Here is a 230,686-nt window from a genome sequence, read left to right on the forward strand (position 1 = left end):
ATTTAGTGTATCTGAGGTGAGTTAAAGTGTCCAATTGGATTAGGGGGCTTTAAAGCTGTGATCGTTAGAGTTAGGAAGCAGTATGAGGGAGGGAGAGACAGACAGAGACAGACAAGACAGACAAGACAGACAAGATAGAGGGACACAGTACATGGCGATGATTCAGACGTAAATGTTGTGTTTTTTTATCAAAAATATATATAAAAAAAGGGCTGTACGTGATTTCACGTTCAGCCCTCGGAATCTACCCCTTCATGTTCCGGCCCTTCGAGATCCAGCTTTTATTATCCAGTATAGAAAAGGGAAGCATGAGATGACTCACAGCTTGTTGTTAGTTAAGTGCACAGCAAGATTAATAGAAGACACCAGAATAGCCTTATGACCTAGATTAAGCTTTCGCTGGCTGCTTCGCCTCAAGCTGCAACAATGAGAAGCCATATGGTGCGAGATCCAGAGTTAACTTGTTCTGTCTTGCTTCAACCGGGGCAGAGGTGAACAAGTCACGCCAGACGTTATGATCTCCCCACCCAAGTTCCAGTTTTCGAGGCTCGTCACTGGCATTGAGCACCAGCAGCACACGTTCTCCACTCCCCGAATCCACACGTTCCATCGCAAGGCACGAGTCGCCTGCTGTGGCATAAACAATCTTTAACCCCGCACTGCGCATAGCTGGATGTTTCTTGCGTAACTCAATCGTTCGAGTGAAAAACTCAAGCAGCTCGCGGTTTTGCTTCTTCACATCCCATTCCATACATTTACGGCAACCCGGATCATATCCACCGTCCAACCCAACCTCATCCCCATAATAGATGCAAGGTGCACCCGGATAAGAGAAAAGCAACGTTACGGCCAATTTCATTTTACGTATATCTCCATCACATAACGTCAGTAACCGCGGCGTATCATGGCTACCGAGCAGGTTAAATGCTGCTTCAGTAACCGGTTGTGAGTACGATGCAAGCAATTTGCCAATCTCGTTGGCAAATCCGAGTCCATCCAGCTTGCCATGCACGGTGTAATCGAGTACGGAGTTGGTAAAAGGGTAATTCATGACGGCATCGAACTGGTCTCCTTGCAGCCACATCAATGAATCATGCCAGATCTCACCGAGCAGATAAGCATCGGGTTTGATCGCTTTGACCGTCTGCCTGAACTCACGCCAGAATTGGTGATCCACCTCATTGGCCACATCCAGCCGCCAGCCGTCAATATCCATCTCCTCGATCCAGTAGCGTGCAGCTTCCAGGAGATAGGTTTTGACGTCCGGGTGTTCCGTATTCAGCTTGGGCATGAGTGGCTCAAAGGCAAAGGTTTCGTAGGTCGGAATGCCATCCTCTACACGCGGTGGCCAATCCTTGATGTAGAACCAGTCTGCATAAGGGGAAGCCGCACCATGTTTCATCACATCGACAAAAGGAGGAAACTCTCTTCCCGAATGATTGAACACGGCATCTAGGACGACTCGTATACCACGAGCATGACACGCATCCACAAGCGTTCTTAATTGTTCATTTGTACCAAACTGAGGATCAACCCTCAAGTAATCGGCGGTATTGTATTTATGGTTGGTTGTGGCTTCAAAGAGTGGACAGAAATAGATCGCTGTAATTCCGAGTTCACTAAGATGATCCAGATGATCCATCACGCCTTGCAGGTCTCCGCCAAAGAAGTTGGTCGGTGTAGGCGTGCCACCCCAAGGTTCAGCATTGGCTGGCGTCAGAGAAGGGTCACCATTCGCAAAACGTTCGGGAAAAATCTGATAAAAAACAGCATCCTTAACCCATGCAGGCGGTTCAAAAATATCGACCGGATTCATGAATGGAAAATCAAACATTTCCAGCGGATGCTCCGGCAGTGTCTGTTCAAATCCTCGCTCTGTCATCCACACAGAATCTTCCCCCTGGATAAGCTGGAAGGCATAACGTAGTCTGCGGAAGGGCGGAGATGTCTCGGCCTCCCAGTAGTCAAACATGTCATCCCGGGCGAAAATACGCATCGGAATATGCGTGATCGTCCGATCCCAAGCATATTTATCTCCTGTAATAGCAATGACGGCATCCAAATCCCCACGTTTGGATCGCAGACGGAGATGCATGGTTGTGCGATTATACGCATAAGACCAGTTCAGTTTGGGACGATGATAAATCGCTTCTAAAATCATGAAAATCACTCCTTGGCACATAAATAAATGCAAGATAAGGCCAGAGAAATGCCGTAAAAAAACGCAAAAAAAGGTACAACCTCCCAAGTTCACGAGGTTGTACCTTTCGGCAGCATAGCCTTTTGATTATACGGCTATTATACGAATTATTTTTACAAAAGAAAACACTTTTTTTCCTTAATTATCAATTTATGATGAGGCTGAGCACACTACATCTGGAATCCCAGTTGTTCACCGTATGTTTTGGCTTCTTTGATGTACTGCTCGATGCTCTTTTTACCCACAGCAATCTTGTCATTACCCTGCTTGAGAAACGTGCGGTTTATTGTTGTTTTGGACACAGCCTTTTTGAACAATTGATAACCTTCCAGCTGTGCGTAGCTACCTTTAATCAATTTGTTATGGACTTTTTTCAACTCCGTATTCTCCGGTTTGATCTGCTTCAGCATGGAAACATATTTCGTGTAATTTGGAATAGCTGTGTTGTTTAACGTCAGAAAGAAAGATTTACGATTGGAGGAGGTGATGTATGTGTTTCCGCCTATGGCGTCCATTGCTTTCTTTTCATAAACCCCCGCTGCTTCCAAGGCATCCAAATAATCCAGAAAATCTTGGTCATCTGCCGTAAGCTCCTGTTCCTCCTGGTTGATTGTCTCTTCCGTGTTTGCCTCATCCGAGATCACAGTGGAATTATCCGCTGCTGCAGTATAATGCCCTGTTGGAAGAACTACGCCGCCGATTAACACCATACTCATCAGGATCGAAAGAATCCAATGTTTTTTCATAATACCCGTCCCCTGTCTTTATATATGTGATTTTATCCAAGGGATAATCTAACATAAGAAGAGTTCCAATTACAGGAATAATTTAGAAATAAAATTAGGGTTAAATGGGCCGACTCTAAGTTCAAAAAGGACAGAGTATGGTCGAGTTATTCATAGATATAAGTTTGAACGAATAAATATTAATACGCTTGCATGCTATCACATGATGAAATAGAAGGAGGGATAAAGTAATATTTTTCCAATAAGGAGTAGGGGACAATTGACATTAATGGTTACACAACATTTAATAATATCGATTCATATTATATGTATTCACCTGAAAATTGCTTTACAGCGGCCTTTTTAAGAAGAATGAAGATGAATTACGACGTGAAAATCTTTTCCAAATAAATGCTTGTCTAAATTACCCAACTCCATTACAATACAATTGATAATGAGATTCAATATCATTTAGGGAGAAAAGGGGAGAAAGTTCCATGTTTGGATTTAACAAAAAGTTAACTATTTATGCAGCGCTCATTCTTATGATTTCGTTGCTGGCTGGATGTGCTTCAGGGGGAAGTGCAGATACGACAAATACAGCAAGCTCAGCAACAAGCGGCAAGAGTACTGAAGGCAGCACGGAGGGGGACACTACTGCCAAAGCAGCAGACGAGACTCGGGTGATCAAACATGCCATGGGAGAAACAAAAATCACGGGAACTCCGCAACGAATCGTGACACTGTTCCAAGGTGCGAATGATGTTGTGGTAGCACTTGGCGTGAAACCGGCGGGTGTCGTTGAATCATGGGTTCAGCAGCCCGTTTATGAATATCTGCGTAAAGACTTGGACGGTGTACCACAAGTGGGTCAAGAACCGCAGCCCAATCTGGAAGAGATCAACAAGCTGAAGCCTGACCTCATTATTGCAACCAAAATCAGACACGAAGAAATCTATGAGCAGTTGTCCCAGATCGCACCAACGGTCGTGACCGAAACGTTGTTCGATTGGAAAGAAACGTTGAAGCTTGCAGGGGAAGCCATGAACAAAACAGAGGAAGCGAGTAAACTGCTTGCTGATTGGGAGACTCGCGTGGCGGATTTCAAAGAGAAGATGGGTAACCGTCTGCCGATTGAAGCAACCATCACGAACTTTAGAGCGGATCAGGTTCGTATTTTCTACATGGGATATGCAGGTAAAATTCTGAAGGAACTTGGTTTTACAAGACCTGCAGGACATGATGCAGATAAATGGGGTGTTGAACTGACATCCAAAGAGGCGATTCCGGATATGAATGCAGACATGATCTTTAACTTTAATTCAGGCACGGATACAGCTGCAATTGAGAAAAACTACAAAGATTGGACAAGCAGTCCACTCTGGAATAACCTTGACGCTGTGAAAAACAACCAGTTGGTTCAGGTGGATGAAGTGGCCTGGAACATGGCAGGCGGATACACATCGGCCAACATGATGCTGGATGATCTATACAAGCAGTTCAACCTGACTAAATAATAGGAGCAGGATCTGCCATGCACCAGAACTTTCGTGAGCGAAGTGTATGGGCAGGCAGGTCCTGTTTCAATTTACAGATTACAGATGAAAGAGTGAGCGTATGTTTCCCCTTTTTACCAAGGCAAGTGCGAAAATATCCGGGTTGGTTGGCTTATTCATTCTTATGCTTCTCTCAGCAACCGCCAGCATGATTCTGGGACGCACACCGATTACGTTCCATATGTTGTGGGATGCGTACCATTCCTATGATGAAACGTCGGTAGGACATGTGGTGTTACTGACGGAACGATTGCCACGCACGGTTATTGCGGCTGTTGTAGGTGCAAGCTTGGCTGTTGCAGGTGGACTGATGCAGGCACTGACACGTAATCCGCTGGCATCCCCAAGTGTGTTCGGGATTAATGCGGGGGCGATTTTCTTTATTGTTATTGCTGTTGTTGTACTATCCGTATCTTCCTTGACTACGATGATGTGGTTTGGATTTGCGGGAGCGGCGATATCGGCAGCGATTGTATATGGTTTGGGTTCACTTGGACGTGATGGTCTGACCCCAATCAAAATTGTACTAGCAGGCACTGCTATTTCGGCTTTGTTTGCCTCCTTTACTCAAGCGATTCTTGTCCTGGATGGAACAGGGCTGCAGGATGTATTGTTCTGGCTTGCCGGTTCGGTAAGTGGACGAACGCTGGAGATGTTGTATCCGGTTCTACCTTATATGGCAGCTGCTGCACTGGTATCGCTATTCATGGGTAGAGCCATCAACCTGTTATTAACAGGGGATGACATTGCCAAAGGTATGGGACAGAACGTGCTTCTGGTCAAAGGAATGATGGGAATCGTTACGGTGTTACTGGCAGGGGGCTCCGTCGCGGTCGCTGGTTCTATCGGTTTGGTCGGACTCGTTGTACCGCATATCATGCGTGCTTTTGTAGGCAATGACTATCGCTGGCTTATCCCTTATTGCTTCGTGGGTGGGGCGATTCTGTTGATGTCGGCCGATGTCGTAGCAAGGCTGGTGATTATGCCGGAGGAGCTTCCGCTCGGTGTCATGACGGCCCTGATCGGCGGTCCATTCTTCATCTATATCGCCCGCAAGGGGGTGACGAAGATATGAAGAAGATGCTGACCTACCGCAATAAAAAGGACACCGTCTCCATGCAAGTCGAGCGCAAGTCCATGATGGTTATCGCCGTATGCCTATTCCTGTTCTTGGCGGCAGGAGTGGTTGGAACAAGTATGGGCAGTGACTTTATTTCTCCACTGGATGTTATTCGCACCATCTTCGGACTGAACGCAGGAGAGCATGATTTCGTCGTGCTGACACTTAGGCTTCCACGTGTATTGTTATCTCTGCTTGTTGGGGCAGCACTTGGGATGTCGGGTGCACTGTTACAGGGCATTATTCGTAATCCACTTGCTTCACCCGACGTCATCGGCATAACGGGGGGTGCAGCGGTAGCTGCCGTAGGATTTGTGACGTTGTTGGGCGGAACGGTTAGTATCAAACTGCTGCCGCTTTTCGCTGTTATCGGTGCGATGGTAACGGCACTCATCATTTATATCCTTGCTTGGAAAAAAGGAGTCAGTCCAATCCGGCTTGTGCTGATTGGAATCGGCGTATCGGCTATAACGGGGGCAGGCACAACCTTTATGTTGATTCTAAGCCCGTTCTATACGGCGAGTCAGGCCTATATCTGGCTAACAGGCAGCATCTATGGGGCAACATGGACGGATATCCGAACCATACTCCCCGTCATTTTGATTGTTGTGCCTCTCGCCATGTGGTTTGCCCGCAGTCTAAATGCGCAGGAGTTCGGAGACGACCTTGCTACAGGGCTGGGCGTTACGGTGCAGTGGCATCGATCTATCCTGCTATTGTGCAGTGTGCTTCTCGCCGGAATCGCTGTTTCAGTCGCTGGCACGATTGGCTTTGTCGGTCTGATTGCTCCGCATATCGCGCGAAAGCTGGTAGGTCGGATGTTCGGCAGTATGCTACTGGTATCCGGATTCATTGGTGCGTTACTGGTCTGTGTAGCTGATCTCATTGCCCGAACGGCGTTCCTGCCGCTGGATGTGCCAGCCGGTGTATTCACCGCAGGTATCGGTGCACCGTTTTTCCTGTATCTATTATTTAAGAATCGAAACCACTATTGAGGAGGAGAGTGCTGTGAGTATTCTGGAAGCCAAGGAGCTTACCATCTCCTATGGAGCAGATCCGATTATAGAAAATCTGAATCTGACGATCCCCAAGGGAGAGATTACAGTTCTGATCGGTAGTAATGGCTGCGGCAAATCAACGCTGCTTCGTACGATGGCAAGACTGCTGAAGTCCAGTTCGGGCACCGTATTACTGGATGGTGAAGAGATTGCGAAGCTACCCACTAAAGAAATTTCAAGACGTATGTCCATTTTGCCCCAAGGCCCAACGGCACCGGAAGGTTTGACCGTAAATCAGCTGGTTCGCCAAGGGCGTTATCCTCACCAGACATGGCTTAAACAGTGGTCACGTGAGGATGAGCGCATGGTCGAGTTTGCTCTTGCATCCACACATCTGACGGCACTGGCGGATCGGCCTGTTGATGCACTATCTGGTGGTCAGCGTCAGCGCGCATGGATCGCCATGACCTTGGCACAAGGCACGGAAACATTAATATTGGACGAGCCTACGACGTATCTGGATATGACACATCAGATCGATATTCTGGATCTGCTGTTTGAATTAAATGAACGGGAAGGGCGCACAATCGTGATGGTGCTTCACGACCTGAATCTGGCGTGTCGTTATGCACATCATATTGTGGCGGTACACAACAAGTCGATCTATGCAGAGGGGAAACCGGAGGATATTATCACTCGTGACCTCGTGCGTTGCGTTTTTCAGATGGAGTGTGAGATTGCAGTAGATCCGTTATTCGGCACGCCGACCTGTATTCCGCACGGAAGAGGCAGGAAGTTGAACGGAGAACAGCAACGTTATACACAACTGGCTTAATGAATGCTTGATGAAAGGCCGTTTCATAGTCATCCATCCCCCGAAATCACCCCTTAGTTACATCTTTCTATCTTTATGGGATAACGAATCAGGCAAGCAGAGGATTTGTAATTCTTCGCTTGCCGGGTTTGTTATGCCTTCTAACGACCTTGATGTACGGTTCAAGAGCACCTCTCCACAGAAATTCAAACTATTTTTCCCTTAAAAGTTTTATATTGACAACCTATCAGCAATTACCATAAAATAGATTTTGTGTGATACTGATAATCATTATCAATAAAATCAACCGATAGGAAGGTCGGATATGAATTTGCTCCGTTCCAGAAGTTCCATATTTCCAAAAGGTTTTGATAATTTACAGAACCGTTTGATTCTGAACAAAGCTAACAAGATGGGCATCCATTGCGAGTTGCTGGTGGAGAGCTGTGAGGATTTTCTTAGATTGTCCCTTGAGCACAAGCAGATCATCATTAACAAGACAAGAACCCACCGCTTACCGCTGATCGCCGGACTGCTTGCCAAAAATAAACAGGCATGTAATCTGATCCTGCAAGAGCAGGGGATGCCAGTCCCTTCGCATATTGTCGTGGCTGCTATGGGAGAAGAGGCAGAGCATTTTCTCAATCAGCACCATTCCATCGTAGTCAAACCATTGGATGCGAGCAGCAGCCAGGGAGTTACGCTAGATGTACGTACCTGTGCTGAACTGGAAACGGCGATAGACCTCGCAGCCCAATATGGAAGTAACATACTACTGCAGCAATATGTCATTGGAACCGACTACCGGGTGCTGATTATCAACGATCAGGTAGCGGCAATTAACCAATACCGACCTGTTTATGTGACTGGCGATGGTAATTCGTCTGTACGCGAACTCATTGAAATCCTGAACGAAAGCCGAATGGAAGACACAGAGATCGGTATGTACGAAGCTTTTCCTGCAATTGATCTCGAATCTGTTGAAAACACACGTTTGCTGGATACGTTGCGTAAGCAAGGTGTTGGTTGGAATGACATACCTCCCGTAGGTCAAGAAATTGAACTGTATGACCTCCGTAATTCGGCAGCCGGGAAGATTAGTGAATTCTACCGGGATTGTACGGATGACATTCACCCTGACAATGTCCGCATGATGATACAGGCAGCCCAAGCGCTTCAGATTGACGTTGCAGGAATAGATGTTCGTTGTAAGGATATTCGAGTGCCTATTACGGCTGCACAGGGAGGCATTCTGGAAGTTAACGCGTTGCCGGATCTGACACACCACGTGTATCCGTATGGCGGAACGAGCAGGGATGTTGTGCGTCAATATCTGGAATATCTATTTCAGAGCTAGTGACTGGCGCGTAATAGGCACTTGTTTCGATACGGAATGGAGTTAATAACGAATATACAGGCATTTTATGGCCTGAATCGATAATAAGGGGCGTTAGAGAGTTATGTCAGTAGAGGTACAGACGGAATACCTGAAGCTGCAAAACGAAAAGGAGTCCAATGCACGAGCGTATCCCCGGCATTTCCCGCTTGTCATCAGCAAAGCTCAAGGCATCAAGATTACGGATACGGAAGGCCGTGAATATTACGATTGTCTCGCGGGTGCGGGAACATTGGCACTTGGGCATAACCATGAGACGGTCGTTAGCGCCATTCGCGACGTGCTGGATCAGCAGATCCCTTTACATACACTGGATTTGGCTACACCGCTGAAACTTTCGTTTATGCAGGAGCTGTTCTCTTTATTGCCCGAAGAGATGCGGGATACATCCAAAATTCAGTTCTGTGGCCCAACCGGAGCCGATGCGGTCGAAGCAGCGGTCAAGCTGGTAAAACATGCAACAGGCGGCAAATCCATTTTGGCTTTCCAAGGTGGGTACCACGGTTCAACCCAAGCAACGATGTCCATGAGCGGAAATCTGAGTAAAAAGGAACAGTTGCAAAGCTTGCTACCGGATGTACATTTCCTGCCTTTTCCGTACGAATACCGCTGTCCATTTGGAGTTGGTGAAGGCATGACCGCCCGCTTAAGTGCACAGTACATTGAAAACTTGCTGGATGATTGCGAGAGCGGAATAGCAGCGCCATGCGGTGTGATCGTGGAAACGGTACAGGGCGAGGGTGGTGCGATTCCAGCGGATATTGAGTGGTTGAAGGAGTTGCGCCGAATCACGGCAGAACGTAACATTCCTCTGATTATTGATGAAGTGCAGACGGGAATTGGTCGGACGGGGTGTATGTTTTCGTTTGAACACGCGGGTATCGTGCCCGATGTCATCATTTGCTCCAAAGCCGTAGGCGGCAGCCTTCCCATGTCTGTTGTGATCTATAAGGAAGAGCTGGATCAGTGGAATCCGGGTGCGCATACAGGCACATTTCGTGGCAATCAGCTAGCCATGGCCGCAGGTCTCGCCACGTTACGTTATATCAAGGAGCATCATGTGATGCAGAATGTGCATCAGCGCGGTGAGCAATTCATGGCACGGCTCCATGCAATGAAAGGTCGTTTTGCCGAAATCGGTGACGTTCGCGGACGTGGGCTGATGATCGGTGTTGAAGTGGTCAATCCGCAAGGCGGCAAAGATCGTATGGGACATTATCTGCAGCATGGTGAACTGGCTTCCGTCATTCAGCAGCAATGTTTCCGCAACGGACTCATTGTAGAAGTTGGCGGACGTCATTCTGCGGTTGTGCGTTTCCTGCCGCCGCTGAATATTACGGAGAAGCAAGCGGGCGAGGTACTGGCGATCTTTGAACGGTCGGTATCGGAAGCTATTGCATTAATGGAAGCGGTATGATGAATGTATCGCTGCTTCGGCGGCATGCGGTTTTACTGTCCATTCTACTAGGGGCTTTCACGCTTGTGCTTACCAACAGTGCGTTTAACCTGCTGCTTCCATATTTCATCGAATATTATGACATATCCACTACAGCGGGCGGCTGGATCATTGCCCTGTATATGCTCGCCATGACATTAACGATGCCGCTGGCTTCCCTGATCGTAGATCGGCTGGGACGCAAGCGAACGTACATGCTGGGCATTTGCATCTACGGGGTATTTTCTGTGCTCGGGGCTTTGCTCCATTCTTTCATTGAAGTGCTGCTGCTTGTAAGGTTCATGCATGGTGTCGCAGCCGGTTTGATGATTCCTTTATCCCTTGTGTTGCTGTTTGATGTTTACGGCCCGGAGGTTCGTGGGCGCATTACAGGTGCGTGGGGGCTGCTGCTGATGCTTGCTCCTGCGGCTGGGCCAACCCTTGGTGGGTTTATCATTCAGTATGGACGGCTGGAGATGCTGTTCTGGCTGAACGTGCCGTTGGCACTTTTTTCGCTAATGGGTTGTGGACGCGTGATTCAAGCTTATATTCCGGCTCGCAGGAAAACGTGGCATCCATCCAGTGTTATACGGCTTGTTGGTGCAGTTGGTGCACTGAGTCTGGGCGTACAGTTGTATGCCAGTCCCGCAGTAGATTCATGGATACCCTGGACACTGATTGCCATTGGCGTGGTGTTGCTTGTTCGTTTTATCCAGGTTGAAAATTCACGTGATGAGCCGCTCATCCGTTACTCATTGCTGCGAAGAAAAGGTGTTTTTTCCCTTACCGTTCTGATCTCCACGATTCAGGATTGTGTGATGTTTGGCGTGATTTTTACGTTGCCACTGCTGTTTCAGGAAGTCTTTCAATTATCTCCGGCGCTTTCCGGTGCCTTGTTCATTCCGCTTTCGATCTCCACCAGTCTGTTCATGTGGATTGGAGGCAACCTGTTAGACCGGGGGCGCTCCCTTCAGTATATCGCTTGGGGCACGTTGCTGGTGTCCGTATCCATTCTGTCCTTTGCATTTTTGCCTATGGGGGCGTCTATATGGATCATCGGGGTGCTGATGGCGTGCCGGGGAGTTGGTGTGGGGCTTTCTGGTATGAGCATTTCTGCTATAGGTCTGCAGGCGTTACCTGATGAAGACTTGCATGAAGGATCGGTGCTGTCCACAACAATTGAACGACTGGCTTCATCGTTTGCGGTGATGGGCATGACGCTGTATTACGATATGCGCTGGCAATGGCTGGCCGGGCATGGCAGTGCGGTTGAACTGGCAAAATGGGGAGCCATTAAAGAAATCTGCGTAGGTCTTGGCTGCGCTATTCTACTGACGTTACCTCTGGTCTTACTTATAACTCGAAAGAAGGTTGGCTTCATTGTTCAAAATGGAAAACAAACTCCGGTCCAAGGCGGAGCAACAGGCCGATGAACATTCCTGCAAGCTGCTGCTGAACTGTTATATCCGTGAGCTTGGGCCGGAAAGAGCAGAACAGATTCAGCTTAACCCGGATACGCTGACGTATACGATCACTTTTCCAACCAGCGGTGTATGTGTGATGGGGTTACTTTCTTATTACTCCGCTATGGGCGAGCATGAATATCTCAGTATGAACCGTAACGGGCAAACCGTGTATAGCCGGGATTTGGTGCGATGGATTTCATCTGAAATTGGCGGAGATCCAGATCGGGGAACCGAACGCGTTCGTGATTTTATTCAAAAAGTGGAGAACAGCGTCGCTAACCTCACATTGTACCTGGAGCAGGCGTCTGGTCTCGGGATATATGACTATATTACCTCTGAACAATCCCTGTTGTACGGTCATCCATTTCATCCTTTTCCAAAAAACTCCAGAGGTTTTACTGCCTCGGATGTGCAGCGATACAGTCCAGAACTTCGAACCTCTTTTCAGCTCTGTTACATCGCCGTAAGGCAGGATGTGTATGCAGAGGAATGGGTGCCGCATTCACATCAAATCAATCTGCACGAACTTTTGGCAAGCCAGGACTGGCCTGTGTCCAAAGATAAGCTGGGCATGTATGGACTGTTGCCTGTCCATCCATGGCAATATGCATACATCTCACGTCTGGACGAGGTACAGTCCTATATCCGTGAAGAGAAGTTACTGTTACTAGGCAGCGCAGGGCCGCTCGCCTACCCGACCTCTTCGGTACGCACGGTGTATGTACCGACCTGGAACTGCAATATCAAGTTGTCGCTGAATATGCAGATTACCAACATGATTCGCACCAACAGCGCCGAGCAGATGAGGCGGACAATGGATGCATCCACATATGTGTGGCAGCAAGGATGTTTTGATGCGGAGCCAAAGACCCACATTGCGTATGAGACAGGTGTAGCGACATGTAGGTTCGAGAATGATGAAGATCTGACAAGTCTGTTCACGATCGCCTATCGTCCAATCGAGTTCGACCCTGCGAGTACCTATGTATTGTCCAGTCTGGTCGAGTCGCCATGGCCTGGGGCACCATCCCGCTTAGTGACTATGCTGTGTGGTAGACAGGATGATGCCGATGTCGTTGATCGTGACAAGGTCGAGCAATGGCTGTCACGCTATCTAACCTGCTCGTTGTTGCCGCTTGTAAGAGCGGCTGGAGAGAAAGGCATTCATTTTGAAGCCCATTTGCAAAACACATTGGTGACCCTGGAGCAGGGCATGCCGGTTGCTTTTATCGTGCGTGATCTGGAAGGAGTTAGTGTAGACGAGCAAATGGTTGGTGGGCCGCCCGGGGAACAGAAGACGGATCAGCGTTTACAGCCAGAACAGAGGCATGAGCCGATAGAAACTTCGGAAGTGTCCGAGTTGTTATTTTATCCGCGTGAGAAGGCGTGGGCGCGAACCTCGTATTATTTTATCGTGAATCATCTGGGCTCGTTAATTCATGTGCTGGCCCGGGATGTGAGCGTGCCGGAGGAGTACTTCTGGGCGCAGGTGCGAGAGGTACTCGAAGAAGAATGGACACGAACAGGTAACGCATATGTGGAGCATTTGCTGACCGCAGACGCTTTTCTAGCCAAACAAAATCTGGTGAGTTGTCTCACGGGCATTAGTCAGACCCCGGCTTATGTGCCGGTAGGTAACGTCATGAAACGTTTAGGGAGTGAAGCACGTGAGATTCGAAGAAATCGCAACTGAGGCAGACGAGAAGAAGGTAAACAAAGTCTCTAATGACGGCGGAGTCCCCGTATACGTGGAAGTTCAAGAGCGAATCATACGGCAGGTACTGGAAGCGATGTGGTTTGAGGGCATTCTGGATCGTGAGGAAAACGGTAGTAAGTGGTCTACCAGCGGCATTACTGCGTCAGGGGAATCGGTGGTGTATACGTGTGAAGCAGTGCGTAAGTTTTCATTTGGCCGCGTGAAGGTGAAGATCGGGTCGATTAAGCGTGAAGGCAGTGCCTGCACGGATCTGGATCTCTTTCTGGAGGAAATGGTGTTGAACCGCTTGAAGGGTGCGAAACTGACGGCGTTTGTTCAGGAGCTGCAAGAAACGATGGCCAAAGACAGTCAGTGCCGGGCAAGGTTACCTCTCCACATTCCTGTACAAGATCGGCACTATGATGCGCTTGAAAGTCACATGACGGACGGCCATTTATACCATCCGAGTTACAAGTCCAGACTGGGGTTTTCGCTGCAAGACAATCTCGCTTATGGCCCCGAGTTCAATGCAGACGTTCTGCTTATCTGGGTTGCGGCGCGAAAAGAAATGGTTCAAACGGCCGTATCCGGCGGTTATGACTCGGCAGCACTGCTGGAACAGCATCTGACGGAGGAAGATTTGCAGCATTTCCACCAGATTATTTCGGACAAAACAGACGCAATGCATATCGATTCCTACATATTCATCCCGATTCATCCATGGCAGTGGGAGCACGCAGTGGAGTCCATATATGCGAAGCAGATCATGGATGGAGACATCATTTATCTTGGTTCTTCGGCTTCCTCTTATCGTGCGCAGCAGTCCATTCGTTCCCTCTCGAATCGAAATAACCCAGTGGCACCATACATCAAGCTGGCTCTGAGCATAACGAACACCTCAAGCACACGTATTCTTGCCCAGCATACAACGCAAAATGCACCTCTGATCAGTGACTGGCTGGATCAACTGGTGAGAGAGGATGAGCTGTTGCAGCAGGAGCAGTTTGCCATTTTAAAAGAAATCATGGGTCTCTCGTTCCGTTACGAAACGTTACCTGTCACTCAGTACGGCCGCGCTTACGGCACCCTGGGTGCAATCTGGCGGGAAAATGTATCCGTACACCTGAAGAAAGGTGAGACGGCATGGCCGCTGAATGCACTTATGCTGGTGCAGCGGAACGGAGTTCCTTTTATACAAGATGCCATTGAGCGTCATGGTGTTCAGCTATGGGGAGAGGCGCTGGTGCGTACACTCACGTTGCCAATGATTCATCTCTTGTATGCGCACGGGATTGCACTTGAATCGCATGCCCAGAATATCATTTTGGTGCTGGAAAATGATCTGCCCAAACGGTTCATCATCAAAGATTTGCATGATGGCGTCCGTTACGTGCCGGATCAGTTGCTGCACCCGGAACGGGCGCCGAAGCTGCATCCTGAACCGGAAACCCACCGCAAATTCAATCGGTATTCGTTCATCTATGCCAGCGACGTGTCGGAGGTACGCGACTATACGTACGATGCGTTCTTTTTTATCTGCATGACCGATGTTGCCTTGTCACTGGAGCGGTTTGGCCTGTCCGAAGAGACTTTCTGGCAGCTGTGCGCTGGTGTAATTCTGGATTATCAGCGGCAACACCCCGAGTATGCGAAGCGGTTTGACATGTTTGACCTGCTGGCAGAGGATGCCTTGATCGAAGAGATGACGAAGCGGCGGCTATATGGGGATGGGGAATTGTATTTCCGCAAGGCAAGTAATCCGCTCAAACTGGCAAAGGACGCGCTTGAACAGAAGGGTGAACACGAGCAGAGGGAAGAACTTGAACAGAAGGCTGCAAACCGATGAAGATGAACTCGCTCAAAGAGAAAATTGCTCGCAAACAGCAGGTATTTGGCCTATTTGTTTCCATTCCGCATCCGATCATCATCGAGATGATTGGTCATGCAGACTATGACTTTGTCATCATTGATCTGGAGCATACAGCAACATCCATGGAGTCCGTAGAAGAGTTGATACGAGCAGCCGAAGGGGTTGGCCTCACACCACTCGTACGGATATCAAAGATCGAACGGACCGAGATTCTGAAGGTGCTGGACTGCGGAGCGCAGGGGATCGTCATTCCCCATGTGGAGACGTTGGCGCAAGTGAAGGAAGCTGTGCATCATGCCTATTATCATCCGCTCGGCATGCGTAGTCTGAACAGTGGACGACCCGGTGTATTCGGTAAATTCCCGCTGACTGAATACATTGCAGAGGCCAATGCGCAGGTGATGATCGTGCCAATGATCGAAAGCATGAAGGGTGTAAGGCAAAGCCCGGAGATTTTATCTCATCCACAGGTGAGCTTTGTGCTTGAAGGTGCTGCGGACTTATCGCAATCGCTGGGTGTGCCATGGCAGACGGATCACCCGGATGTGAGGGAGGCGTTAAACGTATTGCATGAGACTGCGCAGCGGTCTGGCATACCTTATGCGACGGTCACCAGAGGAATGGAAGACATGGCCGTCTGGCGTGAACGTAATGTACACATCTATGTGCTTGGAGATGACCGCAATACGGCCTTTCGAGCCTACGCCCAAAAGCGGAATGACTACAGAAATGCAGGTGAACAGACATGAAAGCGAGTGTTCAACAAGTGCTGGACGGGATTCAACGTGACACACATGAGCCGATATGTGCATACATCTACGATCTGGCAGGGATTCAGGAGCAAGTGCGCGCAATGCTGCAAACGATGCCAGCACATACGCAGTTGTTCTATGCAATTAAAGCCAACCCCGATCCGCACATTATTGAAGCGCTGCTTCCTTTGGTAAAAGGCTTTGAGGTGGCGTCCATTGGCGAGCTGATGAAGGTTCGGGCGGTGAGCCGTGAAGTTCCTATCCTGTTTGGTGGCCCGGGCAAGAAGGAAAGCGAGCTGAAGCTGGCAATAGAGCATCACGTGAGTTATATCCATGTGGAGAGTCTGCTGGAATTGCGCCGTATCATTGCGATTGTCAAAGCGCGAGAACAAGGAATAGAGGATGGAAGAGAACATAGGCAAGGGCAAGGTGGGGAGGGAGAGGAACAGGGGCAAGCAGAAGCGAAATCGCAAGTGGAGCAAGGGCAAGGGCAGTTGAGAGGGAAACAGGAGCCCGAAGTTCGTGTGCTGTTTCGCATCAACTTGAGAAGTAACACATTGCCACGAACTAAAATTGTAATGGGAGGCGGGCCGAGTCCCTTTGGAATCGATGAGGAGGCGGTTGAGGAAGCAATTGAGCTGATTCGTGTGGAAGGTAAGGGGGCGGTTCGGTTATGCGGATTCCATTTCCATTCCCTGTCCAACAATATGGATGCCAGACTGCATGCCGAGATGATCGAGCTGTATTTGCAAAAGGTAGAGCACTGGCAACAGCAATATAACTTGCAGGTAGAAGTGGTGAATGCAGGCGGTGGGTTTGGTGTGACGTATGACGGTAGTCCCGGCTTCGACTGGCCTTTGTTCACTTCGCTTTTGCAGCAAAGTGAAGCCGGAAAGCGTTTTGCTTCGCGCGGTGCAGAGTTGTTTTTTGAATCAGGCCGCTTGTTGGTAGCAGATCACGGTTATTACGTAACCGAGGTGACGGATATCAAACGTTCGCACGGACAGATGTTTGCCATTTTGCGGGGAGGCACACATCATCATCGGTTACCTGCATCCTGGGGGCATAATCATCCTTTTCAGATTGTATATACAGATCGTTGGACGCATGGATTTGCAAGACCAGAGGTTCGAGAAGAACGAGTTCATATCGTAGGTGAACTATGTACGCCGAAGGATCGCATGCATTCCGATGCAGAGATTGAGCGGTTAAGTGTGGGCGATGTGATTGTGTTTGAAAAATCAGGTGCGTACGCCTGGACGATCTCGCATCATGATTTCCTGGGGCATCCGCACCCGGCATTCCACTATTTGACGGAGGGCGATGAACATGTCAACGCTAATGCAACGTTCCAGTCGGCAAACCGCTGAACAAAAGATATTATCTGATCTGATGAATAGCCTGCTGGCAGAGCAGCTGCTTCCGCTGCAAGGTCATTCGTTTGTTGATTTTGCTACTGCACCTGCGCAGCTTCGACAGTTATATCAAGGGTATGAGGCCGGGTGGGACAAGGGTAGCGCAAAGAAATATATACACGGTCACATTGTCGATGAGCAGAACAAGAGTGAGTACTACTCCAATGAGCGTAACTCTACGCAGGATAATTTCAGTGAGAGTAACCCTACGGAGAAGAACTCTAGTGGAAATAACCTCAGTGATTATAACTTCAATAAGGTTAACTCTTCTGGAGAAACGCCGACTGCTACGTTGGCTTTCCGTTTGGGGTTGCATGCGGAAGGTGTACTTTGTCTGGTTGAAAACGGGGTAAGGCAGGGTATCCAGTGGGTTCAAGGGTCACCCATCTATCAACAGAATTCGGATGGGAGCTGCACACTGCTGGATACTCCGGCGTCCGTTGGGCGTGCGGTGTTGCAGCGGGCATTGTCGGAGGATGCCTATGCGCAGCCTGGTGTGGCAGATTTTCTGGCAAGCTTAGATGTGGCTGTGGAGCAATATGAACTTGGATGGAATCAGGTTCAGCCGTTGTCTGCTTATGAGCCGAAGTCTGCGTATGAATGGTTTGTGAAAAGCGAGCGTATTGCTGCACTCCGGGATCGCCCGTTCCATCCTTCTTCCAAAGCAAAGATTGGATTCAGTGCTGAAGATGTCACGGAATATGCAGCCGAGTTCGGGAAGACGATCCGGCTGCGCTGGGTGGCGATCAGACGGAATGCTGTGCAGCAGGGATGTGAGGACGGCTTGTCTATTCTAAATATGTTATATGATGCGCAGCGTGAGGAAGTTCAGGCCGAGTTCCAACGCAGAGGCTTGTCGATGGATGAGTACTTACCTATGCCGGTGCATCCGTGGCAGCTGGAACATGTTATTTTGCCACGGTTCACGAAAGAAATCGTAGAGGGTAGCATTGTGGTGCTGGATGTACAGATTGGCGACGTATTCGCCACATCTTCCTTGCGGTCGATGTCTCAAACCGCCGAGTCTGCGCTTATGCTAAAGCTGCCTGTAAGTGTGCTTTCACTTGGCGCCGCGCGTTATCTTCCGGTGGTTAAGCTGCTCAATGGACTTGTGGGAGAGAAGATGTTGAGGCAGGCAGTGTCTTGTGACGAGACGTTGAAAGACAAGGTGTACATGTGTGAGGAGCAAAATTGGTGGGGCTTTATGCCGGAGTCGATGGGACTGTTCGATGATCACCCCCGGCATCTGGCGGCGCAGATCCGTGTCTATCCTGCCGAGCTGCTGGATGATGTCTACAAGATTGTTCCCATGGCTGCACTTGGCGTCAATCTGGACGGGCATCATTTGCTGACCGAGATCTCGGACAAGGATTTGAGTGCAGAAGATGTTCTGGCGTTCTATGGGGATATCGCCGCTACATTCTATGATGTGGTCATGCGTCTGTTCAAGATCGGGGTTGTGCCCGAGATTCATGGCCAGAACTGCTGTCTGGTGTTGGAGCATAATCAGGTGAAGGGACTATTATTCCGGGATCATGACTCTGTGCGTTTGCATCAGCCGTATCTGGACAAGCACGGAATTGCTGATCCGGGATATCATATTCGTCCGGGGTATTCGAACAGTCTCTATAATGAGACGATCCAGAAGCTGATTTTTTATGTGCAGTCCCTTGGGACGCAGGTGAATCTGGCTGCGATCATGGAGGCGATGAGCGAAGTGTACAACATCCCGGAAACGAAGTTCTGGGAGATCACGGAGCAGGCCTGGCGGGAGGCGTTGCACCAGGTGCAGCTTCCCGAGACGGATCGGGCCACGCTGGAGCACGTGATCTTCGAGAGCGAGGCGTGGCCTGTGAAGTTAGTTGTCCGTCCGCTGCTTGAGGCGGACGGGGTGCCAGGCGCGATGCCATCGGGCAAAGGCCAAGGGTGGAACCCTTTTTATAAGGGATAGGTATGTGGGGTACATTTAGATTTGTAGGTTAAGTTTGTAGTTTAGATTCGAAGGCTAGGTTTGAAGTTTTGGCTTAGGAGTTAAGGTTGATGGGCGGGCTTAAGTGTCCAGGTTCAAGGATGAGGTTGAGTGTTTAGGTTCATATTTGGATTGAGGGTGTAGGTGTAAGGTTTTCCTTATAAAGTTTTGGTCAAAAAGTGGGGCGTAAAGTGTTCCTCCGATACCAGAAAAATTCTAACGATCTCAGATGAGCTTATTTGAGCGAAATGGGGTTCTCTGGAATTCTAACGATCACCAGGAAGCTTATATCGCCAAAAACACATGATTAACACCTATTTTCGCATCGTTTACTCAAAATAGGGTTTCCTGAGATCGTTAGAACATAAAACGGTGTGTTTTTGCCCAAATAGCGTCTCTGGTGATCGTTAGAAAAGTGTGCAGGTAGAATAGGGGAAGCTTAATAGTTAGGGTGATCTGAAGAGAACAGTCCTTCTGGTATTATACGAGTATTCGTAAGTGGTGACCCGATTGTCGGGTCGCCTTTTTTGATGTTGGCTTCGTTGTGGAGGGTGACATTAGGTTGATGTCGAAAGTGACCTTAGGTTAATGTGGAAAGTAATTAATACGTTGTATGAAAACGTTCACTTCAATATCTGGTTAATTACATAAATGTAAGTTTGGTGTATAGAGTAAATTAGCATAAACAGTGCATTATTTCTATTATGTGATATACTTTCTACATCATAACGAAAAGGTTTTCGTAAAATGAATGAAATCGACTGAAACGTAGTAACTAATCAACCAGAAGAGAGTGAGATATGGTATGAATGAGAAGAGACTTTTTAATGATGGATGGCAATTTGCAAAAAGTGATCTAAGCGTTTCCATGTTGACTGATCGTACGGATCGTACTCATACGGATTGTACTGATTTTAGTGATACTCCTAATCTTCCTAACTCTACGGATACTCCTCATCCTCCTGATTCTGCGAATCTTACTGGCCATACGGATACTGCTGATCTTCCTGGCACTTCTAATCTTGCTAGTACTTCTAATCTTGCTAGTACTGTTAATTTTACTCGTACTACTAATCTTATGAATGCTAATGGCCTGACCGATCTTACTAAGCTTTCTTTTGAGGCGGTTGAGCTTCCCCACGACTGGCTGATCTACGATACATTGGATTTATATGAGAATAGTATTGGATGGTATCGCAAAACGTTTGAATATACGAAGGATGAGCAACAGGTGCTTTTGTGTTTTGACGGGGTGTATATGGATTCGACCGTGTACGTGAATGGACAGCTCGTTGGGGAGTGGAAATATGGATACTCTGCGTTTGAGCATGAAATTACGGATGCTTTGGTTGATGGCGATAATGAAATTCTGGTTAAAGTTGTGCATCAGAGTCCGAATAGCAGATGGTATTCCGGGGCGGGTATCTATCGGAATGTATGGCTGAGAACAAGGAGCCGTAATCATATTATGACCGATGGAATCTATGTCTCGATGCAGCAGCAGCCGGATGGATGGCAGGTCGAAGTAGATACGGAGTTGTCTCTGGAGCAAAATAAACGTGCGCGGTTGGTTCACACGCTTTGGTACAATGGCGAGGTTATCGCATCTTCTCAAGCGGAGATTCTGGCAAAGGTAGATGCAGATGAACGCGATGAGTTAACAACACATACAAATGCAGAGGTACATGAGAATAGATACTTGAATAGCCAGCAGCTTAGGGTGCTCAATCCCAACCTATGGAGCCCGGATGTTCCCCACTTATATGATCTCGTAACAGAACTACGTCTGATCTCGGGAGAGCAACATGAGGAGCTTATCGAGTCTGTTCCACAGCGAATCGGGTTCAAACAGGTCAGACTGGATGCCAGCGAAGGCTTCTATCTCAACGGTGTCAAAATGAAATTGAATGGTGTCTGCGAACACCATGATCTCGGCGCATTAGGGTCTGCGTTTAATGTGGCAGCGCTGAGAAGAAGGTTTGTTTTGCTGAAAAAGATGGGAGTCAACGCGATTCGAACCGCGCATAACATGCCGGCGAAAGAGTTCATGGAACTGGCCGATGAGATGGGCATGCTGGTGGTGTCCGAAGCATTTGATATGTGGGAACGGGCGAAGACGCCGTATGACTATGCCAGATTTTTCACCGAGTGGGCACATGCCGACGTAAGAAGTTGGGTGAGACGTGATCGGAATCACGTCAGTCTGATCATGTGGAGTATCGGGAACGAAATCTATGATACCCATGCGGATGAGCGTGGGCAGGAAGTGACGCGCATGCTGATGGAGTATGTGCAGGAATTTGATCCGAAAGGAAACGCACGGGTGACGATTGGTTCGAACTACATGCCTTGGGAAAATGCTCAGAAATGTGCGGATATCGTGAAGCTGGCTGGCTACAACTATGCGGAAAAATATTATGACCAGCATCATGCCGAGCATCCGGACTGGATTATCTATGGTAGTGAGACCTCTTCAGTTGTGCAAAGCCGTGGTATTTATCACTTCCCTTATGAACAACCCGTTCTGGATGATGATGACGAGCAGTGCTCGGCACTCGGAAACAGTACGACCAGTTGGGGAGCGAAATCGCCGGAGTATTGCATTATAGCTGAGCGCGATCATCCGTTTTCCTTGGGGCAATTCCTTTGGACAGGGTTTGACTATATTGGCGAACCGACGCCGTATCATACGAAAAATTCGTATTTTGGACAGCTGGACACAGCCACGTTCCCGAAAGACTCTTATTACATCTATCAAGCTGCCTGGACGGATTATAAAAAAAATCCAATGGTGCATCTATTCCCGTACTGGGATTTTAGCCCTGGTCAGATCATTGATGTACGTGTGTGCAGTAACGCGCCCAAAATTGAATTGCAGCTCAATGGTGAAACCATCGGCACGTATGATATCGACCATGCTCATGGAACCCAGTTGTCCGGCTGGTGGAAAATACCTTTTGAAGAAGGTGAGCTGAAGGCCATTGCTTACGATGAGCATGGTACGGTGATTGCCACCGATGTACAGCGTTCTTTTACCGATGCGAAGAAAGTGTGCCTGTCGACAGATCGTCAGGAGTTGCAGGCTAACGGAAAAGACCTCGTTTATGTAGAGATTACAGTGGAAGACGAAGCAGGCCATCCGGTACACAATGCCAATAATCGTGTGCAGGTGACGGTGTCTGGTGCGGGACGTTTGCTCGGTCTGGATAACGGGGATAGCACGGACTATGACCCGTATAAAGGGCTTAGCAGAAGATTGTTCAGCGGTAAGCTGATGGCGATTATTGGATCGACGAATGAGGCAGGAACAATCCAGGTCGAAGTGTCTTCGGAAGGGTTAGAAGGAGCAACAGCTACATTCGAATCTAAGGTAGCGGATGAGGGGCGCGAATCCATAACAGTGGATGCAAAACCTGTCTTCATGAAAAATGAAAAGCGTCCGGTACTGACGGGTCACGCTCAGGAAACCCCTCTGCGGAAAATTGAAATCATCAGTGAATCGGGACAGATCCTTGATGCCTCTAACCCGGAAGTGATGGTTACAGCCAAACTGTACCCGGAAAATACCACTTATCGGGATGTGCAATGGTCTGTTGTAAATGATGCTGGTATCGTGTCCAATATTGCCAAGGTGGAAGTGATCACTTCTGGAACGGGCGACGAGCCAGGTTCACAGAGTATAGACTTGGACGAGAAAAGGCATGTGGTCAGAGTATCAGCTATGGGCGACGGGGCGTTCCGCCTGCGTGCAACCAGCAACAACGGTACAGACAAACCCAAACTCATCTCCCAACTGGAGTTCAAGGCAGAAGGTTTGGGTACAGCCTACAAAGATCCATATGGATTTATCTCAGGTGGTCTGTACGACTATACCAAAGGTGATGTGGGCAACGGTAATGAACGTGGCGTAGCTACCAGCAGGGACAGCGAAACTCATGTGGGCTTCCGCAATATCGACTTCGGCCCATACGGCTCGGATACGATCACGATTCCCATTTTTGCGCTGTCGAGTGAAACATATTTCATTCAAATCTGGGAAGGCATGCCGGGTGAAGAGGGCAGTGTGATGATTGCCGATGTCGTGTACGACAAGGAATCGATATGGAATGTATACCAGGAGGAGACGTATCGTCTGTCCAAACGACTCAGCGGCATTACGTCGATCTGCTTTGTGCTGAAACAGAAGATTCATATTAAGGGCTTTTCATTTGAACCGCAAAGCAGAGCCTTTGAAACCAATACAGCTGCGTCTTGCGATCATCTATATGGAGATACATTTACGATTGAAAATAGCCGTGTGGAAGGCATCGGGAACAACGTATCACTGGAGTTTGAGCAGATGGATTTCACGAGTGTAGGAGCATCCAAACTAGTGATCTATGGCGCTTCAGCGATAGATAAAAACACGATTCATATCCGCTTCTCGGGTGCGGACGGGCAGAGCAACCAACTGGTGGAGTTTACTCAATCCGTATGGTACGAGGAACGGACATTTGAATTAGAACCGGTATACGGGGAGCAAAAGGTAACTTTTATTTTTCTGCCAGGTAGTCAGTTTGACTTTGGCTGGTTCCGGTTTGAGAAGTAAATAAGGAAGAGCACATACACCTAAGTACCATGCACAAGGAAACGTACGAAAAATACAAGTTTATATCAGAAACCGCCTCTTGCATAAATAGATACAAAAATCCTCCTCAAATCTCAGATGCTGCTTCTTAACAGCTACTGATTTCGGGAGGATTTTTTCAGTTCGTGTGTATGCTTAGCTGTCTAAGCTTGCTACAAGTGTTAATTAATTTGTCTATGTGAGGGTATTATCTTCCGTCATTTCACTTCATCAATCGTTACTTTGGCGGTGTTACTATCCCAGGTTACGTCCAGCCCAAGCCCCCGCAACATGTCATAAGGTGCTGTGGTAGCCCCCGAATAGATGCTGGTGGGCTCGCTCATTGTTCCAACCTGCTCTTCTTGCGAATGAAGCTTATTCAAGGTGGATACCGTGTATTGCAGTTCATTCGGCTTGATCGCAATGATCCGATCATTATATTTTAATGTATAGTGACTTATGAATCCCTCCGCTGAATGCACCTGGAATTCGGCTCCAAGTGCTAACGCAATCGTTTTGATCGGAAGTTGGAGCGTTCCGCTCGTTTCTACTGCAGGATATACGGATTGTAGTAACTTGCCATTCACATAGATATCTGTACCTAGCTTAGCTTGAACAGGGATGTACACCATGCCTCCCGAAGATGTAGCCGGCGCACCTGCCTCCTGATATTTGTCACCACCCCATCCCCAGACGTTTGCATCGGAGGAAAGTGCAAGACTATGGTAGTACCCGGCAGACACATCTTTGATATCCGATAACTGCTTTATTTTCCCTTGTTTGCCTGTTACGGTGTTCCCGAAGCTGTATACCTCGCCTTTTGTAGTCACCAGAAGTACATAATTCGTGTTAGCATCCAACGTCTTCACTTGGAGTTCATGATGATATGGAATCCATTTTGCTTTTCCTTGTAAACTCAGTCGCCAGACTCTACTTTCCGAATCGAGGGCGAGCAGATCCCCGCCATTACTCGTGATGAACGTAATTTTGCTTAGACCTTTAATCAGCTTTGCTTTGGAAGGCTTACGGTCAGATCCATCCGCTTCTTTCCATGTCCAGACGGAGCCGTCTTTCTTGAGTGCATATCCATCGTTACCGGAGAGCGTGGTTTGCACTACGTCTTTTAATCCATGAATCGGGTACAGGATAGGCTTCCGTGTGGCATCCTCGTTTGAGGTGCCTGGGAGTTTCGGAGATGGTTTCTGCCAGGATTGAACGGTCCCATTCCGAAGAAGGGCTACGCTTGTGAAGGGTCCTGCGGTCACACGTGTAGCATTAGTGATTCCAGGAACTTGGCTGGGCGTTCTGCCAGCTCCCCACTGCCAGACGGTTCCATCTGCTTGAACGGCTACACTGTACCCTTCACCGGAAGTAGAGAGGGCTGTGACAGCGGATAAGTGCGGAATACGGACAGGACTGAATGTATGGCGATACCTTACCGTGTCGCTGATCCCAAGCTCTCCTAACAGATTTCGGCCCCATGCCCAGACAGAACCGTCACTTCTTAACGCCACCGTGTAATAGTAACCACCTGCTACTTCTGTGTAGTGGAGTTTCTGAGTTGTATTCGAAGTCACAGAGGGTTTGGAAGGAGAGGCGAGAGAGAGTACCGACACTGTACGATCCGGAACGCTTCCTGTGGAAGTTTGCTTGTCATTGGATGCATATGTAGTGGACACCGAAGGGAGCGAACCCAAGATCAGACTAGAGACAACTCCAGCTGAAATCATGACTTTACCGACGCGGCGGAACGATTGGCTTTGTGGAACTGGCTTTACTCGCGATGAAGAGGATCCTGCTTGTTCTGTTGTTACATGATTGATCTGACTATCTAAATTCATGAGATCGCCTCTTTTTTGAAAGGTATGGTAAAAATGGATGTGATATTAAATAAACGTATGAACAAGGATGAAAGTTACGCCAAATGGAGAGAGTTCTCATGAAAAATCTCAGGGAATGTGGGTCACTCCGTATACTCTCTTTCAAAAAATGTAACTTATCCAGTCCAGGTCACGTTGTACATATGAGGTGATTGCAATGGGAAAATATTTAATTATGTTATGTTTAGCAACTGTACTTGTAACAGGGTGTAGTTCGAATGATCCGCAGCAGACTGTCGATCCGGTAGAGAAGAAAAATCCTTTTCCTGCTATAGTTGAGCCGCATAAGGCGGAGCAAGCAGAAGAAAGTGGAGATGTTGTCTTCCTGCACGGAGAGATGCGAAACCGAGATAAGTGGGAGTCTTTTATGCAAAATGTGAAACAGAATCAACCGGATCATGTCCGGGTCACCATGTATACGATTGAAGGCGATCCCATCATCCATGAGCTAATCTATGACGGTACGCTGTTTCAATCCACCTATGATGCCACAAGAGATAAGTATGGCTCCAGAGAAGAGATCATGACGAATACTTGCAAGGGAGTGGAACTGACCAAAATGGAGCGAGGAGAATCAGTGTACGTTTTAACCGGTTGTGAGAAGCAAAATAGTTTCTACTTTCCAAAGATGTAGAAGGAAGATAAGAGTTACGAATGATGAATTATGAAACATGAATGATGAATGTTTAAGAATGAACACTGAAAGGCGCAGCGATAAAAAAGGGTGCTCTGGTGGGATTCTTTTGGGATATGAACAGGTTTATATAGAGTAGGGTAGATTGCCGAAGTTTTATTTTTTCCTATGAAAGGGGTCATCACATGAGAGATGTACTAACAGATTGGCAAGCTTCATCTCAGTTCTATCATTCGGTTCTTGTCCAGAGACAGCTGGCCCCGATCTTGCAGGAGGCATGGTTGAAACAGTTTATGGAAGGGATCATGTGGGTGCTTCTGGGTATCATTGTTGTTCAATTACTGCTGTGGGTGAGGGCTCGCTTGAGCAAGGGACCTTTCACAGACGAAGAAGTGGAGCAAGCAGACCCACTGTTTCTCGCCTATTTGCGGAGCAAGGGCAGGCTGAAGTTGAAGGACACGCAGGCGACCATGTTCCAGTTAATTCGTAAAGGCATATTGTCGATGCGAGTTGTGAAAACCAAAGGACGATATCGGAATGATCCAGGGGAAAGCAATCCTCAACTTAGACCCAAAACAACATTGGAGTACAGTGTGGAATCCTCGGTTGCTAACAGTTCGCCGGATGAACAGGGTCTGCTACAATGGCTATTCTCTACCTATGGTTTCGGTAAACAACGGCTGAGACTCGATGCTTTGGCCGGACCAAGCGAAGGGGAAAGCAAGCGGAGAGAAGCCATGAAGTACTACCGGCTTAAAGAAAAGGCGCTGAGCGAAGGCGTTCAGTCGTGGAAGGAACAAGTCGTGGAGACGAGAGACTGGGGACAGTTGATTCGAACGCCGTTGCTTTTGCGATTGCTTGTCTATGTCATGTTTCCTATTCTGATGCTCCTTACAGGTATCGTGTGTTTTGTAGATCGTGTGTCTGTGCCGGGCGTGATAGGTCTGGTAGTTACGGTAGTAATCTGGTCTTTGGTTATTCGGAAAATTCATGTGCATTTGCTCTATCAAGCGGCTTGTGTAGGATTAATGATCAGCCTCACCGTGGCGATCAACGGCAATTCAGCGTTTACTTCATCGCTATACAGTATTATATTTCTGTCTATTTTTGTTCGTCTGTTCTTGCCTGCTAGAGAAGTGGCTCCATCTGAGAGGGATTGGGAGGCCTCTATGCGTCACTGGCGTAAACGATACAGAAAGGGCATTCCAGTCGAGCGCCTGAGTGAGTCGCCAGAAGTGTTGGAACAGATCATTCAGACCGCTCTGGTGCTGGGCATTGGATCACGATGCGTACGCAAAACAGATTGGTCTGTGTTACAGCAACACCATGATCCAGAGCTCAGACGCCTTGCGGATCGTGAACCTGCATCAGATAACAGTGTACCTGGATCAACAACAGTAAAACATACACCTCTATTGGTGCTAGCTTTGCATCTGCGAGGCATATTCAGGCCGATGTTTGCGGCAGAGTTTCCGTTTGATCGCACCAATTATGTCTTTGCCACGATATTCCCTGATTCGGGTGGAAGCAGCGGTCACACTTCGGTCAATACGGATAGCTACAGCGGGGACGGTCATCATCACGGATCAGACAGCCGGGATTCCGGCGGAGGCGGGGACTCGGGCGGTGGTGGAGATTAATTATCATGGATTGAAATGATGCCTCCGCTGAACGCCTGTTCTTCATATGGGAGCCTAATAATACATCAAATTAGATAGGGTATGCGTACATGTGCAAGCTTGGCTGACTAGAGTAGTTACCTAATTACTGAATCTTTGAGGGAGAAAATGATCCTTCTGTTCAATTCCAAAGATAAATTCCATTTGTTAAAATTTAGGTATAACGACTATGAACAGGTTTGGTGGTGAAAACGGCATGTTGCGGATTCAGGTACACCCCGATGAATTGGATGCCAAGGCACGTTATGTTCAGCAATGTAAATTGGATTTGGACCGAATGGTTCGTGAACTGGATAAATCTCTTAATATGCTACAATCCGAATGGTCGGGGGTTACGCAAGAAAAGTTCTTCTGGGATTTCATGGAGGTCAAGCATGTTTTCCCGTCAACACTCGGCATGCTGGATAATATTCAGAAGGAGTTTACCTTCATTGCAAATAATTTCAGGACGACAGACAGCACAGGTGAGGTGGCTCTGTACATCCCCAATGAGTTGAAACCAAGTTTTTTCACTGGAGCAGTGGACAAAGCCATTGGTGACACAGTTACAGGTATGGGCGAGACAGCCGAAGCACTCATCTATAATCCGTTAAGCACACTAGGCAGTTTGGCTTATGCAATGACTATAGGTAAGGCAGTCGATGTTGGACGTGGACTTGCATTTGCTTGGGATGCGGCTTGGGGCACAGGAACGGCAAGATCTGACATCGAGCAGTTTGTGGATGAGAAGAAGAAGCAACTCGATGAGGACGAGTCAGGTTATGTTAAAGGTGCGATGGTCGGCCAAGCCCTCTCTTATTTTATCTTCGGCAGAGCCTTACACCCAAAGGAACGTCATGAATCGGGTGGAGGTGGGGGAGGTAAGAAGGAGACGGAAAAAGGTAGCGTAGGTCATGGAGATCTGACAGAGCCTTCACTACCAAAAGGAAGTAAGCCAACGGGGAATTACGGTGTAGGTGATTCCCACGGGATAAAAAAACAAAATGAAACAGCTAACTTCTTAGCTGATAAAGGTTATGAAATAAAAATGTTAGACGAAATAGATGGTGGGAATGGATATGGAGTTAAAGCAAACTCCAATCCTGACTTTTTAATACAAGGGAAGGTTTTTGACTGTTATTCTCCTATGAACGATGCAAATGTAGATAATATTCTTCGAAACATAGCAAAGAAAACTAAAACTCAAGCTGAAAGAATTGTTGTTAATCTGGATGAATTTCCAACTGAACTAGTTAGTGAAATTACTCAAGGCATTATTAGAAAAGCTAATCCAAATGGGGATCTGAAAAATTTAAAAGAAGTTTTATTTGTTAAAGACGGTAATATAACTAGGGTATTTGGGGAGGATTAATGGATGGATTACGAGTTATTTTTACAAACTAAGCTTGACCGTAAATCATTAGGTGAATTGATTAATCAATATGTTACTGAAACGGTTAAGGAGAACAGTTCACTCCAAATTAACGAAGATGAAATCGTAGTTGGCTGTAGATTTTTCACATTTTTCATTGAGATTGAGGATATTTCTGATATCACGTTTGTTCAAAAACATTATAATCTGGTTTTGAATGTATGCATTAGAATTCAATTGTTTGGTCGTACTTTTAATGATGGTATCGGCCATTTGTTCAAAGTGATTAGTAAACTTATGAAGGATACGGAAGGGAACCTATTATTATTAGAAGATGGTTCCACTCAGTTACTTAGAATGGAAAATGGTTCTTTAACGGTCAATAATCGGTTAGATAAGTATCAAACTAAATATTTTACTCCAAGCCTGCTGAGTATCCTTAATTATCCTTATATTGAAAAAGAGCTCTCAAGCTAGAAATGTAACGGAATCCTCATTTTTGACTGTCAAAAATAAGATTAATAATCCACAGTGTAACCTTTTTATTGAAGGTGACAAAGAAAGCTTGTCTATCTTTGTTAGAGGTAAATATATTGTTTTATACGCGGTCAAGGAATAGATGCAGCCTAGACAAGGGGATATCAGCTAGCGGTGCTAAGTCTTCTAATGGAAGGCACACTATCCGAAGTAGACGAGGAGACTCTGTTGAGTTCCGAAGATGAAGATACAATTAGGTACTTTACGTTTAACGCAAACAAGGTTGTTGAAAGTTCATATGATAGTTTCACGTGGCTCACTCAATCAACGGATTATTTTTGGGCATTGGATATTGTGAATATCAATCATGAGTATGAATTCATTCACAAGTTTGTAGTAGAGTACTTTAAAGATAATCCAGAAGATTACTTGTGGTTTGATGATGCCGAGTGGCACTACACGGCTGATGATATCTTAAGACTACGTCAAAGACCTTATAATCCTAAGTGGTGTAGTGAAAAAGTGATTTGAGTTAAGAGGATGGAGAATGTATGAGTATTTCATCTTTTATCGTATTTAAATGTAAAAAAAGCACTCCGGCATATAATCTATTGAATAGAATTAAAACCTTTTGTACAGAAGAAGCTTTGTTTTTCGACAGTGACGACGAAAAATATGACATTGAAGGAGTATTAAAATATACTCGAATATACATCAGTGACAAGCCATTTAAGGAACATTACTCAAGAACGATCAGTTTTAGTTTATATGACGAACCATATGATTTTCAGTTCGTGACTTTTGACTGGGACAATATGCAAAATGAGTATTTTAAAGCAATAGTTTCTGATGATTTCGATGATAATGAAGATTTATTGTTTCAAGTCTTACTTGCCTTTCTAAGTGAGTTTCCTGATTCGAAGGTATGGATTGAGGAAGAGTGGTTCTACACTTTGCCTGATCTTAAAAGGATAAAAAAATCATACAATAACAGTTGGTGTTACATGGGCCCGAGAATGATTTAGATGAAATCTTACAACTAAAACTATGAAAGACTTAAGGCACTTCTACCCCATAAACGTAGAGGTGCTTCTTACTATAAAATCGAAGGAGAATATCTCGCCATGATCTTTAGAAAACTAATTTTCAAGATCGGCTGTTGCCTTGCGTTTGTGATCTTGCTTGTTATAACCTACAGTTTCTACAAAGAAAAAAGAATGTATGAACAGTACCTAACCTCGAATATCCGTCAAGATATGGTTGATATGAACAGTGCGATCATCACTAATGATCGTATTTTTAACCTCATACTGGAGGATGGCAAAATCATAAACGAGATGGTTGAGGACGGAGAGCAGGCACGTCAGCTTCATTATAATCTCAGAGCTATGTCACAGATTATTGATAAGTATAACTTGATGAATCTCAGTTTTGGTCAGGAAAGCAGTTGGCTTGTAAAACCCGCACCACTATTCATAAACGATTTGGGAGTAGAGGACATATGGCCACGTACACTTCATCAAATGCATATGACGTTCGATCCGTTGGATCAAACCAATCGTACGGTATCTCCAAAACTTAAGACCAGAATACAGGACTACCAGGAGTTAAATCAGCGGTGGTTGAATATCGTCGGAGATTTTGAAACGACAGTGATCGAAGAGAAGGACTGGCCTCGGATACTATATGATCTGGAGCAAGAGACACGATCTTATTTTAAGGAGAAAAATGTTGATTTCGTGGAAGATGACGTTTGGAGAGATGCGTTGAATCCCAGATACAATTAAAGAAAATAAGGGTATGGATGTGAAATGGAGGACTATAGCAGAAGCTTGTAGTTCTTTTTTATTGGGCTGTGGTCATAGTTATTCGCACACTCTCCGCATGTGCTGAAGACATAGTATAGGGCATATATACTGTGTTTACCGGCCTAAGGAGTGTGGCGACTTTGAAGCATACGAACAAGGTGAAAACGACTCTTCACTCAGTAAGAAAGAGACACTCTTCAACGAAACGCTGTAACAATATTCCGAGAAAACGTAAGAAACGATATGCCATACGTAAAGCTTTGGGAAGAAAAAGATGTGCTTACAAGCAGCGCATGAGACAAAAGAAAGTATCCCGCAGACACAGAAATATTGCTTTCCCTGAAAGAAGCGATGTTAATTCCGCCTGTTCTAAGCTCATTATTGATTTGGACCCAGCTAAAATGGAGGAAACCAAAACAGTCAGTCTGCCTACAGCGCAGGGACTGATCTCACAACAAGGTTCCCAAGGCTTGGCAGGCCCTCGGGGTGAGCAGGGTGAAGCAGGCAGTTCAGGAGCACAAGGTGTCGCTGGTCCTCGCGGCGAACGCGGTGAACTAGGAAGTTCGGGAGCCCATGGCCTGATTGGCCCTCAAGGTGTCGCAGGTGAGCAAGGCCCCTCTGGAGTGCAGGGACCTGCTGGTCCTCGTGGTGAACAAGGCGAACCGGGAAGCACGGGAGTTCAAGGTCCGGTCGGCCCTCAAGGTGTCGCAGGTGAGCAGGGCCCCCCTGGAGTGCAGGGACTTGCTGGCCCACGTGGCGAACAGGGCGAACCGGGAAGTCCGGGAGTTCAAGGTCCGGTTGGTCCTCAGGGTGTGGCTGGTGAGCAGGGGCCTCCCGGAGTGCAGGGACCAACAGGGCCTCAGGGTGAGCAAGGCCCACCGGGCAGTGTCCCCGGAATTCAGATCATTCCTACATCCGACCGCTACTTTTATTTCCCTGACACGGATTTGGATTTGTCGAACTCGGTTACAGTTGCTGCTGGTGAATTTGTTAATGATGAGGGAGGAAGTATATCTCAATTTGCAGGAATCGGCATGACGAGTTACTACAATCTTTATATTAATGGAATCGTACAACCTGGCAATTCGTATGTGTTAACTGCAGATGATTTATTTATTCCGTCTCAAAGCGGTGTCCTGTTTGCTGAAACACCAGTTATCATTGAGATCGTTCAATTAACAGCGGTAATCCTAAATAATTGAAAATGGTTATATCATCTCATCTCTCTGCCTTCACTACTCTCAAATCTACTACATATACTATGTCAGGTAGGAGGTGAGAAACATGCCACTTGTTACACCATTTCAGAACAGTTTAAGATTCGCTGCGACTATAGGGGATGGAACAGGAACCGGAGCAACATTTGCAATTGCTGCGACTGCTTTTACGGACGATGCAGGTACAGCCGCAACAGCTTTTCCAGGCACGTTCAATTACTACAATCTCTACGTTAATGGCCTTATGCAAACAGCTGACACATCCTCAGTTACCACCACTACACTTACAATCCCCGGTGGAGATGCATTAAATGATGGTACTCCAATTGTCGTACAATTTGTAGTGTCATAAGGATTGCTTGAAGTGATTTTTGAAAACTAATGTGTGGCTTCTATCTTTGATAGGAGTCATTTTTTTGCTCAATACGAATTCAGCTTGCGATTGTGCATACTTCATTGCATGACAAGGTCCACAAATCCAACAAATTTGGATTAGCCTTCAGGAACAGACTGATACATTGTATATCCGCTTTCTTCACTGGAATATACATACTCAGGATGTTCTATTGAACGATACAATTTTGTGCCTGGAGGCAACACAGAAGCCATACCGGATTGAAACTTTTTATTTTTTTTATAGTTCATAGATATTTGACCATATGGAGTAGTGTTTACAGATTTAAATTCTGTTTCGTTAACGGTTTTGACCTTTTTATAGAGAATCGACTCGATTAAAAATAGATCACTATTTTTGTCCTCTTTCATTAAAGTTTGAGCCATTTCTTGAGTTGCGCTAGTTTCTATTGTACAGCCAACTATGCTAAACAATATGACAGTAGATAACAGAAATAAATAAATAACTTTGGTTACCATTTTAATCCTCCTTGTATCGTTTTTCCGTGATACTTGGTTTAACTTCTAACCTTCGAATAAATAGTAATATAGTATGTTACCATACCACAAGTAGAGGTGCATTTTGCTATTCCATCCAAACAACTAATGAAAATTCTCACGTGCTGGACGATAATAGAGTAGAGACCATATTTACCAATACCAAGAAATATCATGGATCACAACTACATATCCACAACCATCCTAACCTGCGCGAGGTACATTCATGAAACAAGGTATATATGAACAGCTTATCAACACCATCACCAGACAAGAGATTTCGGCGCTCGACCCCGATGTGTATCACATTGGGACTGAGAAGCTGGATGCGGAGGAAGCGCGTAAACTACTATCTACGTATTTGGCAGCGGTGACACGGCGAGCGCTCGAGATTGTACGGGAACAGACGGAAGATAAAATGGCTGTATTAGAGCAGATACGAACCTGCAATGAGATTATTGCAACCCTGAAAGGCACGTTGGGGGAAGAGGAGTATAACGACTTGCAACTGGATGAGCAGGGGGAGGTGCTGACTCATGTGTATTCCAAGCTGAACAGCATTCGTGCCATTCGGGATACCAAAATCATTCGTCCGGATACGCCAATTGCCCAAAGCTCGTTATTCACAGGTGCCAAGTCTGAACCAAGTATGCTTCTGGAATTGCAAAAAGAGATCGTGACCGCCGACCGGATCGATTGGCTGGTGTCTTTTATCAAATTCAGCGGGCTTCGCCTGCTGCTGGAGCAACTTCAGCAATTCACATCAGGTGGGGGCAAACTACGGATCATCACGACCACCTATATGGAAGCTACCGACCTCAAGGCGATTACCGAACTTAGCAAATTACCGAACATCGAAATCCAGATTTCGTACGATACCAAAGTTACGCGACTGCATGCCAAAACGTATATTTTCCACCGCGATACGGGATTCACCACCGCTTATGTCGGCTCTTCGAACCTGTCCAACCCGGCTCTGACCAGTGGCATGGAGTGGAATCTCAAGGTGACCGAGAAGGATTCCCTGGATGTGCTGCGCAAGATCGAAGCGACCTTCGAGAGTTACTGGAATGACCGCGAATTTACGAGGTATATCCCTGAGGATCAGGAGCATGAGGCACAGCTGAGAGCAGCCCTGAACCGCAAAAAAGACCCATCCGGACAGTTCCACCTCGACATCCAGCCCTACGATTATCAAAAGGAAGTACTGGAACAGCTTGACGCCGAGCGCACGCTGTATGGACGAAACCGTAACCTGATCGTCGCCGCCACAGGCGTTGGCAAAACGGTCATCTCTGCCTTTGATTACAAGCGATTCCGCGCAAGCCGCGCGGGAGCCAAGCTTCTTTTTGTCGCCCATCGGGAGGAGATTTTGAAGCAAAGCCGCGACACGTTCCGGTATATCTTGAAGGACATGAACTTTGGCGAGTTACACGTCGGGAGTCACCGCGCAGAGGCGCTGGAGCATCTGTTTGTCAGCATACAGAGTCTGAACTCCATGAAGTTAACGGACATAACCAGCCCAGACTATTACGACTATATCATTGTGGATGAATTCCACCACGCTGCTGCACCTTCCTACCAGAAACTGTTGTCTCACTACGAGCCACAAATTCTGCTTGGACTTACAGCAACGCCTGAACGTATGGATGGCAAAGATATTACAGCCTACTTCGATCATACGATTGCCGCCGAGATCCGTCTGACGGATGCCATCGACCGCAAGCTGCTTAGCCCGTTTCAATATTTCGGTGTCACGGATACCGTTGATCTGTCTCAGGTGAAATGGTCACGTAAAGGCTACGATCTGAACGAACTGGAGAAGCTCTACACCCATAACAAAATCCGTGCCAATCAGATCATGCAAAGTCTGAACCGATACGTCACCGACCTGGATGATGTTAAAGGATTAGGATTTTGTGTAGGGGTGGATCATGCGCTGTATATGGCTAAAGTTTTCAACGAAGCTGGTATTCCATCTATAGCTTTGCATGGCGGTTCAAGTGAACAGGAGCGTCATTCTGCAAAAGGAAAACTGGTGAACGGAGAACTGCGCCTGATTTTTGTTGTCGATCTGTACAATGAGGGTGTGGATATCCCTGAGGTGAATACGATTTTGTTCCTGCGTCCGACCGAAAGTTTAACCGTATTCCTGCAACAACTCGGTCGTGGACTACGGATGGCAGAAGGCAAAGAGTGCCTGACCGTGCTCGACTTCATCGGGCAAGCGCATCAGGAGTACAGATACCAGGATAAATTCCGCGCCCTGATCGGCGCGACCAAACATTCCATCTCGTATTACGTCGAGAACGGCTTTTCGAATCTGCCTCGTGGCACGTTTATTCAGTTGGAAAAACAGGCCAAGGATTACGTTATGCGTAATCTGAAACAGATGAGCCGTAATCGCAGAGCACTGATCCAGAAACTGCAAACGTTCCAGCAGGACACTGGACTGCCGCTGACGCTCGCTCATTTTGTAGAGCATCACGGGATGACACTAGTTGAACTATATGGTGGTCGTTCGGGCAAAAGGTATTTCCGCGGGCTGTTGGCCGAAGCGGGGCTAACCGAGCCAGTAGAGGATGAGCAAGAGGAATATATCCGCAGATTGCCATCTGTGCTGACGATTAATTCCCGAAGCTGGTTGAATTTCCTGATCGACTATATTGAAAAAGGCAAAGAGCCCACAAACGCTGATGAACAGCGCATGTTGATCATGTTCTATTACACCTTCCACCGGGCTGCACCGGAGAAGCTGGGGCTAAGCAGCATTCAAGAAGGGGTTACACGCGTCCTGTCTTGCGCAGCATTCCGGGCCGAACTTGTGGATATTTTCAAATATAACTTGGCTCACCTGCGATTTGTGGATAAAAGCCATGCGTTCCCGTACACTTGTCCACTGGATATCCACTGTATGTACTCCATCGACCAAGTGCTCGCCGCCTTCGGCTACTGGAATGTCGAGCAATCGCCAACCTTCCGCGAAGGCGTCAAATATTTTGCCGATGAACAGACCGATATTTTCTTCATTACACTGAACAAATCGGACAAAGACTTTTCTCCTTCCACGCTGTATGAGGATTATGCGATCAACGAGCGCTTGTTCCACTGGCAGACTCAGAGCAGGGTGTCGGAGCATACGGCTACGGCGCAGCGTTATATTCATCACCGGGAGACGGGGAATCGTATCGCACTGTTCGTGCGGGAGTACAAGGAGGAGAATGGTTATACGTCTCCATTTGTCTTCCTGGGTGAAGCGGATTACGTGAGTCATGAAGGGAACAAACCCATGAGCTTTGTATGGCGACTGCGGGAAGAGATGCCAGCGAAGATGGTGGCGGTGGCGAATAAGTGTATTGTTTGAGGATCAGTACTGTCGTAAAACCACTATGTTACACTGATCTTAATGTTCTAATCATACTTGAAGCAATATAGGCCTCTTGGAAATAATACCTATAAATCTTAATTTCATACCTTAAGAACCATAAGTGTGGTATATTTATCCTATTAAAAGTCGTTTATTGTTGATTTATGATTTCGCAAAATGGCACTGAGCCGTAATTCTTTTTCAACTTCATGTATGCGGGACCAAAGCATGGTCTATTACACAGCAAACAGCGTATGGTGACAGACATGGTTCCTATTGGGGAACTATGTCTTTTTTTGTTGATTTTAATAAGTGTTTTGGAGGATGGGGCATGTCTACGAATATTCATTTCATTGATGTTCTGAAGCGCTGTAAACAGTCTTCGAAGGAGGCTGTAGAAAATCTTGAAGGATTCAGTGAATTTAAAAGATATATGCACGTTCAAAGGCCAGTAGAAAAGGAACTTGAAAACTTTATTATTAATGCCAATCAAACTAATGAACCACAGTTAATATTGGTGTGTGGTGGAGTGGGTGATGGGAAATCACATATCTTATCGTACTTAAAAGATAAATATGATTTTTTAGCGGACCCAGCAAAGTTTTATTTACATAATGATGCAACAGAGAGTTTTTCTCCTCGGAAAACTTCAATTGAAACGTTGGCTGAGATATTAAAGCCATTTTCAGATCATGAAATTGGAAAGGGTTCAAATATAACCATTGTCTTAGCCATCAATCTAGGTGCTCTTAATAACTTTATTGATGCAGAGGAAGGGCGGGAGTTCACTCGGCTCAGAGAATTTGTACATGCAAAGAGAATTATGGAGTCTGTGATTACAGAGGAAGTGTCTCAGGATGATCACATTTTCAAATATGTGAATTTCAGTGATTATCACATGTATGAGCTAACAGAACATGGTCCTCGCTCTAGTTACATTAAGGGGATTCTACAAAGAATTACTCAAAATACAGAACAAAACCCTTTCTACAAGGCTTATCTCAGAGAAAAAGATAATTATCCCGAAATAGCTTTGAAAAATCCAATTCTTCAAAATTATGAGTTGTTACAATATGATGATATCCAGGACAAAATCATTGATTTATTGATTCGAGCGATGGTAAAAGAAAAACTAATTATTTCTACTCGGGCACTGCTTGATTTTATATACAATATTATAGTTCCTTCTTCAATGGATAACATAGAGCATGAGAAATTGATGGAATTAATCATAAATCAAGATTTTCAATCTTACACGTCATGTTTGTTGCCTTTCCAACTATTTGATCGTGAGGATGCATCTGCTATACATCAAGCTATAAATCATATTAATCCTACGCAATATCGCACAGAGTTGCTTGACCAGCACCTAATTGATTTTAAGTCTAGAAAGGACGGGGCATATTTATTTAGTCAATATATTGATGTAAATAGAGCACCATATTTTGCTAAATCTCTTGTTCCACATTCTCCATGGAAAGATGAGGACAAAAAGAGCGTTTCTTTCAGAAATGAGTTAATTAAGTTATTTGTATATTTATACTATTTGGTTCCCAGGGAACAACACGATTCGTTTAAAGATCAGGACTATGATCAATATATGAATTACTTGTTTCATTGGAATAGAAGATCATGGAGTATGTTATCCAAGCTTTACAGAGAGGACGTTCGTGATGCGATCTATAAATGGAATGGTGAAGGCTATGGCGGACTTATTTATGTTCAGATTGGACAACCGCAGACGCACTATTATGCTTTACAAAAACTTGAGATTGAACCTGCGCTTGAACGAGTAGAGGCTAGAGCAGAAGATGTCTTAATGAAGTTTTTGCCGATGTTAACGATTGCCTTCAGACCTAAGGGTGGAGCACCCGTTGAAATAGACATCGATTTCTCATTATATTCTTTGTTGATTCGAATCAAAAACGGTTATCGCCCGAATAAAAAGGACAAATTCCAATATATCAAGTTTGTTGAATTCATAGATCAGTTGAGTAGTATAGGGAACGACAAAAATGAGCTTATTTTTGAAAGCAAGAAGTTCGGTAAGTCTCAGCGTTATCGACTGACTTACGATGATTTATTCGACCAATATTCATATACGGAGATGTGAAAATATGGAGTTTAAGTTGGATTTAGAAACCATTATAGACAAGTTCAAATTTGATTCTTCCATCAGGCATAATCCTAAAATTCCTGTTGAACTCTTACCTTACAATACAAAATTTAAAGATATGCAATTTAACCTTAAGGAAGTTGTAGGCGAGTTTTTGCGTCTGGTGGGGCAAAAAAAAATGTCCTCAGAAGCGAATCCCGAACAACTAGTTGAAGCCGTATTAAAATCTATTGATTTCAAAGATATAAATCAAAAAAACGAATTCAAGCAAATGATTAGAACTTTATTCATTGACGAAAACAACCAACTATTCTTATTCCATCCTCAGACGCTTTATTACATCAATACGGTTGAGAACGAGAACAGAAAGTTGGCTGAGTTTCTCTTTGCGGTTTTATGGAATGGAAACGCTGCATGGGAAATTAGTAATGAAGAACATCAGACGGATGATTTGATGAGTTCGTTAATATTCAAAGCTCTACCAGTGTTGAAGAGTGAGGAGTTACAATCCCCTAAGTATGCGGTGTTATTACCAGAAATATCGGAATTATTTGCTGTTGATTTTGAATGGCTTTCTACGAAACAGGATTTGTTTACTCAACAATTTGAGAAACTTCTATCTTACTATTATTTTTTCTATATTACTCAAATGTTACGTAGAAATGAAGCTTTGTTTGCCAAATACGAGAAGAGTATAGTGCCTATTTATTTTACATTTGAAGAAGAAGAAAGATTATCGAAAACCAGAGTTAGTTACGAATACGGATGGAAAAACATTGAAAGATCGATTAATCGAATGTTTACACATGTAAATTTTCATAAAATGCTTAATATTTCAGTGGAGGGAGTAGAGGAGGTACTTTCTTATCAAGAAATTGCTGAAGTACTTCGCACAGGAACAAATGAAGAAATTCTTGCAATCGAAGAAGCTGTAGACAAGGTGATAGAGCAATATCGTGAGGGGCTATCCGATGTGAAGTGGAGTCAAATGAGCTTAAATCTCGAAACATATGACCTACCTGTGTTAAATAAATTATCTATATTATTTCAAATGATTGAATACCAGTTCAATAATTCATTTCGATCCAAACCGTATAACGAATATAAGATGTGGTTTACACATTTTTGTCAGAGAACATTCCTCAAATCTAGGGGGAGATCTGGAAAAATGTTAATTCTGGATACAGATTATTTATTATTCCTGACTAAAATCATCATTAAAGATGAGCATAAAATCAGATTGAAGAAGCTATTTGAACAATTCGAAGTAAGAGGAATTATCTATGATAGGGATACTCAGGTTTCAATCATTGAGTATTTCGAGAAGTTGAATTTGCTAGAGAAAAAAAGTGATAGTGGGGATGCTATTTATGTCAAAGCATTTTTATAGTTATCTTGCTCAACTCGTGGAACGTTTTTTAAGTGACGTTAATATTCAGGCAGGAGAAAAATATCATATTCAATTTGAACGTGAAGAACAAGTAGTAAATCTAGTAAATCAAATTAAGGGTATGAATCGAGTTAGTCCGTTCTCAATGCCAACGGAGGATGGATTTTATCAATCTCAAACTTTAGATTATGATCAAACCAAGGTATTAATCGCATCAAATATTGAGGAGACCACTCCAGACTTTCTTACAACATTAAGGAATAAAGTTGGCATACATGAAGAACATTTTGAAGATCTGGCTATGCTTTTAATCCACAATTCAAACTTAGATAGTTTGGTTCAAGGAATGACTTCATTTGCAAAAGAAGGTATGCCTTTTCATATTGATTCAATTGAAAAAGATTTGCAAGAAATGATGAAGCAAACGAATCTATCCTCAGAAGAGAAACAAGTTCTTAACTTCTCCATTGAGTCAATGAAAGCCCAACAAGGACTTCATGAGAGAGTGAACTTATTTGACTACGAAAATATACTTACTGTGCTGAACAATGAGAAATTAGAAAAGCATGAATATAAAAACTTTGGACTTTTTTATGATGCCGAACTTTTTAATACCCCTAGAACTCCTAAGGAAATTAAAGAAAGACTAAAGGAAAATCATTCTCTTTATAGTGACGTTGAAATTGCCCATCAATATGGTTCTGCTGAGGTCAGTCTAGAGCGGTACTTTGATGATCAAGGGGTTAAGATTTTATCGGAGTCAGAGACATGGCAGGATGTTGATTTTGGTTCAGTACGAAGATCGAATCAAAAAAAATTAGAAGGAAAAGGTCTAGAGTATGTAGAGGCTGGTAAGAAATTGACTTTGGAAGGATTAGAGTATTGGGAGAGGGCCGATGGCGAAACCAAGAGTAAGCAACGTAAACGAAACATTATCGTGTTCAATCCTGATCAAGAAGAAGATATCACGTTAGAATTTACATTTAATGATTTTATCAAAAATCAGTATATCAATGAAACTAAAATTAAACATTCAATACTGGCGGAACAAGCAGGTAAAAAGATTCGCGTACGCTTAAAGCATGAAGTTGGACAAACTACATTTTACGGTGTGAAATACAAAACAGAGGTATCTCCAGCTTATGAATTTAGAATTACAGTGGTTGAGACTCAGCCCAAGTTTCTTCAGTCGATACAAACGGCTTATGCCATTACGTTATCAAAATCCAAAAGTTCGTATCTTTTAATTAATTCAGATGCGGAACGTTGGTTTTTCAATAAAGATGCATCAGAAATCACCAAAGTTAATTTAACAGAATCTCATAGCACATTTGACATTTCTGAGGACCAGGAATTAGAAGTATCTCGTAATGATGAAAATAATAGTGATGAAGAAATGATTTATTTTAATATTAAACTTCCTCACACAGGCATTCCATTTGCTGTGCAGGATTTAGTTGAACGTCCTGTTCCGATTGGTGGTTTTAGTGTGTGGAAGCTAAAGCGTGAAAAGCAAGAACACTTCATCTATCGCATAGAGAATGAGAAGATGAAGATTGTACAAGGAACGAGAGAGACTTATGCTCAAGGAGAATTCAAGCGTAATTTAGAGAGGGAACGAAAACTTTTAGAAACCAATCATTTGTTTTTTCTAGAAGATAGCTTAGGAGAGATTGTTCCTCAATCGATCTCAGTTTCTGAACCGTTAAAAGAGGCATACTGCGATTTATTGCGATACTTCAGGTCTAACGGTTTACTCCCGAGTTTAGCTTATTTTGATGCAGATTATACTGCACTAGCCCGTAACTATATAGATGTGTATTTACAGGAGCTTGAACAATTACAAAACGGTCAGTCATTAAACCAGATCCAAAGAGACCTTGTTTTAATTGGAACTATTCAGAAAAGTCATATAAATCCAGAGTGGCTACTTACACCATTACATCCTCTTCATTTGGCGTACCAATTACAATTAAATGAAGTGGTGGGTGATGAGTTAATAAATGATGAATTGCTGCATTCCATGAGACCAACGAATTTATTGCCTTATGTTAATTTCAATTCCAAACTATACAAGGCAATTGAAATGATGGATTCATATGAGTGGGCTTCTTACTTGGATCAAAGTTTACCAAGATTCGAGTCATCCAAAACATTTGTAAGTAAATTGGTTCAAGAAAAAATCGAAGAGTTTACTGGCCATTTCGGATATCTTTTTGAATTAGATCGTCGTGCTCCCCTCAAAATTAATACTATTAATATGGGGGACTGTCAGGAAATTCTTCAAGGTCTTTTTGAATACTACAAGAAGCAACTTAAAGATAATTTGGAAAAAGGGAATCTTCTACCTATTGAAATTCACATCTATGCTGAAAAAGGTATCAACAATGTATTTGAGGAGATGTCACAATATACAGATGCAGAAGAGATTGCCAAACAGTTCAATCTTCGATTGGAATTGGATGGATATCATGCTGAAGAATTATTGAATGTTTTCCGAGATAAAGTGAAGTTTTATTCTAAAAGTTCGGATACTAATCATTACGAGTACAGTCACGTTACTTTCTATCAGATGAATAAAATTGAACAGATCGCTACTAGCAATGCTGCGGAAATTATTACTGGAGTTTCATTATTCGGTCTTGTTTCAGGTGTTCCTTCTGTATTCATCAACGAAGATTATAAAACGGGATTCGGAACGAGATATTATCCAATACAAGAAGCTCCGCTATTGAAAATGGTACCGAAGTTGAATTCATTACTGAGGGTTGCCCGAACTCTTGATAATTATCAAGAGGATATAAATATTGTTACTGCAATCTCTGCTGATCATAAACAGCAATTAGATCAAGTCTACGATTCCGCCCATTGGGTTACTTTTATTGAGCCTAAAGTAGATCTGAGTTTCTTCAAGAACAGTGATGCTCAAAAAGAGCTGCTTGTTATTCATTACAGTGATCAATATACATCCTCGAGTGGGTTTGATGCGATCACGGTGACCAGACGATCAAAACAATATCAACGCTTAATTAAAGAATTCCTTGGTCATCAGAGGTTGTATGTAGACGATCATGTGTTACCTCCAATCATTAATTTTTTCAATGCTATTAATGGGAATTGGTTGCTTCGATTGTTGGCTCAGAAGAACTATTTTCCAAAGGAAAAGATTAGTATTCTTTCAGCAGTAAAACTATCCCTTGCTGCTTATGCACACAGCAATATTATATGGATTCCTATCTCAATGGAAGAAATTCTTAGAATCTCAGGTGGGACTGGATTAAGACAATCTGAAGGTTTATTTTCTGCTAAAAAACTAGGGAAATTTGGTTCATACAGTGATGACCTGTTATTAATTGGGATTGAACCTTCTGATCAGGAGATGTTTGTTCACTTTTACCCTATTGAGGTTAAGATAGGACATAACGGTGCTAACGTGCAAGAGAAAGCGGTAAAACAAGTAAAAGAAACTAAGCAGTTATTAATGGAGTTTTTAACTGGTGATGAAAAGAGTTTCCAAGCCGTATTATATCGTAATTTCTTTATGCAATTAGCAATTGCAAGTGCAGAGAAAATGAAGCTTTATTCGGTGTGGTCTGAACAATCATGGAGTAAAATTACGGAAAGTGATGTTCGTGAGTATCTTCTTAATGATAAATACAGGATTGTAAATACATTGGATCAGTATATTGGCCAAGGTGCTGTAATTTCATTTAAAAAGGATGTCGTGTTTACGGATATTAAAATGAACGACGATGTTATGGTCTATGACTACCCCGAACAAAGTGGATATGAATTCATACTCAAAAGTGTTGAAGAGATGAAGGAATATATACAGAGCGATCAAGGGGATTTGTCTCCTGAGCAATTACTGAGTAATTTATATGATCCTTCCAAACGTTTTGAAATAGCACAAGATATTGAGGAATCGACACTACTTGTTGCTGAGAATAGCGGACATTATGAAGTGGGAATGTATGAAGTAGCAGCGACTATGCTTAGATCTGATGAGAATTCAATAGATGAAATAAATGATAAGTCTCAGAGAACTGTAGATTTACAGGCCCCGGCAAAACCACTAGAAGTCTTGTTTGGACATAATGCAACTTCTAAAGAAGAAGTGAAATGGTTCCCTACTTCAACGGATAAAATTATGCACACGAACACAGGAATTATTGGAACGATGGGAACAGGCAAAACTCAATTCACGAAATCATTGATTACGCAGTTAAGTCGTAATAGCTGTGACAACGTGAATCAAACTCCTATTGGTATTTTGATTTTTGACTATAAAGGTGATTATATAAAGCCTGATTTTACTGAAAAGACAAATGCGAAGGTATATAATCTATTTCATTTACCGTTTAATCCCTTGTCTTTATACATGGCAGAGCCTATTAAACCGTTGCTGCCTCTTCATACAAGTAACTCTCTAACAGACACAATTGTAAGGTCTTTCAATCTTGGACAAGTTCAAGCAATAACATTGAAGGATTTAATGATGGAAGCATACGCTAATAAAGGCATTATTAAAGGGGATTCTACGACTTGGGATTTACCAGCTCCAACGATGAGTGATATATACGAACTTTATGCTAGTAAAGAAAACTCTAAAATTGATTCTCTGTATGCGGCACTGAAAGAGCTATATGAAACCGAAGTGTTTGAAACAGATTCCTCCAAAACCGTCTCATTGTTCGACATGATTGATGGGATCACGGTAATTAATCTGTCTGGATACAGTGAGAGTATTCAAAACCTCGTAGTATCCATTACACTCGATGTCTTCTACAACCAAATGCAAATGTTTGGACACAGTGCAATTGATGGAGCTTATCGTGAAATTACGCGAATGATCTTGGTTGATGAGGCGGATAATTTCCTCAGTAAAGACTTCACTTCGATTAAAAAGATTCTGAAGGAGGGGAGAGAGTATGGTGTTGGCACAATCCTATCTACGCAATTCTTAAGCCATTTCTCAACTTCTGATAATGACTATGCGAATTACATTTTGACCTGGATTGTGCATAATGTGTCTGAATTGTCTGCGAAGGAGATTAGAATGGTTTTCAGCACGCAGAGTAAATCAGAAGAAGATAATATCATGAGTAGGATTAAATCGTTGCAGAAGCATTATAGTATCGTAAAGGCTGGTTCAGGACAGCCGATTTCGATGCGGGATAAGGCGTTCTGGGAGTTGAATCTTTAGTTTTTCTGTATATTCGAAATCAGAAATGAAAGCTATAGCAAAAAAATAGGCTCCACCTTATAATTAGTGGTTGATAGTATTAGGATGAAAAATGTGCAAGAGCTCACTTGGGCAATATGTATATTAACAATTATAGATAGATTTTTCTTAAAACTAATGAGTCAACCGCTAATTTTGGTCTTCGAGTCACAAAGTGAAGGAGTTTTTTTATGATTGAACCTAGAGATTTTTTTGGAGCAGAAGAACATAATATAAGAAGTCTTTTTTCTCAAAATATTACATTTATTGTACCGGATTATCAGCGTAATTTTGCCTGGACTCACAACGAGCTTCAACATCTTTGGGAAGACTTTCAGAAAGTAGTGAAAGATTCATTTGATGACAATCATCTAATTAAACCAGATCATAAACCGCATTTCTTTGGAACTATATTAGTAACTGAAAGTCCTAATGGTAGCAGATATGAAATCACAGATGGTCAACAAAGATTAACAACAGTCAGTATTCTGTTGAAATGTCTCCTAGAAGAAGCAAGTCGAATTGGAGATATGCATGCTCAGGCTGGGATTAGAGCTATTCTAACTCCACTGGTACAGAGAAGCCAATATGGAGAACCCTTTGTCCAAAAGTTTGAATTAGACTCTACTATTAATGATTTTTATCGAGATTATATACTTCTTAAAAATTCTGAAGCAGAAAGAGACCAATATATTCAATTACATCCTATAGGAAGTAATAATACAGCAATATACAGATTAAAGATGGCTCATAGTTATTTCGTGAAGAAAATACGTGAAGAGTTACCAGAAACTCTAGATCAACAAGAACTCCATAATAAACTGCTTTGTTTTGTACTGACTATAACTAGATTATTTTTGATTTTACAAATTGTTGTTAAAGAGAGTGAGACAGCATATACAATTTTTGGAACACTTAATAATAGAGGAAAAGATCTAACGGATTCAGATATCATAAAAAATGAACTTTTTAAAAGAGTTCCAATGTTACAAAGAAGTATTATTAAAGAGAAGTGGGATTCAATAATTGAATGTATAGAAAACGAAGACCTTACTGAGTATATTAGATTTCATTACGCGTCTAAAATTGGGCCTGTGAAAAAGGTAGAGCTATTTGGTGCAGTTACGGAGTATTTAAACAATAATGATGCAGCAGAATATTTAGATTCATTGTTTTCAGAAGCAGATTGGTATGCGAGAGTCAACTTGATTGGTGCGACTTATTGGAATGATGCTATTACCCATAAATTAGATGGTTTTAAGCATCTTGATATTTCTCATAGTATACCTTTGTTATTAACTGGTGCAGTGAAGTATAATCATAACTCCATAGATTTCGAAAGAATAGTTAATGCAACTCTTGTTTTTTGTTTCAGATATTTCACAATTGCTAAAAATTCTGTTGCTGACTTAGAACGTGAAGTTGGTTTAATGTCTAGAGCTTTAAGGAATCCGTTAGATCTGAGTAAGTTATCACAAGCAGAGTTACAAAGTATACCGGAACATAAAAAAATTGTGGATATTGATTCATTATGTACCTATATGCTGCTGTTAACAAGTAATGCGAATTTTGTAAGACATTTTAGAGATTTCTCAACAAAAACAAATTCGCTTGCTTTTTATGTGCTAAATGAACTTGAGAAAAAAAGGATGACAGGAGTTATACCCTTACCTCATGGACCCGCCCAACACATAGAGCATATTATGCCTAAGAAACCATCTAAAAGAACAAGCAGACTTCATGAATGGGGGCATGTCAGAAACAATCCAGAATATAGCGACTTTGTTTATCGCATAGGTAATATGGTTATACTCGAAAGTGATATTAATCAACAAGTGAGCAATAAAGATTTTTCAGTAAAACTTACACTTTACAATGCTTCAGGACTTTCTTATCCTCGAGATATTTCAGCTGCTCAAACTCATTGGGACTTTGCTTCTATAAATAATAGACAAACATTAATGGCGCAAGAGGCACTTAATATATGGAGATATTATTAAAGTAATGATTCTATTTTTATACTGTTCACTTCCAAAATTAAATGAATAAACATAAATCGCTGTCCAGCAAATGGACAGCGATTTATGTTTATTCATTAGACGATTTTTGTTGTTTAGGTAAAACTTTAAAAGATGGAACTACCTTAGCAGAATTGTTAAGATGTGTTTCTTGATCATCAAAGAAAATATGGGCTCCAAATGCTTTCAAGACACTTCCTTTTGAAATGCCACCTAGGAAAAAAGCCTCATCTATTCTGACTCCCCAAGCTCTAAGAGTGAGAATTACACGTTCATGAGCTGGAGAATTTCTTGCAGTGACTAGAGCAGTTCTAATTGGATTTGATTCTGCAGGGAATTGTTTCTGTATAAAAGATAAGTGTTTTAACATTTTTGCAAATGGTCCTTCAGGTAAAGGGATATCAACATTTAGTTTTTCGTGTTCAATAAAAGCATCAAGACCTTTAGATTGATATATTTTTTCGGATTCATCTGAAAATAGAACAGCATCTCCATCAAAAGCTATTTTTATTGTATCTGTTTTGTCTTCATCGTAGGAGCTTTCAGATTCAAAAACGAGTCCCGCAGCCACCCCGGCATTTACAGCATCTTGCACGTCTATTTCATCCGCCGATAGAAACAAGTCGACTTTAAAGGCTTCAAGATATGTGGCTAAGGGCCTACCACTAGTTAATGCTGCACGAGTAATATCAAGCTCATAGTTTTGAATAGAATTGAAAATTCTAAGTGAGGTATCAGCATTGTTTCTAGACATAACAACTACCTCTATTAATCTTTTGCTCTCAGAGTGCTTGTTAAGATGTAGGAGTGCTTTTACTAGACTGAATGCAATACCAGGTTTTAAGGTTTTACTCTCATGCTCCAACTGATGGCTAGAGTATTTTTCTAAGCCTTCTAACTGAAAGATTCTATTCTCTTCTGTTAGATCAAAAAGTGCTCTAGAGGAAACAGCCACTACAAAAATATCTTCTAAACTATATGCCATCTAGTCGTATCCCCCACTTGTCTCTTATTTTATCTCCCTAAACAGATCTAATTCTTTTTCATGTATCTCAGCGCTTAACGTGATCCTAATAGTTTGTCTTATCTCTTCTAACGATTTTCCAGCAGTGCTCAGTACGTGACTCGGTTTACTCGAACTGCAAGCTGAACCAGAAGAAAGTGCGATGAAGCTAGACAGTTTCTTTAGCAACAACTCATTGTTTACACCGATAAATTGAAGGCTAATTAATCCTGGGATTTTATCGTGAACGTCACTGTTAAAACTAATCTTGTCTCCTAGATTAGTTCTTAGAATATCAACTAGATAAGTTTCCAATTGATTTAGACGCTTTGAGTTTTTCTCTAAATGCTGAGAAGCTAGCTCAGCAGCTTTGCCTAGTCCAACAATGTTGTGAACAGCAAGAGTTCCACTTCGATAGTTATTCTCCTGTCCTCCTCCATGTAGAAGAGGGGTAAGACGAGTGAAAATCTCTTTCGACTGTTTCCGTATGATGGCGGCTCCTATTCCTTTGGGGCCGCCTATTTTATGTGCTGACATAGAAAGGAAACGAATCCCACTATGCTTCCGCAAATTAACAGGTACTTTACCTATGACCTGAGTTGCATCAGTATGGAAGAAAAAATTATTAGATTCAAAAAATTCGGAAAGTTCGTTAATTGGATTTAACGAACCAATCTCATTATTTCCCCACATAAATGAAGTAAGCAGAGGCTTGATCTTAGTAACTGTTTCAGTAACATTCTGAACATTAACTCTTGCAAAACTATCCACTTCAAGGAATTTCGTTTTGTACCCACGTTCACCGAGAAACTCTATTGTTTCGAGTACAGAAGGATGCTCAGCAGCAGAAGTTAACAAATATTTAGAAGAATTGTTTTTATGACTATAATAATCAGCTACGCCCTTAATAATCATATTGTTACTTTCAGTAGCCCCACTTGTGAATACAACCTCGTCCGGATCACACCCTAAAAGTTGAGCAACTTGTTCTCTTGCAGTAGCCACCGCTTTTTTAGCATTCTCCGCCAAGGAGTAAAACTTGCTGGAGGGATTACCAAACTCCTCTTGGAGATAAGGGAGCATTGCTTCCAAAACCTCAGGATGGATCTTTGTTGTAGCGCTATTGTCGAGATATAGCATTAGGATCACTACTTTCGTTAGGATAACAAATTACGAATAAATTTTTCATAATTTCCTGCTGTTTTATACTCTGAAGCCAACATGCGTATACCACGTTCTAAATGAGCATTAAAATAAGGAGGGAAAAACTCCTCATCTGTCAATTCGAAGCCAGCAGCCTGAGTGATCATCGCACGGAAGGCATAGTCAAATTCACCAGTAACGGTACTTCTATTCAACACTAAACCGTCTGTAAAGTCCTTTGTAATAGGCACAATCTCAGTAGTGTTTCTTAGGGATAAAGCAACAGCATACCGGATTAAGATATTAGGTGTGATTCCAGTAGAAGCATGAAGCTGCGTAAGAATTTCTTTAGCGTATTTTGATGTTTTTAAAGTAAAATTCATAATTATTGTACCGCCTCTCTAATAATATCAAAGTAGCGGTCTTTCATGATAACTGCACTTTCCTTAGAGGCATCATATTCTAAGGTGTAACAACGTGCCGTAATTTCTTCAATCACAGGAAACTGTTCTGACGTTATTTCAGAGTCCGTTGTAAACATAAGGACTTGTTCTCCACAACGAGGAATAAAATGTTGAATAAGTGACTTTTTGTGGTCTTGATCCAATCTCCCCATGAGTGTATCGAACACAAAAGGCAGCTTCCAGCCGGATACCCTGAACATTGCTAGTATTACAGTAAGCATGAGCATTTCTTTTTCACCAGCAGATAACCGCTCTTTTGAGATTTCCTGATTCTTTAAGTTATACAGCTTTAATTCGAAAGAAGTGTGATCAATATGAATTCGTTTGATAAGACCTTTCTTTCGGAACAGTACGTCAATCATACGTACTGTTTCATTAGCTACATCATCAAGTTTTTTACGCCATTGCCGTTCTCTGAAACGTTGACTAACTGTCAATAATTTCTCGGTCATTTCATATGACTTTTCTGATTTATGATATTCTCTAATCTTTTCTTCTACTTTATCTTTTTGAGACAGCTTAGTGTGCAAGGTTTCTGTGAGATTATGAATTTCCGATCCAAGCTGTTCAACTAATATCTTGTGTTGTTCAGATAATTTTGTTTTTTTCTCAATACGTTCAAGAAGTTGTTTAAATTCGCTGGCCTGATCATTGGTTTCCAATTTAGTCCTTAGTTCTTGAAACTCTTTTAACAGCAGGGCGTTTTCATCAAAACGGTTAACATAATCGGTGATATTAAGAGCTTCAAGTTGTTTATTCAAATTATGAATCTCGCTACGTTGCTCAAAAGATGCACGATGTATTAATTCCGTTTGAATCGGTTTGATTAAATCCAGGATACCTTCAAAAATGGACTTCATTTCGGAACTTTCAATTTCTTTAGTTTGTCCAAGAGTACTAGTCAGAAGTGAAGTTAGTTTGTCTTGTTTAAGCGTCTTCGCAGCATACTCATATGACTCATATTGTTTTTCTGCATTTAACTGATGATCCACTTGTTGGAGCTGTTTTCTTGCTATAAAAAAGGGAAGAAAGGAAGAAACAAAATGGCGAACATGTTCTGAATTTGCTTTGCGTTTGTTTTCAATCACATTGATCCGTGAAACGATTTCTTGTCTTTTTTCTTGTAATAAGCCCCCGTGAGTCTCAAAATCTTTTTTATCTTGTTTAATTACATGATTCAGATTGTTGATCTCTTCTTCATATGAAATTGAAAGTAGCTGCTTTTCTTCAATGGTCTCTTGGAGCTGCCTAATTTCATTCTCAAGTCTTTCATACTGAGCAACTTCTTCCGCTGCACTAGCATTTTGCTGAGCATATTGCATTCGATATGTGTTCAGATCTTTTTCAAGATTCACAAAGAGATCAAGATTAAAGAGGATTTTACCTGACTCTTTCAAGTATTCTGGAATTTTTTCTTCTGAAACGATCCGTGATATATCTTCACCATCAAAAAGACAAAGTTCGAACAATTTTGGAGGCATTTCTTCCCTTAAACGACTCTGAAAATCAGAAGTCTGTTGTGCTGTTAAAAATTGATTGTCTCTTTTTACTGAAAAACTCTCACGAATACGATCATTCTTTATTCGCCAGCTTCTTACTAATGAATATTCATGCAATTCGAAATCCTCAGTAGAACTGTAATCGAGAGTAATTTGAAATTCATCATTTACATTTTCATTAATTGCTTTACGATTGAGCAATGTTCTAATTTTACGATAGTAGGGTTCATTTTCTGTAACAAAACCATATGCCATTGAACCAAACAAAACGATTCTTAAAGATTCTAATATTGTTGTTTTACCAGCGCCATTTTTACCGCCAAGTAGAATTACATTACGGTTAGTTGTTGTACGAAAATCAAATTTATTAAGCTCTCCATGGTAAGCTCCTATATTTCGAAGAGCCAGTTTTTGAATGTGCATTGATTTTTAATCCACCTTTATAAATGTAAGAAATCTTGTCTGAGTGTTTTATCAAATGCCTGGAATAAACCTCTTCTAACCTTCACACCTGAATATTCTTTTTCAACAGATATTAACTCTTTAAGCAAATTAAGATTGACCCCTTCTTCTTGACAGAGAGATTCAAGATCAGTAACCTGATCTTCTTTGAAAACAGGACGATCATTTTGATGCCAGTCGTAGGAAATGCCTGTTTCTTCTTCAACAATTAGTGGAAGTCGATCTTCCCACTGTAAGTCATCATGCCAGTATTTACGAATCGCCTTAAGTTCTTCAAATGTAATCAGTTCGACATTAGGATCATGCAAGCGGCGTATTTCTTCCTGAGTTTGCAATAGCTTTCTTAGGATTTCTTCACGTGCTTTCATTGTAAAAGGACCAACACCAAAGCGTTTTGGAGGAGCATCTGGATTTGAATCATCAAAAATTAAAACATCCAATTCTTCAACTGAGGCAAGATCGATTTTGTTTTCTTCAATGAAATGTTTGATTTCAGATTTGTAGATTCTTGGATTACTCAGATCTTCAGGATCTATACCGCCTAAATTGTTCGTTAAATAGACTTCGCCATTCATACGATGTTTTTGTCTTTTGGTACGATCCTCTCTGATTTGAACTAGGAAGTTTCTGAAATCATATAAAGGTCGTAACCAGTCCACGCCATTGTTAATAAACCCACTTAAAGCCTTATCCTCACTAACAACTGTACAAGTCCAGCAACCAAAACGGCTATTGCCGCAAGATCCTGCACTTTCTTTAACCTCTTTATCTACGATGAGGGGGCATTCACTACTTGAATCTTGATAGAGTTGAAGTAACTCATTATTGTCATCGCCCCAAGGTGACTCATGCTGCAATAAAAATTCCCATACATCATCTAGATTGTAGGAGCGGATCGGTGCAAAAACAAATGCATTACGAAGAGTAGAATGACGCATTAAATTTGAACCTTCTATAGTATGAGATTGCATTACTCCTGCTCTTGTAGAACTTTCTGAATCGCGTACTCCTAGTAGCATAACGACTTCACCAAACTGATCTACCTTATCCAAAATAAAACGGTTTGCAGGTTCGATTTTCAAGCGATCTGTGCACCATCTGAATTTTTGACGAGGAGTAGGATACCCTTTTCCGATAATAGAGGCCCAAAACGTTTGTTCAACTTTTGGACGTACTTTGTGAGTTTCGATAGGCAAACCTATTGCAAGTGCTTTGTTTTGTATGCGTCCAAGAGTTCTAGTGATTTTGTCAATAATTAGAGGTGTTTCTACTTGCGTATCGGATGAAATAACGTATACCTTTTTCTTCAGAAGAGAAGGTTCCAATTCGGTCAAGGCTTGGAAAACCAGCTGTACAACCGCTGTTGAATCTTTTCCTCCACTGAATCCGACGACCCACGGCCGTTCATCAGATAAATAGACTTCTTTAACAAGTTCTTTGGCTTCTATAAACTTTGTTCCTGTATCAAATATATTAAACATCAGCAGATATACCTTCTTTTATTTTATTTTCAATTTTCTGCTCGGCTTCTGTGAGGGGGAGACCAAGTTTGATTTTTATAAGATTAGCAGTCAATTGAATGGTCTCATTAGTCTTATTGATACGTCCAGTTTGTCCGTAAGCTCGCCCTAGCCAATCCACTTTATTATCTCGACTCCAGTCAATTTTTGAGAACTTTTTAACATATGAATCCCATTCACCTGCATGATAACGATAAAGATAGTGACCGACTATACCAACAGCTTCTAGAAATACACCATGGGCGACAACGGAGCCAACACGAAGATCTCTTGGAGAGGTTCGCTTATTAAATACATCTTGCCATTCATTAATAGAAACACAAAGAAGAGCCCAAAAATCGGATACGAATTTCTTCTCCGGTTCCGAAATCAACTCACCTTTACGTTTTCCTAAAAGCCTACATATTGTATTAAATATGTGATTCAGTGCAAATAATTTTGGAGAATTTTTAGACAAAGAAACTTTTTCACGATCTGTATAACGTTCTAACAAAGGGATTTCATTAATTAGACTTTTGGTAATCAAGGATAGTTGATCTCGATGATCATATAAAATTCCGATCGAAGACGTAGTGTTTACCGCATGACGGTTCAGATCCGAAAACATTTGCTGGGAGCGTACCAGTCCAAGATCGTGAAAGAAAACTACAGAAATTGTCTCATCACCAAGTTCAGGTGAGATTTTGAGAGCTTCTTCAATAGCTGCTCGTCTATGTTGACCGTCATTAATGAGAAATTGAGCATCTAAAGAAATATTTAAATAACCAAGATCCTTAAACTCTTCCGATTGTGACTGGAAAATTAGCTCGCCGTTTACTGATGCAGTTAACGAAGAGAAAATATAATCTTTAGGATTCTCAAGAATATAGTTTGTAATATCCGGAATTCTTGATTTATTCATTAAGCGTTGTGCACGGTGATCGGCCGGAATTTCCTCTTCATCAAAAAGGAATATCCTGGGTATTAATTTCAATGGACACATTACTGTATAAAAATCTCTTCCAGCTTGAATCCCGCGAATTGCTGGAAAACTATAACTAAAATTCATAGGCATCCTCCTGTTTTACGTACGTAATAACGTAGAATGTATATTGATTTTATCGTAATACGAACGAATGTTCAATGTCTAAATTACATAATAAAGTAAATATAGTACGTAATTACGTGAATAAAAGATGAAGACATAATGAAATAACGAGGTACATTCGATCTTCTTGGATCGATGTACCTCGTTATGTTAGTTTTTATCGTAAGTATCGAAGATTTCCGTAATGACATTAAGCACCATCAGAGTGTGCTTAGGTTCGTGGGTTCTTAGAAGAGAAATAATCTTAACAATATTTTCATCATAATGTGAAAGCTCTTCACGCTCTTTAACATATGTAAACAGTTCGTATACGCCGACATCTAGGGCAGCAGCAATCTTCTCTAGATTTTTCAATGATATGTTTCGTTCTGCTCTTTCGATAAAACCAATGTAACTCGGATTAAATCCCGCACTTTCAGCTAATACCTCTTGAGAAAGTCCTTTAGACTTTCTTAGATCTCTGATCCTCGCGCCCACCAGTTCCAAAAGTTCAGACATATGAACACCTCTCTTTAATTAGAAGTGTAGAGAAAGAACCATGGTTATTTAATCAATAGAAAATAAGTTATTTGTAATAAAAACTACTATGTAGTAATATTTCAGTTATATCTTGTCCAAAATAACAAAAAATCATAACAGGGTGTTCAATGTATTGTGATTTCTAAACTAATATATTGAGGAGTTGATCGATATGAGTTACGTTTACTCCTACACGAATCGGCAGAATGAAGAATTTGCTATTGGCCTGAATGATAGTTCATCTCGCTTAAAGACTGAGGCAATTGAATATCAGAAACTTTCTAATCATCACATCAAACTTGCTAACATTATGCATAGTCACAATCAATTCCAAGCTTGTCTCATCCTCTGCGATTGGGCGCTAGCTTCCATGGTCAAGGGATTATATATCCAAAAGCATCATGTAGTACATCCACCGAAGGAGCTTACTATGAATGAGATTTTGCATATAGTGCATACGGATACTGAGCCTGGACTGGATATTGCTTTGTTCATCGGTACGATTCAACATATGTCTTCCATAGAAGAGTTTGACCAGGATCGGACGCTAAAACCAAACAACATCGAGAAGCTGCTTCAACGAACAGAAGAAATACTAGAGGAGTTAGAGAATCGACTTAAGAATGATATAGAATTGAAATAAACTATTGATTAAATGTGTTATGTAAAGTGGTCAGATTTTTTGAAAATAGGACTCAAAGAGTACAGATACTTAAAGGAAACTTTTTATAATAAGGGAAAATCAGGATATTGGACGGATGTATGTATCTTGTACTTCTGCTAACATAGTTAAATCTTATTTTTTCGGAGAGAACCCTATGAGTACAATTAAAGTAACACCAGAGCAACTACTTCATGTATCTAAACAGATTGAGCAGGGAAGACAACAGCTGGAGTCCATACGAAGTGACCTGACCGCACGGATCGGTTTCATCGAGTCTCAGTGGGCTGGAGCAACGCAAGAACGGTTTTTCTATGATTTTCAGCAATCTCGTCCTGTACTGGATCGTACATTGGAAAGTATGGTGAATTCCTCTCAAGATCTCAAGGCAATTGCTGAGAGGTTTCAACAAGCAGATCAGGAACAGGTGGGTACGGGAACAGTTGCAGGGCAGATTGCTGTCGGCATTATGAACAATCGTGATACTGGTGATCTCGAAAAGGAACCGAGAATGGTATATAATCCATTGTTTGGTGTTTACATGCCTGCCAGTGAAGCTGAAGATGGAATGCCAGGGCAAAAAGAGTTTGTTAAGTATTGGGAAAATGGTGGCACTTATGAAGAAATGAGAGCTGGACCTAAGCAACCGGAGTCAAGTGACGGAGATATATATGATGAACAAATTAAGGCTTTTGAAGAAGGCCGTCATCCTATTACTGGAGCATCTATACCCCCGTGGCAAGCAGGAGTTTCTATCGCAAGTTTACAAATCGGTAAGATCGCGATGGCTTTTATGGGGATGTATAATAGGGGCTATAAAGTTCCGAAAGAGGGACTTGCCTTCACAAAGTCTAAGTTAAATAGTATGAGTGATAGATCCTCTTCTATTCGGAGATCCGCGTCTGAACATGGGACAAAATTATCTCAAGATTCGATTACCGGAATTGGTAATTCAGCAGTTCTGAATACAATACAATCGAGGTCAAAATTTTATAAAAAAGAGCTGGCCTACGATTGTTCAGAGATTGCAGACGATTTAGCTCAAGCAGCAGGTGGAAAAGGTGAGATATTCACAATTAAATCTAGGACAGAATTGAAGGATATCCAAGTAAAAGAATATGGAGAAATGAAATCATATGTTTACCATACCGTTTATTCTGATGGTAAGTATATTTATGATCCTCGTCTAACTAATGATCCTGTGCCTATAAAGGAATATATGGACTCAGTTAGCAGACATAACACTGGTGATATTGTAGTAAGTAAACGTACTCTTAAGTGAGGTGAATATTATGTCAAAGAGTATTTATCTAAAGGAAAAAGAAGAGTTATTACCAGAGGAACTCATGGCTTATACATTGGCCAAATTGGGATCTTACGAATGGAATAGGACAGAGATGTACAATTCAAATCGGATCTATGAGCAACCTGCGGGTTTTTATTTTAGATTCCACAATGCCGATCAGGTTTATGAACAGTTAAAGCCGTGTATTGAGCAGTTTAAAGGTAGCCTGAAATGGATAATCCATGAAAGTCCTGTATCTAAAAACAAAAATTATATTATTGAGCCCGCCGATGTATATTATGCAAAACAAACGGAGGCATATCAGGCGAATTTGGAACTCGAAGAAGTGCTTCAAGCATCGTATAAGGAAATCTGTGAGCTGGCGATTCAAGATATTCCTCTATTATGCAACCATATTGAGCAATGGTTCGAGCTGGAGCATAAACAACTCTATCCACCTACCATACCAAATTAGTGAGTAGGGGAAATTCTTTTGGCACAAAGTGCAATTCGTTATGCTCAGCGTACACGTTATATACAAGATGCTCAATTGGGTGCAGTACTTCAGTGCATTTTTAAAGTTATGGGATCAGAATTCAACTAAACTGTATACCGAAAATGAGTGGTTACTGCTTGCAGTAGAGGAATGGTGGAGCGATTTTGAAGAGTTGCCACCAGGATTGAAGGATATTGAAATAGATAAGTGGTTGACAACTTTAAGTCGTAAAGAAGTCTTTGAAGACTTGTTAGAAGAGGCTCTTAAACAATGTGATGAACCGTTAAAAGTTGAAATGTTTAAATGGATAGAGATATTGAGAGATTGAGCTGACTACACGAAATTTCACTTCAATCTCCGCAAACTTAACCTGAGTGGTTTGGACGAGTGATCTTTACTGCCCAAAGGAGTTTGGACATGGGGAAGTATGTATCTGTTAGAGGTTGGCTGGAGTGTGATGAGCATACAGTTAACGAAGTGAAAAAGATAAGGGATGACTTCACAGCGAGTTCTAATGAAGGTTTACTAGATGAAGATAAATTGGCACTTTACCAGTTGGGCTGGACATTCCCGGAGAAGCAAATTAACTGGACAGCTTATGTATTTTATGGGGCAGATTTCAGAGAGTATCATCTTGATTTTATGAAAAAGCAGCTTTCTGAGATGGCTAACATTCAAGATGTAACAGGATATTTTTTGATCGATGATCATGATGGAGATTATCATTGGTGCTGGCAGATATATGAGAATAAAGTTTTTGAAAGTGAACAGGGGAATATCGTGTTTAACAAATAAATAATAATTATAAGAAGCCCATTTCACTTTTAATAGAGGAGTAATGGGCTGTTTTGTTTGGAGGTACTGAAATAATGGCATCGGCTTTTGTATTGGTAGAAGAGAACAGCAATATACCCATAGATTGTTTGGTGGAAGATATACGACAAGTCTGTCTGGAATCAAACCTGCACTTCATTGATGGAATTCAAGATGTAGATTCAGAACAGAACATGAAACATTCTGTCTTAGGGATTTCACTTTCAAACCAAGAAGAGTCAGGCCTTGGCAAGGTAAATAATACGATCAGAGTCGACGTGTACGATGAACCTGCTCTACATCAATACAGAGAGCTGAAATGGAGAGAGGATGGGCAGGTATACTTTAACACGCTTATTATTGATGAGGTTTATCAAAATGAAGAGGTCACGCTGACCTTTCTGTATCATTTTCTTACGAGATACACACAGATGATAGTTTGGATAGAGGAAGATTGGGTGTATACATTGTCTGATCTCGATAAAGCTTTGAAAACTTCTAATCTGTCTGATTGGTGTTATGAGAACCCGAACTTCTTATAGGTAACAGAATTTGGAGGTTCTTATTCTAAGCTTTTAAATATCCTACGACTATACTTCTGGCATAATGATAATTTTCCGGATTATGATATAACATTATTTTGTAGTGGGAGGATTTTTATGAGAAGGACTTTTGTATTCATTCTGACTTCCATGTTGTTACTTGTGGCATGCTCAAACTCAGGGCATAATGAACTTCAAAGTTGGGCATTTGATGTCGTAACTTGGGAAAAGGGAGTTTACAAGGTGACAACTGACACTGTTCCTACAACCGATGTGGAAATCGAAATTGGAACAATTAAAAAACACTCTACAAATGAGAGTGATAAATTACCCAATCTGTTCTCCAACAAATATAAAAAAGGGACGAAATTATTTAAAGTAAAAAATGTAGAGACAAATGATTATATTGCAGTGGAAGATAATGAGATTTACTATAGAGCAGTAAAGATGGATGGAATGAATACAGCGGCCAATCTCCAGCATAGTAAGAAGCATAAGCAGTTCCAAGCCACTGACAAGCTTGTGAATTTTTTTATACGTACCTGACGGCAAAGGAGATTAAGAAGCTAATCATTGACATGCCCATGTCTAAGTGGAGCGGGGCAAAGGGAAGTATGACGTGGTTCGAAGATGGCGTATTCTCGTTGAATATAGAGATGCATAACTCAGAGGAAAGAGCAGTGTTATATCGCTGGACACGGGAAATATGTCTGTATCGGTTGCATGCGTATTTTGAGCGGGGATAGTTTCTCTTCACTTCGAAATCATAGTATGGCTTTATCTTCAGATGGGATTAGAATCACCAATAGAAACTACAATAGACCATTTAAATAAAAACCAGACCACACACCGTTTAGTGTATGTAGTCTGGTTTCTATTTTTCATATCTTGTTTTCCATAACCGATAAATATAAAGGGCGACGAGTATGAAGACAGGTACAATTATAGGTTGGATTAAATTACCAATAGGCATAGAGCTCATAAGTGAAATGACATAACTAACGACTGCAATTCCAACAAACAGTGCTGCATTCCCAATGAAAAATTGGTTTGTGGGCTTCTTTTGATAGCGAAGCATGACAACAATCATTGCGATCACAAATATTACGAGGAACATCGATTCTGAGAGCGTTGTCCATCTTCCATTCTGGCTAATGGAGTCAACACCGTTTTGTGTAATGTTCGTCTCAGAAAGCCACTGTTGAGCATGGCTTAACCGTGTATTCTCCCAAATAACATACATGCTGTAACTGATAAGTAATAGAACCATGTATATAAGTAAAAAGAGTGAGGGGAGCCTTTCATTTTTGGTTTGCATGTAGTGTCACCTCTTTTTTTCATAGTGCTTCTATCTGTCTAAGGCTGTGATCTGATGGATGGATTGGTAAACCTTAACATAAATATAGTTATTAAGAAACCTAATATGCGATTATGAGATACATTACTACAAAAGATTCAGGAAAAAAGAATGAATTTAATCTGTACCTTTGCACAACTGCGAATTTTAAATGTGGAAAATTGTGGTGGACTAGTGGATAATGAAATTATAGCAAGTTTAGATCATTAGAATTAGGAGCGATTGGCATGGCGAATACAGTACCAGAAGTAATTCCGAAGAAGGCGACAGCAGGAGAACGACTATTATTTGAGACGTTAAAGAAACATCTGCCTGAAGAATATATCATTTATTATGAACCTGAAATTCGCGGGAGAAGACCGGATTTTGTCATTATCGGACCTGATTTAGGATTGCTGGTACTGGAAGTGAAGGATTATACCAAAGGCACGTTGCATCAAGTGAATCGGGATGAATGGACGCTTCGTAATACAGCAGGTGAGTTGGTCACTGCCCGAAGCCCTTTGAAGCAAGCGAGGGATTATGCTTTTTTGATTACAGACCAGTTGAAGAAGGATAAGAATCTGATCAAAGAGGGAACACCAGGATATTTAAAATTCAATTACGGCTACGGTGTGGTATTCAGTCGTTTGAAGCAGCAAGATTTTCTACACATGGACCTATACAGTGTAATCGATCCCTTGTTTGTACTGACTAGAGAAGAAATGGACCCAGATGATGAAGATTTCTCGGCAGAGATATTGATTGAGAAATTACTACATATGTTCACGGTTCCTACTCGGAATCGTTATAGCTTGACACATGAAGATATACAGGCGATCCGCTACCATCTGTTTCCTGAAGTGCGAATCAGTGCGGAGCGCAAAGAAGTTGTGCCTCATCAGGATCAGCTCCTGTTATCCTTGCATAATATTAAGACGATGGACCTACATCAGGAGAAGATGTCGAAGCAGGTTGGGGATAAGCATCGTTTGATTCGCGGTGTTGCCGGTAGTGGTAAAACGCTCGTTCTTGTCAGTCGTGCAAGCATGCTCGCTAAGGAGCATCCAGACTGGAATATCCTTGTACTTTGCTATGGTTCAACCTTGTCACAGTATCTAAAACAGGCCATTGTACAGAAGTTGGCGGAGCCTGAGGATTTATTTGATTTTGCAGCACAGACTACGTCTTCCGAGCTCCAATCTAATATTCAGGTGAAAACGTTCCACTCGTGGCTTGGACAGCAGTTTCGAATCATAGACAGGAAACTGCCCGATTTGCTGGAAAAGGTGGAACAGGGGCAACAAGAATTACCGAAGTATGATGCCATTCTGATTGATGAGGGACAGGACTTTGATGCAGATTGGCTGAGGCTGGTGAGCTTATGCCTTAATGATGAGACGCAGTCGTTGTTACTCGTAGAGGACCGGGCACAAACCATCTTCAAACGTAAAAATAGCCTGGCGCAGGATACAGGATTAGACTTCCGTGGCCGTTCCAAGATTTTAACGATTAATTACCGGAATACGGCACAGATTGTGCAGTTTGCCTGGGATTTCTATAAAGATCAGTCCAAGTTACAGCAGAAAGTTATTCATACCGGTGCTGATGCGATTGAGATTATTCCTCCTCAGTTCACGAAACGCAGAGGTCCTGAACCTCTGATCTATCGAAGTAAGAGTACAAAACTTGAAATGGAGTTTGTTTCTAAATCCATAGACTATTTACGTCGTGAAAAATCATTTGCTCTGAAGGATATTGCCATTTTGTACAGGGTACAGGAATCCAATCAAGTAAATATTATTGAAGAATTGGGAAAAACTCTGGACGATAACAGTCTGACGTATAATTGGGTAACGCGGGATGATCAGTCCAAGAAGAATTTTAATCGCGAAGAGGACAGTATCAAAGTATTAACGATTGACAGTGCAAAGGGACTGGATTTCAGAGCCGTGTTTATCATCTCGATTGAGACAATGCCTCGCAAAGCGGGGAAAGAAGATGAAGTCGATGAACGTGAAGTGTCTCGTTTCTATATCGGAATGACACGAGCGTTGGAATGGTTATTTCTAAGCTACTCTGGAGAATCCCGATTCACCCAATATCTTGATGAGGTTAAACGGCAGAAAGCGAATAATCCTACATCTGGTTCTGCATCCCTTGTGAAATAGGTGGTAAAGCTAAAATAAACAAAGAAAAGCTTATCATTACTTCATCTTATTGAAGCGGATAAGCTTTTCTTGCGATATGGATCTTGAATCTGATGAGTAGTCCAGTATCCTGGCTGTTCTGGATCATTAGATATTTTTCTATGAAACTAAACCTGTTTTGATCACGTTTACCACGATAGACAGGTTATCAATTGAAACAGAAGGGATGAGATTGCTATGAAAAAATGGATACTGTTTGCTACCGCACTATGCGTTGTCACCGTAGCCGGTGCGCTATATGCTTCAGCTACCAAAGTCAGTGCAGCTGCGTCCACACCAGAATACACCTTAACCGTGAACGGCAAAGAGATACAGACCAGTAAGCCCGAACTGATGCCTTTCGAGCAAAAGGGGACGGTTTTGGTGCCTTTGCGCGCTACGGCAGAGTCTTTGGGATACAAGGTTAGCTGGATCGCAGCGGATAAAGCGACTCGTGTAGAAGACAGCATTCAATCCGTTATCGTGAAGGAAGGTAACACGCTAGCTAAGTTTACGGGTAAACTGAAAGTCATCAATCTGACTCAGGATGTAGAATTGCCTGTGCCCGTTCAATCCAGAAAAGGCATAACCTATGTGCCTGCTTCATTCTTTGAACCTTTTTTCAACGAGGTTATTGTAAAAGAGGGGAACGTGTCCATCTCAGCGCAAATGTCGAGCATCCAATAGCTTCATGTCCACAACGATGTTTGCAGACTGTTCATGGAAGGAAGTCCGACCCATCCGAACCTTACCTTTGAAGACATGCTCCCACAACGGAGCATAAGTCTTAAAGGTTTTTTCTTTTTTCAGGCGGGCAAAAAAATCAACAAAACAAAACAAAATAAGATCAGAACAGACCAGATATGCAACCCAAAAGACTAAAGCACATCAGTATGTATATTACTCAAATAAATTCCTGTAATCAGTACGTATATTACCACTCCTTTTCAACGAAAATATGGAAGAAAATACACCATCAAGATTCATATTCCATAATCTCGTTCAAGTTAGGGATAACGCATTTTCCCAAATGGACACATGTTTCAAAAAACGCTTCCAAAATTTCAATTCTGCCCTACCTTTTCGGCTCAGAAGCTGAGATAATGGGGATGGCTAATCCGATGAAGGATTTTAGACGACATAAGGGATAGCGGTTACATGCCGCTTGCATATGAAATGGGAGGAATAGAGATGACCACACAGGTAACAGAACTCATTCAATCAGCACAGGGACAGGCTTTGCTTGCGCAAATGTACGGACCACAGCATGTAGAGGAGCAGGGTGCCCGTTACGAGAAGCTGGATGCTTCGTTTCGCGAGCATTTCGGTGAGCAGGAGCATATGCATCTATTCAGTTCCCCGGGCCGCAGTGAGATCGGCGGTAATCATACGGATCATAACCATGGTAAAGTGCTCGCGGGAAGCATTACGCTGGACACGATTGCCGTGGCTGTACCGACAGGGGACAACGTAATTACGTTCTACTCCGAGGGATACGACAAAAAGTATGTCATCAACCTTGCGGACTTGAAACCTAACGCAGAAGATGATGGTACTACCGGATTGATTCGTGGTATGGCTGCGGGCTTTGTAGAGCTTGGATTCAACATTGGTGGATTCAAAGCGGATATCTCCAGTAACGTATTTGCGGCTTCGGGTGTCAGTTCTTCTGCATCCTTCGAAATGTTGATCTGTACGATCCTGAACCATTTCTATAACGATGGCAAGCTGGATGTCGTTACGCTGGCAAAAATCGGACAATATGCGGAAAATCACTACTGGAACAAACCGTCCGGCCTGCTGGATCAGATGGCTTGTGCATACGGCGGTCTGATCTCGATTGATTTTGCTAATCCGGCTGAACCTGTGATTGAGCCTGTGGAGTGGAATTTCCAAGAGAACGGATATTCCTTGGTCATCGTGAATACAGGTGGCAACCATGCCGACCTGACAGAAGATTATGCTTCAGTGCCTAACGAGATGAAAGCCGTTGCGAAAGCACTTGGCGCTGAGTATGTTCGTGAGATTTCAGAAGAAGATATTTATGCCAAATTGCCTGCAATTCGTGAAGCAGCCGGAGACCGTGCGGTGTTACGTGCATTGCACTTCCTGGCTGAGAACAAACGTGTGGATGGACAGGTATCCGCATTGCGTGAAGGACGTTTTGCTGATTTCTTGTCACTGATCACTGCATCGGGTAACTCTTCATGGAAATGGTTGCAGAACGTGTATCAAGGCGGGGCTTCCCGTGAACAAGAGATTTCCGTGGCGCTTGCCTTGACCGAGAACTACCTGAGCAACCTTGGTGATGGCGCATGTCGTGTGCATGGTGGTGGATTCGCAGGTGTTATTCTGGCGATTGTGCCCAACGACAAGGCAGAAGAGTACATGAACTGGATGCACGGTATGCTGGACACGCCAGTTATTGTCGTTAACGTACGCCAGCACGGTTCGATCTGCTTGAATGCGGAATTGAATTAATCAGGCTGGTTATAGCTATAAAAAGACAGAATAAAATAAAAGCGGACTCGGGTAGGATATTCCTTCCGAGTCCGCTTTTTATTTTAGACTGAGATTCACCAATAGCCTCATGCAGAAATTTTGAGATAGTCACTGCTTTCGCAGGAATCGAATTGACGATATCTTTATATTGACGAATGCTGTACTCAATTCTCAGGCACATTACGCATTTTGGAGGCAAACAGGAAGCAGGCTACGATGTAGACCCCACTTAGTAATAGATAAGGCAGTTGCAGCGAGAACAGGCGGTCAAAAAAGCCTTCGCTCACACGAACGAGTAATCCGCCTAGCAACGTGCCAATCGCACTGATGCCAAAAGACAGGAAACGGAACACACTGCCTACACGCCCCAGTAATTCATTAGGGACGGAGCGCTGCAGGATCGATGAACGGACCACGTTATAGACAACAATGAAGAAGGCTGCACAGAAATACAGACCACCCACCACATAGGCATTGGACGTCAAACCAACGCCTCCATAGAGCAGACCCATCGACAGGATGGAGAGCAGAATGAGTTGTTTGGAACTCCAGCGTTTCCGCATATACGCCACAGCCTGACTACCCAGGATGCTACCGATGGTCGCAATCGAGATAAGAATTCCAAATGCATACGCTTCCAGCTGTAATACTTCACGTACAAAGAAAATTTGAGTCACCAGAATCATGGAGAACATTAACGTAATCGTTACCGACAAGATGGCCAGACCGCGAAGAAAACGATCTTGAAACACATACTGAATGCCGGACCACATCTCACGTCTCCAATTTTTCATCGGACGGGTTTTCTGCTCCGATCCATCCGGAGTCGTTTGTTCCGCAGCTCCCTCTGATGCCTCTTGTGCTTGCGATTCTTTGGATTTCGTCGCAGGCTTGAAGCTACCTCGCAGACCCATAATGAGTAGCAGTGAGATGATAGCCGTTACGGTGTCGATGGCAAAAGGGTAGACGATATGCATCGTAATAATAAATCCGCCTAACGCTACGCCCAGAATATCACTGGTGATCAGCTGACCAGCCGTAAATTGGCCGTTGGCTTTTTCCAGCTTTTTCTCCTCCACAATCTGAGGAATAATGGTCTGTACCGTGCTGTCAAAGACAACTCGGCTGAGGCCAATCCCAAACATAAACAAGGCAAGCAGTGGTATGCTAATCCAGCCTCCCCAGATACATATCGTTAGGAACAAAAGGAATATCATACGGGTAAAGCTGGCTCCGACCAGCATATGTTTGCGTGAATATCGGTCAATGAGTACGCCTACCGGCAAGCTGAAAATAAGCCAGGGCAGCCGCAAGGCTGTCATCGTAATCGATGCATACAACGTATCCGTTGTCAGGGTGGAGACTAGCCAAGGTACAGCAGCAAGCGTTAATCCATCTCCTAAAAAAGTAAGGGAAAAAGCACTGAACAGTTTGGAGTAGTTATGTGTCGTAGATTTGGATCGGATCTTCATTCGTTCCTCCGTTTCGTAGATGAATGTTGGTCTTTGTTTCATACTAGCTAGGTTAAATTATGAATTTGGAATAATATAAATGTATGATAATGTAAACGGGATTTCAATCCTGAATTTGTAAGCCGATTGCCTAGGATGTGATAGAATGTTTAGTAAAACAGCAAACTTGGTCGTCTTTTACAGTGTTATTTAATGTAGTGGAAAGCATTGTATTGAGGAGGAGAACTAGTGAATACATCGAACGGAAAGACCATTCAGGAAGAGGCTCGTTTATACGAAGAACTGCGTTGTGCGCTGGAAGATGTGCCGCAAGGGAAAGAACGGCAGGAAGTGATGCAGCGAATGATTCGTCAGCTAAAGTTCGCCAACTGGCGCAATGGACGTTTGAATGGGATCAAGGCGTATTGGAGTGACGCTAGACCAGTGAAGTTATGGATCTGGGTGGCTACTGGAGCGCTGGCACCTGTTGTTTTTTTCTGTTTATTTGTATGGGTATCTCTTTGGGTGGAATGATTTGATCTCACAGGTACTAAGCTTGTGTGATACAGGTCCGTAGGGATGAACTTATGCTCTGTAAAAACAACGTCAATAGCATAGGGTTCTTTGGAATAAACCAAGCTTGCTTTTTCAGCCTTATTTCCAGTATCAACTTCCTGTTGTGAATTTTAGAATCTCTTAATGTTTAATAGCTTGTTTACTTGATTTTCTTATCTTAAAGTTCTTTTGGTACAACAGCGGTTTGTACTTCAAACGCAACATAAAAAAACAGTTAGAAACGGCAGAGTGATGCTCTCCGGGACTAACTGTTCTAGATGGCAACAGGTCACATTTTTCAAAAATTTTTAGTCTTGTTTATTCATCGCCTTGACCTGACCGTGTACATATTCATGGTAGTCGCGAAAACTGCTGATATGGTGAAGGGCATCCGTCTTCGCAGATTGGATTTTAATTTTTCCGGACGACGGATTGTTTTTCATTTCGGTGACAGCATTTTTGGAGCCTTCGATATCCCCTGACATCTCCTGAATGCGTTGCAGCAAAGCAGGGTGGCCCTCATATTGAAGCATCTCGGCGAGCGGTCTCATCTCTTCCAGTTTTTGACCTGAACGTTCCAGCGTTGTCATGACCTGATCACCATCGGTGTTAACGCTCAGCGAGACCATACGATGGATATGATCTTTCTCCATACGTTCCAGAGCTTCAAGGTGAGAAGCTTCTAACCGTTTGGGATCTCCCCAGCCTTGGATCTGTTCATTCTGGCCTGACTGGTCCGTTGCCGAATGGTTGCTATTATTATTCCCGTTCCCGCATCCCCAAATCAAGGATGTACATACCAGGATTACTCCAATCGTTGCTATACGTTTTAAACTCATATGGTCACTCCTTCAAAAATTTCCTGAAGGTAGTATGAGCTGTTTTTTCCAAAAACATGCCTGATTTTTAAAGGATACATCCCTATTCTCGGATTGATGAGGAAGTAACAAGGCTGGGCATCGATGTCAACACAGGTTAAGCAAGGAGGGAACATAAATATGACGATTTATAAAAATACAATCTGGCGCGGGGCGAGTATCCTGCTATATCCTGCCATCATTTTCTTTTTTCAGAGCTGGGGCCCTATCTTAAACTCCTGGATTGTTCCGATCGTATTTGCGGCTATATTTTGCTTTCTCTGGAGTGACGTCAAGGATATGCTGGCTTCGACGATACTAACATGGGTTGTTGCTATTCCGATATGGTGGTACTTTGTGGAGCGTCCAAAGCCGTCGTTTGGTGCTGAAAATTTTGAAGGTCATCTGTGGTTGATCATTCTGGTGTATATAGCCTTTGTGTTTATCCCACAGCTCATGATTCTGACTACGCGGTTGCTGATCATGAACTATTATTCGGAAGTAAGCCGGCAGAGGAGGGGATAACGTGAAGATGATGAAACGAATTAACAAGCCGTACCTCATTTTTTTATTATGGAACGTGCTTATGGTTTTTGCCGTAGATGGAATGACCATTAAGCATGAAATGGGCAAAGGGGTATCTGGGAATGGCAATCTGGGCATTATTGCTTTATTTCCATCTGTGCTTACTTTTCTGATCTTATGTGTCTGGACAGTGTATGTCACAAAATGGTGGTTTTACGACCAACGTGAGTACTGGGGGAGATGGGGCAATGCGGTGATCAGTGTTGTTGCCGCAGCGTTGTGTGTATTGTCTGTCTTCTGGGAGATCTATATCTTTGAAGACCTGCGCGTACAGCTTAACGGTTATACACACGACCCGGAATCGGCAGTGTATCGTTTTGGCTGGTTGAACCAATATACGAATACGCTGTACTACAACTTCTCGATTTTACTGTTTGGCGTATCTTTCGCGGTAATAATCGGTTGGTTTCTGGAACAGGTGCAGCGTCTACGCCCCAAATCTTGATGGCAACGATGTTGCATGTCCGGGTGGAGAGCTTTATTTTTAATGAACTACCTTTATACCTATATCTACGCTGAAAGAAATGATGTCTAGAAGCCCTCCTGCTGAACATGTTTTGTTATCAGCAGAAGGGCTTCTTCCTTATGTCCAGAAACGGCATGAACATTGAGACTACAGCGAGAACAGAAAGCCATCTTTCCCTCTCGGTCACATCCAGAATGGCGAGAAAAACAAGACGTGACAAATCCGTCTGGCACTGAGCAAAATAATGAGATGGCTAACCAGATGGTGATCTGACCTCTTTTCCGCTCCATGTCCATACCCTCCCATTGCAATGCGTTTTGGTTAGATTGTACAGACTATGAGATAATGATTCGTTTTTCAGTTTTTTACACAGAAAAAGCAGCCCGAGATGGACGGAGGGGAAAGAAAGCTATAACATATACGATATAAGGTATAGATCAAGGGATGAAGTATAAGCTGTGAAAAGTGAAGTAAGAGGTAACGAGTGTACGATATCGACTATAAGGAATAAGTTAGGGATCAAGCTTATGGAATAGGAATGAGCTATCCATCAGGCTATGCAGGGTGAGTATTACTGGGGAGGATTTAGAGTTTAGGAGTAAATTTTGAATCGAATTGTAGGTTGAGGTGCCACTTTCTCACCACTTAAATATTCTAACGATCTCAGATGAGCTTATTTAAGCAAAATGGGGGGTTCTGGAATTCTAACGATCACCAGGAGCCTTATTTTGCTGGAAATATAAGATTAACGCCCATTTTTGAAGCAATTCTCCGAAATAAGGTTTCCTGAGATCGTTAGAATATAAAAAGGTGGGATATTACTCCAATAGCGTTCTTGGTGATCGTTAGAGAAATATATCCTCATTCACACTCGACTCAGCATCCACATCCGCTTCCGCTTCACAGAACTATGGACAAGCACTTGTAACACTTAATCTCACTATGTGGCGCACAATCTCACTATGTAACACTTAATCTCACTATGTGGCGCACAATCTCACTATGTAACACTGGATCTCACTATGTAACACTCGCTCTCACCATATAGCACTCAATCTCACCATGCGGCACTTGATCTCACCATGTAGCACTCAATCTCAATATGCATAACTGAAAAACACCATGTAGCACTTAATGTCACACTATATCACTCAAGAAACAGGGAGGAAACTTGCAATGACACAATCAGCAAAATCACCTGAAGAGATTAAAGTAGGCTTTATTGGAACGGGCGTTATGGGCAAAAGCATGGCTGGTCACATTCAGCGTGCAGGGTATCCGCTTCATGTATACACGCGCACTGCCGCCAAGGCAGAAGCGCTCGTGAAGGAAGGGGCTGTCTGGCATGAAACGCCTGCGGAACTGGCTGCCGCTTGTGATGTCATCATCACCATGGTGGGATATCCGAAAGATGTAGAGGAGATCTATCTCGGAGAAGGCGGGCTTGTTGCTCATGCCAAACCAGGTTCAATCCTGATTGACATGACTACCTCCAGTCCGCTGCTGGCTGCGCGCATCGCAGAAGCTGCGACAGCCAAAGGTTTACATGCACTGGACGCGCCTGTATCCGGCGGCGATATCGGCGCAAGGGACGGTAGGCTGTCCATTATGGTTGGTGGTGATGCAGAAGCTTATGAAGCGGTGCGTCCGATTTTGGAGCAGATGGGCACGAACATTGTGCTGCAAGGCAAGCCGGGCGCCGGGCAACATACCAAAATGTGCAACCAGATTGCCATCGCCTCTGGCATGCTCGGCGTATGCGAAGCACTCGCCTATGCCAAGACGTCGGGACTGGACGCGGAGAATGTGCTGAAGAGTATTGCGACCGGTGCAGCCGGAAGCTGGTCCCTCAGCAACCTGGGTCCGCGCATGATCGCAGGCGACTATGAGCCTGGATTCTATGTGAAACATTTTATCAAAGACATGGGCATTGCACTGGAATCTGCTCAAGCGATGGGCATGAACACGCCTGGACTGGCTCTGGCGGAATCGCTCTATCAGGAAATATCGAAGAACGGCTTGGACGAGAAAGGTACACAAGTGCTGTACACGTACTATCTCCAGGCTTAGAAGATGAACATGGGAAGACAGCAGCGGACTCTTTGACTTAGGAAAAAGGGGATGCTGCTTTTTCTTTATATATTGGAATTGAAGTGAACCTGATACGGATTTGATATGAACTTTATGTAATTTTGAAGTGTGTCTAAAGTCGCAGGTTGGGGTATATACTGTCGTGCACATTTAACGAATCCGTGAATTTAATGAAAGTCTCTTTATTTTTGTTCGACTTTATCCGACATAAGGTATAGAAGTTTACATGATAAACGGTATTAAGCATCTACATAATTCATAATTCATAATCCATAACTTATACACCATTCCAATTAGAACGGAGCTTACCTATGTTCAAGAAAATTTGGTCTCTGTTCAAGACCCAGCCAGAGCTTGTGAGCCCGCTTACCGATTCTGTTGCAGCTTCGGCTTTGCCGACGGCTACAGCTATTCCTCCACGTCTGGTCCGTAGTCGGCGCAAAAAGAAGAAGTCCGAACCCGATTGGATCAGTACGCCCCAAGAGCCAACGACCGCCGAACTTCTGGTTGGTTTGCCCAGTGAATATAAAGTGTTGAATGATCTGCTGGTTTCCAATCCGAAGTCACGTTCGGGATATTCTCAGATTGATCATGTGGTGATTGGGCCGCGGGCGATCTTTGTCATCGAAACCCGGAACCTGACCACTGGAGAGATTCGCGGTGGACGCCGGGAGGCGAATTGGTCGGTGAGCAGCAGCCGTGTCAAAATGTATAATCCGCTCATGCAGCACCGTGCTCATGTTGAAGCCATTCAGGCTCATCTTGGAGATTACAAGCGCGTTCGGCTTGTCTCCATGGTGACGTTCACGAACCGTTGTCGTATCAGTGTTGATCCAGCCGTAAGGTACGTCAACTCCGATGAAATGATTATTTACGATCATGAATTGGTCGAGACCATTCAGCGCAAGACTGAGCGACTTGAGAGCGAGCTTCCCGAAACGTTGTATCAAGAGCAGGACACTCAGGCGATTTGGAACATGTTGAACACCGTGAATTCAACGGACCATCAGATCCGGGCCGAGCATATGGCGAAAGCTAAAGGGATTAAATAGACGATTGTATAGCTAATTAATTCAATCCCAGGATACAGAAAACAAGTAAAGATGCGAGTAGATGAGTAGTGTAATAAATAGTGAGCTGTCAGGGTGCTGAGTCAGTCATTTTCGAATATATTCATGGTCAAACTCATAATCAAACTCATAATCAAACTCATAGTCAAAATCATAGCCACAGTCAGATTCAGCAAAAAAATCTAAGAAACAGGGATATTCCGGACTGCCGTGTCAGCCTCCGGAATATCTCTGTTTGCGTTACATGTTAACCATTAAGGTAAATGAATCGTTTGGATATGGCTGAGGTGCATGAACCGGGCACTACCTTCTGCATCAATAACTTCTAGCAACTTGTTGTTTATATTTTTGAGCAAGCCGGTCTGTTCAGGTTTGTAACCCAAGTTCAAGATGACGAGTTCTCCTGCCATTTTGAGCAGCTGTTGATCAAGTGTACGGGAGAGTGAGATCGAAGATGGCTGTATTGGGAAATGTTGATGATCCATCGCAAATGGTCTGCTGTTAGAGGGAGAGGGAATGATATATTTCAGATGATGGATGGAAACATAGACGGATTGGTGCAAAGGAGAGTAGAAGATAAAATAATCATTCATGATGCCGGTAATATAACCATGCAGCGTTCGTCCACCGATGGAAATTTCACTAAATTTGCCGCGAGCATTCATCAGTACTTTTCGATAAGAGATATTGTCATGGTCCATTTCCGGATCTGGTGCAGGCACGTCCACATGATTGGAATTTTCTTCTGATTTCATAAACCGCATCGTTTGAAGATGATGGAGTGGCACATAAATGTAGCGTTGATTTCCATACACAACCATCATATCTTCGCCTGCGTCAATAACCTCCCCCTGAATGGGCAGCTTACAGCCGGACAGTTCAAACTCAACTATTTTACCTAACCAAATCGTTGCAGATTTCACAGTATACCTCCTCTCAAAATAGCATAGTCACCCAGATATATAAGGAAAATAAGCTAATAATTAAACTTATGGGTATCACAATGAAGGTTACTTTCATATACTGTTTCCATGAGACTCGAATATGATGGGTCCGTAATATATACATCCAAATTAAGGTGGCAAGTGTACCTATGGGGGTTAATAACGCTCCAATGTCACTCCCCAGAATGTTGGCGAGGTATGCCAGATGCATCTGGGTTTCACTCAGATGAAGGTCAGTAACAGCGAATGTTCCGATCATGACCGAAGGCAGATTGTTGAACAAATTAGATAACACCGTAAGCAGTAACCCGGATACAGCAATCAGACTGGCATTTCCTTTTTCGGCGATTGGACCTGTGAATTCGGTAATCCATGTTGTCATGCCGGCTCGGTGCAGACTGTCCACAATGATATAGATGCTGAAGGCAAAGAGAAGAATATGCCACGGCGTCTGTGTGACGACATCTTTCAGTCCGGATCGTGTACGATACCACCGTACAGCAAGCATCAGAACAACTCCGGTGATGGCGACAATCTCCATGTGTATACCGAATTGCTCAGCGAGAAAGTAACCTGCCCGAATCAATACAACGATCCCGATACAGACACGGAACAACCACCAGTCTACATTGTTTTTGGAGTGATCCGATTCGGATTCGGTTGTCTGTAGTGGATGATAACCTGCTCCAGACGAATTTTGCATGGATACGGGGAACTGATGAATACCTTTGGGTATGCTTCTGCGAAAATAGTAGAGCAGCAGGAAAGTCATGGCGATAATTCCGACCATGGAGGGTACAAACATCATCTGAGTATAGGTATTCAGATTTAATCCCACCATCTTCAAGGCGATCAGGTTAGCCAGATTACTGAGTCCGATGGGAGCACTGGAAGCCGTAGCAATGAGTGCACCGGAGATGAGGTAGGGTAGCTGCTGATGAATTTTCAGACGTAACATGGAACAGATTCGAATGATGATGGGGGTCGTGATCAGAATGCTGCCGTCATTGTTGAAGAAGATGGTCATGAGGAAACAGAGTAATACAATTAGCCAGAACAATCGAAGGCCGGAGCCTCGTGCCTTTTCAATCATGTTCACAGCGATCCAGCGAAAAAAGCCGATGCTGTCCAGAATAATGGACATGACAATGGTGGAGAGAATTGTAATCGCTGCACCGGATACAATTTCGAAAATGCCCAGGATATGTCCCAAACTGCTTACTCCGGTCAGGATAAGAAGCAGCGCGCCAAGCGAAGTCGGTATGGATTCATTTAATCCGCCAGGCCGCCACATCAGGAAGATAACCGTGATAATAAATACCCCGAAGGTCAACCACAACTGGTAATCAGGCATTTACTGTGATTCACCTCCCAGGGGGAGAAGTCCTTGTGAAGACTGTTTCAGATGTTCATGAGTCGAAGTGGGCCTTCCCGGCGTAACGAGCCAATACAAAGGCACACCTGTCAAGACGATTGCGATAAAGATCAGCATGATCATTCCCCCCTTTAAACTGGCAGTAACTTAGCTTCTGATCAGACTTGAATTACCGTTTGCCACCAGACTTATTCCCGCGAGATTGATTTCCCCGTGATTTGTTGTTTCCACCCGATTTATTCCCGTGAGACTGATTGCCACGTGACTTGTTGTTGTTCGATTTATTCCCTTGTGATTTATTTCCCTGAGATTTGTTTCCGCAAGCCTGGTTGCCTCCACTGCGATTCCCTTGGGAACGATTGCCGCCGGATTGCGTATTTTGTGTTTTGTTGCCTTGGCTTGTGTTTTTGCCGTTGTTGTTACTGCCACTATTATTGTTGTTGCTGCTTCCGCGAACCAGAGAAACGGATTTTACGTGTTGCAGAGGAATACGGATGATTTCCTGATTTTTCAAAGTCAGAATTAATTGATTCTGGTTGGCATCGGCCAGGATGCCTTCCACTTTTTCCGGACCTCCCCGGTTGATCTGTACAGGACGGAAGCGCAGTGCCTGCATAACTCCAAGAAATGTGTTCGCTGGAATCGGATTCCCCATGGATCCTCTGGCTCCACCGGAACGACCTGTGTCGGTAATACTTTTAACATGAGAATCACTCACATACACAATACCTTCCTTGCAGTCCACAGCCATGTAGTCCCAGCGTACATCCATCAGTGTGCCTTGCATTGCATCGGGTCCCCCACGATTAATCTTAACTTCTCTTCCAACCAAACCTCTCATTCCATGACCGTTCATAGACATTGTATTTTGCCCCTTCCGTGATATAAGTTCAGATAGGCCGTTGACGGTTGTTGTTTGAATCCCTAGCACTCGTCATTGGAGTCTGTCTGTAGTTTAATCATATGTGTCCGTAACATCAGGGGAGACAGCAGACAACTATTTATATAGTAAAATTGGCAGTAATCTATGATAAAAATGGTAATTTATAGATTTGTGTTACGTACTTCTCCGCAATCTTATATATGAATTTACATATGGTTCCATAAATAGGCTGTACATTCGCCCTTACGGCCTGATGTATCTGTGCATAGGATGATGTAACAGCCTACGGGCTAATCCCACAGGTGACCGAAAGGCGGATGGAAATGACTCTACCTGTCTACCACATCCATGTATCTGCGAATGAATACCAGCAATTAACATCGAACATATGGTCAGAAACGTTTGTGAACGGCACGATGCAGATGGACGGCAAGCAGCTTCCCATTCGAATTCGGTACCGGGGAGGACATACGCGGGCCTATGTGAAAAAATCATTTGAGATTCGTACGTCCAGCCGTACGTTTCACTTTAATGCCGAATATGATGATCCTTCACTGCTGCGGAATGCACTTTCGTTTCGCTTTTTCGAATCCATTCGGGTACCTTCACCTTCTACGCGTCACTGTGTACTGTATCTCAATGGTCAGCTCGCAGGAGTGTATCTACGAATCGAAGGGGTGAAATCCTCTTTTTTTCGCCAAAGGAGAACGCCTGTCCGGAGTATTTTCTATGCCGTCAACGATAACGCCAGTTTTGCACTGTCATCGGGATCATCCGATTCAGGAACCGACCTGTTGTCCGGATACAGCCTGATCCGGGGGAATACGGAGGATCGCCAAAGGCTGCGCAGGTTTATTCAACAATTAAATGGTAAATCCAAAATGGATCTGTTTCGTTTTTTACAATTAAGGGTGGATACCCATAACTATCTGCGCTGGTTGAGCGGGGCTGTGCTGACAGGCAACTTTGACGGATTTCACCAAAACTATACATGGTACGAAAAAGCGAAAAGTCGAAAGTATGGCATTCTACCTTGGGACTATGAAGGGACTTGGGGGAGAAACTGTTACGGTACCAAGGTAAATCCGAATTTGGTTCGCATTCAGGGGTATAACAAGCTTACAAGCCGGCTGCTGGCATTTCGTACGTTCCGAGAGCAGTATAAGAAGTTGATGCAGCATCATCTGGATCATGCATTTACGGAAAAGAGAGTGATGCCGCTGGTATACCGATTGCACGATGAGATCAAGGAAGATGTGAGGAATGATCCTTATATGAAGTGGCCGATCAACGTCTTTCTGAATGAACCCGAGAAGATCCGCACGTATGTGAAAGAGCGCCGTGAGCATGTGGGCACCGCGTTGAGACAGCTGTAAAAGGATGCCCAGGCAACGGGCGACGCTGCCTTGGGTATTTTATTTTGAACAGAGAGCAAGTTCCCGTGTAGTCGATTTCAGGTTAAAATTTGAGGTTAATACTAAGAATGAGAAGAACGTAACGGTGTGTAAAAGAAAAATGCGATATAATAGTCGTATTGGTTACGTGAAATTTTACATAGCTTTAAGGAAAGAGAATAACGGAGCAGATGGTGTGAATGTGATGCAGTATCGCCAGTAACGTGCTCCGGGCCGGAGGAATGGGAATGCTCAAGCTGTTCGTTCACTTGAAGAAGTACCGGGTCGCCGCCATTGCAGCGTTAGTCATGATGCTGATTGAATTAACAGTGGAGCTGGCTCAGCCTTATCTGATCTCCAAAATCATTGATAATGGCATCCAGCAGGGAGACCTGACCGTCGTTTGGATGTGGGGTGGCGTGTTGGTTGGCAGTGCGGTCATTGCGTTTGCCGCCGGGATTGCAAGTTCTTTCTTTGCCTCTCATGCGAGTCTGGGATTTGGATACGATCTGAGAGAGAAGTTGTACGACAAGATGCAAACGTTTTCCTACGCTGTGTTTAATCGGTTTGCGACATCATCGCTAATCACCCGCTTAACAGGGGATGTGACTCAGGTACAGGATACGGTCTTCATGAGCCTGCGGTTCATGACCCGTGTTCCGCTGGTGGTCATCGGCAGTATGATCATGGCTCTGGTGGTGAGTCCGAGACTGGGACTACTGCTCGTTGTTATGGTGCCGGTGCTGCTCGTTGTTGTGATCTGGATGATCAAAAAGGCAGCGCTGCTGTTCCGCAATGTGCAGCGCAGACTGGATGCCGTGAACGGTGTCATCCAGGAGAATCTGACAGGCATCCGGCTAATCCGTGTGTTTGTACGGATGGGCCACGAGATTGAACGCTTTGCCAGCTTCAGCGGCAAGCTGATGAAAGGTACGATCGCCGCGCTGCGTCTGACGGAGACAACGATGCCGTTCATGCTGCTGATGATGAACGGATGTATCATCGCTGTGCTTTGGTTTGGACGGGGAGAGATCGTTTCAAGTTCGGCAACCGTTGGTGAAGTCGTCGCCGTCATTAACTATTTGCTGCGAACCATTGGAGCGCTATCGGCACTTTCATGGATTTTGGTGACATTTTCACGGGCAAGCGCTTCAGCACAGCGTCTGAATGAAGTGTTCGAAACCGAGGATACGTCCGAGACGGACCATACAGGACGGAGAGATCAGGAGATTCCTACAAGGAACGCAGATATCACACGTTCGTTGAATCATGCAGGCAGTGAAGGTTCCGCGAAGACCGTGCAGGAGCGGCGCGTTGTGCAAGGTGAAGTCGAGTTCCGTAACGTAGGTTTCAGTTATCCCAATAGTGAGATTAAAGTGCTGGAGGATATCTCCTTCTCGGCAAAAGCAGGCGAGCGAATTGCCATTATGGGGGCAACCGGATCCGGAAAATCCTCTCTGGTGCAGCTCATTCCACGCCTTTATACGGAAGAACAGGGTGAGGTACGCATTGATGCTGCGGACGCGTCCAGGCTCGATCTGCCGACCCTTCGTCAAGCGATCGGTTACGTTCCTCAGGAAGTTGTTCTGTTTACAGGCTCCGTGCGGGAGAACATTGCTTGGGGACGGGAAGATGCCACGATGGAAGAGATTGTGGAAGCGGCCAAGCGGGCTCAGATTCATGAGACCATCGAGCAGCTGCCGAATGGATATGATACGTTGCTTGGTCAAAGGGGCGTCAACCTCTCAGGTGGACAAAAGCAACGTCTCTCCATTGCGAGAGCATTGGTACGTCGTCCGAGCATTCTTATTCTCGATGACAGCACAAGTGCGCTGGATGTAGCTACCGAAGGCCGACTGCTGAATGCACTTGAGGAGCTTTCTTGTACAACGTTTATTATTACGCAGAAGATCAGTTCAACCACTTCGGCAGATCTGATTCTGCTCCTGGATGATGGACGACTCATTGGTCAGGGGAAACATGAAGACTTGATGGAAACGTCGGAGCTATACCGCCGAATCCATGAATCACAATATGGGGAGGGCGCACAGTATGTTCAAAGCATTCATTGAGCCTTTCCGTCAGCCACGGCCTGTTCTGGATTCCGAGTCACTCCGTTCAGGGGGGCAGGGTAAACCGAAAGCAAGAGCCAAGAACTGGTCAGGCACGCTCGGACGAATCTGGAGTTACCTCTCACGCCGCAAGGTCAAGCTTTCGCTTGTGCTGTTAATGGTATTTGCCAGTTCTGCTCTGGCTCTGCTTGGGCCTTATATGGTCGGGATAGCCATTGACCAATTTATAGCGGGAGAAGCGACCAGTTCAAGCTGGACCTGGTTTCTGCTTGGACTGGCGGCGGTGTATGTCCTCTTCTCCCTCACATCCTGGCTGCAAAATATTTGGATGATTGAGATTGCACAGGAGACCGTATTTCGTATGCGCTATGATCTGTTCGCTCATCTGCATAAGCTGCCGATTCCGTTCTTTGGCAAACGTCAGCAGGGAGAGATTATGAGCCGGGTCACTAACGATATTGAAAATGTCAGCAGTACACTGAACAGCTCGGCGATTCAGATTTTTTCGAGTGTGTTAACCTTAATCGGCACATTAGGTGTGATGTTATGGCTCAGTCCGCTGCTGACATTGCTCACATTTATCGTTGTACCTCTGATGGCTCTGGGGATGCGGTGGATTACCCGTAGAACGGGTCCACTGTTCAAAGAGCGGCAGCGTAATCTGGGTGAACTCAACGGTTATATTGAGGAAACGTTGTCCGGACAAAAGATTATCAAGGCATTTTCACAGGAAGAACGGGTCATTCGTGGCTTCCAGCAGCGTAATATGCGTATTCGGATTTCTGCATTCTGGGCGCAGACGATTTCCGGTTTTATTCCGAAATTAATGAACTCACTCAACAACTTGAGCTTTGCCATTGTCGCAGGCATCGGTGGTATTTTAGCGATTCAAGGCTCCGTTACCGTTGGGGTCATCATTATTTTTGTGGAATATGCGCGTCAATTCACACGTCCGTTGAACGATCTGGCGAATCAGTGGAACACGCTATTGTCTGCCATGGCAGGGGCTGAACGGGTGTTCGAGGTGCTGGATGAGGATGAGGAGGCGAAGGATGAAGGGACGGCGATTGCCCTGGATAACATGCAGGGCAACGTCCGGTTCGACAAGGTGTCGTTTGGATATGATGAGGGGCGTGATATTCTGCGCGGCATTAGCTTTGAAGCGAAACCGGGCGAGATGATCGCGTTGGTCGGACCAACAGGAGCGGGGAAAACAACGCTGATCCAGCTCTTGTCGCGCTTTTATGATCCGACAAGTGGAACGATTACGGTGGATGGGCACAAGGTGGCAACCATTCGGCGGGAAAATCTGCGGTCACACATGGCTTTTGTGTTGCAGGATTCATTTTTGTTCCAGGGAACGATCCGGGAAAATATCCGGTTCGGACGTCTGGATGCAACCGATGAAGAAGTGGAGATCGCCTCCAAGCTGGCCAATGCACATTCCTTTATTATGCGGATGAAGAACGGTTATGAACGGGTACTTCAGGCAGATGGGAGCGGCATTAGCCAAGGGCAGAAGCAACTGCTTGCCATCGCCCGGGCTATCCTGGCTGATCCATCCATTCTGGTACTGGATGAGGCAACCAGCAGCATTGACACGGTGACAGAGATCAAAATTCAGGAGGGTCTGGAACGTCTGATGCATGGCCGCACCAGCTTTGTCATTGCCCACAGGCTGAACACGATTCGTCAGGCCGACCGGATTCTGGTGTTGAAGGACGGTCAACTGCTGGAGCAGGGATCACACGATGAACTGCTGAAGCAAGGCGGATTCTATAGTGAGCTGTATAACAGCCAGCTACGGAAGAAAGCACAATAGAGTGTAAGGTGGCATGAAGCAGGAGAGCGAAACAGGAAGGATTAGAGAATCTACATGTCCTTCCGGTGCATAGACGGCCACGAAGACCGGGCTATTTAAGTTGAAGTATTCATTTACATGTCATCGGAGTGGTTTGTTTAAAAATCTGTAGTGCAATTTAATATAGCGATGTAACCGTAGAAGGATTGGGGCCGGAATGAGTCTTCAATCCTTCTTTTACGATGTGCAGGAAGGAAAAAGAGATCAACTATTGACAGCGTGGTAGTCACAGATGTATATTTAGTTTGCTAACACTTAGATATCTAACATTTAGGGTTTGATTCGAAGTGAAAGTGATTGGTAACCAGAACAAACCATCAAAAACCAGTAATGAAATAAACGTAAATATAAGCAGAACAGGAGGGGAAGATTCATGCGCGAAAACACACCGTATTCAGATTTGTTCCAAACCATTGGCATTAAAATCAAACGTAAAGCTGACGATCAGGTCAACGAACTGGGATTGAATGCACAACAAGGAAGAATCATTGGATATATCTATGAGCATCAGGATGAAGGATTAATTCAGAAAAATCTGGCAGACGCATTCAATCGCAGAGACGCAACGATTACAAGCATGTTAAAAGGACTGGAGAAAAACGGTTATATCGTTCGCAAAATTCCTGCGAATAATGAGCGGCAAAAGAATCTGTACGTGCTGCCGAAGGGTGAACAGGTGATTCATGATGTTGGGAAGATGTTTGCCGCCGTAGAGAACGAGATTGTGAAAAGCTTGACGGATGAAGAACAGGCAACATTGATGCATTTGCTAACCAAGGTTAATCAGAGTTTATAAGTGGATTACGTAACTGGGGATATATAGAGCAGGTAGGATGAACTGCTCACATCTTAAAACTTAGAAATCGAACTGTTAATGTTCTATTAATTAAATAGTAAATGCAGGTGTAATTGTGAGTATAGTTGTAAATGTGATTTTGAAAGTAAATATATCAAGTTGTATCTGTCTTTGCAGATGGTTATGAATTAAGCTTGTTTTTTGATTAAATACTTAGAAATCTAATTGTTAAAGAGTTAAGAAAGGTGGAGAGTTACCATGAAAGAAAAATATTCCAACTCCTATTATCTGGACAAAGCACCTGTCCACAAGTCAATTATGCATCTGTCCATTCCGATGATGCTGGGTATGTCCGCGGGAACGTTATACAACCTTATCAATGCATTTTTTATCGGTCTGGTACATGATACAGGCATGTTTAGCGCCATTACGCTGGGATTGCCGATCTTTACGGTATTAATGGCTTTTGGCAATATGTTCGGGGTAGGCGGTGGCACTTTTATTACACGATTAGCGGCAACGGGGGAGAAGGAAAAAGCGAAACGAGTCGCAGGGTATTCCTTTTATTCGAGCTTGGGCATTGGTCTGTTGATTGCCTTGATCGCCTGGTTGTTTATCTCGCCCATTGTTCAGGGACTGGGAGCGGATCAGGCTGTGTATGAGTACACAAGTCAATATGCCATTACACTTCTGGGCGGAGGGGCTATCGTTATTCTTAATTTTGCGCTGGAACAGCTCGTTCGGTCGGAAGGCGCCTCAAAAGAGTCCATGATCGGCATGTTTATCAGCATTGCAGCCAGCATCGTTCTGGATGTGCTATTGATTCTGGTACTCAATTGGCATGTGATTGGGGCCGCGTTATCGATCGTATTAGCCAATGCTTGTTCAGCAGCCTATTATGTTTGGTTTTTGTCCCGCCGCAGCGAGAATTTGATAGGGTTTCTGGGACATTGGAAACTGCCGGTCAAAGACCAGATGGAAGTATTTAAAATTGGGGTTTCCGAGCTGCTGCAGACCTCTTTTCTGATTGTATCTACGCTGCTACTGAATCATTACGCGATGATCTATGGAGAAAGTGTAGTCGCTGGATTTGGTATTGCTTTACGGGTTGTACAGCTTCCCGAGTTTCTTGCAATGGGTATCTTTATGGGGATTATCCCACTGGTCGCACACAGTTTCGCGAGTCAGAAGTTTGCTCGTTTAAAAGCCACGTATAAGCAGGCCTCGTTATATATCATCGGTATTGGTGTTCTTTTCATAGGCATCGTTTATATGTTCAAGGAACCTGTCATTCGGTTATTCTCTAAGGATGTAGCTGTACTGGAAGCTGGAGGTTCGATTCTGGTGGCGATGTTGATCTCCGCTCTGTTTACCGGATTAACAGGACTGTTTACAGGCATTTTCAAAGCAGCGGGAGAAGGCATCCCGACTAATATCATGGCGATATGTCAGGGCACGCTGTTTATCCCGGTGATTATCATTTTCCACAAGTCTTTTGGTCTTACAGGTATTATCTGGTCTATGACTATAACGGAGATCATTACAAGTATGCTGGGACTCATCCTGTTCGCGTACCACTACAGACGTATGAATAGAATGCACAAACAGGTTGCTGTTTGAAAGGAGATGTACAGGATCTATACTCCTGAATTAATGGAAAAGGTTACCATGACGTGATGAGAACAGATGGATATACTGAAATGAGTTATTGTTCACAAGGAGGTTGTTCATCTGGTTTGAAAAATCCTAAACTTGCATATCGCCTTATATTCTTCAATGCGATTTATGGAATAACCCTTTTGCCCTATCCGGTTGTACTGATCATGAGTGTATATTTATATGCCTATCGGGAGTCTGGTGCACACCCATTGTTAGATACGATAGCGGCAATCCTTATGGCTACGTATCCCATTGGTGTGTTAGCTTCCTTCTTATGCTGGGCATTTTATCATTCGGGCAAAAGTAAATGGGCTACCGGAACTGCGAATTTGTTTCTGGTCTGGGCAGTCGCTTTTCTGATTGTACTGCTTCTCTCAGATTCCCTGTTTTAATAGAGAGATGGTAATCCTACCCGTGAATCCATGGTCTCTGTTCTATAAAATTATAAAAAGAAAAAGGGCGAAACCGGTCAACCCGGATCCGTCCTTTTTCATGTACTCGTTGGTTCATGCACTCGTTAATTTCTCGTGTTCCCTCAATCCAACCTTCAGTTGGTCACCTTCCAGTTATGCACTTCCCGCACTTGTAACGGCTGATGTCTGCGAATGAAATCTTCGACGAGTGCAGCCATATCCGTAGCGCCTTCGTGCAGTACCTTTTTGCCCGGATACATCGCATAATCTCCACCGCCTGCCGCGCGGTAACTGTTCATCACCACGGAGTACTTCTCATCCATCCCCAGCGGCTTTCCTTCACGTTCCAGCTTGACAACCCTGCTGCCCACAGGCCGGGAAATGTTCAGTTCATAATCGATGCCCGCCCACATGTCGTAGTTGTAGTGTTGAGGCTTGGGCTGCATATACGCCGGGTTAACGATCACGTCTCCGGATGCGTCCAGTTCGAAATAACGTGCCGTCTGCTCCAAAGCCTCCCGAATATCTTTCCCGCTGAGTTCAAGCACAGTCAGGGTGTTGGGATAAATGAAGTTCGATAACACATCCCGCACCGTAATTTGGTTACCGAATCCACGAGCTTCTTCGCTAAGCATCGCCGTATTGGAAAGCTGGGCCCCTGTTGCTTCCATCTGCACCTGATGTACAAAATCAATAAAAGGATGCGCCTGCAGCCGCAGCTGTGTGGCACTGGAGATCGATAGATCCCCGTCCCCGGCGACTTCGCCAATCGGCTGATCCAGCCAGGTTTGTGCCGAAGCTTCAAGTTCATCCGTCAGCTTCATTACAACAGGATCAGGCTTGAGATCAGGATGTTCATCTAAAAGCAACAAGCGCGCTTGTTTGTCCGCCACTAAACACTTGCCGTCAGGTGATTGTTGGAGCTGCACAGACACATGACCTAATCCACTGCCATTAAACCCTGGCTGAATCACGGTGACCCCATGAATTTCGGCAGTCAACTGGCGATGCTGATGACCCGTCAGTAGTACGTCGATGCCTTCAATCTCTCGGCAGATTTCGTACGCCTGATTTTCTCCAGTTAAGCGCTCGGCAGCTTCTCCCGTCTCCAGATCACATTCAAATCCCCCATGATAACTGACCACCAGCACATCAGGCTGTTCATATTCCCGTATATACTTCACCCACGCACGAATAGTGTCAAGCGCATTCAGGAAGTGCAGTCCTTCAATATTTTTCGGATGCTCCCAGTTGGGGATGTAATGAGTGGTGGCACCGAGCAACGCGATTTTTACACCAGAAGAGAGAGTCTTGATCATATACGGTTCGCCAAAAGCAGGAATACCTGCTACGTCAGGGGCAAGCGGCAGTGCTGCAATATTGGCAGACAGCCAAGGAAAGCAGGAACCTTCCACCGCTCCGCGCAGTAACTCCTGACCATAGTTAAACTCATGATTGCCCATCACTGCCGCATCGTATCCTAGCTCATTTAACACGTGAATAAAAGGATGAGTCTGCGCTTTAGAGCCATGAGAAGCCGCATAAGAAGCCAGAGGGGAGCCTTGAAGCAAGTCTCCATTATCCACCAGCAGTAATTCAGGCGAACGTTCACGTTCCTGCCGAATCAGAGAAGCGAGCAGGGCAAGACCGGCATGACGATAAGCATTCGTATTGTAATGGATCGGGCGAATTGCTCCGTGAAGGTCACTGGTGAACAGAATATCGAAGTTTGTCGTAGGGGGAATGCGTGTCATTTTACAATCTCCTCTAATATATAAGTTTAGATATATGGCATAATCCGTAGAAAGAAGCAGAAGAACTAGCCTGAATAACGGACGTTAAGCCTTAATCCGAGCGTATTTCCTCTTAATTCATCAACCATAATGAGCCTATTTTAACAGAAGAATGTCACGTTGACAGCCTCCCAGGAAACTTTACAAAACTCCAAATTTCGTTTCACATCACGCGAATATTTGCCAATTATAGTAGACAAGTATTGAAAATTAGAAAAACTTTTGGAGGGTGTTCGATTGAAGAAGTCTGCTTTATTTTTACCATTGTTGATTTTGGTTCTGTTCCTGAGTGCTTGTGGGTCTAATGCTACATCCAATCCGTCCAACGGCGCTGAAGCCAATTCGGGCGCGTCCGGCACATCAACCGACACAGCAGAGAAAGACAAAACCGCTGAAGGTTATGTACCTACGGAACTGACAGTGCAATTCGTTCCTTCCCAGAATGCAGACACCCTTGAAGCAAAAGCAAAACCGCTGGAGAAACTGCTTGGCGACAAGCTCGGCATCCCGGTAAAAGTCAGCGTATCCACGGACTACAACACGATTATTGAAGCGATGTCTTCCAAAAAAGTAGATGTAGGTTTCCTGCCTCCGACGGCTTATGTTCTTGCGAAAGAAAAAGGAGCAGCACAAGTTATTTTGCAAGCACAACGTTTCGGCGTGAATGATGAGACTGGCGCTCCGACAGATCAACTGGCAGATTCGTATAAATCCATGATTATTGTGAAAAAAGACTCCCCGATCCAATCGGTTGAGGATCTGAAAGGCAAGAAAATTGCTTACCAGAACGTAACGTCTTCCGCTGGTTATGTATGGCCTGCAGCCTTGTTGCTGGATCGCGGTATCGATCCGTTGAAAGACGTACAGCCTGTAACCATTAAAGGCCACGACCAAGGTGTTCTTGCCGTGCTTAACGGTGACGTAGATGCAGCAGCTATTTTCCAGGATGCCCGTAACACGGTTTCCAAAGACTACCCGAATGTGTTCAAAGACACACGCGTTCTTGCTTTCACTGAGCCTATTCCTAACGATACGATTGCCGTTCGTACGGACATGAATGCAGATTGGACAGCGAAGATCAAACAAGCCTTCATCGATATCGGTAAAGATACGGAAGGTCACAAGATCATCAAAGAAATCTACACACACGAAGGTTATGTGGAGTCCGATGACAGCAAGTTTGATATCGTTCGCCAGTATAACGAGAAAGTGAAAACCGAGTAGTTTTTCGTTCCAACTAGCAATTCATGACTTTTGTACAGTGAGCAGGCCAGTTCAGCGTAATTGACGCTGTTCTGGCTTGTGCCGTTATTATAAGTTTCTGCTATATAAGCTGAACTAAAGATTTTACACAATCCACTCCGATGACAGAATAACCTTCCAATCGCTGTTATCCCCAGATTTTTTGATCCCTTTTTTAAAAGGGGAAATCCGGTGATAAAGGCGAACGCTCCGCTTTTTCAGGTTTTTTCTGTCCTCTCCGTTCAAGTGTAAATGAATAGTTAAATTTATATAGAAGCAGTGAAAACGATATAAGTTGAACTTTTAATTTACACATCATTCTGTCATCGAAGTGCCTGTGTAAATCATCCTTGGGTTCAACATATATCGATAAATATTATGGATGAAAGAAGGATTAACGCGATGATTGAGCTTCACAACGTGACCAAAACGTATGCTAACGGCACGAAAGGCCTCGATAACATAAATTTGAAATTTAAGCAGGGAGAATTTATCGCTGTAGTCGGTTTGTCTGGTGCAGGCAAGTCTACGCTGCTGCGGTCGATCAACCGGCTGCATGATATTAGTGAAGGTGAAATTTTGATTAACGGTAGCTCCATCACGAAGGCACAAGGCAAGCGCCTGCGTATGATCCGCCGGGATATCGGCATGATCTTCCAGAGCTTCAATCTGGTGAAACGATCCAGCGTGCTACGCAATGTACTGGCTGGTCGGGTGGGGTATCATTCCACACTTCGTACCATTTTGGGTCGTTTTCCAAAAGAGGATGTCGAGCTGGCCTTTGATGCACTGGACCGAGTGAATATCTCCGAGAAGGCGTATTCCCGTGCAGATCAGTTGTCTGGTGGACAGCAACAGCGTGTGGCGATTGCCCGTGTACTCGCTCAGGAAGCAAAAATCATTTTGGCCGATGAACCGGTGGCTTCACTTGATCCGCTGACAACGAAACAGGTGATGGATGACCTCAAACGGATTAATCAGGATCTCGGGATTACTACGATTGTTAATTTGCACTTTATTGATCTGGCGAGAGAGTATGCGACACGTATTGTTGGCTTGCGAGCAGGAGAGGTTGTATTTGATGGTCCGGTGGAAGAAGCGACGGATGAGCGTTTTGCTGAAATTTACGGCAGACCGATTCTGGCCGATGAATTGCTGGACAAGCAGGCTGCGCATGAGCAGGAAGAAGTGCTGGTATGAAGGGACAAACCAACGTTTCACTTGAACATGAAGGGCGCTCAGGCGCGGGGATGGAACCTGGCTCCAGCCCGAAGCAGATTGTAAATCGCCCCAAACCACCGGGGAAAACCAAACATGTGCTCACGCTAGTTATCATTGGGTTGCTCTTGTGGGCGAGTGCGAAGCAAACGGATGCGAGCTTTGCCGAACTGTTCACAGGTGGACCGGAGATGTGGAAGCTGCTGAAGGAGATGTTTCCGCCACGCTGGAGTTATTTCGACAATATCGTTCAGGGCATGCTGGAGACGATTCGCATGGCTTTATTGGGAACAACCATCGGTGCCATTTTTGCGATTCCCATCTCGATTATCTGTGCAGGTAATCTTGCGCCGAGCCGCTGGATCTATTATCCGGCACGTTTTCTGCTGAACTTGATTCGTACGGTCCCCGATTTGCTGCTGGCGGCGTTGTTCGTTGCTGTCTTTGGGCTGGGGCCGATTCCGGGTATTTTCGCGCTGGCTGTATTCTCGGTGGGACTAATCGCCAAGCTCACGTATGAAACGCTGGAGACGATCGACAAAGGACCGCTTGAAGCGATGACGGCTGTGGGTATGAACCGAATGCAGCTAATTGTGTACGGGGTTGTTCCTCAAATTGCTGCACAGTTTACGTCTTATGTGTTGTATGCATTCGAAATTAATGTACGTGCGGCAGCCATTCTTGGACTCGTTGGAGCTGGAGGAATTGGACTTTATTACGAAGCGACACTCGGATTCCTGGAGTATGACAAGACGAATACCATTATTATTTTCACACTGGCCATCGTTCTGATTATCGACTATGTGAGCACTAAGCTGCGGGAGAAATTGTTATGATGAAAAAGGAAGCGAGCCGTATTCGGCCAAGGCCTAAACAACGGAAAAATCCGCTGCGCTGGCTTATCATTCTGCTGTTAATTCTGATCTATGCGTGGGCTCTTGCGGGCGTACCCTTTACCGGATTCAAGGAAACTGCCGGACAGATTATGAAAGCTATTATCGCGGGCATTTTCTCGCCCGACTGGAATTTTGTCTATTTGCCTGAAGGCGAGGATTTGCTGCGCGGACTGCTGGATACACTCGCGATTTCCGTGCTGGGTACGGTAATCTCTGCTGTGCTCTGTATCCCGTTTGCTTTCTGGTCTGCACGGAATATGAGTGGACATCGAGCGATTTCGGGAGCGGGTAAAATGATGCTTAGTTTCATCCGTACATTTCCCGAGATTATTATGGCACTCTTGTTCATTAAGGCTGTAGGTCCCGGATCATTCGCAGGGGTGTTAGCCCTTGGACTACACTCGATCGGTATGCTGGGTAAACTGTATGCAGATGAAGTTGAAAATATTGACTACGGCCCGTCCGAAGCGTTACTAGCTTCCGGAGCGACCCGGATGCAGCAGCTCTGGTTTGCCATCTTGCCGCAGGTTATTCCGGGATTCCTGAACTATACGTTGTATCGGTTCGAAATTAATGTCCGTTCTGCCACGATCCTCGGCGTAATCGGCGCGGGTGGTATCGGTACACCGCTGATCTTTGCACTCAGCACACGCAACTGGCCGCGTGTCGGCATTATCCTGCTCGGCATTATCGTGATGATCACGATTATTGACCTGATCTCGGGGTATATTCGGAAGAAGCTGGTGTAGGTAAGAAATAAAGTGGTAGGAAAAAAGGCTATCTTTTGCTGGATGTTGCGGCATTAGGTAGTCTTTTTTGTTGGTTTAAAATAAACAGGCTCTAAATCTAGCCTATGTGTTAATAATTCCTTATATTTCAGATAAAATAAGTAGTGAAAATATATTTACAATTTGTTCAAGTCTCTATTCAATTATTTGTAAGTTATTCCGATTTTAATATGAGAAGGAGGTGAATTTCATTTTGAGAATTATTTTACCTATTATTGCATCGATATTGAGTATTGGAGGAGGATGGCTTTTTGCCTATTTAATAATACTATTGATGTTATCCGGAGACGGAGGCCTCATTATCTTTGACGTTCCTCCAGCAAGTCATACTCTCTTGTATCTTGTATTAACACTTCTTCCGTTTGTTGTCGCGGTGTATGTACTTAACAAGAAGGAGAAGTCAGGAATAATTGGAACCATTATCGTTTCTTTTATAGCATCTGTTGTAATGTATTTTATAGTAATTCCAAACCAAAGCGCAATTGAAGACTTCTTTAGAACGCCTTCGAAACATGTCCAATTGGAGATTCAGAGTCAAGTTCAACAAGTTATTGATCGTAACCATCTGCCATTTGTTATAGATCAAAAAGTAAGTGAAAGACGAACCCATGATGCTGCAATTCGAACGGTTGTCTATATGAATATGACAACGGAAGGAGATTTACAAAAAAACGAGATTAAGCCACTAGCCAGGATGTCATTTGAGACAGACGTTAGGCTAATTATTAAAGACAAAGCGGATGTCAATCATGTCTCCATTGTAATTGATAAGGGCAAAGAAGTAAGTTGTAGTGATGAATTTTATTGTAGATAGCTGAATTTAAGAATCAGAATCAACTTTACATATTATTTTCTCCTAAAAAAAGCACTGCTCCCGTTTGTTATGGAGATATATTTGATGAAGCGAAAAGAACAATATGTGTTTATCGAAATTATCGTCTATCTGTTTGTTGCATCGTGGATACTCGGATTTATATGGTTTGTAAACTCGTAGGGAAAGATATAGTTGGCAAAAACTTGGAGATGCCTGTGTTATAATTGTAGAAGATGCCCGAGATTAATAGATATTGCTGGAGATAGAACTTATAAAAATTGCTAGGGAAATCGAATGGGATTGAAAAGTCGGTTGCCGGATGAATATTACCGTAGGACAAGTCGAAATGTACATAATTGAGTTTGGTGTAGAGCTTCATAAGATAACTTTTAAAAGGTGAAGAGAGCAGAACTTTTGATGAGGAGGTAACCGATCCCATGGATAAATTTTATTTGATATGGACCATGTTTATGGTCCTAATCTTGCTGTATCGAATGATCTTTCAGAAGTTTAAAAAACATAACCGGGAAAATATCGGACTCAGTGCGATTCTCATTATTTTCACAGGCAGCAGTTATTCACTCACGCAGATGAATCTGGTTTTTGTCATGGGTATCTTGGCCTTAGCGGCCTGTTGTGCGGTGTGGAACAGTATTCTTTTTGTAAGGGACGGTTATGAGAAACCTCGACTGAGATGAGTTGATTTACGCTACGTTTAAGGATCGTGTAGAGAATATATACAAGTAGGTTAGCTAACCCTCATGAATTGAGGAGGGGAAGGTACTTTCGAACCTGGCTCGAATCGCTAACGATCACCAGAAGCCTTATTTAGCCTAAAAAGCCTTTATTAAAATTCTAACGATCCGCACAGACGCTATTTGTTGTATTTAGCCCGATTTCCCCCTCAAAACACTGAAAAATAGCCAAATAGCGTCGCTGGTGATCGTTAGAATTTTAAACGAGGCAAAAAGGGGCAAATAAGCTCTCTCATGATCGTTAGCGCTGAGGGAGTAGAGGGGTCGAGGGAGTAATGGCATGCCAGCAATAAAACCGCAAAACTGCAAAACTGCAAAACCGTAAAATCGAAAAACTGAAATAAAAAAGCAAAAAACCGAGACCACCGCGGCCTGTTTCCTGGCGACCGGATTGGTTTCGGTTTTTCGCTATTGCTGACGTTACTGATTAGCTTAGACTACTATCGTCGTTACTATTTACATTTCTGCTTCTGCTTACGTGTTGCTTTCTATCTACGTAAAAACATTTTTTCTACATAAGTTACAATACTCGTTAGACTAAGTTATTGCATAAATTTCTATTTTCGTGGTTTTTTATTTCCGCGCTTGCGCCTACTCTGATTCTATTCCTATGCTTACTTTCTTTCACTCTTACTCTTACTTCGAAACTAGCTCGCCAAAGGCAATGCTGCTTTGTTCACTTGTACCGTAACCGTTTCCGTGCTGGTCACACCTGCGGCATTCACAAGCTCGGCACGGTACGTGTACGATCCGTTCGCACGACCACTCAGATCGGTTTTCGCCGTTTGAGCAGATGGTGTAGCAGCGTTCAAGGCTTGCGTATCGATCAGCACGTCATTTTCATACAGACGATACTCAGTTGCGTTGGTTCCCCACCAGAGGTTCATCGTTACGGTGTAGTTGCCATCGCCGTCCCAGTTGTTTTGAGACAATATGGCTTTACCTGGAGCAGCATTCGCAATGAGAACCGTCAACTCGTCACTGCGAGTAGCGCCTTTGTCGTTGATCAACTCGGCAACATACGTATAGGTTCCGTTAGCTTTGTCTTTAATCGCTGTTTTTGCAAACTGGGAAGAAGGAGAAGCCGATGTTAACTTTTGCGTATCTACAAGGACACCGTTCTCATAGAGCTTATACTCGGTTGCATTTTCGCCCCACCACAGATTCATGCTAACGTTGAATGAACCATCAGACAGCCCGGTGGTATGTCCGTTATTGGAAGAAAGCACCGGTTTACCCGGCGCTCCTTCGGCTGGAGTAGAAGGGTTTTCGCCTCCACCTTGTTCTTCTGAAGCAACAACGTCATCCAAGCTTCTTGGTTTCAATTGAAATACGTCTTTGAAAATAGCTGAAATGCCTGTGATATCAAGCTTATCACCAGCAGCATAAGGGAAAGTCGTCTCACTTACACCGGTACGCGTATCCACACGCACATGTGTACTTGTGCCGTCAGCAGCTACCGCATCAAATTCAAATGAACCGGCAGGCGTAGCGCTGATGATATTCTGTACCGTTACATTTTTCAATTGAACGAGTTGACCTTGGTTGGCATCACTGATGGCTGTAACTAGCGCTGGAGCTGGAACAGAAGCGGTTCCTGTTTTCTCAATCGCAACCACATCGGTTAACTCGAACTCACTGTTATAGATTGTTGTTGGTGCAGTCACTTTCACTTTGTCACCTACATTGAAGCCACTCGTGTGCTGGAACACATAGATTCCGGCTGTATCATCCTGAAGATAGAAGGCTTGTCCGCCAAAAGAACCCGGTTTGGTTGTTACTACACCTTCAACGGTTACTGTAGTGCCCACCGCTTTGGTGCGTGCTTCGGCAACACTGATGGCTGCTGGAATTGGCCCTTGTTCTTCTGGCAGTGGCTGTGCAGGTACGTTAGCGATGCTTACCGCATTGGTAATCAGGTTGCTGCCGTTCAGACGCAGACGCAGGCTGGCATTGCCATTCGTGCCTGGTTTGATGCGAACGTTCAGATCCTTGATTGCCCGACCTTTGCTGTCGGATGTTACGCTAAACGCCGAGCTGTATCCGTATGAAGTTGGCCATGTTCCACTATCGTTCTGGATCATAGCTACCTGTGTTCCACCTGTCAGATAGATCCCTGCGCTGTAGCCGGTAACCGTTGTGTTCGGTGGCATATTCTCAACTACAACACGAATCTGGAAGTCTTCGGCATTAGGCAATGTATCTTGCTTCACGAAGCTGTACGCTGCGTTAGCACTGGATGCAGGGCCGCCATACGAGCCTGGCTTGAACGTGGAACGATCATACCACTTGTATCCGGCCGCAGGTGCAGCCCAAGGTTCAGCTTGCGGTTCAGTGGAAGCCGCTGGCTCTTCGAATGGTAACAGCGCTGTAGCTGTATCCAATGTGAGGCCGTTTACTTCGGACAGTTTAGTATAGTTTTCTTGTGTAGCCAGCCAGTTTACCGTATTCACGAGCAATACAGCATCATCGACTTCTTTGAAACCGTCATATGTCGTTTTGCGTGTACCTGTTTCTTCACGCAAATATTTCGGGGATGCATCTTCCACAGGGGAAGAGTCACCGATGAAGGCCGCTTTACCTGCACCCAGTTTGGATACAGCAACATATGGACCTTCTTCAATGCCACCGCCATTGTATACACCTTGGTCCACAGCGTTATTCCATTTGGCATTGGTTTTTGGCAGGTACACGATACCTTTGGCTTTTTCCGGATCGGTGATTGCCAGTGTGGAACCTGCATGCATCGCTACAGCAGATACGCCTTCGGTAATACCAAATGATTGATCTGCTGGCACGATGATATTGGCGTTAATATCGCCAAGTGCGTTATAACGGAAACGTATGCCGAAGTTATCGGACAACCAGTCTGTGCTGGTTACATCTTGCATGGCTGCGGAGTTGCGCTCATCTGCACTCATGCCTTTGGTTGGGTCTTGATATGCACCCCGGCGGTATCCGTTGATAACTTCCGAGCCATCCCAGCGGTTTTTGTTACGGTCTGCATTGTAGTGATCTCCAATGAAGAAGATGCTGCCGCCGGATTCCACATATTGTTTTAATGCCGCCTGTTCAGACGTTTTGAAAGGGATTTGAGGTTCAGCAATCACAAATACGTTGTATTCTTTCAGATCATCATAGGTAAAAGGTGTCGTTTTGCGCAGTTCTTTCACATAATAACCGTCGTTCGCCAGAGCATTACCGAAATCCGAGAAGCCACCATCAATAACCCAGTCCGCTGCTCCGGCAGTCTGACCGTGCGAATTGTCGAACAGTACTTTTTTGCCAGCATTCTCGTTAACGACCTTGGCTTGAATGAATGGAGCCGGATCTGTCGGTCCTTCCGCATGAACCGAAGCATCGCTGTTCCATAATCCAACCTGAAGTGGCAAAGCCACGGCTAATGCCAGGAGTGATTTTAACCAAACTCCCCGCAAACGTTTCAATGTACCCAACCAAATCCCTCCCCCAAATTGGAGCGTGTCTTGAAAAACACACCCTAGTTGATTCATAAGTTCGTCCATATTCTACCACATGAAAATCTCACATAGTCATAACAAAATGTAAAAATTAGATCGAACTTTGTAAAATTAGGTATTTCGGCATATGAATAGGTCATTTGGATTATTCGTTGTTACAAGAATGGAAATAATAATGTTGTGGATAGAAAATGAAAGAATACAGAGAGGAATAACATACGGAATTGAAACTTACGAGGTCTGGACAGAAGAGGTGAACACCTAGCACAAATAACAGAGTTCAATCACGAAGTACAGCCAGAAAGCAAGGTGTACAACACTAAAGTAAAAAAGCCATCTCTACGAGATGACTTTGGCACGAATACGATTGACGGCGTGGAAAACGGAAGATTTGATCATACCTTCACTGCGGTTCACCATCTGGGCGGTTTCTTTAATCGAATACCCATGAATCAGGCGCAGCTCCAAAATTTTGCGATGTTCGGTGTTGTGGATATGGGAGACGATTTCGTTAACTCCTTCATTAATCTCCATCTGAGGCGTATCAACATGGTGTGTGGGCGTCTCCAGCCGGCTGTCACGGCGTAAGGTCCGGGTACGTCTGCGAAAACTGTCCATAGCGAGGTTACGAGCGATGCGTTTGAGATAATAGAGAATCCGCTCTTCGGGAATGGGTACAGTCACGTTCATGAGACGAATAAAACAATCCTGCGCCAAGTCTTCCGCATCTTGCGGCTGTTTGACAATTTGGGATAGATACCTGGTGATTTCTGATTTATAGTTAATGTAAGCATCATTGATCTGTGAGTGGTTCATAAGATGTGAATCCCCCTTGGATATGGATCAAGCCTTAGTTCGGGTCCGTTTGGCGTTCTGTTAATGCAAGTATAGCGGGATGTTGTTTCCAAAAGGTTCAGAGTTGTATCGGAGTTGTAACATTTCTTGATTTCCTCTGTTCAAGCAGACAACTTGGGATACAAAATATAGGCAGATGAAATTCATAGAGCAGGGAGATTACGAATGTATTATGAGACCAAAAGAGATATTAATCATCGAGGATGAAGAGTCCATTCGCGATATATTGTCCTATTCCCTTCGCAAGGAAGGGTTCGAGATCAAAGAGGCGGGTTCGGGCAGGGAAGGGCTGAATCTTCTGCGGGAGTCGAGGCCTGATCTGATTCTGCTGGATCTGATGCTGCCGGATATGAGTGGATTTGATGTGTGCAGACAGTTGTCTGTGAACTCCAAAATCCCGGTAATCATGATCACCGCGAAGTCAGATATGCTGGACAAAGTGCTTGGCATGGAGCTGGGGGCAGACGATTATATTACAAAACCTTTTGATATCCGCGAAGTGGTTGCCCGCATCCGGGCTATTTTCCGCAGAATTGACCTCATCAGCGAAACGCTGGAGAATCAGTCTTACGAAGTCGTGAGGTTAGGCAAACATATCGAGATTCGTAAGGATGAGCGCGAAGTGTGGAAGGATGGAGAACGGGCAGGGCTCACCAACAAGGAGTATGATCTGCTGCTCTTTCTTGTGAACCACCACCGCAAAGTACATACACGTTCGGAGCTGCTGGACAAAGTGTGGGGATTTGATTTTGCAGGAGACACCCGTACCGTGGACATCCATGTTCAGCGTATCCGTAAAAAGCTGGATAGTGGCGATCAAGGCATATCGATGATTGAAACGGTATTTGGCGTAGGGTACAAACTGAATATTCAGGTGCAGACATGAAATGGACCATTCAGTTCAAAATGGTGGTGCTGTTCTCGGTCATCGTTTTTATTGGATTCTCTGCACTGCTGATCCTGTCCAACAAGGTCGCTCAAGAGAATATGTATCGTGAAGTGGGAGAGGATATGGTGCAATCCAAAAAAAATCTGGATATCGCGCTGAATCAGTATTTTCTCATCCATAACAAACGCATCAGCAAAGATTCGCTTGAGGCTGGCAGTCGGGAATTGGAAGAGCAGATCGGTTCTGCTGTAGGCGGGAAAATTACACTCTATCGCCCCGATGCCTCCACCTATAGCTCCAGTACCAGTGCAGGAAAAGGGGTTAAACACACCGACATAGAAGATTTGAGGGAAGCGATGCAATCCCGAATTGCCTATACGACAAAAGTTGATCAAGGACGGGTCATGGCAAGCCTGTCTTTCCCGATACAGAGTGACCAGCAACTCGTTGGCATTGTGCAACTTGAAAAGGATTATACCGACCTGTACCAGCGCAATATGCGTTTTCAGGATACGATCAAGCTGTTTGCAGCAACGATATTTGTGTTTGTGTTCATTGCTTCGATTTTTATTTCCCGGAAAATTACACAGCCCATTCGTGTGCTGACGAAACGTTCTGCCGAAGTAGCGCAAGGCAGTCTGAACGCCGATATTCAGATTGCAACGAAGGATGAGATTGGTGAACTGGCGGCGAGTTTCACGGTCATGATTGACCGGGTACGGGAGCAGATTGATGTCATTGAGCGAGAACGGGACGAAGTGAAACAAGTGCAGGCACGAAGCAAGGTTTTTTTTGACAATGTGACACATGAATTAAAAACACCACTGACGACCATTCTGGGCTATGCTCAGATTTTGCGGGATAATGGATTCACAGACCCGGATTTTTTCGATAAGGGCATGAATTATATTATCAAGGAAAGCCAGCGTCTGAATACGATGGTTGCGGATATTCTGGAAGTCTCGGTCTCCTCGGCGGTTATTGAGAACTACCGGTTCGAACGGGTTGACGTCTCGGAGATTATCCGCGAAGCATGTGAGGACATGTCCATCAAGGCAGGCAAGTACAATATCGGCATTCATTATGAGCTTGAAGAAGAGCTGTATGTGCAGGGAGATCGAGACAAGTTGAAAGAGGTATTCCTGAACCTGCTGGATAACTCCGTCAAGTATAGTGATGTGAATTCGATCATTGAAGTGCAGTCCTCGCGGGAAGAGCAGTTCATTGCCATCTTGATTCGAGATCAGGGAGAGGGGATTGGTGCGGAAGCCCTGAATCATGTGTTTGAACCCTTTTATCAAGACAAGGGCATGAACCGTGTCGAAAAAGGCAGCGCCGGTCTGGGGCTGTCCATTGTGAAAAACATTGTGGAGCGTCATGGAGGAACAGTGGAGATGAGAAGCATCATGCGGGAAGGGACACAAGTCCATATCCGCCTGCCGGGGGATCGAAACACATGAAATATACCGGCTTCTGGCGTAAACATCGCGATAAGCTGATGCTGTCCGGACTGCTCATTGCTTTTGTTGGTGGCATATTCGGGATTGGCAGCCTGTTCAGCATGGGTCAGCTCAAACCGCGTACTGTGATTTTGCCTGGCGAGCAATTCAACAGTCGTCTGGCACCACCCGCGAGCAGTACCATCCAGATTGAATCGGCGACAAAGATTCCGAATGATTTCGTAATCTATGATTTTGATATCGCTGATCGGAATACGATCGTTGTAAACAGCACAGAACATTCATTCTCGGGACTGCGGCTGTTGAAACTGCATCTGGATGATAACCAGGTGAAAGAGATCAGCAACAACACTGATTTTGGCGTTGTACTGAGCCCGGATCGAACCAAGCTGGTATATGCTCAGTATCGTTCGGGTCAAGCCCAGCGCACGTCCTTTATGTACGATATGAAGAGTGGTGAACGAAGCAAACTGGGCAAGGAAAACGCCTATTACAGACAGTTGCTCAGTAACGATATGTCTATAAGTCATGATGAGCGTGGGTTCATCCAGACCGATTTGAAAACGGGCAAGGAACAGATCCTGTTTTCCGATGAGGCGATGATGAAGAAAGCCGGCGTTGAGACACATGAGGATCAAACGGGCAAGAATTATATCGTCATCGACAGTTTCGAAATCAGTCAGAATATGAAGCAGGCGTATGTTCTGGTCATGCACAAAGATGATTTTGCCGTCTATCGTGTCTCGCTGGAGAAGAACCCTGATGTATCTCTCTATTTGCAATTGAAGGATATTCAGCAATATCACCTGTTGAAAAACGGGGATATGATTTTTCAAGGAGAAGTGAACCAAGTACAGGGGCTGTATCGATATCAGGCGGAGAAGAAAAAGCTCAGTTTGCTGGCTAAGGGCACATTCTGGAATTTTGATCTGAGTGCTGACGAATCCCGAATTGCCTATGTGAATACGTTGGAGAACCAGAAAAATGAGCTTCATATCGCCTTCCTGAACGATCAGAACCTGTCCTCTGATACTGTCATCTACCGGAATATCAACCATTTTATTAAACTGAAGTGGTTTGAGGAGGAACTGTTCCTGGCGAGTAGCACCACCAGCAAAAGCGAGTTGTATCGTTTTAGCTTCAAAGCGTGGTAATTAGGGCGTGTCTGAAAACGCTGAAGAAAGCCAATTTTGCCGAATTTTCGTTCCAAGCCAGGAAGTTTCCCGCAGGCGTGCCGGGGCACGTCAAGGGGAAGTGACGTAGCAGGGGGCGAAAAAGGGGTAAAAGATGCACTTCAGTAGGTTTCAAGACACGCCCTAGGTGGTGGATAAAAAATACGGGCTCTGCAGGCAAGCGTTATACGCTCTGCCGCAGGGCTTTTTGTGTTGACATGTTACAAGTTGTTTACAACTTCGTCCTGCCACGATACATCTTCACACTATAATTAATTGCATGTTACACAGAAATACATAATCAGGAAACAGAAAGGAAGACAAGCACGAATGCTTCAAGTTGAACATGTATCCCATGCCTTCCGCAATGCACAGGGCGATGTTCCGGTGCTACAAGATATTAATCTGACGATTCAAGAGGGGCAGATGGTTGCTCTGCTGGGCAGTTCGGGTTCAGGCAAGTCCACGCTGCTGAATCTGATGGCTGGACTGATGAAGCCAACGCAAGGCAAGATCTGGATCGCAGGACAGGATATTGTGCGTTTCAGCGAGAATCGTCTGGCGGAGTTCCGGCGTAGCCATATTGGTTTTATTTTTCAATCCTACGAGCTGTTGTCCAATCTGACCATCCGGGAAAATGTAGAGTTGCCTTTGGTATTTATGGGGATCAGACCATCCAAACGCAAAGAAAAGGCGTTACGCCTGCTGGAGCAGGTGGGGCTGGGTGAGAAGGCCAACCTCTTTCCTTCCCAGTTATCGGGCGGTCAGCAGCAACGGGTCAGTATCGCCCGCTCGCTCATTACGGAGCCTTCGGTCATCTTCGCAGATGAACCGACGGGCAATCTGGATACCGAGACCGAGGAAGAGATCCTTTCCATTTTGCAGCAGCTGAACAGAGAGATGAAAACGACCTTTGTCATTGTGACACACGAAAGTGAGGTAGCGGAACAGATGCAGGTCGTTCTGACGTTGCAGCAGGGGAAACTGGTTGAACAGTCTGCCCGGTTGCAGAGTGTATGAGATAAGGCAAAAGGAGAGGAACAGTGAGAATACGGGACGTAGTGCGCATGGCCTGGGGGCAGATCATTCGGCGTAAAGTGGTCACATTGCTCTGTATGGTCGGTCTGTCGATTGGATCGGCAGCGATGATTATTGCCCTGAGTGTGGGTCAGTCGGTGCAGACATATAGCGAAAAAACGTTGAACGATAACTACAAGATGGACGAAATTACGATCAGCCCGAACGAGGGGATCAAAACGGGGAATGGCAGCGGAGGCACGAAAAGCAAGTTTGAACGCGGCGCGCTGACCATGGAAAAAATTCGAATTATACAGCGGCTTCCACATGTCGTTGCCGTAGCTCCGATGTTAAAGCTGGATGCACTGGACATGGTGCTTCCCGATGGACGCAGCTCCTATGTGGAAGTAATCGGAACGGAAATGGGGACACTGAACGGTTTTGGATACAAGTATTCACAAGGCAGCGGTGCTGGCAACGGCCGAATTGCCGTTGTGAATTATGGCGCCACCTATGGATTTATCGATCAGAAAGTGACGCAGAAGTTGTTTGAACAGCTGAATTCCGATCCGTATAACAATGATCTTTTGCAACAATACAACGAGATGATGATGAAACAGGATCAACTGATGCAGCAGCGCATTCAATTTCGGTATGAGGATTTTACGAATGGCAGAAAGACCAAGATGAGTGGAACCATTCGTGTATCGGGGGAATTGATTAAACCTGCCAATATGGATGATATGAGTGCACAGGGTGACAAAAAAGTATATGTTCCGCTGGATACGGCGCGAGCCCTGCAGGATGAACTTGGACTGCAACAAGCGGACAGCCCGGCGCTCAAACGTCTTAACTCCGCTTTGGTGAAGGTGGACAACAAGCGGCATGTGGCTCAGGTTGAAGAACAGATCAAAAAGCTGACATTAAATACGCAAAGTAATCTCTTTCAGGAAGAGGCCATGGCTGGACAGCTTGCGATGTATCAGAAAGCAGCCATTGGTATTGGCGGTTTTATTATGGTGCTGGCGTCACTGTCCATTATTGTGGCAATGATCATGTCCACGCATCAGCGGCGCAAGCAGATTGGGGTTATGAAGGTACTTGGCGCCAATCTGTGGCAGATCCGTCAGATGTTTATAGTGGAAGCAGCCATGCTGGGATTCATTGGCGGTGTGGCGGGTGTAGGTATTGCGTTTGCCGCGCTTGGAGGGGTGAACCAGCTGCTCGCGAATCAGATGGCAGAACAGGCAGGCGGGCCGATGACGGTCATTATTCAACAGTCGGCACTGCCGATGGGCATTATTTTTGCCGTGCTTGTCGGTGTGGTATCCGGTATCTATCCGGCAATCAGTGCGTCTCGTACGAATGCACTGAGCGTCATTAAATCGATGTGATCGCGAGAGACAAGCGAGCGGAACTTCAGAACTATGTTCAGACTCAAACTTATCAGTGAAAGGGAATATAACGCATGAAGAAATGGATCAGCATCATCATTACCGTTGTACTTATGGCAGGTGCAGGGTATTGGGCGTACGAGAAATACAAGCCCCAGCCCGAAGCCCCGGTTGAAGCTCCACCGCCCATCACCTTTGATGTAACGCAGGAGACGATGACACAAACGATACTAGTAAAAGGGAAATCGGTATATACCGAGCAGACGGACGTATTTGCCCCATATACTTCCAACATTAAACAGTGGCATGTCAAGAACGGGGAGCAAGTGAAGAAGGGAAACATCCTGTTCACGCTGGATACGTCGGCACTACAGACAGAGGTCAGTCAGATGCAGAGTGATCTGGACAAAGCTCGCTTGGATGTGGAGATGAATCAGATTAGTATCAATCAGGCCGGCATGACCGAAACGTTAGGTGTAACGGAGGAGGAGCGCAAAAAGGCTTTTGCAGATCGGGAGAGCAAACGTCTCGCGAACGAACTGAGTCAGAAAGCGTTGGTTCTCAAAGAGCAGGAAATACGCAAGAAACAGGACGTGATGAGCAAAGCGGTGGTGTATGCCGGGACCACGGGGATTTTTCAGTTGAACGATCAGGAGAGCAAAACACGGGCAGTTACGGAAGGACAGCTCATCGGCTCTATCACCAATACCGGCAAGATGAAATTCATGACCATTGTTGGTGAGGAAGAGATGTTCAGACTGAAGGCCGGCATGCCGGTACAGGTGCGGATGAGTGCGCAGAAGGATCTGAAATTTACGGGAACCGTAAGCAAGGTGTCCAAGTTTGCCCGGAAAAGCTCGGATACCGATCTGAAGCAGGCCTCTCAGTTTGATGTGGTCATTGATCTGAAGCCGGACGCTCGCATGTACGGTGGTGTCAGTCTGGAAGGAGACATTGAAACCATGCGCAAGGACAAAGTGACGGTCGTATCCAGCCTTGCCATTATGCGTGATCAGCCCGAACCTTACGTGTTACTGGATAAAGGAAACGGGCAGACGGAGCAGCATACGATTAAAACAGGTATGGAGTCAGGGGATAAAACCGAGGTTGTTAGCGGCTTGAAGCCGGGGGATGTTGTTGTTATTCAATAGAGTCGCCCTTACATAAGGTTCATTGCGGTTTATACCGTAATGGGCCTTTTCTCTGTTGTGGCGGGAGGGGAGAGAAATCCTTCTTTTCATGTGGAAAAAAATATAATTTAATTTATATAATTCAATTTACAGTAATATTTACATGTCGTATAATCACACTATAAGGAGGTGAAGAGACAGCCATCGTGAGATGAAGATTTTTTCAAAGTTTAGTTCGTAAGCGCTTACGGCAAGGTTCGTTATGGACTCAACATTTTCTTCACTCTTCAATCCCAAGAACATGGATCAACTACGCCACCACGTATACTCTCATGATTTGACCCCCACACACGCTCACACAGCAATTCTACCAACACACCCGACGTTTATTCTCTCTTTAACTCAAGCTATTTTGCCTATGGAGGTGACCGTAACACCACACATTCTTTCATGCACTTTGTGCCATGCATCCTGCTTCTACACAGAGGAACAGACATGAGTCGAGTCCAATCTTATCTAAGGGAAAGGTGGAACTATGAAGAAAACATTGAAAATGAAATCAAGAGGCCAGAAGCTGCTGCGCAAAGGTGTAAAACAAATGATGGCAGCTGCGCTGCTTGCAGCAGGGATTTTCCCTGGCATGTCTCCAGGTGTGACACAGGCAGCGGAGGCGCATGTGAACAATCCGTTTGTTGGCGCCACGGCTTATCTCAATGAGGACTACTCTGCACTGGTGGATACCTCTATCGCCATTACCAGTGATGCTTCGCTGAAAGCAAAGATGGAAACGGTAAAATCCTATCCTACAGCGGTATGGATTGACCGTATTGCAGCCATCTACGGCGGGGCCGAGAACGCTGGCCGCAAGAGCGTGGAAGAGCATCTCGATGCAGTGCTTGCTCAGAAGAAGCCAGGCGTACCTATTACGGCGTCTTTCGTTATCTACAACTTGCCGGGTCGGGACTGCCATGCCCTTGCATCTAACGGGGAGCTTCCTTTAACCCAGGCGGCATTGCAGACGTATAAAACGGATTACATTGACGTAATTGCAGATATTTTTGCTGATCCAAAATACCAGGACATTCGCATTATCGCTGTTATTGAGCCAGATAGTCTGCCTAACCTGGTAACCAACCTCAGCACACCTGCTTGTGGTCAAGCGGCTGCAAGCGGGATCTATGAAGCTGGTATTAAATATACGTTGGACAAGCTGCACGCCATTCCAAACGTATACAACTATCTGGATATCGGTCACTCCGGCTGGCTCGGTTGGGATAACAACCGTTCTGGAGCGGTAGCTCTGTATACCGATGTGGTAGGTGATACGCTGGGAGGACTGAGCAGTGCGGACGGATTTATTACCAATACAGCCAATACAACACCGCTCGCTGAACCGAATCTGTCCAACCCGGATCTGAACATCGGTGGTCAACCGATCCGTTCGGCCAAGTTCTATGAATGGAATCCGTATTTTGACGAGACCGATTTCACAGCCAAGTTGTATTCTGATTTCGTACAAGCAGGATGGCCAGCGAGCACAGGTTTCCTCATTGATACCAGCCGTAACGGATGGGGCGGGGTGAATCGTCCAGCCACTGCTACGGGCAGCAACATCAATGATTATGTGAACTCCGGTCGTGTGGATCGCCGGGAGCACCGGGGTAACTGGTGTAATGCGAGCGGAGCAGGTATCGGTGAAGCACCGAAGGCTGCTCCAGGACCAGCGCATCTGGATGCCTATGTATGGGTGAAACCTCCAGGTGAATCCGATGGTTCCAGTTCCGAAATTCCGAACAATGAAGGTAAAGGCTTCGACCGGATGTGTGATCCAACGTTTACAACGAAAGATGGAGTGCTGACAGGTGCACTGCCTAACGCGCCAGTATCAGGTCACTGGTTCCATGATCAGTTTGTAGCGCTGGTAAAGAACTCGTTCCCTGTACTTTCTGAGAATGGTGGAGGTAACCCTCCAGGCGGAAATACAGCACCGGCAGCACCGGCTACAGTAACAGCTGCCGCCGGCAATGCTCAAGTGACGTTGACATGGGCGGCTTCGACAGGTGCGACAAGTTATACGGTAAAACGTGCGCTGACGGCATCCGGTCCATTTGTAACGGTTGCTGCCAATGTCAGCGGAACAACTTACACGAACACTGGATTGACGAATGGTACAACGTACCATTATGTCGTGACAGCAAGTAATGCAGCAGGCGAGAGTGTGAACTCCGCATCTGCTATGGCGACACCGGCAGCAGTTGCGACAGCTCCTGCGGCGCCAACGGCCTTGACAGCAACAGCTGGCAACGCGCAGGTGAGCCTGTCATGGACAGCCTCGGCAGGTGCAACCAGTTATAATGTAAAACGTGCACTGACGGCAGCAGGCCCATTCACGACGGTAGCTTCCAATGTAACTGCAACGTCGTATACCAACAGTTCGCTGACGAATGGCACAACTTACTATTATGTGGTGAGTGCTGTGAATGCAGCTGGGCAAAGTGCTAATTCAACTGTAGCTTCTGCGACACCAGCGGCTGTAGTTGTACCAACAAGTGATCTGGTGGTGCAATATCGTGCAGGGGATACCAATGCAACGGATAACCAGATCAGACCGTTGTTCAACATCAAAAACCTGGGCAGCACCGCAGTGAATCTGAGCGATCTGAAACTTCGTTATTATTTCACCAAAGAAGGTACAGCGGCAATGGATTCCTCTATTGACTGGGCCGTGGTTGGCGCAGCTAACATCGAGCGTACCTTTGGGGATGGATATGTCGAGCTGAGCTTCAAGTCCGGCGCGGGAAGCATTGCTGCGGGTGGGCAGTCTGGAGATATTCAGCTTCGCATGTTCAAAACGGATTGGTCCAACTTTGACGAGAGCAATGACTATTCCTATGATCCAACCAAAACGTCTTATCAGGATTGGGACAAAGTCACACTTTATCAAGGCGGTAGCCTTGTATGGGGAATTGAGCCTTAATATCATCATTTGATGCTAAGGTACGTGTGAGTCTACACACAACTTATCTAAACAGGGCTGTTTCTTGGTCATCCATTGACCGGGGGCAGCTCTGTTTTTGTCTAACGATCACAGGGGGGCTTATTTGGCGAAAAAGAGGCATGAATACATTCTAACGATCCGTAGCGACGCTATTGTGATGAATTTCGGTGACTTTAATGTAATTTGCCTGGTTTGGAGGGAAATAAGGTTACTGGTGATCGTTAGAATTCAATTGTGGCTTAAAACGACTGAATAAGCTCCGTGGAGATCGTTAGAAATTTTGGGTAGCAGCCAGCTTGTTGAAAAAGTGAAATTGGATAGATGAGCTTGGAGTGTTATCCGAAGGTTTGGAAGAATGAGCTATACTGATAAGACTTTGAGAACGGTTCATTTTTCATCATTCATCGTTATACACTTTGACAGAGATACACTGAATATTGATCGTTTTGGACGGATATTTGCCTATGGTTAGGCAGCGAGGATGTCTATAATAGTACCCGATGGACGGTAACGCTTGCTAAGAAGTAAGTAAAGTAAGTGAAGTGAGTGAAGTAAGTGGAAGGGGGATCGGAGGAACTGGAGAAAGAATTACGTCAGGCCAACTAAATTCTTTCTTAAATTTCATTTCGCTTCATTATGTAAGCGTAACCATTTTTCCTTTGATGTATGAACCTGACCTTAACATGAACACGAAACTGACCAGACCAGACCATCAACATGTTCAAGTAGAAGTATCCATACCCATTCTAACCAGGGAGAGTGAAGGTTGATGAACTTAAAATCAATACAAGGTACCTCTACTAAAATTAGCAGTAGCCAACGAGCCAAACGACCACACTTGCCTCTTGGGGCCAAAGTACTGTCCTCTGCACTCAGTTTGGCTTTGATTCTGAGTGGAACCGCCGGAATCAGCGGAGCGGATGCTTCCCAATCTCAATCCCCATCTCAGGGGAGTGGTGTGATGGAAGTGGAGATGCATGCCAAAGACAAGGGAGGCAGCCACGGAAAGGGCATTCAACTAGAGAAGCTGGATCGGGGGCTGGTAGCAGCTTCAACGTCGGAAGGTGTTTTTCTAAGCTGGAGATTACTTGGGGATGAGGCAACAGGGTACAGCGACAAAGGGCTGACCGGGACGGATTTCAACGTATATCGGGATGGCAAAAGGATCGCAACGGTCACAGACAGCACCAACTATGTGGACACCACAGGCACGACATCTTCTCGTTACGAAGTTGCCGCTGTGAATAGCAAAGGTAAAGAAAGCAAACGCAGCGCATCCGTCAAACCTTGGGCGAACGGCTATGTTGATATTCCTTTGCAAAAGCCGGCTGACGGTGTAACGCCTGCGGGTGAAACGTACACCTACAGTGCCAATGACATGAGTGTCGGTGATGTGGACGGGGACGGTCAGTACGAGTTTTTTGTGAAATGGGACCCATCCAACGCCAAGGACGTATCGCAAAAAGGATACACGGGTAACACTTACGTCGATTGTTATACGTTGGACGGACAACTGTTATACCGGATCGATCTCGGGGTTAACATTCGTGCGGGAGCGCATTATACGCAGATGCTTGTCTATGATTTTGATGGAGATGGCAAGGCTGAACTGATGTTTAAGACTGCTCCGGGTACGCAAATCATCAAATACAACAAAAAGGGCAAACCAACCTCGCAGAAGTACATCACGTTGCCGAAGGAAGACCGCAAGGCAGGGGTGACACACGAAGACGACTATCGCCTCAGTGCAGAGGGGTACTACAATCATGTGGTCGATATGTTCCGGAACTGGCATAAACACGAAGAGGTTGTGAAAGGAAAATGGCCTGCGACATTGGAAGAGGCGTTTGGGATCGAGAAGAAGTACAGCTATCCGTTATCCCAGCAGGACGCGGAAAGTCTGGCCGACTATTTTATAGATGTATACGCACCGCAGCGGAGCGCTCGTAACGAACTTCGCAAGTTCGAAGGTTTTATTGTCGATGGGCCGGAGTATATTACCGTATTTGAAGGCAAGTCGGGAAAAGAATTGCAAACCGTCCGCTATGAACCGGAACGCCATGATGACGGCCTGATGTGGGGCGATTATGCGATGGCACGCATTGAACCGGCAAACCGGGTAGACCGTTTCCTGGCGGGTGTTGCATATCTGGACGGCAAGAAACCGTCTGCAATTTTTGCACGCGGATATTATACTCGTTCCACCATGGCAGCTTACAACTGGGATGGCAAAAAGCTGAAAAAGGAATGGTACGTGGATAGCGGCTGGACACCGATGAAAAATCCGTTTAACGACGGGCCGCACGGTGTGGATGGCACAGATCCGCAATATGGTTCAATTACAACGCAGGGTGCGCACTATTTCAGTGTGGCTGATGTGGACGGTGATGGCAAACACGAGATTATTTACGGCTCCGCGACAATTGACCACGATGGCAGTGTGCTGTACAGTTCCACAGATGTAATGCCGCCTGAGAGTGCTGCACCGGGAACGATTGCCCGTCTGGGCCACGGGGATGCGCTGCATGTCGCGGATATTGACCCGGATCGCCCGGGACTGGAGATCTTTATGGTGCATGAGGGTGGACCTTGGGCACCGTATGGATATTCTCTGCGTGATGCGAAGACCGGAGAAGTGATCTATGGCGGATATACGGGTAAAGATACCGGACGCGGTATGGTCGGAGATGTGGATCCAACCCGGCGCGGGCTGGAGACATGGGCTGTCGGATTATGGACGGCACAGGGTGAAAAAATAAGTGATCAGACACCCGGAACCAATATGAGCATTCGCTGGGCTGCCGACATGACTACCCAAATCGTAGACGGGGCCATCGATGTCACCCCTACGATCAAAGACTGGAAACGTGGCACGTTGTTGACCGCAACGGGAACCTTAACCAATAACCATACCAAAGGCACTCCTTCGCTGGTTGCAGATGTATTCGGAGACTGGCGTGAAGAAATGTTGGTGCGTACGGCGGATAGTTCAGCCATCCGTATCTATCTAAGCACCGAGAAGACGGACCGCAAGCTGTATACGCTGATGCATGACGCGATGTACCGTGTAGGTATTGCCGGACAGAACAGCGGGTATAATCAGCCTTCCTATCCATCCTTCTACATGGCATCTGATATCGATTGGTCGAAGGTAACACTGCCAAACTTCTATACCCCGGGAAAAGGCAAAGGGAATAAATAGACTGTCAGCTTAGAGATAGAAAGAGAATGATGTAAGCTAACTGCATATAGCTCTGGGATTCTCTCCTGTGTATGATAACGGAGGGACATTCCAGAGCTTTTTTGATGTGTATGGTTAGATGCTTATCAAATAATATATTACATATCACATCACATACCACGTTACATATCACGTTACGTGTTACGTTAATTATTACGTTACATACCACGTTAATTAGTACGTTAGACTACTTCTCCACATCTTCGATCAAGTGAGTTGCGGAAGCGAATGATTCCAGCGTATATTGACCATTCTGAACCATCAACTTGGTGATGGAGCACTCGGGAACGAGGCGTTTCTGCTCAACCAGGAAATTCGGATGCCATCTGTTCAGTTCTTGCTCGGAAAAGGTCTGCACCAGGAAATCGGTAATCAGACCGCCATGTGTAGCCAAAACAATATGACTGCCGGGTGGCGCCTGCGTAGCCAGCTCGTCAAGCAAAGAGGCCAGGCGTGTACCTGCCTGTTTGGCGGAATCACCAACATGTGGAATGAACTCTGGATCTGCTGTACACTGATCCCATAAGGAGACGAATTGTTCAAAAGTCTGCTCTGGATCATCGCCCCAATTCGCGCGTTCGCGCAAGCGCGCATCTTCTGCAACGTCAGACCCGGTAAGGGAAGCAATCGCTTCGGCGGTTTCTTGAGCTCGGCGAAGTGGACTCGCGACGATCCGGTGGATAGGATATGGAGCGTTTGCGAAGTGTCTGGCGGTCAATTGAGCCTGACGGCTACCTTCGGATGTAAGTGGCACGTCGCCAATATCACTTTTTTTGACACCATGTCTGACCAGATAAAAGGTTGTACTCATGATATGAAATCTCCTTTAACGATGGATTTGGAGCTGACAGGATGAAAATTATATAATAGTAGCCTATAGGGATTTCCGAACTACCCTATCATGACGAGAACATGATTAGTGTATATGTACTTTTGTAACACTGCAATACGTTCAGGTACCATCTGATCTTTCAACGATTACCTAAATAAGACTCGGAGGTCATGAAGATGAAAAAATTGTTTTTGTCCGCTTCTTTTGAAGAGACATCAAGCTTATTGAACACACTGGGAGAGACGTTAGCAGGAAGAAGCGTCACCTTTATTCCGACTGCTGCTGTACCTGAACCATATGATGCTTATGTACATGCGGGTAAACAGGCGCTTGAGAAATACGGACTTATCGTAGAAGAATTAGAAGTATCTACGGCAACTTCTGAAGAGGTAGCAACGAAGCTGCAACAAAGTGACTTGATCTACGTGTCGGGTGGCAACACCTTTTTTCTATTACAGGAGCTTCGCAGAAGTGGAGCAGAGAAGTACATACAAGCTCACATCCAGGCAGGGAAAATATATATCGGGGAGTCAGCAGGTTCCATCATCCTCGCCCCTGATATCGCCTATGTGAAGGCTATGGATGATTGCGCGGTAGCACCAGACTTGTCTAGCTACGAAGGACTGCATTCTATTGATTTCTACCCCGTACCACATGTGGGTTGTGCCCCATTTGTAGAGTCGGCAGCACAAGTTATGGATAAGTATCAGTCGACATTACCTCTTGTGCCTATAACGAACTCCCAAGTCATTGTTATGGATGGAGATCAGTACCGAATCGTTGAAATCTAAAGCCAATCGGCCGCACTCCATATAGTGCTTGAAGGGAGGTTATGAGGATGGGGATGGATCAGACACAATCCTTTTCAGGCAGTCTTTTTCAGGAACGCCTTCGGACAGAAGACTGGGGACCGCGTTTTTTCGCTTATTATTATAAACAATGGCATGATTATGAGATGGCCTATCACACCCATGATTCCACGGAAATTATGTACATCATTACGGGCATGTGCCGAGTGGATGTGATGATGGCAGATGGAAGCTCAGAACAGGCGGTGTTGAAAAAAGGACAGTTCATCCTGCTGGATGCCGGGGTTCCCCATCGCCTGTTAGTCCAGGATGGTGTGCCGTGCCGGATGCTTAATGTCGAATTCGGTTTTGCACGCACTACATCTGGACAACTTACCTTAAGGCAGCTCGCGCTGGAGGAGGAGGCAGTTCATCATTTTGTGACCCATGCCACGCCTTATCTCGTATTGCCTGACCCGGAAGAAGTGTATCACACGATGAAAAGTCTGGTGCTTGAACTGGATCAGCGTACACTTCATCGTGAAGCCCGAAATCTGACCTCCCTGGAGCAGGGAACGCTGGTGCGTACGCTTTTCATCCAGTTACTCGTCCGGATTGCGAGGCTGCGAGGCGAGATGGAACGAAGCACATTGGATCAGACAGAACTGTATGTAAAACGTACGATTGAATTCATGCATCACAATATGGACCGCAATATTCAGATGAAGGATATTGCGGCCGCAGTCAATTTACATCCAGGATATTTGCACCGCATTTTCCGTAATTATATGCAGTGGACACCCACTGACTATCTCACGATGCTGCGGATGGAGAAGGCCAAGATGTTGTTACAACAGACCAATATTCCCATCTCCGAAATTTCAAACTATGTGGGTGTGGGGAGTCGGCAGTATTTTCATATGCTTTTCAAAAAGTATACGGGTAAGACACCTGTACAATACAGGGGTTCCATGGAGCGAATAGAGTGGAGTTACCCGGAGGAATCGGAGTAGTCACAACGCCTGAGGCTGATAAGACAGGGTAGAAACTAAATGTTGAACTGAAAGGGTATTCATGATATCCTTTGTTCAGAAGTAACACATTTGTTGATAATATAGTGGTTAAATTGCATATATTCAGGATTGTGACTGTTCGGCAGGCGATACCTAAATTGTTCGTAGTAGACATGAGATGTACATGTTGCTGCTTCAATTTAGGTTTTTTTTATGGGAGATTTTTCTAAAGTTTTTATGGAATAGTAATGAAGTAAGCATGTGATGAGTTGGGGGTGATGCAGATGAAAATAAGGAAAATCTTTAATAACAACGTGATTTTACTGACGGATGATAACGGGGACGAAATGATCGTGATGGGAAAAGGGATCGGGTATAACAAACATAACAGTGATGTGGTTGATTTCTCACAAGTAGAGAAAAAGTTTGTGGTTGAAAAAGCAACGTCTGATAAACTGATGGGTCTGATAGGTGAGATTCCAACCGAACACCTGGAGTTATCGAATGAAATTATTGAATACGCCGAACAACAGCTTGCCCTCAAATTCAGTGACAACATCTACATCACCCTGACGGACCATATCAGCTTCGCGATAAGAAGGTTTCCAGAAGGCATTATTGTCAAGAATGCTTTGCTATGGGAGATCAAAAAGTTCTATGCAGCCGAGTATGAAGTTGCCCTGAATGCGCTAAACATTATTGAACAGAAAACAGGTGTGAAACTGCCGGAGGATGAGGCCGGTTCCATTGCCCTGCATTTTGTCAATGCACAGCAGCGTGGGCAGGATATGAAACAAACCTATCAGATGACTAAGATTGTTAATGATTTGGCGAATATTGTGAAATATCATTTTGGAATTAAACTGGACGAAAGCTCGATTAATTACAGTCGCTTCCTCACACATCTGCGGTATTTTGCTTACCGAATTCTGCATGATGAGTTGATTCCAGAAGAGAGAGATTCTTTGTATGATCATGTAAAGGACAAGTATCCTGAATCGTATGCGTGCGCCAAAAAGATTAGAAACTACCTGGAGATTAACTACGAGAAGAAAACAACGAATGAAGAGATGGTGTATTTCATGATTCACATTCACCGGGTCACGAACCGTGAGTATGATGTGGCGGAAGAATGAAGAAATGCTAATACAACTAGATATGAAGGGATTGTGACTGTTCGGCAGGCGAAACCTGAACGGAGGCTTGTGTATTGACTAAGGTCAGTAGACGAGCTTCAGTTCAGGTTTTTATTTTGTCATCGTAATATGTTATCCGAAATGATGAAGCCAAGACGTGAACTGTAGGAATTAACAAATGTATGGGGGGAACAAACAACATGGATCATCTCAAATTAGCACAAAACATTGTAGACCGCGTTGGAGGAAAGGAAAATATTCAATCTTTGACGCACTGCGCTACCCGTTTAAGATTTGTCTTGAACGATAATCGGAAGGCCGATGCAGACACGCTCGAAAACACAGCAGGCATCCTGAAGGTGGTTGAAAGCGGTGGCCAATTTCAGGTTGTGGTGGGTAATGACGTTTCCGAGGTGTACAAACATATCGTTGCCGAAGGGGAATTCGATGGAGCAGGGTCCGGTGGAAGCTCAGAGAAAGAAAACAAGAGCATCCGCTCAGCCATATTTGGTCTGATATCGGGAAGTCTAACGCCATTAATCCCGGTATTTGCCGGAGCAGGCCTGGTCAAGGCTCTGTTAATTGTTCTTGAAAGACTAGGCTGGATTGCAGTGGATAGTGGAACCTATGCTATATTGGCCGCAGCGGGGAACTCGATCTTTTATTTCCTGCCGATTCTGCTCGGCATCACGATTGCGAAAGTTCTAAATGTGAATTCTTATGTGGCAGCCGCAATCGGGGCTGCATTGATGGAACCGAATTTTACGGCTTTGACAGCAGCAGGAAGCACCACTCATTTTCTCGGGATCCCCGTATCGTTAATGAACTATGCTTCGTCGGTCTTTCCGATGTTTATCGCCGTTAGCATCTATGCGGTCTTGGAAAAGTTTCTGAAGAAAATCATGCACAAAAATGTGCAGCTGTTTGCAGTTCCGTTCTTCTCGCTTGTCATTATGGTACCGCTCACGGCCATGTTGATTGGTCCATTCGGGCAATATGTAGGCCAGTGGATTGGGGATATCGTTAATTTCCTGATTAACAGCAACTCTGTCATCGCAGGTATTATTCTGGGGGGGACCTGGTCATTTCTTGTATTGCTTGGATTACACTGGGCGACGGTGCCTATTATTATGGGGAACCTGAGCGCCGGGGGAGATCTCATTGCACCTCTTGCGGCAACATCGGTAGCGGCTTCCATGGGTATTGGTCTCGGGGTATTCCTGAAAACAAAGGATAAAGATCTCAAAGCTTTAAGCGGCTCATCCTTCCTGTCCGCAATTTTGTCGGGGGTTACCGAACCTATCCTGTATGGTATCATTCTGCGTTACCGCAAAACACTCATTTATCTGGTAGCCGCTGGAGCCATTGGCGGCGGTCTGATGGGTTATCTCGGCGTGAAGTTGGTTGTGTTCAATTTCTTCCTCAATGTGTTCACTCTGCCGGCACAAAGTCCGATGTTGTACTACATTATCGGCGTGTTGACTGCCATTGCGGGCGGAGCCTTGTGTGTGGTGCTGTTTGGTTACGAGAGTAAGAAAAATGATCAGATTGGAGAAGATCCTAAGGTACAAAAAGACGATAATAACCCAGTTGAAGGAAAAAGTGAAAGTGAAAGTAACCAGCACTCAGTATCTGGATCATCTACGGGGAAAATGGAACAAAACGCTGCCGGAATTGAAACGAACGCAGTGTTGGAAAGCGTGATTACAAGTCCGCTCGAAGGTAAAGTAATTCCGCTTCATGACGTGGAGGATGTCGTGTTTTCCTCGGAGTCGATGGGTAAAGGCGTAGCGATCATTCCGTCCAAAGGTCAGCTGGTGTCCCCGGTAGATGGCGTTGTTTCCGTAACGATGAAAAGCACACATGCCATTGCGGTTACTTCGGATGAAGGCGTCGAAATTCTCATGCATATCGGCATAGATACTGTGAGATTAAAAGGGAAGTGTTTTACACAGAAGGTTCAGCAAGGTGACCGAATCCGTAAGGGGGAGGTACTGATTGAATTTGATCTGGATCAGATCCGGAACGAAGGCTTTAAGTTGACGACTCCGATTGTCGTAACGAACTCCGATCAATTCCGTGTCATTACGCCGTTGCTGTCAGAAGGGACGGTTGCTGTCCAAGAGGAACTGTTATCTGTCCGATCCTAAGTGGAGACGAGAAGGGGAGGAGAAAAATGAAGCTGATTGTGAATGCAGATGATTATGGCATCACCATGAGAGTAAGCGAAGGCATCCTTCATGGGATGAAACAGGGTCTGATTACAGATACCTCGGCGTTGGTGAATTCGGTACATTTTGAGAAGAGTAGTGTCATGGCTCTTGAAGCAGGCATCACGGCTATGGGCGTTCATTTGAATCTGACATTCATGGCTCCGGTGCTGGAAGCATCCGCTGTTCAGAGTATCGTCGACGAGTCAGGTCATTTCTATCGAAAACCTGGGCTTATTCCTGCATCCTATGATCCTGGGGAAGTACGCGCCGAGCTGAAGGCACAAATAGAGAAGTTTTTGGCTTCCGGATTGACGTTGAATCATCTGGATACCCATCATGGGGTGAGTGTTAAAGATGCGCAAATGCTTGACTTGGTCATGGATCTGGCTCGGGAGTATAACGTTCCCATGAGAAGAGATGACATCTTATCTAACGAGTTGAAGGGGAAGCTTGTGGAAGCAGGGATCCGCTCTACGGATACATTATGTGGTGATCCAGCTATGCCTTCATTGCAGGAATCATGGTTGCGAGGGGTGCTGGATCAGTATAAGGATACGGAATACATCGTTGAGATTGCTGGACATCCGGGGTATGCGGATGAAGAATTACGCAACATCTCATCTCTGGTGGATGAACGGGAACATGATCTGGCTGTATTGGTCAATCCGGCGTTAAAGAAATATGTGACAGAACAGGGGATTCAACTCATTAGCTACGGTCAGTTGTAGCAGAGGCGTGCCAGTTTCATCGTTAGCAGGTATGAACGTGTAAGAGGGAACAAGAAGAAATCAGAAGATACAAGAAGATATAAGTTAGGATTTTTGACACCTTACTCGGAAACAGGTCATGATTTTGATAACGCTCTCCTTCTCTCCATTGCTACAATGAAACCATGAAGCAAGTCATTAACCGAAGCCGGAAGGTTCGGATTGCGGGAGGACATGTACATGTCGTTTAAAGTGGCGTTCATTGGGGCGGGAAGCATTGGATTTACAAGAGGATTGTTGCGTGACCTGCTCACCGTACCGGAGTTCAATAACATTGAGATCGCATTCTGTGATATTAATCAGCATAATCTGGACATGGTAACCGAGCTGTGCCAGCGGGATATCCGCGAGAACGGATTAAATATTCAGATCCAACCCACGACGAATCGAAGAGAAGCTTTGAAGGATGCGAAGTATGTCCTGTGTACGATTCGTGTGGGAGGACTGGAAGCTTTTGCAACCGATGTCGATATTCCGCTGAAATACGGGGTGGATCAATGTGTTGGGGATACGCTGTGTGCAGGCGGTATTATGTATGGACAGCGCGGGATTGCCGAGATGCTGGACATTTGCAAAGATATTCGCGAACAGAGTGCGCCGGATGTAATACTCCTCAACTACTCCAATCCAATGGCGATGATGACATGGGCGTGCAACAAGTACGGTGGTGTGCGGACGATCGGGCTGTGTCACGGGGTTCAGCATGGACATCAACAGATTGCGGAAGTGTACGGACTGCAAAAGAGTGAAGTGCATATTGTCTGTGCAGGCATCAATCATCAAACGTGGTACATTCAAGCGTCGCATGAGGGCAAGGATCTCACGGGCGACTTGCTTGAAGCCTTTGAGAAGCACCCGGAGTACAGCCGCACCGAGAAGGTACGGATTGATATGCTGCGGCGTTTTGGATATTACAGTACCGAATCGAATGGTCATTTGAGTGAATATGTGCCATGGTATCGCAAACGTCCTGAAGAAATCAACGACTGGATTGACATGGAAAGCTGGATTAACGGGGAAACAGGTGGATATCTGCGCGTGTGTACCGAGGGACGCAACTGGTTCGAGACAGATTTCCCGAACTGGATGAAGGATGACCCGATGCAATATATACCGGAGAAACGTGGCGAGGAGCATGGCTCCTATATCATAGAAAGTCTGGAGACAGGACGTGTGTATCGTGGTCATTTTAACACGGTGAACAACGGAGTCATCTCGAACTTGCCGGACGATGCCATAATTGAAGCACCGGGTTATGTGGATCGCAACGGCATCTCGATTCCGCATATCGGTGATCTGCCACTCGGTCCTGCAGCGGTATGTAACGTAAGCATATCTGTGCAGCGCCTTGCGGTGGAGGCGGCCGTGCATGGGGACGATAAACTGCTGCGCCAGGCTTTTATGATGGACCCACTGGTGGGTGCGGTCTGCAATCCGAAGGAAATCTGGCAGATGGTCGATGAGATGCTGGTTGCGCAGGCACAGTGGCTGCCGCAGTATGGCGATGCCATTGCAGCTGCAGAAGCTAGACTTGCTACGGGAGACCTTATTCCAACCAAGGCATACGAAGGCGCTGCGCGTCTGAAGGTCAAAACGGTAGAAGAGATGCAGCAAGACCGGGAAGCCGCCAACAAAAATGCGGGCGAGTCGGACAAAGGCAAGGATCGCGAGAAGGTACAGCAGTAGTGAGTGAGGGAACGAATTGTTTTTTAGATAAGTAGCTACCTGACAAGTGGATGATATTTTGTATTCGCTTGTCAGGTAGCGGTTTAATTGAATTTACGTGTAGTACTTACTTTGCTTATTAAAGCTAGCATAAGATAAAAAAATAGATAGGGCAAAAACAATAATTAGAATTATAAAAGAAGTCACTTCTGAAACAGGTGTAGGTTTGAACAATTGAAACCTTCCCTTAAATTCGAAGATATCATGAGCTATTGCAGAGATTAAGTTACGTAAATCGTATTTCCCAAGTACAGGAATTATAAAATCGTATACAAAAAATAAAATAACGGGAAGAAGAGCTGACTTAAATAATATCCCCATGAAAAAACCAATTGATGCAAATATAAGACTGACTAGTAAGCTAAATAAAATTTGAAGGGTAAGGTTATTTGGAAGAATAGCATTATCAAATCTTGTTAAAGTTTGCTCTTCGATTCCAGAAATTATCTGGTTATAGAAAAAAAATCCTGTAATTAATGAAGAAATTAAAGTAATAATAAAAATAACCAAGACTCCTAAGAAAATAGAAAGTATTTTTGAGGTGATTAATTGTGATGGAGCTGTTAGTGTGGCTTTAATACTCACTGTTTTATATTTATAGTCATAAGAAGCTATAAATATAGAATAAATAGCGAAAATTAATGGAAAGAAAACAAAAGTCATCCATTCTAATGTATTTGTAACAATTGAATTTATAGTAAGATGATTTATCGAAGTCACTGCTTCTTCCAAACGTAGGCGAACAGGGTTATCTACAACTTCTTGTTCAGTGCCAGTGCCGCTGATATTTATAGGCATATCAAGCATTTTATCAACATTCATGCCTTCTTCTTTATACAAATTATAGGTTCTAACGTATAGATCGTAAGAACTCTCAGCCTTCGATTTTAAACCATATATATTCAATAAAGAGATGAAAACTGAAATAATCATAGTGATCCATATAATTCGAGAATACCATTGATATTTTAATTCCTTTTTTGTTCTATTTAATATAACGTTCGTAGATGTCATTCAATCCTTCCCCCTCTTGAAGTTCGAAATCCTTAATTTGGATCGCGGATTGATCATTCATCAAAATAAGATTGTCAATTATAGAAGTATAATATTCAAAATGGTGCCCTATTACTATAATGGTGGTAGCTACTGACAACTTTCTCAAAAGAGATTTAAGATCTAAGAGAGCTTCGTGATCTAATCCATTTGAAGCTTCATCAAGAAATAAGTATTTCGGTTTAGTTAGCAGGACTCTCATTAGGCTTAATTTTTTTTTTTGCCCTAGAGAATAGTTTTTTACTTTGCTTTTTAAAATTTCTGGTTTAAGAAAATGAGGCATAAGTATATCATGATTATTCTCATTTATATTCTTAAAAGAATGGTTGGTTAACAATTCTAAATTCTGAGACCCGGTTAAATTGTGATAGAGTGGGCTATTATCATATACAACCATTACATCTTGTCGTACCTCTTCAAAATGACAATTATCATATCTAATTTCCCCAGTGTAATCTTCGAGATTCAAAAGACATTTTAGTAGAGTGCTTTTTCCAGAACCATTAGGCCCAGAGATAAATGTGATTTTATTTTCTGGAATTTCTAAGTTTAAATTATTGAAAATAACCCTTTTTTTGTATTCTTTTGACAAGTTAGAAATAGTTATCATGATTTTCACCTCTAGTAACTGAAAACAACGACCATTTTTGTGGTCGTTGTTTTCAGTTGTTATAAGTATTTTAGTAGTTAGTAGCTGTTCCGTCCTTATTAACCTTGATGTAGTCAGAATAATCTGATTCGTAGACGGTTACATCTCCCCAAGGAGATACAACACCGGCACCAATGGTAGTTTTAGAGAGATAGATATGGTAAGAAGCAGCAGAAGAACTCTGTTTAGTTATTCCTCCTTTTCTTACTATGTTAGGGAACACATATCCTGCATCTTGAGTACCACTACTTGAATTAATTTGATTACCATTAGAAGTCCAATCTACTACTGCGTCAGACCAAGCTAAGAAGCTTCCTCTAGTAAACTTTACTGTGTAAGCTCTGTTGGTTGCTGCGAGTGAGTAAACACCATCGTTATTAACAGTTTGTACCTCGCTTAGTACACCATTGTTTGCGGCTTCAATTACTTCAAGTTGATTAGCAGTAAGGCTTGGAGCATCTGAAGCGAGCACTGGAGAAACAGAAAGCAATAAACTTAAAGCAAGGGCACCGGACGCAACTTTTGTGGTAATACGTGATAATTTCATTCAGCAACCTCCAACTAATTTTTCTATATTTCATCTATAATTTACCATATGAAAACACTCTTGCATACCTTTTTTGGAAAAAATTATAATAATTTTCTTGGAAATACTATTATTATACGTTCATTCGTTGTGCATATTAATTTGATAGAAGGTAAAACTTAATCAGGCGCCGGCTTCATTTTCACAAATTGTTGACAACTCTGAGGGATAAATTCACCGGAATATGGGCAAGATACTCGACTCTTCTCTCATGCTATGTTATTATAAGTCTCTGATAACGTGGTAACGAACTAAAGCGTTTGGGCTTGGACATAGACATGGAGGGGTTCTAGAGATGAGAAAGAAAGCAATTCTACTATTATTCATTAGCATATGCATGATCATTATGGCTGGGTGTACCAGCTCGGCAAGTAAAGACGAGAATACGATCATTGTAGGGATCGATGATAAGTTTGCTCCAATGGGATTCCGGGATGAGAAGAATGAGATTGTCGGGTTTGATATTGATTATGCCCGTGCAGCAGCGGAGAAAATGGGTAAAAAGGTGACTTTCCAGCCAATCGACTGGTCTTCCAAAGAGTCAGAGCTGAACAGCGGCCGAATCGATATGATCTGGAACGGATATACCATTACGGACGAGCGCAAAGAGAAAGTGCTTTTCACCAAGCCTTATCTGGAAAACAGTCAGGTTGCGATTACACTTGCAGACTCCCCGATTACCAAGCTGGACGAGCTTGACGGGAAAAGTGTTGGATTACAGGCACTGTCCTCAGCGGCAGATGCGCTGGCGGCAAGTCCTCTGAAGGATAAAGTGAAAGCATCCGAATTCAAAGATAATGTACTTGCTCTGACAGATCTGAAAACAAAACGTCTGGATGCAGTCATCATTGATGAAGTGGTTGCAAGATATTATATGTCGAAGGAAGAAGGAACCTTCAAACTGCTGGATGAATCACTGGCGCCAGAGCAATATGGCATCGGGATCAAAAAAGGCAATGAAGAGCTCCTGAACCAGCTGCAAAAAGCACTGGATGAACTGAATGCAGATGGCACAGCAGCGAAGATTTCAACGCAGTGGCTGGGTGAAGACAAGGTTCTGAAGTAAGAAGTAAAAGACGAGTTATGGAAAAATGATCTTTGATCATTTTGAAATGAATTTGTGAATTTGGAATGATACAGGTGGAATTCACCTGATATATAACGATGTGAGCTTTCTCGTATGTAGAGATAACACTCGCGAAAACAGTGACCCCGTATTCCACGCTGGAGCGATATGCTTCCGAGGAATGCGGGGTTAACAGATTAGAGGAGACTTAATATGAGTTGGGACTATCTATTGACCATTTTAAAACCGATGCTTGAGGGTGCACAGACAACGGTCATCATGTTTCTGGTTGCAATCATTTTGTCCGTACCGCTTGGGTTTATTGTCACACTTGCGATGAGGAGCAGATTTAAACCTTTGGCATGGATTGCCCACATGTACGTTTATGTGATGCGTGGGACACCATTGCTTTTACAAATTTTGTTTTTCTGCTTTGGATTGCCGTTGCTACCGGTCATTGGAGAGTACCTGGTGTTTGAACGAATCGTAGCTGCGGGAATAGCTTTTGTGTTGAACTACGCAGCATATTTCGCAGAAATCTTCCGGGGCGGATTATTATCCATTGATAAAGGTCAGCATGAAGCGGCCAAAGTGCTAGGCCTGACGAAGTGGCAGGCGATGACGAAAGTCATCATTCCACAGATGGTTCGGGTGGTACTGCCGGCCACAGCGAATGAGGCGATTACTTTAATTAAAGATACGGCATTGCTCTATGCCGTGGCTGTTCCTGAGTTGCTCTACTATGCGCAAGCTGCCGTGAATCGGGATTTGCAACTCATTCCATTTTTCGTAGCGGCGATTATGTATTTGCTTATGACTCTGGTGCTTACCTTGTTATTCAAGGCTCTGGAGAAGCGCTTTTCGTATGAATAAATCAAATCTGTTCAATCAAAGGACTGTCTGCATATGACCTATAGTATAGAAGTAAATCAGTTGAAAAAATCATTTGGCACACTGGATGTGTTGAAACAGGTGTCTTTTAACGTGGCGCCAGGCGAAGTCATTGCGGTCATCGGGCCTTCGGGTTCGGGGAAAAGCACAATGCTGCGCAGCCTGATCCACTTGGAGGATGTTACGGGCGGAACGATTCGCATTCAGGATCAGTCGCTGGCGGATGATGGTCGGTACGTAGGTGCTGCCGAGATTCGGAAGATTACGGATCGTATGGGCATGGTGTTTCAGCATTTTAACTTGTTCCCGCATCTGACTGTACAGGCTAACCTGGAGCTCGCACCGAAGACGTTGAAAAAAGAGAGCGCCAAGGCGATCCGCAGCAGGAGCATGGAGTTACTTGCCAAAGTGGGACTATCGGACAAGGCCGATGCCTTTCCGGCCAACCTGTCCGGTGGACAGAAGCAACGCGTAGCGATTGCCCGCGCTTTGATGATGCAGCCGGATATCCTGCTCTTTGACGAGCCGACTTCGGCTCTCGACCCGGAGCTGACGGGAGAAGTGCTTCGCGTTATCAAGCAATTGGCACAGGAAAACATGACGATGATGATTGTCACGCATGAGATGAGTTTTGCCCGGGATGTTGCGGATCGTGTCTTCTTTATGGACAATGGCGAGATTGCCGAACAAGGCCCGCCTGAACAAATCTTTGGCGCACCAAAGCTTGCACGTACCCAGACGTTTCTGCAACGGGTCGATCTGGAAGGCTAATGGTGGAGGGGGATTGAAAACAGGTAGACAGGTGCGAATGCCAAGCTCCCATGAAATCCCTGGGGGATTCGCACCTGTGAAGAGGCTAAGTTGAACCCTTTTGGCAAAGTATCTTGGATATATTATCGGTTCTATATTAAGATGAAGCTAATTAATAGATGAATTAAACGAGAACACGTAATAAAGTATACGAACTATGCTTTTATCACGTGTTTTTTCGCTGTCGCACTCCGTACGGAGTGCGAGGATTGAAATTGCCAATTCAATCAACTCCTACTTGTGTTTTTTTGGTCGCATTCCGTATGGAGTGTGTGGATTGAAGTTTCAGGGATTTTCCGTGTTCCACCTGCACCTAACACGCTAACGATCACACAGAAGCTTATTTTATCATTTCAGCGAGCTTTGAAAATCTAACGATCACCACAAGCGCTATTTAGGCTAAAACCCTCAAAATGTAGCGTAAATTGGTGAATTCCAAGTAAATAAGGTTTCCGGTGATCGTTAGATTTTTGAAATGACTAAAAAGGGTGAAATAGCGTCACTGGTGATCGTTAGAATCTGGCAAACCGGAGATCGACCACACTAGTGTGCATTATAGAACTAATCTTTCCTCATAGAGAGATCGGTGGGAGAAACCTCGATTTCATATGATTTTCCCGAGAGACACGCACCACCATTTTTGATAAAACTGTGAGCTAGTTGGTTCATGCAGTCTTTAGTGTTATAGTTTTGACTGAGGGTGTATTTTATATATTAGGAGTACGATCAATATGCTACTTATCACTAGAAAATTAATAAATCGACTAATCGAACCTTACAAAGAAGCAAATATGCTGGCCTGTTATGTCACATCACAAGCGATTTCCTCAACGACAAGTCGAGCTATATTGCTGATCAATCATGATACGCTTAAAATTTTGTTCCTCAACGTATTTTCTTCCAAAGTTGTTCAAATGGTTCAAATACCACTTTCAGATCTGGAGCAACAGCGACTCAAATCCGGAGTTTCGTTTGCATCAATCTGGTCATTCCAGTCTCATGGTATACATTATCGATTTAGTATCATCCAAAAAATGCTTACGCTCGGTTCCATGCAAGCAGAGTTCCTAGAGTTTGTTGAAGAATATGTTGTGAGAGCCAGATGATAAGTATAGAATCTTTTTACATATAACTTAAAGCTGGCAAAGGTTATTTTATTTTTTTAAAAAAGCAAAATTCAAAAAGGCATATCCATTGTCCCGACTTGCTTCATCACAGCAAGTCTGACATAAAGGATATGCCTTTTACATTTCTATAACAGTTTGTTGGATACAATGTTGATATTTATATGAAATCCAACATGTTATCTAAGTTTTATAACAAAGCTAATCTCTCGCCTGCCCTAAGCCTGAAACACAGCTTCACTGCTAAGACTTTCGTTTTGGGCCGTTCCACGTCTCAGGAAATACGTTAACGTGCCAACCAGGCCGAGAACAGCGAAGATGCACAGAATGCCGATCTGATCCCAGGCGACGCCAAATTGTCCGCTTGAGATCACCGCTTTGTATCCCGTTACGGAGTACGTCATTGGCAACCATGGGTTGAACACTTTCAGCCAGTTCGGAATAAGTTCCAGTGGGAACGTTCCTGCGCTGGTAGTGAGTTGGAAGATCAACAGCAGGATGGCAATGAAGCGTCCCGGATTCTCGAGCCAAGTTACCAGTGCCTGAATGATGTACATAAAGCTCAGACTCGTCGCAAAACTGAACAAAAGGAATAACGGCACACTCTGTACCTTCAGGCCAAGGCCGTATAGAACCAGTCCGGAAGCGAGCAACGATTGAATGCCACTCATAATCGTGAACGCAAGGGTTTTGCTGACAAACCGATTCCAACCACTTGCCTCACTCACACTGCTGCCACGTGTTGGCACAACCAGCGTTGCAATCAACGCACCGACAAATAACCCGAGTGAGAGGAAGTAAGGCGAGAAACCTGTGCCGTAATTAGGCACTTCGTTTAATTTGTGTTCATCGACATGAACAGGTTCGGCATACATCGTAACCAATTCATCCGTCTTTTTGACACTGCTCGTTTGCTGCGCTGCGTCATTCAATTTGGTGGCAAGTTCACCGGAACCGCCGGTTAACTTGAACGTGCCTTCTTGTAGCTTACCTGCACCTTCAGCCAGTTTATGAGAACCGTCCGTAAGGGTAGAAACCCCACCTTCCAGCTGGCTTACGCCGGACAACAATTTTCCTGCTCCAGCCTTCAGTTGCTCTGAACCTGCTGCCAGTTTGGCACCGCCAGAGGCGGCTTCATTTAACTTGGCGTTGAATTGGTTGAGCCCGGCAGTAAGTTTTTCTTGTCCATCAGACAACTGTGCTGCGCCTTGTACCAGTTGTTGTTCACCTTGAACTAACTGGCTGCTGCCTTGATGCAATTGTTGCTGTGCAGCTTGCAGTTGCTGGCTTCCGGCAACAAGTTGCTGTCCGCCTTGATACACCTGTTCACTGCCAGCGGCTACAGCCTGACTTGCTGCAAGCAGCTGTTGAACAGCAGGGCTGGCTGCCAGTTCAGGACTGGACTTGGCTAATTGAGCCAGACCTTGGGCGACCGCTTTGGCGCCTTCGCTGACTTTGCCGCTGCCTTCCACGGAAGTTTGCAGTCCGGCGGTAAGCTTGGCACTGCCTTGTTCGGTAGCTGCGAGTCCGGCGTCCAGTTTGGACGCGCCTTCTTGCGCAGCTTGGATGCCGGCATGCAGTTGTTTGCTGCCAGCTGCAGCCTGGGTTGCGCCGTCACCCAGCTTGGTGCCGGCGGCAGCCAATTGAGCGAGTCCACTAGATAGTGTGCTCGCGCCACTGTGAAGTTCACCTGTGCCTTTGGCAAGGCTAGCGGTTCCTTCTTTTAACGAAACGGCGCCGGTTTGCAGCTTGCCTGCACCGTCAGCCAGTTTCGCGAGGTTTTCTTTTAACGTAGCCGCCCCTTCGTCCAGTTTGCTTGCTCCATCATGAATTTTACCTGCGCCATCTCCGGCATCCGCCAAACCGTCCGAGATTTTCTCGACCTTATCCAGCAGGGTTTCGGTATATGATTCTGTGACTTTGGCAGAGACTTTGGAGCGAATCTGTTTGACCGCCGTGCCGCCGATCTGACCTGCAAGGAAGTTGTAGCCTTCGTTGGGCTCGTAGATCAGCTCTGCCGGAGCGGGATGTGCATCCATCAGTGTGGTTGCTTTGGCAGAAAAGTCCTCTGGAACGACGATCGTCATATAATATTTGTTGTCTTTCATACCTTGTTCTGCCTGTTCGCGAGTGACGAATTGCCAGTTAAAATCATTGCTTTTTTTCAGCTCATCGACCAGATTCTGACCGACTTCAAGCGATTTGTCATTATAAACTGCACCCCGATCCGTGTTGACCACGGCTACAGGTAATTCATTCATTTTGCCATATGGGTCCCAGAAGGCGTTCAGGAACAGTCCGCTATATAGCACGGGAATGAACAACACAACGAGAATTGGAATCCATACTTTTGGTTTTTTGAAGGCGGATTTCAGATCCTGCCCAAATACACGAAATGATTTCATGATGTTCTCTCCCTATCTTACGCTAATCCATGGATTCTATCTTTTTAGTATGGTATGTGTGCGTCTGCGGGCATTTCTCTAGGTGGGAGATAACCCGTTCTGGAGAAAGAGGCCGACAAAAGCCTTGATCTGATCTTTGTGAAGAGTAGGATGCGTTTTGTTCCAATCGGATGTTAGACTGACGTACAGCTTCATTAATACAAACGAAACCAGCTTGGGATCGTCTGTCCGAATCTGCTGTAATTCCATGGCTCGGCTAACCTGACGCTCGAGGTATTCGAGGATGGCTTTCTCTACCTTTTGCAAACCTTCCTTTGCTTGAGGTGTTCCAAATTCGTTTACCTCCTGAAAAAGCTTGATCAGCAACTCATGCTCCTCCCGATATTCGAGCAAAGAGTCCATACTCTGATGCACGTTATCCAGAAAAGAGTTCTCATCCTTCACCGTCTGCTCCGTGATCTGTTTCATATCTGCAATAATGGAGCGCAGGATCTCATCAAACAATTCTTCTTTGTTCTCGAAAAAGGTATAGATCGTGCCTTTGCCCACATTGGCCAGTCTCGCCACTTGCTCCATCGTTGTGGCTTTGTAGCCAAACAGGGCAAAGGATTTCTCGGCAGAGTCCATCACTTGTTGCCTTCGATCTATCGTTTTCACAGCTATACACCTCCTTGGGGTCTGACATGCGTAATAGGTGAAGCGGGTAAAACATAATTACAATTGACCAGTTTACCGTTTTGGTCAGTTGGTCGTAAATTAATGTAGCACTTGTGCATGAGGTTGGATGTGATCTTTGTCATAGTTGATGGGGGGAGTCGTGAAGGCAGGAGGAGAAGGGATGGAAGAATAGGCAGAGACAGAAAGGGATTTATGCGGGTGCGAATGTGAAGCTCACATGAAAACCCCGGGAGATTCGCACCTTGAAAGTAGTGAAACAGGGCGTTTTGATGCCTTTTGGCAACGATATACTGGAAAAAGATTGAATTCATTGGCGGTAACAAATAGAATAGTAGTGAAAAACGTAATTTTGTAACGTGTAGGAACGTACTATACGTATTTTTTCGCGGTCGCACTCCGTATGGAGTGCGTGGATTGAAATGCTAATCTAACAGGGAATTTTGTGATTGTAGTATCGTCGCACTCCGTATGGAGTGCGTGGATTGAAATTTTAGAAACACGCATCCATCAAATGCAGCAGGCACGTCGAACTCCGTATGGAGTGCGTGGATTGAAATTTTGAATATTGTTACGATCTGGAAGACATAACCGTGTCGCACTCCGTATGGAGTGCGTGGATTGAAATATAGCAGCAAATACAGCAGCATCAAAGATGTCAATGTCGCACTCCGTATGGAGTGTGTGGATTGAAATCAGTCCTGAGCGGAGTTGCTGGAGACAAACAGGTTGTCGCACTCTGTATGGAGTCTTGTGGATTGAAATGTGAACTTGTTTGATTAACTTTGCGCTGCTTATCGCTGCTAATGCAATCAGCAGAAAGCCCAACTCAATTTCCTCTAGTATAATTAAATTGGGTAGTCATGCTGCCAATCGATTCGCAGCTTTGAAGATTAGAAGTTTTGAAGATGTTATCCATATATCAACCGATGAGGAGTGTCAGGACATGTCCATACATCACATAGGTCAAAAGGTTACTTTTGCCGATATCAAAACGAGGTTGCCTCACGAGAGCTGGATGTATACACAGAATGAAGCACATGATGGTGAGTTTGATGCCGAGGAAGTACGGCTACATTCAGGTGATCTTCATATCAATGAGCTGTTGCTGGATGAGGGGCCTTTTTTAATTATGGTGGAGGGAAATCTGATCGTTGATCGTTATATTGGAAACACAGGATCCGACGCGGCCTCTTCTAACCTGGTTGTGCTTGGTGATCTTACAACGCTTTATATGCTCGTGGGAGGGCAGGAAATATATATTACAGGTAATCTTTATGTGGAGGATATGTTCTGGGGAGATTACAACCATGGAGAATTGACGGTGAGAGGTAACGTAGAAGGTGGGCTGCTAGTAAGTACAGAGCAATATGGAATTCAGATCCAAGGACAGCGGAAAGTGAAGCGTCAGCTTGAAGAGTGGGAGGATCTCGGACCATGGCAAGGCTTTGACATGCTGGAGTTATTTGTTCCCGAGTGTGTAATTGACGAAGATACAGAAGAGCCGTTTCCATGGCGAGAAGAGATGATAAAGAGGCTACAGCAGGGACAGCCTATCATTAAACGAGAGTATATTTATGCCGCAGAACTAGCGCCAGATGTACCGGATTGCTTCGAAGATCGTCAGTTCACCGCTGAGAACATTGAGCGTCTTACCCACCCTTCATTATTACCTGTAAGAGCGGAGGGTGAGTTGCTGAACAGCTATGAGTTTTGGGTGGATGGACAGTTTTGCCGAGGTTCTGTCTACGGGGATGAGTATACCGAAGGCTATTTCCGGAGTCTGTATTTTCAAGACGACCACGGCTGTGCATTGTTGCTCAAAATAGAGCCAGCAGACCAAGCTTCAGGCTCTCCTAATGAACTTGCCGAGCAAGCGCGCACTCCTGTCTGGATGATCTCAGGCGCGTATCGTTATGTGAACAGTGAGAACTCCGAATGGAGCGTATTTACGGAAGACTCCCCTTCGGATATTCAGCAGTTAAGCAACCGTGGATGGGATACCTTGCTGCAGTCCGTATCGAATTACCAGTATGTCCGCACCTTGATTTCGCCGCAACGTATTCGTGATTTATTAGCGTTGCCTATCGCGGAGCCGTATGACGATTATTATGATGATGACCGGCATGGGTTGTGGATTGAAGACTTCTACTTTGCATTTCGACAAGCAGGTCAAATGTATAATGATGTTCCCCAGCCAGCTATGCTGCGTATTGGTAGAGAGTATACGGATACACAAGGGGAGACAAAGGTTGAGAAATACTTCTATACGTTACACCAGCATGCGGACGGCACGGAGATTGTGTTAATTGAATACTCGGCTCAGGAGGAAGAGGATGAGGAAGAGCCGTTGTTGCTTGAACTTCATTATGTAGGTGGTCCCCAATTACTACATGCCGTTCAATTGCTGGAACGTGGACGCAAAGAGCTGATGCAAGCGAATCAGGATTTGTTGGATGGGGAACTACCCTATGCTGTTGAATCCTTTGCGAAGCGATATTGGAAATCCAAAGGATACCTGAAATAAAAGAGCTACACCATAAAACAAGGCGCCCAGACAGGATATTGCACCTGACCGAGCGTCTTTGTTTGTTCATTTCTATAGAAGAGTAGAGCAAGCTGATGATGAGTAAAGATAGATAAAGATAGAGGTGGGCAAATATGTATGACCGTAATGGGTTAGCCCTTGTCTGGCGTTAGTTTCGAGCCCGGTTATTTGCCCAAGTCTCAGCAATTGTTCTTGCCAGTCAAGTTCTTCGAAAGGTAGCAGGATTGTAGGTGCAATCTGCCGCAGCTTATCTAGGTTGGCGTGTGGTGCATGACCGACAATGAGATCTGGATGGGCGTCTGCAATGAGATCCAGATTGGGAATAAATTCGTGCTCGCCCCGCTGTTCAAATTGATCCATTCCTTGTTCTTGAAAACGATCCTTCATCCAGCTAGCAACAGCACCTATATGGGGGATCTGACCTAGTGCAATCAACGAAGCGGTATAATTAAATGTAAGTGAGACAATTTTCTTCGGCTTCTTCCGGTAAATTGTCGGGGTGGAACCAACTTTCTGATAATGCATTATATTCTCTGCCAGCTCCATTGATCCGGGTAGCTCACTTTGGTCCCACTCCGTACGGAGTACGTGGATAGAATTTAACTTAGTAACGAAGACCAATATCGATAGTATAAAAAACTACAGGTTTATTACGCTGAGAATCTAACTCTTGCTAAGTCCATTACATACTTCGAAAGGTGCTGACGAATAGACGATGAATAACGAGCACATGAAGCAACGCATCGGTACGATTTCTTTGGAGCAGTATGTGCAAAGAGGGAAGATAACGCCTTGTTTACCCATAAATGTTCAGATCACACTGGAGAAGGTCAGAGCACAGGCGGATGAGGTGTGGAGTGTGGAAGCGGAAAAATTGGAAGTAATCAGCTTTGATTATGACGGGTACACGGTGAATATGACATTCCAGATGGACGGAAGTTACTTGTTCGATAGTGTGGATGTTTGGGACGAAGTAGAAAACAGCGTAGGAGTAACGCCAGAAATAGATTTGCATTCAGATTCAGGTACTTCTAAGTTAGATACACTGGAGACAGTGGAACGTGTTCAACAATTTGCGGCAAAAGCGGGGATGAAGCTGGAGTGGTTTGAAATGGGAGATGAGCGAGTGTGCTTACTGCCTAGTGCGGTGACGTTGCATTATTTGAAGCAGCAAAATAATTGGAAGCTGGTGAAGATTGCTGGAGCTTATCGGAGTGTGGAGGATGTTAGGAGCACCTTGCGCGGTATAGCTGATGCGATGGAATAGTCTCGGACAAGCGCTAACGATCACAGGAGAGCTTATTTGGTCGTTTTATGACCTTTTCTAATCCTAACGATCTCCACAGACCTTATTTGGAAGAAACTCAGCACAAAACGATGAAAAGTGGGGGCTTTGGAGTAAATAAGGTTTCTGAGGATCGTTAGAATTTTATGAAGCAGAAAAGTAGGCAAGTAGCGCTTCCTGAGATCGTTAGAATGTAATCACATCCCACCATTCCACGACCCCACCATTTCACCATCCCACTGTTCCTCATACTACCTACTTTTCTCCGCACACTTAGCACACACTAAAAAAACAGGCTTGAGTGTACAAACACTCAAGCCTGGGTTGGTTTTACTGCTATGGCGCATAGCGCCTATAATCAGTACTTCTGATTTTCCTGCAATTCCGCAGAATTCCAACTACTGGTTCCTATGCAATTCACGCACTTCACAAATCCCGAACAATCTGTAGGTTCCGCTCATTCTATACTTACAGCATACTTCTGTACTTCCGCACTTCTCACATCCGGGCTATGCCCGCCATCTCAAACTGCTCAGCCTAAGCCTCTTTCACCTTAAAGAAGGAGATGAGTTCTTGTAGCTGCTCCGATACTTCGGCTAATTCATCTGATGCGCTGACGATGGCAGCCATGGAGGTTTCCTGTTCTGCGATCGAGTGCTCAATGTGTTTGGTGCTGCTGGCGGCTTTGCTGACACTTGCGGACAGCTCGTCTGCGGTTGCGGACATTTCTTGCGTGCTCGCCGAGATTTCCTCGGTGGAACTGGAGATGTCCTGAATTTGGTTCGCTACTTTGTTTGTAGCTGTCAAGATATCTTCGAAGAACGTACCTGTTTCCCGTGTAACGTTGAGGCCTTTTTGCACTTCTTCTGAACCCCGTTCCATCGCGTCTGCCGATTGTCCAATATCTCGCTGAATCTCATCGATCAGCGCGCGAATCTGCGTTGCGGACTCTTGGGACTGCTCGGCCAGTTTACGTACTTCTCCAGCCACGACTGCGAACCCTCGACCTTCCTCTCCAACACGTGCCGCTTCGATGGAAGCATTCAGGGCGAGTAGGTTCGTTTGACCAGCGATATCCGTAATGATGCCCACAATACTGCTAATCTCATTGGAACGGTTCTCCAAGGATTGAATGGAAGCGTAGGTGTTCTGCACGGCGCTTGAGATCAGACCCATCTGGTCAATAACTTGCTGCATAATTTCATGTCCGTTGTTCGAACGCTGCTCCATGCTGAGTGCTTCGTCGGCTACCTCGGCCGAGCTTCCGGCAATGTTCTGCACCACGGTAGACATCTCGGTCATGGCGCGTGCACTTTCCACGGTTGCTTTGTCCTGAGACACCAGACCTGTAGAGATCTCACGAATGTTGGTGCTGATGGATTGAATATTATCGTTGTTTTTCGCTGAAATATCCAGCAGTTCTCGGGACGAATTCGATAGGTGACGAGACGTATTTTTTACTTTGTAAAGAGTGGTATTGAAACGCTCAATCATTGTATTAAACTTCTCGTTAATGACCCCAAGATCATCGCGTCCTGTGCGAATTGTGACGTTCAGGTCGCCAGTGCTTACTTCCTCAATCCCTTTCATGAGGTCGCGAATCGGGCGCATGGTTCTCTTCAACAAAATAAATTGCAGTACCATGAACAGAATCAGGAATCCGACCAGAAACATCAGGCCATACATAAGCAATTTATTCAACCCTTTGGGAACGGCACTTGCGTCAACATCAAAGTACAGAGCTGCGTAGATGGAACCATCTGCCTTTTTGATCGGATATATCAGTGTCGTCCAGGTACCGAAAGCATCCGTATAAAAATCACTAAATGCTGGGCCGCTACTTGCATTCATCTCATCAAGACCGTGCTCAATCTGGGGAGATAGCGGGTAGTTCGTACCAGGTAGATACTTATCTTTCTCAAATGGCTCGACCAGACTGGTTGGAATCGCATAGATCGGAGCGCTCTTCTCCTGATCCAGCTGTGAACCGAAAATGTAAGCTTGCGCGATGTTAGGATTAAAGGTGTGGATGGAATCCAGATAATCCCGCAGTTTACTCTGATATGTATCGGAATAACTCTTCTCGGATGTGGCTTGTTCGACCTGACTTGTGTCTAGATCCTTGGACCATTTCAATGTTGTAATCTCGGCTTGCTCCTGCAGTTGCTTGATTAAGATATTTTTTTGCAACTGATAAGCTGCAGTGATCAGAATAATTCCAATGAGAGCGATGCTCCCGAATGAAATCACCAGATTTTTGGCGAAAAATGGCATGGTACTCCAGCGAAGCTTTTTAAACAAGGTAGTTCACTCCTTCTGTAAAATTAAAAAGGACTTCACCTGGATGTCGTATACGCTGCATGTTGTATTGCTTTCAAGTTGGAAAGACTATCATCAATTTCTGTAAGAGTTGTCGTTGTTTCTACGGTTAAGACAATTACGGTTACTAAACGAGATTGGGATTTTGTTCTTCACGTATATGAACTCCAGGTAAGTTCTACTCCTCTGTTATATCGTTGTTTCGACATATATTTGTTAGATTTTCCAAGTAAAATAGGACTTATGAACCGGAACTTTTGAATTATTTTCGTTATTTTACGTAAAAAGTTTCATATAATTTGAGCAATGCATATCACAAGTTTAATCACAGTATTGTTATCTGCAATTTCAGGACATATGGCAGGTAATCTGTATTGCTATTCTCCCAGCCTGATACATCTTTTGACACAATTACGGAGAATGCGTAAACGACTAGTTAATAATTTAAAAATTTTGTGATCAATGTCACAGAAGGGTTATAAAAAATGTGCATAGCACCGCCGATAAGTCTATATGTGAAATCTCTAAGCAGAACCCAATCTGCCCGAGATCAAGACAATTTAATCGTGAAAAGGGTGGCTCACACACATGCGTAGCATGAGTATCGGTACTAAAATCAGTTTGATCGTGATCGGCATTTTTATCATATTCTCCTCGGCTGTGGCGGTCAGCGTCATCATGGAGATGAGGAATGGCATTAAGACATTTGCCACGGAAAAAGCGAAACGGGACTTGGAGATGGCGAATCACATCATTTCATACAAATACCCGGGGGACTGGGCCATTCAAGATGGAAAGTTATACAAAGGAGATGCATTGCTGGAGGAAAATTTCGACCTGGTGGATGAAATCGGCAATGCGTCAGGAGATACCGTGACGATCTTTCGCGGAGATGAACGGATTGCTACCAATGTGATGACTGACGGAAAACGCGCGGTGGGCACGAAGGTGTCCGAGCAGGTAGCTAAGACCGTTTTGCAGCAGGGAGAAAAGTACTTTGGGGAAGCTGTTGTTGTTGGCCAGAAAACACAGACAGCCTATGAACCCATCAAAAATGCATCCGGGGAGATCATCGGTATTTTCTATGTCGGGGCATCTCAATCGTTAATTGATGTAATTATCTCTTCCTTTCTTAAAACCTTCCTGATCGTAGTCGGCATTGCGATGCTGATTGCGATTGTGCTAATCGTCTGGTACGTCCGTGGAGTGAGAGCAAGGATTAACCGCGTCTCACTTGCCATCAAACGTGCGGGTACCGGAGACTTCACACAGCCGGTGGTGGATCAGGTGCGAGACGAGATTGGTATGCTTGGCGCAGGCTACAATGAGATGAGAAGCAGCTTGCAAGGCATTATTCAAGGTGGGTTAGACGCAGCGGACAAAGCAGGTCATTCGACCGGACTGTTACTGGAGATCGCAGACCAGACAGCAAGTGTATCTGAGCAGATTGCTGCTTCTGTCGAACAGGTCGCACGGGGAGCGGAGAGTCAAACCGTAAAGCACGGAAGAGAACTTGCAGGCGATGGAAGAGGTGGCTATTGGCGTACAGCGCATAGCAGACAGAGCTTCCAGCATCGCAGATGCAGCAGTGTACTCACGTCAGCAAGCGGATACCGGAGGGCGGGCCGTACAGCTAACGGTGGGACAGATGGCAGCGATTGAAACTTCTGTCAGTGCAACGGACGAAGTGATTCGCATGTTGGAGGAGAAATCTGCCCAGATCGGTCAGATGGTCTCTGCCATTCATGAGATTGCGGGTCAAACGAATCTTCTCGCACTCAATGCTTCTATTGAGGCGGCGAGAGCAGGAGAACACGGGAGAGGCTTCGCCGTTGTTTCCACTGAAGTGCGCAAGCTCGCAGAACAGGCTGGACAATCATCCAACCAGATTGAAGCGCTTGTTGGTGCAATGGAACAGGACATGCAGCAATCCTTGGCGGCTATGGCCCAAGTGAAGCATGAAGTACGGGAAGGACTGCGGCTCACACAAGAGACAGAGCAGAGTTTTACCCTGATTCGGGATACGAACCTGCGCATTGCCACGGAGATTGAAGATATGGCAGCGACCAGCGAAGAGATGTCCGCAGGCGTAGAGCAGATTGTGGCATCGGTGAACGAGATTGCACGTCATGCACAGACAGCTAGTGCCAACGCTCAGCTTGCCGCAGGGTCTACACAAGAGCAGCTCAAGTCTGTAGAGCAGATCAAGGAGTCTGCAGCGATGCTGTCTGACGTTTCGGCAGAACTGCAGGCATCCCTGAAACCTTTTAAAATATAACGTATAACGTAATCACCACCATAACTTTGTCCCATATCAATCTGCGGATTGAAGCGAAATGACATGAAGTCCGCCCACGGGTGGACTTTCATTGGCTTCTGGCTGGTTATACTGTTCTTACATGGAGCCGTTAACAGAGAAGTAAGAGCAGCCCAATGAGAGAAAGTGGGGAAGCCGTACGGCTCGCGGCAGAACTCAAGCAACACGTTGTATTTATGGATGTGCAGATGGAGGATGGTGACGGACTGGAGGCGACACAAGCGTTACTGGATGTGCTGCCTGAATGCAAGGTCGTTATTCTGACTACGTTTGATCAGGAGGATTATGTCTACCAGGGAATACGTGCCGGAGCCGTAGGTTATTTACTCAAGGACGCCGCACCGGAAGAATTAATTGATGCGGTCAGAGCTGCTCGTCGCGGAGAAGCCATTTACAGAACTGCGGTAGCGGCCAAGGTCATTGGTTTAGCGGTAAGGTCGACAAAAACAGGATCCCCAGACGAAGAAAGAGGCAACTCAACCGTGAATTCACCATGTAACGAGGAGAACGGTGAGCAGCCTTCGCCGCTTACAGACGCGTTCACGGGCGTGAGCTTGAAGTGCTGCAGGAGATGGCAATGAGGAGATTGCCCGGAAGCTGTTCATCGGTGAAAGCACGGTGAAAACGCATGTACATCGCATTTTGCAGAAGATACAGCTGGAGGATCGCACGCAGGCGGTCGTTTTTGCGGATTCGGAACGGTTATGTAAAATAAGGATATAAATAGGCCCTGTACCGTTCAAGCGGTTCAGGGCCTTCTGTTTCTGCTTATGTCGGATAGGTTGCTGTCATATCGTGGTTAACGTTCGGTCTTGTGATCCTTGTGTATGGATGGATCTACCGGATGTGTAGGACGCGAGTGAGCTTCGGAGCTTTCTGTGCTCGTTTGCTGAGGTGAGTAGAAGTTAATGATGTCGTCAACCGTGGAAAATACAACGTGCTCTGTTTCTTTACAATGATCTGTTGGAATAAAAACCTCTTTTCTTGTGATGGATATAAATGGGCAAAATAAAGAGCTGCCAGAGGCAGCCCTCGTATCAATTACAGTTTAGTAACGTTCTCAGCTTGTGGTCCACGGTTACCTTGAGTTACTTCAAACTCTACACGTTGTCCTTCGTCCAACGATTTGTAACCCTCACCTTGAATGGCGCTGAAGTGAACGAATACGTCTGTTCCTTCTTCAGTTTCGATGAAGCCAAATCCTTTGTCCGCGTTGAACCATTTTACTGTACCTGTTTGCATGTGATTCCTCCAAAAATAATAAGTTTTGTACGACCATTGGTATGAGCGGGATTCAATTCTGATTAATGCTCATCCGGCGGTTAAACCGAAGACTTAAAGTCCACTAATGTATCGATCTATATCATCATAACACGCGTGCCAATATAAGTCAATTTATGAATGTATTTTCTAAAAAAAATATGTTCATTGAAAGCGCAATCCCTTGCCAGATCGCATAAAAAGGTTCAGAAAAAGGCTGGATTTTTGTCCGAAAAAGAAAGCGATTACATAAACAGAGTTTTATTGTATATTATGTTGGAACCTTGAGCTTAATGAGATCGGTTAATGACCAGGGGTAACAGCCTTTATATATAAGGGAGGAATCATACGATGTATCGGGTCCTGCTCGTGGATGATGAGGAAGATGTGCGTGAAGGATTGGTTGTTGAAGTAGATTGGGAGGCACTGGATCTGCGGATTACGGGTCTGGCAGAGAATGGGCGTGAGGCTCTGGAGATGGCAGAGCGAGTGGAGCCGGACATTGTGATCACTGACATCAGCATGCCATTTATGGATGGTTTGGAACTGGCACGAAGATTGAGAGAGCGGAATCCATTGGTGAAGGTTGTTATTTTAACAGGATATGATGAATTTGATTACGCTCGTCAGGCGGTTTCACTTAGTGTGGATGAATATTTGCTGAAGCCATTCTCGGCAGGGCATCTTACCGAACTGCTCACCAGAATACGTGCCCAGATGGAGGCTGAGATTGCGGAACGGGAGGACGTACAGCAACTGCGTGAACACTATCGCACCAGCATGCCTTTATTACAGGCTGATTTGATCGCGACTTTGCTGCATCGCCAGAAATCCTCTTCCTACATTTTAAGCCGGGCAAGCCAGTGCGGACTGGAACTGAAAGGTAAACGTTATGGTATATCGATTCTGACGCTGCATCCATCGGAAGATCCGGAACTGAAGCTGTTTGCTGCTCTTAATATAGCCGCGGAAGTCTGGACAGATCACCAAGCAGGATATGCTTTTATGCATCAGGAGAGTGTTGTATTACTCTACGTGGAACCGCTGGGTGAGTCAGAGGCAATCGGAGAGGCAGAGAAGCTGCAGCAGCAGGCGCTGGAAAATGTGGTGCGCAGCATCCGCCACTATTTACGTGTTCCAGTAACCATTGGGTCGAGTCGTTTTGTGAACACCCTTCCCGATGTGAAACATGCCTATGAAGATGCAATGCTGGCGCTGGATTACCGGCTTGTACCCGGAACGGATTCCCTGATCTACATTGCCGATGTAGAGCGTCAGGCCGCAGGAAAGCTGCGTTTTGATGAATTGAAACAACAGACATTAACCCGCTGTTTGAAGGCTGGAACGCAGGCAGAGCTGGAAGAAGGGCTACAGATCATTTTCCGGGAAATTACGGTGGAGCATGGGAGAAGTGATATTCAGCTGTACTTGATCGAAGTATTAACGACGGTATGGAAGGCTGCGCAGGCCTCGGGTGAAGAGATGGAGGATATATTCGGCGCTGGATTCCAGTTGTATACGGATTTGTTCCGACTGCCGGGTCTGTCTGAGGCACAGCATAAGGTGAGCGAAGTTTGTCTGCTTGTACAGCAGCGGATATCTAGCGGACGCCAGCACGTTTACAAGGATATCGTGGAACAGGCACTTACGTTTACGAAAAAATATTATGCCGATCCGGATCTGTCCATTCAGAAGGTATGCGCACATCTACATATCAGTTCCGGTTATTTTTGCAGCATTTTCAAAAAAGAAGTGCAGCTCACCTTCCTGCAGTATCTGATGCAGATTCGTATGGATGAGGCAAGAGAACTGCTTCGCTCCACGGAGCTGAAGTCGTTTGAAATTGCCGAGAAGGTGGGTTTTGCCGAGCCTAACTATTTCAGCTTTTGTTTTAAAAAACATATCGGGGTCTCGCCCAAAGAGTATCGTAAACAGGCTGCTGCGTCCCCGGAAGGTTCCCTTCAATGAGCTGGAGCACGTTAACCACACGAATGAAATCGGTTGGAGCCAAACTCCGTCTGTATCTGCGCTCGTCCAAGGTCAGCAGTATACGTTCTATTATTACGTGGTCTTTCTCCATCTTCATTGTACTGGTTCTCACAATTATGGCGATATTGCTACATGACAAGTTCACGCAAGCTGCCGAGCGCAGTGCAGAGCTATCCACAAGACAGATTGTGGATCAGGTCAGTTATAACCTGGAGGATTACGTGCGAAGCATGTCCCATCTGTATCGTGCCATTGAGGAACATATGTTGCGGGACGGAACATGGGAAGCAGAGCAGGTGGATAAACAGCTGGATACCTTGCTTAGCAGCCGGGAAGATATCATTTCCATTACGCTACTGGATGCGGATGGACAACTGCTCAAGAACAGACCTGCCGCCGCGTTGAAACGCAGCGCTCATGTCACCCAGCAAGGATGGTTTCAATCTGCATTGCGTGTACCCAATCACCTGAGCTTTTCCTTACCGCATATTCAGAATATGTATGCTGGCCCTTATAAGTGGGTCGTTTCGATGAGCAAAGGTATCACCATTAAACAGCGGGGGAAGGAGCAGCAAGTCATTTTGCTGGTCGATATCAATTTCAAGCAAATGGATGAACTGAGCAGTCGGGTCAGCCTGGGGCAACGGGGTTACGTCTACATTATTGATGAGAGTGCAGGCAACATTGTGTACCATCCGCAACAACAACTCATGTATATGGGGTTGAAAACAGAAAATATCGAGCAGGCGTTGGTAGCTACGGGCAGTTACGAAGACGAGGCTGATGGGCAGAAAAGGCTGAACACGGTAAAGTCGGTGGCGAATATTGGCTGGAAAATCGTCGGCGTGGCTTATCTGGACGAGATTATGACGACACGTCAGGAAGTGAATGGCTATCTGATTCGTGTGCTGATCATTGTGCTGGTGCTTGTCATTGTGGTGTCCCTGTTCCTCTCCTCCAGTCTGACTCGTCCCATCCGGCGGATGGAACGCAAAATGAAGGCCGTGGAGCGTGGAGATTTCAACGTGGAGCTACCGACAACGGGGCCGCTTGAGGTCGAGCGTCTGGCGCGCAGGTTTAATCTCATGGTGAACAAAATCCGTAACCTGATGGATGAGATCATCCATGAACAGGAGCAGAAACGCCGTCTGGAGCTGGAGGCGTTGCAGGCTCAGATTAATCCACATTTTCTCTACAATACGCTGAATTCGGTTGTGCGTATGGTGGGCATGAGCCGTAATGATGAAGTCATCACGATGATTACGTCGCTTTCCCGGTTGTTCCGCATCAGTCTCAGTCAAGGCAAAACCATTATTACCATCAGGGAAGAACTGGAGCACGCCCGCCACTACCTGACCATTCAGCAGATGCGATTCAAACACAAGTTCACCTTCACCATTCATGCGGATGAGGAGCTGCTGGACTGCCTGACCGTGAAGTTAATTCTGCAGCCGTTGATCGAAAATGCAATTGTGCATGGCATCGAATACCACATGGATGAGGGAAACATTGAGATTGATGTGCAGCGTGAAGAGCACGTCATTCTGTTCCGCATTACGGATAACGGTGTAGGCATGTCGGAGGAACAGCTCGCGGGATTGCTCAGCGGTCGTCCGGTGGTGAAAAGCGGAGCAGGTTCGGGTGTCGCTGTACGCAATGTACATGATCGCATCCGGCACTATTATGGCGAGGGATATGGGCTTGAATTCGCCAGCGAGCTGGAGGAAGGAACAACCGTATGGATTCGGATTCCTGTTCAGGCAGAGCAGAAGGGGGACGGGATGAATGAAGGACTGTAGCGAAACCAGCAACAACATCAGTAGCGAAAGTAACGAAACTAGTGGCGAAATCAATAACCAGATCAAGAGCGCACGCCGTGTATTGGCCAAAAAAAGCCAGGCAACTCTTCCGGTATCCCCGGAATTTCGGCCGTTCCGGGCCTTGTTCCAGACAGCATCAGCCTGCTGCCTGTTATTATGCGCTGCCTGCGGCATAGAGGAAGCGGATCAACCGGCGCCGCCGCCGCGCATTGCGCTCATTACGCCTGCGGGCACCGGAGAACTCGCCGAAGCGATCCGCCTGGGAGCCGAGGCTGCCGCCAAAGAGCGCGGCGCACGGCTGATCACCGTTGAAGCGTATCCGGTGGATTCCGCTTCGCACACCTCTTCCAATGCGGACTATGTGATAAGTCCGCCACCTGCGAACACAGCGGTTGCTGTTGACCGTGATTTCACTCGCAGTGAGCGTGAGCAGGCGCAGGTTCAGGCAGCGGCTCTCGCACTGAAACAAGGGGCAACAGCGCTGCTCGTCGATCCGCTAAGTGAAGATGCGCTTGGCGATATCATTCGCGAAGCAGAGACAGCAAGAACGGATGGAGGTATCGTGCCCGTTATTGTGCTGAATGATGAGTTCCCTGTTAGAGGCATCACCAGTGTCATCTCAATGGACAATCTCGAAGCAGGTCGTCAGGCTGGTCAGGCGATGGCAGAATTGTTGCAGGGGCACGGTCAGATTGCTTTAGTGGGTCCGGATGCGCTGAATGCAGGCTTGGTTCTCCGGGAGCAGGGGATCAAGGAAGCGTTGCAAAACTATCCAGGCATCAAAATCATCCCCAAATCAGTATGCAACAACCGGGATGCTTGCTGGCAAGCGGTAAAGCAACTACTGGATCAGCATGAGCTAACCGGATTGATTGCTCTTCAAGAGCCGGCCTCGCTCGGGGCAGCGGATGAACTGCATCGGCGCAAGGATGACAGGCCGATCAGCATTGTGGGGTTTGGTAGCGAGCAGCAGCAATTGGAGCAGCTGCAGGAAGGTGTTTTTCAACGATTGATTGTACAGAACGGGTACAGCGCCGGATACTTAGGGCTTAATCAAGCCCTTGCCAAACTGGAACGGGAACATGTGCAGACCCGAGTTATCCTGGAGACCAAGGTGGTTAGTACAGACAATATGTTCTGGATGGATAACCAGAAGCTGTTATTTCCATTTGTGCAATAGAACTGATGAGGATTTCGATAGAACAGATGAAGATATTGTATTCGAAAATAATGTAAACCCTTTCATAATAAAGACATCGGTAAAGCCGAATGAACTTGGGGGAGGTCATTAAGAATGAAAAAGAAAACGTGGATGACATTGATGCTTACGGTATGTATGGCTGTTGCGGCAGGGTGCAGCAACGGGGGGAACAGCACCGGTGAAAGCGGCAGCGCAGGGACCGACAGTGGAACGAAGGCAGAAGCCGGAACGCAGGCTGAAAATCCGAAAATCGGGGTTGCCATCTATAAGTTTGACGATACGTTTATGACGGGAGTACGGAACGCGATGACTGCGGCAGCAGAGGGGATCGCTACCCTTGATATCGTAGACAGTCAGAATGCACAGCCGACCCAGAACGAGAAAGTGGACCTGTTTGTGTCCAAAAAATACAATGCCATGGCGGTGAATCCGGTAGACCGTACAGCAGCAGGTGTCATTATCGATAAGGCTAAAGCGGCGAACATTCCAGTGGTATTCCTGAATCGTGAGCCTGTAGCAGAAGACATGAACAAGTGGGATAAAGTGTATTACGTTGGTGCCAAAGCAGAAGAGTCGGGTACGATTTCCGGTCAATTGATCGTGGATTACTGGAAAGCTCATCCGGAAGCAGATAAAAACGGCGACGGCAAGCTGCAATACGTTATGTTGAAAGGTGAACCGGGTCATCAGGATGCCGAGCTGCGCACCAAATATTCCGTTCAGGCGATTCAAGATGCCGGCATTGAGGTTGAAGCGCTGGCTGAAGATACGGCGATGTGGGATCGGGTCAAAGGACAAGAGAAAATGCAGGCATTCCTTGCTTCTCATGGCGACAAAATTGAAGCGGTGCTGGCGAATAATGATGACATGGCTCTCGGTGCGATTGAGGCATTGAAGGCAGCAGGTTACTTCAAGGATGGCAAATCAATGCCCGTCGTAGGTGTGGATGCTACAGCTCCAGCGATTCAGGCTTTGCAGGATGGTACGATGCTGGGCACGGTGCTGAATGATGCCAAGAACCAGGGAGCGGCAACGGTCGCACTGGCTGCTGTTCTTGCCAAAGGTGAGACACCAACCAAAGAAAATACGAAATTTGATATTACGGACGGAAAATATGTCTGGATTGCCTACAAAAAAATTACGAAAGACAACATTGCCGACGCCCAATAACAGCAGCAGAGAGGGACGTATGTCACCCGGGCAGCGTCCCTTTTTTGCCGGTCAGATGAAAGGGGAAGATACGAGATGCAGTCACCTTATCTGCTGGAGATGAACGGGATTTCCAAAGCATTCCCCGGCGTGCAGGCACTCAGCGAAGTTACACTGAAAGTGAAGCCGGGAACCGTTCATGCGTTGATGGGCGAGAATGGAGCGGGTAAGTCAACCTTGATGAAATGTTTGTTCGGGATGTATCGTCCCGATGCTGGCTCGGTTCGCATGGATGGAAAGGATGTAGAGATTCCCCATTCCAAGGCCGCGCTACAGCATGGCATATCCATGATTCATCAGGAACTTAATCCGGTTCCGCACCGTCCAGTGATGGAAAATATATGGTTGGGGCGTTTTCCGATGAAAGGCCTGTTGGTCGATGAGAAACGGATGTATACCGATACGCTCGCACTGTTCCAGGATTTGAATCTGGATATTGATCCGAAGGCGCTTGCCGGAACGTTGTCTGTATCCAAGATTCAATCGATGGAGATTGCGAAAGCGGTATCCTTCCACTCCAAAGTCATTGTGATGGATGAACCTACCTCATCCCTGACAGGTAAAGAAGTAGAGCAACTGTTTACGATCATCAACAAGTTGCGAAGCCGCGGCGTGTCGATCATCTATATCTCGCACAAGATGGAGGAAATTTTGACGATTTCCGATGAAGTGACCATTATGCGAGATGGTTTGGTCGTAGGTACCTGGGATGCAGCGGATCTGACGACAGATCTGATCATTACCCGAATGGTTGGGCGTGATCTGAGCGAACGATTCCCGGAACGGCTCAATGTACCTGGCGAGGTCATTCTTCAGGCAGAGGGGCTGACATCCAATCAGCCGAATTCGTTCCGGGATGTCACCTTTCATTTACGCAAAGGGGAGGTGCTTGGCATTGGCGGTTTGGTTGGCGCACAGCGGACGGAGCTGATGGAGTCCTTGTTCGGTTTGCGTGGACTCGCTTCAGGCACGATCTCTATTCATGGGCGCAAGGTCAAGATTAACTCGCCTTCAGCAGCCAAACGTCATAACATAGCGTTGTTGACCGAAGAACGACGAGTGACCGGGATTTTCCCCGTGTTGTCGGTCTATGAGAATACCATTATTGCAAGCCTGGGTCGCTACCAAAATCGGTTGGGGTTGCTTGACGAGAAGAAGGGGCGAGAAGAGGCACGAGAGCAGACGCAGAAGTTTAGAACCAAAACGCCTTCTGTTAACACCTTGATTCGAAACCTTTCTGGAGGAAATCAGCAGAAGGTGCTGTTAGCCCGCTGGCTCTTGACTAACCCGGAAATTCTGTTGCTTGATGAACCAACCCGCGGAATTGACGTAGGAGCCAAGTTCGAAATCTATACAATCATTACTGAACTGGCCCGGCAAGGCAAAAGTATTATCATGATCAGCTCGGAGATGCCTGAACTGCTGGGGATGTCAGATCGCATCATGGTCATGAGCGAAGGGCGCCTCACCGGTATTGTAGACGGAGCCGAGGCTACGGAGCAGCATATTATGAGGCTGGCCGCGCAGCAGCGGATGGCTGGTCAGGAGGAACACAAATGAATACAACCCTTGTTCATCAAGTGAAGCAGTATGTAACGCAGCGTGCTATTTTTATCGTGCTGATCCTGCTTGTCATCGGCATCGCCATTGCCGATCCGAACTTTCTCGCTTTTTCCACCTTGCGGGACATTCTGCAGCAATCCTCCACTCGTGCCATTATCGCACTAGGGGCGGCCTTCATTCTGGTAACGGGAGGCGTTGATCTTTCTGCCGGTCGTGTCGTTGGTCTAACAGCCGTTGTATCGGCCTCTATGTTACAGATTGATACGTATGCCAATCGATTTTTTCCGGATCTTCCACAATTATGGGTGGGGTTGCCGATCCTGATCGGTATTATAGCCGGGGTGCTTGTTGGATTAGTGAATGGTATTATCGTCGCCAAGCTGCATGTGCCGCCTTTTATCGCAACGCTCGGCACGATGGTGGCTGTGTACGGACTGAACTCAATCTATTTTGATACAGAGCCGAACCAGTCACAGCCGATCGGCGGGCTTAGATCGGATTTTACCACGATAGGTTCAGGTTACATTGATCTCGGTGGAGGATATTCGATTCCCTATATTGTGCTGATTGCCATCGGCGTTGCGCTGATCTGCTGGGTTGTGTTTAACAAAACACGTCTGGGTAAAAATATGTATGCCATTGGCGGAAACATTCAGGCCGCCCACGTATCGGGCATTCATGTCGCTCGGAACTTGATTGCGCTATATGCAATTGCCGGGGGACTCTACGGGCTGGGAGGCGTACTGGAAGCAGCTCGTACCGGCGGAGCAACAAACAATTATGGGAATATGTACGAACTGGATGCCATTGCTGCATGTGTTGTTGGCGGTGTATCCACGGCTGGAGGTATTGGAACCGTACCTGGCGTCATGGCGGGGGTGCTGATCTTCGGCGTTATCAACTACGGTCTCACCTTTATCGGGGTAAGTCCTTACTGGCAGCTGATTATCAAAGGATTAATTATTGTTGCAGCCGTGGCATTTGATATTCGCAAATATATGGCTAAGAAATAATACAGATCATCATCTATTTTCTTCCAGAGTGATATCACTTATATGGAAAAGCAGCAAAGAAGCCAGCCCTCACACGGTAGAGAGCTGGCTTTGTATATTTTACGAGGAAGTATACATTTCAATGAATAGGAGCTGCAATGCTGATATGCACGTTTTTATATTACAATTGCTTCATATGCCCTGTTCTTTTTAAAAATTATACATCCTTGCGAATTTTATCAGCTTCCAATAATCGACAACATCAGCTAATCATAATCGATATAATATTTGTGAATATGTTATTAGTGTGACTTTTGTCTAAGGGGGCGAGGCTGTTTGCTAAGTTACACAATGAAGATGGTGATATTCCCACTAGGTTGCCTGCTTGTCATTGTATCCTCAATTATATTGGGACAAACAGCGCATCCGGTCTTGATGATGCTTACAGGTATTTTGCTGATCATGAGTATATGGGGAGAGCGACGTTATCCATTTTTAAGAATGATACAATGGTTGATCCTCGGTGCATTTCATTATTTCAGTCAATTGAACTGGTGTAATTTGCTCTATTATATGCTTATTATTTCAATGATTCAGAACAAACAGCAAATAATACAGAGCTTGCCGATTTCACTGCTGCTCATGCTCCAGTATACGATCATACGACTGTCTTATGTTCCAACGGATGCTTACACTTTACTGGTGTCTTTATTTGATCTGCTGACCTCGGTAGTGGTTATCGTTCTATACCATACGCTCATGAACAGTGAGTCCGAGAAACAGAAACTCCGGAAAAAAAATCAATTTCTTACCCTTCATGATCCGCTTACAGGATTGCTGAATTATGAAGGATATATGAAGGTGCTTCATCGGACGCTGGAGGAAGAACGATCTTTCCTCTTGGTTCTTTTGAATGTCAATAATTTCAGTGGATATAAGAAAGGATCAGATGATCCCTGGTGCGCAGTCATTAAGGGGATCGGAACAAAGATCACCGATCAGTTTCCCGAAGCTTATGGTGTATCAAGGTATGCAGGTGACCGATTCGCTGTGGTGTTGCCGCAAATACGCCATATCGAAGAGCGGATATCCTCTTTGCTGTCCAATCAGCTGCAGGGATTGCAAGTAAGTTATAGCATATCTCGTTATCCGAAACTATCACAAACCTTGCAGCAATTCATGACGACAGCGGAAGATCAGCTGATCCAACAGCAGCGCAGCCAGTGGATTAAAAATGAAGAGGAAGTATTTCGTTCCGAGAGACTGCGAGCTGTAGGTGAGCTTGCTGCAGGCATGGCGCATGAGATACGAAACCCACTTACTGCGATTCGGGGGTTTTTGCAGCTGTCGCGCGGGCAAGCCTTCAATATTGCACCGTGGTATGAAGTTATTATGAGCGAGGTAACCAGAGTCACCGATTTAACGGGGGAGTTTTTGCAATTTTCCAAGCCACAAGTCCATCATATGAAACCGGAGAAGCTGGCACATTGCCTGGAGCGGGTCATGTCGTTGACCGAATCGGATGCTGCCTCAAGAGGGCATCGGATTACACTTCATGTGAAGGATGAGTCGGTTTATGTGAACATGGATCGGGATAAAATTGTACAAGTTCTAATCAATCTGATTCGTAATGCATTTGAAGCGATGTCAGACCCCGGCGAGGTACATATGTACATGATGCAAGAAGGGGACAAGGTATTAATCTCAATAGCGGATACGGGCAGCGGAATTCCCGAGAGTTCGTTAACCGAGATTTTTAACCCGTTTTTTACGACAAAAGAGGAAGGCACGGGACTGGGTCTTGCGCTTTGTCAAAAAATTGTTCAGGATCATAACGGTAAAATTACCGTACAAAGTGAGATGGGCGCAGGTTCCACCTTCACCTTACAGCTGCCTGTTGAGACGGATAAATTGTAAGTGTTATATGCCAGACCAGCGCAAAAAGGGGGAATCAGTCTTGCTGGGGATGTTATCCATATGGAATAAAGAAGGGCTGTCCTGCGGATATCCATCGGTCATTGATTATGATCAATCATCGATGGCGATCCGGGCAGCCCTTATTCGCGTCTTAGCCTATTTATAGTGACGTATCATGTGACGTGTCTCTTGGTCTGGGAGAAGGGGAGATCGATAACTTGCGCCACAACCATTCGACTGGCCCTAGTTGATATTTGCGTAGCCAGAGGTGGGAGAAAAGCATTAAGAACAGACATATGACAAGCCACATCAACAAAATAAACAGGGAAGAGGGGCGTCCGCCCAGGCCAAGCCCCCATCCATAGAAGATCACAGAAGCGATGATATTTTGTGCAATGTAACAGCTCAGTGCCATCTTGCCAATCTCACCAAAACGCTCAAACAGCTTGGGGAGAAAGCCTTTTTCCAAAAAGCAGGCGATCATTCCGAGATAACCCAGTGTAAGTACAGGAGCGCTGATATAGCGTACCCAAATATCCATAATCCCTCCGGGAACAAGCAGGAGCAGGTTCAGGGGAATGCCTGCCGCAAGCCCGGTAATCATCAGTTTCCGACGTTTGAGGCGTCCAGACTCATCGTTGGAGAATATCCCTGTCCGCATAAACAACGCTCCCAGCAGAAATAAAAAGATATTCAGCGGGATGATGGCAATCGATTCTGCACGGAAAAATCCGAAGTTGTTCAAACGAAACATGACTTGCTCCCACCACGTTCCGGAAGTGTACAGCTGTGTAATGGTATTCATACCGTTGAAGGATGAACCGGACTCGAATGCCAGCAGGGCTGTAATTCCTGTCACTCCGATTACATGTATGCTCCCCGCGATTCCCAGCATCGTCAGCACAAAGCGTCTGGAGCGATGAATGATGAGGGAAACAATCATCCCTGTGATGGCATAACTCATCAGCACATCATATTCCATGACGAGAGTGTAGTGCAGCAATCCGTCCAGCAGCAACAGTGCGCATGACCAGATGTATACACCGGGCCATGCATAGCCTTCACGAACGGCTTTTTGACGTTTTAATTCCATGCCGGCTCCAAACAGCAGAGTGAGCATACCTAGAAATTTTCCATTCACCAAGATAAGCATGGTGGTCTGTATCAAACGATCTCCTGAATTCCACCACGGTTCAAGAGCGTTGCCGAATACAAGGTTCAGATCACCAAGATAAGCAAAAATCCAGATGTTGGTTCCCAAGGTCCCGATAATGGCAAAACCTCGAAGGATGTCCAGTAAGGCAATCCGTTTCATGAAGTCCTCCTTTTTTTGGCACATATGAATTAAAAACAATATAACACATATGTACTAAAAAGAAGTATTAAATTTTAAGGTACATCAGGTTTATGGGGAAGTGGTCATTTGTGATTCGCATTTTAATGATTCGTAATTTGGAAAATATGGTATTATCTATTGAATCCAGTATAATCTCAGAGGCAAGCTAGTTTATCGTATGTATTGCAGATTTAAGTCAAAAAGGAGGCATCAGTGTGATTAAAAAACAATCTCTCAACCTTACAACGATGAAGTGGAAAACGATCGTAGCTGCTTTTCTGGCAGTAATGCTATTTATGTTGTCCGTTGTCCCGGCTCTTGCAGCTTCTCCAGGAAAAACCGTAAATGCATCAGCCAAACTAGCTTATAACCTCAAAGGACTCAAGTTTGACCGGGTGGTGCAGAAAGCTTATATAGCAGACAAGTACGTATACGTAACGCAGCGGGTGAATACGACATGTCAACTTTCCAGACTACTAATCAAAGGTAATAATGCCGAATACGTGGATCATATGACGATTACAAACAGCGGGCATTGCCAGACGTTGGACATGTATACGTATAACGGATCGAACTATTTTTATTTTAGTTCCAAAGCGGATTCATCATCTGATAATGTCTGGTCCCTTCAGGTAGCGAGACTTCAATATTCGGCTGGTAAAACTGTAGACTATACCGATCTTCATCGGTTTACTTATATGAACTATGCAAATAAAAAGGGTTCGAAGCAGGGAACAACGTATCGAGTAGATGGCGGTGGCAACAGCAACTACACCGTGTTCCGGATTCAGACGAGGGAAGGCGGAAAGTCAAACACGGATAAGGTAGTCTGGTCTGTGTATGATACGGCTGCATTAAACAGGTTGCTTGATCAGAACAAGCAGGTTCGCATGGACAGCCCTGCGGCAATTAAAGCAGCAGTCTCCAGTTTTACACAGTCGGGTAGCGGAATTATTCGGCCAAATGGTTCTTTCCAAGGGGTAGACTTGCTGGGTAAGACTCAAATATTTACATCTGGTGGGGCAGAAGGAGATACGCCTCAGATGGCTAAAATCTCAAGTTCAGGCACGTATCAGTCTCTTGTAAAAATAACGAATGTCGGAAAACATGAGATCGAGGGTGTACAGACGAAGAACGGGAACGTTTATTTTCTGATTGTGGCCGATCCTGGAAACAAAAAGAATGGGCAGAAAATATACTACGTAACAGATAGCGTATTTTAAGGAAGATTTTGTTGACTCTGAGAACTACACTGCGATATCCATCTATATAATATGAAAATGAGTATTTTGGCCGTTGTCCTTGCTCTGAAGGTATAGAGCAAAGGCGGCGGCTTTTGGGCCTTATGGAAGATTTGACCTGCTCACTACAGTTGTGCTACATTGTTATTAACTATTTGTTAATAACAAAATGTTAATAACAGAATGAGGTGCATGAATCATGTCTCATGGAGACAAAGCGCTTGACCCAGTCAACATTAGCGAAGAAGAGTTTTTAAAAACCTATGATGCCGGAGATTACGAACATCCCTCGGTTACTGTGGATATGCTCGTATTTACGATCCGAAGCGAAGAACAGGAAAATTACCGTAAGCTGGCGGAACCGGAGCTTGGTTTGCTACTAATTCGCAGGGGCGGTCACCCCTACTTGGGGCAGTGGGCGCTGCCAGGGGGATTTGTCTCCATGGAGGAATCACTGGAGGATGCGGCCCGGCGGGAATTGCAGACGGAGACAGGACTGGACGATATCTATCTGGAGCAGCTGTACACATGGGGAGATGTAGGTCGCGATCCGCGCACACGGGTCATTAGTTGCTCTTATATGGCCCTAGTGGACAGCAGTGAGCTGGAGCTACAGGCGGGTGATGATGCCAGCGACGCAAGCTGGTTCCGGATAGAGCAGAAACTCATCGAAGAGAAACGTCATATTCATGAACGTGGCCGGGTGACAGAGCGCAGGCTGCAGCTTATTTTGAGCAATGAAACAGAACAGTTGTCGGCCGTTGTGGAAACCAAAGAGCAGGTAGAAGGGCGAGTACGGAATAGCAAGTTGAGTTTAGTGGATGTTCAAGGGATCGCATTCGATCATGCCCAAATTATTCATTACGCGCTGGAGCGGTTACGTTCCAAAATTGAATATACGGATATCGCGTTTAATCTGATGCCGGAGAAATTTACGTTAACGGCGTTGCAGAAAGTATATGAGATTATTAGCGGCAAAAAACTGCTGGCAGCTGCATTTCGGCGCAAAATGGCAGACTGGGTGATGGAGACGGGTGAATATGCAAGTAGTGCCGGTCATCGGCCATCCCGGTTGTACCGATTAAATCCGGAGAGGGAAACATTGTAGTTGGGATGAGGACGAGTCATGGCGTTGTTCTACAAGAAGTAAGTAAGTAAGTAAGTAAGAGAGGTGATATGTATGGAAAAGTTTACGTATTTCTGGCGGACAGCTTCACCGTTCTCCCAGTGGTTTCTGGCTGATTTCACGGTGAACGGGATTCAGTATACAAGTGCCGAGCAATATATGATGCATCAGAAAGCACTGCTCTTTGGCGACCAGAACAATGCAGACAAAATGATGAAAACTCGTTCGGCTTCGGTACAAAAAAAGCTGGGCCGACAGGTCGCAGGTTTTAACCAGACGGTATGGGAAGGCGAGTGCCAGCGCATTGTCTATGAAGGCAATCGGGCCAAGTTTACACAGAACGAAGATCTGCTGGCTGCTCTACTTGCCACCCGTGGCACAACACTCGTGGAAGCGAGCCCGGATGATCGGATCTGGGGTGTGGGGCTGGCGGAGGAAGATCCGCGTATTCGTAACCGAAAAACATGGCGGGGAACGAACTGGCTTGGCGAGATTCTGACTCGTCTAAGAGAAGAGATCGGAAGTGATTACAATATGAGTAATGTAGATAACTACAACAAAAACAATAATTCAGATAGTAAGACGGATGAGTCTCGTAAGTCTAACGCATCAGCAGGTGGTAATCGTGTTAACTCACGTTCTGGACGTTCGCGTATTGCACATCAAACGCTGGAGATTCTGGAAGAAGGCTTGTACGTAAACGGATATGACCGTGCGGTTCATATTAAGGAAGACATGGAGCAAGCCATTCAGAATTCGGTTCTCTATCGGCCTTTGGAGCTTTCTGAACTTCGGGAAAAGCTACGTCAAGAAGGGCGTACAGGAGAGTTAGCTACATCAAGACAACTCCAGCAGGATACCGAATCTATTGCAGATCATGGAAAAACAACGCGGATCGAAGTAACCAGTGAAACGACACTTGCAGCAGCAGCTCGTCTGACCCTGGAGGAAGGAAGAACGGATGTTGTCTGTCTGAATTTTGCATCTGCAAAAAATCCGGGCGGTGGTTTCCTCGGCGGAAGTCAGGCTCAGGAGGAAAGCTTGGCGCGGGCAGCCGGACTGTACCCATGTATTGCACAGATGCAAGAAATGTACGAGTACAATCGTAAGCAGCGTTCCTGCCTGTATTCGGATCATATGATCTATTCTCCTGAGGTTCCCGTAATCAGGGACGATTTTGACCGATTGCTGGATCAATATTACACAACCTCATTTATCACCGCTCCGGCCGTAAATGCAGGCGTTGTCAGAGAGCGGAACGAAGCGACGGATGAAGAGATCAGGTTGGTCATGAAGCAGCGCATTCGATACGTGCTGGAGGTTGCAGCTACCCAAGGTCATCGAACCATCGTGCTGGGCGCCTTTGGCTGTGGTGTTTTTCGGAATGAACCGGCACAGGTGGCAGCGTATTTTAATGATGTACTGGTTGATGAAGGATACAAGAACTACTTTGATCACATCGTATTTGCCATTTATGACCGGAGTGCAGGACAGCGAACGTTGGAAACTTTCAAGCGCTTACTCTGATAAATTGAGCAGGGGAAGTAGGAGAGCAAGATGTTATGTAGACATCATGTAATAGAACGGACGTTACTGTAACGCCTGATTTGCAGCGCGCAAAATAAACAGGAAGTTTGGAGTCTCAATAGTGAGATGTGATAGGGCAAGGAAGAGAAAGGGTGAGCTAACATGCAATTTCATGAAAGACAGCAGGATTTGTTTGAACTGGAGGAACAATACGCACTGGCACACTGCATATCCGCCGATGCGAGAATGGGTAAAGGAATCGCGGTGCAATTCAGAGAGCGGTTTGATCTACAGGCTCTTCAGGAGCAAGCGAAGCTGGGGCCGCTGGAGATTGGGCGATGTTATCCGGTTGGAAGAACACTGAATCTTGTGACCAAAGCCAAATTTTCGAATAAACCTACGTATTCATCATTAACCCAGGCCGTCGAGTCTATGCGGGATGTCTGCTTGGAGCAGGGAATTACCCAACTGGCTATGCCTCGAATTGGTTGTGGGCTGGACAGGTTGAAGTGGGAGAAAGTAAGTGTGATTATCCAGAATACATTTGCGGAGATGAATATCGAGATTGTTGTATGTACAGTATGAGCGAATATGCTCGGTATGACGGATGTAAAATAAAAAAACCTCAGCTGGGTAAGGACGCGCGCGAGATACAGAGGTAAGACTTATTACGGAGTCTGATCCCTGTATTGATTGAGTCTGGAGCATGAGCGATATGCGCTCTGTGCTCTTGCAAACGCGCTTCCGTTACCGAAGCGAGGTTTTTTTGTTGTTTTTACTCGTAGGCGAAGCTGGGTTTATTTTTTGGAAAACATCTCTTTTGCTTCATCCAGAGCCATCTTGTTCCCGATAGAAGAATAATCAAGCCACGGCTGTGCCCCGATCGGGTACACATGACCTGCTTTGACCGCTTTCAGTCCCTGCCAGATCGGATTGCTTTGCAGTTCCTTGAACATCGTTTGTGCTTCATCGCCCGAGTTGACCACAACAAAGATCGCATCTGCATCATAGTCCGGCAACACTTCACGTGAAACGACCTGATATGGTTTGGAAGTGTCCATTTCTTTGATACCTTTGGCTGGAGTCAGATCAAGATCATCATATAAAATAGGGCCCATAGGACGGCGTGTGCTGAATACGCGTAATTCCTTGGCTGTGACACGAATGGCCATGACGGTGCCGTCACCGATCTGATCATGAATCAGCGATTTGACTTCCTTCGTTTCGGCCTCGTAGTCCTGGATATATTGCTTCGCTTCTTTCTCGCGGTTGACCAGCTTGCCAATCTCTTTCAGGTGATCCCGCCATGTTCCATCGTCCAGATTGAACACATGTACAGGGGCAATTTTTTCGAATTTGGTCACATCCTTACCGGAAAACTCCTCATCCAGATAGATGACATCCGGTTTAAGGGCAAGCAAGGCTTCCATATCCGGGTCTTTGACCGGGCCGAGTGGTGTCGTATCTTTCAGGCGATCAGCCACATGGGACAGAAAACCTTTCGCTTCCCCGCCGATGACAGAACCGACAGGCGTGATCCCGAGGGAAAGCAAATCATTGGTCAGGTGGATGGACATGGATGCGATACGTGGTTCACCTGAAGCTGCATTACTCTTTGAATTGTCTGTCGAGGTGTTAGTAGTTGTGTTTGAATCGCCAGATCCTGTTGTGGACGTTTTCGTTGTTCCGCAGGCTGCGAGTACCAGCACCAAACTGATGGTTAACATAAGCATTAGATTTTTTTTCAACATGGTTGTCATTCTCCTTGAACATCTCATGGATGGGATCGATTTTTTGATGTAACTAAATGGGTCGAAATTCTTGGGATGGAGCCTTTTATAATCATTTGGTTCGTACCAGCAGGTATAAAAAATAAGGTGCGCCAATCGCGGCGACAACAACGCCCGCTGGAATAGCATTTGGTGCAAATATCGTCCGGCCGACTGTATCGGCGGCTACCAGAATGAGCATGCCGATCAGTCCTGCAGCCGGAATCAAGTGCCGGTGCATCGGTCCGACCAGTCTGCGGGCCAGATGAGGGGCAGCCAGACCGATGAAGCCGATGCCTCCAGACATAGATACACTGACCGCAGACAAGGCCACGGAGCAGAGCAACAGCAGGATGCGCCGGGAACGCACAGGTGTGCCGATGCTGGTGGCAGCGGCATCGCCTAGATGGAAGGCATCCAAGGTTTTGGAGCGGCTCCAGATGTAGGCGATACAGAGCACGGCCCAGGGAAGCAAAGCTTGTACATGAACCCAGTCACGACCCCACACACTGCCTGCAAGCCAGCGTGCAGCGAAGGAATAGGTGTCCTCGTCCAGACGCAGTGACAGATAGAGCGTGAGTGCATGGAATCCGGCGGCAACAGCGATGCCGACCAGAATAAGTTTAATCGGTGATACACCGCTGTTTTTGTCATAGGACAGCAGCATAATGATCAGGGCCGCAGCCACACTTCCGGCAAAAGCAAAGAGCGGAATCAGCAGAGCCACCGAGGTGTCCAAGCTGAACGACAGGCTGACAAAGACAATTAATCCAAAAGCGGCTCCCGCATGCAAGCCCAGAATTCCCGGGTCAGCAAGTGCGTTACGTGTAATACCTTGCAGGGCTGCACCTGAAATACCCAGCCCGGCCCCGGCAAGAACCGTGACCAGAATGCGGGGCAGGCGATAATCCAACAGGATGATCTGATCCTGTTCGCTTCCTTGTCCAAGAAAGGTTTGGATAACAGCCAGAGGAGATACACGAACCGTACCTGTATTCAGACTGATGAGGATCACCAGGACTGCAAGACAGAGCAGAACGATGCTGACGATGATCGCCCTTTGGCCACGAGAGGTTTGATTGAACTTCTCTAAAGGGAATCTGACGACAGATTTCATTCCCCGTTTCATCACTACAACGCCCTCCTTTCCTTGCGGGCCAGATAGAGGAAGAACGGTACGCCGACAAAAGCAACCATGATGCCTACGGCCAGTTCCTGAGGCGGATTCACAATTCGTGCACCGAGATCGGCGAGTACAAGTAGAATGGCCCCGAGCAGGGATGACATGGGAATGATCAGCCGATAATCTACCCCTACCAGTTTGCGAGACATATGAGGGATAACCAGCCCTACGAATCCAATCGAACCTACAGCGGAGACGGACACCCCCGCGAGTACAACGACAGCAGCAAGGGCAAGAAAGCGAGTCCAGCGCAGGTTTATCCCGAGATTAATGGCGATCTCTTCCCCCAGAGACATGAGCGAGACACGCCGGGCGAGCGGCATGGTGAACAACAGTGTAAGCAGCAGTACCGGCAGTATCAGTTTCAGGTGCCGCCATTCAATACCTCCAAAACCACCCGCGTACCAGAAGGCCAGATCCTGGCTCAGGTCAAAATAAATGGCGACCCCGGTGCTCAGTGAACCGAGCATAGCGGCAATCACTGCACCAGCCACCGTGAGTCTAATGGAGCTCAGGCCCCCTGGGGCAGCCATGCCAAGCAGGAAGATGAGCACGGTGCCGAGCACTGCTCCTATAAACGATAAAAGCATAATCCAGCCGTAAGGTAATCCTGGCCAGAAGGCAAAGCTTAATGCCACAACAAACGTTGCTCCGGCATTAATGCCGAGGATACCGGTGTCTGCCAGCGGATTGCGGGTAATGCCTTGCATTAAGGCTCCAGCAACAGCAAAAGCGGCTCCGATGATAGCGGCGGCCAGCACTCGTGGCAGTCTCAATTCATGAATGATCTGATGAGACGTCAGGGAAGGGCTATATTGAAACACGGCAGTCCAGACCGTTTCCAGTGTTAATCCCTTGGCCCCCAATGAGATGGCAACAAACATACTGATCAGCAGGATCGCGATGGCGGACAGAAACATTAGACCAACGGTGACTGCGGATCGTTTAACATGAGACGGACGCTGAGGTAGTCCCGGATGTCGGATACGGGTCACTCCTTTATAACAAATAACATCTTTCGTTGTTATTGATTATCATTATCAATTAGTGATTATTATAAAATCTTAATCCAGGCCCGTACATGGCATAAATTAAGATTTAGGAAATGGACATTTTTTAGATTACAAAAGTACAGGCTTGTTCGTCAACATCGAGAGCGCTTCCTCGAGCTGGATGTTGATGGAATATGGGGCGTAGACAACCCAAGCGTTCCAATCCACAAGATGAACTCGGCCGCTGCGAACGGCGGGATGACTATTCCATAACGGATCATTTTTTAATTTTTGCAGCAGTGTTGCTGGGTTATGCAGGTTGTCTGTTGCAAGCACAAGCACATCGGCTTCCAGACCGTCCCATTGTCCGGGGGTAAAGGGCATCCAGTTGAAGCCAATCCCGGGAGCTTTGCCTTGCAGTTCAGCCTGAATTCGCTCAGGTGCAGCGAGTTGTAACGTGCGGTAGAATACATGACCGAAGTTACGGTGGCTGTACATTCGGGGGCCCTTGGCTGTTAACGTACCTACAGCTATAGTCAGACCGCCAGCCTGTTCTCTGATCTTCTTACGGGCACGCTCTGCTTTGCGTTCGTGTCGATCCATCCATTCTTTTGCCGCCTGAGTCCGATCTACAATCGAAGCGATTCGTTCCAGATGGCCGAACATGTCGGTCTGGTTCCACGGAATGGTAATAATGGGCGCAACATCACCAATATGCTCCATTGCTTTAGCCGTAGCGTTATCTTTAGTCAGAATCAGCTCAGGATTCACATCGAGAAAGGCCTGTCGTCCCTGTTCCCAAGGTTCATACGCATGAAAAGGCAGCTTCAGCGATTGAGGCAGATGTGGCAGATGGCCTTGTATCTGGGCAGCACATGGGGTGATGCCGAGCGTCATCAGATGATCGGTATACGGATAAGACAGTGACATAATGTTGCGATGAACCTGCTTGGCATAAGAAGTTGGGGAATAACCCGCATAGTTGCGAAAACGTCTGCTGAAGTAAAACTCGTCGCGGTAACCGACCTCACGCGCAATATCACGAATACGCAGATCCGAGGTCAGCAGCATTTCCTTGGCCCGATTCATGCGCAGATGAGTAATATATTCAGTCGGATTTTTTTGCATCCGGCTTTTGAACAGCTGGGAGTAATACGACGGATGCATGCCCGCCAGTTCAGCGAGTGTATCCAGCTTGATCTCATGCATATAATGCTGCTGCACATATTGAAGTGTAGATTTGAGCCAGGACTCGGGATCTTCCTGTTCCTGCTCTTCGGCAGATCTCGGATGCTCTTCAGGCCAGAGCATATAGAGCAGTTCGGTGAGTAACAATTGTGTTTTGATCTCACGGGATGCTGTTTCGTCATCGGGATGTGCGAGTTCAGTCAGCTGGGAGGCGATTCGTTGAATGCCGTAAAAGGGACCTTGAATCCATCCCGTAACGGGTAAATGAAGTTCACGTTCATAGATGCGCCTTGCTTCGGTTTTCTCTGTCACTCGAAACAGGTCAAATTCAAGCATGTATAGCTCGGCATCGTGATCGGCATCCGACACAAGTTCCAGACGGGTTCCGGGTGGGTACAAACAGGCCGATTTGCGTACGACACGGGATGGCTCGGTATCCACAATCTGCGTTCCCGTGAACCGATGCAGGTAGATGAAGGTATGATGCGGGAGTTCATCCACCTGCCACTGGAAGCGCTGCTGTGTGTTAATATGCTCTACCCGTCGAAGTTCAACCAGGGCATGGTTCAAGAACTGGTGAAGTTCATCTCGAGCCGTTGCATGTGTCGAGTGAGTAGGGCTATTAGCCAAGCGTGTAGGGCCATGATTAGAAGCGAGACCATTCGTTTGCTTGGATACGGACCGTGGAATATCGGCCAACGTATCGGTGTTTATTTTTTTCGGAGTAGTCTCCGTTGTTAGTTGTTGTGTATTTATATGATTTACATCGCCACGAGGGCTCACAGTCAGCTTGTCGTCTGAAGGTATGCGGTTATGGCCTTGGTTTGGCTCCGTGATCATGGCGTACCTTCCTTTCATTGGGGTCCATATGTTCTTCTAAAGGGTACATGTGCTCATGGTTTGTCTCCAAATCATCTTAGCAAATCTGCTGCGGAAATGAAATGTGGTGAAGAAAAGCAGGCTTTTCTGACGAAAACGTTTCTTTTTGGTAAAATAAGAGAGATACCATGTTGGCTGGTCTGAATCATGAACCTTGTAACACTCAATCTGTAGTAGGGAGGATGTACTTATGACACAGACAGCAGGACGGGATAAGGTACGGTGGGGCATTATGGGCACGGGATGGATTGCATCCCAGTTTGCCAAGGATTTGGAGCATGCCGGAAATGCGGAGAAAGCAGCGGTCGGTTCTCGAACTGCAGGCAGTGCGGAGAAGTTTGCAGCCGAATATGGTTTTGAACGCGCTTACGCTTCATATGATGAATTACTGCGTGATCCTGAGGTGGATATCATCTACGTGGCAACCCCTCATCCGGTACATAAGGAAAATGTGATGGCCTGCCTCGAAGCGGGTAAAGCGGTACTCTGTGAGAAGCCCTTTGTGATGAACTCGCGTCAACTGGAGCCATTGGTGGAAACGGCGCGAGAGCGGAAGCTTTTTCTAATGGAGGGCATGTGGACACGATTCCTGCCGCCGGTTGCCCAGGCAAGGGCCTGGATTGCCGAAGGGCGCATTGGTGAAGTGCGGATGGTTCATGCTGATTTTGGGTTCCGCATTGGCTGGGAGCCGGAAGGGCGGCTGCTTAATCCCGATCTGGGCGGTGGTGCATTGCTGGATGCCGGAGTGTATCCGATCTCTTTCGCGTCGATGATCTTTGGTGAACAGCCACAGCATGTATGGAGCACAGCGCATATCGGGAAAACGGGTGTGGACGAGCAATTCTCAGTATTGCTGTCATATTCGGAGGGGCGTTCGGCGTCACTGAACGGTGCCATTCGTTTGAATCTGAACAATGAGGCTGTCATATATGGCACGGAAGGCCGAATTCGTCTGCCTTTTTTCCTCGCAGGCAAAGAAGCATACTTACATGTCAACGGACAGGACGAGCCGGAAAAGTTTGTGGATGATCGGACGTGTATCGGGTATGCGTTTGAAGCGGAGGAGGCGGGACGTTGCATTCTGCAAGGCCGCACGGAGAGTAACACCATGCAGCTGGACGAGTCCCTGGAAATCATGAAATTAATGGATACGGTGCGCCGTCAATGGGGTCTGCGCTACCGATCGGAATAAGAACGCTGGACCGCGTTGAGAAATGATCTAAGCAATAATGCTCACCATGATCAGGCATATTGAAGCGGATTGAGTTAGTGTAAATGAATAGGCCTGTGAAAGTATATGGATTAGGGAAGCTGATAAGTATGGTTGATACTTTTTAATTCATCATCGGAAGGAACTAATGCAATAATTCAGTGTCGTCATGATTACAACAAGGGGGTGCAGCGGTGATGAAATTTTTGATATCAGGGTTTGAGCCTTTTGGCGGAGATACGGTGAATCCGACTGGAGCGTTGATGGCGGCATTAGAGTATGAGGTTGTTGAGGGTGCTGTATTAAAAACGTTGCTGCTGCCTGTGCATTTTGATGAATGTGCAGACTTGCTAATTGAAGAGATGAATTCTTTTCAGCCAGATGTCGTTATCGCTTGCGGGTTGGCAAAAGGCAGAACAGCGATCACGCCAGAGCGTATCGCGATCAATGTGAAGGATATTCCGCCCCGATCTTACGCGGACAATCAAGGCCAGCGCCCAGTAGACGAGCCAATTGCGGATGGAAGTCCGGATGGTTTATTTTCCACCTTGCCCATCCGGGCGATGGTCAATGAGATGATGGCAGCAGGCATACCAGCAACCGTCTCCAACACAGCGGGAACGTATATATGTAACAACACAATGTACCGGGTACTGGATTACATTCGGGTACAGAAGTTGCCTGTGAGGGCAGGGTTTGTACATTTTCCGGCATCGACTGAAATGGCCGTACTGGAGCCATCTGCCCCATCTTTGCCACTGCCCGTGATGCTGGATGCACTGCGATCCATGATCCGCACGGTCTTGTTAGAGGCTAGAATAAATATAGAGGATGTAATAAAAAAATAAACTTCAAATAAAACGAACCAACCAAAGAACCCACGAACCAACCAAAGAACCAAGGAACGAACTAAAGAACCAACCAAAGAACTCAAGTACCAACGAGCGAGCTAACGTATCCACCAAAGAACCAACCAAAGAACCAACCAAAGAACTCAAGTACCAACGAACGAGCGAGCGAACGTATCCATCAATGAACCCACGAACCAACCAACGATGAACGAACGTACCATCTAAAGAACCCACGAACCAGTTAATAAAGGGCAGCTCCAATACGTCACAAAGGTGGCGTGCGGAGTCGCCCTTTTCATATGTTAGACTCAATGAAGCTGCGCGTTAGACCCGACCCGATGATTCTGCACGATTGTCCGGTGAAAAATCTAACGATCACCACAGACGCTATCTACGCCAATTTGGTGGTTTTGAAATTCTAACGATCCGTATGAACGCTATTTCACGAAAATAGACAAGAATGAGGTGAAAAAGAGTCATTTTCGGCGAAATAAGCTTCCTGGTGATCGTTAGAATTTACAGAGTGCAAAAATGGGCCAAATAAGCTCTGTCAGGATCGTTAGAGATACGCAGCTGTCATAAGACAGACCCTAACCGGTTAGCAATAGCTTTGGCTATGCTCGTAGTTAAATAAACTAACAACATTTCAATTCCAACCAATCAGTACCAGCCAATAGGGAGCACCGAGCACTGCAATGGGGAGGTCAGATCCGTAACAGGTTCAGGTCGAACTCGGGAACCAGTTTTTCTTGCATTGCACGACCAAGCAGTGCCGTAATGGCGGCATATCCATCTTCGCCCAAATTTGCACTGAATTCGTTGACGTACAGATCGATATGTTGAGCGGCGACATGGGGATCCATCTCCTGTGCATGTTGCATCACGTATGCTCGGGATTCTTCAGGATGTGCCCAGGCGTATTCCACAGAGGCACGAGCCCAGCCAGCCAGAGCATGAGCATCCAGATCACGGCGGGCAATAATAGCACCAAGCGGAATCGGCAAGCCTGTGTCACTTTCCCACCAGTTGCCGAGGTCTGTCATCAGTTGCAAATTATAGTTTTGGTACGTAAAACGCGCTTCATGGATGACCAGTCCGGCATCGATCTGTCCATCGCGAACAGCAGGCATGATTTTATCAAAAGGCATAACTACAATTTCACCGACACCGCCAGGGACATTTTGTGCGGCCCATAGACGGAATAATAGGTAGGCTGTGGAGCGCTCGCTCGGTACCGCAACCCGTCGCCCAGACAGGTATGCCGGGTCTGTTGTGCCATCTGCCGTCAAAACCAAAGGGCCACAACCTCTGCCCAGCGCACCGCCAGCGGGTAACAAAGCATAGTTTTTCAGTACATAGGGTAGCGCTGCATAAGAGATTTTCATCACTTCCGGAATTTCTGGTCCGATTGGATTCGCAGCGAGGCCGTTGGTTATATCAATATCTGCATAGCGAACTTCAAGCTCAGGTGCACCAGGAATCAGTCCGTGTACCCAGGCGTGAAAGATAAATGTATCGTTAGGACAAGGGGAAAAAGCAATATTCATGATGTCATAACCTCCCGTAAAATTGAACTTGCTGCCTGGAGCGCATCCAGGGCATCCTTGATGCGCCAGGCATCGCGGTCGCGTGGACCGACCGCGTTAGAGATGCCGCGCAGTTCGAGCACCGGCAGGCCGAACTGCTGCGCAGCTGTTGCCACGCCGAAGCCCTCCATGCCTTCGGCGACTGCATCTGGCACGCGGCGCAGCAGCTCCGCGGCCGTCTGCGCGGTTCCGGTCGCCGTGGACACGGTGACCGCAGTGCCCCCGCTGACAGCGAGCCCTGCCCGCTGCAGCTCATGGCGTAGGCGCGCGGCGAGCACCGCGTCCGCCGCCACACGGGACGAGCCGAATCCGAGCTCGTCCACAGAGAGAAAGCCGTCTGGCGTCTGCGAGCCCAGATCGGCTGCAATCATAGCGTCGGCTACCACGAGGGAGCCGACGTCCGCCCGGCCGGGGAACCCGCCGCCGATGCCGGCACTGATCACCAGCCCATAGGCTGTTGATCTGATGCCGGTTCCGGCAGCGGGCCCCGGCCCTGAAGATGCGGCAGATGCTTGTGCCGCATCACGTTCCTCTGGCGCGGCAGTGCCATGCGCCAGTTCACGTGCCGCTGCTGAAGCAAAGGCTATGGCAGCGGCAGTTCCGGCAGCGGCCGAGGCAGGGCCAACGCCCGCTGCAATCACATCAAATCGTGCTGCGGCATCCTCACCCAAACCGCGAAGGATGGCCTCTTTTTCCGCATCCACTGCCGTTACAATCAGCACGCGTGAGGAAGTGCAGAACCCGGGTGTAGAAGCATTCGTATCTGAAAATGTCCTTTTCGTTGTGTTCATTAGGCCTTTACCTCAATTTTCTAAGTATTTAATAAGATCGTTGCCGCTAACCTGGTCATTTATATCGTGATTAAGTTCAGCAGGCTGTGCGCGTTCAATGATTTCAAAGTGTAGTCAGGCTGTGCACAAAGGAGTTCAGTTACTCTTCATTAATTGTCCTCTAACTGTCTACTGTATGCGAACAAATAGATCCTTTTTGTCTTTCAAAGAGTGGACACTACCCTCCTAAAGAGCATATCCCTCTGCTAAAGATTGTAACACTATATATAGACATAAAAATCGAAAATATTAATTTTGATCTATATGTAGATTGGCGAGTGTGGTGTGTTATTTTCAAAGAAGTGTCCACCTTTTGATAAACAAAATCCTCAAATGTGCACGATGAGTGGACGAATTTTAGACGCAATCGAGTACAAGGTACTATTTAAAAGCAGAAGAACTTAATAGCACTGAGCAGCACCCAGTAGCACTTAATAGGACTGAGTAGCACTGAGCAGCCCCAAATAGTAATAATAGTGATCAATAAGATGAATACGATGGATCACAAAATGAACAATCTTTCTACGATAGTGATCTACTGACACTCAATCTAGTTCATTCTAACCTAATCTAACCCACCCTAACTCAACCCATTCCGACCCATCTCAATCCATCCTAACTCAACTCAACCCATCCGATCCCGTCCTAACTCATCATAACGAAGGGGAAGGCGCAGAACAACCTTTCAAACATATTTTCACCAAGCCGAGTAAGGAGAAGCGATTTGTATAGAAACTTTATAGAAACTCTCACCGAATTGTGTTCCAAAGGGAACATGCCTCAGGGGTGTTCAGAAAATAACCTGAACGTGTTCACTTATTAAATTCATTATATGTCAACTATATCATATTGATTGATCTGATATAAATTTTGCTATCCTCGAATTCACGCACGGAGATAAAGTTAAAGATTGACAAACTGTATTAACTGTATTATTAATAATAGTACAGATCACACAGTTGATTGAAGAAAGGAGGTGCGGGATGTTCGAATTGGATGTACGCAGCCGTAAGGCGATCTATGAGCAACTGGTGGATAAGGTCAAAGAAATGATCGTATACGGTATTCTGAAACCTGATGAGCAGCTTCCTTCCGTTCGGTCATTATCAACGCAACTCACCGTGAATCCGAACACGATTCAGAAGGCATACCGCGAACTTGAGCGTGAAGGTTACATCTATTCCTTGCAGGGGAAAGGAAGTTTCGTATCATCATCTGTGGAACATCCGAAGGAAGCTATGAAAGATGAGATTCGGGAGTCTTTGGTGAAACTGATTGCCGAAGCTTCGTTTTCCGGTTTAACCAAGGCGGAGATGACTCTTTTATTCGAAGAAGCGATGGCCCGTATAGAGAAGGAGGTGCCTCATGATTGAGCTGAACCAAGTCATCAAAACATTTGAACATGAGAAGGCCGTCGATGGCGTAACGATGCACATACATAAGGGATCGATCTACGGATTGCTCGGTTCCAACGGGGCAGGTAAAACATCGCTCCTCAAAATAATCGCAGGCATTTATCGTCAAGACAGTGGGAATGTATGCATCGATGGGACTAAAAATTACGAAAACCTTGATATTAAAGGCCGTACGATTTTTATGGCTGATTCCCCAACCTTTTTTCCGCAATCTACGATTACTCACATGGCGGCATTTTACCGTTCTGTCTATCCACGCTGGAATGAGGAACGTTTCAACCAGCTGGCAGCCGTCTTCAAATTAGATGTAAAACGCAAGCTTCATCGCATGTCCAAGGGCATGCGCCGTCAGGCTGCGGTATGGCTGGGACTCAGCTGTATGCCTGAGGTGTTGCTTATGGATGAACCGATTGATGGCCTCGACCCTGTCATGCGCCAGCAGATCAAAAACCTGCTATTCCAGGAGGCCGCGGAGCGCCAGGTGACCATTATCATCTCATCTCACAACTTACGTGAGATTGAAGACCTCTGTGACCATGTAGCCATCATGCACAAAGGCCAAATTATCGTGCAGAAAGACCTGGATGACCTTAAGGCGGACACACACAAGATTCAGGTAGCTTTTCGTCATCCGAATCATGCTGATTCGTTGAGAGAACAAGTTCATATTTTGCATGAAGAAAAAAGAGGAAGTGTCTCCTTGTACATTGTTAAAGGTCATCGTGAAGATGTTACCGCACAATTTCGTCTGCATGATCCGTATCTGCTGGATGTGCTGCCGCTGACATTGGAGGAAATTTTCATCTATGAAATGGAGGGTGCGGGTTATGACATTCAACCGATTATACTTTAACCGCGGCATCCTGTACCAAAATTTCAGGCAGCATGGCTGGCTTGGTATTGTTTATCTGCTTCTTTTATTAATTACACTTCCGCTATATATCGGTACACAGTATCGAGATAATACAGAAGTAATCGGCAGCTTGTTTAGAGCGAACGGGGAATTTCATTGGCTTTTTGCAATTACAGTGCCGGTTGTGATGGCCTTGTTCCTGTTCCGTTACATGCAAGCGGGCGCACCGGCTGATCTGTATCATAGTTTGCCACTGCAGCGTAGACATCTACTTACAATGAACATGCTGAGCGGATATGTGATGATACTGGTTCCCATATGGATTACAGCTGGAGTTACCGGGTGGGTTTCCGCAGTTCTGGGTGAGCCTGCACTCACCTTTGATAGTTCGGCTGTTTGGATGTGGGGCGTAACCATGAGCATGATCTCTTTGTTCATGTTTACGCTGACCGTAGCGGTGGGCATGTGTATCGGACAGTCTATTTTGCAGGGACTTACCGTATATGGCATCAGCCTGATTCCATTAATCTTTTGGGGAGTTTTTGGACTGCATCTGAAACGTTATTTGTTTGGTTATCCGGACCATTTTTTCCGATTTAAAATAGAGACTATATCTCCAATTTCCCGCCTAAGTAGCCTCAGCTATGCCATTCCCGGCTGGGGTGAACTCGGCATATATGCTGCTTTGACGGTGATTCTCATCATACTGTCGTATCTGCTGTACCGTAAACGGCATGTGGAATCGGCAACGCAAGCCATAACATTCCAGATCGTAAAACCGATTTTCCGTTTTGGATTTATGTTCACGGTTGTGTTGCTTAGTGGCGCATATTTTTCATCGATTTCACCCGGGAATCCCGAGGAATGGGGCATTGCAGGGTATATCCTGGGAGGCATTGCAGGATACATTGGAGCCGAGATGATTATACGCAAAACATGGCTCATCTGGAGCGGTAGTCTTGTGCCACGGTTTGCTGTATATGGAATTGCAGCCGGGCTGATCCTGTACGTGCCAGTCGCGGACTGGAATGGCTATGCAGCCAATGTACCTTCCAAGGATAATGTCAACAAGGTGCGTATTGGCGGGGATCAGTTTATTTACGTAGGTAATCAGACTATAAAGCTGGACGATGAACAGTTCTACTCCAACTCTGCGGGATATATCGATGCTATCCTTGCACTTCATCAAAAAATCGTTAATGCCCGTCAGACCTTGAATGACAGGGGACGGAATCAGATGATAGCTGATCAAGAGAGCGTCACGATTAACTATGAGTTAAAAAGTGGAAAGATTTTATCACGAGAATATACGGTTCAAGAATCCAGTTTTCAACAAGAATTTAAGAATATGAAGAGTTTCGAAGATTATAAAGCTGCCATGTATGGAACTTATGCACTCGACAATGACGTTCGCAGTATCGGTATCCGGTCAAGACTTATCAGTGATCGCGCTGTGTACATTAGTGACCCGCAGCTCATTCGTGAATTCAAAACTCTGCTGAAATCGGAAATTTTAGATCAAACGTATGAAGATCAAAAATCCCATTGGGAGCCATTTGCATCAGCTGAGGTTTATCAGGATTATCGGGACGAATTATCGCCTAAACGGGTATTAGATAGCCCTAATCTTAGTTCAACGTATGAGATTAAACCAACCTATATCCGTTTGATTAAATGGCTCAAGGATAACAAGGTGTATGATCAGCTGCAGGTATCCGAGGATGAAATTGCCTCTGCCCAGTTTATCAAACAGGAGATGGATAGCCCGGGTAAAGCTAACCTGGTCTATCCTGACTCACAATTGATAGATGAAAATCTAAAAGGAAAAAAGAAGGTCGCAACGAAGAATAAAAAAATCATCAGCGAACTGCTCCAGCGCCAAAGATCAGGTTATTACACAGAACAGGCTATTGTCTATCAGATCAAACTCAATTTTATCAAAGGCCAGAACGTCTACATGATGTTAAAAGAGGAAGATCTCACCGAGGATATGAAAGCCATCTTGGCCGATCTATAACTTCAGCTTGACCAAATGATTCTTATGGAATATATTAGGAAAAGTAAAGATTCAAGCGATCCGTTAATTCACTGAATCTCATATGGAACGGCTCATGAGGGAAGCACCCGTAAGAGCAGGCACATGCCTGACTTACGGGTGCTTTTTTGTCGTTAGTTGAATTGATCGCTAACTTTGAATCTTGAACTGCAAGGAAGGCGTGCTTCGGACACTGTAAAGGTAATAAATGCTTATCTAATTACAGATGTAGAGTAAGAGACGGCGGGGATTTTATCCTAATTTGAGAAAAAGGGGTGCAGAAGTATATGCGTGGATATGCAGGGGAGAGGTTGTTAGCAGAGCATTCAACATTGGAAAAGCAATCAAAGAACCGATGGATCAGACATTCAAAGTGGGTGCTGTTTATTCGGTCTTGGTTAAAAATGCTAGCTGGACATTCAATTTTACGAAGACTGATCTTGATGTTCGCTATAACATTCGGTATCGGAATGATGTGCAGTAACGCCACAGTTCATGGTGAGGGGATCGAACTGAATGTGACTGCGCAGAAAGCCTGGAACACGGTATTGAACAAGGCGGATGCACAGACCAAACGTTCTTTACAGCAGTCGTATGAGAGTGCCGGGCAATGGAAGTCACAGAAAGAAATGTGGGAACAAAAGATCAAGCAACTCCATACAACCAATGCGACTGAGTTGGTGAAGCTCCGAAAAGCAATCAGTGGCACGGACGCAGCCAAGCTGGCAGCACTTCAGAAGAACCTTGAGCATACGCAAGCACAGTATGAACCTTTGTTCCGACTCTATAGCTCGCTGAACAAACAATTATCTGTAGCCAAGGGTCTTCATAGCAAAGAGTGGAGTGCAGCCATTCGTACTCAGGCTGAGGCGATGAAACCGCTGGTACAGCTGGCACGAGAGGATATTCGTACGAGGAAAGCAAACCTTGCTGAAGCACGTAAACGAAAAAATACCGAGGTGAAGCGGCTGCGAACGATGTTAAATGGCACGAATGCTGTGAAAAAACAGATTCAAACCGCCAAGAAACAAGTCAGCTTGTCCAGAGAACGATATATGAATGCCTTGAGGAACTTCAAACAAATACTGAAAAAAGGTGAGCCTGCACGTGCATTAAGTGCCTTGAACTCTTTAATTTCTTCGGCTGAAAAGTGGTCGGTTGCAACCCAGAACATTCACACGTTGGAGGGAAAGGTATCCGTGATCTACGTCAAGGTTAGTCAGGAGATCCGTAACAGACCTAATCAAGAAGCCTGATTCTGCAAGTCAGAGGCTTATGATCTATCCTGTGAAAAATGTATAAGAGAAACTTGATTTTTTCTGGCACGTACATCTCTATAAAAGATAGGTTCGTTGAACATAGAGCGAGGTGCAGGCTGATGCAAACAGGGCATAAGACGAAACGTGCAGGCAGAATCGGTTTGAAACGAAAGCGTTACTGGATTCCCATCAGTTTATTGATCCTGATTATAGGTTTTGTAGGAATCGGTGCACAGTTTACACCTAAAATAACGGTTTTCTTGCTGAAATCCGGGCTTGAGCTTGCCTCTTCGAACACAAACAGCAAACACACGAACGAATCGGAAGGGGTAACTCGGGTTACCGATGTGGCCTATGCAGATGAAGGTCGTCGTAGCAGTACGGTGGACATTTATTATCCTTCCGCGGCAACTGAACCATTGCCAGTTATATTGTGGGTTCATGGCGGCGGGTGGGTTATGGGTGATAAAGGAGACATTGCCGATTATGCGGTGCAGTTGAGTCAACGTGGTTATGTGGTGGTTAGCATGAACTACGCACTTGCACCAGATACGACGTATCCTGTTCCTGTGATGCAAACGAATCAGGCGTTGTCCTATATTAAAAATCATGTCAGTCAATATCAAGGTGATCCGAATAACCTGTTTCTTGCCGGTAATTCGGCTGGTGCCCAGATTGCAAGTCAGACTGCGGCGCTGCTTACGAATCCCAATCTGGCAAAACAAATGAATATAACGCCAGCGGTTGAGCCTGAGAAGATAAGAGGAACGCTTTTGTTCTGTGGTCCTTATAATCTGCGTACCGTCGAGAGTACTGGCTTTCCATTTATGCGCACGTTCCTCTGGTCATATACGGGAAGCAAGGCATACGAAGAAGATCCACGTCTGGATGAAATGTCAACTGTACTTCAAGTTACAGCAGGGTATCCGCCCGCATTCATCACTTCTGGTAATGATGACCCTTTGACCGTACAATCGATGGAACTTGCAGAAGTGTTGAAGCGTCGGGGTGTCACAACAGAAACCTTGTTTTTCCCGACATCTACGGAGAAGTTAGGGCATGATTACCAGTTTGATCTGGGAACTAAAGCTGCACAGCAGGCGCTACAGTCATCCGTACAATTTATTCAGGATCATAAAAGTAAGGAACTGAAAGGACAGATCGTAAGATAGCCAGTTGTAGAAAAAGAGGTGTCGCAGCAGTGGTCATGAAAATCAATCATGACGTGACTGCCGAGACACCCTTTGTTTATTACTTAACCAGCACCAGTAATCTGCGCATAGCTTCTTCTACTGTGGATCTTGGACAGGCGACGTTGATACGCATGAATCCGGCACTTTCTTCTCCGAATACAACTCCATCATTAAATGCGAGTCCTGCCTCATGAAGCAGCTTCTTGCTTAATTGTGCATGAGTCAAACCTAATCCACGGAAATCGACCCATAACAAATAGGTCGCTTCAGGCAGATGTACCTGGATACCGGGAAGATGCGCCGCAATAAATTGCTGCACGTATTCCATATTGCCCCGAATGTAAGCAAGACACTGATCGAGCCAGTCTTCCCCGCCGGTATAAGCTGCTTCGGTTGCTACAGCTCCCAGTGTACTGATGCTGGATAACCCCATGGTGGCCACACCTTGGGCAAAATGTGCCCGCAATTCGGCGTTTGGAATGATGATATTGGATGTGCATAATCCGGGTATATTAAACGTTTTGCTTGGTGCTGTGCAGATAATGCTGTGATCTGCGATCGCTTCCGAGATCAGACTAAGCGGCGTATGAACTCCCCGCTCATATACCAGATCGGCGTGAATCTCATCCGATACGATGAGTACATTATATTTTAGACACAGCGAAGCAAGTTCTTCCAGCTCCTCGCGGCTCCATACACGTCCAACCGGATTGTGAGGGCTGCACAGGATCATCATTTTGACCTTACCCGTCTGCAGGCTGGTTTCGAGTTGTTCCAGATCCATCGTATATTGTCCCTGGTTCTCGATCAGTGGATTCGTGATGAGTTCTCTGCCTTGATCCTTTACCACATTATAAAAGGGAGGATATACCGGGGGCTGGATGACTACAGCATCCCCAGGTGAAGTGAATTGTTGCACCGCTATGCTGAGCGCTGGCACAATTCCTGGCGTGAATACGATCCAGTCCGTATTAATTTTCCAGTTGTGGCGGCGTTGCATCCAATCCGTGACTGCGGCATGATAGGCCTCGGTGCGCAACGTGTAACCAAAGATGCCGTGTCCCATTCGGGACTGCAACGCTTCAATAACGGATGGGGGAGCGGCAAAATCCATGTCGGCCACCCACATAGGGAGTGCATCTGCCACACCGAAGATGTTCTCCAGCCCGTCCCATTTCTCCGAACCGGTAGATGACCGGGCAACCGGTGTATCAAACATACTGTGATTTATCATAACAAGAAGTCCTCCTTGGTTCATTCGTTGTTACGTCCTACAAACAAGACATCATTATCTAATACATCTTCACTTTTCGCAACTTCTAAACTATTTTTGTATGACCCAAGTCCTGATTTGGCGAGATTTCGTTTACAACACACGATCGAGTGCTTATGATATGGCTAACATGACATGAGACTTGGTGATTTAATTATACAGCTCATTGTTATGCGAACTATATCTATCCGGAACACGATCAAAACATAAACCCGTTTATTCATTAAATATGTAACATCCTTTTTTATTAAACTGAATCTTGGAGGCGAATGAATATGAAAAACAAAAAGTGGTTCATTGCAGCAGGTGTATTTGGCATGGTATTAACGGGATCGGCAGGTGTTTACGCAGGTACACAGCTGGAGACAATCAAAGCATATCTGAATCACGGGCTTGCCATCGAAGTGAATGGGCAAAAATTCACACCGACAGGTGACAAGGGCAAAAAGCTCGCGCCGATTACATATCAAGGCAGTACATATCTTCCGGCTCGTTCCATTGCAGAAGCATTGAATACCGAAGTGAAATATGATGTTAAAAATAATAAGGTAAGCATCGGTTCTTCCAGCTCTTCAGGTGCATCGAGTGGTGGCAGTGGAACAACCTCCCCATCAACAGGCACGAATACACAAGCATCAGGAGTGAAATCCAAGTACTTGCCAGCAGATTTTCCGTTGCCTAAGGATGCCAAAGCGACCAGCCTTATTGAGAACGTGGTAGATGGAAACAAAAAAGTGGTTCTCATCTACACAACCAAAGAAAGCTTGACGACCCTCGGTACATCCTACAAAACCTATTATCAGAACAAAAATTGGACTCAAAACAGTGAGGATATTCAAGCTGATGAATTCAGCATTCTAGGTCGTGAGGAAGGTAAATATGCTGTGACGATTACAGGTAACATGTCTTCGAGCAACAAAGATCTGAACGAAGTTACGGTTATTTGGGGAGAAGAATAGGCAAGTTCATATGTTGTCTAAACTTTATAATTAAAACAAGCCGTTTGTCTGTAATCCTAAGGATTGCAGGCAAACGGCTTTTTGTGGGTTACAGATACTCATTAAACCATCCGACGATATGCTCTAACCTTCGCACCCTCAGGTGAGGATGACCACCGCGGGATAACTCATGGTTAGCCCCCGGGAAACGCACAAGTCTTGTCGTTTGCTTGCGGCGTTTCAGCGCAACATATAATTGCTCTGCTTGCTCAATGGGGCAGCGAAGATCCTGTTCCCCATGAAGAATAAGCAGTGGGGTCTGCACATTACCGACATAAGCGAGCGGGGAATGCTTCCATAGTTTCTCGGTGTCATCCCATGCATTGCCGCCAATCTGATCTTCCGTAAAGAAATAACCAATATCACTTACGCCATAGAATGATAGCCAGTTGCAGATGGAGCGCTGGGTAACAGCGGCCTTGAAACGATTCGTATGTCCCACGATCCAGTTTGTCATGAAGCCACCATAGCTGCCGCCGGTTACGCCCAGCCTGGATGGGTCGATGAAGGCATACTGGGACAAAGCATAATCCACGGATTCCATAAGGTCTCGGTAATCCCCTCCGCCGTAATCTTCCCGACAGGCATTGACGAATTGCTGCCCATATCCCAGCCCACCGCGCGGATTGATATACATCACAGCATAGCCCTGAGCGACAAGGAGCTGGAACTCATGCATAAAAGTGAAACCATACATCATATGCGGGCCACCATGAATTTCAAGAATGGTCGGAACCCTGACACCTTCAACGATGCCCTGAGGTTTCATGACCCATCCTTGCAGCTTCAGCCCATCCGAGGATTCGAACCAGAAATTTTCCGGTGTGCTCAGCCAGATGTCTTGCTCCAGTTGAGGGTTACTCTGGGTGAGCCGTACAGATTCGATTCCAGGGTCTCCTGGTTGCTCGTACAGATATAAGTCACCTGGATGTTGCGTATCTGCAACAGCCGCTACGATCTGCCCTTGTGGCAACTCGGCAAACTGATATATCTCACACTCATCAGGCAAAATGTAATCGGCATGACTTCCATCTAACGTGAATTTGGCTATACGTACACTGCCATGTATCGTAGCAAGACAAAGAATGGATGAACCGTCATGTGAATATACGGGGCCTGTCGTGACCAGATGGGAGCGCATATCACCAACAAGGCTATGGTTTAGCTGTACATCCCAGTCTGCACTTAGACATTCAGGTGTTCCACCTGATATCGGAAGTGTATACAGCTTCACCAGGGTAGCATTGCCGTATGAATGGTCGCTGGCGAGAAGGGCCATTGATTGCGCGTCAGGTGCATAACTAAGCCGATAAAAGGTATATCCTTCGGGAGTTAATTGCTGTATATCTGTCCCATCGGGACGAGATGTGTACACGTGATTGGTTAACGTAAAGTCGCTATGATCCGCACCCTCTTCAGGCATTTTGGTGATCCAGGCGATGCGTTTTCCATCCGGTGACCAGGCATAATCCCCAATATCATAGTGTCCTGTGGTTACGGGTATAGCTTCTGCGCTGATTGGCGCGATAACAAAGAGATGAGAACGTCTTCCATTCCATAATCCACCGCTATCGGATTTCATACGAATCCGGTCCACGATAACTTCCTGAGGAAGCGAATTTTCCTTGATGCCTTCGGTGGAAGATTGCCGAGAAGCTTCATCTGGTTTTTCATCGATGTCCACAGAAGACTTTACAAGTAATGTCCCTCCATCTGGCGCCCATAAGAAGGAACTCACGCCATGCTGCAGATAGCTGATCTGCTGAGCCTCTCCGCCATCCGAAGCGATCAGCCACACCTGAGATTTACCATCTGCCTCGCGTATAAAAGCAAGCTGTGCTCCATCCGGCGACCAGGCAGGGGAGTGATCGTTTTCTCCAGAAGTAAAGGGCCTGTCCTTCCGAGTCTCCAGATGAAGCAGTCTCAGGTGAGAGCGATAACCATCGTGTTTTTCATTCGTTTGTCTACTAACATACACTAGATGTCCGCCTTGGGGAGACGGAACCGGATCATTAACCCATGTAATCTGAAGCAAATCTTCCGAGATGATGCCGCGTTTTCCGTTCATCACTTATCCTCCCACTATCATTCGGATTGAATAATTTCCTAAGCTTTCCATTTATATTTATATTAACGGAAAGACAAGTGAAGGACAACAACTGGCGAATGGAATGGCGTTCGTTTTTTTAGAAGGCAGGAATGATCAGGAGGAAATGTTTAAGACAAGCTAGAATGGTTTAATGTAGAATGCAATTCCTGTTTAGATTTGCGTATGGTTCAATCGCAAGAAGGAGGATTTTTACATTTGAGCACATCTTATGAACAGCATGTGGAATATCCGAGCAGGAAACGAATGGCTTGGCTTACGGCAGGGGCAGCGCTTTTTGTGAGTGCCGGCTTTTTTCTGATGTTTGACCGATCTTCAGGCGCTGGTACTTCCATTATATCCAGTGTAATTGGACTATTATCTGTCCTCTTTTTTGGCATATGTTTCTGCTACAGTCTGGTAAAAATGATCCGCAAAGAACCTTCCTTTGTCATCAATGAACATGGGTTTGTCGATTCTTCCTCATATACCTCAGGCGGAGCGGTAGCCTGGAAGGATATTCAACATATTTTTATGTATGAGCTGATGGGGCAAAAGATGATTGGTGTTAAACTGCAGGGCGAGAAAGCATTTCTGGAGCGTCATAACGGAATGAAACGTAAGTTAATGACAGCGAACAGCCATATGGTTGATGCAACGATCAGTATAGCTCAGAGTAGCATTACTTTGCCGATCGACCAACTGTATTTTATGATGATGAATCATTGGCAGCATGGTAAGGACAGCAGGATACATGTTCTGAACCCGAGGAAGTCGTAAAGGAGTGAAGAATTGAAGCGGTGAGGTATAGAAGAAAGCTGCTGTCTGAGCCAGAAGTGGTCTTTTTTTAAAATAGCATGTAAATCCAAGTGGGCAGGTCGTTGAGACCTGTTTTTTTATTGTGTTCTGATGACAACTTATAATAGGCTTTACAATATCAATTCACTAGTGTACTATGTAACTAACACACCGATACAGGAAGGAGCGAGAACGTCGTGCCTATCGAATTTGATAACAATTTACCGATCTATCTGCAAATTATGCAGTACATCAAACGACAGATTGTAACCGGCGCCCTCAAGGCAGGAGATAAAATTCCTTCGGTTCGTGAACTGGCTGCCGAGTTGCAGATTAATCCCAATACAGTACAGCGCACGTTCCAGGAGCTGGAGCGTGAAGAAGTGGTTGAAACGAAGCGAGGCTTGGGCAGATATGTGACAAGTGAGGAGAGGAAGATCATGATGATCAAAAAAGAAATGGCTGGCGAACTGCTGGATCGTTTCCTGACCGGAATGCAAGAACTCGGAATTGAAGAGCAGGATATTGTGTCCATCGTGACGGACGCTTTGGCAGAAGGTAGTCAGGGGAAAGGGGAACAGACACATGGGTAACATACTTGAATTTAACCAGGTCAACAAGGTGTATGGCCGTAAGCAGGCATTGAATAATGTTTCACTTCATATTGCTCCTGGACGAATCGTAGGTCTGTTGGGCAGTAATGGTAGTGGTAAAAGCACACTGATGAAGCTGGTCGCCGGTCTGCTGCATCCCGCTAGCGGTAGCATTCAGGTGACAGGCAAGCCAGTTGGTCTGGAGACGAAATCGCTGGTTTCATTCATGCCGGATCGTCCGTTAACCGAGAAATGGATGAAAGTGCGGGATGCGATCGCGTACTACCGCGATTTTTATGCCGATTTTGATGAAGAAAAGGCTCGGGAGATGCTGGAGTTTATGAGTCTTGCAGAGGATGAGCGTGTTAGTCATCTATCCAAAGGCATGAATGAACGACTGCAGTTAACACTGGCATTGTCTCGCAAGGCGCGGCTGTATTTGCTGGATGAGCCGATCGGCGGCGTTGACCCGGTAGCCAGAGGTAAGATTCTGGATGCGATCGTTAAATTTTACGACGAAGACAGCAGCCTGATCATTTCCACACATCTGGTGAATGATATTGAACGTATTTTCGATGAAGTGATCTTTATTCGGGAAGGCAAGCTTGTCATGCATGAAGAAGTTGAGACCATCAGGCTGAAGCATGGAAAAAGTGTGGATGAGATGTTTAAGGAGGTCTATGCAGAATGATGACATTGTTGAAGTACGATTTTAGAAGAAACTGGAACACGCTGCTGGCAGGGCTAGTCATCCTGATTATTGTTCAACTGGGTCTGATGATATTTGTGTCGTCCGGTCTCACTGCAAATGTGCTAGGCATCATGGCATATGTCGGGGCAGGTGTAGCCATCTATGTGAAGACGATAAAAACCTACGCTGCCAATATCCGCTCCTACAATCGTCGGCTGATCCCGGTCACAGGCTTGTCCCATGTATTATCACCTATCATTTTTGGTACACTTTGCGGGCTGGGTTTGCTGTTGATAGGCTTCATCCACGGTTATCTTTACATTACAATGAAGCTGGGGCTTGATCTGTCTGCATATATCGGTGTCAAAATAAGTGTAGCGGAAATCATGAGTACGTTGTTTTTTGCAGGCTGGGTTGTTCTGTTTATGACGATCATCATTTTCTTTTCCATTAGTGTCGCAGGTGCGTTCCGCTGGAAAACGGGCCCTTGGATCGGGATTGTTACGTTCTTTGTTCTGGCTAACCTACTTAACTGGTTGGAAAATGTTATTTTTGCAGGCAAGTTCAGTCCCAATGATCTGTTCCAGTTCACCGAAGAAAGTACGGGCATTTCATTTTCAGCTAATGGTGTTATCTGGGCCGATGGGCGGTGGGGAACTACGGTGTTTGAAATGGCACTCGCCGCGCTTCTCGTATGGGGAATCATCTATATGAACACTAAAAAAGTGGAAGTTTGAGATGACTGCGTGAGCAAAAGAATCCAGGAACGATATAACGGGCGGCGAAGCTGCCCGTTTTTTTCTTTTGGCAGAAATGACCTTATATATGCACCCTAATCCAGTTTGGATACGTAAATTTATGTATAATGACTGCGAATAGAGTAATAAAAGATGGATTCAGATGGTGAGCATCATTAGACAGTATAAGAACGGGAAGGGGAAAGAGATATGCAATTGTACTTCAGAGATAACTTTTTCAATGCCGGATATACCGAGATTATGAATGCCGATCAGGAGCGGGCAGGACACCTGGATTTGAAAAGCGTGTTTGGATCATCACTCGATGTCTCGGATGAATCAGGGCTAGTCTGTAGCGGCAAATTCCGCATGTTGACGAATCGCTGGAACGTGACCGCAGCAGATGGCACACATCTGGGCTTGCTAAGAGCGAGATTCAGCTTTTTTAGCAAAAAGTATGAGTACGATGCGGGCTCACGTGGCATCTATGATGTATCTGCTCCAGCATTTTCGCAAGAATATGATGTGACCGATGGATCGGGCCGCGTTGTAGTAAGCTTCCGCCGAACTAGCGGTTGGTTTAGTTCAGGGGCGTTTGTGTTGGATAATCAGTCAGAGCATCTTGACACCTATGAGTTGGTTGCTGTGGTCATGGGCGTGCACGCGATTAACAAAAGACGGAATGCAGCCAACAGCAGTAGTTCATAGAGCCGGAAAGCATAGGGATATAGCTCTCAAAATGACATTAATCTACAAGGACGAAGTTGAGGCGATTGATCTGTTCCATGCCGAAGGAGTAATGGTCAGGTCAAATGCACCCTATCAGAGAAGATTGCCTAGTTGTTGAGCTAACGGTTCTAGAGCTACTTTCTATGCTAATCGCCTTGCGCAGCTGTTTCATGGTCCGGATGTTTAGACTCAGACTGCGCGTAACGTGCCAGCACCTTGGCGGCAGTTTCGGACATTCGCTCCTGGAGAGCGGAATGATCCATGATTCGAACGCGTTTGCCGAGAAAACGCATCTTGGACAACACGTAATCAATCTCGTTTCGCGGAACCGTCAGCAGAATCCGGTACACATGGTTCGCTTCGTTATATTTAATCTCTCTCTCAAAGCAGGAGAAGGCATAGAGAATACGGGACAACTCCGCATTGAACTCAGGCAAGACCTCGATCGTGATCGTCGTTTTACGTTTTTCCGTGATTAGGGCGATGCTCGCTTTGTATCGCGATGCGTCCTCCGGTATGATGGATTTGGCCTCCAGCTTGGTGATGCTATGCAGCTTGGTGGACATCAATCTGGCAAAGTTCGGGGCATACCAGAGCACATACCATTCCTTTTTGACCATAGAATATTCCAGCTTATACGGGAAGCCGAACTGTTCCTGACTTGTGCGTCCGTTACGGATACGACCTGTCATTTGAAACCCCTCACCGTTCAAAATCATTTGCCGTAAAGGCCTGAGCAAGGGGTGAGAGACACTTCTTTCTTCGCTTTTGGCTTTTTCGGTCAGATCATCCTGTAGATTCAGGTATTGCTCACCGTCCAGCATGTTATCCAGTTTCGTCAATGTTGTCGGACTCAGTGCTTCTTCTGCCGCAGGATGTTTCATCATCATTCGCAGCCAGGCCCGTTCCTGTGAAGTCCAGGTGAACAGTCCGGTTTCATTCAGTCTCGTCATGATCTGGTAGTTGAACATTTTCCCGAACAGGTTCATAATACGCCGCAATCTCCTTCCATTCCTCGATCATTTCCTCGCGCAGCTTGTGCGGAGCCAGAATCTCACAGCTTGAGCCAAAACTGCGCAGCCAAGGTTTAATCTCTGTAGTACCATTCACCTGAATTTCATATAAAAAGCTATGATCCGTCTCCGGCGTAATCGTACCCCATTGTCCTTGCAGGCGGACGCGATCCAGTATAAAGTTGCGCATACCGTCACTCGGATGGAAAAAGCGTGCTTGCACCGTCACGGTACGACCTGTATCAACTAGCCAGCTGTAACGGCTAATCTCGGCCCATTCCTTTTTTAACGCAAGCATATGCTCTTCTTCAATAGGGTGAAGCTCCTCCAGCTGGGTAATGCCCTCCATTCGAAACTTCACGAATCTGCTCCGGCTCTGATACCCGATGACATACCAACGACCATACTGGTGATCATACACCACTTCAATGGGAATGATGCGATTGCAGCTTCCGCCAGCTTCCCGCTCAAACTTCGGATTTGTATTTTGCGAGCTATAGCTGGCAGGTTTCTTCGGCGAAAAATACTGAAACTGCACACGTCTGCGCTGCCGAATTGCCCCAAGTAAGGTATACAGATGCGCTTCGTCCAGAATGCGCGAATAATAATGATATTTATAAATATATGGCTCCGTCGCTTCTTCTTGCGGATAACTTGTTGTAATCACTTTTTTTAAACTATCCCGCAATAGATATCCTTGCACCGATGGAACCTGTGTGTTCGCCATAATGTCAACGAAGTCGTATAACTCCAGTTGCTCTTCTGGTGTAAGCTGCGTCAGCACATCCTGTTGCAAGGCATACCGATAGGGGCGTCCGCCTGATTCTTTGCGAATGACACCGACTTCCTCCAGATACTTCAGATCCGAACGGATTGTTTTCTCATCCGGTAGTGCCAGTTCTTCCGGCAGTTCAGCGCAACAGGCATCCAGCAATTCCATCGCGGTCAGCGCGCAGTCTTGTAGGGTATGTAAAATGACGGACAAGCGCTCCACTTCCGTTTCTTTCATGGATTTGGCGCGAAAGAGGAAGAGTAGTAGCGGTTCGGCCGACTCGCCGTACTGGAAACGAACAAGTTCGTTGATCTCTGCCCCCGCTTCACTGTCTGTGCGTTGGTTGGCCAGGCTCTGACGAATATCTCGCAGCTTGCGCTGTGTTTTATCAAAAGTATGTACTGAGATGCCAAGCCGTTTGGCATACTGCTGACGGTTATATGCGCCGCTGGTCAGAGACAGCATACGCAGGAACTGAATTTCTTTGTCAAAGCTTTCTTTAGCCATCTGTCTCACTCCCGATTGAACTATTATCTTTCATTGTATCAAGATAAACGCCTTCTTTCATGGCAATTTTGCTCGAATTCGTTCAAAGTCACGTCGAATCAGACCAAGTTACTGCAATTCGAGTTAATCCAACTCACTCTAGTTCACGCCAAGTCGCCATACTTTCACCATGTTCGTGGTGGAGGGTTTCATTGCATAATAAGGATGTGAAGCGGGGCGCTACAAAAGCTCGGCTGATCTGTTTCCGAGGCGCCTGGGAGGGTTACTTCGACTGTTAATCGACCAGGTCGTTGGTTCGAATCCAATCGCCGCCGGTTATGGCGGTGTAGCTCAGCGGTAGAGCGGGTAAAACCTTCCCCCCTTTTTCCTCGGAAACCTTTTATAGCAGCGTATAGCAGCGAAGAACGTTGACCGATAACGTCAGATTCAGAAGCTTTTACCCAAAGCGTTGATGAAGATAATCCTAATGTTTCACATAGATGAAGCACAGCATTTTACTCGCAGGGAGGTTATGTGCGATGAGTAGAGCCAAATCATTATTTAATACACCTCAATCTGTAGTACATAATCATGATGGATACGTAGCTTATGAGCGATTGGTAGAGGAACAATATATTCAGATGCTGACGACCAATACGATGAATAATACGTTTTATGCAGAGGAACAACAGCTGATGCAAGAAGCGGCGAGCAGCCATCAGGAGATGGCGGAACTGGACGCAAACTTCATGGCAAAGGCTTTGGTATATGCTCGGAATGAAGGCTTTATGCGGCTTCAGCCTTTGTATGGGCTGGCCGTATTGTCCAAGATTAATCCAGAGCAGTTCGCAAAAGTGTTTGCTCATGTAGTAAAGACACCAGCGGATCTGGCCGATTTTCTGACGATTCTGAGAGGAATTGGGCGTGGACAGGGAGGGCGTGCAGTGAAGCGTCAAGTTAATCGGTTTCTGAACGAAATCAGCGAATACTGGGCCATAAAATACAACGGACGAGGGCGTGGGTACAGTCTGGGAGACATGGTTGCCACTGCACATCCCAAGCCGAAGGATGAGAAGCAACAAGCCTTATTCCGTTATTTGCGGGGGCATGAGACCAGTCTTGCGGAGCTTCCCCAATTGCAGGCACTGCACAAGTTAAGAACGACACGTAACCCTGCCAGTCAGCTTCACCAGATTGAAAAAGGTAAACTGCCCTATTCGGTCGTGACCTCGATCCTTCAGCCAACGCGTCCGATTTGGGAAGCTTTGATGCTCCAGATGCCCATGTTTGCGCTGCTGCGCCATTTGAATGCGATGGATCGTGCCGGAGTTTTTGCCAAAAAGAAAAATATCGCTTACGTCACACGCCGTCTGACCGATGCGGAGGCACTGCGTCAATCGCGAATATTGCCATTTCGCTTCGTCAAAGCATACGAGATGGTTGAACGAACAGAACTGCGGGAAGCGTTGCAGCAGGCTGTAGAACTGTCCATTCACAATTTGCCACGGCTGCAGGGCAGGACGGCTATTTTCCTCGATCGCTCAGGCTCCATGCAGGGAGACTACTTACGTATCGGTTCGGTGCTTGCACTGGCGCTGTACAAACAAACCGAGGGCAATTCACTGTTCTGGTTATTCGATCAACAGGTTGAGGATGCGCATCCCAAGCTGGATGAGGGTATACTTACTCAGGCAGATCGGATTCGTGCACAAGGCGGAACGGATACAGGAAGACCTGTCCGGGAGCTGCGGGAGTCTGAAGAGAGGGTGGATCGCATCATTATGATTACGGATGAACAGCAGAATGAAGGAAGTCCATTTTATGCCGAATTAGAACGGTATCGACGTGTAATGAATCCGCGCCTACAGGCGTTCATTGTAGATATCACCCCTTACCGACAGGCGATGGTTCCGCCGCGGGACGGTCAAACTTTTTACATCTATGGCTGGAGTGAAGCCGTACTGACATATATCGCAGAGACAGCAACAGGGTATGAGACGATTGCCGAGCATGTAAGGAAAATTCAACTTTAGATGAAGGCAGAGTAGGAGGAGAACAGGGATGAGTAATGTAGATCAGGCGATGAGAGAGATGATTGTCAAGCAGCTTGCGCAGATTGAGCAGGAGGAACAAGTTCGCATTATCTATGCCTGTGAGTCAGGCAGCCGGGCGTGGGGATTCCCTTCGCAGGATAGTGACTATGATGTACGTTTTATATATGTGAGACCGCTAGAGTGGTATCTGTCGATAGAGGATCAGCGTGATGTCATCGAACGTCCAATCAGCGACCAGCTGGATATTAACGGATGGGATATACGCAAAGCGTTAAAGTTGTTCCGCAAATCCAATCCGCCGCTGCTGGAGTGGTTGCAGTCTCCGATTCAGTACGATGAGCAGTACAGTGTCGCCGAGCAGATTCGTGCGTTGTCACCACTGACATTTTCACCAAAATCATGCATGTATCACTACCTGAACATGGCCAAGGGCAATTTCCGTGATTACTTGCAGGGCGAGCGGGTGAAGATCAAAAAATACTTTTATGTGCTGCGCCCGCTGCTGGCCTGTGGCTGGATTGAACGTTATGAAACCATGCCGCCGATGGCATTTGATGAACTCGTAGAGACGTTGATTCCAGACGGTACACCGCTTTATACCGAGATTCATGATCTGCTACGCCGGAAAAAAGCCGGAGACGAACTGGATATGGAGCCGCAGCTTCCGGCCATTCAAGCGTACATCACGGGGCAGATTGCTGATGTGGAGCAGATCGCTGCCGGGATCGAAGGACATGTAACTGTGGAGATCGAGGGATTAAACCGGATTTTTCAATCCGCTGTACAGGAAGTCTGGAAGTAAATCTTAGTAAGATCAATGAATCGAACGCGAAAAGGAATGTAACGGGATGATGATTCTTCATCCGTGTTACATTCCTTTTTTTGTAATTAGCAACTTTCTGTGCACCGATAGTATTGGTGAGTTTTCCAATAAAAGGACTCAGAAAGGAAGCGAAGAACATGTTTAAACGAGTAGAAAATGAATTGGAGTTGGCTATGTTCAATGGAGTATGGACAACCGTCTGGAACGAGAAAGGCTTTGAGTTTGAGTTCTCGGAGGCATTTCTGGAACGGTATGTGGTGGTTACGGAGGAGGGACAGTATGTTGGTTCGATTGAGATCAAACCTTACGCCGAAGAAAGTCTTATTAATAAAATCGGGCCATTTCTGGAGCATCCCCTCATTCAGGAAGAACTGGGACACATGGCAGAGATCGATAAACTGGCTATTTTGTCCACCTTCCGGGGGCGATATGTTACAGATTTATTGTCTGCAATTGTATATTACGCGGAGATGAACCAGATCAGTTATTATGCAATGTTACTGGAGCCAGTACTGATGAGGGCTTTGCGCATTTCTTATCATGTACCCATTCAGAAGGTGGCAGGAAGAGTCTTTTATAAGGGGGAGGATGTGATTCCTTCCATTGTGAATGCCCGGGAAGTGTATACGCATAAGGAACGGTATACATGGCTTGTTAATCCAGCAGGACATAATATGATAAAAAATACAAATAAATTCATATAACAACACTATTTCGACAGAATAAACGGATGGTGTTATGGTGTTATTTCATGCAATAAAAACAAGTTACCGATGTTACAAGATGAGGATTGAGGCCTAAAGGGCCTCTTTTTTATAGAGAAGTATGGGATTATTGGATCAGTCTAACGAACCAAAGCCCTATATGAAATCATTCTATTCTAGGTGATAATTATAGAAGGAGTGAATAGCATTGGAATCTCACTACGTAACGAGGGGGTAACCTGTATGGCGTCATTGATTTTGCTGGTGAAACAGACGGAGGACGATGAAAAGGTTATTTATCGATTCGGACCAGATGAGCGGAAGATGGGACTCATTGAGATGAACAAAGTTAAGGAAAGTGTGAAGGAACTGGAGCCTGTCCAAGTGGACGGAGTCAGTCCCAGCTTTTTTTTCAATCGGACGGCTCAGTGGCTGGTACGATGTTTGTTCAGAGAAGGCGGCAAGTTTCCGGATCGAACCACAGTTGAATCATAGTTGATCGTAGGCCTTTTAACAAGAGGTTTTATTAGACTATTAGGTTAACATCAGACAAGCACTCTTAATAGTTGTAACATAGAAGAAGTCCAAGCGCAGCAGTGTGTCGTTGCATTTGGACTTCTTTGTCTTGGATACATGTTTAGGGATGTGAGCTTAGGTTTTCAGAACGTTTTTGCATACGAAATCAATGCGGTAATGGTAATAATGTTAAGTAATGTGGAGATCAGCACCGTCTGGGCAGCAAAATCGGGTTCGTTGTCATATTCCTCGGCGAGAATGGAAGAGTTGACCCCCGTAGGCATGCCGGATGCGATAATGAGAGCCTGAGCGGCTATGCCTTCAAGTCCGAGCAGCAGAACGATGCTAATTCCAATCGCCGGGCCAATCAGCAGGCGTAAAAATGTGCTAATATACACATCAAGACGATATAGACGAATTGGATATTTCACGATTTGTGCCCCGAGTGTCAGCAGTGCGACGGCGACCATACTTTGCTGTGCATAGGTGAGTGGCATGGACAAAAACGTGGGCAGAGGCAGTTTCCAAGCCTGAAACAGAATACCTAGCAGCAGCGCATAAGGTACAGGCATTTTCAGAAAACCGATAAGGACTGCGCGGTAGTTTCCTTTGAGCTTCGCACCTTGGATGGACAGAACGCCATAAGTGAAGGTGAGCAGAGCCTGCAAGGACATGACCAGTGCCTGGATGGATGAGGCGAGTGGGTCACCCCGGAATACCAGTGCGTTAATCGGCAGACCGTAGTTTCCTGCGTTATCCAGCATGATACTATTGTTGAAGGCAGCTTTCATGCCTTTATTCATGCGGAATGTACGGGCGACCACAGAGCCAATGATATAGAGTATGAATACATAGATGGCGTAGAAAAGCGTGACCGTACCAAGCAGCTCACCGGACATATTCGAGTGATACATGCTCATAAAGACGGCAGCTGGGGTAATACAATAGAAATTGATCTTGGCGAGGGTATACAAGTCCAGCTTGAACACCTTTTGCATCCAGGACCCGACAGCAATCAGGAGAAAGACGGGCAGGACGACTTCTAACATGATGTCTGCAATCATTGGTTTAACTTCCTTTTTCATGAAAATTTCAGTTCTTTACGGAAAACACTTCGATCATTATATCATTTTATACACAGCAACAAGAGCGTTTGGTTAAAATAGTTCAGGAGGTGTTAGCTCATGATCCCGGATCATCTGGATACCGGCTTATCGATTTTGTTTATTGGCTTCAATCCCAGCATTACCTCAGGAGAGACAGGCCATCATTACGCATATAAAGGCAACCGTTTCTGGCGTATTCTCGAGCGTTCCGGGTTGACCCCGCGGCTGTATGATGCAACAGAGGATGGAGAGCTGCTGAAGCTTGGATATGGTTTTACCAATATTGTAGCCCGTCCAACCAAAGGCATGGAGGATATTACGAAGGAAGAGTATGCGGAAGGGCGTGAGATTTTGCGGAAAAAGCTGGAGACATTCAGGCCGGATATTGCTTGTTTTGTCGGTAAGGGCGTATACACCCAGTACAGCAAACGATCCAAAGTAGAGTGGGGATTCCAGGATGACCCGGTCGTGAAAGAAATTCATGAGTTCGTTGCACCTTCTTCCAGCGGACTTGTGCGGATGTCGATGGAGGAGATTGTGGCAATCTATGCCCAGCTTGCGGATTTTGTGGCAGAGAAGAATGCTGGAGATTAGAAAAAATCGGCGTAATGCAAGATAGGGTTCAGTTGTGTTGGGTTCACCCGTTCGGCGATGGCCGGATAGGGTGGATTCTTTTTTTGATCATATCGTGAGAGGTTTCGGGAACGACTTCCGTCTATATAGTACAGAACCATGCATGGACGCTGTAGAGAAGGGGGATTACATGACACATCTGGTACCAGAGGAGGAACTGATTCAGCGCATCATAGATGGGGATAAACAGCTGTTTAGTGTGCTCGTGGATCGATATAAAAATAAAGTCTACGGCATCATGCGCGGAATGGGCGCGAGTCACCCGGATGCACAGGATCTTGCGCAGGATACATTCATTCGAATCTACCGATATTTGCCAACAAGGAGAGCGGGCAGCAGTTTCTCGGCTTGGGTGTATAGCATTGCGGTGAACATCATGAGGGATCATATGCGAAAAAGGAAACCGGTGATGACCGCCGATCAGAAGATCGATTCTGTCAGCGAGGAAACACCTGAGAAACGACTGCTGCATAAGGAGATGCAGCGGGAAATCCATCGTCAGCTTGAACAGCTGCCGGAAACATACCGTCTGGTATTGCTCTTGAAATATACGAATGAGCTAAGTTATGAAGAGATTGCCACCATTACAGATATGAGTGACGCGCAAGTACGTAATGCACTTTATCGAGGGAAGAAAATGCTGAGAAAGCAGATGGAACGTAAAGGAGGTTTATCGTCTTATGAAGCCCATTACAAATGAGCAGGAGAAGAAGCCGGATCGCAAGTGGGAAGAGGAACTGTTTCGCGAGGGGCCAGATGCAGATTTCACATTACAAGTCATGCAGAAGCTGGATCATGTGTCTATGGAAGACCCTCATGTGCAGGTACCGTGGGAAATAAAAAAGTCACATAAGAGGAAATGGATTTATCGAACGGGGATCGCTGCAGCGGCAGCGGTACTGATTGCAGGAGGGGCTTGGGCTGCTTGGGATCGGACAACGAAAGAGCCTATTCAAACACCTGTAAACGCCGTAAATACTCCCCCTTTGCCCAATATTCCTGTCCCGGAGGTTCTGAGATATGCCAATTTGGCGGACGACTATAAACGGCTTCAACCGCTGGGGCTTGTTGTAAACCCGAACATTGTTATCGATGATCAGGGGTACAAACTCAAGATTGAAGATGTGCTTGTAGACGGTTCTCAACTTATACTTATGCTGCAGCAGACGGCACCTGACGGGACAGAAATGTATCTGTTGGGCTCCAAAGCAGAGGGTATCCACATTACGGATAAAAACGGTAAAGACGTTGCTGAACTTGCTCGTGATACAAGGCAAGGTAGCGGCTCTCTGAATAAACTGGTATTTCAGCTGCATCGAGACATCCCAGATGAAGTCACTGTTCGTGGAGAATTTGGACATATAAATATAGGGGATGGCTCTGATGTGAATACCAAAACCGATACGGACAAAAAGGTCACCGTAGACTGGAACTTCCAGTTCAAACTGGATATGACCGAAGCCAAAGCGATGTCCAAAGAAACCCCGATGAATGCGTACTATACAACACCGGAGGGGCTAGAACTGGCTATGACGCAATTGGTGCAGACGCCAAACGGAACAAGGCTTGATCTGGAAGTGAATCTGAACGAAGGCCTTCGCGCTAGAGCAGCAGAAGATTGGGCAAAGGATATGGATATTCTGTATCATATTTCAATGATGGACACGGGAGAATATCGCATTTTCAACGGAGGCAGACCCAATGCACGGCAGGCCAAATTCCGTTATCGGGATTTGAGTCAAGTGAGTGCGGGAGGTTCACTTAAGCTATCGGAGACATGGGACCCGTCTTTGGTAACACTGAATGCGGACAATATTCGCTTTGTCCTGGACGGTTACACGATTCCTGTGAAAGAGGAACAAACGATGGAGGTTGATCTGGATAAGGCTAGTAAGGAATCTAAGTTCTATACGTTTGCCTCATTTAATTCTCTTGGAGATCAGATGGATATACGCAGTTTCAATTATCAGCATGGGCAGTCATCGAATGACCAAACAAAAGGTGGATCTGGGAATAAAGTTTCTCTTGTTCTGGAAGGAAATGCTTTGTTCCGCAATGAGTTTTATGGTGATCAGTGGATCGCAACGGACCCTACAGGGAAAGAGTATCCCGTTGAAGTAATGGGTATTCGAGAACCAGCCAATCTGAATGAAGAGTACGTTGTCAATGATATGAAGCTGATTGTTCATGGATTCTCAACGGATCAGGGGACGAAGTTGACGTTAAAACGAACGGTTGTGCATCGTGATTTCCGGGATGTGGATTGGAAAGTAAACCTTGCGAGTGATCCAAGTATGCCTTGGGATCAATAACGTGTTGTTTTTAAAGTTTGGGAGTATCGTTCTAAAACAGAGCGGATGCGGAATCACATGTTAGTATTTATAAAGAGAAGAGCCTTGCAAATTCAATGCAGGGCTCTTTCCCATGCGGGTATACCTCAGATTCATGCGGACTCCCTTGGAATCAGGGTGGTGGATAACATGACCGTCTCCTTTGGTGTGCCTGGGCGTTCGATTCGGCGCTTCAAAGCCTCAACAGCACGTTGTCCCAGCTCCTCTTTGCATAGATGTACGGTTGTCAGTGGGGGGGAAGAGGTAGCCGCAGTGTACACATTGTCGATTCCGATCACCAGACCATCCTGGGGTATGGAGAATCCCATCTGTTGCAGCTTCTGCATCCACTGTAAGGCAATATCGTCGTTCGCTCCAATCCACGCATCAGGACGTTCTCCTGCTGGCAGGTCTTTCATAATAGCAGCGAGCTTGTTCACCCAGTCCCCGTTCTCATAGTCCACATGCCAAGTTTGAAAACGAACGTCTTCGCTTGCTTCCATATGAAAATGATTCAAAGCCAGCTCGATCCCGATCTTGCGCTGCGCAAAACTGGCCGCACGTCCATCATCGGTAATCAAACCAATGCGTTTACACTGTTTCGATATGAGATATCTGGCTGCGGTTATTCCTGCTTCCAGATTATCATGGCTGATCGTATCACAGTGCAGTAAGGGCTCCTGATGATCGACCAGAATCATCGGGCGTTCAGTCTGTACGAGTCGTTGCAGTACCGTGTGGGGGAAGGCACCCATTACGATGATCCCGGCACAGCGTGACCAGTCTACATGAGGGGCGATTGCTTTTTCAGGGGGAATCTCCTTGCTGGGTATGTCCAGTGAAGGCGACACAATAACATGATGCCAGCCTTGTTCGTTACAACCTGTGATGATGCCTGACAGGACACGTTGCCAATAGTGAGGCTCACCTCGATTGAGCTGATTCATACAGATCAGGGCAAAGGGAGGTTCGGATGTATCTGCCTGATTCGTATGGGTAACATGAATTGCCGAGCCGGGTGTATTCTGACGATAACCGAGCGCGCGGGCAAGTTCCAGTACGCGTGTACGTGTGGATTCGCTGACACCGGTTTTACCGCTGAGCGCACGGGATACGGCGTATTTGGACAAACCAAGCTGGTCAGCCAGCGTTTGGATGGATACTTTTCGAGACATGTCGTTACTCCTTTGATGAACAGATGGGTGAATCGTAATGTAATATGTATATAGTCGAATGACTTATGTTTTATGGGTAACTGGTTGATTTGTGAATTGACGTGTTCCTATGGAACAGGTACACTTACATGGTAATAACGTTATTATAATTTATAATAACAAAAATAACAATATGTTATTGAGAGTTCTATATAAAATGAATAGTTTACATAGAAACGGAGAGTGTTCTTCCATGGAACAGTTCAGATTACCGAAAATTCCGATGCCAGATCTTGAATTGCCTCAAGCCGTCCTGGATGTATTAGCTGAAGCGGATGAGCAGTTACAGCACAGACCCAAGTTACTGGCGCAGTTTCGTAATTGTTTCCCGAACACACTTGAAACGACTACCAAGTTGTTAGCGGACGGTACAACCTTTGTCATTACGGGGGATATTCCGGCGATGTGGCTCCGTGATTCGGTAGAGCAAGTGATCCACTATGTTCCGCTGGCGAAGCATGATGCACAGTTGCAACGTATCATCGGAGGTTTGATCAAGCGGCATACGTTCTATGCGGATGTAGACATCTATGCGAATGCTTTTAACGAAACGGCTAACGGCTGGCATTGGGATGCCAATGATGAGACAGATATGTCGCCTTGGGTATGGGAGCGGAAGTTTGAGCTGGATTCCCTGTGTTTCTCCATGAAGCTGGCCTATACATACTGGCGTGAGACCGAGCTTACCGACATCTTTGATGAACGTTTTAAAAAGGTCATGGAGCAGATCGTGCACCTGTGGGAAACGGAGCAGCGGCATGTGGAGCAATCTCCGTATCGTTTCATGCGGCGTAACTGTCCGGCTCACGATACACTCCGCAACGAAGGACTGGGTATGCCTGTAAACTATACGGGCATGATCTGGTCGGGCTTTCGTCCAAGCGACGATGCCTGTGATTTTCACTATAACATTCCGTCGAATATGTTTGCCGCAGTTACGCTAAGTCAGATGGGGGAAATTGCAAAATGGGTGTTTCGTGATGAACAGCTGGTGAGCCGTATGGCACATCTGGAGGAAGAGATCCGGCATGGTATTGCCCTGTATGGCACCCATCGTCATCCGGTGTATGGGCGAATTTATGCGTATGAAACAGACGGTTATGGCAACGTCTGTCTGATGGATGATGCAGGCACACCAGGCCTGATGTCGATTCCCTATATCGGGTATGCTTCCGTGGAAGATGTGGTGTATCAGAACACACGGCGATTTATTTTGAGTAAAGAAAATCCGTACTACTATGAAGGAAAAACAGCCCAAGGCATCGGCAGTCCGCACACGCCTCCGGGGTACATCTGGCACATGGCGTTATCCATGCAAGGGTTAACGGCAGACAATGATGCCGAGATGCTGGCGATGATTGATGTGCTGGAAAGCACAGATGCGGGGACGGGGTATATGCATGAAGGTTTTCATGCCGATGATCCGAAGACGTTTACGCGTCCATGGTTCGCATGGTCCAACAGTTTGTTTGCGCAACTGGTGTACAAGGCGATGAAGAAGGGAATGTTGTAGGCGATAAGTGCAAAAGAAAAATAAAAAACCCAGACTGCCATAGAACGTGGCGGTGCGGGCTTTGATTATATATTGTTCCTTATGAGTGCGACATTAAACAGCTGATCCAATGGCGCTTATCTATTTTTTCAACAAATCGGCAATCATTACCTTTTGCCCGGTACGCGCACTTTCGAGAGAAGCGAGAACCATCGCCATGCTGTACTGGTTATCGCTGCAATCCGTTTCAGGCAGTCGTCCTTCTTCAAGTGCAGCAAACATTTCTTCCAGACAGCCGTGGTGCCCGGTTTTGTCCATTACCGGCAACTCGGCTTCAATGCGTTCACCGCGCTGGAGAAAGGATGGCTTGCCATCGTCCTCCAGCGTGAGCGTGTTGACCACTTCAGCATAGATGTTGTCATGACCATCCCAGATGGCGGTTCCTTTTTCACCTGTCACACGCCAGTTTGCTTCCCAGGATGTTGGCACGCCCTCAGTACACCAGGACCCCCGATAATCGAACACAGACCCGTCGGACATCTCGAAAATACATATCGCCATCGCATTCCCCTTATACCAAGACCCTGGAGGGTTGAATTCGTGACAGTACACCGATACAGGGTCAGCACCAAGGATATAACGCGCCTGATCAAAGGTATGTATCGCCATATCCAGCAACAACGGGCTGTCCATAAGGTCACGGAATCCGCCAAAGTGCGGCCCGAGGAAGAAATCTGCGCCTGCATATCCCGGCTGTCCAATGGTTCCGCTGGAGATGAGCTGCCGATAGGCGCGAATGCGTGGATCAAAACGGCGGTTCTGCATGACTGCTTGAATACGCCCTGTACTGCGAGCGGTTTGCACAATGTCCGTGCAGTCCGAGAAAGATTCTGCCAGCGGTTTTTCGCCGAAGACGTGACAGCCTGCCTGTAGCGCGGTCATCGCAATATCATAATGGCTGGAAGGGATGGTCACATCAAATACGATGTTGGCATCGACGGCCTGAAGGGCATCGCGAATATTCGTAAAGGTTGGACAGGACAGATTGTGACGCTTGGCGAACGCTGATGCTGTTTCTTCATAGAGATCAACGAGTCCCACAATTTCGGTATCTGGTCGTTCTTTGGCGTAGTCGGCCCAGGTGTTTGCCATTGCTCCACAGCCTGCGATGATAACCCGATAAGGGTAGGTCATGTGTTCAACTCCCTTGCATAGATGCATAGATGTTATTGATCCATGTTATAAGTTATTGTTCCATGTAAGTAGTACATGTGATTATAACGTGATTTTGTATTTTCTGGGCAATTGAGTAACCCAGTCTTCATGCCGTTATGTCTTTACACCGGATTGGGCACAAAGCTGCCGCCGCGGCAATGTTTCAAATAGTTTAATGCATGCACTTGCCCGGTCATTTCCAGCTCATCGCGATAGACGGGATCATGCCAGCCTTCAATATCGATGGTGCCCTGATAGCCGTTCTGACGCAAAATAGTGATGATATCTGTCCAGTTGCTATCCCCAAAGCCCGGTGTACGATGCCAGACAAATTCATGTGGGCCGTGTACGCCGTGTTCTTTGACAATATCCCAGGCGATTGTTGCGTCTTTACCATGGACGTGGAACACTTTGGGCATCCATTTGCGGAGCTGTGGAATCGGGTCAATCAGGCTGACCATCTGGTGGCATGGTTCCCACTCCAGCCCCACATTTTCATCAGGAACAGCATTAAACATCATTTCCCATGCGGTCGGGTTATGCGCGATATTCCAGTCGCCGGTCCGCCACGTTCCATCCATATCACAATTTTCAAAAGCAATGCGTACACCCCGGTCTGCCGCCCGTCGTGCCAGTTCGCCGAATACTTCCTTAAAACGTGGGATCGATTCGTCAATCGGTTGATTGGTCAAGCGTCCGGTAAAGCCGGAGACGATATCTGCCCCAAAAAGCTGTGCGTGATCAATAACACGTTCCCAGCTGGCTAAGGTATCTGCGTTATCCCCGGTTCCGGTGAGTGGATTGCCAAACACACTTACAGCTGAAATGGTGATGCCATGTTCGTCAACAATGTCGCGAACACGTTTGGCAGTTTCCGCGAGATCGAGATCGCCTGTAGTTTGCCAGAACGTCAGATTAAAAGATTCGAAGCCGTGCTGCAAAATTTGCGGAATCACCCGAACGGCATCATGGCCGCCTACAAGGGTTCCGATACGAATGGATGGATTCATGGTTGTATTTCACTCCAATATTGGCTTATAGTACTTCGTGACACACTCATTATAGCCTTGCATCTACGGGATGGCTCTAAACAATTTTGTGCTTTATTAGTCGGATTTTGTGGTGAGGGGGAAGAAATCCATGCTGGACTTGAAAGCGCTTCACGAGGATACACGTATAGATCATAAATCCCATCCATTTCAGTTGTTCCAAAATCGCTGTGCCGCGAAGAAAACAGAGGAGTGTATCTTGTATCTGCACTGGCATGAGCATTTTGAATGGATCATTATGCGTAAGGGGAGAGCGGTATTTCATATCGATAGTCGGCCTTATGAGGCTGAAGCGGGCGAGGTCATTATCATTCCGGGCGGCGCACTGCATGTCGGATACGCTCTGGATGAGGGAGATGTACATTATGATTCGGTTGTGGTCAATCGCGCGCTGTTTCAGGATTTTGCCAATGACCCTGTGCATGAGCAGTATGTCGCGCCGTATCTGGAAGGCAGTGTGAGGTTTCCGGTCAAACCGGCTGCTGAGCATGCAGCTTGTGCTGGCTATTATTCGTTATTAAATGAGGCGGTAGAAGAGATGGCGATGCAGCCTCCGGCGTATCAACTTGTGGTGAAATCCAAGCTGCATGCATTGTTTACCCTGTTAGCCCGGACGTTTATGCCGCATCAGTTGCGGGAGAGGTCGGGCGGAGCTTATTTTCCTAACCGCGAGCGGTTCAAGCAGTTGATTGCACGGGTTGAGGCTGATCCGCAGGAGAAGTTGTCTGTTAGTGAAGCGGCAAGCCAAGTGGGACTGAATGTATATCATTTCTGTAAAATGTTCAAAAAGCTGACCGGGCGTACCCTCGTGGAATACGTGAACGGATGCAGAATGAGTGAAGCACAGCGATTGCTGCAGGACAGCAGCCTTACGGTCACGGAGATTGCCGCCCAGGTCGGCTGCGACAATGCGAACTATTTCACCAAATTGTTCAAGCAGTACAAGGGCATGACACCTTCGCAGGCACGAGGGATGAAGGAAGGGTGAGAGGTGGTGTTGTGCTGATAGGACGACGGGGAAGAGAAGAGAAGAGAAGAGAAGAGAAGAGAATGGGATGGGTTGGATTGGGTTAGAGGAGGGAGGGGGAGGGAAAAGAAACGAAGCAAGAAGGGAACAGAAAAACCGGGTTTAGCCGAAAGTCAGCCAAACCCGGATGCAATTATACATACATAGTAGTTCCAGCGATCAACGGTCTATTTCAGAAATCGGGAGAGTAGTCGATTGGCCTTCTTGGAGAGATCTTCCATTTTGAGATTGGCCTGATCGAGCTGGTTATACGTCCATTTAATCGTTTGCAGCATTCGAGGGGATATGGGCGTGCCTTGGATACGTGGATAGATGTTGTGATAGGCCCATACAAGATGCTCCCAGCGATGGTCGTCTCCCTCCTGAATGTACTCGGATACGTCAAGTACTTTGCCGCGTCCATTCTGGAGCAGTACATTTTTGAGGTGAATGTCGCGTGGATTTAGTCCAAGGCGACGAACGGCTTCTCGCGCTGCGTCTACATCGAGCATGACTTGCTCGGGGACGGGGATTCCTTTTTCCAAACATTCCAGCAAGGTGTCTCCGGGTTCGTAACTGATGACCAGTACATTTTGGCCGCTACCATAATACGTCGGGAAATAGGGCAGTCCCTGAAGCTGGGTGTAGACCTGTTTTTCATTATTTAATTTATCCAAAGCATGATCCGAGTACTTTTTGAAGGCGTACTGCGGCAGATGATCATACGAGAATACAGCCGCATCCGTACCTATGCCAATGCAGTTCACTCCTGCTACCTCGCCGATGATATTCACCAGCTCATTCCGATCGCTTCCGATGACTTGGATCTGTTGTAATGCTTCTTCTGCCTGGAACCAATCCGGCTGATTCATGGTGGCGCCTCCTTTTGGATATGCCTGTACATATTTTTCGTATCGTGAATCGTATAGAAATCATACAAAAATCGTATTGATGTAAATAGATTAATACGGTCCGTAATCCATTTCAACTTTCTAATGTGAGGATGGGCAGTCGTTAGGCCATTTGGCGCCCCGAGCTCAAGTTACACAGGTAACTCTTTGTATCCCTACGTTTCCCAAAACTCCTTCACCAATTCTAACGATCAGGAGAAACCTTATTTCGCCGAAAATAGTCGTGTTAAAATTCTAACGATCCGTAGGAACGCTATTTCGCATCATTCGTCGGTTCTATCCCGTTTTCAACTGAAATCCAGCTAAATAGCGTTTCTGGTGATCGTTAGATTTTTAAATCCCGCTAAAATGGGCAAATAAGGTCTGTGGTGATCGTTAGCGTAACATGGGGGCGGCCCAACGAAATCATCTCATTATTTTAACGGTAATATGCGTTGCCCCTCCTTATCTCAGGTACGCGGTAATCCGCTGCATTCTATCGCCCGCCATTGGGTGGATACTCTCTTTTTTTAAAAATCAAAAGGGACTTCTCTTCATCCTGATGTAACTATATAAACGATACGGATCGTACCTCAAACGGTTGCGCGCAGAAGTAAATAACGGAAGCCGGGTTGCGGCATGACGGCCGGGGCTATATACTGTGAGCAATGAAGGGATCGCTCAGGTGGATCCGGTATACAGAAAGGCAGATTATCATATGGCACAATACCCGCAGTGGTCTTATTCGCAGTCGCGGGCGAGTATGTTCGATGAGTGCCTGCGCAAATATTATTATCATTATTACGGTGCTCACAACGGCTGGAAAACAGAATCGGCGGATGAGATGCAGGTACGTCTGTATCGTCTGAAGCAGCTGAGCAATCTGTATCTGGTATTTGGTGATCTGGCACACCGGATGTGTGAGTCGGCCGTACGGAGCAGGGAAGAGGGGAAACCCAAGCCAAGGGAAGTTTTTTTGGAGAAAACGATACGTGATCTATTAAATCAGGCTTACAAAGAGTCGATGAACCCCGAGCAGTGGCGTCTTCATCCGAAGAATTATACGATGTTGTCCGAAATTTATTATGGTGATGATACACTGAATGACCGGATTGCAATGATCAGAGAACGTGCAGGAGCCTGTGTAGGCAACCTGTATCAGACGCTGACATGGGAAGATTTGTCCCGTGCGAGTACAACGATTTTGAAGATTGAGAAATGGGATACGATGCTGCTGCATGATACGCGTGTGTATGTGAAAATGGACTTATTGTACAGACGCAACAACGGCAACATTGTCATTGTGGACTGGAAAACGGGCAAGGAGGATGATTTCTCCGATCAGTTAATTTTGTACGCTTCCTATGTAAGAGAGCATTACCGGGTTCCGCTGGAGCAGATTGAAATTCGGGTGGAGTATCTGTTGACTGGGAAACACAAAGAGTTTAAAGCAACCGAAGAGGACATTCGCAAAGTGGAGGAGAACGTAGGACGGTACATCGAGGAGATGCGTTCCTGTGTGGCTGATGAGTATTACAACCGTCCTAAGGACATGTCTTACTTCACCCCAATGCCTTCGCACCGGGCATGCCGGGATTGCAACTTTCGCGAGGTATGCAGTGAACGGGTGGTTTAGCGTAAGAGAAAACGGGGAGCAGCAGAAGTAAATAAGGCGGTAAGGTGAAAGCGTGTACGAAGGCATCATAACTGTCGCGTGGTTTAACGAACTTGGCGCATAACCTATTCTATAATTCAAATGAGTAACCTATTCCACCATAGTTCATCCCAATGAGTATCCTATTATGTGAAAAAAGAAGCGCAGCGCCCGGAGGAATCCTCCTTGGTGCACTGCGCTTCTATGCGTTCCACAGGCTGGACACGGTTGGTGCCAGGTGGAACGTCAGAAAGATTTACTGGACGGCGGCGGCATCCTCCAGCGCCTGTCCTGCAGGCACATAGGCGTGCCCAAGGTCGCGGGCAACCGCCTCATACGTGATATGTCCATTCAGCGCATTCACTGCGCTGCGAATGGACGAACTGCCGCGAATCGCGGCGGCTGCACCGTGGTTCGCCAGCTGCAACGCATAAGGCATGGTGGCGTTGGTCAGCGCCACCGTGGACGTGCGCGGAACGGCGCCAGGCATGTTCGCCACCGCGTAATGCACGACACCATGCTTCACATAGGTGGGTTCATCGTGAGTGGTGATATGATCAATGGTCTCAACGATCCCGCCCTGGTCAATCGCCACATCCACAATGACCGACCCTGGTGCCATGGTCTTCACGACCTGCTCGCTGACAAGCGTTGGCGCCTTAGCGCCCGGGATCAGCACCGCACAGATCAACAGGTCCGCCGTAGCGACAGCGGACGCAATATTGGAAGGGCTGGATACCAGCGTCTGGATCTGGTTACCGAAAATATCGTCCAGCTGGCGCAGCCGATTCAGATTCAGATCCAGAATCGTAACATCCGCCCCCAGGCCAAGTGCAATTTTGGCGGCGTTTGTACCTACCGTACCGCCGCCAATAATGACAACCTTGCCGCGGCTTACGCCAGGCACACCGGATAACAGAATGCCTTTGCCGCCTTCTGTTTTCTCTAGAAGCTGCGCACCAATCTGCGCAGCCATCCGTCCGGCCACCTCACTCATAGGTGTGAGTAGCGGGAGAGAGCCGCCGATTTCTAACGTTTCATATGCAAGGGCGGTTACCCGTTTTTCGACCAGTGCTTTAGCAAGAGCCGGCTCTGCGGCGAGGTGCAGGTAAGTGAATAGAATCAGGCCAGGGCGGAAATAACCATATTCACTGGCAAGAGGTTCCTTCACTTTAAGGATGAGCTCAGCCTCCTGCCATACCTGAGCGGCTTTTTCAACAATTACGGCACCGGCCTTCTCGTATTCCTGATCCATGAATCCACTGCCAAGCCCGGCACCTTGTTCGATAAAGACTTGATGCCCGGCTCTCGCGAAATCAGCCGCCCCGGCAGGTGTCAATGCTACACGATTTTCATTGTTTTTGATTTCTTTGGGAATTCCGATTCTCATCGCCATGCACCTCGTCCATTTATTGGTTGTTAGCTTATACTACAAGTTTATGACCCAGTACGTCGTTTTGCACCTTACATGATGTCTATTTTTTAGAAAGAATACTCAACATTTAGTCGAAATTAACTGTTCAGGACATCTGCCTATGGATTATAATGTAAGAAAAAATGACACTAAGAGGGATCGACTTTGCGAAATGACCGTGTGTTTACTGTCAGAGATATCCTGCAACGTCCGGTATTTAGTCAAGCAAGACTTACGGCAGGCCAAGAAGGATTGGAGCGTCAGGTGGGCTGGGTTCATGTGCTGGAAATCACCAATGTGTCTCCTTTTGTAAGCCCGCATGATCTTATTTTAACCACGGGTTTATGGCTTAAGTCGGAAGAGGGGCGTGAAGCGTATCTGATGCAGCTGATCAACCGCGAAGCGGCTGGATTATGTGTGGAGTTTGGAACTAGCATTCATGCCATCCCCGCATCGTTGATTGAACTGGCAAACCTGCATCAATTTCCGCTCATCGTATTTGAGCAACCCGTGCGATTTGTTGAGATCACGCAAGATATCCACTCTCTACTTATTAACCACCAACACCAGCTGTTAAAGAGCTTGGAGACCTATTCCCGTGAGCTTCAGCAGCGTACACTGCAGAGCACAGATATGTCTGCGGTGCTGGAACTGTTATATGCCTATTCGGCAAAACCGGTGGTGTACATTTCGTCTATGGAGGCAGGCAGCTTTGTACCTGAACTAGCTCCGGAGATGGAGCAGTCGATCTACAGCTGGTACAGCCAGGAGGTCGAACAGCTGAATCTGAACGATTCCGATACCGAGCTGTGGTTTCATATGGATGAGGAGACTGCCTTGCTCTGTTACCCGGTGATTTGTTTTGGTCAAGTATTTTCAGCCATAGGTATGATTGTGCATCCGTCAGCGACTGTGGAGTATCTTAAACTACTGCTCGATTACACAGCCAAAGCTGCTGCTGCGCTTACCCTCCGTTCTCAATTTCTTGAAGAGAAGATGGTACGCAACCAGAATGAATTGATTCAGGATCTAATGAATGGTCACATTCAGCAGGAGGAGCAGGCGCGAACACGGATGGGGCTTCGTTTGCTGGTGAAGGGACAATACTGGTTCGCGGGAGGTATTTTAGAGATTGAACATCGTACGAAGGGAACAGGCCGGGAACGAATGGAGACGAATCATCAGGATATCCTGGTTCTGCTCCGTTCACTTTTGAAAAAGAATCATCTGACCAGTCTCATCATGCTGAAAAATAACCAAATCTATCTTTGCTGTGCAAAGGAAGAAGCACGAACCTCCTCCCGGCAGCAACTGATCCAAATTTTAGAGAGCATCACTCAGGATATCAAGCTTTTTGCCCGCTCGAATCTAAAACAAGTCGAAATTCATGCCGGTTTCGGCAAACTTCGAAATCAACTAACCCGCTTGAAAGACAGCCTGCAGGAAGCATATCAGGTTATTGAGGTAGCGAGGTCTGTCAAACCAATGAAACATGTTCACTTTTATGATCGTATGGGTATATATCAAATGTTAAAAGCCATGCCGCCTTCTTTCCTGCAAGCTTTTGCGATAGATCATCTAGGTGTACTTATGGAGCATGATCAGAGCCATCAGTTACGATTGATAGAAACATTGGACGCGTATCTTGCAAACTTTGGTTGCAAAAGAGACGCGGCTGCCCAGCTGTTTGTTCATCGCCAGACCTTATATAACCGGCTGGAGAAACTGGAAGAACTGCTGGGGCCGGATTATATGCAACAGGAAAAACGGGTGTGTTTGGAGATGGCATTGCTTGCTAACGCCATGATTGAAGGCGGGGATGGGCCGTCCTCATGATTGTAATGTTTTGAGATATGAGTTGTGCAAGAATGGAAGGGTTTCTGTTCGTCTATCGTTTGTTGATGTGTTGCATGCATCCTAAGCTACGAGATAAGCGGTGAGACCCTGTGCTGGAGAAACGGCCCCGGTAACGTACGGATGGACGGGAAGAGGGTGCCAGTGATAGTGAGGTAGGAGCTGCCAGACGATACGGAGATGTCACGCGCTCAGACCTTTGATCCGGTTTGTATTGTTGATCCGAAGCAGTTAAACCGTTAAGGCTTAACCACGCTTGAAGCTGGTGGGGATGGATACCAAGTTGTCCGCTCATATGACAGATGTCGAGATGTTTTTTCACACAAATCCGCCTTTCCTGATTATAGGGCTGGGAGTAGGGTACGAAAGGGAAGCATGAAACCAAGTCGGTAAACGGTGTGTAGAGGGTTGCTCAGGGTGAGTAGCGGAGTGTTGCATTATGTTATTTCAACCAGCGGTATGCATATTCGTTGTATAGAGAGATGGCCGCTGTATTGACTCTTACTATAAATTGGCTTTTAACAAGATTTTAACATTTTAGATGTGATTGTGCGTCTCAATATAGTCTCATTTTTATAAAAAAGTAAGTCACAGTAAAAGTACCAGTATCTAGTACGGAGGACATATATGGGAAAAGATAGTGAGTCTCAACATGAGAAGGTTGTCAGGGATGGGAAGCGTTTCGTTGGTAGAGCTAGAGAACTAATGATACTAGAACAGTGGTTTGAAAATGAAGAAGCGCCTATGACTATATTTTCAGTTACCGGCATGGGTGGGATTGGGAAGTCTTCATTACTTTCAGAAATGCTGTCCATCGCTCGGGAGCGGGAAGCCACAGCCATATGGATGGACGGACGGGCGTGTGGTACAACCCCTTCCGTGTTCATGGATTATTTTATATCCACACTTGGGCTGGAACTGGGACTGCCGACAAGCAATGGCCCTCATCTGGTATCTCTGTTGAAAGCCATGCCCAGGGAGAGGCGGCTCGTGATTGCTGTAGATAACTATGAGGAGCTTGCATTGCTCGAGAGCTGGTTTATGGAGGTTTTTATTGCAAAACTTCATCTAAGAGGGATACTTATTATACTTGCTTCCCGTCCGGAGCTTTCAGCGGCATGGCGAACTCACCCGCGGTTGTATCAACGACTGGTGCAGCTTCAACTACAGCATTTTACAGCGGATGAGGTTACCACGTATATTGCAACTGCCGGTTCATTGAAGCCGAGTATAGCTGGAATCATTACAAGAATGACGGATGGACACCCGCTAGGACTTGCGCTTGCTGTGGAAGCGGCGGATCAGGAGCGAAATCTTCCTCAAGCTGATTGGGTTGAGCTATCACATATGATCAGTGCCCGGCTGTTGCTTGAGCTTACCACGCCCCGTCTGCATCCGATGGTAGAAGTTTTAACTTTGCTGGAGACAGCAAACCAGGAACTGTTATCTGCTGTATTGGGTATCACCGTTAAGCCGGAAGAATATCACATGTTGAGGCGGATGTCCTTCATCCGTTCTGCGCCGGATGGGCTGGCTTTGCATGACATGGCCCGAGTACATTTGATGCGGGATTTTCGGCAGCGCGAGCCGTATCGCATGCAGTCTATGCGTATCCGGATTGCAGAGCTGTTGAAGCCGCTCCACGAACAGGCCTATTCACATGAGCAGCTTCAGATCGCCAGGAAGATGCTGCTGCTCTGTCAGGAGTCCATGCTCCAGTTTCGCAAGTATGCTGATGTATCACGCGATTCTTTGTTTTTGCCGCTAGAGCCGATGAAACAAACAGACTTGTCTTCCTTGCATAAACTGCTGGAGCAATGGTGTGAATACAGTGTTGAGCCCTGGCAGGCTGTGAACTATGCTCCTTTTTTGGAAGAACTGGCTCAACGATATCCTGAGGGCATCGTATTGAAGCGTAATGAGCAGGGCGAGACCATTGCGATGTTCATAACAGTGTTGGTACACCGGGAGACAAGTGCTTTGCTTCTGAAATATTTTCCGAATGAAATGAAAGAATGCTTTGCGCCAGAAGAATTGCAGAACGACCCGGATGAAAGTGATACACACTTTGCTTTACTCGCTGCGGCAAGAGATGATGTTCCCGGATATACGCGGGAAGAGCTTGTCGGGTACATGGTTTTGGATCGCTTATCACTACTGGGAGACGGAGCAAGAGCAATTCTTGTTGCCACTAACCCACATCTGAAGTTATTTCTGCGGAGCATCGGCTTTCAGATGCGGCGAACATTTACACGTGCTTGTGATCGGTATGAGGATCAGGCAGATGTACTGGAACTGGATCTCCGCAGTGGACAATTCGGTGCTTGGGTCATGTCGCTTCTGCATCCAGACTTGCCGGCTAATCCAATTCATCCTGAGACAGCAGCCGGGACAGGTAACCCAATTTGGTCTGATCAGGAAGTGCGCAAGATGCTTGGGCACCTTCGTTCTCCGGGCGAGTTGCAGGAGTATGCCGACAGGATTACAGGGGTGAAGGATGGCATCCAGCTGCAATTATATATTTTGGATCTGCTGGAGGGCAGAATACACGGGGTGTCTCCTCAGGATCAGAAGCTGTTACATGCGGCTTACTGGGCCCATGCTGGCAATCCAACTGCCGCAGCACAGGTATGTTCCATGAGCAGGGCTACCTTTTATCGCCATATTAGAACAGCGTTGATTCGTTTGGCGAAAATATTGTAAAGCGTGCAGCTGATCTAATAGAAGTCGATTTAATAGAGAAGCGAAATCGAATAGATCAGCGAATTAAATAGAGCAGCAAATCTATTGGTTCATAAACAAACCCCCAGTTACACGGCAGATAACCGTAACTGCGGGTTTTTCTGGCACGGATAATTCATGGGTGACGCCTCCACAAATCCCAACGATCAGGAGAAACCTTATTTCGCTCCAAATAGGCATATTGAAATTCTAACGATCCGTAGGGATGCTATTTTACATCATTCGTCCATTTTATCCCGTTTTCAACTGAAATTCAGTTAAATAGCGTCGCTGGTGATCGTTAGATTTTTAAAACTCGTCAAAATGGGCAAATAACGTCTGTGGTGATCGCTAGAGTCGCCAAAGAGCTGGATCGATCGCTGATCCTGCCCTCGACGCTTCTCCTGATTCTCCTCAAATTCTCTATGTTCTAGCGCTCCACAACGGCAAGGGGGAGAATCGTCTCCTTTTTCTAGGTTTGCATGATGCGTAACTTTACAACTGTGCAGGCAAACGTTGATCACCGCGGGGGTCTATTATAAACCAAGCCGCTTCATACGGTTATAAAGTGTAGCTCTGGAGATGCCGAGTTGTTTTGCTAATGTGCGTTTGTTGCCACCGGCAGCCTCTAAATATTGAACAAGAAGCCGAGCCTCGTAAGCATCCAGTTGTTGTTGATAGGAGGTGCCCGAGTCTTGCCCGGAGCCTGTATCACGGAGATCGGTCGTTTCCCTGGCTGCTGCTGCAAAAGGGTTAGGCATGTGACTCTCTTGTTGAGTCTCCAGCACGTTCGGATGATCTGTTCCGGCTTTATCTGCAAACGTGAGGCTGTTTGCTGTATGCTTCGGTTCAGAGTGTTCATATAATTTTGCGGATGTAAGCGAATCTGGCAAGTATTCCGGCTTAACCTCACCATCCATCGTCAGTATGGTCAGGCGTTCAATCACATTACGCAACTCGCGGACATTCCCCGGCCAATCGTACTCGAATAACCGTTTGAATACCTCTGGCGGAATGACTTCAATATGACGGTTGTAGAGCAATGAGAACTCTTGCAGGAAGGTCTGGGTAAGCTCATAAATATCTTCTTTGCGCAACCGGAGTGGCGGAATAATCAGATTGATGACATTCAGACGATAATAGAGATCCTCCCGGAACTGGTTGCGGGTAATCATGGCTGGAAGATCCTGATTGGTCGCGGCAATGATTCGACAGTTGGCTTGTTTGGTACGGGTGCCCCCGACTTGGAAATAACTACGTTCCTGCAAAACACGAAGTAATTTCACTTGCAGTTCAGAAGGCATCTCGCCGATCTCATCCAGAAAAAGAGTGCCTCCCTCGGCTAACTCGATTTTCCCCTTTTTACCTTTGGGATCAGCACCGGAGAAAGCACCTTTCTCGTAGCCAAACAATTCGCTTTCGAACAATGAGGCCGGAATAGCCCCGCAGTTTATCGCAATAAAAGGGGCGGTCTCTGGTTCGCGCAGATCATGGATGGCTTTGGCGAACAATTCTTTGCCCGTGCCGCTTTCCCCCATAATGAGCACGGTGGCAGGAGTAGTGCTGATCTTGCGGATGGTCTCCAGACATTGCTTCATAATTGGACTGCTGCCTTTGATGCGGGCAAAAGGATCGCTCTCGGGACGAAGCCGGGCAACGGCTTTTTCCAAATGCTGAATTTTGGAGGACATATGCAGCAGTTCCTGATGCAGGCGAATCTCGGTTGTGATATCCACCTCCGCAGCGACAGCGCCGACAATACGGCCGTCCAGCCTGACAGGACGGGCATTGATCAGAGCGAACAGATCGGGTCGGGGCTGATGCTGTTTGCGGTAGACGGTCTCACCGGTATACAACGTTTTGAGTGATTGAAGTCGTTCAGGTGGAAAAAAGTTAGCGGCAGGCTGACCGATGATATCGGTTTTGCGAATTGAAAAAATATTCTCCGCACCGGATGTCCAGTAGGCCACCTTTGCTTCCTCATTAATTAAAGACAGGGCAGAACCTGCTGTCTCCAGCGTGGTTTCCAAATAAGCTTCCATCAGCCGATGAGCTTGCAGCAGGGCATTCATAATATCAGTCGCCGAGAGATAACCGGCCCATTCGTCACGATCATTTTTGACCATGACAATAGGGCTCTTGGCGAACAGCGGAATGGTGTGTGCAAGTTGCATGGAAGGTGAAATCACAGGGACAGGGATCGAGAAGAGTGGGTTAACTGTAAATGAGCTGGATTCTGTTGAGGTAGCAGAAGATGTGAAAGGCAGACCATGCTCAGCAAGCATGCTGGATCGAGCAAGAGTTGAACAATAGAGATAAGCGTTTCCCGTGGCAGAACGTACAAATATAGGGCGAGCTGCCGTGTCATCGGAATCCGGATGCGGGCGTGGAGGGATATGTTCTAGAACAGTGAATTCATCATAAATTTGCATATCTGTTCGTATTAGTTCATTCAGAGTGGGCAGTAAATGTCTCATCAGGATCACCTCGATTACAACATACGGATTAAAGTGATTGGAATTAGTACTATTATATCGCTCTCGTGTTGTTGTGTATATATTTTTTGACATGCTTTGTTCGGGTGGTGGTTTGAAAGCGGTTTACAATTTTGAATGGTTTTATGTATACGATTTCATTAAATGGAGTAGATACAAACTGTTGATATTACTGCAAATTTTAACTTTTTATAGGCGTTTCATTTGAATGTTGTGTTAAATTATATAACATTGAATAACCTGTAAAATGAAGTGCAAATATCTGTGTATGAGAATATTTTTATATGTTTTGTCTAAAATTTTAGACAATTAGTTTTGGGTATTCTTATTTTTTAGACATACATTTTGTATGGGGGTAACGTGTGAGGGTTATGGTTTTCGTGTGACTCAAAAAAGGGAAGAGCCATGCTCACCGGAAAAACCGGGTTGCATGGCTTTGCAGGGGGGGGTTGCATGGCATGACCAGAACTTTTTTTACATGTATTCTAGCTCTAGCGGAACATGTTTTTCAAAACCATCCAGAGATTCGCAGGTTTCTCCGCCAGACGGCGGGTATAGTATGGATACCACATTGTGCCATAGGGGACGTAACAACGAATGCGATAACCTTCCTGGGCAAGACGTTCCTGCTCACTCATACGAAGGCCGTATAACATCTGGAATTCAAAGGCTTCAGGAGAGATGTCCCGATCCTTGGCGTATTGTTTGGTCCAGTTAATGATATGATCATCATGGGAGGCCACAGCGGTATAAACGCCTTGATCCAGATGATGACGAATCATCGTTTTGAACTGATGAATAACCTCGGCTGTACTTTGATATACGACCGTTGCAGGTTCTTTGTAAGCTCCTTTGACAAGACGCAGCCGAATGCCTTCCCGAATCATATCGCGTGTATCCTCTTCCGTTCGATGCAGATAAGCCTGCAATACAGTACCGGAATTATCCAGCCCTTCCGCATGCAGTCTTCTTACGATATCAAGAGTTGCTTGTGTGAACGGACTGTCCTCCATATCGATACGTACGAACAGTTCATGCTCCTTCGCCCGGGCAGCAACCGCACGAATATTCTGATAACCTTCTTCCGGGTCAAGCGCCAGCCCCATTTGGGTTGGTTTAAGTGAAACATTGGAGTCCACGCCGCTATGTGCTATACCCTCGACTAGCCTCACGTATTCATCTCTGTAAAGGGCGGCTTCGCGCAGATGAGTGATGCCTTCGCCCAGATGATCCAGTGTCGCCATAATACCTTTGCTGTTCAAGGTGCGAATTTCTTCCAGTGCCGCTTCCAGCGTATTGCCTGCTATAAACTTGCCAGCCAGCTTTTTGCCGTATTTGAGAGACAGGTTCTCTACAGCTTTATTGCCAGCCACGGTTAACAACGTTTTGCGGTATAGTTCCGTTCCGACACTCATCGTGGTTCCTCCTTAATCATTCATGATTGTATATTTACATATCTAGCAAAAACCGTGCCAGAATCAGCTTTTACAAACGGTTAATGCCTTAATTATTTTTTGTTTTTTTATATATCCTTTTTTTATATATCCGTTGAACGATTCATTTTTCAAAAAAAAGATTATCCCTCAACCGGAGTTGGCACGCTTCTTGCTTCATATATTTGAATGAGGCGTAAGTGCTGCACGAGTCGGAGCAGCGATCTAGCAAGTAGAACCCACATTCTGAAGGAGGAATCATTGATGAATATCCCTTTTGTAAACGAACCATTTACAGCTTTTACGGTGCAGGCGAATCGGGAAGCTTTTGAGGAAGCGCTCCGTAAGGTGGAAACCGAACTGGGACAGGAATATCCGATGATTATCGGTGGGCAAAAAGTAACCGGCAGCCGCACGTTAACCTCCGTTAACCCGACTGCTAAGGATCAGGTGATTGGAACGATTCATCAAGCGGATCGGGAGCTGGCCGAGAAGGCCATCCAAACGGCTGCGGAAACGTTCCATACCTGGAAACATACGGACCCGAATGAGCGGGCCCGTTATCTCTACAAAGCGGCTGCGATCATGCGTCGCCGCAAACATGAATTCTCCGCCTGGATGGTCTATGAGGCGGGCAAAACCTGGCCAGAAGCGGATGCAGACACCGCAGAAGCGATTGATTTTATGGAGTTTTACGCCCGGGAAATGCAGCGACTCACTGAGCCGCAGCCGCTTGTACGGATCGCCGGTGAAGATAATGAACTGACATATATTCCGCTTGGTGTTGGCGTAGTGATTCCGCCGTGGAATTTCCCGCTGGCGATTATGGCAGGCATGACCTCGGCTGCGTTAGTTTCAGGCAATACGGTGGTGCTAAAACCGGCAAGCACTACACCGGTCATCGCTGCAAAGTTCGTAGAACTGCTGGAAGAAGTGGGTCTTCCAGATGGGGTAGTCAACTTCTTGCCAGGGCCAGGCAGTGAGGTGGGTGATTATCTTGTCGATCATGCACTGACACGTTTTATCAGTTTCACAGGTTCCCGCGATGTCGGTCTGCGGATCAATGAACGTGCTGCACGCACCGCTCCGGGTCAGAAGTGGATCAAACGTGTGATCGCCGAGATGGGTGGCAAGGATTCTATTGTGGTTGACAGTGACAGTGATCTGGAACTGGCAGCCGAGTCGATCACAGCTTCGGCTTTTGGTTTCTCGGGACAAAAATGTTCAGCGTGTTCCCGTGCCATCATCCATAAGGATGTATATGATGAAGTATTACAAAAGGTGATCGAACGTACGCGGAAGCTGACGATGGGCAGTCCGCTTGAAATGGGAAATTACATGGGCCCTGTCATTGACGATAAAGCCTATGCAAAGATCACCGAATATATCGAGATTGGCAAAGAGGAAGGACGTCTGGTTCATGGGGGAGGTACCGGAGATCCAGCAGGATTTTTCGTCGAGCCGACCATTATTGCAGATGTGGAACCGCATGCCCGGATTTCGCAAGAGGAGATTTTCGGCCCGGTGCTGGCTTTCATCAAAGCCGATTCATTTCAGGATGCGCTGGAAATTGCCAACAATACGGATTATGGTTTGACGGGTGCGGTTATTTCACGTAATCGGGCACATCTGGAGCAGGCAAGACGTGAATATTTTGCGGGTAATCTGTATTTCAACCGTAAGTGTACGGGGGCTTTGGTGGGGACGCATCCATTTGGCGGATTTAATATGTCGGGTACGGATTCCAAAGCTGGCGGCAGGGATTATCTGTTGTTGTTTACGCAAGCGAAGCTGGTATCTGAAAAATATTAAATGCTGCTGGCACTAAAGGTCTGTATTGACATGCTGACAATGAATGAACAGTATGGTATTATGCCAGCAAATCCCTTTTTATATTACTTATTACTGTTCAATGGATATAGTGCTAGTAATCAATTGTGTCTGTCAAGACATAAGGGGGGCATCGGATGTTAGGTGTTCAGTTGGTGCAGGAACAACGGTTCCGGCTGTCCATCACGCCGGAGATGAAGCAGTCCTTTCATTTGCTGACCTTGCCCGGTCAGGAACTGATTCGTTATTTGCAGGATGTCGCAGCGGATAATCCGCTGCTTGAACTGGAAGAACAGTCTGTTTACTCGCTCGGCTCTATACGGCGAAGCCATTCGGAGTGGAATACATCCGATGACCCCTTGCTTCAGGCCAAAGGGGCATCGCCTACGCTGGAACAAATCCTTGCTTCTCAAATTCGGTTGATGAATCTATCGAATGGACTGGAAACGGTGGCAGTCTATTTGGCAGGATGTCTTGATGATGAAGGATACTTGAAGATCGAGCTGTCAGAGGTGCAGGCTGCACTTGGAGTTCGTATGAGCGAACTGAACGCAGGGTTGGACCTGTTACAGTCGCTTGATCCACCTGGTGTAGGGGCACGGAATCTGCAAGAATGTTTGTTGCTGCAGATCCAGCGTGATCCAGCAGCTGTTCCTTGTGCTGAGCATATTGTTCAGGCAGGGCTGGAGGCCTTGGTTCCTTTTCATCCCGGACGGACAGCAAGCAGACTTGGCATCACTTCGCTGGAGGCGCAAGTGGCATATGAATATATTACTCGGCTGAACCCCAAGCCTTGCCGATCGATAGGTTGTCATGAACGCCCGCATTATATTATTCCCGATGCTGTTGTGGAACTGGTTCATGGAGAGATGGTGTTCAAGCTTGTGGCGGCGGGGAATCCCCGTGTATTCCTGAATGAAACTTGCAGCAGCTGGATCAGGGAGTCAGCTCCTGATGAAAACTGGCTGAATCGGGTATCAGAAGCGAGGGCTATTATACGTAGTGTGCAGATGCGGCGCAGGACATTACTTCGTGTGTTGACGGCTGTCATGCATGAGCAAAAGCGATTTTTGAGTGAAGGTCCAGCTGCGCTGGTGCCGCTTAATCTAACCGTGATTGCCGAGAAGCTGCACATGCATGAATCAACCGTCAGCCGGGCTGTGAACGGTAAATATATATATACTTCACATGGGATGTATGAGGTAAAGGCCTTTTTTGACTCTGGCATTACCACAGTATCTGGAGAGCAAACGTCCGCATCGGCTGTAAAGCGGCGACTGCAGAACATCATTCGGACCGAGCAGATGAACAAACCGTACTCAGACAGGCGACTCGCCGCTATTCTTGCTGATGAAGGCATTGTTATATCCCGAAGAACCGTCGCAAAATACAGAGAAGAGTTGCAGATTCTGCCTTCGCTGGAACGAAAACGCTGGGTCTGACCATGAAGGAAAGATGGAATGAACCAGTCGAAAAAACTTTTCAATAAACCTTTGGAACACCTCAAGAAGCCCTGTTAACCGAATGAACGGATAACAGGGCTTCTTGGTACCTTCTAATACATAGTAAGTAGTGAGACAGAACAGAGCTTACATACGCTCCATATTACGCAGGAAATGTTCACCGGCAATCCCTGGAGTAGTCATCTGCTCCGGATGTAAAATCTCCTCCAGTTCTTCCGGTGTCAGCAATCCTCGCTCCAGAATGATCTCCTGCAGGGTCATCCCGGTTTTTAATGCTTCTTTTACGATCGAAGCGGCTACGTTGTACCCAAGATGCGGGTTCAGGGCAGTCACGACACTGAAGCTTTGTTTCATAATTAACTCGCAGCGTTCACGGTTGGCTTCCAGCTCTTCCACGGCGTACCGTGTGAAGACATCAATGCCGTTATTCATAATCTTCAGTGATTGTAACAGATTGAATGCAATGACCGGACCCATCACATTCAGCTCGAATTGCCCGGCTTCACAAGCCATACAAATCGTATGGTCATTCCCCATGACCTGGAAGGAAACCTGGTTAATTACCTCTGCCATGACCGGATTGACTTTACCAGGCATAATGGAAGATCCCGGCTGCCGAGGTGGCAGAAGCAATTCATTAAATCCGGCACGCGGGCCGGAAGCCATCATGCGAATGTCATTACAGATTTTGGACAGGCTCACTGCGCATACTTTTAGAGCAGCAGAAAGTTCCAGATATGCGTCTGTATTCTGCGTGGCGTCAACCAAATCATCTGCGGTCTGCAACGGCAGGCCAGTAACCTCTGACAGATACTCGGTAACTTTAACGATATACTCGGGTTTGGCATTGAGCCCTGTACCTACAGCTGTGGCACCCATGTTGATCGAGAGCAAGCGTTTATTCGCATATTGAAGACGTTCAATGTCCCGTCCAATCACGCGCGCATACGCGCCGAACTCTTGTCCAAGGCGGATGGGTACAGCGTCCTGCAGATGGGTACGTCCTACTTTGACAACATCGTTAAACTCGACTTCTTTTTTTTGGAAGGCTTCCTGCAGTTTTTTCATCGTACCTAGCAGGGTCTCGGATAGCTGATAAGCCGCAATGCGCAGGGCCGTTGGCACAACGTCATTCGTAGACTGAGACATGTTCACATGATTGTTGGGATTACAGTGGAAGTAGTCCCCCTTGTTTTTGGTTAACAGCTCAAGTCCGCGGTTGGCCAAAATTTCGTTGATATTCATATTCATGGAGGTGCCTGCACCGCCCTGAATGGAGTCTACAATAAAATGATCGAGATGATGGCCTTTTATCATTTCATCTGCTGCCATGATGATGACTTCACCAATCTTGTTCGGGAGCATTTTCAGTTCCATGTTCGCCATCGCCGCTGCCTTTTTGACAGCAGCCAGTGCTGTGATCAGTTCGCGGTGAACCGGAACGCCGGTAATCGGGAAGTTCTCTACAGCCCGCACCGTCTGGATTCCATAGTACGCATAAGCCGGAATTTCTTTTTCGCCGATAAAATCTTTCTCCGTCCGTGTGGACATAGTAGACATCTCGTTCGCCTCCATTGGCATCATAAAAATAGTTCGGCTCCAGCGTTGCTGAAGCGCACTCAGTATATCATTTAAGCAAAAAAGATGCCAAGCTAAATGATTCTTTCCTTGTAACCGATAATAATTTAAATTGGGGAATTTAAAATTTCATATCATGAATTACAGCAACAAGGGAGGGAGACCTAAGCTTGTCTTATTCATTATGAGCTTTATGGTATGAAAGTCATGCATGAACGGGTTACAAAAGGTAAATAGAGCGTTTTCAGTGATATATGTCACATGAGATTTGGTACATGATTGGTAAAATAGGAAAAAAGGACTACGGGGTGCGAACATGAAATGGACTTTAGGGGCAAAGACTGTTGCAGGTCTGGTGCTAATTTCAATTATTACGTACGGAACTAGCGGCTTTTTCATTTTTTTTGTAAAAGACTGGATTTCACTTGATATGCCAAACTGGCTATACATATCTATCATTCTGCTTATGGGAGTTTGCTGGAACGGGATTCTCGGCTGGATTGCTTCCCGCTATCTGACTCGTCCGATTGTTCAGCTGTCTCGTGCAGCGCAGCAGGTATCTTCCGGCGATCTGACCACGGAGATTCCGAAGCGTCGTACGCAAGATGAGCTTACCGTATTATATGAAGCTTTCAACGTAATGGTTTCTAATCTGAGAAATATCGTGAACGATATTGCGGACAGTACGCGCACAACTTCTCAGAATGCACAGTCGCTTAGTGAAGCGATTACCCAAGCTGCCGAGCAGATCGAGATGATGTCGGAAGCAGTAGATCATATCGCAGTTGGTGTAGAGGATCAGAAAGTAACTTCCCAACATTCCCTGATCACCGCAGATGAGATGTTGAATGATTTTCAGAAGATGCAAAATCAGTCTTTGGACATGACCGAGTTATCCGGACAGATGGAGAAATCAGTTGGTCATACCAAAGAAACCTTCTCATCGTTGATGAAAGGAATGGACGAGCTGGCTGAGTCTCACAATCGTTCCCGTGATATTATGCTGCTCTTGGAGAAGGAAGCTTCTGATATTGAAGTAATTACACAGTCGGTTAAAGATATTGCTGAAGAAACAGGGTTGCTCGCCTTGAATGCGTCTATTGAGGCGGCGCGTGCGGGAGAAGAGGGCGCAGGATTTGCAGTTGTAGCCCAACAGATCCGCAAGCTTGCAGACGAGAGCAAGGATTCGGTACATCGCATTAATGAATTGATCAGCCGTGTGCAGCAACGGATTGGAGAGACTGTGCAGCTCAGTCACGTACAGCATGGACTGGTTGTGAACGAGTCAGAGCGCACGATTTCCGTAGATCAGACGTTGCATGAACTGACAGGAACGGTTGAAGTATTTATGAAAGGCGCTCATGATATCGGCTCCAAAATTGCTGAGCAGACAGGTCGGGTAGAGCAAACACATGGTCATGTGAAAAAGATTCAAGGCAAAGCGGGTTCCTTCTCGGATGAAGCCAAACGTATTATGGATGCTGCTCACGAAGAAACAGCCATTATGGAAGAAATATCTTCTTCGGCAGAAGAGTTAAGACAATTGACGGATCGATTACTGGATAAGACCAAAGCATTCCGGATGCAGCCCTGAGCTGTTTCCGGAATTTTTTTATTGCACAAAAATTAGATTATTATGGTTAAAGACGAACGTTTTTTCGTATGATTGAAGATTTGTAAAGATTTTTTAAGAAAGATTAACAAAATTGCAACGCGCGGGCGATAAATGAAGATATAATAGGATTATCACAACAAAGAAGGAGCCCAGTATATTGAAAACTTGGACAGGTATCCTGCTGATGATTATTTTGGCGGTTGCTACGCTTTCAGTAACTTCAACTGCCCAAACGACGAATGAATCGCAACAACAGCTTAATATAGATGAATCATCCGGCCAGACCGTAGCGGTCGAGGCTTCCCATATAGATCGAATGAATGATGCAGTGAGCAGCAATAAAGAAATGATGCCAGTAAAGGCAGATGATGTTTCGGTGGCACCAGAGAATAACGATGTTTTAGTGTACCCAATGAGCATTGAGGGCTCAGGATATATATATAATGGCCTTGTGGTTGAGGCGAATGGCAAAAAGCGTGAATTTGGCGATTGGCGAGCAGAGGGTGGAACGTACAAACCCGAAGTGCATGAACTGGATTTGAACGGCGACGGTAAAAAAGAGATTGTAGTATTGTACTCCGAAGGGCATGGCACCGGGATTTATTTGGGCCAAGCTCACATTCTGGATCCTGCCACCTTAGAAGTGATGAAGATGCAGTCCTTGGATGATATTGTGAAAGAACATGTTGAATCCAAAGTAACGGTATCCTCCGACCAGATCGAGATAGGTGTTACAGTGGATGGAGTTCAAGCGGAGTCCTCCCGTGTGGATAAGGCAGCTGGTGATGGTCTTTATCATGAAAAATTACAATTTGGCCGTGTGACTTATTACAGTGTCAATAATGGAAAGCTTGTTGTTTCTACATCCGGGGCATATGGCGAGAGTTTATATGCTGGCGATTTGACGTTTTCCTATGCGTATCAGAATGGAGAGTGGAAGGCGAGCGAACTTAAATATAGTATGGAAATGTACGAAGAGGAGTATTACGAGTCATTTGATTGAGAACGGATGAGATTGTGCTGCAGCACAAGGACTTGGATGTAAATACCTAATAAAATATAGGACATGCCATGGCAAGTGTGACCATTGGATGGGGCTGAAAAAAAGGGAGTGACTCCAGCCTCATTTTGTGCTGTCCGGAAATAATAAAGTTTCAACAATTTTCAATGAAATAATTGACAATATCGCTTTAGTCGTTTAAATGTATAAAGGACAACTTATTTAAACGTCTGGGAGGGAATTTGATGAAGAAAAAAGTCGTACTTGGTTTAATGGTGGGCACATTGACGCTTGGTATTGGTACGGGGGCACTGGCAGCTACAGGCCTGGAACAGATCAAGGCATATCTGAACAGTAAAATTACATTGAAGTTAAATGGTGAGACAGTGACAGCTAAAGATGCGAATGGCAAGACAGTTCTGCCGATCACATATAACGGAACCACTTATCTGCCGGTTCGTGCAGTGGGTACTTTGCTGGGAACCGAGATCAATTATGACGGTGCAACTTCATCCGTCCTGATCGGTGGAACGAATGGATCTGCGCCCGTAACCAACGGAAAAGTAACGCTGAGTGCACTTGGAACATCCGTACTGGGATCTACTGCTTGGCACACCAAAGATCCTAAGGATACTACATATAAAGGCAAGGATTACAAGGATGTCTATCTGCATAATGATCCTGCGAAGCAGGGAAAAGATATCCAGATCAATACGGGTAAAAAGTATTCTTCACTGCACTTGGAACTTGCCGCGCTAAAAGGAAGTCAGGAGATTCATATTTATGATCAGGATCTCGCAACGCTTAAAAAATTCAACATCACTCCGGAAAGCGGTATGATGAGTCTTGATGTGGATGTTAAAGGCACAGACGCTGTATATGTCGAGATTGTATCCGAAGATCCGGGTTCAGCGCTGTTTGTACCGCTCACAACATCGTATCTGACAAAGTAAATTAGAGTAGAGTATATTAGCTGTGCTTGTCACCTTCACCTTGCATAGGTCAAGCCAAGCTTGGAAGACGATAAAAAAACGATGATTCACCAGACAATCTCTGACTTAAGTCTTGCAAGCAGAGCGACGTGGTGATCATCGTTTCTATTTTTATTTTGCTGAACATTTCTTACCTGGCTACTACGGGTATTAGCGGATGATCGTATTCAGTGGTTTCAGGTTTGCTTCAATCTGAGCACGTCGCCCTTCGAGGAATGGAGGCAGCGCGAGCGATTCTCCGAGAGTTGCAAAGTCCTCGTCTGTATCAAATCCTGGGCCGTCTGTAGCAAGTTCAAACAAAATACCGTTAGCTTCACGGAAGTACAGGGAACGGAAGTAGAAACGGTCTACAAAACCAGAGCTTGGGAATTGGAACTGATGCACACGGTCAACCCATTGTCTCAATTCTTCCTCATTGTCTACACGGAATGCCACATGGTGAACACTGCCGCGTCCGGGGCGTTCCAGCTCCAAGTCATTACGCTCCTCCAAGTGAACTTCCGAACCGCTGCCACCTTCGCCAGATTCGAATACAAGCACATCAGGCTGTCCCGGTGTAAAAGCAGGATAGCTGCCTTTTGCTCTGAATCCAAGCAGTTCCGTGAGAACAGGTGTAGTGAGTGAGGCATCCTGTACAGTCAGATGAATTGGACCGAGTCCAATGACGCCATACTCCGCAGGCACAGGGCTTCGATCCCAAGGTTTACCCCCGGCAACACCCGAGTTATGTTCATCTGAGACGAGAATCAACCGCATGCCTTCAAAGTCAGTGAATGCTAACGTTGCACGACCTCCACGTTGCATAATCTCGCCGTGAGGTACTTCATATTCGTCGAATCGCTGTGCCCAATAAGCAAGAGCTGCATCACTTGGCACACGAAGCGAAGTAGCGGATATACTGTTTACACCTTCGCGTGTACGCCCAGCCATCGGAATTTCGAAGAAGGTAAGCTCTGTACCGGGATTTCCTTTCTCATCTCCATAGAACAGGTGATAGACAGAAACGTCATCCTGATTGACCGTTTTTTTGATAAGGCGCAGGCCCATAATATCCGTATAGAAGCGGTAGTTCTGATCAGCATGAGCGGTGAGTGCGGATACGTGGTGAAGTCCTTTGATTAGCATAATATATTCCTCCCGAAAGTAAGGTAATGGCGATATAAAGTTCCGAATGTGATAGATATAGCTCGCCAGCAACGCTGGTGAAAAAATGAGTAAGCTTCATTATAAAGTTTGCATTTCAATGCGATATTTAAAGTTACTAACTTTTCGTTTGTTTCGTTCATGGTTTTATCTTAACATAAAGATATTTAAAATACAATGCTTAATTTGAATGAAGCTGGACAGGTGTAGAATTCGATGGCAAAATGAAAAAAGTTACCATTCGCGTTATAAGAAGTCACTCGTGTTAACCTAAGCAAAAGGAGAGAAGAAAGGCATGGCCTACCCACCTTGGATTGACCCGTATGACGCAGAGCCTTTTGCAGCATTCTCGACTTCACATATTGTATCTATGATTATCATCGCTGCACTTGTTATTCTGTTATTTCTATTCAGAGATCGACTTCGTTTCATGTCTGAACGTACAAGCCGACTCGTGCGCAATGGGCTGGCAGGATTTATGATCGGTTGTGAGATCGTATTGCAACTCTGGTATGTGTACGGAGGAATATGGAGTCTGCAGACTTCGCTACCGCTAGAACTGTGTAGCCTGTCATTATTGTTATCAGCGCTGTTATTGCTGACACGCAAAAGATGGTTATATTCAGCCTTGCTTTTTGCAGGTATCGCAGGGGCTTTGATGGCAATAGTTACGCCTAATCTCGGTTACGCCTTTGCCCATTTTCGCTTCATTCAATTCTTTGTCGCTCATGCAATGATCATTCTTGCTTTGCTCTATATGACGTGGGTGGAACAGTTGCGTCCAGGATGGCGATCTGTCGCAGGCTCTATGATATTTGTTAATATCGCAGCGCTTGTGGTATATGTCGTTGATGTGTTACTGGGCGCGAATTACATGTTCTTGAGACACAAACCGAGCACACCTTCTGTGTTAGATATGCTTGGGCCTTATCCAATCTATATTCTTGGCGAAGAACTTCTTGCTCTGGTGTTATTCTCCTTGTTATACCTGCTGCTCTTTGTCATTCCGGAGTGGCTGAAACGAAGCTTTAATTAAGATAACCCGCAAACGTTCTGGTCATCCAGATCATTTGCGGGTTTTCTTTTTTATAATACTAAAATACAGATGGAAGATTCATTTACACTTGAACGGAGAGGACAGAAAAAACCAGAGAAAGCGAAGCGTTCGCCTTTATCACCGGATTTTCCCCTTTGGAAAAGGGAATCCAAAAAATCTGGGGATAACAGCGATAGAAGGTTGTTCTGTCATCGGAGTGGAGGTGTAAATAAGCTCATCCACGCAGAAGGGACTCGGCACCATCCACGTAGATTCGTGTACCTGTCACATGGGAGGCTTCATCGGAAGCGAGGAACAGCACCAGATTGGCAACTTGCTCCGAGGTTCCCGGTTCACCTTTGAGTGGATGCTCGTGCCCCTCAGGAAATTCAACTGGAATCTGAACATCCTTCAAATCATCCGATGGATACGTGTTGTCATCGATGTTGGTATCGATTGCCCCCGGACAAACGGCGTTTACACGAATTTTGTAACGAGCCAGTTCCAGTGCCGCCATTTTGGTAAAAGCAGTTTGACCGGCTTTGCTGGAAGCGTATGCAGAAAATCCGATGCCGGAAAATACACGGTTGCCGTTAATCGAACTGGTGATGATAATGCTGCCGCCGCGCTCTTTCAGATGAGGGATGGCATATTTCACCGTTGCAAACGTGCCGCGCATGTTAATTTCCATCGTCTGATCCCAATCTTCGATTTTCATCGTTTCAATAGGAGCCATGGCGCCATTGATACCCGCATTGGCAAAAACGATATCCAGCCTGCCTGCTTCGGCTGCCGCCTGATTGATCGCTTTCTGTACATGCTCCGGTTTGGAAATATCACATTCAATCACATAAGCCTCGCCGCCCGCTTGTTCAATGATCTGTTTCGTTTCCTCTGCGTTCTCGGGTGTACGATCCAGCATGTATACTGTAGCTCCTTGCTCGGCGAAACGAATTGCTGAAGCTTTACCAATACCTGAGCCCCCTCCGGTCACGATGGCAACTTTGCCTTCCAAACGTTGTTCAGCCATAATTGATCCCTCCATGTGTAGAATATCCTTGAACACTCTACTTCTAAATACCCGGCATGGGGGAGGTGAATCATATGTTCACATATTAAAACAGAACCCAATTTGGGTCCTGTTCGGCTCATTACTTATGTTTTTTCCAGTCGAGCGAGCTGTTGTTCAGCAAGTATTCAAAATCATTGTCCCGGCGCTTCTGCTCCGCTTGGCGAGCTTCTTCTGCCTGTAAACGCTCCTGCTCCTTGCGCTGTGCTTCAGCAGCTTTGGCTTCATCAGCCTGCGCTTTCAGTTTTTCGAGCACATCGCTGCTTAGCAGATCTTTCAACGTGGTCGGTTTGTCCTGATTCTGAGCCTTTGGCGCCGGAGTATGTCTTTTGGATTTAGCCACTTTGAAAATCCCCTTTCCAACCATGAATCATCATCGATATCGTTATTGTAGACATAGTATATCAGGTTCCTGTTGCGCATTCCATGAAGTTACAGAACGGATGCAGGAAAAAGGGCATGTCACGGCGAATGAAGACAGGTATAAAACCATATAATGGTACCGATACTACGACTATTCCCTGGAGAAAGGAGTCGTTGTTCGTGGAAGCAAACCGGAGTTTGTTGAGAGGGCTTGCATGGGGGATGGCCTTTAGTTTGCCGCTATGGATTGCGATTATCGGATGGCTGCAATTGTTGGGATGGATGCATTGAGGTGTTATCCGCAGGCGAAAAAGAGGTTTGTTCAAGTTATTTATGTAAACGTTATCATTAAATAAGCTCTGTTCTGTGCGCAGATGCACAGGACAGAGCTTTTGTTTGTTTCGCGAAAATGGTTTACTTTTTATCTTCCATAATCTTCACGGGTTCCGGATATTCCAGTCCGTGTGTATCAACGGTTACTTTCTTCATGACTTGGTCCGTAACCGGCTTGTCTCCTCCACCGATTTCCTGCGCTGCAATTCCATCAACTACGTCCATACCTTCGGTCACTTTACCAAAGGAAGCGTAGGCATTGTCCAGATGGTCTGCACTAGCGAGCATAATAAAGAATTGGGAACCGGCTGAATCCAAGTTCTCTCCACGAGCCATCGAAATCACTCCGCGAGTATGCTTTAGATTGTTTTTGTGACCGTTCGAGGTGAATTCACCTTTGATCGCATAGCCTGGACCGCCTGTGCCTCTACCATCAGGATCACCGCCTTGAATCATAAAGCCCGGAATGACGCGATGGAAGATCAGGCCGTCATAAAAGCCTTTGTTCGCCAGTGAGATGAAATTGTACACCGTATTTGGTGCAATCTCCGGATACAGTTCAATGACGATCTTTTGCCCGTCCTGCATCTCAATCGTGGCTACAGGGTTAGGGCCCTCTGGTGCTGCTGGAACCGGGGTTTGCTCAGCATTGCTTGCCGGGCGTACGCAACCGCTCATCACGATCAACAGCATCACAAGCATAAGCGAGACTGCGGTTGTTTTTTTCCATCGTAAAGACATGAATATGTTCCTCCTTGGTTCGTTGTTATAACGAATTACATCAAATATAGTTTGGTACATTCTTCAACTATCATACCGTTTCCAGATACAGAATGGCAATGCAAGCCGTGTTAATCCGGTGAACTGGGGATGGTCTTCATGGGAGCATAGGTGTAAAATAAGGAAAATGCTTCCGCATCAGGGGGACGTACGGGTCTGTTCCGTCCGCTCCAAACACGGCAGTCCCGGCGTCAGTTACGGAAAGGACGGGCGGGTATATGAACTTCTCGTGGAAGCGTAATCTGATCATTTTGTGGATCGGTGTCTTTTTTTGCAGTACGGCATATTCGATCTCCATTCCGTTCTTGCCCTTATTTCTAAGCAGCGATCTGGGTGTACGTAATCATCTGGAGTTCTGGTCAGGACTGGCCTTTGGTATTACGTTTCTTGCTAGTGCACTTGTGTCACCCTTTTGGGGATCACTAGCAGATAAATATGGGCGCAAGCCGATGTTAATTCGTTCAGGATATAGCCTGGCCGTCTTGTATCTCATTAATTTTTTTGTACAGGACCCGTATTCACTCATTGTTGTTCGGCTGTTTCAAGGATTGCTTGCCGGGTTTGTGCCTGCGGCAATTGCTCTTGTAGGTACAAACACACCTGAAGAGAAGACCGGATATGCTTTGGGCATTATGTCTACTGCTGGGGCTACGGGCGGTATTATCGGTCCGTTGATTGGCGGAGTTGTCAGTCATTATTACGGTAACCGGAGTGCGTTTCTCTTTTCGGCGATTGTTGTGCTGGTGTCTGCGGTCATTGCAACCTTCTGGGTCAAGGAAGAGAATTTTAACCGTAACAAAGCTCGCTCACATGTCATGGATGATATCCGTGAAGCCAGAGCGAACCGGGTATTCATGACTGTGCTGGGGATGATGGGGATATGCACCTTTTCCGTTATGATCCTAGAGCCGTTATTAACGGTATATGTCATGGAGATGGGTGTTCAGCCTGACCGGGCGTCTCTTAGTTCAGGCATCATCTTCTCGGCGGTGGGCGTTGCTACGGTGATCATGGCTCCACGCTGGGGCAAGCTCGGATCAAGAATTGGTTTTGGGAAAGTGTTAGTGATCGGACTAATTGGCGGGGCAGTGGGTAATCTGTTGCAATTTTTCACTATAGGTTACGTTGCATTTGGCGTTCTGAGATTTGTCTACGGACTTTTCTTCGCAGCGGTGTTCCCGGCAATCAATGCGATGATTGTACAGGTTACTGATCCTTCATTTCGCGGAAGGGCGTTTAGTCTGAATCAGTCCGCTGCTCAGATTGGAACGATGGCAGGGCCGATAATCGGTGGTGTTCTTGGTGGCTGGCTGCCGATTCGCTGGATATTTATTATTAATGGGCTTGCGCTTCTGGCTACGGCAATTGTGGTGAAATGGTCCAGACTAGAGCACAAGCTCCCTGGAGCGAGTAAACCTGCGGAGAGATAGGCCTATGTAATTGCAGGGATGTAATGCATGCTTAATGCTTTTTTTGTTTAGAACGGAGATGACGCTGGAAATGCAGTGTCATCTCTTTTTTATTTGAACAGACTTCCATAGATCTGAACGCAAAAAAAGAAACCCCTCGCTAGAGAGGTCCCTTCAATAGTGTCCTATAAACAGTACCCTATCAAAAGTATCCTATACACAGTTTCCTATAAACGTAAGGAACTATATATGACATATCCGTTCATCAGGGTGTCATTTCACTTTTAACATTCATGATTTACTGGTAGAGGATTTATCGGAAGTCTGTTCCTTGGGAATGGCATGTTTGATCGCGTCGCGCTGATCTTCATTCTCCAGTGCACCAGGGAAAGAATCTTCGATGAAGAGTCCAAAATCAGGATCGATATCCCGCTCCGTAACAAGGTTATCCGGTTTATGGTCCTGTTTTTTCTGATTATTCTTGGTCATGTCAGCACCTCCTCATGTGAGAATACGCAAACAGAAGCTCTAACGCGGCGGAAGGATATTCTGTTGTGGTTTGGCGTCAGCTCCAGCACCGTTTAGCAGATCTGTACCGTGCAAGGCATCGGGATCGGGTGCGGCAGGGTCAACCGGACTGCCTGGTTGCACAAGATCTGCATCAGGTACAGATTCCAGCGGAGTCTCCGTCAATCGGGATTCCAACCCTTCTTCGTCTACAGCAGATGCAGCAACGGGCATCTGCTCCGAATCTTCCATTTCGATGTCAATGCGGCGTCCAGAGACTTCATCAAAGGTATCCATGTCTCCCTCGGGTACTTCGGTTTCAGGTGGGATATCACGGGACCTCTGGTAGCGGTCATAATAACGGTCACTTTCTACATTGTTAATTGGTTTATCAGACATGATTCGCACTCCCTTTCATATACAAGTGTATAGTACATACGATTTGAATTTAATGTACCTATCTCATCGATTCATCGTCATTCCGAGCATGATATTATCCCCGAAAATAGAGCAGGTTATGTCAGGAATTTGCTAAAATTTTGGGAATACATACTTGACCAGGAAGTAGAGAAATCCAAAAAAGATAATGATATATGCGGCATATTTAATAAAAGTAGAAGCGACCACACTTGAATCCGATTTGTGTTGTACATCCTTATGTTCAACTTCTACCGTACGATGAGGCTCATTCATGGTAATCATCTCCTTGTTAGTGAGTGTTTGCTTTGAGAAACCATTACACATGATCCACAGGATTGAATCGCGCCATCCGTTTTTACAGCTTTTCTTGTTTTCTCTATGTTATGATAAAGCTTGAGTACATAAGGAGGGATTCGCGTGGACTGGTTCACACTGGGTAATATGATTACACGTATTCGAATCGGACAGAAAGCGTCCACACCCGGATTTTCTCGTACCGTTATTCGACGTCCGGATGGATTGTTCTGGGTTGGTGGTATATGGTCCGGACAGGTCGTTCAGTTACGTGATTTTTTGTTCTCTGACATATGGACGGTTTACGATGATGAAGAGACGGAGCAGTGGCTTGAGTTTCGGACGAAGGTGGAACAGAAGGAACGTGAGATGATTGAGAATCAGTATGAGGACTTACGAGATTAATGGGTTATATATAACAATAAAATGGAAAAAAAACTATAAATACACTGATATGTGAATTTTGATTTCGTATAAGAAGGTGACATGATCAACGGTGGCGAATGATATATGAGGAGCTATCAGGAAGAGAAAATAAAAACTTTGAGGTGCTGTGAATGAGAAATGTGCCCAAAGCTATCATCGTCTTGTGGATGACGGTATGGATGATTCTGTGTATGCCGCATGGACTGGTACTTGCCGCACCAGAAAAGATTCAACAACCTGTATCCATTTCAGGATGGGAAGTAAAATGGGGGAACGCTGGAGATCAGGGCTTTATTAGTGAGGTTATGGGCGTAGACGAGATATGGGAGAAACGGAGTGCCGAACAGATTGTGGATATGACTAAAGAACCCTCCGGTTCCTTGTGGTCACGTTTGACTATTCCCTATTTGCAGGATGGAAGTTCAGCGATTCGTTTCGAAAATATTAAAGGTACTCATATTGTGATCTATCTTGAAGATCGGAAAGTATACGAGAATTACCATTATAATTACGACAATAATGCCGTTTTTTTACCGTTATCTGCTGAAAACTCGGGGAAAACACTGTATGTTTGGGCACAAAATGAGAGAGGATTTCTGGGCATTCAAGGGGATGTCGAGGTCGGACCATACGCCAAGCTGCAGGAGAAGTATATCCATAATGGGTTACTTGATATCATTTTGGGTTCAACTTTTGTATTTACCTCGTTAATTATGCTGAGTTGCACATTTTTCCTGGGTCAGTTTCATAAAGGATTATGGATATCACTATGTGTCGTGATGGGTTCCATTGGCACAATGGTGATCACTTACTCTCAATTCTTATACACCTTCTATCAAGTGTATGGTGACTTGTATTCTATTCTGTTTGATCTGGCTATGCTGCTTGGGATGCCGGCACTGTGTTATTTCTTTGAACAAATTATCGGTCCCGGTGTACACGGAATATTCACCAAATTGAGGAAAGTTCAATGGGCCTATTCCATTGTTGCTGTGTTTTCATTGTTTGTATACGTTGTATCCGGTGGGCAATGGGATCTATTGTACAGTTTGCTTGTACAGCGTGTCGTAGGCATTATATTGGTTATTCTACTGACGATTCTGCTGGCTGGCACGATAGCCAGAGCACTGCAGCGTAACGGTGAAGCGATTCTGTTAGCGGCTGGTTTCGGTACATTCTCGCTAATCAGTGTCCTCGAACTTCTTTGGTATTATCAGCGCAATGGGGCGTATCACCTTTTATGGTGGAAATGGTCTATGGTTGCATTTGTTATCTCACTGATTGCTATTCTTGGCAGCCGTTTTGCGGAAAAGCATAACAAAGTACTGGAGTACTCCAAGGAACTGGAGCTGTTCAACAATGAATTGCAGCGATCCGAGAAAATGGAGATCATCAGTGAGCTTGCCGCTTCAGTTGCTCATGAGGTGCGTAACCCGCTTCAGGTGACGAGAGGATTCCTTCAGCTTATGACAGAGCAGGAGGATAACAAGAATAAAGGATATGTGCGCATTGCCTTGGAAGAACTCGACCGGGCTTCTGGCATTATTACGGATTTTCTGACCTTTGCAAAACCTGAATTTGATCATATTATTTCACTGAATATTTCGGATGAATTTGATCACATCGAAGGTATACTTGTACCGATGGCTAATCTGGAAGGTGGAAAAATTATCACGGATATTCCGCCAAACCTTCATATTCGAGGCAATTCTTCGAAGTTTAAGCAGGCTTTTATCAATATTATCAAAAATAGTATTGAGGCATTGCAAGGACAGGGGCAGATTGATATTTGGGCTTATTCGCAGGATGGCAATGTCAAGGTTCATGTCAGAGACAACGGGGAAGGAATGAGCGAGGAAGCACTATCGCGATTGGGAGAACCGTATTTCTCTAATAAAATCAAAGGCACTGGTCTTGGCATGATGGTTACCTTTCGAATCGTGGAAGCGATGAATGGACAGATCAATTTTACAAGCACAAAAGGGGTAGGAACAGAAGCGGTTGTATCTTTTCCCGAGTTCATTAAATGACGGACTCGGGAAGGATATTCAGCTTCATGTTCTACCCCTGATTTTTTATTTTGCCCAGTTTAAAACTCTCTCCACGGTCCGCAGTTAACGTCATAATTGACCTTGGAAGGGTTAGGTGGAATGACAAGAACATAATCATTCTGCTGTTCCTCGACCGTGCGGATCTTGACATGATCAGGAATTATAATACCGAATGCCTCGCGAAGTGCCTGTTTGGGATTGGAGTGAAGCTGTTGTCTGAAGTGTTCGTCTGTCCAAGCCTTCTCAATAATATCCTCATGCAACGTTTTCTCTGACACCATCATCGTCAACATTCCCTTCATCATTTAGATTAAACCGAATCAGTTTCTCTCTTGTCGGTTGTTTCAAGCTGTGATTCCCTGATCCAGTAGTGAAACCCGCCTCGGTAAAGTCTTTTTTTGTGTTGTAACATGCCATGAACAGCTTGTACCAGTGTGTTGTACAGATAACCATTAAGTGAGATGAATTGTGGTAATCCTGAGTTAGAAGATGTAAGGGTGCTGTGGAAATATTGTGCAATATCTGCATAACTGTTCATGAATGTGGAGTTGAATACATTGTGATGTGTGGATTCGTGAAGTGGATGAGTTGGATATTCTTGCTGGAGTGCTGCGGATATGTGAGAGAGGTAGCTGTTGTAGTTCCCGTGTTCAGCATCTTGTTTCGTGTCTGTGAAGTCATCCGTCATCTGAAGAGTCGTAAGAACGATATTCAGCGCATCACAGACCGAAGCGATTCGATCACCTTGCTCCAGTAACAGCAGAGCACCGATGACTCCTAATTGTGATGGTGAAGCTTTCTGAGCGATGAGTAGCGGGTTTTGCTGAAAATAATCCGCGTGTAATTCGCCATTCACGCTTACTGCCCAGTCCTGGAGAACCTGTCTGAAATGGTTCCAGAAGTCGGAAGAGGATTCAAATAATGCGCTATAGACTCGCAGGGCATCCACATAACAGAGGTTTCCCAAAGTTAACTTCAACACTGCGTCGTCAGTCGGCTCATCCATAACATCATCCAGATTGAGAAAATACATCATGTGTAACAGACAAGCTACGCTAAGCTGGTGAGCTTGATCCGGTAGGAGTCCATCCGTATGTTGCATCCATAACGGAGTGATGTAACCGATGTAGCTGTGTCCCGAATTTCTCCTGACGGGGTGGAGCAAACGGAGTTGTTCAAGCGCATGCCCTGCCAGTGAGTCAGGGTATTGCCGAAGCCGTTCTTCAACGGATTCAAACACCGCCTTCACGTCAAGCATATACGGATCTAGCCATTCACGCTGCATGATATGAAAACGTCCCTCCTGCATTAAATGTTGGAATATGCAGTAAGATCAAGAAGTTACATACAGTATAGCTCAAGTATATTGAAAAAAATAGGCTTTTTTGTGATCATTTGTGAGAAATTTGATGACACTTTGGATTTTATAGCATAAAAAGTTGTAATTTGGGTCCAAACTAGAGAAGCAGAGGATATCGACACAAGAGAGGCGGATAAATAATGAGGATGAATTGGAAATCATGGCTGGTAGCCGGAGCAGCAGTTGCCATTATCACCATTGCGCCGAGCCAAACCGCTTTAGCTGGTCCGGTTGTTCCTGCGGAGCCAAAAGATGTGAATCAGACCGAATCAGTGGGAGGAAATAACAAACCTTGTATACAGGCAGGTCATGGTCTGTTTATGATTGGTGAAACCGCTGATTTGCTCGGGATTGGACTCCGTGATTTGAAGCAGGAGATGGAGCTTGGCAAGACCTTGACTCAGATTGCCAAGGAACGGAAAGGACTCAGTGAAGAACAGTTACTGCAAAAACTAAAACCTACGCTGTCAGAGCGTTTGGATAAAGCCGTGCAAGATGGCTGTCTCACCAAGGAACAAGCTGCGGCAGCCAAAGCCAATATGGATGTGAAGCTGAAAAAGGTTGTGAACACACCGCTTACCGAATTACGCCGTGAGTTTGCACACCATGGGAAACATTCAATGGTAGATAAAGGGGCCATTGCGAAGTATATCGGCATTACCCCTGAACAATTACAAGAACAGCTGCATGCAGGCAAGTCTTTGGCTGAGATTGCCCAAACAAAGGGCATCAGTGAAACACAGCTCGTGAACCAGTTAAAAGAACAACTAACAGGTGATCTGCAAAAGTTTGTTCATCAAAAGCGGAAAGCTCCTTCCGGTTCAGTTCATCCGGGGCTTGTGCCCGGGCGATCCGCCTCAACCGAAGTGAGATGATCAACGTACTGTATCCACAAATGATCAATAGCGTCCTCCGCAGAGAGGACGCTATTTGTCTGTAGTTATAGTTCAATACTGAGAGTTTAAGGATCTCAGTGCCTTGGTGTCATATTGTAAAATCAGCACAAATGCTGGTTTTATCTTAATCGGTTCGTCTCTAAGCTCCGGCTTTTGGAAGCCGAACGGAGGGGCGAGCTTTGATTCTGTGTCCGTTTTCCGTTACTTACTACTTTGTTGCTAAAAGAAGTAGATGACAGAGCCTTCCTGCGTGCCAATCCAACCGTGAATCGAGAGCCTGGCAGCTTGGATAGTGCCCAGCTAATGCCAAGAGCAGCGATTACAGTGACAGCAAATGAGATGATCGTTACAGGCAGATGCCACCCGCTAAGCTGTAACGGTCTGGTAACATATGCGATGGCATAAATCACCAGGGCATGAACCAGATAACCGCCGAAGGAATAGCGCCCAATCCAGGCGAGCAGACGCTGAAACCACAGGTTTTTGCCATTCAGCAGAACAAGGAAGCCGTAGAACATGATCATCTGGGCCATAATACTGATGAACGTACTTGGTTTTAGATAAGTTGAAATATTCAGATTCATTGTATCTTCCGACCCGCGCAGCACATCGTATCCCATCCAGATATACATCATAATAAAAACGGCAATGGTGCAAGGTAGGGCCTTCACCGTCCAGTTCCTCCAGTTCTCCACCGTCCAGGCGCATACCGCCCCAAGCAAAAAGTAAAACCAATACATAACCCACGAGTATGACCGGTATTCCAGCAGGCTTGACCATGGCTCTGACAACACTTGTGTCCAGCTATACATATCGTAATATGACCATTTCATGAGCCCGATATAGAGTATGGCTGCAACGACTATGACCGCTAACATGACTTGCTTCTGAGTCAAGCGCTTGAGCTTCTCTATCCGTTTACGAACAGCGTGAGCCGCCGCGAGAAACAACGGAAACAGAATATAAAACTGGAATACCATCAGCACAAACCAGAGGTGATATCCCGTCTGGGGCATGAACAGTTCATCCATAAAGCTTCTAAGATCCGGCATGCCGGAAGTCCAGAACGCAGGAGTAAATACACGCACAGCTAACCAGTAGATGAGCGTCCATATGAAGAAAGGCATATAGATATCACCAAACCGCTTTCCGATAAAGCGGGGATAATCCGGTTTTGAATGGCGATGGTGGTAGAATAACATCACCCCTGATAAAAATACAAAGGTGGGTGTACCAAACCTGGTCAAATGATAAATCATGGTCAGCATGACAGAGTCAGGTTGCTCAATGTCCGGCCGATAGATGTATTCAGCAATGTTATGCTGCATTACGATGGCCAGAAATGCTAACCCGCGAAGCACGGTCCATTCGGCTATTTTCGGTTTTTTCATTACCATTCCTCCCTTAGGTAGCCAGGGTCATCATATAACACTACCCTCCAAACATTAACGCTACATTAATTAACGGAAAAAGGAACTAAAAAAGGACGGCCTAAGCCATCCCTTTGCTAAATATAATATGATAGTCACTGGCTGGATTCACCAGATGCTGAGCGATCGGAAGTCGCGTTATCTTCTTTGAATAACTTTTGAATATAAGCTTGAAGCTTGGGCACATTTACGCCTAATACCTGAGCAGCTCCGGCTCGTTCGTTCGTCAGTAATTTATTCGGCGGAATCTGCTGCTGATCGATTTCGTTCACACGAATATCAAAACCAAGTGAAGCGAGCTTCAACATTTGGGTTGGACTCAGATCTGTTTTGATATAAGGGGCAATGGCTTCCAGCATATCAGGAATTTTAAAGAGCGAAGTGGTGCTCTGCATTTTCTTGGCAAGTTCGGTCATAAAGATGCGCTGACGCTGTGTACGTGTGAAGTCGGAGGTCGCATCATGCCGGAAACGTACATACTGGAGGGCGGTCTTGCCATCCATATGCTGCAGCCCTTTTTTCAAATCAATATCATACATATGTTTATCGGCTTTACTCGTGTAGTACATATCTTTTTCCACATCAATATCAATACCATCCAGCGCATCAACGAGAGCCATGAAGCCTGTAAAGTCGGTGTAGACATAATGTTGAATCGGTATACCGAGCAGGTTGCTGACCGTCTCTTTGGTTAATTCGGCTCCCCCGAAGGAGTAGGCGGCATTAAGACGGCTTTTGCCATGACCTGGAATATCCACATAAGTGTCACGAAGCACGGAAAACAGATGAGCTTTTTTGGAAACGGGATCAATGGATGCCACCATCACCGAGTCTGAACGCCCCGCGTCATCCCCTCTGGAGTCACCTCCAAGCAGCAAAATATTGACTCTTTCCTGACCGTCCCACTTCGGAATGACTACTGAGGGGGTGTCGGAGTTTGGTGTGTTGTTTAAATCACTGCTCGAAGTGGACGAGGCACTGGAAGCAGTCGAGATGCTATTGGCAAAATGAACGATCGAATATCCGTAGTAGACAATGACTCCTGTTATAGCAAGTGCCAAGGTCAGGGCTGTCCCCCATAACCATTTTTTAAGCATAATCTTCACCTTTCTATGTATAAACTGATAGATACCCAAACTAGTTTAACAAAAAGAAAGCAAAATGTCCTCTTTAACTCCGAAAATACGTAAAAATACGCTATTGTTTTACAAATTGTTAGTCCGGAAAGGTTTTTACTCTCGTTATAGAAAAAAAAGAAATTTCAACATCTATCATAATAGTAAATATCTGTGGAATGATTTCAGTGAGGGAATCCTTATTTTTGATATTCTTATTTCGCTGTTAAATGAAATTTTTTGAAATGTAGATGAGATATATTCACTAGGGGAACATATATGTCGATATATTATACAGATGTACTAGTTTATTGGGCCAAGTTGGAGGAGTGGGAAGATGGGGAAAGTGCGGGGAAACGCATTGGAAAAAATGAAATTTACGATTCGCGGCAAGTTACTGGCTGGTTTTTCGATTGTTTTGGCTTTACTAATCTTTGTTAGCGTGTACACGTTGACACAAGTTTTTACAATGGCTGATAAATCAAGACAGATCGATCAGAGTGCTATGCCAAGTATAAGTTTGCTCGGAATCATGAATGGTGATGTGTCGGATGTCGAAAGACTGGCACTAGGTATCATTGTGGAACAGAATCCAAGTGAGACGGAGAAACTGAACGAAGCGTTGAAAATGTTGCTTGCCAAGATTGAAGATGAGCGTAAACAGCTGCTTAACTTCATTAAGGGTGATCCTCAAGCAGAGCCGCTGTACGAACAGTTTTCTACCAATTATGATTCTTATTTGCAAAAAATGCCGGAGTTTATCGACTATGGTCTCAAAAATGATTATACTACGGCCAGCATGCTACATACAGCAGCCTATCCAATGTGGTATACAGCCAATGATCTGATTACTCAGTTGATCAATCTTGGGAATAGCAGTGCGAAAGAAATTGCTGCCGGATCTGTCAAGCTGGCTGAGAATGCTTTTAGAATCATTCTAGGTGTAGCTATCGTTGCAACGCTCCTA

Annotated in this window: 188 protein-coding genes, 1 tRNA gene, 1 pseudogene and 1 CRISPR repeat array (1 of these 191 cut by a window edge); of the genes and pseudogenes, 128 read left to right on the top strand and 62 right to left on the bottom strand. The window is 45.7% G+C overall.

Translation table 11 applies throughout. The features are described 5' to 3' along the window. Positions 1-388: 388 nt before the first annotated feature. The gene (locus ACUTVW_RS00005) at positions 389-2,161 is read right to left on the bottom strand and encodes an alpha-glycosidase (protein ID WP_445643893.1); all 1,773 of its coding nucleotides are present in this window, start codon (positions 2,159-2,161) and stop codon (positions 389-391) included. 209 nt (positions 2,162-2,370) lie between these two features. Continuing rightward, complete coding sequence (locus ACUTVW_RS00010; RefSeq protein WP_445643894.1) at positions 2,371-2,946, bottom strand: hypothetical protein; 576 nt, start codon at positions 2,944-2,946, stop codon at positions 2,371-2,373. Between the two features lie 476 nt (positions 2,947-3,422). On the opposite strand from ACUTVW_RS00010, the gene ACUTVW_RS00015 reads away from it, so the two are divergent. The 13 genes from ACUTVW_RS00015 to ACUTVW_RS00075 all read left to right on the top strand — a co-directional run bounded on the left by ACUTVW_RS00015 (position 3,423) and on the right by ACUTVW_RS00075 (position 24,000). After that, entirely contained in the window at positions 3,423-4,442 is a 1,020-nt protein-coding gene (locus ACUTVW_RS00015; RefSeq protein WP_445643895.1) for an ABC transporter substrate-binding protein, read from the top strand. Between the two features lie 100 nt (positions 4,443-4,542). Further along, positions 4,543-5,556: a FecCD family ABC transporter permease gene (locus ACUTVW_RS00020; RefSeq protein WP_445643896.1), complete on the top strand. Its 1,014-nt coding sequence runs from the start codon at positions 4,543-4,545 to the stop codon at positions 5,554-5,556. Further along, positions 5,553-6,596, top strand: a complete 1,044-nt coding sequence (locus ACUTVW_RS00025) for a FecCD family ABC transporter permease (RefSeq protein WP_445643897.1) — start codon at positions 5,553-5,555, stop codon at positions 6,594-6,596. The genes ACUTVW_RS00020 and ACUTVW_RS00025 overlap by 4 nt, the downstream gene beginning before the upstream one ends. Before the next feature lie 13 nt (positions 6,597-6,609). Next, positions 6,610-7,434, top strand: a complete 825-nt coding sequence (locus ACUTVW_RS00030; RefSeq protein ID WP_445643898.1) for an ABC transporter ATP-binding protein — start codon at positions 6,610-6,612, stop codon at positions 7,432-7,434. A 304-nt stretch (positions 7,435-7,738) separates the two neighbouring features. After that, the gene (locus ACUTVW_RS00035) at positions 7,739-8,770 is read left to right on the top strand and encodes a hypothetical protein (RefSeq protein ID WP_445643899.1); all 1,032 of its coding nucleotides are present in this window, start codon (positions 7,739-7,741) and stop codon (positions 8,768-8,770) included. A 103-nt stretch (positions 8,771-8,873) separates the two neighbouring features. Further along, the gene (locus ACUTVW_RS00040; protein WP_445643900.1) at positions 8,874-10,226 is read left to right on the top strand and encodes a diaminobutyrate--2-oxoglutarate transaminase; all 1,353 of its coding nucleotides are present in this window, start codon (positions 8,874-8,876) and stop codon (positions 10,224-10,226) included. Next, positions 10,223-11,677 carry an MFS transporter gene (locus ACUTVW_RS00045; RefSeq protein ID WP_445643902.1) on the top strand — a complete coding sequence of 485 codons (1,455 nt, stop codon included), beginning with the start codon at positions 10,223-10,225 and terminating at the stop codon, positions 11,675-11,677. Before ACUTVW_RS00040 ends, ACUTVW_RS00045 begins: the two co-directional genes overlap by 4 nt. After that, entirely contained in the window at positions 11,634-13,403 is a 1,770-nt protein-coding gene (locus ACUTVW_RS00050) for an IucA/IucC family protein (protein WP_445644935.1), read from the top strand. The genes ACUTVW_RS00045 and ACUTVW_RS00050 overlap by 44 nt, the downstream gene beginning before the upstream one ends. Next, complete coding sequence (locus ACUTVW_RS00055) at positions 13,378-15,252, top strand: IucA/IucC family protein (protein ID WP_445643903.1); 1,875 nt, start codon at positions 13,378-13,380, stop codon at positions 15,250-15,252. Before ACUTVW_RS00050 ends, ACUTVW_RS00055 begins: the two co-directional genes overlap by 26 nt. Beyond that, a complete protein-coding gene (locus ACUTVW_RS00060) occupies positions 15,249-16,025 on the top strand; it encodes an HpcH/HpaI aldolase family protein (RefSeq protein ID WP_445643904.1) in 777 nt (258 codons plus the stop codon). Before ACUTVW_RS00055 ends, ACUTVW_RS00060 begins: the two co-directional genes overlap by 4 nt. Then, positions 16,022-17,398, top strand: coding sequence for a type III PLP-dependent enzyme (locus tag ACUTVW_RS00065; RefSeq protein WP_445643905.1), 1,377 nt, complete (start codon positions 16,022-16,024; stop codon positions 17,396-17,398). The genes ACUTVW_RS00060 and ACUTVW_RS00065 overlap by 4 nt, the downstream gene beginning before the upstream one ends. Next, positions 17,358-19,394 (top strand): IucA/IucC family protein, encoded by a 2,037-nt coding sequence (locus tag ACUTVW_RS00070; RefSeq protein ID WP_445643906.1) that lies wholly within the window; start codon positions 17,358-17,360, stop codon positions 19,392-19,394. Before ACUTVW_RS00065 ends, ACUTVW_RS00070 begins: the two co-directional genes overlap by 41 nt. Before the next feature lie 1,096 nt (positions 19,395-20,490). Continuing rightward, entirely contained in the window at positions 20,491-24,000 is a 3,510-nt protein-coding gene (locus tag ACUTVW_RS00075; RefSeq protein ID WP_445644936.1) for a glycoside hydrolase family 2 TIM barrel-domain containing protein, read from the top strand. Between the two features lie 236 nt (positions 24,001-24,236). Here ACUTVW_RS00075 and ACUTVW_RS00080 read toward each other — a convergent pair whose 3' ends face one another. Further along, entirely contained in the window at positions 24,237-25,859 is a 1,623-nt protein-coding gene (locus tag ACUTVW_RS00080) for a stalk domain-containing protein (RefSeq protein ID WP_445643907.1), read from the bottom strand. Between the two features lie 196 nt (positions 25,860-26,055). On the opposite strand from ACUTVW_RS00080, the gene ACUTVW_RS00085 reads away from it, so the two are divergent. The 9 genes from ACUTVW_RS00085 (at position 26,056) to ACUTVW_RS00125 (ending at position 33,416) form a co-directional block, all read left to right on the top strand. Then, the gene (locus tag ACUTVW_RS00085; RefSeq protein ID WP_445643908.1) at positions 26,056-26,532 is read left to right on the top strand and encodes a DUF4362 domain-containing protein; all 477 of its coding nucleotides are present in this window, start codon (positions 26,056-26,058) and stop codon (positions 26,530-26,532) included. Between the two features lie 185 nt (positions 26,533-26,717). Then, on the top strand, positions 26,718-28,172 hold the full coding sequence (locus ACUTVW_RS00090; protein ID WP_445643909.1) for a DUF2207 family protein: 1,455 nt from the start codon (positions 26,718-26,720) through the stop codon (positions 28,170-28,172). Positions 28,173-28,380: 208 nt separating this feature from the next. Further along, positions 28,381-29,562 (top strand): WXG100 family type VII secretion target, encoded by a 1,182-nt coding sequence (locus ACUTVW_RS00095; RefSeq protein WP_445643910.1) that lies wholly within the window; start codon positions 28,381-28,383, stop codon positions 29,560-29,562. A gap of 3 nt (positions 29,563-29,565) precedes the next feature. After that, positions 29,566-30,039 carry a hypothetical protein gene (locus ACUTVW_RS00100; RefSeq protein ID WP_445643911.1) on the top strand — a complete coding sequence of 158 codons (474 nt, stop codon included), beginning with the start codon at positions 29,566-29,568 and terminating at the stop codon, positions 30,037-30,039. Positions 30,040-30,267: 228 nt separating this feature from the next. Next, positions 30,268-30,570 carry a hypothetical protein gene (locus ACUTVW_RS00105; RefSeq protein ID WP_445643912.1) on the top strand — a complete coding sequence of 101 codons (303 nt, stop codon included), beginning with the start codon at positions 30,268-30,270 and terminating at the stop codon, positions 30,568-30,570. 20 nt (positions 30,571-30,590) lie between these two features. After that, the gene (locus ACUTVW_RS00110) at positions 30,591-31,064 is read left to right on the top strand and encodes a hypothetical protein (RefSeq protein ID WP_445643913.1); all 474 of its coding nucleotides are present in this window, start codon (positions 30,591-30,593) and stop codon (positions 31,062-31,064) included. A 99-nt stretch (positions 31,065-31,163) separates the two neighbouring features. Beyond that, entirely contained in the window at positions 31,164-31,826 is a 663-nt protein-coding gene (locus ACUTVW_RS00115) for a hypothetical protein (protein WP_445643914.1), read from the top strand. A 422-nt stretch (positions 31,827-32,248) separates the two neighbouring features. Then, positions 32,249-33,049 (top strand): DUF4183 domain-containing protein, encoded by an 801-nt coding sequence (locus ACUTVW_RS00120; protein WP_445643915.1) that lies wholly within the window; start codon positions 32,249-32,251, stop codon positions 33,047-33,049. Between the two features lie 82 nt (positions 33,050-33,131). Continuing rightward, positions 33,132-33,416 (top strand): DUF4183 domain-containing protein, encoded by a 285-nt coding sequence (locus tag ACUTVW_RS00125; protein ID WP_221789241.1) that lies wholly within the window; start codon positions 33,132-33,134, stop codon positions 33,414-33,416. A gap of 140 nt (positions 33,417-33,556) precedes the next feature. Here ACUTVW_RS00125 and ACUTVW_RS00130 read toward each other — a convergent pair whose 3' ends face one another. Beyond that, a complete protein-coding gene (locus tag ACUTVW_RS00130) occupies positions 33,557-33,937 on the bottom strand; it encodes a hypothetical protein (protein ID WP_445643916.1) in 381 nt (126 codons plus the stop codon). Between the two features lie 244 nt (positions 33,938-34,181). On the opposite strand from ACUTVW_RS00130, the gene ACUTVW_RS00135 reads away from it, so the two are divergent. From ACUTVW_RS00135 to ACUTVW_RS00155, 5 genes are all read left to right on the top strand, one after another. Next, positions 34,182-37,319: a DUF3427 domain-containing protein gene (locus ACUTVW_RS00135; RefSeq protein WP_445643917.1), complete on the top strand. Its 3,138-nt coding sequence runs from the start codon at positions 34,182-34,184 to the stop codon at positions 37,317-37,319. 334 nt (positions 37,320-37,653) lie between these two features. Then, complete coding sequence (gene dptF / locus ACUTVW_RS00140; protein ID WP_445643918.1) at positions 37,654-39,435, top strand: DNA phosphorothioation-dependent restriction protein DptF; 1,782 nt, start codon at positions 37,654-37,656, stop codon at positions 39,433-39,435. Positions 39,436-39,439: 4 nt separating this feature from the next. Then, the gene (dptG, locus tag ACUTVW_RS00145; protein ID WP_445643919.1) at positions 39,440-40,828 is read left to right on the top strand and encodes a DNA phosphorothioation-dependent restriction protein DptG; all 1,389 of its coding nucleotides are present in this window, start codon (positions 39,440-39,442) and stop codon (positions 40,826-40,828) included. Next, complete coding sequence (gene dptH / locus ACUTVW_RS00150; protein WP_445643920.1) at positions 40,809-46,034, top strand: DNA phosphorothioation-dependent restriction protein DptH; 5,226 nt, start codon at positions 40,809-40,811, stop codon at positions 46,032-46,034. The genes dptG and dptH overlap by 20 nt, the downstream gene beginning before the upstream one ends. 209 nt (positions 46,035-46,243) lie before the next feature. Continuing rightward, positions 46,244-48,052, top strand: a complete 1,809-nt coding sequence (locus tag ACUTVW_RS00155) for a DUF262 domain-containing protein (RefSeq protein ID WP_445643921.1) — start codon at positions 46,244-46,246, stop codon at positions 48,050-48,052. 88 nt (positions 48,053-48,140) lie between these two features. On the opposite strand, the gene ACUTVW_RS00160 is transcribed toward ACUTVW_RS00155, so the two are convergent. From ACUTVW_RS00160 to ACUTVW_RS00190, 7 genes are all read right to left on the bottom strand, one after another. Next, complete coding sequence (locus ACUTVW_RS00160; protein WP_445643922.1) at positions 48,141-49,055, bottom strand: 5'-nucleotidase; 915 nt, start codon at positions 49,053-49,055, stop codon at positions 48,141-48,143. A 24-nt stretch (positions 49,056-49,079) separates the two neighbouring features. After that, the gene (locus ACUTVW_RS00165; RefSeq protein ID WP_445643923.1) at positions 49,080-50,213 is read right to left on the bottom strand and encodes a cysteine desulfurase family protein; all 1,134 of its coding nucleotides are present in this window, start codon (positions 50,211-50,213) and stop codon (positions 49,080-49,082) included. A gap of 17 nt (positions 50,214-50,230) precedes the next feature. After that, positions 50,231-50,599 carry a DndE family protein gene (locus ACUTVW_RS00170; protein WP_445643924.1) on the bottom strand — a complete coding sequence of 123 codons (369 nt, stop codon included), beginning with the start codon at positions 50,597-50,599 and terminating at the stop codon, positions 50,231-50,233. A gap of 2 nt (positions 50,600-50,601) precedes the next feature. Beyond that, entirely contained in the window at positions 50,602-52,602 is a 2,001-nt protein-coding gene (gene dndD, locus ACUTVW_RS00175; protein ID WP_445643925.1) for a DNA sulfur modification protein DndD, read from the bottom strand. 17 nt (positions 52,603-52,619) lie between these two features. Further along, a complete protein-coding gene (gene dndC, locus ACUTVW_RS00180; protein ID WP_445643926.1) occupies positions 52,620-54,122 on the bottom strand; it encodes a DNA phosphorothioation system sulfurtransferase DndC in 1,503 nt (500 codons plus the stop codon). Then, positions 54,115-55,209: a DNA sulfur modification protein DndB gene (dndB, locus tag ACUTVW_RS00185; RefSeq protein WP_445643927.1), complete on the bottom strand. Its 1,095-nt coding sequence runs from the start codon at positions 55,207-55,209 to the stop codon at positions 54,115-54,117. Before dndB ends, dndC begins: the two co-directional genes overlap by 8 nt. Before the next feature lie 189 nt (positions 55,210-55,398). Beyond that, positions 55,399-55,746: a helix-turn-helix domain-containing protein gene (locus tag ACUTVW_RS00190; RefSeq protein ID WP_445643928.1), complete on the bottom strand. Its 348-nt coding sequence runs from the start codon at positions 55,744-55,746 to the stop codon at positions 55,399-55,401. A gap of 193 nt (positions 55,747-55,939) precedes the next feature. On the opposite strand from ACUTVW_RS00190, the gene ACUTVW_RS00195 reads away from it, so the two are divergent. The 7 genes from ACUTVW_RS00195 to ACUTVW_RS00225 all read left to right on the top strand — a co-directional run bounded on the left by ACUTVW_RS00195 (position 55,940) and on the right by ACUTVW_RS00225 (position 60,110). Further along, positions 55,940-56,410 (top strand): hypothetical protein, encoded by a 471-nt coding sequence (locus tag ACUTVW_RS00195; RefSeq protein WP_445643929.1) that lies wholly within the window; start codon positions 55,940-55,942, stop codon positions 56,408-56,410. A 175-nt stretch (positions 56,411-56,585) separates the two neighbouring features. Next, positions 56,586-57,710: a WXG100 family type VII secretion target gene (locus tag ACUTVW_RS00200; protein WP_445643930.1), complete on the top strand. Its 1,125-nt coding sequence runs from the start codon at positions 56,586-56,588 to the stop codon at positions 57,708-57,710. A gap of 10 nt (positions 57,711-57,720) precedes the next feature. Further along, positions 57,721-58,188, top strand: coding sequence for a hypothetical protein (locus ACUTVW_RS00205; protein WP_445643931.1), 468 nt, complete (start codon positions 57,721-57,723; stop codon positions 58,186-58,188). Between the two features lie 79 nt (positions 58,189-58,267). Then, complete coding sequence (locus tag ACUTVW_RS00210) at positions 58,268-58,537, top strand: hypothetical protein (RefSeq protein WP_445643932.1); 270 nt, start codon at positions 58,268-58,270, stop codon at positions 58,535-58,537. Positions 58,538-58,626: 89 nt separating this feature from the next. Next, on the top strand, positions 58,627-59,004 hold the full coding sequence (locus tag ACUTVW_RS00215) for a hypothetical protein (protein ID WP_445643933.1): 378 nt from the start codon (positions 58,627-58,629) through the stop codon (positions 59,002-59,004). Between the two features lie 74 nt (positions 59,005-59,078). Further along, entirely contained in the window at positions 59,079-59,564 is a 486-nt protein-coding gene (locus tag ACUTVW_RS00220; RefSeq protein WP_445643934.1) for a hypothetical protein, read from the top strand. Positions 59,565-59,681: 117 nt separating this feature from the next. Beyond that, on the top strand, positions 59,682-60,110 hold the full coding sequence (locus tag ACUTVW_RS00225) for a hypothetical protein (protein ID WP_445643935.1): 429 nt from the start codon (positions 59,682-59,684) through the stop codon (positions 60,108-60,110). Between the two features lie 328 nt (positions 60,111-60,438). Here ACUTVW_RS00225 and ACUTVW_RS00230 read toward each other — a convergent pair whose 3' ends face one another. Then, positions 60,439-60,882 carry a hypothetical protein gene (locus ACUTVW_RS00230; protein WP_445643936.1) on the bottom strand — a complete coding sequence of 148 codons (444 nt, stop codon included), beginning with the start codon at positions 60,880-60,882 and terminating at the stop codon, positions 60,439-60,441. 266 nt (positions 60,883-61,148) lie between these two features. Between ACUTVW_RS00230 and ACUTVW_RS00235 the strand changes: the two genes are divergently transcribed. The 3 genes from ACUTVW_RS00235 (at position 61,149) to ACUTVW_RS00245 (ending at position 65,570) form a co-directional block, all read left to right on the top strand. Continuing rightward, positions 61,149-63,071 (top strand): 3'-5' exonuclease, encoded by a 1,923-nt coding sequence (locus ACUTVW_RS00235; RefSeq protein WP_308722333.1) that lies wholly within the window; start codon positions 61,149-61,151, stop codon positions 63,069-63,071. A gap of 216 nt (positions 63,072-63,287) precedes the next feature. Beyond that, positions 63,288-63,776 carry a copper amine oxidase N-terminal domain-containing protein gene (locus ACUTVW_RS00240; RefSeq protein WP_445643937.1) on the top strand — a complete coding sequence of 163 codons (489 nt, stop codon included), beginning with the start codon at positions 63,288-63,290 and terminating at the stop codon, positions 63,774-63,776. A 504-nt stretch (positions 63,777-64,280) separates the two neighbouring features. Beyond that, the gene (locus ACUTVW_RS00245) at positions 64,281-65,570 is read left to right on the top strand and encodes a galactokinase (RefSeq protein ID WP_445643938.1); all 1,290 of its coding nucleotides are present in this window, start codon (positions 64,281-64,283) and stop codon (positions 65,568-65,570) included. Positions 65,571-65,755: 185 nt separating this feature from the next. Here ACUTVW_RS00245 and ACUTVW_RS00250 read toward each other — a convergent pair whose 3' ends face one another. Further along, on the bottom strand, positions 65,756-67,063 hold the full coding sequence (locus ACUTVW_RS00250; protein ID WP_445643939.1) for an MFS transporter: 1,308 nt from the start codon (positions 67,061-67,063) through the stop codon (positions 65,756-65,758). Between the two features lie 228 nt (positions 67,064-67,291). Here ACUTVW_RS00250 and ACUTVW_RS00255 point away from each other — a divergent pair, with 228 nt between their 5' ends. Continuing rightward, on the top strand, positions 67,292-67,576 hold the full coding sequence (locus ACUTVW_RS00255) for a hypothetical protein (RefSeq protein WP_445643940.1): 285 nt from the start codon (positions 67,292-67,294) through the stop codon (positions 67,574-67,576). A 329-nt stretch (positions 67,577-67,905) separates the two neighbouring features. On the opposite strand, the gene ACUTVW_RS00260 is transcribed toward ACUTVW_RS00255, so the two are convergent. Further along, the gene (locus ACUTVW_RS00260; RefSeq protein WP_445643941.1) at positions 67,906-68,436 is read right to left on the bottom strand and encodes a hypothetical protein; all 531 of its coding nucleotides are present in this window, start codon (positions 68,434-68,436) and stop codon (positions 67,906-67,908) included. Between the two features lie 159 nt (positions 68,437-68,595). Here ACUTVW_RS00260 and ACUTVW_RS00265 point away from each other — a divergent pair, with 159 nt between their 5' ends. From ACUTVW_RS00265 to ACUTVW_RS00280, 4 genes are all read left to right on the top strand, one after another. Beyond that, entirely contained in the window at positions 68,596-68,979 is a 384-nt protein-coding gene (locus tag ACUTVW_RS00265) for a hypothetical protein (RefSeq protein WP_445643942.1), read from the top strand. A 1-nt stretch (position 68,980) separates the two neighbouring features. Continuing rightward, entirely contained in the window at positions 68,981-69,484 is a 504-nt protein-coding gene (locus ACUTVW_RS00270; protein WP_445643943.1) for a hypothetical protein, read from the top strand. A 1,197-nt stretch (positions 69,485-70,681) separates the two neighbouring features. Beyond that, positions 70,682-71,575: an NAD(P)-dependent oxidoreductase gene (locus tag ACUTVW_RS00275; protein WP_445643944.1), complete on the top strand. Its 894-nt coding sequence runs from the start codon at positions 70,682-70,684 to the stop codon at positions 71,573-71,575. A gap of 332 nt (positions 71,576-71,907) precedes the next feature. Further along, positions 71,908-72,648 (top strand): nuclease-related domain-containing protein, encoded by a 741-nt coding sequence (locus tag ACUTVW_RS00280; protein ID WP_445643945.1) that lies wholly within the window; start codon positions 71,908-71,910, stop codon positions 72,646-72,648. A gap of 272 nt (positions 72,649-72,920) precedes the next feature. Here the strand turns inward: ACUTVW_RS00280 and ACUTVW_RS00285 are convergent, their stop codons facing one another. The 4 genes from ACUTVW_RS00285 to ACUTVW_RS00300 are packed head-to-tail and all read right to left on the bottom strand — an operon-like array spanning position 72,921 to position 75,847. Then, a complete protein-coding gene (locus ACUTVW_RS00285) occupies positions 72,921-73,589 on the bottom strand; it encodes a DUF2642 domain-containing protein (RefSeq protein WP_445643946.1) in 669 nt (222 codons plus the stop codon). A 13-nt stretch (positions 73,590-73,602) separates the two neighbouring features. Then, positions 73,603-74,964: an arsenic transporter gene (locus ACUTVW_RS00290; RefSeq protein WP_445643947.1), complete on the bottom strand. Its 1,362-nt coding sequence runs from the start codon at positions 74,962-74,964 to the stop codon at positions 73,603-73,605. Beyond that, on the bottom strand, positions 74,965-75,102 hold the full coding sequence (locus tag ACUTVW_RS00295) for a hypothetical protein (RefSeq protein ID WP_434752714.1): 138 nt from the start codon (positions 75,100-75,102) through the stop codon (positions 74,965-74,967). 52 nt (positions 75,103-75,154) lie between these two features. After that, positions 75,155-75,847: a DUF6897 domain-containing protein gene (locus tag ACUTVW_RS00300; protein ID WP_445643948.1), complete on the bottom strand. Its 693-nt coding sequence runs from the start codon at positions 75,845-75,847 to the stop codon at positions 75,155-75,157. A 338-nt stretch (positions 75,848-76,185) separates the two neighbouring features. Between ACUTVW_RS00300 and ACUTVW_RS00305 the strand changes: the two genes are divergently transcribed. The 6 genes from ACUTVW_RS00305 to ACUTVW_RS00330 all read left to right on the top strand — a co-directional run bounded on the left by ACUTVW_RS00305 (position 76,186) and on the right by ACUTVW_RS00330 (position 84,042). Continuing rightward, positions 76,186-77,244: a CotH kinase family protein gene (locus ACUTVW_RS00305; RefSeq protein WP_445643949.1), complete on the top strand. Its 1,059-nt coding sequence runs from the start codon at positions 76,186-76,188 to the stop codon at positions 77,242-77,244. Between the two features lie 260 nt (positions 77,245-77,504). After that, the gene (locus ACUTVW_RS00310; protein ID WP_445643950.1) at positions 77,505-79,334 is read left to right on the top strand and encodes an ABC transporter ATP-binding protein; all 1,830 of its coding nucleotides are present in this window, start codon (positions 77,505-77,507) and stop codon (positions 79,332-79,334) included. Then, a complete protein-coding gene (locus ACUTVW_RS00315; RefSeq protein ID WP_445643951.1) occupies positions 79,315-81,156 on the top strand; it encodes an ABC transporter ATP-binding protein in 1,842 nt (613 codons plus the stop codon). The genes ACUTVW_RS00310 and ACUTVW_RS00315 overlap by 20 nt, the downstream gene beginning before the upstream one ends. Positions 81,157-81,568: 412 nt before the next feature. Then, the gene (locus ACUTVW_RS00320; protein WP_445643952.1) at positions 81,569-81,991 is read left to right on the top strand and encodes a MarR family winged helix-turn-helix transcriptional regulator; all 423 of its coding nucleotides are present in this window, start codon (positions 81,569-81,571) and stop codon (positions 81,989-81,991) included. A gap of 258 nt (positions 81,992-82,249) precedes the next feature. Next, positions 82,250-83,611 (top strand): MATE family efflux transporter, encoded by a 1,362-nt coding sequence (locus tag ACUTVW_RS00325; protein WP_445643953.1) that lies wholly within the window; start codon positions 82,250-82,252, stop codon positions 83,609-83,611. 116 nt (positions 83,612-83,727) lie between these two features. After that, the gene (locus ACUTVW_RS00330) at positions 83,728-84,042 is read left to right on the top strand and encodes a hypothetical protein (protein WP_445643954.1); all 315 of its coding nucleotides are present in this window, start codon (positions 83,728-83,730) and stop codon (positions 84,040-84,042) included. 155 nt (positions 84,043-84,197) lie between these two features. Here the strand turns inward: ACUTVW_RS00330 and ACUTVW_RS00335 are convergent, their stop codons facing one another. Continuing rightward, positions 84,198-85,817 carry a bifunctional metallophosphatase/5'-nucleotidase gene (locus ACUTVW_RS00335; RefSeq protein ID WP_445643955.1) on the bottom strand — a complete coding sequence of 540 codons (1,620 nt, stop codon included), beginning with the start codon at positions 85,815-85,817 and terminating at the stop codon, positions 84,198-84,200. 276 nt (positions 85,818-86,093) lie between these two features. Between ACUTVW_RS00335 and ACUTVW_RS00340 the strand changes: the two genes are divergently transcribed. From ACUTVW_RS00340 to ACUTVW_RS00365, 6 genes are all read left to right on the top strand, one after another. Then, positions 86,094-87,080 (top strand): phosphate/phosphite/phosphonate ABC transporter substrate-binding protein, encoded by a 987-nt coding sequence (locus tag ACUTVW_RS00340; RefSeq protein WP_445643956.1) that lies wholly within the window; start codon positions 86,094-86,096, stop codon positions 87,078-87,080. Positions 87,081-87,500: 420 nt separating this feature from the next. Continuing rightward, positions 87,501-88,298 (top strand): phosphonate ABC transporter ATP-binding protein, encoded by a 798-nt coding sequence (phnC, locus tag ACUTVW_RS00345; protein ID WP_445643957.1) that lies wholly within the window; start codon positions 87,501-87,503, stop codon positions 88,296-88,298. Positions 88,299-88,348: 50 nt separating this feature from the next. Beyond that, positions 88,349-89,152, top strand: a complete 804-nt coding sequence (phnE, locus tag ACUTVW_RS00350) for a phosphonate ABC transporter, permease protein PhnE (protein ID WP_445644937.1) — start codon at positions 88,349-88,351, stop codon at positions 89,150-89,152. Then, the gene (phnE, locus tag ACUTVW_RS00355) at positions 89,149-89,961 is read left to right on the top strand and encodes a phosphonate ABC transporter, permease protein PhnE (protein WP_445643958.1); all 813 of its coding nucleotides are present in this window, start codon (positions 89,149-89,151) and stop codon (positions 89,959-89,961) included. Before phnE (ACUTVW_RS00350) ends, phnE (ACUTVW_RS00355) begins: the two co-directional genes overlap by 4 nt. Before the next feature lie 232 nt (positions 89,962-90,193). Beyond that, the gene (locus ACUTVW_RS00360; RefSeq protein ID WP_445643959.1) at positions 90,194-90,814 is read left to right on the top strand and encodes a hypothetical protein; all 621 of its coding nucleotides are present in this window, start codon (positions 90,194-90,196) and stop codon (positions 90,812-90,814) included. Positions 90,815-91,251: 437 nt separating this feature from the next. After that, on the top strand, positions 91,252-91,512 hold the full coding sequence (locus ACUTVW_RS00365) for a hypothetical protein (RefSeq protein WP_445643960.1): 261 nt from the start codon (positions 91,252-91,254) through the stop codon (positions 91,510-91,512). A gap of 704 nt (positions 91,513-92,216) precedes the next feature. Here the strand turns inward: ACUTVW_RS00365 and ACUTVW_RS00370 are convergent. Both ACUTVW_RS00370 and ACUTVW_RS00375 read right to left on the bottom strand, forming a co-directional pair. Further along, positions 92,217-95,024: a chitinase N-terminal domain-containing protein gene (locus ACUTVW_RS00370; protein WP_445643961.1), complete on the bottom strand. Its 2,808-nt coding sequence runs from the start codon at positions 95,022-95,024 to the stop codon at positions 92,217-92,219. Between the two features lie 363 nt (positions 95,025-95,387). Beyond that, a complete protein-coding gene (locus ACUTVW_RS00375) occupies positions 95,388-95,864 on the bottom strand; it encodes an RNA polymerase sigma factor (RefSeq protein ID WP_445643962.1) in 477 nt (158 codons plus the stop codon). A 211-nt stretch (positions 95,865-96,075) separates the two neighbouring features. Between ACUTVW_RS00375 and ACUTVW_RS00380 the strand changes: the two genes are divergently transcribed. The 8 genes from ACUTVW_RS00380 (at position 96,076) to ACUTVW_RS00415 (ending at position 109,165) form a co-directional block, all read left to right on the top strand. Then, complete coding sequence (locus ACUTVW_RS00380) at positions 96,076-96,789, top strand: response regulator transcription factor (RefSeq protein ID WP_445643963.1); 714 nt, start codon at positions 96,076-96,078, stop codon at positions 96,787-96,789. Continuing rightward, the gene (locus ACUTVW_RS00385; protein WP_445643964.1) at positions 96,786-98,252 is read left to right on the top strand and encodes a sensor histidine kinase; all 1,467 of its coding nucleotides are present in this window, start codon (positions 96,786-96,788) and stop codon (positions 98,250-98,252) included. The genes ACUTVW_RS00380 and ACUTVW_RS00385 overlap by 4 nt, the downstream gene beginning before the upstream one ends. After that, entirely contained in the window at positions 98,249-99,406 is a 1,158-nt protein-coding gene (locus ACUTVW_RS00390) for a hypothetical protein (RefSeq protein WP_445643965.1), read from the top strand. The genes ACUTVW_RS00385 and ACUTVW_RS00390 overlap by 4 nt, the downstream gene beginning before the upstream one ends. Positions 99,407-99,754: 348 nt before the next feature. Further along, positions 99,755-100,444, top strand: coding sequence for an ABC transporter ATP-binding protein (locus tag ACUTVW_RS00395; protein WP_445643966.1), 690 nt, complete (start codon positions 99,755-99,757; stop codon positions 100,442-100,444). A 23-nt stretch (positions 100,445-100,467) separates the two neighbouring features. Continuing rightward, entirely contained in the window at positions 100,468-101,835 is a 1,368-nt protein-coding gene (locus ACUTVW_RS00400; RefSeq protein ID WP_445643967.1) for an ABC transporter permease, read from the top strand. Between the two features lie 74 nt (positions 101,836-101,909). Continuing rightward, positions 101,910-102,986, top strand: a complete 1,077-nt coding sequence (locus ACUTVW_RS00405) for an efflux RND transporter periplasmic adaptor subunit (RefSeq protein ID WP_445643968.1) — start codon at positions 101,910-101,912, stop codon at positions 102,984-102,986. A gap of 514 nt (positions 102,987-103,500) precedes the next feature. Continuing rightward, the gene (locus tag ACUTVW_RS00410; RefSeq protein ID WP_445643969.1) at positions 103,501-105,942 is read left to right on the top strand and encodes a glycoside hydrolase family 6 protein; all 2,442 of its coding nucleotides are present in this window, start codon (positions 103,501-103,503) and stop codon (positions 105,940-105,942) included. 790 nt (positions 105,943-106,732) lie between these two features. Next, positions 106,733-109,165, top strand: coding sequence for a rhamnogalacturonan lyase (locus ACUTVW_RS00415; RefSeq protein WP_445643970.1), 2,433 nt, complete (start codon positions 106,733-106,735; stop codon positions 109,163-109,165). Between the two features lie 226 nt (positions 109,166-109,391). Here ACUTVW_RS00415 and ACUTVW_RS00420 read toward each other — a convergent pair whose 3' ends face one another. Then, positions 109,392-110,015, bottom strand: coding sequence for a histidine phosphatase family protein (locus ACUTVW_RS00420; protein WP_445643971.1), 624 nt, complete (start codon positions 110,013-110,015; stop codon positions 109,392-109,394). Positions 110,016-110,212: 197 nt separating this feature from the next. Between ACUTVW_RS00420 and ACUTVW_RS00425 the strand changes: the two genes are divergently transcribed. The 6 genes from ACUTVW_RS00425 to ACUTVW_RS00450 all read left to right on the top strand — a co-directional run bounded on the left by ACUTVW_RS00425 (position 110,213) and on the right by ACUTVW_RS00450 (position 117,639). Then, the gene (locus ACUTVW_RS00425; RefSeq protein WP_445643972.1) at positions 110,213-110,827 is read left to right on the top strand and encodes a Type 1 glutamine amidotransferase-like domain-containing protein; all 615 of its coding nucleotides are present in this window, start codon (positions 110,213-110,215) and stop codon (positions 110,825-110,827) included. Between the two features lie 53 nt (positions 110,828-110,880). Next, positions 110,881-111,837, top strand: a complete 957-nt coding sequence (locus ACUTVW_RS00430) for an AraC family transcriptional regulator (protein ID WP_445644938.1) — start codon at positions 110,881-110,883, stop codon at positions 111,835-111,837. 284 nt (positions 111,838-112,121) lie between these two features. Further along, positions 112,122-112,973, top strand: a complete 852-nt coding sequence (licT, locus tag ACUTVW_RS00435; protein ID WP_445643973.1) for a BglG family transcription antiterminator LicT — start codon at positions 112,122-112,124, stop codon at positions 112,971-112,973. 200 nt (positions 112,974-113,173) lie between these two features. Then, complete coding sequence (locus ACUTVW_RS00440) at positions 113,174-115,123, top strand: beta-glucoside-specific PTS transporter subunit IIABC (RefSeq protein WP_445643974.1); 1,950 nt, start codon at positions 113,174-113,176, stop codon at positions 115,121-115,123. Between the two features lie 26 nt (positions 115,124-115,149). Beyond that, the gene (locus tag ACUTVW_RS00445) at positions 115,150-115,914 is read left to right on the top strand and encodes a carbohydrate deacetylase (protein ID WP_445643975.1); all 765 of its coding nucleotides are present in this window, start codon (positions 115,150-115,152) and stop codon (positions 115,912-115,914) included. Between the two features lie 219 nt (positions 115,915-116,133). Next, on the top strand, positions 116,134-117,639 hold the full coding sequence (locus ACUTVW_RS00450) for an alpha-glucosidase/alpha-galactosidase (RefSeq protein WP_445643976.1): 1,506 nt from the start codon (positions 116,134-116,136) through the stop codon (positions 117,637-117,639). Positions 117,640-117,732: 93 nt separating this feature from the next. Here ACUTVW_RS00450 and ACUTVW_RS00455 read toward each other — a convergent pair whose 3' ends face one another. The 3 genes from ACUTVW_RS00455 to ACUTVW_RS00465 all read right to left on the bottom strand — a co-directional run bounded on the left by ACUTVW_RS00455 (position 117,733) and on the right by ACUTVW_RS00465 (position 119,927). Further along, positions 117,733-118,692 carry a hypothetical protein gene (locus tag ACUTVW_RS00455; RefSeq protein ID WP_445643977.1) on the bottom strand — a complete coding sequence of 320 codons (960 nt, stop codon included), beginning with the start codon at positions 118,690-118,692 and terminating at the stop codon, positions 117,733-117,735. After that, complete coding sequence (locus ACUTVW_RS00460) at positions 118,664-119,341, bottom strand: ATP-binding cassette domain-containing protein (protein ID WP_445643978.1); 678 nt, start codon at positions 119,339-119,341, stop codon at positions 118,664-118,666. Before ACUTVW_RS00460 ends, ACUTVW_RS00455 begins: the two co-directional genes overlap by 29 nt. Before the next feature lie 70 nt (positions 119,342-119,411). Continuing rightward, positions 119,412-119,927 carry a hypothetical protein gene (locus tag ACUTVW_RS00465; RefSeq protein ID WP_445643979.1) on the bottom strand — a complete coding sequence of 172 codons (516 nt, stop codon included), beginning with the start codon at positions 119,925-119,927 and terminating at the stop codon, positions 119,412-119,414. A 334-nt stretch (positions 119,928-120,261) separates the two neighbouring features. Here ACUTVW_RS00465 and ACUTVW_RS00470 point away from each other — a divergent pair, with 334 nt between their 5' ends. The 4 genes from ACUTVW_RS00470 (at position 120,262) to ACUTVW_RS00485 (ending at position 123,839) form a co-directional block, all read left to right on the top strand. Next, complete coding sequence (locus ACUTVW_RS00470; protein WP_445643980.1) at positions 120,262-121,032, top strand: amino acid ABC transporter substrate-binding protein; 771 nt, start codon at positions 120,262-120,264, stop codon at positions 121,030-121,032. Positions 121,033-121,245: 213 nt separating this feature from the next. Beyond that, positions 121,246-121,905, top strand: coding sequence for an amino acid ABC transporter permease (locus ACUTVW_RS00475; protein ID WP_445643981.1), 660 nt, complete (start codon positions 121,246-121,248; stop codon positions 121,903-121,905). Between the two features lie 33 nt (positions 121,906-121,938). Then, positions 121,939-122,694: an amino acid ABC transporter ATP-binding protein gene (locus ACUTVW_RS00480; RefSeq protein ID WP_445643982.1), complete on the top strand. Its 756-nt coding sequence runs from the start codon at positions 121,939-121,941 to the stop codon at positions 122,692-122,694. Positions 122,695-123,464: 770 nt separating this feature from the next. After that, positions 123,465-123,839: a hypothetical protein gene (locus ACUTVW_RS00485; RefSeq protein ID WP_445643983.1), complete on the top strand. Its 375-nt coding sequence runs from the start codon at positions 123,465-123,467 to the stop codon at positions 123,837-123,839. A 236-nt stretch (positions 123,840-124,075) separates the two neighbouring features. Here ACUTVW_RS00485 and ACUTVW_RS00490 read toward each other — a convergent pair whose 3' ends face one another. Together ACUTVW_RS00490 and ACUTVW_RS00495 are read right to left on the bottom strand one after the other, a co-directional pair. Continuing rightward, positions 124,076-126,262: a YhgE/Pip family protein gene (locus ACUTVW_RS00490; protein WP_445643984.1), complete on the bottom strand. Its 2,187-nt coding sequence runs from the start codon at positions 126,260-126,262 to the stop codon at positions 124,076-124,078. A 78-nt stretch (positions 126,263-126,340) separates the two neighbouring features. Continuing rightward, positions 126,341-126,919 carry a TetR/AcrR family transcriptional regulator gene (locus ACUTVW_RS00495; protein ID WP_445643985.1) on the bottom strand — a complete coding sequence of 193 codons (579 nt, stop codon included), beginning with the start codon at positions 126,917-126,919 and terminating at the stop codon, positions 126,341-126,343. 414 nt (positions 126,920-127,333) lie between these two features. Continuing rightward, a CRISPR array of direct repeats spans positions 127,334-127,633; the repeat unit is 28 nt; unit sequence ACTCCGTATGGAGTGCGTGGATTGAAAT. A gap of 250 nt (positions 127,634-127,883) precedes the next feature. Here ACUTVW_RS00495 and ACUTVW_RS00500 point away from each other — a divergent pair. Continuing rightward, a complete protein-coding gene (locus tag ACUTVW_RS00500) occupies positions 127,884-129,464 on the top strand; it encodes a hypothetical protein (RefSeq protein ID WP_445643986.1) in 1,581 nt (526 codons plus the stop codon). A 72-nt stretch (positions 129,465-129,536) separates the two neighbouring features. Here the strand turns inward: ACUTVW_RS00500 and ACUTVW_RS00505 are convergent, their stop codons facing one another. Beyond that, entirely contained in the window at positions 129,537-130,031 is a 495-nt protein-coding gene (locus ACUTVW_RS00505) for an ABC transporter substrate-binding protein (RefSeq protein WP_445643987.1), read from the bottom strand. A 169-nt stretch (positions 130,032-130,200) separates the two neighbouring features. On the opposite strand from ACUTVW_RS00505, the gene ACUTVW_RS00510 reads away from it, so the two are divergent. After that, complete coding sequence (locus ACUTVW_RS00510; RefSeq protein WP_445643988.1) at positions 130,201-130,752, top strand: hypothetical protein; 552 nt, start codon at positions 130,201-130,203, stop codon at positions 130,750-130,752. Between the two features lie 555 nt (positions 130,753-131,307). Here ACUTVW_RS00510 and ACUTVW_RS00515 read toward each other — a convergent pair. Next, on the bottom strand, positions 131,308-133,044 hold the full coding sequence (locus ACUTVW_RS00515; RefSeq protein WP_445644939.1) for a methyl-accepting chemotaxis protein: 1,737 nt from the start codon (positions 133,042-133,044) through the stop codon (positions 131,308-131,310). 633 nt (positions 133,045-133,677) lie between these two features. Here ACUTVW_RS00515 and ACUTVW_RS00520 point away from each other — a divergent pair. The 4 genes from ACUTVW_RS00520 (at position 133,678) to ACUTVW_RS00535 (ending at position 136,129) form a co-directional block, all read left to right on the top strand. Continuing rightward, on the top strand, positions 133,678-134,751 hold the full coding sequence (locus tag ACUTVW_RS00520) for a cache domain-containing protein (RefSeq protein ID WP_445643989.1): 1,074 nt from the start codon (positions 133,678-133,680) through the stop codon (positions 134,749-134,751). Then, complete coding sequence (locus tag ACUTVW_RS00525; protein WP_445643990.1) at positions 134,678-135,367, top strand: methyl-accepting chemotaxis protein; 690 nt, start codon at positions 134,678-134,680, stop codon at positions 135,365-135,367. The genes ACUTVW_RS00520 and ACUTVW_RS00525 overlap by 74 nt, the downstream gene beginning before the upstream one ends. A 155-nt stretch (positions 135,368-135,522) precedes the next feature. Beyond that, a complete protein-coding gene (locus ACUTVW_RS00530; protein WP_445643991.1) occupies positions 135,523-135,987 on the top strand; it encodes a response regulator in 465 nt (154 codons plus the stop codon). A 37-nt stretch (positions 135,988-136,024) separates the two neighbouring features. Further along, positions 136,025-136,129: a hypothetical protein gene (locus ACUTVW_RS00535; RefSeq protein ID WP_445643992.1), complete on the top strand. Its 105-nt coding sequence runs from the start codon at positions 136,025-136,027 to the stop codon at positions 136,127-136,129. A gap of 318 nt (positions 136,130-136,447) precedes the next feature. Here ACUTVW_RS00535 and ACUTVW_RS00540 read toward each other — a convergent pair whose 3' ends face one another. Next, positions 136,448-136,648, bottom strand: coding sequence for a cold-shock protein (locus ACUTVW_RS00540; RefSeq protein ID WP_445643993.1), 201 nt, complete (start codon positions 136,646-136,648; stop codon positions 136,448-136,450). 369 nt (positions 136,649-137,017) lie between these two features. On the opposite strand from ACUTVW_RS00540, the gene ACUTVW_RS00545 reads away from it, so the two are divergent. The 8 genes from ACUTVW_RS00545 (at position 137,018) to ACUTVW_RS00580 (ending at position 147,523) form a co-directional block, all read left to right on the top strand. Further along, complete coding sequence (locus ACUTVW_RS00545) at positions 137,018-138,634, top strand: response regulator (protein ID WP_445643994.1); 1,617 nt, start codon at positions 137,018-137,020, stop codon at positions 138,632-138,634. Continuing rightward, complete coding sequence (locus ACUTVW_RS00550; RefSeq protein WP_445643995.1) at positions 138,631-140,454, top strand: cache domain-containing sensor histidine kinase; 1,824 nt, start codon at positions 138,631-138,633, stop codon at positions 140,452-140,454. Before ACUTVW_RS00545 ends, ACUTVW_RS00550 begins: the two co-directional genes overlap by 4 nt. Beyond that, a complete protein-coding gene (locus ACUTVW_RS00555; RefSeq protein WP_445643996.1) occupies positions 140,441-141,655 on the top strand; it encodes a sugar ABC transporter substrate-binding protein in 1,215 nt (404 codons plus the stop codon). Before ACUTVW_RS00550 ends, ACUTVW_RS00555 begins: the two co-directional genes overlap by 14 nt. 114 nt (positions 141,656-141,769) lie before the next feature. Then, positions 141,770-142,846 carry a galactose ABC transporter substrate-binding protein gene (locus ACUTVW_RS00560; protein WP_445643997.1) on the top strand — a complete coding sequence of 359 codons (1,077 nt, stop codon included), beginning with the start codon at positions 141,770-141,772 and terminating at the stop codon, positions 142,844-142,846. A 75-nt stretch (positions 142,847-142,921) separates the two neighbouring features. Next, the gene (locus tag ACUTVW_RS00565; RefSeq protein ID WP_445643998.1) at positions 142,922-144,445 is read left to right on the top strand and encodes a sugar ABC transporter ATP-binding protein; all 1,524 of its coding nucleotides are present in this window, start codon (positions 142,922-142,924) and stop codon (positions 144,443-144,445) included. Further along, complete coding sequence (gene mglC / locus ACUTVW_RS00570; protein WP_445643999.1) at positions 144,442-145,461, top strand: galactose/methyl galactoside ABC transporter permease MglC; 1,020 nt, start codon at positions 144,442-144,444, stop codon at positions 145,459-145,461. The genes ACUTVW_RS00565 and mglC overlap by 4 nt, the downstream gene beginning before the upstream one ends. 315 nt (positions 145,462-145,776) lie before the next feature. Beyond that, positions 145,777-147,357, top strand: coding sequence for an ATP-binding protein (locus ACUTVW_RS00575; RefSeq protein ID WP_445644000.1), 1,581 nt, complete (start codon positions 145,777-145,779; stop codon positions 147,355-147,357). A gap of 40 nt (positions 147,358-147,397) precedes the next feature. After that, complete coding sequence (locus ACUTVW_RS00580) at positions 147,398-147,523, top strand: hypothetical protein (RefSeq protein ID WP_445644001.1); 126 nt, start codon at positions 147,398-147,400, stop codon at positions 147,521-147,523. Here ACUTVW_RS00580 and ACUTVW_RS00585 read toward each other — a convergent pair. Next, positions 147,518-148,672: a DUF418 domain-containing protein gene (locus ACUTVW_RS00585; RefSeq protein WP_445644002.1), complete on the bottom strand. Its 1,155-nt coding sequence runs from the start codon at positions 148,670-148,672 to the stop codon at positions 147,518-147,520. The two genes, ACUTVW_RS00580 and ACUTVW_RS00585, sit on opposite strands and share 6 nt — an antisense overlap. A 269-nt stretch (positions 148,673-148,941) precedes the next feature. Between ACUTVW_RS00585 and ACUTVW_RS00590 the strand changes: the two genes are divergently transcribed. The 5 genes and pseudogenes from ACUTVW_RS00590 (at position 148,942) to ACUTVW_RS00610 (ending at position 153,172) form a co-directional block, all read left to right on the top strand. Then, entirely contained in the window at positions 148,942-149,916 is a 975-nt protein-coding gene (locus ACUTVW_RS00590; RefSeq protein ID WP_445644940.1) for a hypothetical protein, read from the top strand. 217 nt (positions 149,917-150,133) lie between these two features. Further along, entirely contained in the window at positions 150,134-151,042 is a 909-nt protein-coding gene (locus ACUTVW_RS00595) for an NUDIX hydrolase (protein WP_445644003.1), read from the top strand. A gap of 72 nt (positions 151,043-151,114) precedes the next feature. Then, positions 151,115-151,567 (top strand): annotated as a pseudogene (locus ACUTVW_RS00600) (NADAR family protein); the annotation flags it as partial. 27 nt (positions 151,568-151,594) lie between these two features. Next, positions 151,595-152,587 carry a TIGR02452 family protein gene (locus ACUTVW_RS00605; protein ID WP_445644941.1) on the top strand — a complete coding sequence of 331 codons (993 nt, stop codon included), beginning with the start codon at positions 151,595-151,597 and terminating at the stop codon, positions 152,585-152,587. A gap of 162 nt (positions 152,588-152,749) precedes the next feature. Further along, the gene (locus ACUTVW_RS00610) at positions 152,750-153,172 is read left to right on the top strand and encodes a macro domain-containing protein (RefSeq protein WP_445644004.1); all 423 of its coding nucleotides are present in this window, start codon (positions 152,750-152,752) and stop codon (positions 153,170-153,172) included. A gap of 212 nt (positions 153,173-153,384) precedes the next feature. Here ACUTVW_RS00610 and ACUTVW_RS00615 read toward each other — a convergent pair whose 3' ends face one another. The 4 genes from ACUTVW_RS00615 to ACUTVW_RS00630 all read right to left on the bottom strand — a co-directional run bounded on the left by ACUTVW_RS00615 (position 153,385) and on the right by ACUTVW_RS00630 (position 158,559). Next, positions 153,385-154,335 (bottom strand): iron-hydroxamate ABC transporter substrate-binding protein, encoded by a 951-nt coding sequence (locus tag ACUTVW_RS00615; protein ID WP_445644942.1) that lies wholly within the window; start codon positions 154,333-154,335, stop codon positions 153,385-153,387. A 94-nt stretch (positions 154,336-154,429) separates the two neighbouring features. After that, positions 154,430-155,473, bottom strand: a complete 1,044-nt coding sequence (locus tag ACUTVW_RS00620) for a FecCD family ABC transporter permease (protein WP_445644943.1) — start codon at positions 155,471-155,473, stop codon at positions 154,430-154,432. Positions 155,474-155,487: 14 nt separating this feature from the next. After that, entirely contained in the window at positions 155,488-156,459 is a 972-nt protein-coding gene (locus tag ACUTVW_RS00625) for a FecCD family ABC transporter permease (protein WP_445644944.1), read from the bottom strand. A gap of 201 nt (positions 156,460-156,660) precedes the next feature. Then, positions 156,661-158,559 (bottom strand): AraC family transcriptional regulator, encoded by a 1,899-nt coding sequence (locus ACUTVW_RS00630; RefSeq protein ID WP_445644005.1) that lies wholly within the window; start codon positions 158,557-158,559, stop codon positions 156,661-156,663. 229 nt (positions 158,560-158,788) lie between these two features. Here ACUTVW_RS00630 and ACUTVW_RS00635 point away from each other — a divergent pair, with 229 nt between their 5' ends. Both ACUTVW_RS00635 and ACUTVW_RS00640 read left to right on the top strand, forming a co-directional pair. Further along, positions 158,789-159,790 carry a Gfo/Idh/MocA family protein gene (locus ACUTVW_RS00635; RefSeq protein WP_445644006.1) on the top strand — a complete coding sequence of 334 codons (1,002 nt, stop codon included), beginning with the start codon at positions 158,789-158,791 and terminating at the stop codon, positions 159,788-159,790. A gap of 215 nt (positions 159,791-160,005) precedes the next feature. Further along, positions 160,006-160,656 (top strand): pyroglutamyl-peptidase I, encoded by a 651-nt coding sequence (locus ACUTVW_RS00640; protein ID WP_445644007.1) that lies wholly within the window; start codon positions 160,006-160,008, stop codon positions 160,654-160,656. Between the two features lie 707 nt (positions 160,657-161,363). Here the strand turns inward: ACUTVW_RS00640 and ACUTVW_RS00645 are convergent. Beyond that, on the bottom strand, positions 161,364-162,206 hold the full coding sequence (locus ACUTVW_RS00645) for a 1,4-dihydroxy-6-naphthoate synthase (RefSeq protein WP_445644008.1): 843 nt from the start codon (positions 162,204-162,206) through the stop codon (positions 161,364-161,366). After that, positions 162,203-163,036, bottom strand: coding sequence for a futalosine hydrolase (locus tag ACUTVW_RS00650; RefSeq protein WP_445644009.1), 834 nt, complete (start codon positions 163,034-163,036; stop codon positions 162,203-162,205). The genes ACUTVW_RS00645 and ACUTVW_RS00650 overlap by 4 nt, the downstream gene beginning before the upstream one ends. A 1,022-nt stretch (positions 163,037-164,058) precedes the next feature. On the opposite strand from ACUTVW_RS00650, the gene ACUTVW_RS00655 reads away from it, so the two are divergent. The 5 genes from ACUTVW_RS00655 to ACUTVW_RS00675 all read left to right on the top strand — a co-directional run bounded on the left by ACUTVW_RS00655 (position 164,059) and on the right by ACUTVW_RS00675 (position 169,809). Then, positions 164,059-164,448, top strand: a complete 390-nt coding sequence (locus ACUTVW_RS00655) for a GntR family transcriptional regulator (RefSeq protein WP_445644010.1) — start codon at positions 164,059-164,061, stop codon at positions 164,446-164,448. Beyond that, positions 164,441-165,343: an ABC transporter ATP-binding protein gene (locus ACUTVW_RS00660; protein ID WP_445644011.1), complete on the top strand. Its 903-nt coding sequence runs from the start codon at positions 164,441-164,443 to the stop codon at positions 165,341-165,343. Before ACUTVW_RS00655 ends, ACUTVW_RS00660 begins: the two co-directional genes overlap by 8 nt. Continuing rightward, on the top strand, positions 165,318-167,360 hold the full coding sequence (locus ACUTVW_RS00665) for an ABC transporter permease subunit (RefSeq protein ID WP_445644012.1): 2,043 nt from the start codon (positions 165,318-165,320) through the stop codon (positions 167,358-167,360). Before ACUTVW_RS00660 ends, ACUTVW_RS00665 begins: the two co-directional genes overlap by 26 nt. Positions 167,361-167,821: 461 nt before the next feature. Continuing rightward, a complete protein-coding gene (locus tag ACUTVW_RS00670; RefSeq protein WP_445644013.1) occupies positions 167,822-168,634 on the top strand; it encodes a hypothetical protein in 813 nt (270 codons plus the stop codon). A 122-nt stretch (positions 168,635-168,756) separates the two neighbouring features. Beyond that, on the top strand, positions 168,757-169,809 hold the full coding sequence (locus tag ACUTVW_RS00675; RefSeq protein ID WP_445644014.1) for an alpha/beta hydrolase: 1,053 nt from the start codon (positions 168,757-168,759) through the stop codon (positions 169,807-169,809). Positions 169,810-169,888: 79 nt separating this feature from the next. On the opposite strand, the gene ACUTVW_RS00680 is transcribed toward ACUTVW_RS00675, so the two are convergent. Further along, a complete protein-coding gene (locus tag ACUTVW_RS00680; RefSeq protein ID WP_445644015.1) occupies positions 169,889-171,064 on the bottom strand; it encodes a MalY/PatB family protein in 1,176 nt (391 codons plus the stop codon). Positions 171,065-171,378: 314 nt separating this feature from the next. Between ACUTVW_RS00680 and ACUTVW_RS00685 the strand changes: the two genes are divergently transcribed. Next, a complete protein-coding gene (locus ACUTVW_RS00685) occupies positions 171,379-172,062 on the top strand; it encodes a stalk domain-containing protein (protein ID WP_445644016.1) in 684 nt (227 codons plus the stop codon). Positions 172,063-172,150: 88 nt separating this feature from the next. Here the strand turns inward: ACUTVW_RS00685 and ACUTVW_RS00690 are convergent, their stop codons facing one another. Beyond that, positions 172,151-174,169 (bottom strand): S9 family peptidase, encoded by a 2,019-nt coding sequence (locus ACUTVW_RS00690; RefSeq protein WP_445644017.1) that lies wholly within the window; start codon positions 174,167-174,169, stop codon positions 172,151-172,153. A 237-nt stretch (positions 174,170-174,406) separates the two neighbouring features. On the opposite strand from ACUTVW_RS00690, the gene ACUTVW_RS00695 reads away from it, so the two are divergent. The 5 genes from ACUTVW_RS00695 to ACUTVW_RS00715 all read left to right on the top strand — a co-directional run bounded on the left by ACUTVW_RS00695 (position 174,407) and on the right by ACUTVW_RS00715 (position 177,714). After that, on the top strand, positions 174,407-174,967 hold the full coding sequence (locus ACUTVW_RS00695) for an STM3941 family protein (RefSeq protein WP_445644018.1): 561 nt from the start codon (positions 174,407-174,409) through the stop codon (positions 174,965-174,967). Positions 174,968-175,182: 215 nt separating this feature from the next. Further along, entirely contained in the window at positions 175,183-175,578 is a 396-nt protein-coding gene (locus ACUTVW_RS00700) for a GntR family transcriptional regulator (protein WP_445644019.1), read from the top strand. Then, positions 175,571-176,269, top strand: a complete 699-nt coding sequence (locus tag ACUTVW_RS00705) for an ABC transporter ATP-binding protein (RefSeq protein ID WP_445644020.1) — start codon at positions 175,571-175,573, stop codon at positions 176,267-176,269. Before ACUTVW_RS00700 ends, ACUTVW_RS00705 begins: the two co-directional genes overlap by 8 nt. Further along, positions 176,266-177,006 (top strand): hypothetical protein, encoded by a 741-nt coding sequence (locus ACUTVW_RS00710; protein WP_445644021.1) that lies wholly within the window; start codon positions 176,266-176,268, stop codon positions 177,004-177,006. The genes ACUTVW_RS00705 and ACUTVW_RS00710 overlap by 4 nt, the downstream gene beginning before the upstream one ends. A 210-nt stretch (positions 177,007-177,216) precedes the next feature. Next, entirely contained in the window at positions 177,217-177,714 is a 498-nt protein-coding gene (locus tag ACUTVW_RS00715) for a hypothetical protein (protein ID WP_445644022.1), read from the top strand. Positions 177,715-177,881: 167 nt separating this feature from the next. Here the strand turns inward: ACUTVW_RS00715 and ACUTVW_RS00720 are convergent, their stop codons facing one another. Both ACUTVW_RS00720 and ACUTVW_RS00725 read right to left on the bottom strand, forming a co-directional pair. Continuing rightward, a complete protein-coding gene (locus ACUTVW_RS00720; protein ID WP_445644023.1) occupies positions 177,882-178,724 on the bottom strand; it encodes a WYL domain-containing protein in 843 nt (280 codons plus the stop codon). Next, positions 178,672-180,027, bottom strand: a complete 1,356-nt coding sequence (locus tag ACUTVW_RS00725; RefSeq protein ID WP_445644024.1) for a helix-turn-helix transcriptional regulator — start codon at positions 180,025-180,027, stop codon at positions 178,672-178,674. The genes ACUTVW_RS00720 and ACUTVW_RS00725 overlap by 53 nt, the downstream gene beginning before the upstream one ends. A gap of 231 nt (positions 180,028-180,258) precedes the next feature. Between ACUTVW_RS00725 and ACUTVW_RS00730 the strand changes: the two genes are divergently transcribed. From ACUTVW_RS00730 to ACUTVW_RS00750, 5 genes are all read left to right on the top strand, one after another. After that, positions 180,259-180,341 (top strand) — tRNA-Asn (locus tag ACUTVW_RS00730). Between the two features lie 204 nt (positions 180,342-180,545). Continuing rightward, positions 180,546-182,039: a TROVE domain-containing protein gene (locus ACUTVW_RS00735; RefSeq protein WP_445644025.1), complete on the top strand. Its 1,494-nt coding sequence runs from the start codon at positions 180,546-180,548 to the stop codon at positions 182,037-182,039. Between the two features lie 28 nt (positions 182,040-182,067). Beyond that, positions 182,068-182,862 carry a nucleotidyltransferase domain-containing protein gene (locus tag ACUTVW_RS00740; protein ID WP_445644026.1) on the top strand — a complete coding sequence of 265 codons (795 nt, stop codon included), beginning with the start codon at positions 182,068-182,070 and terminating at the stop codon, positions 182,860-182,862. A 158-nt stretch (positions 182,863-183,020) separates the two neighbouring features. Then, positions 183,021-183,587 (top strand): GNAT family N-acetyltransferase, encoded by a 567-nt coding sequence (locus tag ACUTVW_RS00745; RefSeq protein WP_445644027.1) that lies wholly within the window; start codon positions 183,021-183,023, stop codon positions 183,585-183,587. A 243-nt stretch (positions 183,588-183,830) separates the two neighbouring features. Further along, positions 183,831-184,082 carry a hypothetical protein gene (locus ACUTVW_RS00750; RefSeq protein ID WP_434752641.1) on the top strand — a complete coding sequence of 84 codons (252 nt, stop codon included), beginning with the start codon at positions 183,831-183,833 and terminating at the stop codon, positions 184,080-184,082. A 164-nt stretch (positions 184,083-184,246) separates the two neighbouring features. On the opposite strand, the gene ACUTVW_RS00755 is transcribed toward ACUTVW_RS00750, so the two are convergent. Next, positions 184,247-185,167 carry an AEC family transporter gene (locus ACUTVW_RS00755; RefSeq protein WP_445644028.1) on the bottom strand — a complete coding sequence of 307 codons (921 nt, stop codon included), beginning with the start codon at positions 185,165-185,167 and terminating at the stop codon, positions 184,247-184,249. A 120-nt stretch (positions 185,168-185,287) separates the two neighbouring features. Between ACUTVW_RS00755 and ACUTVW_RS00760 the strand changes: the two genes are divergently transcribed. From ACUTVW_RS00760 to ACUTVW_RS00770, 3 genes are all read left to right on the top strand, one after another. Next, entirely contained in the window at positions 185,288-185,803 is a 516-nt protein-coding gene (locus ACUTVW_RS00760; RefSeq protein WP_445644029.1) for a mismatch-specific DNA-glycosylase, read from the top strand. A 169-nt stretch (positions 185,804-185,972) separates the two neighbouring features. After that, entirely contained in the window at positions 185,973-186,542 is a 570-nt protein-coding gene (locus ACUTVW_RS00765) for an RNA polymerase sigma factor (RefSeq protein ID WP_445644030.1), read from the top strand. Next, a complete protein-coding gene (locus ACUTVW_RS00770; protein WP_445644031.1) occupies positions 186,523-188,154 on the top strand; it encodes a hypothetical protein in 1,632 nt (543 codons plus the stop codon). Before ACUTVW_RS00765 ends, ACUTVW_RS00770 begins: the two co-directional genes overlap by 20 nt. A 131-nt stretch (positions 188,155-188,285) precedes the next feature. Here ACUTVW_RS00770 and ACUTVW_RS00775 read toward each other — a convergent pair whose 3' ends face one another. Next, on the bottom strand, positions 188,286-189,347 hold the full coding sequence (locus ACUTVW_RS00775; protein ID WP_445644032.1) for a LacI family DNA-binding transcriptional regulator: 1,062 nt from the start codon (positions 189,345-189,347) through the stop codon (positions 188,286-188,288). A 232-nt stretch (positions 189,348-189,579) separates the two neighbouring features. Here ACUTVW_RS00775 and ACUTVW_RS00780 point away from each other — a divergent pair, with 232 nt between their 5' ends. Next, the gene (locus tag ACUTVW_RS00780) at positions 189,580-190,899 is read left to right on the top strand and encodes a glycoside hydrolase family 125 protein (RefSeq protein ID WP_445644033.1); all 1,320 of its coding nucleotides are present in this window, start codon (positions 189,580-189,582) and stop codon (positions 190,897-190,899) included. A 120-nt stretch (positions 190,900-191,019) separates the two neighbouring features. Here the strand turns inward: ACUTVW_RS00780 and ACUTVW_RS00785 are convergent, their stop codons facing one another. Both ACUTVW_RS00785 and ACUTVW_RS00790 read right to left on the bottom strand, forming a co-directional pair. Further along, positions 191,020-192,072 carry a Gfo/Idh/MocA family protein gene (locus ACUTVW_RS00785; protein ID WP_445644034.1) on the bottom strand — a complete coding sequence of 351 codons (1,053 nt, stop codon included), beginning with the start codon at positions 192,070-192,072 and terminating at the stop codon, positions 191,020-191,022. A gap of 143 nt (positions 192,073-192,215) precedes the next feature. Continuing rightward, positions 192,216-193,103 carry a sugar phosphate isomerase/epimerase family protein gene (locus tag ACUTVW_RS00790; protein ID WP_445644035.1) on the bottom strand — a complete coding sequence of 296 codons (888 nt, stop codon included), beginning with the start codon at positions 193,101-193,103 and terminating at the stop codon, positions 192,216-192,218. Positions 193,104-193,233: 130 nt separating this feature from the next. Between ACUTVW_RS00790 and ACUTVW_RS00795 the strand changes: the two genes are divergently transcribed. After that, on the top strand, positions 193,234-194,130 hold the full coding sequence (locus tag ACUTVW_RS00795; protein WP_445644036.1) for an AraC family transcriptional regulator: 897 nt from the start codon (positions 193,234-193,236) through the stop codon (positions 194,128-194,130). A 206-nt stretch (positions 194,131-194,336) separates the two neighbouring features. Here the strand turns inward: ACUTVW_RS00795 and ACUTVW_RS00800 are convergent, their stop codons facing one another. Further along, a complete protein-coding gene (locus ACUTVW_RS00800; protein WP_445644037.1) occupies positions 194,337-195,020 on the bottom strand; it encodes a serine/threonine protein kinase in 684 nt (227 codons plus the stop codon). Between the two features lie 736 nt (positions 195,021-195,756). On the opposite strand from ACUTVW_RS00800, the gene ACUTVW_RS00805 reads away from it, so the two are divergent. After that, positions 195,757-196,674 (top strand): RecB family exonuclease, encoded by a 918-nt coding sequence (locus tag ACUTVW_RS00805; RefSeq protein ID WP_445644945.1) that lies wholly within the window; start codon positions 195,757-195,759, stop codon positions 196,672-196,674. Between the two features lie 274 nt (positions 196,675-196,948). Here the strand turns inward: ACUTVW_RS00805 and ald are convergent, their stop codons facing one another. Further along, positions 196,949-198,082: an alanine dehydrogenase gene (gene ald, locus ACUTVW_RS00810; RefSeq protein ID WP_445644038.1), complete on the bottom strand. Its 1,134-nt coding sequence runs from the start codon at positions 198,080-198,082 to the stop codon at positions 196,949-196,951. Positions 198,083-198,271: 189 nt separating this feature from the next. On the opposite strand from ald, the gene ACUTVW_RS00815 reads away from it, so the two are divergent. Then, entirely contained in the window at positions 198,272-199,942 is a 1,671-nt protein-coding gene (locus ACUTVW_RS00815) for a PucR family transcriptional regulator (protein WP_445644039.1), read from the top strand. Between the two features lie 52 nt (positions 199,943-199,994). Here the strand turns inward: ACUTVW_RS00815 and ACUTVW_RS00820 are convergent, their stop codons facing one another. Then, positions 199,995-200,282, bottom strand: a complete 288-nt coding sequence (locus tag ACUTVW_RS00820) for a hypothetical protein (protein WP_445644040.1) — start codon at positions 200,280-200,282, stop codon at positions 199,995-199,997. A 305-nt stretch (positions 200,283-200,587) separates the two neighbouring features. Between ACUTVW_RS00820 and ACUTVW_RS00825 the strand changes: the two genes are divergently transcribed. Continuing rightward, on the top strand, positions 200,588-202,663 hold the full coding sequence (locus ACUTVW_RS00825; protein WP_445644041.1) for an nSTAND1 domain-containing NTPase: 2,076 nt from the start codon (positions 200,588-200,590) through the stop codon (positions 202,661-202,663). Between the two features lie 554 nt (positions 202,664-203,217). Here the strand turns inward: ACUTVW_RS00825 and ACUTVW_RS00830 are convergent. Both ACUTVW_RS00830 and ACUTVW_RS00835 read right to left on the bottom strand, forming a co-directional pair. Continuing rightward, on the bottom strand, positions 203,218-205,158 hold the full coding sequence (locus ACUTVW_RS00830) for a sigma-54 interaction domain-containing protein (RefSeq protein WP_445644042.1): 1,941 nt from the start codon (positions 205,156-205,158) through the stop codon (positions 203,218-203,220). Positions 205,159-205,667: 509 nt separating this feature from the next. Continuing rightward, positions 205,668-206,591, bottom strand: coding sequence for a proline dehydrogenase family protein (locus ACUTVW_RS00835; RefSeq protein WP_445644043.1), 924 nt, complete (start codon positions 206,589-206,591; stop codon positions 205,668-205,670). 282 nt (positions 206,592-206,873) lie between these two features. Here ACUTVW_RS00835 and pruA point away from each other — a divergent pair, with 282 nt between their 5' ends. After that, on the top strand, positions 206,874-208,421 hold the full coding sequence (gene pruA / locus ACUTVW_RS00840) for an L-glutamate gamma-semialdehyde dehydrogenase (RefSeq protein WP_445644044.1): 1,548 nt from the start codon (positions 206,874-206,876) through the stop codon (positions 208,419-208,421). A gap of 155 nt (positions 208,422-208,576) precedes the next feature. Next, a complete protein-coding gene (gene rpoN, locus ACUTVW_RS00845) occupies positions 208,577-209,881 on the top strand; it encodes an RNA polymerase factor sigma-54 (protein WP_445644045.1) in 1,305 nt (434 codons plus the stop codon). Positions 209,882-210,028: 147 nt separating this feature from the next. On the opposite strand, the gene ACUTVW_RS00850 is transcribed toward rpoN, so the two are convergent. Then, on the bottom strand, positions 210,029-211,462 hold the full coding sequence (locus ACUTVW_RS00850) for an aspartate ammonia-lyase (protein ID WP_445644046.1): 1,434 nt from the start codon (positions 211,460-211,462) through the stop codon (positions 210,029-210,031). A 334-nt stretch (positions 211,463-211,796) separates the two neighbouring features. On the opposite strand from ACUTVW_RS00850, the gene ACUTVW_RS00855 reads away from it, so the two are divergent. The 3 genes from ACUTVW_RS00855 to ACUTVW_RS00865 all read left to right on the top strand — a co-directional run bounded on the left by ACUTVW_RS00855 (position 211,797) and on the right by ACUTVW_RS00865 (position 215,048). Further along, a complete protein-coding gene (locus ACUTVW_RS00855; protein ID WP_445644047.1) occupies positions 211,797-213,074 on the top strand; it encodes a methyl-accepting chemotaxis protein in 1,278 nt (425 codons plus the stop codon). Positions 213,075-213,252: 178 nt separating this feature from the next. Continuing rightward, positions 213,253-214,098, top strand: a complete 846-nt coding sequence (locus tag ACUTVW_RS00860; RefSeq protein WP_445644048.1) for a hypothetical protein — start codon at positions 213,253-213,255, stop codon at positions 214,096-214,098. Positions 214,099-214,340: 242 nt separating this feature from the next. After that, a complete protein-coding gene (locus ACUTVW_RS00865; RefSeq protein ID WP_445644049.1) occupies positions 214,341-215,048 on the top strand; it encodes a stalk domain-containing protein in 708 nt (235 codons plus the stop codon). 189 nt (positions 215,049-215,237) lie between these two features. On the opposite strand, the gene ACUTVW_RS00870 is transcribed toward ACUTVW_RS00865, so the two are convergent. Further along, the gene (locus ACUTVW_RS00870) at positions 215,238-216,212 is read right to left on the bottom strand and encodes a ring-cleaving dioxygenase (RefSeq protein ID WP_445644050.1); all 975 of its coding nucleotides are present in this window, start codon (positions 216,210-216,212) and stop codon (positions 215,238-215,240) included. A gap of 313 nt (positions 216,213-216,525) precedes the next feature. Here ACUTVW_RS00870 and ACUTVW_RS00875 point away from each other — a divergent pair, with 313 nt between their 5' ends. Continuing rightward, positions 216,526-217,266, top strand: coding sequence for a YwaF family protein (locus ACUTVW_RS00875; RefSeq protein WP_445644051.1), 741 nt, complete (start codon positions 216,526-216,528; stop codon positions 217,264-217,266). Positions 217,267-217,501: 235 nt separating this feature from the next. On the opposite strand, the gene ACUTVW_RS00880 is transcribed toward ACUTVW_RS00875, so the two are convergent. The 3 genes from ACUTVW_RS00880 to ACUTVW_RS00890 all read right to left on the bottom strand — a co-directional run bounded on the left by ACUTVW_RS00880 (position 217,502) and on the right by ACUTVW_RS00890 (position 219,772). Further along, positions 217,502-218,296, bottom strand: a complete 795-nt coding sequence (locus ACUTVW_RS00880; RefSeq protein ID WP_445644052.1) for an SDR family oxidoreductase — start codon at positions 218,294-218,296, stop codon at positions 217,502-217,504. Positions 218,297-218,417: 121 nt separating this feature from the next. Next, the gene (locus ACUTVW_RS00885) at positions 218,418-218,678 is read right to left on the bottom strand and encodes a YqkE family protein (RefSeq protein ID WP_445644053.1); all 261 of its coding nucleotides are present in this window, start codon (positions 218,676-218,678) and stop codon (positions 218,418-218,420) included. Between the two features lie 434 nt (positions 218,679-219,112). Then, entirely contained in the window at positions 219,113-219,772 is a 660-nt protein-coding gene (locus ACUTVW_RS00890) for a peptidylprolyl isomerase (RefSeq protein ID WP_445644054.1), read from the bottom strand. A 257-nt stretch (positions 219,773-220,029) separates the two neighbouring features. Between ACUTVW_RS00890 and ACUTVW_RS00895 the strand changes: the two genes are divergently transcribed. After that, positions 220,030-221,241 carry an MFS transporter gene (locus tag ACUTVW_RS00895; RefSeq protein WP_445644055.1) on the top strand — a complete coding sequence of 404 codons (1,212 nt, stop codon included), beginning with the start codon at positions 220,030-220,032 and terminating at the stop codon, positions 221,239-221,241. A 270-nt stretch (positions 221,242-221,511) separates the two neighbouring features. On the opposite strand, the gene ACUTVW_RS00900 is transcribed toward ACUTVW_RS00895, so the two are convergent. From ACUTVW_RS00900 to ACUTVW_RS00910, 3 genes are all read right to left on the bottom strand, one after another. Beyond that, positions 221,512-221,709, bottom strand: coding sequence for a hypothetical protein (locus ACUTVW_RS00900; RefSeq protein ID WP_445644056.1), 198 nt, complete (start codon positions 221,707-221,709; stop codon positions 221,512-221,514). A gap of 39 nt (positions 221,710-221,748) precedes the next feature. Next, positions 221,749-222,126, bottom strand: a complete 378-nt coding sequence (locus ACUTVW_RS00905; protein ID WP_445644057.1) for a hypothetical protein — start codon at positions 222,124-222,126, stop codon at positions 221,749-221,751. A gap of 132 nt (positions 222,127-222,258) precedes the next feature. Next, positions 222,259-222,420, bottom strand: coding sequence for a hypothetical protein (locus ACUTVW_RS00910; RefSeq protein WP_192895060.1), 162 nt, complete (start codon positions 222,418-222,420; stop codon positions 222,259-222,261). 144 nt (positions 222,421-222,564) lie between these two features. Here ACUTVW_RS00910 and ACUTVW_RS00915 point away from each other — a divergent pair, with 144 nt between their 5' ends. Both ACUTVW_RS00915 and ACUTVW_RS00920 read left to right on the top strand, forming a co-directional pair. Beyond that, complete coding sequence (locus ACUTVW_RS00915) at positions 222,565-222,846, top strand: hypothetical protein (protein WP_445644058.1); 282 nt, start codon at positions 222,565-222,567, stop codon at positions 222,844-222,846. 152 nt (positions 222,847-222,998) lie between these two features. Next, positions 222,999-224,897 carry an ATP-binding protein gene (locus tag ACUTVW_RS00920; RefSeq protein WP_445644059.1) on the top strand — a complete coding sequence of 633 codons (1,899 nt, stop codon included), beginning with the start codon at positions 222,999-223,001 and terminating at the stop codon, positions 224,895-224,897. 59 nt (positions 224,898-224,956) lie between these two features. Here ACUTVW_RS00920 and ACUTVW_RS00925 read toward each other — a convergent pair whose 3' ends face one another. Next, the gene (locus tag ACUTVW_RS00925; protein ID WP_445644060.1) at positions 224,957-225,202 is read right to left on the bottom strand and encodes an NHLP leader peptide family RiPP precursor; all 246 of its coding nucleotides are present in this window, start codon (positions 225,200-225,202) and stop codon (positions 224,957-224,959) included. A 26-nt stretch (positions 225,203-225,228) separates the two neighbouring features. Then, positions 225,229-226,203 carry a hypothetical protein gene (locus tag ACUTVW_RS00930; RefSeq protein ID WP_445644061.1) on the bottom strand — a complete coding sequence of 325 codons (975 nt, stop codon included), beginning with the start codon at positions 226,201-226,203 and terminating at the stop codon, positions 225,229-225,231. Positions 226,204-226,424: 221 nt separating this feature from the next. Between ACUTVW_RS00930 and ACUTVW_RS00935 the strand changes: the two genes are divergently transcribed. Continuing rightward, positions 226,425-227,153 (top strand): hypothetical protein, encoded by a 729-nt coding sequence (locus ACUTVW_RS00935; RefSeq protein WP_445644062.1) that lies wholly within the window; start codon positions 226,425-226,427, stop codon positions 227,151-227,153. A 140-nt stretch (positions 227,154-227,293) separates the two neighbouring features. Here ACUTVW_RS00935 and ACUTVW_RS00940 read toward each other — a convergent pair whose 3' ends face one another. Next, entirely contained in the window at positions 227,294-228,565 is a 1,272-nt protein-coding gene (locus tag ACUTVW_RS00940) for an acyltransferase (RefSeq protein ID WP_445644063.1), read from the bottom strand. A 134-nt stretch (positions 228,566-228,699) separates the two neighbouring features. Beyond that, positions 228,700-229,701, bottom strand: a complete 1,002-nt coding sequence (locus tag ACUTVW_RS00945; RefSeq protein WP_445644064.1) for an LCP family protein — start codon at positions 229,699-229,701, stop codon at positions 228,700-228,702. 388 nt (positions 229,702-230,089) lie between these two features. On the opposite strand from ACUTVW_RS00945, the gene ACUTVW_RS00950 reads away from it, so the two are divergent. Next, positions 230,090-230,686, top strand: the start of a protein-coding gene (locus tag ACUTVW_RS00950) for a methyl-accepting chemotaxis protein (protein WP_445644946.1). It continues 1,107 nt past the right edge of the window; only the first 597 of its 1,704 coding nucleotides appear in the window; its start codon is at positions 230,090-230,092; its stop codon lies beyond the right edge, outside the window.

The sequence above is a fragment of the Paenibacillus sp. TSA_86.1 genome (genome assembly GCF_052691815.1).

Bases quoted from the DNA above. Each gene is read 5' to 3' on its own strand.
- ACUTVW_RS00645 (WP_445644008.1), bottom strand. From the start codon at position 162,206: ATGAATATTGCTTTTTCCCCTTGTCCTAACGATACATTTATCTTTCAC.
- ACUTVW_RS00545 (WP_445643994.1), top strand. From the start codon at position 137,018: ATGTATCGGGTCCTGCTCGTGGATGATGAGGAAGATGTGCGTGAAGGA.
- ACUTVW_RS00735 (WP_445644025.1), top strand. From the start codon at position 180,546: ATGAGTAGAGCCAAATCATTATTTAATACACCTCAATCTGTAGTACAT.
- ACUTVW_RS00625 (WP_445644944.1), bottom strand. From the start codon at position 156,459: ATGTTTCTGTCCGCCATCGCGATCCTGCTGATCAGTATGTTTGTTGCC.
- ACUTVW_RS00415 (WP_445643970.1), top strand. From the start codon at position 106,733: ATGAACTTAAAATCAATACAAGGTACCTCTACTAAAATTAGCAGTAGC.
- ACUTVW_RS00870 (WP_445644050.1), bottom strand. From the start codon at position 216,212: ATGCTAATCAAAGGACTTCACCACGTATCCGCACTCACCGCTCATGCT.
- ACUTVW_RS00170 (WP_445643924.1), bottom strand. From the start codon at position 50,599: ATGAATTTTACTTTAAAAACATCAAAATACGCTAAAGAAATTCTTACG.
- ACUTVW_RS00935 (WP_445644062.1), top strand. From the start codon at position 226,425: ATGAATTGGAAATCATGGCTGGTAGCCGGAGCAGCAGTTGCCATTATC.
- ACUTVW_RS00770 (WP_445644031.1), top strand. From the start codon at position 186,523: ATGAAGCCCATTACAAATGAGCAGGAGAAGAAGCCGGATCGCAAGTGG.
- ACUTVW_RS00430 (WP_445644938.1), top strand. From the start codon at position 110,881: ATGGATCAGACACAATCCTTTTCAGGCAGTCTTTTTCAGGAACGCCTT.
- dndB (WP_445643927.1), bottom strand. From the start codon at position 55,209: ATGAATTTTAGTTATAGTTTTCCAGCAATTCGCGGGATTCAAGCTGGA.
- ACUTVW_RS00375 (WP_445643962.1), bottom strand. From the start codon at position 95,864: ATGAACCACTCACAGATCAATGATGCTTACATTAACTATAAATCAGAA.
- ACUTVW_RS00765 (WP_445644030.1), top strand. From the start codon at position 185,973: ATGACACATCTGGTACCAGAGGAGGAACTGATTCAGCGCATCATAGAT.
- ACUTVW_RS00465 (WP_445643979.1), bottom strand. From the start codon at position 119,927: ATGAAATTATCACGTATTACCACAAAAGTTGCGTCCGGTGCCCTTGCT.
- ACUTVW_RS00230 (WP_445643936.1), bottom strand. From the start codon at position 60,882: ATGCAAACCAAAAATGAAAGGCTCCCCTCACTCTTTTTACTTATATAC.
- ACUTVW_RS00425 (WP_445643972.1), top strand. From the start codon at position 110,213: ATGAAAAAATTGTTTTTGTCCGCTTCTTTTGAAGAGACATCAAGCTTA.
- ACUTVW_RS00165 (WP_445643923.1), bottom strand. From the start codon at position 50,213: ATGCTATATCTCGACAATAGCGCTACAACAAAGATCCATCCTGAGGTT.
- ACUTVW_RS00085 (WP_445643908.1), top strand. From the start codon at position 26,056: ATGGGAAAATATTTAATTATGTTATGTTTAGCAACTGTACTTGTAACA.
- phnE (WP_445643958.1), top strand. From the start codon at position 89,149: ATGATGAAAAAGGAAGCGAGCCGTATTCGGCCAAGGCCTAAACAACGG.
- ACUTVW_RS00565 (WP_445643998.1), top strand. From the start codon at position 142,922: ATGCAGTCACCTTATCTGCTGGAGATGAACGGGATTTCCAAAGCATTC.
- dptG (WP_445643919.1), top strand. From the start codon at position 39,440: ATGGAGTTTAAGTTGGATTTAGAAACCATTATAGACAAGTTCAAATTT.
- ACUTVW_RS00720 (WP_445644023.1), bottom strand. From the start codon at position 178,724: ATGAACCTGTTCGGGAAAATGTTCAACTACCAGATCATGACGAGACTG.
- ACUTVW_RS00410 (WP_445643969.1), top strand. From the start codon at position 103,501: ATGAAGAAAACATTGAAAATGAAATCAAGAGGCCAGAAGCTGCTGCGC.
- ACUTVW_RS00305 (WP_445643949.1), top strand. From the start codon at position 76,186: ATGGAAATGACTCTACCTGTCTACCACATCCATGTATCTGCGAATGAA.
- ACUTVW_RS00390 (WP_445643965.1), top strand. From the start codon at position 98,249: ATGAAATATACCGGCTTCTGGCGTAAACATCGCGATAAGCTGATGCTG.
- ACUTVW_RS00015 (WP_445643895.1), top strand. From the start codon at position 3,423: ATGTTTGGATTTAACAAAAAGTTAACTATTTATGCAGCGCTCATTCTT.
- ACUTVW_RS00010 (WP_445643894.1), bottom strand. From the start codon at position 2,946: ATGAAAAAACATTGGATTCTTTCGATCCTGATGAGTATGGTGTTAATC.
- ACUTVW_RS00855 (WP_445644047.1), top strand. From the start codon at position 211,797: ATGAAATGGACTTTAGGGGCAAAGACTGTTGCAGGTCTGGTGCTAATT.
- ACUTVW_RS00745 (WP_445644027.1), top strand. From the start codon at position 183,021: ATGTTTAAACGAGTAGAAAATGAATTGGAGTTGGCTATGTTCAATGGA.
- ACUTVW_RS00325 (WP_445643953.1), top strand. From the start codon at position 82,250: ATGAAAGAAAAATATTCCAACTCCTATTATCTGGACAAAGCACCTGTC.
- ACUTVW_RS00805 (WP_445644945.1), top strand. From the start codon at position 195,757: ATGGCACAATACCCGCAGTGGTCTTATTCGCAGTCGCGGGCGAGTATG.
- ACUTVW_RS00945 (WP_445644064.1), bottom strand. From the start codon at position 229,701: ATGCTTAAAAAATGGTTATGGGGGACAGCCCTGACCTTGGCACTTGCT.
- ACUTVW_RS00475 (WP_445643981.1), top strand. From the start codon at position 121,246: ATGAGTTGGGACTATCTATTGACCATTTTAAAACCGATGCTTGAGGGT.
- ACUTVW_RS00655 (WP_445644010.1), top strand. From the start codon at position 164,059: ATGTTCGAATTGGATGTACGCAGCCGTAAGGCGATCTATGAGCAACTG.
- ACUTVW_RS00260 (WP_445643941.1), bottom strand. From the start codon at position 68,436: ATGAGTTTAAAACGTATAGCAACGATTGGAGTAATCCTGGTATGTACA.
- ACUTVW_RS00065 (WP_445643905.1), top strand. From the start codon at position 16,022: ATGAAAGCGAGTGTTCAACAAGTGCTGGACGGGATTCAACGTGACACA.
- ACUTVW_RS00090 (WP_445643909.1), top strand. From the start codon at position 26,718: ATGAGAGATGTACTAACAGATTGGCAAGCTTCATCTCAGTTCTATCAT.
- ACUTVW_RS00300 (WP_445643948.1), bottom strand. From the start codon at position 75,847: ATGTCTATGAACGGTCATGGAATGAGAGGTTTGGTTGGAAGAGAAGTT.
- ACUTVW_RS00725 (WP_445644024.1), bottom strand. From the start codon at position 180,027: ATGGCTAAAGAAAGCTTTGACAAAGAAATTCAGTTCCTGCGTATGCTG.
- ACUTVW_RS00440 (WP_445643974.1), top strand. From the start codon at position 113,174: ATGGATCATCTCAAATTAGCACAAAACATTGTAGACCGCGTTGGAGGA.
- ACUTVW_RS00880 (WP_445644052.1), bottom strand. From the start codon at position 218,296: ATGGCTGAACAACGTTTGGAAGGCAAAGTTGCCATCGTGACCGGAGGG.
- ACUTVW_RS00640 (WP_445644007.1), top strand. From the start codon at position 160,006: ATGAAATTTTTGATATCAGGGTTTGAGCCTTTTGGCGGAGATACGGTG.
- ACUTVW_RS00215 (WP_445643933.1), top strand. From the start codon at position 58,627: ATGGGGAAGTATGTATCTGTTAGAGGTTGGCTGGAGTGTGATGAGCAT.
- phnC (WP_445643957.1), top strand. From the start codon at position 87,501: ATGATTGAGCTTCACAACGTGACCAAAACGTATGCTAACGGCACGAAA.
- ACUTVW_RS00040 (WP_445643900.1), top strand. From the start codon at position 8,874: ATGTCAGTAGAGGTACAGACGGAATACCTGAAGCTGCAAAACGAAAAG.
- ACUTVW_RS00675 (WP_445644014.1), top strand. From the start codon at position 168,757: ATGCAAACAGGGCATAAGACGAAACGTGCAGGCAGAATCGGTTTGAAA.
- ACUTVW_RS00250 (WP_445643939.1), bottom strand. From the start codon at position 67,063: ATGAAGATCCGATCCAAATCTACGACACATAACTACTCCAAACTGTTC.
- ACUTVW_RS00160 (WP_445643922.1), bottom strand. From the start codon at position 49,055: ATGGCATATAGTTTAGAAGATATTTTTGTAGTGGCTGTTTCCTCTAGA.
- ACUTVW_RS00445 (WP_445643975.1), top strand. From the start codon at position 115,150: ATGAAGCTGATTGTGAATGCAGATGATTATGGCATCACCATGAGAGTA.
- ACUTVW_RS00515 (WP_445644939.1), bottom strand. From the start codon at position 133,044: ATGCCATTTTTCGCCAAAAATCTGGTGATTTCATTCGGGAGCATCGCT.
- ACUTVW_RS00940 (WP_445644063.1), bottom strand. From the start codon at position 228,565: ATGAAAAAACCGAAAATAGCCGAATGGACCGTGCTTCGCGGGTTAGCA.
- ACUTVW_RS00835 (WP_445644043.1), bottom strand. From the start codon at position 206,591: ATGAGTGTCGGAACGGAACTATACCGCAAAACGTTGTTAACCGTGGCT.
- ACUTVW_RS00100 (WP_445643911.1), top strand. From the start codon at position 29,566: ATGGATTACGAGTTATTTTTACAAACTAAGCTTGACCGTAAATCATTA.
- ACUTVW_RS00890 (WP_445644054.1), bottom strand. From the start codon at position 219,772: ATGTCTTTACGATGGAAAAAAACAACCGCAGTCTCGCTTATGCTTGTG.
- ACUTVW_RS00670 (WP_445644013.1), top strand. From the start codon at position 167,822: ATGTTCGCTATAACATTCGGTATCGGAATGATGTGCAGTAACGCCACA.
- ACUTVW_RS00235 (WP_308722333.1), top strand. From the start codon at position 61,149: ATGGCGAATACAGTACCAGAAGTAATTCCGAAGAAGGCGACAGCAGGA.
- ACUTVW_RS00590 (WP_445644940.1), top strand. From the start codon at position 148,942: ATGAAGTGGAAAACGATCGTAGCTGCTTTTCTGGCAGTAATGCTATTT.
- ACUTVW_RS00095 (WP_445643910.1), top strand. From the start codon at position 28,381: ATGAACAGGTTTGGTGGTGAAAACGGCATGTTGCGGATTCAGGTACAC.
- dptF (WP_445643918.1), top strand. From the start codon at position 37,654: ATGTCTACGAATATTCATTTCATTGATGTTCTGAAGCGCTGTAAACAG.
- phnE (WP_445644937.1), top strand. From the start codon at position 88,349: ATGGAACCTGGCTCCAGCCCGAAGCAGATTGTAAATCGCCCCAAACCA.
- ACUTVW_RS00470 (WP_445643980.1), top strand. From the start codon at position 120,262: ATGAGAAAGAAAGCAATTCTACTATTATTCATTAGCATATGCATGATC.
- ACUTVW_RS00930 (WP_445644061.1), bottom strand. From the start codon at position 226,203: ATGCAGCGTGAATGGCTAGATCCGTATATGCTTGACGTGAAGGCGGTG.
- ACUTVW_RS00500 (WP_445643986.1), top strand. From the start codon at position 127,884: ATGTCCATACATCACATAGGTCAAAAGGTTACTTTTGCCGATATCAAA.
- ACUTVW_RS00035 (WP_445643899.1), top strand. From the start codon at position 7,739: ATGAATTTGCTCCGTTCCAGAAGTTCCATATTTCCAAAAGGTTTTGAT.
- ACUTVW_RS00225 (WP_445643935.1), top strand. From the start codon at position 59,682: ATGAGAAGGACTTTTGTATTCATTCTGACTTCCATGTTGTTACTTGTG.
- ACUTVW_RS00295 (WP_434752714.1), bottom strand. From the start codon at position 75,102: ATGCTGATCTTTATCGCAATCGTCTTGACAGGTGTGCCTTTGTATTGG.
- ACUTVW_RS00560 (WP_445643997.1), top strand. From the start codon at position 141,770: ATGAAAAAGAAAACGTGGATGACATTGATGCTTACGGTATGTATGGCT.
- ACUTVW_RS00715 (WP_445644022.1), top strand. From the start codon at position 177,217: ATGCAATTGTACTTCAGAGATAACTTTTTCAATGCCGGATATACCGAG.
- ACUTVW_RS00155 (WP_445643921.1), top strand. From the start codon at position 46,244: ATGATTGAACCTAGAGATTTTTTTGGAGCAGAAGAACATAATATAAGA.
- ACUTVW_RS00075 (WP_445644936.1), top strand. From the start codon at position 20,491: ATGAATGCTAATGGCCTGACCGATCTTACTAAGCTTTCTTTTGAGGCG.
- ACUTVW_RS00630 (WP_445644005.1), bottom strand. From the start codon at position 158,559: ATGATCACGGAGCCAAACCAAGGCCATAACCGCATACCTTCAGACGAC.
- ACUTVW_RS00120 (WP_445643915.1), top strand. From the start codon at position 32,249: ATGGAGGAAACCAAAACAGTCAGTCTGCCTACAGCGCAGGGACTGATC.
- ACUTVW_RS00610 (WP_445644004.1), top strand. From the start codon at position 152,750: ATGCAATTTCATGAAAGACAGCAGGATTTGTTTGAACTGGAGGAACAA.
- ACUTVW_RS00740 (WP_445644026.1), top strand. From the start codon at position 182,068: ATGAGTAATGTAGATCAGGCGATGAGAGAGATGATTGTCAAGCAGCTT.
- ACUTVW_RS00635 (WP_445644006.1), top strand. From the start codon at position 158,789: ATGACACAGACAGCAGGACGGGATAAGGTACGGTGGGGCATTATGGGC.
- licT (WP_445643973.1), top strand. From the start codon at position 112,122: ATGAAAATAAGGAAAATCTTTAATAACAACGTGATTTTACTGACGGAT.
- ACUTVW_RS00420 (WP_445643971.1), bottom strand. From the start codon at position 110,015: ATGAGTACAACCTTTTATCTGGTCAGACATGGTGTCAAAAAAAGTGAT.
- ACUTVW_RS00110 (WP_445643913.1), top strand. From the start codon at position 30,591: ATGAGTATTTCATCTTTTATCGTATTTAAATGTAAAAAAAGCACTCCG.
- ACUTVW_RS00450 (WP_445643976.1), top strand. From the start codon at position 116,134: ATGTCGTTTAAAGTGGCGTTCATTGGGGCGGGAAGCATTGGATTTACA.
- ACUTVW_RS00620 (WP_445644943.1), bottom strand. From the start codon at position 155,473: ATGAAATCTGTCGTCAGATTCCCTTTAGAGAAGTTCAATCAAACCTCT.
- ACUTVW_RS00710 (WP_445644021.1), top strand. From the start codon at position 176,266: ATGATGACATTGTTGAAGTACGATTTTAGAAGAAACTGGAACACGCTG.
- ACUTVW_RS00080 (WP_445643907.1), bottom strand. From the start codon at position 25,859: ATGAATTTAGATAGTCAGATCAATCATGTAACAACAGAACAAGCAGGA.
- ACUTVW_RS00790 (WP_445644035.1), bottom strand. From the start codon at position 193,103: ATGAATCCATCCATTCGTATCGGAACCCTTGTAGGCGGCCATGATGCC.
- ACUTVW_RS00205 (WP_445643931.1), top strand. From the start codon at position 57,721: ATGTCAAAGAGTATTTATCTAAAGGAAAAAGAAGAGTTATTACCAGAG.
- ACUTVW_RS00660 (WP_445644011.1), top strand. From the start codon at position 164,441: ATGATTGAGCTGAACCAAGTCATCAAAACATTTGAACATGAGAAGGCC.
- ACUTVW_RS00310 (WP_445643950.1), top strand. From the start codon at position 77,505: ATGGGAATGCTCAAGCTGTTCGTTCACTTGAAGAAGTACCGGGTCGCC.
- ACUTVW_RS00585 (WP_445644002.1), bottom strand. From the start codon at position 148,672: ATGAAACGGATTGCCTTACTGGACATCCTTCGAGGTTTTGCCATTATC.
- ACUTVW_RS00395 (WP_445643966.1), top strand. From the start codon at position 99,755: ATGCTTCAAGTTGAACATGTATCCCATGCCTTCCGCAATGCACAGGGC.
- ACUTVW_RS00460 (WP_445643978.1), bottom strand. From the start codon at position 119,341: ATGATAACTATTTCTAACTTGTCAAAAGAATACAAAAAAAGGGTTATT.
- ACUTVW_RS00895 (WP_445644055.1), top strand. From the start codon at position 220,030: ATGAACTTCTCGTGGAAGCGTAATCTGATCATTTTGTGGATCGGTGTC.
- ACUTVW_RS00795 (WP_445644036.1), top strand. From the start codon at position 193,234: ATGCTGGACTTGAAAGCGCTTCACGAGGATACACGTATAGATCATAAA.
- ACUTVW_RS00290 (WP_445643947.1), bottom strand. From the start codon at position 74,964: ATGCCTGATTACCAGTTGTGGTTGACCTTCGGGGTATTTATTATCACG.
- ACUTVW_RS00405 (WP_445643968.1), top strand. From the start codon at position 101,910: ATGAAGAAATGGATCAGCATCATCATTACCGTTGTACTTATGGCAGGT.
- ACUTVW_RS00775 (WP_445644032.1), bottom strand. From the start codon at position 189,347: ATGTCTCGAAAAGTATCCATCCAAACGCTGGCTGACCAGCTTGGTTTG.
- ACUTVW_RS00070 (WP_445643906.1), top strand. From the start codon at position 17,358: ATGTCAACGCTAATGCAACGTTCCAGTCGGCAAACCGCTGAACAAAAG.
- ACUTVW_RS00910 (WP_192895060.1), bottom strand. From the start codon at position 222,420: ATGAATGAGCCTCATCGTACGGTAGAAGTTGAACATAAGGATGTACAA.
- pruA (WP_445644044.1), top strand. From the start codon at position 206,874: ATGAATATCCCTTTTGTAAACGAACCATTTACAGCTTTTACGGTGCAG.
- ACUTVW_RS00555 (WP_445643996.1), top strand. From the start codon at position 140,441: ATGAAGGACTGTAGCGAAACCAGCAACAACATCAGTAGCGAAAGTAAC.
- rpoN (WP_445644045.1), top strand. From the start codon at position 208,577: ATGTTAGGTGTTCAGTTGGTGCAGGAACAACGGTTCCGGCTGTCCATC.
- ACUTVW_RS00680 (WP_445644015.1), bottom strand. From the start codon at position 171,064: ATGATAAATCACAGTATGTTTGATACACCGGTTGCCCGGTCATCTACC.
- ald (WP_445644038.1), bottom strand. From the start codon at position 198,082: ATGAGAATCGGAATTCCCAAAGAAATCAAAAACAATGAAAATCGTGTA.
- ACUTVW_RS00685 (WP_445644016.1), top strand. From the start codon at position 171,379: ATGAAAAACAAAAAGTGGTTCATTGCAGCAGGTGTATTTGGCATGGTA.
- ACUTVW_RS00385 (WP_445643964.1), top strand. From the start codon at position 96,786: ATGAAATGGACCATTCAGTTCAAAATGGTGGTGCTGTTCTCGGTCATC.
- ACUTVW_RS00875 (WP_445644051.1), top strand. From the start codon at position 216,526: ATGGCCTACCCACCTTGGATTGACCCGTATGACGCAGAGCCTTTTGCA.
- ACUTVW_RS00240 (WP_445643937.1), top strand. From the start codon at position 63,288: ATGAAAAAATGGATACTGTTTGCTACCGCACTATGCGTTGTCACCGTA.
- ACUTVW_RS00480 (WP_445643982.1), top strand. From the start codon at position 121,939: ATGACCTATAGTATAGAAGTAAATCAGTTGAAAAAATCATTTGGCACA.
- ACUTVW_RS00825 (WP_445644041.1), top strand. From the start codon at position 200,588: ATGGGAAAAGATAGTGAGTCTCAACATGAGAAGGTTGTCAGGGATGGG.
- ACUTVW_RS00750 (WP_434752641.1), top strand. From the start codon at position 183,831: ATGGCGTCATTGATTTTGCTGGTGAAACAGACGGAGGACGATGAAAAG.
- ACUTVW_RS00115 (WP_445643914.1), top strand. From the start codon at position 31,164: ATGATCTTTAGAAAACTAATTTTCAAGATCGGCTGTTGCCTTGCGTTT.
- ACUTVW_RS00245 (WP_445643938.1), top strand. From the start codon at position 64,281: ATGACCACACAGGTAACAGAACTCATTCAATCAGCACAGGGACAGGCT.
- ACUTVW_RS00520 (WP_445643989.1), top strand. From the start codon at position 133,678: ATGCGTAGCATGAGTATCGGTACTAAAATCAGTTTGATCGTGATCGGC.
- ACUTVW_RS00455 (WP_445643977.1), bottom strand. From the start codon at position 118,692: ATGACATCTACGAACGTTATATTAAATAGAACAAAAAAGGAATTAAAA.
- ACUTVW_RS00490 (WP_445643984.1), bottom strand. From the start codon at position 126,262: ATGAAATCATTTCGTGTATTTGGGCAGGATCTGAAATCCGCCTTCAAA.
- ACUTVW_RS00025 (WP_445643897.1), top strand. From the start codon at position 5,553: ATGAAGAAGATGCTGACCTACCGCAATAAAAAGGACACCGTCTCCATG.
- ACUTVW_RS00705 (WP_445644020.1), top strand. From the start codon at position 175,571: ATGGGTAACATACTTGAATTTAACCAGGTCAACAAGGTGTATGGCCGT.
- ACUTVW_RS00315 (WP_445643951.1), top strand. From the start codon at position 79,315: ATGTTCAAAGCATTCATTGAGCCTTTCCGTCAGCCACGGCCTGTTCTG.
- ACUTVW_RS00540 (WP_445643993.1), bottom strand. From the start codon at position 136,648: ATGCAAACAGGTACAGTAAAATGGTTCAACGCGGACAAAGGATTTGGC.
- ACUTVW_RS00925 (WP_445644060.1), bottom strand. From the start codon at position 225,202: ATGATGGTGTCAGAGAAAACGTTGCATGAGGATATTATTGAGAAGGCT.
- ACUTVW_RS00920 (WP_445644059.1), top strand. From the start codon at position 222,999: ATGAGAAATGTGCCCAAAGCTATCATCGTCTTGTGGATGACGGTATGG.
- ACUTVW_RS00190 (WP_445643928.1), bottom strand. From the start codon at position 55,746: ATGTCTGAACTTTTGGAACTGGTGGGCGCGAGGATCAGAGATCTAAGA.
- ACUTVW_RS00135 (WP_445643917.1), top strand. From the start codon at position 34,182: ATGAAACAAGGTATATATGAACAGCTTATCAACACCATCACCAGACAA.
- ACUTVW_RS00335 (WP_445643955.1), bottom strand. From the start codon at position 85,817: ATGACACGCATTCCCCCTACGACAAACTTCGATATTCTGTTCACCAGT.
- ACUTVW_RS00195 (WP_445643929.1), top strand. From the start codon at position 55,940: ATGAGTTACGTTTACTCCTACACGAATCGGCAGAATGAAGAATTTGCT.
- ACUTVW_RS00850 (WP_445644046.1), bottom strand. From the start codon at position 211,462: ATGTCTACTATGTCCACACGGACGGAGAAAGATTTTATCGGCGAAAAA.
- ACUTVW_RS00905 (WP_445644057.1), bottom strand. From the start codon at position 222,126: ATGTCTGATAAACCAATTAACAATGTAGAAAGTGACCGTTATTATGAC.
- ACUTVW_RS00900 (WP_445644056.1), bottom strand. From the start codon at position 221,709: ATGACCAAGAATAATCAGAAAAAACAGGACCATAAACCGGATAACCTT.
- ACUTVW_RS00020 (WP_445643896.1), top strand. From the start codon at position 4,543: ATGTTTCCCCTTTTTACCAAGGCAAGTGCGAAAATATCCGGGTTGGTT.
- dndC (WP_445643926.1), bottom strand. From the start codon at position 54,122: ATGTTTAATATATTTGATACAGGAACAAAGTTTATAGAAGCCAAAGAA.
- ACUTVW_RS00530 (WP_445643991.1), top strand. From the start codon at position 135,523: ATGAGAGAAAGTGGGGAAGCCGTACGGCTCGCGGCAGAACTCAAGCAA.
- dndD (WP_445643925.1), bottom strand. From the start codon at position 52,602: ATGCACATTCAAAAACTGGCTCTTCGAAATATAGGAGCTTACCATGGA.
- ACUTVW_RS00320 (WP_445643952.1), top strand. From the start codon at position 81,569: ATGCGCGAAAACACACCGTATTCAGATTTGTTCCAAACCATTGGCATT.
- ACUTVW_RS00200 (WP_445643930.1), top strand. From the start codon at position 56,586: ATGAGTACAATTAAAGTAACACCAGAGCAACTACTTCATGTATCTAAA.
- ACUTVW_RS00595 (WP_445644003.1), top strand. From the start codon at position 150,134: ATGTCTCATGGAGACAAAGCGCTTGACCCAGTCAACATTAGCGAAGAA.
- ACUTVW_RS00060 (WP_445643904.1), top strand. From the start codon at position 15,249: ATGAAGATGAACTCGCTCAAAGAGAAAATTGCTCGCAAACAGCAGGTA.
- ACUTVW_RS00365 (WP_445643960.1), top strand. From the start codon at position 91,252: ATGGATAAATTTTATTTGATATGGACCATGTTTATGGTCCTAATCTTG.
- ACUTVW_RS00510 (WP_445643988.1), top strand. From the start codon at position 130,201: ATGAATAACGAGCACATGAAGCAACGCATCGGTACGATTTCTTTGGAG.
- ACUTVW_RS00045 (WP_445643902.1), top strand. From the start codon at position 10,223: ATGATGAATGTATCGCTGCTTCGGCGGCATGCGGTTTTACTGTCCATT.
- mglC (WP_445643999.1), top strand. From the start codon at position 144,442: ATGAATACAACCCTTGTTCATCAAGTGAAGCAGTATGTAACGCAGCGT.
- ACUTVW_RS00280 (WP_445643945.1), top strand. From the start codon at position 71,908: ATGTTCAAGAAAATTTGGTCTCTGTTCAAGACCCAGCCAGAGCTTGTG.
- ACUTVW_RS00485 (WP_445643983.1), top strand. From the start codon at position 123,465: ATGCTACTTATCACTAGAAAATTAATAAATCGACTAATCGAACCTTAC.
- ACUTVW_RS00125 (WP_221789241.1), top strand. From the start codon at position 33,132: ATGCCACTTGTTACACCATTTCAGAACAGTTTAAGATTCGCTGCGACT.
- dptH (WP_445643920.1), top strand. From the start codon at position 40,809: ATGTCAAAGCATTTTTATAGTTATCTTGCTCAACTCGTGGAACGTTTT.
- ACUTVW_RS00760 (WP_445644029.1), top strand. From the start codon at position 185,288: ATGATCCCGGATCATCTGGATACCGGCTTATCGATTTTGTTTATTGGC.
- ACUTVW_RS00665 (WP_445644012.1), top strand. From the start codon at position 165,318: ATGACATTCAACCGATTATACTTTAACCGCGGCATCCTGTACCAAAAT.
- ACUTVW_RS00275 (WP_445643944.1), top strand. From the start codon at position 70,682: ATGACACAATCAGCAAAATCACCTGAAGAGATTAAAGTAGGCTTTATT.
- ACUTVW_RS00865 (WP_445644049.1), top strand. From the start codon at position 214,341: ATGAAGAAAAAAGTCGTACTTGGTTTAATGGTGGGCACATTGACGCTT.
- ACUTVW_RS00785 (WP_445644034.1), bottom strand. From the start codon at position 192,072: ATGACCTACCCTTATCGGGTTATCATCGCAGGCTGTGGAGCAATGGCA.
- ACUTVW_RS00265 (WP_445643942.1), top strand. From the start codon at position 68,596: ATGACGATTTATAAAAATACAATCTGGCGCGGGGCGAGTATCCTGCTA.
- ACUTVW_RS00780 (WP_445644033.1), top strand. From the start codon at position 189,580: ATGGAACAGTTCAGATTACCGAAAATTCCGATGCCAGATCTTGAATTG.
- ACUTVW_RS00505 (WP_445643987.1), bottom strand. From the start codon at position 130,031: ATGGAGCTGGCAGAGAATATAATGCATTATCAGAAAGTTGGTTCCACC.
- ACUTVW_RS00050 (WP_445644935.1), top strand. From the start codon at position 11,634: ATGGAAAACAAACTCCGGTCCAAGGCGGAGCAACAGGCCGATGAACAT.
- ACUTVW_RS00800 (WP_445644037.1), bottom strand. From the start codon at position 195,020: ATGAATCAGCCGGATTGGTTCCAGGCAGAAGAAGCATTACAACAGATC.
- ACUTVW_RS00605 (WP_445644941.1), top strand. From the start codon at position 151,595: ATGAGTAATGTAGATAACTACAACAAAAACAATAATTCAGATAGTAAG.
- ACUTVW_RS00005 (WP_445643893.1), bottom strand. From the start codon at position 2,161: ATGATTTTAGAAGCGATTTATCATCGTCCCAAACTGAACTGGTCTTAT.
- ACUTVW_RS00550 (WP_445643995.1), top strand. From the start codon at position 138,631: ATGAGCTGGAGCACGTTAACCACACGAATGAAATCGGTTGGAGCCAAA.
- ACUTVW_RS00690 (WP_445644017.1), bottom strand. From the start codon at position 174,169: ATGAACGGAAAACGCGGCATCATCTCGGAAGATTTGCTTCAGATTACA.
- ACUTVW_RS00130 (WP_445643916.1), bottom strand. From the start codon at position 33,937: ATGGTAACCAAAGTTATTTATTTATTTCTGTTATCTACTGTCATATTG.
- ACUTVW_RS00380 (WP_445643963.1), top strand. From the start codon at position 96,076: ATGAGACCAAAAGAGATATTAATCATCGAGGATGAAGAGTCCATTCGC.
- ACUTVW_RS00220 (WP_445643934.1), top strand. From the start codon at position 59,079: ATGGCATCGGCTTTTGTATTGGTAGAAGAGAACAGCAATATACCCATA.
- ACUTVW_RS00650 (WP_445644009.1), bottom strand. From the start codon at position 163,036: ATGAACACAACGAAAAGGACATTTTCAGATACGAATGCTTCTACACCC.
- ACUTVW_RS00755 (WP_445644028.1), bottom strand. From the start codon at position 185,167: ATGATTGCAGACATCATGTTAGAAGTCGTCCTGCCCGTCTTTCTCCTG.
- ACUTVW_RS00830 (WP_445644042.1), bottom strand. From the start codon at position 205,158: ATGAGACATTTACTGCCCACTCTGAATGAACTAATACGAACAGATATG.